The following is a 227,996-nucleotide window of genomic DNA, read 5'->3' as shown; positions in this document are numbered from 1 at the left end:
TGGCGGCGCCGTGCGGATCGAAAACTTGAGGTGCGTTCATGTTCGGACGACTCGGTAGGTCAACCGGGCGCGCTCATCGATGAGGCGTCGGCTGACGGCGCGCGTGGCGCGCAATGCTGGAAATCTTCTTGGGGAGCGAAGCACGACCGATGGCCAAACCCACACCGGTCGCTTCGCGGCACTCAGATATAGCTACACGATCGTGCGTGGCGGACGTGACGCTCCGCCGCGGGGCAAGACTCACGCGGGGCGGGCATCAAGTGGGCGATCCGAGGCTGCCAGTGCATCTTCCGATCCTTATTCCAAAATGGAATTCTACCGCATCATCCCACCACGCGTTGACGGCTGAAGTCGGAACAGCGGCGAGGGTTTAGGCACTTTCGGGGCGAATCGCAAGGGAGAGCCCACAGCCGGGATTCATCAACCGAACGGTCGGGCAGCATTGTGCGGCGCGGCGCCGTTGCGTCAGCCGAGGGCCTGAGCGTACACCGTTGGCGCTATCATTGACCCTTTCCCGTCTCACCAAGCGCTCCGCGCCACCCGCATGGCTTCCCACGACTACCTGAAAAAAACCCTGACCGCGCGCGTCTACGACGTGGCCCGCGAGACCGAACTCGAACGCGCACCGAATCTGTCGGCACGTCTGCGCAATCCGGTCTATCTGAAGCGCGAGGACAACCAGCCGGTGTTCTCGTTCAAGGTGCGCGGCGCGTACAACAAGATGGCGCATATTCCGGCCGAGGCGCTGGAGCGCGGCGTGATCACCGCATCGGCGGGCAATCATGCGCAGGGCGTGGCTTTGTCGGCGGCGCGTATGGGCGTGAAGGCGATCATCGTGGTGCCGGTGACTACGCCGCAGGTGAAGGTCGATGCGGTGCGCGCGCACGGCGGCCCGACCGTCGAGGTGGTGCAGTTCGGCGAATCGTATAGCGACGCCTATGGCCACGCGGTGAAGCTGCAGGAAGAGCGTGACCTGACCTTCGTGCATCCGTTCGATGATCCGTATGTGATCGCCGGCCAGGGCACGGTCGCGATGGAAATTCTCAGCCAGCATCAGGGGCCGATTCACGCGATCTTCGTGCCGATCGGCGGTGGTGGACTCGCGGCGGGCGTCGCCGCGTACGTGAAATCCGTGCGCCCCGAGATCAAGGTGATCGGCGTGCAAACCGATGATTCGTGCGCGATGGCCGCGTCGCTGAAAGCCGGCGAGCGGGTCACATTGAGCGAGGTCGGTCTGTTCTCGGACGGCACAGCGGTGAAGCTCGTTGGTGAAGAAACCTTCCGCCTGTGCAGGGAATATCTCGACGACGTGCTGCTCGTGAATACTGACGCGCTGTGCGCCGCGATCAAGGACGTCTTCCAGGACACCCGCAGCGTGCTGGAGCCCGCGGGCTCCCTGGCCGTCGCAGGAGCCAAGCAGTATGCGGAGCGCGAAGGCATCGAAAACCAGACGCTGATCGCGATCACGTCGGGCGCTAACATGAACTTCGACCGCATGCGCTTCGTGGCCGAGCGCGCCGAAGTCGGCGAAGCACGCGAAGCGGTGTTCGCCGTGACGATCCCCGAAGAGCGTGGCAGTTTCCGCCGTTTTTGCGAACTGCTGGGCACACGCAGCGTCACCGAATTCAACTACCGTATTGCGGATGCGAACTCCGCCCATATCTTCGTGGGCGTGCAGATCAGGAATCGCAGCGAGTCGGCACAGATCGCGGGCGCATTCGAAGCGCACGGCTTCGCCACCGTCGATCTGACTTTTGACGAACTCTCCAAGCAGCACATCCGCTACATGGTCGGCGGACGCTCGCCGCTCGCGCACGACGAACGTCTGTTCCGTTTCGAGTTTCCCGAGCGGCCGGGCGCGCTGATGAAATTCCTTTCGTCGATGGCCCCGAACTGGAATATCAGCCTGTTCCACTATCGGAACCAGGGCGCGGACTACAGCTCGATTCTGGTCGGCATCCAGGTGCCCGAAACCGAGAACGAGGCGTTCGACAAGTTTCTCGCCACGCTCGGCTATCCGAACTGGGAAGAGACGCAGAACCCGGTGTATCGCCTGTTTCTCGCTTGATTACTTAGGACCGCAACCCGCAGATGGCTCTTTCGCTTGTCGACAAACTGGTGGTGGCAATCTCGTCGCGCGCGCTGTTCGACTTCGAGGAAGAGAACCGCGTGTACGAGGAAGGCAATCTGCAGGCCTATGAAGCGTTGCAGCGCGACCGCCTGACCGTGCCCGCCAAGCCAGGCGTGGCGTTTCCGCTGATCCGCAAGCTGCTGGCCTTGAACACCGGCGGCCATCGCGTCGAAGTGGTAATTCTTTCGCGCAGTGATCCGATCAGCGGACTGCGTGCGTTCCATTCGTGCCGGGAACATGGGCTCGCCATCGAGCGCGGTGTGTTCACGCGCGGACGCGCGCCGTTCGGTTACCTGAAGCCGTTGAACGCGTCGCTGTTTCTGTCCGCGAATCAGCAGGACGTGCGCGATGCGCTCGCCGCTGGATTTCCCGCCGCGCGCGTCTTGCCCGAATCGGCGAAAATGGCGAGCAAGTATCCAGACGAAATCCGCATTGCCTTCGACGGCGACGCCGTGCTGTTTTCCGACGAAGCCGAGCGCGTGTTCCAGCAGGACGGCTTGCGCGCCTTCGTCGGCCACGAGATTCACAACAAGGATCTGCCGCTCGCGGACGGTCCGCTGAAGCCGCTGCTCGAAGCGCTGCACCGGCTGCAAAAACTCGCGGACGAAGCCGCGCCCATGCATATTCGTACGGCATTGGTCACGGCGCGTTCGGCGCCCGCGCATGAACGCGCGATCCGCACCTTGATGGCGTGGAACATCGAAATCGACGAAGCGATGTTCCTCGGCGGCCTCGACAAGAGCGCATTTCTGCGCGAATTCGAGCCGGACTTTTTCTTCGACGACCAAATTGGCCACTGCGAATCGGCCCGCGTCGTGACGGCGACGGGGCACGTGCTGAGTGGCATCGTGAACGCATCATGACACCCGAACAATCACCGCTGGGCAAGCCCTCCGCTTACACCGAACAATACGACGCTTCGCTGCTGTTTCCGATCGCGCGAAAACATGCGCGCGAGGCGATCGGCATCGGCGCGCAGTTGCCGTTCTTCGGCACGGACATCTGGAACGCGTACGAATTGTCGTGGCTGAATGCGCGCGGCAAGCCGGTGATCGCGGTGGCGACGTTCTTCGTGCCAGCCGATTCGCCGAATATCGTCGAGTCGAAGTCGTTCAAGCTCTATCTAGGCTCATTCGCGCAGACCGCGTTCGAGTCGATGGACGCGGTGCGCGACACGATCAAGCGCGATGTGTCCGCGTCATGCGGTGCGACCGTGTCCGTTCATCTGGCCGCGCCGTATGAGTTCGGCAAATTGAAGATGGAAGAGTTTGAAGGTTTGTCGCTGGATCGGCTGGATCTGGATACCGACATTTATCAGCCGGACGCGTCCTTGCTAAAAGCGGCGCTGGATGAAGCGCCGGTTGAAGAAACGGTGTTTTCCAACTTGCTGAAATCGAATTGTCCGGTGACGGGGCAGCCGGATTGGGGCAGCGTGCAGATTCATTACGTGGGCCCGCAAATCGATCACGCGGGTTTGCTGCGCTACATCATCTCGTATCGGAATCACACTGGTTTTCACGAGCAATGTGTCGAGAAGATTTTTCTCGATGTGCTGAAGGCTTGCAAGCCTGTGAAGCTTGCGGTGTATGCGCGTTATACGCGACGCGGTGGGCTGGATATCAATCCGTTCCGCACGAACTACAACTTGCCGATGCCGGATAATATGCGGTTGGCGCGGCAGTAATCAGTGGGTTGTTCGCCGCCGCAATTTGATCGCGAATCCGCGGCGAACGAACCAGCTATATCTTCATTCAGGGTTAGGCCGTGGGCCTCTTATAAGCCACACAATCCACTTCAACCCGGCAATCGATCACCATCGAAGAAACGACACACGCGCGTGCCGGCGGATTTTCGCCAAAGTACTCGCGGAACACTTTGTTGAACGACGCGAAGTCACGCGGGTCATCCAGCCACACGCCGCAGCGGACCACATGTTCCGCGCCATAGCCGGCTTCCTTCAGGATCGCGAACACGTTCTGAATCGCCTTGTGCGATTGCTCGACGATGCCGCCATTGATCACTTCGCCGTTTTCCATCGGCGTCTGTCCGGACACGAACAGCCAGCCGTCCGCTTCGACTGCGCGTGAAAACGGCATATGCTGGCCGCCCGTTCCCTTCCCGCCTTCAACACCATATCGCTTCATCATCACACTCCTTAAAAAGTCCAGCACGCGTTCAGCAGAATCGCCGCGCGCGCCGCAATCAATCAGTTAATCATTCAGTCGAGCAAACAATCAGAACGCGCCGTGCGCGTCGCCCTTCGACGCCGCGCCACGCGCCACAAAGTGACCCGCGCGCTCACCCGTCACTTCACCATTGCGATACGTCAACACGCCGTTCACCCACACCGCGTCGATGCCGTCGGCGGCTTGTTGCGGGTTTTCGAACGTCGCCGCGTCGCGCACCTTGGCCGGGTCGAACAACACCAGGTCGGCGTGATAACCGATATGCACCTCGCCGCGCTGCGTGAGTCCAAAGCGACGCGCCGACAAACTGGTCATCTTGCGCACCGCCTCTTCGAGCGGCAGCAAGCCCGTGTCACGCGCGTAATGGCCGAGCACGCGCGGAAATGCGCCCCACAAGCGCGGATGCGGCAGCGGATCGTTCGGCAGCCCGTCTGAGCCGACCATGGTCGCGGGATGCGAGAGGATGCGCCGCACGTCCTCTTCGGACATGTTGTGGTACACCGCGCCCGCCGGTTGCAGGCGCTTGCCCGCTTCCTGCTGCGAGACGCCCCACTCCGCCGCAATCTCTTTCACGAGCTTGCCCGCCATCTCCGGATGCGGCTCCGACCACGTAATCGTGATGTCGATATCGCCCGTCACCTGCTTCACATCCAGCGTCGACGAACTGCGGTTGTACGGATAGCAATCGCAACCGATCGGCTGCAGGCGGCTCGCGCCTTCGAGCGACTTCAACACTTCTTCGCTGCGTCCCCAGTTCGACGGACCCGCGCACTTGAGATGCGAAATCACCACCGGCACGTGCGCGTGACGGCCCACGCGATACGCCTCGTCCATGGCGTCGAGAATCGCGTCGAATTCGGTGCGCATGTGCGTGGTGTACAGCGCGCCGGCTGCTGCGAGCGGTTCCGCCAACGCCATCACTTCTTCCGTCGGCGCCGCGAATGCCGAGCCGTACGCGAGCCCCGAACTCAGACCGAGCGCACCGTGGGCCAACGCTTCTTCGAGTTGCGCGCGCATGCCGTCGATTTCCTGCGGCGTCGCCGCACGGTCGAGCCGGTCCATCTGGTTGCTGCGCAACGCGGTGTGTCCGATCAACGCGCCGACGTTCACTGCCGGCCGCGCGGCGTTCACGGCTTCGACATACGCGGCGAAGGTCGGATACTGGAATGCGTCGCGCTCGCCGAGCAGATTCATCGGATCAGGCGGATCGCCTTTGAGCGCAACCGGCGACGCGCTGATGCCGCAATTGCCGACAATCACCGTCGTCACGCCTTGCGTGATCTTCGGCAGCATTTGCGGCGAGCGGATCACGTGCGTGTCATCGTGCGTGTGAACGTCGATGAAACCCGGCGCCAGCGCCCGGCCTTCGGCCTCGATCACTTCTTCGGCGAGCCAGTTCGACAGGTTGCCGATCGCGACGATGAGACCGTCACGAACCGCCACGTCGCGTTCGACAGGCGGCGCGCCCGTGCCGTCATACAGTTGCGCGCCGACGATCAGCGTGTCGGCGGCTTCGGGATGCGAATGCATGGATCAGTCTCCTAACGGTTGTCGATCGCCACCGCCGCGGTGCGTGTCGAGTGCATGCTTCATGCGGCGCAGCAATTCGCGGCTCTCGTCACCCTGACTGACGGCAAGTTCGGTGACGAGCACATCGAGCGCCATCATCATCGCGTAACGCGACGACGACGGCTTGTAAATGAAATCGGTTTCAAACGCGACGATCGGGATCACCCAGTCGGCCAGCCGCGCAAGCGGCGAAGCCGGCGCGGTCAGCGCAATCACGGTCGCGCCGTAGCTGCGCGCGATCTTGCAGTTCTCGACCATTTCGGGCACTCGCCCGGTAGTGGAAAGCGCGATCACCACGCATTCGCGCGACACAGTGCTGGCCACCATGCGTTGCAGCAAGCCGTCCTGATAGGTCGCGACAGGCCGGCCGAGGCGCACGAGCCGAAAACGCATCTCGTCCGCAAGCGCGGTCGAGCCGCCGCCCATGCCGAACACGTAGATCATGCGCGCGCCGCGCAGAGCGGCCGCCGCGTCACCGAGCGGCGCCTGGCGCAGCAATTGATGGTTATGCGCCAACGCAGTCTGCAATTCGTCGAACACGCGGGTCGCGATCGGCTCGGGCGCGTCGCTCGGGCCGCCGGCCTGCAGGAAGCGCTGACCGACGGCGGCCGCCTGCGCGAGCCGCAGTTTCAGCTCGCGCACGTCGCGGCAGCCCACCGCCTTGGCAAAGCGCGTCACGGTCGCGACGCTCACCTCGGCCTGCTGCGCGAGCGCGCCGATGCTGGCGCGCGAGGCGCCCGTCAGGTCGTCGAGAATCAGCGCGGCGACCTTGCGTTCAGCCGAGCGCAGTTCCGGCGCGCATTCGGCAATGCGCGCGACGATGTCGAAAGCCAGCGGTTCGGCGGTTAAGTTCATTGCAGACTGTGGGAGGCCGCGCGAAGGCTGACAATCCGCCTTCGACAAGCCGTGGTACTAAATAACATTTCTCCATCCATCGTACTTTCGGTAACATGGTAAAGTCAACTTTGATTCAATTTAACTGGACGATGGAGCAAGGAGACATGAAAGTTACAAACTATCAGGGCGCAACGATTGATCCTTATAGCAAGGGCTTAGGCATGGTTCCGGGCACCAGCATCCAACTCACGGATGCCCCGCGCCTCGAGTGGAACCTGCTGAACGAAGACGTGAGCCTGCCGGCCGCCGTGCTGTACGCGGACCGGGTGGAGCACAACCTCAAGTGGATGCAGGCATTCGTCGCGGAATACGGCGTCAAACTCGCGCCGCACGGCAAGACGACGATGGCCCCGCAGCTGTTTCGCCGTCAGCTCGAAAACGGCGCGTGGGGCATCACGCTCGCCACCGCGCATCAGGTGCGCGCGGCTTATCACGGCGGCGTCTCGCGCATTCTCATGGCCAACCAGCTGGTCGGCCGTCACAACATGATGATGGTCGCCGAGTTGCTGAGCGATCCGGATTTCGAATTCTTCTGTCTGGTCGATTCGGTCGAAGGCGTCGAGCAGTTGGGCGAGTTTTTCAAGTCGGTGAACAAACGGCTGCAAGTGCTGCTCGAACTCGGCGTGCCGGGCGGCCGCACGGGCGTGCGCGACGCGGTGCAGCGCAATGCGGTGCTCGAGGCGATTGCACGCTATCCGGACACGTTGAAGCTCGCCGGCGTCGAGTTGTATGAAGGCGTGCTCAAGGAAGAACAGGAAGTGCGCGAGTTCCTGCAAAGCGCGGTCGCGGTCACGCGCGAACTCGTCGAGCAAGGGCGGTTTGCGCGTACACCGGCGGTGTTGTCAGGCGCGGGTTCGGCCTGGTACGACGTGGTCGCGGAAGAATTCGTGAAGGCGTCGGAGACTGGCAAGGTCGAGGTCGTGTTGCGCCCCGGCTGCTATCTGACGCACGACGTCGGCATCTATCGCAAGGCGCAGACGGACATCTTCAAGCGGAATCCGGTCGCGAAGAAAATGGGCGAAGGGCTGCTTCCTGCGCTGCAATTGTGGGCGTATGTGCAGTCGATTCCCGAGCCGGATCGCGCGATCATCGGTCTCGGCAAACGTGATTCCGCATTCGATGCCGGCATGCCGGAAGCGGCGCGCCACTATCGTCCGGGCAACGAAGCGCCACGCGATATTGCGGCGAGCGAAGGCTGGGAGATTTTCGGCTTGATGGATCAGCATGCGTATCTGCGGATTCCGGCAGGCGCTGACCTGAAAGTGGGCGACATGATTGCGTTCGACATCTCGCATCCGTGCCTGACGTTCGACAAGTGGCGTCAGGTGTTGGTGGTCGACCCGGCGTATCGCGTGACGGAAGTGATCGAAACGTTCTTCTGATGGGTGTTGCGAACGGCGCGTTCTCAGGCAACGGGGCGCGCCTTTTGTGGTGTTGCGGAACGCGTGGTTTTTCGCGCCGCTCCGCCGAGCTGAATATGCTCAGCCGCGTCTCAGCCGCATCCAGCAAGTCACGGCTGACGCGGCGCTTCGCTGCCCACTGTCTCGGGCGTCTGAGCGGCAACCTCGCCGGCTGCTCCCGCTGCGTTAGCCGTCGCCGCCACTTCGCTGATCCTCGCCTCCAGCATCTTCAACGCACCCGACAATGCGCTCAGCGCTTCGTCCGGCAGCACGGCGATCGTGTTGTGCAGAAACGCGTTGCGACGCGGCAAGCTGGCTTCAGTCGCCGACTGCCCCGCTTCGGTCAGCCGCACATTGGTCACGCGGTTGTCGCGCGTATCCATGCTGCGAGCAATCCAGCCCAAACTTTCCAGCGTTTTCAACTGCCGTGTCAGCGCGCCCGGATCGACGCGCAAGCGCTCCACCAGCCGCTTCTGCGACGATTCTCCGGCCTGGTCGTGCAGCGCGAGCAGAATGCGCCAGCGCGGCAACGGATGGCCGACGTGCGCCTCGAAGGCCGACATGAACGCCCGATATGTGCGGCCGAATTGCTGCATGACGGCGACGCGGTCCTGTTCTTCCATGATCTGTCTGTAAAACGGTAAGTCTAAAAATCAATCCGCGTGAATCACGGGCTCGAGCTTGCGCTGGAGTTTGATCAGCGGCACTCGGCGGCTTTGCCACACCGATACCACGGCGATGATCGCCGCCATCGCGAGACCCAGATGAATCGCGGCCACGAGCGATTCACGCGCGCTCTCAAGCAGCATCGCGCCGTTATGGCCCGCATGCGTCAACTGGCCGAGCAAGGTGGCTTGCGCGTCGCGATTGATGAGGATCTGCGGGTCGCCGAGATCGGCGAACCACTGCGAAGCGTGGTTGTTGTCCAAGGCGCTGCGCACGCCGCTCGCGTACATGTGGCTGACCAGCGTGCCGGTGAGCGCGGTGCCCACCATGCCGCCGATCATCCGCAGCGACTGCAGCAGCGCCGTGGCGATACCGAGGTGTTCGCGGCCTGCGGTTTGCTGCGCGAAGATCGTCAGGTTCGGCATCACGAAACCGAGTCCCAATCCGCCGATCACCATGAATGACATCAGCAGCCATTGCGGCATGGCCCGCGTCGCGACAACCACGCCCAGGCACGCCAGCGCGAACAGCGAGAAACCGATATACAGCATCAGATTCGGATTGCGCACGCGTGAGACGATGCGCCCATTGGCGATACTGCCGACCGTGATGAACACGACCAACGGCGTGATGACAAGCCCCGCTTCTTTCGGCGACATGCCAAAGCCACCCTGGAACAGCAACGGTGCATAGAACAGCAACGAGAACATCGAAAAGCCACCCAGCACGGCGAGCGTGAAGAGCGCGGCGAGACTGCGGTTGCGGAACATGTCGACCGGCAGGATCGCCGTCGGGCAGCGCTTTTCCCACTGCCACAACGCGTAAGCCGACGCGACGCTCAGCGCGAGCAACGCGGCCGCGCTCAAGGTCACGCCATGCTTCGGCAGCAACTCGACAAACAGTTGCAGCGAGCCGAGCGCCACGGCAATCAGCACGGCGCCGGGCCAGTCGAGCCGCATCTTGCCTTCATGCTCGACATGACGCAGATGCGGCAAGAAGCGCCAGACAAAAAACAGCGAGAGCAGACCAACCGGCAGGTTCACATAGAAAACCGAGCGCCAGCCGTAATACTGCGTGAGGAAACCGCCGAGCGACGGCCCCACCGCGTTTGCAATACCGAACGCCGAACTCATCAGTACTTGCCAGCGCAGACGCACGACCGAGTCGGGAAACAGATCAGGAATGCACGCGAATGCCGTGCCGACCAGCATGCCGCCGCCAATGCCCTGCAAGCCGCGCGCGAGCACGAGGAACAGCATGTTGTTGGCCGCGCCGCACAGCACCGAGGCAGCGGTGAAGACGACAATCGACGCGATCACGAACGGCTTGCGCCCGTAGTAATCGCCAAGCCGGCCGAAAATTGGCACGGTGATCACCGAGGTCAGCAGATACGACGTGGCGACCCACGCGTACAACTCGAAACCCTTGAGTTCGGCGACGATCGTGGGCAACGCGGTGCCGACCACGGTCTGGTCGAGTGCGACCAGCATCGTGACGAAGGAGATACCGAGCATCGCCAGAAGCGATTCGCGGAACGGTAAAACTTGCCCACTCGAGTGGTGGGCCGCAGTATGGACAGCCATTTTTGATGGAGCAACAGTTGACATGTCAAACGATTGGGAATCATACCACGCAGTGACGCTCTAAGCGGGACAAGCCGCTGCGGTTAGCCGCACCGGCAATCGACTGAAGAATGGATATCACATGACGCCAGGGAGGCACATGGAGCCGAGTTCGCTCGCAACACAATCGTTATCGGACGACGACCTGAAGGCGCTACGCCACGCGAAACACGAACTGGAGAGCCCCGCTCTGGCGATGAAGCTGGCAAGCATCGTTGGCGCGCCGCTGGAGAAACTGCTCTCGCGCATGCCGGCGTTCGCCAACGAAAAAGTCACCGACGCGACGGAGTTGGCCCTGCGCAAGTGTCTGTCGATCGCGCTGCGCACGCTGGGGCGGCAGGACGGCGCGACGCCGCTGGCGGTGCCCGACAAGCCGAGCAACTTGCTGCACAAGTTTGCCGTGGCGACCACCGGCGCGGCCGGCGGCGCATTCGGACTGTTCGCGCTGCCCGTCGAGTTGCCGGTCACGACCACGCTGATGTTCCGCTCGATCTGCGATATCGCGCGCAGCGAGGGCGAGGATCTGACGTCGATCGACACGCAGCTGCAATGTCTGACGGTGCTCGGCATGGGCGGCACGTCGAAAGCCGACGACGACGCCGACTACGGCTACTTCATCATGCGCGGCGCGCTCGCGCAGGCGGTGTCGAAAGCGTCATCCGAAATCGCCACCAAGGGCTTCACCGCGCACGGCTCCGCGGCCTTGTTGCGCCTGCTCAACACGATCGCCGCGCGCTTCTCCGTGCAGGTGAGCGAACAGATCGCCGCGAAGTCGATTCCGGCGATCGGCGCGGTGCTCGGCGCGATGGTCAATACGGTTTTCATCGACCACTTCCAGCAGGTCGCGCACGGCCACTTCACCGTGCGCCGGCTGGAACGGCAGTACGGCCAGGCTTCGGTCGAGGCGGCCTATCAGACGATCGACATCGCGCTCGACGGCTGAGTCGCGCGGCCTGTCACGCGCCGCACGAAGGCGGCGGCGCGGTCGAGCGCGCGATTTCCCTCGGGGATGAACGGTGCGAAGATCGGCCAGACGTGCGGCATCTTGTTCCACACCTCGAGATCGCAGTCGACGCCCGCCGCGCGCGCGTTGTCGGCCACGCGCCGCGAGTCGTCGAGCAATACCTCGGTGCTGCCAGCCATGATGAAGAGCGGCGGCAAGCCGTGCAGGTCGGCATAGACCGGAGAAGCGTAGGGATGCGTGGCCGGCGTGTCGCCGAGATAGACTTTCCCCGCCAGGGCGATCGCCGTGCCGCTGAACATGGGATCGAGACCGTCGTTGGTGCGGATGCTGGCGCCGGTCGCGGCCAGATCGGTCCACGGCGAGAACAGCAGGCCGCCTGCCGGCATGGGATCGCCCGCGTCGCGCAGCGCCACCAGCGTGGCGAGCGCAAGACCGCCGCCCGCTGAATCGCCCGCTATGACAATCGACTCCGGCGCGATACCGTCGGCGATCAACTGACGGTAGGCCGCGACCGCGTCGTCGAGCGCCGCCGGAAAGCGGTGCTCGGGCGCGAGACGGTAGTCGAGGGAAAAAACCGGTGCATCGGCGCGCGTCGCCAGACCGAACACGATCGAACGATGCGTACGCGGTGAACAGAAGTAATAGCCACCGCCGTGGCAATACAGGACGGTCGGTCCGGCGCGTGTGGCTGGCGCACGGTCGACGCGCTCGATCCACTCGCCGCGCAACGGCGTGTCGTCCGCGCCGTAGAGCTCACGCAGACGCCAGCCGCCCGGCAGCCGCGGCGACCAGACGCGCTTAGCGGTCAGCGCGCGCGCTCTTTCGACATTGATGCGTGCCTTGAGGGTTTCCGGTCGAAACTGCCTACGCAGGTACCAGCACGCGAGTGTGCTTTGCCAACTCATCGGGACACGCTCCTTCGATTGTGTCCTGTCATGTTACGTGCGTTCGCTGCTGCGTCGGTGGATGGCGGCTTCTAATCTCAAAAACGCCCGCACCGCCGGGTAAGGCTTTCCGCTCGCCTAGTTCGCGGGCAAAACCTGCCCGCGAATTTCACCCATCGGGTTCTGTGCAGTATGGACGTTGAAGTACCACTGCCCCGCCATCAGATCCGTCACCTGCTGTTCGGTCAGCGCCGCCGAGCCTTTGATCGGGCTGGCGAGCGCGCCCTTGTCGATCGGCACCTGAATCTTGGCGTTCTGGCCTACTGGCGCGGGTCCGTGGAAATGCGCGGCGGTTGCCGGGCCGCTCAAGCCTTCATAGGTGACCGTCCATTGCAGGGATTTCGTCGACGTGTCGAAGGTGGCGTCCAACATGCCGTGCCCGTGGCTGACGCGAGGCGGCACTTCGCTCGAAGGCTCGAGATCCGCCTTCAGCGCCACCGTATCCGCGAAGGCGACACCCGACGCCAACGCCCACAACACCACTGCAAGATTCACTTTTCGAAGCGCAATCATGGTCTTCTCCGGACTTGATGCACCGCCGCACCGACACTCGGCCGCGCGCGAAGCCACCACATACTAGTGCAAATCCGTCGAATCTGTTTGTGCTGGAGCGCGCATGGCCGTCGCGCGTTTTTAGGTCAGTTACTTGCGCGCACTGCACGCGCCTCCGGGCGACCGAAACACGCGGCGACTTTGTAGTTGTCCGTAGCAATTCCCGACGTGTTCCGACACACAAACGTGCTCGCGATTTCGCTCCGAACGCGTCCCGGCGACGTTTTTATCGATTTCCTCAAACAGTTAATTGCGGATTTTGTAATGAATGAATCGCAATATCCCGGTTATGCTTCTGCTTGCGAGAAGTGACTCCTTCATCGAGGGAAGTCTCCAAATCTTTAACGCGGCTTCGGCCGCGTTTTTTTTCGTCTGTTTGGTCTGTTTGTCGCGCTCTCGTCCACAGAGGCGCCCTCGCTTAAATGCACTCACATGTGCGGGCGCGGCACCTTATACGAGCAAGGCGGCCTGCTGCTCGATTCCGTCAAGCATGGCATTGCACTTGTCGATTAACAACATTCCATCGTCGCGCACGCGTTCCGGCGGTTTGACGGTGATTTCGCGGTGATAGTCTTCAAGTGCCTTGAGTAGCGGTGGATATTGCAGAACGCTCGCCGCCCCCGCCACGCGATGAAGCCACTCGCGCACACGTTCCACCTCGATACGTTCGGACTCCACGCGCTCGAGCAACGGCGACAATGACTGCACGTCCTCGCGCACGGACGACACGAACGAGTCGAGCAGGGCCTTGACGGTCGATTCGCTGCCCCACAGTTGTGTCATGTGCCCGAGGTCGACCGGCACGAACGGCTCTGCGCCGCCATGCACATCCGGCACGGCGACTGCCGGCGTGCTGACGGCCTCCGAAGGCGCGGCTTGCCACGCGCTGTCGGCGCCGAACCAACGGCTCAAATAATCGCGCAGCGTGGCGAGCCGGGTCGGCTTCACGAGGCTATCGTCCATGCCCGCGTCACGGCACAGATTCAGATCTTCGGGCGCGGTGTTCGCCGTGATACCCAGAATGGGCAGGCGATAAGCGCCGCCCTGCTCGCTTTCACGAATACGCCGCGTGAGTTCGTAACCGGACACGTTCGGCATGTGGCAATCCGTGATCAGACACCCGTAACTCGTGTGCTCCAGCGCGGTCAGCGCCTCGGCGCCGTCGTTCGCCACGTCGCAGGCAAAACCGAGCAACGCGAGCTGGTGACGGATCAGCTCCTGATTGACCGGATGATCTTCTGCGACGAGGATCAGCCGGCCACTGGCGATAGCCCGCTCACGATCCGGAGGCGAAGCGCCGACTTCGGGCGTACGCGGCATACCCGCCGAGCGCGGCGCCACCGACGGCAGCCCCGTCATCGCAGCGGCACACGCGGCGCCGAGGCCGCGCCACGAAATGGGATTGATGCTGACGCGCACGTTGTCGTCGAGAATGCGGTAGCCCGTCGGCTTCGGCTTCTCGGTCAGACAGATGACGCGCGTGCGCGGCCTGATGTCCGCCGGCAAGGTCACATCTTCATTAACGAACAGCAAATCCACGTCGGCCAGTGCGGTGCGATCGCGCAATTCCGGCGCGCCAGGTGAAACACGGCGCAACTTGAGGCCAAGCGCCTCGCCGAAGTGCATCAGTGCCTGAGCAATGCGCGCGTCGCTGGTTGCCACGATTCCGCGCTTACCGCGCAAGCCATTGACGCAATATTGCTGAGTCTCGACGGGCATGGCGAGCCGCACGGTCATGCGCGTGCCACGACCCGGTTCGCTGTTTAACGTGAGCGAACCGTTCATCAGGTCGATCAGCTTCCGGCAGATCGTCAAGCCGAGGCCCGTGCCGCCAAAACGGCGTGTGGTGGACGATTCCGCCTGCACGAACGGCTCGAACAACTTAGCCTGCCCCTCCGGCGCAATACCGATGCCGGTGTCCTCGACGATCATTTCGAGCGTCTGAATGCCGTCGTTCTGCGCGACGGCAGACACACACACGTCGACCTCGCCTTGCGGCGTGAACTTGATGGCATTGCCGAGCAGGTTGAACAGAATCTGCCGCAATCGGACACTGTCGCCTCGCAGGGTGGCGGCGACGTCCGGCCCGATATCCACGCGCACTTTCAGGCCCTTTTCATGGGCGCGGCCAGCCAACAGGCCGACAGCGTTGTCCACCAGTTCACGTATATCGATGGCTTCGGCCTCGATGGTCAGCCGTCCCGCTTCAATTTTCGAATAGTCGAGCAAGTCGTCGAGGATCTGCAGCAGTGCGCCCGCCGACTCATGAATCATGCCCAGCATTTCGCCCTGGTCCGCGTTGAGCGGCGTGCGCTCCAGCACTTCCACGAGACCGAGCACGCCATTCATCGGCGTGCGGATTTCATGGCTCATCATGGCAAAGAAGTCGTCTTTGGCACGCGAGGCCGCTTCGGCAAGGTCGCGCGCTCGCGCAAGCTCGTCGGAGCGCGCGTGCTCCACGCTGGCGTCCACCCAGTAACCGCCCCAGACGACGCTTCCATCCGATTCGCGGCGCGGTACCAGTTCGGCTCGCGCCCATTTGATGTCCTGGTCGCCTGCGAAACGGAACTCCATGTTCACCGGCGTTTCGCAGTGCGCCGAGCGCTCGAGTTCAGCCAGCACGAACGCCCTATCCTCCTCGCACACGCGCTGGAAATCGACGTGATCGCTGCTGCTCTGCGAACCGTCTCGCACACCCAGCAGATGACGCTTGTCGCCGCCGATATACGGAAACGAATACGCGCCATCCGCGGTGCGGCGAAGTTGAAACACCACGGCCGGAAGTGAGCGCGTCACGTCGAAGAGGCGCCGCTCGGTTTCGCGCGCGCGCATTTCGGCGCGCCGGATATCAGTGATATCGACCATCGTGCCGAGCACGCAAGCCGGTTGACCGTCACTGCCGCGGCAGATACGGGTCCAGAAAAGGCCATGCCGCATGTTGCCCGCGCCGCGCTCGAACTGCAACTCCACCTGCGCAGCCTCGCCGCCGTTCAGCATCTTGCGTGTGATCTCGTCAAGGATGCGACTATTGGCCTCGCCCCATGTTCGCACCTCCAAGGTGGTTCGTCCGACGATCGCCTCGCGGCCCAATCCGCAGGCTTGCTCATAGGCTTCGTTGACTGCGATATAACGGCCATCGAGATCCTTGGCGACGAGCGGATAGGGCACCGTCTTCATCAAGGTTTCCTGGAAGTTCAGTTGCAGTTCCAGTTCCGCTTCCGTTTTCTTGCGCAGCCTGACTTCCCGTTGCAGCAACAGATAGCCGCGCAGGGTGATCAGCAGCACGACGCCGATGCCGATCAGCACCGGCAGCAGACGCACCGCGGTCACGCTCCACATGCCGGCGCCCGGTGCATTGCCGGTAACCCACTTCTGCCGGATGCGTTGCTTTTCCGCAGGCGGCATAGCCAGCAACGCACGGTCGATCAACCCCGCGAGTGGGCTCAGGTCCGGGCGTACGGCAAAGTCGAGCGCGTCGGAATCGCCAACCGCGCCGAGGATCTTGAGGACGCCGCCGTACCGTTGCTTGAGCACGATATCGACGGCGGCCACGTTCCCCACCAGAACGTCCGCCTCGCCGGACTCAACCATCTTCAGCGCGTCGTCGAGACTGGGCGCGACCACGACGTGGCCCGCCGGAATTCGCTGGAATGCGAGCGTAACCGAACCGGCAACATGCGACGAAACGACGATGCGGCGTGACGCAAAATCACTCAGCGAGCGAGCCGCAGGTTCGTCCTCTCGGCCGACGAGCACCAGCGGGTAGCTCTCATATGCGCTGGTGTGCAGTGCCTTCGTGAGGCGCGGATCGTGGCTGGAAGCAGTGGCGAGGATCGCGAGTTCACCGCGCCGAAATGCTTCGATCGTGGCGGCCCAGTCAGCCGTGCTGGCACGATTGAACACGACGCCGAGCGTGCGGCTCAGATACGTCAGATAGTCGGCGGCAATGCCCGCGGGCCGGCCGGAACCGTCGACGTAACTGAAGGGCGCCCAACTGTTATCGAAACCAACCTGCAACGGCGGCAGCGAACGAAGCCAGGCCTGCTCTTGCGGCGTCAGCGCGAGACGCGGCGCGGCGGGCACAGGCTTCGCGTCGAAGTTGCCGGATAGCCAGCGCATCCGAATCGCCGCCTCGTCTGCCGGGTTCATCGACGCGAGCGCCTGATCGAGTTGGTCTCGCAGTGCAGTCTGGTTCCGGGGCACCCCGAAGCGCAAATTGGAGGTATTGGTGTTCTCCTCGAAGGCCACTCGCAAGCCACGAAACTCGTCGGTGGACAATGCATATTGCACGGCAGTAGTGAAGCCGAGATAAACATCGGCGTCGCCCCGGATCACGGCGGCGAGTGCGTCGCGCGTGGTGGAAAACGTGATGATCTGGGCGCGTGGGAAGCGCTCGCGTGTCACACGCTCGAGCGCAAAACCTTTTTCTAGCGCGATGCGCGCGCCCGCCAACTGGGCGGGACTTCCATAACTGTTACTGTCCCGGCGTACCACGACCGACGAGGAAGAGCGGAAATAAGGCGCGGTGAAACTCAAGCACCGCTCGCGCTCGGGTGTGCGGGCAAGGCTCATCATCAGATCGACTCGTCCGGCGCATGCGGCGGCAAGCAGTTGCGGCATGTCCGGGAACGCCTTGGCTTCGATGACCACGTTCGGCCCGACGAGGGTCCGCAGATAGTCGACGCTCATGCCCGTGAGTTGACCGTCTTGCAGCGCGTCGAACGGCAGCCAACTGTTAGCGAGAACGCCGACGGTCAGTTTCGCGGGAAAATTGGCAACAACCTGCGTGTTCGAGCGATTGTCGAACGATTGGGCAACTGCGGTTGTTTGCGCGGCGACAAATAAGAACCATGCCAGTAGACACAGCGAGAGGCGTTCAAGCGCACGCCTCATTGCAACGCCCGGCACGAAATTGACGGCAGACACGATGATGGCACCGGGCGACACTCAGGCAACTTCGCCGCGCCCGTCGGCGAGCGTAGCGGCGGCGTCAGCCTTGCCGTGCAGAAACGAGAACAGCGCCCCAGCCATGACACCGCCCGACAGAGGTGCAGCCCAGAACAGCCAAAGCTGGTCCAGCGCCCAGTCGCCGACGAACAGCGCCTGGGCCGTGGAGCGGGCGGGATTGACCGAACCGTTGGTCACCGGAATCGACACCAGATAGACCAGCACCAGGCAGGCGCCGACGACCAGCGGCGCGATCGGCGCCATGTCTCGCCTGCGGGCGATCAACAGGCTTGCCATGACGAAACCGAAGGCCAGCACAAACTCGATGGCCAGCGCTGAATGCATCTGATAGTCGGCAGGAGAATGGTCGCCGAAGCCATTTGCCGCGAACTCGCTCGCGCCCAGATCGAACCCGGGACGCCCGCCCGCCACGTAAAGCAGTAGCGCGGCGGCAACGATCGCACCGAGAATCTGCGACGCAATATAGGGGAGCAGATCCCTGACCGGAAAGCGTTGCGCGACCGTGAAGCCTACGGTGACAGCGGGATTGAAATGACCACCCGACACGCCGCCGAAGCAGTAGGTGGCCGTAGCGAGGGCGAGGCCGAATGCCAGCGCCACTTCCAGCACACCGCCTGCCTGCTGGATCGCACCGACGTTCAACACGATGCTGCCGCAGCCGACGAACACCAGCCACGCCGTTCCGACACCCTCGACCAACAACCGCTTACCTAACGCATCCATGCCGCCTCCTGGTTCTGTCCGCCAGGCAGACGGCATTGCACGATTGCCGCCTCAAATCTGCCTGTATTCTCACGGCCCGGGCATCGGTCAGCTTGACGAAACGACTGCTTTCATCAGGAGAGCACGGAATAAAGCCGTAGTGAATTCAGAACTATGAGACGGCAACGTCCCGCAACCAATCAGAAGACTCCTAAATTCCTGGTTCTCCAAAATCATCTGCCGACGGCGCAATGCAATATGCCCACCGGATATCAGATCAGGTCAATCCGATCTGCCGCGCATAATCGATCAGGTCGGCTTCCGTTTCCAGCCCGAGCTTGCGCATCGCACTACGTTTTTGCGTACTGATGGTCTTGCCGCTGCGCTGCAAACGCACCGCGATCTCATGGACGGCGCGACCTTGCACATAGAGTTGGAAAACTTCCCACTCGCGTGCGCTCAGCATGCCGGCGCGCAGTTGCGGCGGCGCGTCAGCCGCTTCCATCGCAACCCGCGCGTGTTCCGACAGATAGACGCGCCCGGCAAGAGCGGCCTCGATCGCGTCGATCAATGCTGTGACCGTCTCGCGTTTATCAACGATTCCGCCTACGCCGATATGCAAAAGACCGAACAGCATGTGCGCATGGCAGATCATGGTGAGGACGACGACGCAAGGATGCGACTGGCCCCGCAACAGGCGGCGCAGAAACGATACCGCGTTGCTGCCGCCATGAATGCCCGGCATATTGATATCGGAAACGACGACGTCGCACGCGCAGGCGTCGAGCAATTCCGCCAGTCCGTGGGTGTCGGCCGCTTCGCCGACACATTCGATGTGCGGCGCGGCTTGCAACACGCGCTTGACGCCGACGCGAACGCAGTCGTGATCGTCTGCGATGATGACGCGGATCTTCTGTCTCATTTTCTATTGTCTTATCGATTGGCATGCCCTGAACACGGTGTGCTTCCCCGGGCGATGCCAACACATCTTCTATTCGTCGCGCGACGGCGCGACACGTCACTGACTTATCACCGGCTCATCACCGCTTCGGTATGCGCTCCTCAGGAATCACACCGTACTCGACGGCGAAACGAAACAGCTCCGCGTCGCTGTGCAGGGCGAGCTTGCGCATGGCCGTGCACTTCTGCGCGCTGATCGTTTTGACGCTGCGCTCCAAACGCGCGGCGATCTCAGTCACGCCGTACCCTGACGCATACTGGGTGAACACCTCGAGTTCGCGGCGCGAGAGAATCTTCCGGACATAATCGAGCCGCTGGGTCGCCGTTGCGTCGGCGATCAATGCGCGCACCGCGGGGCCGACATAGCACTCGCGTGCCAGCGCCGTGATGACGGCCACGTGAATCAGGTCGATCCGGTCTCGCTTGCTCACCAGTCCCTCGACGCCGAGCGAAATTACCTTTTGAAGTTCGACCGCCTCGGTTTCCATGGTGAGCACGACGAGCGCGATGCCGGGGTACCGCGTCTTGAACTGCCTGACGACTTCCAGTCCGCTGCCATCCGAACCGCCCGGCATGTAGAGGTCCATGAGCACCAGGTCGCATGAACCGCGATCGATTTCCGCGAAGAGTTCGGTGGCGTCGGCTGCACGGCCGACGATTTCCATATTCGGATAGCCGCTCATCAGGTTTTCGATCGCCAGCAGCACCAGTGGATGATCGTCCGCGATGATGGCGCGAACGGGTCTGCTTACCTCAGCGGTGTCGCGCATCTTCTATTTCTCCTCCGTACCTAAATTGACTGCCGCCCTCGTCGAACAAATCAGCTCTTCTCGCGATCATTAAATATTTCTCCGAGAATAAACATAAGATCGCTCCGAAACAACCTCAGTTAATTAAAAAAATAAATTGCTTAGATATGCCATTAAAAATTAAGAATCCCATAAGCGCGCACGTAAGAGAAAAGACCGGGATCGTTCGTGACGCCGAGCTTGGCCATCGCCTCGCGTTTTTGCCGCGTGACCGTGCGGCGATCGCAGCCGAGCGCTGCCGCAATGTCCGAGATCGACTGGCCACTTACCAGCAGCCTGACGACCTCAACTTGTTTGCCCGTCAAACGCGGCGCCGGCGGTCGCTCACACTCGAGTTCCTGCGGATGCGCTAGCGCTTCGATGATGGAACGGCCGAGGTACGCCTGACCCTGTCGAGCCGCCACGATCGCCTGCCAGAGCTCGTCCATCGACTCCGCCTTGCCGACCATGCTTACGGCGCCATCCGACACAATGGCGCGAAGGATCGCGGGGTTTGTCAGAGTTGTCATCACCACGACGCGCAATTGCGGCCAGCCACTGCGGATTCGTCGCACGAGATTAAGTCCGTCGTCGACGGCGAATGAATGTTCCGGCATCGCGAGATCGGTGACGAGCACATCACAGGGCGTGCTCCGTAGGCGTTCGATCAGCGAAACAGGATTCGTCGCCTCATCGACGACGGTGACGCCGGTCTGCATTTCCAGTGCGGCGCGGATGCCAAGGAGAACGAATGGATGATCGTCCGCCAGGATAATTCGAAGATTCACCATGATTTTCTCTCGTTTGTTGTAGGAGTGAATGCGCATACGCAGAAAAATCTGAACGACTTTACGTCTGCTTTAACGGCCCCTCGACAACGCACAGCGCGCCAAGGCAGCCATAAAATCACCGCTACAACTCCTCGAAAATCGGAGTGCTCCGAATCCTGCAGAGAAACTAATAGTCCATTGCGGATCTATCAGAAAAAGAAAACTTAATTACGCGAAATGAATATTTCGACTTTTTTGAGCGGCGCATTTTTCGGCGGAAATCCAGCGAGTCGACTACTCGCCGCTGAAGTTCCGACGCGCCGCCTCGCCCAACCGCTTGAGAAACCCGCCGCGCCCGCCCTTAGCATTGCCAACAACGGGCGCTGCGGTTCATCAAGTTGCGTCGCAAGCGCGCGCCGTCCTCACCTTGGCTTCATGCGCCGCGCGCGGGAACACCGGTAACGCGATCAATGCGCATACGCTGGCCACGGCCCACACCATCGGCCACGAGCCTACCGACAACAGCGGCGGAATCGCCAGCGGCGTCACAAATAGCGTGAGAAACACACAGGTGTTGCCGATCGCCAGCGCGGTGCCCGCGCGGTTCGTCCCTGCGAGCGTGGCGAGTTCCGTGAAGGCCACGCCGTGCCATGCGGACGCGCTCACGCCGCCCACCACGACCATCAGCGCGAATACCGCCGTCATCGCCGTGTGATGCATGCCGGCGAGACCCGTCAGCAGCGCGAGCGAAGCGAACAGCACCGCCGTCAGCAGACTACAGGCGCGCATGTAGGCCCGGCGATTGCCGCGCCGGTCGGTCCAACCGCCGCTCCAGACCCGCGCGATCGCAGCACCCGTTTGAACCGCGGCCATCGTCACGCTGATCGCCAGCACGCCGGCGCGGCTGAAATCGTGAAGAAACACGGTCCCGAACGTTACAACGGCGAGTTGCGGCACGCACAGCGCGCCGGCGCCGAGCGCCACGCGCCAGATGCCGATGTCGCGCAACGGCGAGACCTTGGCGGGCACGCCGGCTGCCGCCGCCGTGTCACGGACTTCACGGGCGCCGTCCGCCTCGGCATGAGAAGGTTCGTGCAGCCAGCGCCACGCGAACGCGGCAGTGATCGCGCAGGCGAGCGCCAGCACGCTATAGGCGCTCGCGAAGCCGAAGCGCGACGCGAGCAGCGGCAGCAGCAATGCGCCAAGGCCGCCGCCCGCGGGCACGGCGGTCTGGCGAATACTCATGGCCAGGCCGCGCTCACCCTCGCGAAACCAGGCCATCACCGCGCGACCGCTCGAACCGTTGACGCTGCCGCCGAGCAGTCCGACCAGCAACAGGCCGAGCGCGAGCATCGTCACGCTCGGCACGTGCGCACCGGACGGCACGACGAACAGCGCCAGTCCGGCCAGCGCGGCCGCGGTCGAAAGCAGTCCGAGCAGCAGGACGCGCCGGTCGCCCCAGCGGTCGGTCAGCAGCCCCCACGGCAATTCGCTGACCGCGATACCGAGGCCAAGCATGCCAAGCACGAGGCCCAACCCGTCATTGCCCAGGTGATACCCCGAGCGCAAGAAAACCGCTGTCGTCGGAATCCCCGAGAACGCTGCCGAAAAACTCGCGTTCGCGGCGAACCCGACGCCCAGCACTTTCCATCGATGACTTGCCGTTCGCCCGCCGGATAACCCTAAGCCCGTAATTGATTCGCTTCCCATGACACCCTCCGCAAAGAATCTGGGGGTATCCTACGGCTGAGGCTTCCATCGGAAAAGCCGGAAATTCAGATAACTTCCATCGGATATACCGAATCATGAGCCAACGTGGATTTGACCTGACGCAGTTGCGGACCTTCGTCGCCGTCGCCGAATCGGGCAGCGTCTCGGCGGGCGCGGAGCGGGTATTCCTGTCGCAGTCCTCGGTCAGCGAGCAATTGAAGAAACTGGAGGAGCGCGCCGGCCAGCCGCTGTTCGTCCGCAGCAAACAGGGCGTGAGCGCCACGCCGGCCGGCAGCCGGCTGCTCGACCACGCGCGGCGCATCATCGCAATGAGCGAAGCCGCGTTCGAAGACCTGCAAGGCCGCTCGCTCGACGGCGAGTTGCGCATCGCCATCACGGACTACTACCGTCCGCACGACATCGCGCGCATTCTCAAAACGTTCTCGGAACAGCACCCGCGCCTGAAACTGCACGTCACTGTGCTGCCGAGCGCGGTGATCGACAGCAATGCGGGCGACGATGCGTCGTTCGACATCGGGCTCTCGCTGCGGCTCGTCACGGACAATACGCGCGCTGCAGGCCGGCGCACGGGCGCGCAAAGCACGGTTGTGCGGCGCGAAAAACTGCTGTGGGTCAGCGCGGCCGATTCAGGTCCGCGGCCGGCCACGCCCTATCCACTCGTGTTGCTGCCGTCGAGCTGCCAGTTGCAGCGCTTCGTTGTAAAGCTGCTGGACGAGCACAAAGTGCCGTATGTGGTGTCGCACTCCGCATCAGGCGTCGCCGGCTTGCAACTCGCGCTGAAGGCCGGGCTCGGCATTTCCTGCCTGAACGAATCGTCGATTGGCGGCGGTGTCGTGGCCTGTCCGGCGAGCGTGGGCTTGCCCGCGTTGCCCGCCGTCGAGTTTCATCTGTTGCCTGGGCGAATCGGCGAAACCGAACTCGTCAGCAATGCTCGCACGGCCTTGATGGCGCTTTTCCGTTGACTCATGGACGATGGGCTCACGCCGTCTCGCAGAAGCCCGCGGCTCATCATCAAACAATCACATTCGCGCGATAACGTCGGCGGACGGGCGAACCGCACTGGAAATGTTGAAAGCCCTCTACTCGACGCCTATCATGATCAGGTGTCCCGTCGAATGAGCTTTGTTTGCTATTGACGCGTCGACTGAATTCCTGCAACCTCGTACGCGCTGCTGAACGTTTCAAGCGTTAATTCGCGCAGCCCGAAGCCGCCACCCGCCGGCGCATTCAGGCCGATCATTGTTTTTAGCAAAGCAATCGCATCGCCGTAGCAAATGATCACTCGCCGTCCAGAATAAGTCCGTTCCGATTTGCTGTTCTTGCCGTCGTTATACAAGAAAAATACCGGCAGAGTTGACATAGGTCATCTGTCGGCTTCGCAAGCGAATCCACGTGCGAATGCGCGAGAGATAATCGAGAACAAAGAACGTTCCCCAATCGAGGCCTGGCGTGCATCGTCGAACTATCGGATCGTCGGTTCTGTTTGTGCTTTACGTCATGTGGAGCGGCGTGGTGCTCGCCGCCGACGCGTCCGGCGCCATGCCCTCGGCTATGGACGAGCGCGTGCGCGCCTGCACCTCATGTCATGGCGTGCAGGGCCAAGGCCTGAACAACGATTACTTCCCGCGAATTGCCGGCAAACCGGCCGACTATCTGTTCAATCAGTTGACCGCGTTCCGTGACGGCGGCCGCACCTATCCGCCGATGGGCTATCTGCTCGCCTTCCTGCCCGACGACTATCTGCGCAAGATCAGCCAGTATTTCGCCGATCTGCAACCGCCTTATCCCAACGCCGATACCAGCGCCGTGGCACCCACCGTGCTCGCTGCCGGACAGCGACTCGTCACGCAGGGCGACCCGGCCCGCAAGATACCCGCATGCATTGCGTGCCATGGCGCACGCATGACCGGCACGCAACCTGGCATTCCCGGTCTGCTCGGTCTGCACGCGAGTTATATCGCCGGACAGATGGGCACCTGGCGCTCCGGCACGCGGCACGCGCTCGCGCCGGACTGCATGCATTCGATCGCCGTCAAGCTGACCGACAAGGACATCACCGCGGTATCGAGCTGGCTTGCGCGCCAGCCGCGTCCGGCCGATCCGCGGCCCGCGGCGGCGTCCGCGGAACGGCTGCCTCTCGCCTGCGGGAGCCAACCGCAATGAAGCCGACATTTCGCTCTCCGGGCGCTCTTCGCACATTGCGCGCCGCGTTGGCCACCATGATGAAGCGCCGTCGCGGACCGGCATCGCTCGTATCGGGTCTGCTGGTTGGCGGCCTGATCGTGGCCGGCAGCGCCGCGCTTCTGCGTGCATGGCCTACGCCTCTGCTGATCGCCGAAGCACGCGCCGCCGAGACCACCTCAGCGTCCGCGCCGGGCGGCAACGCCGACACGCGGCCCGAAATCGTCAAACGCGGCGAGTATCTCGCGCGTGCAGGCGACTGCGTCGCCTGCCACACGGCGCCGCGCGGCAAACTGTTCGCCGGCGGCCTCGCGATGGAAACGCCGTTCGGCACGCTGTATTCACCGAACATCACGCCGGACGCGCAATACGGGATCGGCACCTGGAGCCAGGACGCGTTCTTCAAGATGATGCGCACCGGCCGCACGCCGGACGGCAAGCTGATCTACCCGGCCATGCCGATCGCGCAATACACCAAGGTCACGCGCGAAGACTCAGACGCGATCTTCGCCTATCTGAAAACCGTCGCGCCGGTGCGCCAGTCGAATCACAAGCACACGCTGCGCTTTCCGTTCAATCAGCGCGAATTGCTGTACGGCTGGCGCACGCTGTATTTCCGCGAGGGTGAGTTCCAGGCCGATCCGACCAAATCGGTCGAGTGGAATCGCGGCGCCTATCTGGTCGAAGGACTCGGGCACTGCACGATGTGCCACACCAAGATCAACATGCTCGGCGGCTCGTCGCAGAGCGAGCAGTTCGCGGGCGGCCTGATTCCGGTGCAGAACTGGTACGCGCCGTCGCTAACCTCGGACAAGGACGGCGGCCTGGGCGACTGGAGCACTAAGGACATCGTCGATCTGCTGCAAGCGGGCATTTCCGATCGCGGCGCCGTGTACGGCCCGATGGCCGAAGTCACGTACCACAGCCTTCAGTACATGACGGAAGAAGACGTCAAGGCGATGGCCGTCTATCTCAAGACCTTGCCGGACAAGAGCGGCCGCAAGTCCGGGCCGTCGGCGCCCACCAACACCAACGTGTTCGCGCTCGGCGAAAAAATCTACGCCGACAAGTGCGCGCTCTGCCACGGCGCGAAAGGCGAAGGACAGTTGCAACACTACCCGCCGCTCGCCGGCAACCAGTCGATCGAAATGGATTCCGCGGTCAACCCGATTCGCGTCGTGCTCAACGGCGGCTTCCCGCCGGGCACCAAGCGTAATCCGGAACCGTACGGCATGCCGCCGTTCGGCCAGGAACTGAACGACACCGACGCCGCTGCCGTGGTCACCTATATCCGCACTGCGTGGGGCAATCACGGCCAGCCCGTGACATCCCGCGAGGTCAACGAGTTGCGCAAGGCGCCGTTGCATTGAAGCGCCGCATTGGAGAACTTCTAGATGGAAGCGAACGATACCCGCGGCGCGACGCCGCCGACCGATGACGAAGTGGAACGCGTCGTCGCGGCCGGCCCGCATGGCGCAATCGCCGTGGCCGGCGTCGCCACGCTGATCGTGATGGCGATCTGGTTCGGCTTCTACTTTCTCGTGTTTCTGCCGCGCGGCGTCGTTCACTGATCATGTCGACCGAATCGAATCATCAACCGGGCGGCGGCCACGCGGTCGCCTTACGCGCCGAGCGACGCTGGGCGATTTTCGCCGTCGCGCTGATCGTGCTGATGCTGGTGGTCATCGTTTACTCGGGGCTGCATTGGGCGATGATGCCGCCCTCGCGTGTCGAGACGATCGATCCGTCGCGCCTGCAACTGTCCGGCGAATTCGTCGAAGACAACCTTGGCAGCGCGGTCGAGCCGGACGGCTCGGTGGTCGTGCGCTTCATCGCGCAGCAGTATTCGTTCACGCCGCAATGCCTGCTGGTGCCCGCCGACACGCCGATCACGATCCGCACCACCAGCGCCGATGTCGTGCACGGCCTGCTCGTCACCGACACCAACATCAACACGATGGTCGTGCCCGGCTATGTCGCCACGCTCAACACGCAATTCGACGCGCCCGCCGATCACACCATGCCGTGCCACGAGTTCTGCGGCTTCGGCCACCAGACCATGTGGGCACACGTGAAAGTCATCGACAAAGCCACCTTCTTCGAGCAGGCCCGACAATCACGGAGGCTGAGCTGTGTTTCACGCTAAGCGACTCGTTCTCGCGCATTTCTGGCTGGCCTTCATCGCGTTTCTGATCGCGCTGCTGCTCGGCGCCTGGCAGATGCTGGTGCGCAGTCCGTTCCTGCCGTGGGTCGGCGATCCCGAACTCTACTATCGTTCGGTGACCGCGCACGGCTCGGTGATGGCGTACGTGATGCCCACGCTGGTGTCGATGGGCTTCGGCTACGCGATCGTCGAACTGGCTCTCGCGCAGCGTCTCGTGGGTCTCAAATGGGCGTGGGCCGCGTTCATCATGCTGGCGATCGGCGCGGTGATGGCGATGGTGCCGGTAGCGCTCGGCCAGGCCTCGGTGCTCTACACCTTCTATCCGCCGATGATCGGTAGCCCGTTCTATTACCTCGGCGTGGTGCTGGTGGTGGTCGGCTCGTGGATCTGGGTTGCGCTGATGCATGTGAACCTGCGCATCTGGAAACGCGCCAACCCCGGCAAGCCGGTTCCCCTCGCGATGTTCGCCAACGTGGCGGGCGCGTATCTGTGGGCATGGACCGCCGTCGGCGCGGCGCTGGAGATTCTGTTCCAGATCCTGCCGGTCGCGTTCGGCCTCACCAACACGATCGACGCCGGCCTCTCGCGCATCCTGTTCTCGTGGACGCTGCACGCGATCGTCTATTTCTGGCTGATTCCCGCTTATATCGCCTATTACACGCTGGTGCCGCGCGCGATCGGCGGACGGCTCTACAGCGATTCGATGGCGCGCGTGTCGTTCATCCTGTTCCTCGTCTTCGCGATGCCGATCGGCATCCACCATCTGTTCGCCGATCCGCAAGTCGGCTCCGGCTTCAAGTTCCTGCATGCCGTGTTCACCGGCATGGTGTCGGTGCCGACGCTGCTGACGGTGTTCACGATCTGCGCGTCGGTTGAAATCGCGGGCAGACTGCGCGGCGGCAAGGGCGCATTCGGCTGGCTCACCGCCCTGCCGTGGCAGAACCCGATGATGCTCGTGATCGCGTTTTCGTTCGTGATGCTTGGCTTAGGCGGCGCGGGCGGGCTGATCAACATGAGCTATCAGTTGAACGCGACCATACACAACACGCAGTGGGTGACCGGGCACTTCCATCTGATCTTCGGCGGTGCGATCGTCATCATGTACTTCGCGATTGCCTATGAGCTGTGGCCGCAACTGACAGGTCGCGCGATCGCGTCGGTGAAACTGGTGCGCACGCAACTGTGGCTGTGGTTCATCGGCATGATGGTGGTGACGCTGCCGTGGCATTACGTCGGCCTGCTCGGTGCGCCGCGCCGCATGGCCTATTACGATTACAACGCTCTCGGCTTGCAGTCTCAGGCGTTCTGGGTCGGCATGTCGGCGGTGGGCGGATTGATCCTCGTGGCGTCCGGCGTGCTGTTCATCTACATCCTCGTGAAGTCGCAATTCGGCCCGCTGGTTCAGCAGCAGACCTTCCGCTTTGCGAGCGCCGCGCAGCCGGTGGAGCACGTGCCGGCCGCGCTCAACAGCTTCGGCTTGTGGGTGGCGTTGATGATCGGACTCACGGTCGTCAACTACAGTGTGCCGATCGTGCAGTTGCTCAGATTGCCGCAGACTTCCGTGCCGGCAGTCGTCGTCGGAGCGCAGCGATGAATCAGGAACGCGTCTTCAGCTTACGCAACCCATGGTTCACAGTGAGCGTGGGCGGCACGATTGCGATTGCCGTCGTCGGGATACTGATCGGCTTCATCTGGCTACCTTCGGCGAGTAAGGCGTTCGGCGACCGCGGCTTATGGGCGACGATCTGCAGCGCCGCGGGGGCACCGTCGAGTTGGTACGGCGGCGCCAATCTCACGGGTCCGGCGCCGAGCGACGTGGTGGTCTTGCCGCCACTGCGTCGCGTGCGCGCAGACGCGAATTCGATCGGCCGCGGCGCGACGATCGCGACGCAAAATTGCTCGATGTGCCACGGCGTACTCGGCACGGTGCAGGTGACCGCGCCCGCGTTGGCCGGGCAATACGCCGACGTGGTCTACAAAGAGTTGCGCGATTACCAGAACGGCGTGCGCCAGAACGCGATCATGCAACCGATCATCGCCGCACGCAGCGATCAGGATCTGCACGATCTGGCGGCTTACTACGCGTCGCTGCCGAGAGCGCCCGCGGCGGAGACTCTGCCCACTGGCGCGGAGCCGGATGCGAACGCGGTGAAGCTTGCCATGCAGGGCGATCCGCAGCGCAATATCGCGCCTTGCGCCGCTTGCCACGGGCAACTGGATCGCAAGGGCGCGGCACCGTGGCTGGGCGGACAGTCGTCGATTTATCTCGCGGCGCAGATGCGCGCCTTTGCTTCCGGCGCGCGGCACAACGACATCAATGAACAGATGCGCAACGTAGTACGGCAAATGACGCCCGCCGAGATCGACAGCGTGGCCAAATATTATGCGGCCATGCAGTAACGGTCGCTTTGTCCGCGCGACGCGGTTTGTCGCGAAGACTCAGCACGCCGTCGCGCAAAACAACCACCGACGTTAAGCCGTCGCAAACTCGCTTACATCTGCCATCCTCGGCGCGGCTTGTCCCGCAGAGTTAACACGCCGCAGCGCAAAACAACCGCTGATACTAAGCCGCCGCAAACTCGCCTGCATCGGCCAGCTTCGGCGCGCCGACCGAACCGCCACGTCGCCCGGCAAACGAAGACGAAGACGCCGCACCGCTCCCGGTCTGGAACACCGACACGGCGGACGTCAACCGCCGCGCCTGCTCTTCCAGCGAACTCGCGGCAGCGGCAGCCTGCTCCACCAGCGCGGCATTCTGCTGCGTCACCTCGTCCATCTGCGCGACCGCGAGATTGACCTGATCGATGCCCGTGCTCTGTTCGAGCGCGGCCGCGGCGATCTCGCCCATGATCGAACTCACGCGCGCAATCGCGTCGACGATTTCGGTCATCGTCGAGCCCGAGCGTTGAACCAGTTGCGAGCCGGCCTGCACGCGCGCCGTCGATTCGTCGATCAAGCCCTTGATCTCCTTGGCCGCTGCCGCGCTACGCTGCGCGAGCGAGCGCACCTCGCTCGCCACCACCGCGAAGCCGCGTCCCTGCTCGCCGGCGCGCGCGGCTTCGACGGCAGCGTTCAGCGCCAGAATATTGGTCTGAAACGCGATCCCTTCGATCACGCCGACAATGTCGGCAATCCGCCGCGAATCGTTGACGATGCCATGCATCGTGCCCACCACCTGCTCCGTCAGATCGCCGCCTTGCGCGGCCAGCGTGGATGCGCCCTGCGCAAGCGAGCTGGCCTGCTTCGCGTTGTCCGCCGTCTGCTTGACCGTCGAGGTGAGCTGTTCGATGCTCGCCGCCGTTTCTTCGAGCGACGCGGCCTGTTCCTCGGTGCGCTGCGACAGATCGGTGTTGCCCGCAGCGATCTCGCTCACGCCGGTGTCGATGGATTCCGTGCCTTGACGCACCGAGTTCACCGTCGCGATCAGCGATTCCTGCATCTTGCGCAGCGCGGCCGCGAGACGGCCCATTTCGTTATTGCTGGCCACGACGATCTGGCCGGTCAGGTCGCCGTTGGCGATGCGCTGAAACTGCGCGATGGTGGCGTCGACCGGACGGACGATCGCGCGCACCAGCACCGCGCGGCCGATCCACGCGCCCAGCAGCGACGCGACCATACCGATCGCCACCGCGATACAGATCGCGTAGAACAGATCCTGCGCGTCCTGATAGCGTTGCGCCCCGTGATCGAGTTGCAACTGTTCGAGCGTGAGCATCGCTTTTTCGTACGCGCTGTAGAGCGACGGCAGCTTGTGTGCCTGCAATTGCTGGAAAGTCGTCTTGTCGCCGGACTTGAGCGCGGCGAGCGCCGGATCGACGCCTTCGTGCAGGAAGGTGTCGCGCTTGTCCTGCATGTCCTTGATCAGGCGCTGCTCGTCGGCGTCCGTGCTCGCGCGGCTCACATAGTGGGCCAGACGGTCGTTGGAAGCTTTCTGGTACTGATCAAAACGCGTGAGCACGGCATTCGCGCCGTCCTGATCGTTCAGGTCGACGAGCGATGCGTACGTCGCCAGCGCGAGACGCAGGCGCAGCAACTGTCCGGCGCTGCCTTCGAGGTCGGCGACGGCCGGCGTATCGACCGTATACATCTGCTGCAGCGAGGTGTTGCTCGAGCGCAGCGACAGCAAGCCGGCGGCGGCGCCGAACAGCAGCACGACGCCGAAGAACACAATCATCAGGGTAAGGCAGGTGCGAATCGACAGATTCTTCAACATCGGGCTTGTCTCCGTTGGGCTGCCTGACCGAATGTTCAGCGAAAGCCTCGGCCACGCGTGCTGCGCCCAAGCCGAGTCGGCCAGGTCCGCAACTCTTGTCTAAATTTAAGCGAACGCCACATATAAGGACTACGGCTCAATCACGAAAAACTTTATGGTTGATAGCGTATGGGCTTGCGATACATCAACATACGGGCGCATATGAAGGGCGATTGGCGTGGGACGTTGCGGGACTACCCGGGTTCTCGGCGGGTGGCGCTTGATGGAAAGTAACGAGGATGTGTCTACGGAGCATGGCGATGTCGGAAATAGGCTCGGCGCTGGTGGTTTTCGTTCTCCTGCTCGTCGTGACCGGAGTCGGCGTGTGGGTGCGCCCACTCCTGCCCGAGGAGCACAAGGCGCACGAGACGGTGCAGTTGATCCAACTGGTGATCGGCATGCTGGTGACGTTCGCCGCGCTGGTACTCGGCTTGATGACAGCGTCCGCGAAATCCAGCTTCGACACCGCCTCGAATGATTTGCGCACCTACGCGGCCGATCTGATCGAGTTCGACACGACGCTGCGCGAATACGGCATAGATACCGAGCCGGCCCGGCAGTTGTTGCGCCAGTACACCGCGGCGGCAATTGCATCGACGTGGCCTGCTGAAATGCCGCCGAGCGGCGACTATCCGAAAGACATAGGGTCGCCGGACAACTCGCAGAAACTGGAGAGCGTGCGGCTCGGCGACATGCTGACCGCCGTGGGCCGGGAGTTGCGGACGCTGCGGGCGCGCGACCCGTTACAACAGCGCGCCCTCGACGATGGGTTGAAGCAATACCGCCGCGTCGTGGATGCGCGGTGGAAGCTCATCGAGGAAGCGCACAGTTCGATTTCCCAACCTTTCCTCACGACATTGACGTTCTGGCTGGGCGTGATCTTTCTGAGTTTCGGCTTGATCGCGCCGCGCAATGCGCTGGCACTGGTCACGATTTCGCTGGGCGCGGTGTCGATTGCTTCGGCGATCTATGTGATTGTGGATCTGGATACGCCGTTCACTGGGCCGATCGTCATTTCCAGTGTGCCGCTGAGGGACGCGTTGGATCATTTGACGCGGTGAGTGTCGCGCGCGCGTCACGGGACGAGCGCGTCGAACTCCGCGATCCTCCTTGCCCGCTCGATGACGGGCCGGTCGACCAGTTTGCCATCCACTGCGAACGCGCCTTCTGGATGCTCGCGAGAAGCCGCCAGAACGCGCGCCGCCCAGCGGCGCTCGTCCTCGCTGGGTGCGAACCCGCTGTTGACCGGGTCCACCTGTCTCGGGTGAATGCACAGCTTGCCGCCGAAGCCGAAGCGCCGCGCCGTGGCCACATGCCCGCTCAGGCACGCGAGATCGTCGAGCTCCAGCGTCACACCGTCGATTGGCGCGGGCAGGCCCGCATAGCGCGATTCGATCACCATCTGCGAGCGCACGTAGTCCAGTTCGACGCCGAGCCCTTCGATGCCGGCATCGCCGCAAAAGTCCACAGTGCCGAAGGCGAGCCGCATGACCGACGGCGCGCCGGCAATCTCCCGCATCGCCACCACGCCCGCGACGCTTTCGATGAGCGCCACGATTCGCATCCGTGACGGCAGCCGCGCGGCGACATCGGCGAGTTGCCGCGCGCTGTCCGACTTCGGCAGCATCATCACGGAAACGCTTGATGCGCGCAGCATGTCCACGTCATCGACATGCCACGGCGTGCCTGCCGCATTCACGCGGACGATCAGCCGTGCCGGGTCCGCCGTCGACAGCCAGCGTTGCAGGCCCTCGCGCGCGGCTTGCTTGGCCGCTGGCGCGACCGCGTCTTCGAGATCGATCACCACCGCGTCCGCGCCTGTGTCGAGCGCCTTCGTGAAGCGCTCGGGGCGGTCGCCCGGTACGAACAGATAGCTGCGTGCGTCCATGTTGCTCTCCTGAACGGCACGCGGCGCAAGGTTGCTAGTTCGCGTGCCAGTCGCGTTGAAACGTTTCGGAATAACTGTACCGGTCCGCCGGATGCACGCTGATCGTCAACTCGACCACCTGCGCACGCCGGTTCAGATAGCGGCGGCACAACCACAGCGCGGGCGAACGCGGCTTCGCGTTCAAACGCTGCGCCAGCTTCGCCGGCAGCGCGACCGCGCGGATTTCCTGCTGCACTTCGGCGATCTGCTCACCGAACTGCTTTTCGATCATCGTATAGATCGGCACGTGCGTCCGGCCGCTCAGACCGGTCAACGAGCGGAACGCCGGGTGGATATACACCTCGGTGTGGCAGATCGGCTCGACACTCTCCGGCGAAAGGCGAATGCCCTCGGCCAGCAGCCAGGTTTCGCCTGGCTTTGCGCCGAGCCGTTCGATCAGTTCCGGGTCGTCGATCTCGACGGTCTGCGTCGACGCGATCTCCAATTCCGTGTCGGTCGTATAACGGTGCAGATCGCTCAGGCGCTCCATCACCTGACGGTACGCGGTCTCGCTCTGCGTGGCTTTCACGCGCGTGCCGATGCCAGGCCGCCGGTCCACCAGACCGCGCTGTTCGAGTTGCTTGATCGCCTGCCGCACGGTGAAGCGGCTCGCGCCAAACTGCTCGCACAGCTCGAACTCGGTCGGCAACAATGTGCCGATGGGAAACTGCCCGCCCTGAATCTCGTTGAGGAGCGTCTGTGCCAGTTGCATGTAGCGCGGCTGTTGCCCGAGGACTGTCGTGGCCATCTGGATGTGCAAAAAAGTGGAAGAGCGGACGGTTGCCCGCCCGGCCTCATTGCACCACACCCGCCTCCCTCAGCAAAGCGATCCTTTCCGCGCCGTAGCCCAACTCGTCGAGCAAACGCTGCGTGTCCTGCCCGAGATCCGGCGCGGCGCGCGTCGGCAGAGGCTCGTCGATCCGCACCGGTGCGGCCACGCCGCGCACCTTGCCGAAGCGCGGATGCTCGGCATCCACCACGCATTCGCGTTCGGCGACGAAGGGATTCTCCAGCGCCTCCTTGACGTTGAAGACCGGCGCGGCCGGCACGCGGCCGCCGAAGCGTTCGAGCCATTGCGCCGTGGTGGCGCTCGAGAGCACCGCGTCGAGTTCGGTCTGTACCAGTTCGCGATTCGCAAGGCGCGCCTGGAAGTTGCAAAAGCGCGGATCGGTCACCCACGATGGTTTGTCGATCACTTCGGCGAGCACGCCCCAGAACTTCTCCTTGTTGCACATCAGGAAGATCCAGCCGTCCTGCGTCTTGTACAACTGGCTCGGCGTGAGCGACGGATGCGACGAGCGGTTCTCGCGCCCCGTCACCACGCCGCCGTTCAGGTACCACGTCGCGACATAGGCGAGGTTATGCAGCGCGACGTCGAACAGACTCACGTCGATGTCGCGCCCTTTGCCCGAGGTCTTCGCATCGACGAGCCCGGCGAGCAGCGCCATCGCCGCGGTTGTGCCGGTCATCAGGTCGATGATCGACAAACCGAAGCGCGCCGGCGGGCTGTCAGGCTCGCCGGTGACGGAGAGATAGCCCGCCTCGGCCTGCATCAGATAGTCGTAGCCCGGCCATGCCGCGCGGCTGCCGCTGCGCCCGTACGCGGACAGATGCCCGCACACGATCTTCGGATTCGCCTCGCAAAGTTGCGCGTAAGTGAGCCCGAGTTTCGCCGGCAGATCGCCGCGCAGATTGTTGAACACGGCGTCGCTCTTTGCGACGAGGTCCAGCAGCACCGCGCGCGCTTCGGGCTTCTTCAGGTCGAGCGTCAGACTGCACTTGTTACGATTGAAGGCTTCGAAGAAGTGGCTATCGCCCTCGCCGAAGAAATACGGGCCGACCGCGCGGCCGACGTCGCCGCCGTTGCTCGGATGCTCGATCTTGATGATCTCCGCGCCGAGGTCCGCGAGATGCTGGGTGGCGAACGGCCCGGCGCCGTATTGTTCGATGGCGAGCACGCGCACGCCGGAAAGAGGCAGACTCATACCGGACTCCTTTCGATCAGTTGCTTGGCGATGATGATGCGTTGCATCTCGTTGGTGCCTTCACCAATCGTGAGGAGCGGCGCGTCGCGATACAGGCGCTCGACGTTGTATTCCTTTGAATAGCCGTAGGCGCCGTGAATGCGCATGGCCTCGATGCTGTTTTCCAGCGCGGCTTCGGTGGCAAAGTATTTCGCCATGCCCGCTTCCATGTCGCAGCGCTCGCCGCGGTCGTACTTCTGCGCGGCGGCATCGACCAGCAGGCGGCCCGCTTCGACGCGCGTCGCCATTTCGCCGAGCTTCAACTGGATCGCCTGGTGCTCGCAGATTGGCTTGCCGAAGGTTTTGCGTTGCTGCGAATAGCTGACCGATTCATCAAGCGCGGCTTGCGCAACACCGACGCCGCGCGCCGCGACATTGATACGGCCGAGTTCGAGGCCGCCGAGTATCTGCTGCAGGCCACGGCCTTCCACGCCGCCGATCAACGCATCGGTTGACACGTGATAATCGTTGAACGACAACTCACACGTATCGATACCTTTATAGCCGAGCTTTTCGAGCTGACGGCTGACCTCGAATCCCGGGCCTTTCTGCACCAGCAACAAACTCATCCCACGATGACGCGGCTGCGCCGTCGTATCCGTCTTCACAAGCAGCGCCAGCGTGTTGCCGTGCTTGCTGTTGGTGATCCACGTCTTGTTGCCGTTGACGACATACTCGTCGCCGACGCGTTTGGCGGTCGTGCGAATGGCCTGCAGATCGGTGCCGCAATCGGGCTCGGTAAGGCCGATGCCGCCGCGCCACTCGCCGGTCGCAAACTTCGGCAGATATTTGCTTTTCTGCTCGGGTGTGCCGTTGCGTTGCACCAGCATCGCGAGAATCAGATGCGAGTTGATGATGCCGCTCACCGACATCCATACCCGCGAGATGCGCGCGATGATCTGCGCGTAGATCCGCGTCGACAATCCCAGCCCGCCATACTCGGGATCGATGATGCAGCCGAACAGGCCCATTTCCTTCATCTTCTCGACGATCTCCGCCGGGTAGATATCGTCGTGATCGAACTTGTGAACGTAAGGGCGCACCTCGGTTTCGAGAAAGCGGTCCAGCATGTCTAGAATCAGTTGATCGTTTTCCAGCGTGTCGAGCTCAGTTGCAGTCATGATGACGTCCTTAGGATGCGGTGTGTCCGGCAAGCGTGTCGGCGAGCAAGCGGGCCGGCTGTTCGTCGAGTTGCAATACGGTTTGGGCGATCTGTTCGGCGGCGCTGCGCGAGACGCTGCGCTGCGCGTTCGCGTAGAACTTGGCGACGATGTCGTCGTTGCTGACGGGCCGGTCCGCGCAACCGCGATTGATCGCCTCGCGATGCGCGACGCGCGAGCCGTCGCTGCGTTCCACCACGACTTCGCCCGTGTAGTGGCGCGGGAAGGTCGTGTCGGGGTCGATTTCGTAATCGACGCGCGCGGCGAGCGCCAGCACCGCAGGATCGGCGAGCGCGGCCGGTTCGAGTTCGTCGAGCGTGAAGCGGCCTTTTAGCAACGCCGTGGCGACGATGTACGGCACGCTGAATTGCGCGTCATAAGCCGTTACTGGTTTGCGTTTCGCGTCGACCGGTTCGCACACGATTTCGACCGTGCCGCGCGGCACCTTGGCGACCACGCGTCGTATCGAGTCGAGCGAGTCCGGGGAAAAGCGCTGCTGACGATGCAACGCGATCGCCGCGTCGGCGACTGCATGCGTGAAGTGGCATGCCGGTAGCGGTTTGATGGCGACTTCGTCGATTTGCCAGGTGCTGCCGAGGCCTTCTGCGGCGAGTTGGCGATCGGCCGCGTCGAGCGGTTTGCCGAGGTGGCTGGCGTACAGGCCGAAGCGTCCTTCGTAGGCCAAACGCGGGCCGGTGAAGCCGTGCTTAGCGAGCGTCGCGGCCGTGATGCCCGAGGCTGCCGCGAAACCAGGATGGGCGCGTTTGGTCCACGCGCCGTCTTCGAGGAATTCGAGGCTGCCCGCCGCCATCGACAAGACGATGCCTTGCGCGTGCGCCATGCGGGCTTCGTCGAGTTGCAGCAAACGCGATGTGGCGACCGCGCAACCGAACGCGCCGACCAGGCCCGTCGGATGAAACCCGGCGTCGTGGAATCCGCCCTTGGCCGCCGATGCCACGCGCGTCGACACTTCCATTGCAACGATGTACGCGGCCAGCAGATCCGCGCCGCTCAGACCGTCGCGGTCGGCGAGCGCGAGCACGCAGGGCAATGCGCTGGTGGTCGAGTGAATGACGCCACGTGAATGCGTGTCGTCGAAGTCGAGACCGTGGATCAGCACGCCGTTCATCATCGCGGAATCGCGCAGGGCGAGACGCCGGCCGTAGCCGATCACCGGCGAGGCACCGCTGCCGAGCTCGGAGAAGGCGGCGAGCGAGACATCCGCATACGGGTAACCCCGCGACGCGAATGCGATGCCGACAGCATCGAGAATCAGATGCTTGGCGCGCGTCTGCACCGCGCGCGGTACGTCGCTCAATTGCAGACCCAGCCCGAAGCGCGCGTATTGATCGGACAGCGGGACGGAGGTATCGAGTGAAGTCATGGGATTTAACCTTGCTGGGCTGCGGGTAGCGAATCGGAGTCGGTATCGAGGCTCGGCGAGATCCGCTCGAGCGCATGCTGATTGGTTTCCACACGCAGCAGCAGAATGCCGAACACCAGTAGCGCCAGGACGCCGCTCACCATGGCCAGCACGCCGGACACGCCGAACGAGTTGTAGAGCAGCACCGCGAGATACGGCGTGGTCATCGAGGCAGCGCGGCCACAGACACCCGCCGTGCCGGTGCCGCGCAGGCGCAGTTCGGTCGGAAAGAGTTCGGGGATGTAGGCGAACAAACCGAGCGTGGTGACCGTGTAAATACAGGTGATCAATACGAAGCCGACGCTGCTGATCGCCCAGCCTGCATGCATGTTCGGATAGATGAAGCCGACCACGATCGTGGCGATCGCGAAGATCACAAGGCCACGCGCCCGTCCGATGCGGTCCGCGCAGAAGAAGCCGACCAGTGCGCCGCCCGGCGCGCCGAACGCCATCAGCGTCGTGAAGCCTAGCGATTGCACGATGGTGAGACCTTCCTTGACGAAGAAGGTCGGCAGCCAAGCGACAAAGCCGTACACCGAGATATTCACGGCGACCGCCGTGAGAATGGCGACCAGCGTGCGGCCGAGCATGGCGTGTGAGAACAACGCGGAGAACGGCGCTTTCGGCACTTCGAGACTTTCGGTGCGTTCGACCGGCGGCAACGGACCTTTCTGACGCTGGACCTCGTGCTCGATAGCGGACACGGTGGTTTCGGCTTCTTCGCTGCGCCCAACCGATTCGAGCCAGCGCGGCGACTCCGGCATCCGGTGCCGCAGCACCCACACGATGATCGCGCCGACGCCGGCAATCGCGAACATATAGCGCCAGCCAAGATGCGGAATCACGACGTAGCCCACCGCCGTCGACACTAGCAAACCGGAATTGATGATGAGCGCGAGCAACGCGGTCCAGCGTCCGCGCGACGCGGGCGGGATGAATTCGCACAGGGTGCCCGCCGCGACCACGAGTTCGGCGCCGAGGCCGACGCCCATGATGAGCCGCAGCACGATCAGCCACGTCATGTTCGGCACGAAGCACGCGGCAATCGACGCGAGGCCGAAGATCAGCAGGTTGGTCTGGTACGACGAGCGGCGGCCGAAACGGTCGCCGAGATAGCCGGCAAAGCCCGCGCCGATCAGCATGCCGAGAAATGTCACCGAGATGAACAGCGCGTTCAGCTTCAGATCCGAGAAGCCCGTTTTCACCATCGCGCCGAGCGCACCGGCGGCGAGATAGATGTCGAAGGCGTCGAGAAAGGCACCCGCGCTGATGAGCCCAAGAATCTTCCAATGGAAGGACGCGATGGGCAGGCGATCGAGTCGCGCGCCGGAATTGACGATACCGATAGCCACCTTTGTCTCCTTGGTGTGCGTGCGGCCGCGTTGACGCTCGCCGCATCGCGACGCCTGTTCGGGCGCCGCCGGAAGCCACGCGCTGGCTGCTCTTGCTGGCAGGTATGCGCTGTTTTGCTGCTGGTCGTTCTCAGACTGTGCGGGCGTTCGGCCCGAACATGCGGCGGTTCACGCCGGACAACGCGTCAATCAGTCGCCGACTCCGTGCCCACGTGCCGGCACTAGTGCGCTGCGCACGAAATCCATGATCGGCGTGCCGTCCTGCTTGAACGCGCGGGTTTGCACGGTGACGATGCCCTGCCCCGGACGCGACTTCGACTCACGCTTTTCGAGCACTTCGGATTCTGCATAGATCGTATCGCCACAGAACACCGGGCCGGTCAGACGAATCTCTTTCCAGCCGAGGTTGGCGATTGCCTTGCCGCTGACGTCGTTCACCGACAGACCCAGCACCACGGCAACCGTCAGACCGCTATTGACGAGCAGGCGGCCGAATTCGCTTTGGGCGGCGTAGGCGGCATCGCAGTGCATCGGATGGAAGTTCATCGTCAGTAGCGAGAAGTGGATGTTGTCAGCTTCGGTGATGGTGCGCCCAGGGCGGTGTTCGTAGATATCGCCGACCTGAAAATCTTCGAGGTAGCGGCCGTAGCTGGCGCGAATGCGATTTTTGACTGCGACGTCGGATTCCATGTTTGTCTCCTGTTTCGAGTGACTTATCTGCATTTGTTACTTTGTCCGTACAAAGTGTGATTTGAGTATTGGCGTCGGGCGGCTGAATGTCAAGGCGGCATTCGTGGAGACGGCGCGTAACTGGGGCAAATGCGCCGCTGAGGCACGCCAGTGCTCGTGACCCAGGTTTATCCCTGGCAGGTGGTCAGCGGGTGAGGTGAAACGCCCGTGCTGCCTGCCTTATCGACGCGCAAAAAAACCCCGCTGGTTGAGCGGGGTTTTTGCATCGATTCGGTGCGAACGCGGATGATTTAGAACGGAATATCGTCATCCATCTCATCAAACCCGCCGCCGGCCGGCGCGCTCGGACGGCTTGCGCCACCACCGCCACCGCCACCACCACCGCTGCCGCCACGCGCACCGCCGCCCGACACCGCGCGGCCACCGCCACCACCGCCGCCGCTACGCTCCGACGGTTCGCCACGGCTGTAGCCGCCTTCGTCGCCACCGCCGCCCATCGAACCGCCACGGCCGCCCAGCATTTGCATCTGTTCGGCGACGATTTCCGTCGAGTAACGGTCGGTGCCGTCTTGCGCCTGCCACTTACGGGTGCGGATGCGCCCTTCCAGGTACACCGACGAGCCCTTCTTCAAATATTCGGACACAATTTCCGCGAGGCGGCCGAAGAACGACACGCGGTGCCATTCGGTCGCTTCCTTCATTTCGCCGGACGCCTTGTCCTTGTACCGATCCGTCGTTGCAAGGCGGATGTTCGCCACTGCGTCGCCGCTCGGAAGATAACGGACTTCCGGATCGGCTCCGAGATTGCCGACGAGAATGACCTTGTTCACGGATGCCATGAGTTTCTCCTGTTGATTCCATTACGGGCGGCGCGGCAATACGCGGTTTCGCGTTTCAGGGCCGGCAGGCCCGAGACCGGAACTGCGCCTCTGCCCGCCGCCGGGTGAGTTCTGGGTAAGTTCGGGATGCGCCGGTTTACGCTTTGCGCGGCGGCTGTTTCATCTTTGCGGCGATTATAAGCCAGCACAAGACGAGCCCCGAACACGTAAAAAAGACAGCGCTCTGACCATCCACTTTCAGCAGCCAACCGCCGACCACGCCGCCCAGCGCAAGACCGATCGACTGCGTGGTGTTGTACACGCCGGCGGCCGCGCCCTTGCGCGTGCCCGGCGCCAGTTTCGACACCAGCGAAGGCTGCGAAGCCTCAAGAATATTGAAGCCGAGAAAGTACACAAAAAGGATCGCCGCCACACTCAGAATCGTATGCGGAGCGACGCCCAATAACAACTGGCCGATCAGGATAAGACCGATCGCGGACAGCAGCACGATCTTCATTTTGCCGCGCTTTTCGGCGGCGATGATCGCGGGCACCATCATCACGAACGAAAGGCCCATGACCGGCAAATACACCTTCCAATGCGACGCGACGGGCAAGCCGCCGGCTTCGAGAATGCGCGGCACGACGAGGAACAGCGCGGTTTGCGTGGCATGCAGCACGAGCACGCCGAAGTTCAGACGCAGCAGTTCGACGTTGTGCAATACCTCGGCGAACGGCGCGCGCACGTGCACCGGCTTCGGCGCATCGGGCACGATCCACAGCACCACGCCGATCGCCAGAATCGAGAAAATGCCTACCAGCGTGAACAAACCGCTCATGCCGACCCACTGGAACACGATCGGCGCACCGACGATCGCCACCGCGAACGACACACCGATACTCGCACCCACCATGGCCATGGCCTTGGTGCGATGCTCCTCTGCGGTAAGGTCGGCGATAAACGCGATTACCGCCGACGACACCGCGCCCATGCCCTGAATCACCCGCCCGACGATGATCCACGTCATGTCGTGCGCGCCCGCCGCGACGAAGCTGCCGATCGCGAAAATCAGCAAACCGGTCGCAATGACCGGTTTGCGGCCGATCTTGTCGGAGACCCAGCCATAGAAGATGTACAGCATGGACTGCGTCACGCCGTACGCGCCGAGCGCGATACCCACCAGCAGCACGTTGTCGCCGCCCGGGATGGTCCTCGCGTAGATCGAGAACACCGGCATGATCATGAAGAGACCCAGCATGCGCAGCGCGAAGATCGCGGCAAGCGACACGGTCGCGCGCAGTTCAGGCGCGCTCATGCGTGAGGAGATGGCGGACGGATTGGACATCGGGAGCGTTCGTTGATTGAGCTGGGCGGCACACCGCGGACGGGCACAGCGGCGGAGCGGTCACGACCGCGCGGCTTACCGCAAGACGGCGGGCCGGCAGCGGCGCGGCGCTCGAGCCGACGGCCTTCCTGCATTCCCGCTGGCGCCTCGCGGTGCCTCGTGTTGCCTTGTACTCGCGGAAAACGGCCCCAGTTAGACCTCTTCCCCGCGGCGCTGGACCGCTGCCTTACAGCTCGCCTCAACGCCTCTTCAGGCTGTCAGGAAGCCGTAACGGCGGTCTTGAAAAGTCGTTATAGTAGCAGGTTTAGCCTCTTCCTCTTTCCGCCAGTTCATGGAATAAATCCGTGGAACAAATCCGTATTCGTGGGGCTCGCACCCACAACCTGAAGAACGTCAACCTCGACTTACCCCGTCACAAGCTCGTTGTCATCACGGGCCTTTCAGGCTCGGGCAAATCGTCGCTGGCGTTCGACACGCTCTATGCGGAAGGACAACGGCGCTACGTCGAAAGTCTCTCCGCCTACGCACGCCAGTTCCTGCAATTGATGGAGAAACCGGACGTCGATCTGATCGAAGGCCTGTCGCCGGCGATCTCGATCGAGCAGAAGGCGACCTCGCACAACCCGCGTTCCACGGTCGGCACCGTCACCGAGATTCACGACTACCTGCGACTATTGTTCGCACGGGTCGGCACGCCTTACTGTCCGGACCACGAAATTCCGCTGGAAGCGCAAAGCGTCTCGCAGATGGTCGACGCGGCGCTCGCGTTGCCGGAAGAAACGAAGCTCATGATCCTCGCGCCCGTTGTGGCGGACCGCAAGGGCGAGCACGTCGAACTGTTCGAGGAAATGCAGGCGCAAGGCTTTATCCGTTTTCGCGTGCGCTCGGGCGGCGGCACCGCCAATGAAGGCGTCGCGAAGATCTATGAAGTCGATTCGCTGCCGAAGCTGAAGAAGAACGACAAGCACACCATCGACGTGGTCGTGGACCGCCTGAAAGTGCGCCCCGACATGAAGCAGCGTCTCGCGGAATCGTTTGAAACGGCACTGCGTCTCGCCGACGGCCGCGCGATCGCGCTCCAAATGGACACGGACAAGGAGAAGCTGTTCAGCTCGAAATTCGCCTGCCCGATCTGCTCGTACTCGTTGCAGGAACTGGAGCCGCGCCTCTTCTCGTTCAACAATCCGATGGGCGCATGCCCGGAATGCGACGGCCTCGGCCAGATCACTTTCTTCGATCCGAAGCGGGTGGTCGCGCATCCGTCGCTGTCGCTCGCGGCCGGCGCGGTGAAGGGCTGGGACCGGCGCAATCAGTTCTACTTCCAGATGCTGCAGAGTCTCGCGGCGTTCTACGAGTTCGACATCGACACGGCCGTCGAAGACTTGCCGGAGAAAGTCCGCAAGATCCTGCTGTTCGGTTCGGGCAAGCAGGAGATCCCGTTCTCGTACATCAACGAACGTGGCCGCACTTCGGTGCGCGAGCATGTATTCGAAGGGATCATCCCGAATCTGGAGCGGCGTTACCGCGAGACCGATTCGGTCGCGGTGCGCGAAGAGCTCGCCAAGTATCAGAACAACCAGCCCTGCCCGGCCTGCGCCGGCACGCGGCTGCGGCGCGAAGCGCGCTTCGTGCGGATCGGCTCGGACAGCGACGCGCGCGGCATCTTCGAAATCAGCGGCTGGCCGCTGCGCGACGCGCTCGGCTATTTTCAGACGCTGCGCCTGGAAGGCTCCAAGCGCGAAATCGCCGACAAGGTGGTCAAGGAAATCGTCGCGCGGCTGATGTTCCTGAATAACGTCGGGCTGGATTACCTGTCGCTCGAACGCAGCGCGGAGACACTGTCCGGCGGCGAGGCGCAGCGCATTCGCCTCGCGTCGCAAATCGGCTCGGGGCTGACCGGCGTGATGTATGTGCTGGACGAGCCGTCCATCGGTCTGCATCAGCGAGATAACGACCGGCTGATCGCCACGCTCAAGCATCTGCGCGACCTCGGCAACTCCGTGATCGTCGTCGAACACGACGAAGACATGATCCGCATGGCCGACTACGTGGTCGACATGGGTCCGGGCGCGGGCGAACACGGCGGCATGGTGATCGCCGAGGGCACGCCCAAACAGGTGCAAGCGAACGCGGCGTCGATGACCGGGCAATACATGTCCGGCGCGCGCAACATCGAGTTCCCGGACGAACGCAAGGAGCCCGACGATAAGCGCCTGCGAATCGTCGAGGCGTACGGCAACAATCTGCAGCATGTGTCACTGGATCTACCGGTCGGCTTGCTCACCTGCGTGACCGGCGTGTCCGGTTCGGGCAAGTCCACGCTCATCAACGACACGCTGTATCACGCGGTCGCGCATCACCTGTACGGCTCGGCCACGGAGCCGGCGCCGTACGAATCGATCGAGGGCCTGGAGCATTTCGACAAGGTCATCAACGTCGACCAGTCGCCGATCGGCCGCACACCGCGCTCGAACCCGGCCACCTACACGGGCCTCTTCACGCCGATCCGCGAACTGTTCGCGGGCGTACCGGCAGCGAAGGAGCGCGGCTATGAGGCTGGCCGCTTCTCGTTCAACGTGAAAGGCGGCCGCTGCGAATCTTGTCAGGGCGACGGCGTGCTAAAGGTCGAGATGCACTTTTTGCCGGACGTGTACGTGCCGTGCGACGTCTGTCACGGCAAGCGCTACAACCGCGAAACGCTGGACGTGCAGTACAAAGGCAAGAACATCAGCGAAGTACTCGACATGACGGTGGAGAACGCCTATGAGTTCTTCAAGCCGGTGCCGGTCGTCGCACGCAAGCTGAAAACCTTGCTAGACGTTGGTTTGGGCTATATCCGGCTGGGCCAGTCGGCCACCACGCTGTCGGGCGGCGAGGCACAGCGCGTCAAACTATCTTTGGAACTGAGCAAGCGTGACACAGGTCGCACGCTATACATACTTGACGAGCCGACCACCGGCCTGCACTTTCATGACATCGCTTTGTTGCTCGAAGTGATTCATCGATTACGCGACCAGGGTAATACCGTCGTGATCATCGAGCATAATCTCGATGTAATAAAGACTGCGGACTGGGTCATCGATCTCGGTCCGGAAGGCGGGGCCGGCGGCGGGCAGATCATTGCCCAGGGTACGCCGGAGCAGGTGGCGAAGTCGAAGGCAAGTTTTACCGGTAAGTACCTGGCGCCTCTGCTGAAACGCGCGGCCAGTAAAAAGTAACGCTGCACAACTCGGGTTGGAGACGGAATAAGCCATGGCCAAGCGGAATCAGGCGCGCGACGACGGGCAAGTGCAGGACCTACGCCCACGCCCGGTCAGGCTGACGAGCGACATGAGCCTGCCGAAGCTGTCGGCAGTCGAAGTCGGCAGCTACATCGTGATGCTGTTCGGCATGTGGGCGGTCATCGAACTGCGGCTGCTCGGCGCGTTGCTCGCCGGGCTGCTGGTGTTCCAACTAGTCCACACGATCGCGCCGCGCATCGAGCGCCATATGTCGAGCAAGCGGGCGCGCTGGCTCGCGGTGGTGTTCCTGTCCGCGCTAATCGTGGGCGCGCTGACGGGCCTCACGCTCGGCATCATCGAGCATTTCGAGAACGATGTGCCGAGCGTGCAGAAACTGCTCGACCAGGCCATGCAGCTGATCGACCAGGCGCGCGGACGGATTCCGCAATTCGTCGCCAACTATCTGCCGGTCGATACCGAACAGATGAAGACCAAGGCGGCGGAGCTGATGCAGACGCATGCCAACATGCTCCAGCAAAGCGGCAAGACGGCGGCGCGCGCGTTCACGCATATCCTGATCGGCATGATCATCGGCGCGATCATCGCGGTCGGCGCGCAGAAGCATATGCAACGGCTGCCGCTGTCCACGGCGTTCGTCACACGCGTGACACGTTTCGCCGATGCGTTTCGCCGCATCGTGTTCGCCCAGGTGAAGATTTCCGCGATCAACGCGGTCTTCACCGGCATCTTCCTGCTGGTGATCCTGCCGATCTTCCACGACACGCTGCCGTTGTCGAAGACGCTGGTGCTGGTCACGTTCATCGTCGGCTTGCTGCCGGTGATCGGCAATCTGATCTCGAACACGATCATCGTCGCGGTGGCGCTCTCGGTGAGCTTTCCGGCGGCGATCATGTCGCTCGTGTTCCTGATCCTGATTCACAAGCTCGAGTACTTTCTGAACGCGCGCATTGTCGGCGGACAGATCGAAGCGCGCGCGTGGGAATTGCTGATCGCCATGCTCATCATGGAAGCCGCGTTCGGTCTTCCCGGCGTGATCGCGGCGCCGATTTTCTATGCGTACATCAAGCGGGAATTGATTTACTTGCGGCTGGTTTGAGGCGGCGGCGAGCGGCCCGCTAGTCAAAAACAGCGGCGCTTCGGCGCCGCTTTTCATTGGCCGCGCGTTTACGGAAAACTTGCAGTCCGCGGCAAGTCTCCCGTAAGATGCGAACAATTCCCATTTACGTCAAGCCTCTGTCGTGACACCCCGTTCGAATTCCCGCTCCGTGGCGACGGCTCGCCCATGAGGCGCCAACTCGTCCGCCTGCACCGCTGGTTCGGTGTTGCCACAGCGCTGTTTCTGTTCGTCGCCGGCCTGACTGGCGCGATCATCGCGTGGGACCATGAGCTCGATGCGGCGCTGAACCCATCCTTCTTCAAAGCCCGCACCGCCGGTCCGGCGCTGTCGGGCCTGGAGTTGGCGCGCCGCGTGGAAGCCGCCGATTCGCGTCTTCAGGTGACGTATCTGCCGCTGGCGGCCGAGCCTGGCCATACGCTGCAAATGATGGTGCTGCCGCGGACCAACCCAGCCACGCAGAAGCCCTACCCGCTCGACTTCAATCAGATTGCCGTCGACCCCGCCACCGGCGAGATCCAGGGACGCCGCGAATGGGGCGTCGTCTCGCTCTCGCGGCTCAATCTGATCCCGTTCATCTACAAGCTCCACTACACGCTGCAACTGCCGTTTACGGGCGGCGTCGACATCGGCACGTGGTTAATGGGAATGGTCGGCATGATCTGGCTGTTCGACAGCGTGATCGCGCTGTGGCTGTCGTTTCCGAGCGTCAAGGCGTGGCGCAAGTCGTTGGCGTTCCGCCTCGGGCGCGGCGGCTATACGTTCACTTTCGATTTGCACCGCTCAGGCGGCGTGTGGATCTGGGGCGTGCTGATGATCGTTGCGCTGACATCGGTGTCGATGGATCTCTCAGCGCCGGTGGTGCGCCCAATCGTGTCACTGTTCTCGAAGCTCACGCCGGACCCGATCAACAACCCGGAAATCCTGCGCGCCCCGCAACCGGGCGATACGGTGTTGAGTCGCGAGCGCATCGTGCAATTGGCCGAGCAAGCAGGCAAGGCACAGAACCTGAGCGTCGCACCGGGCGGTATCTATTACGCGGAATTCCTGCATGCATACGGCGTCGGTTTCTACGCGACCGGCAACGATCATGGTGATTTGGGCCTCGGCAATCCGTGGATGTATTGGGACGCGGCCACCGGCAAGCAACTCGGCGCGCAGATTCCCGGCAAGGGCACGGCGGGCGATATCTTCGTGCAGGTGCAATTCCCTCTGCATTCGGGACGCATCCTCGGTCTCGGCGGACGGATTCTGATTAGCGCTGTCGGCATCGCGGTCGCCGTGCTGAGCGCGACGGGACTGCTGATCTGGCTGAAGAAACTGAACGCGCGCCGCCGTTCGGCGCAAAACGCCAATCTCGCGCGTGACGCGGGCCGGTCCGCGGCGCGCTCATAATCGCGGGCAAACAAAAAAGGCGGCGCCGGAATTATCCGGACGCCGCCCTCTACCGCGAAACCTGCTAGCAACGGCTTTAGCGAAACACCACCGTCTTGCTGCCGTTCAACACGACGCGATGCTCCACGTGCCACTTCACCGCGCGCGCCAGCGTCACGCACTCGACGTCGCGGCCGATCGCCGTCAACTGCTCCGGCGTCATGCTGTGGTCGACGCGCTCCACTTCCTGCTCGATGATCGGACCTTCGTCGAGATCCGTCGTCACGTAATGGGCGGTCGCGCCGATCAGTTTCACGCCGCGGTCGAACGCCTGGTAGTACGGCTTCGCTCCCTTGAAGCTCGGCAGGAACGAGTGATGAATGTTGATCGCGCGGCCCGTCAACGCTTCGCACAGCTTCGGCGACAGAATCTGCATGTAGCGCGCGAGCACGACCAGGTCGGCTTGATGCTCGTCGATCACTTCGAGCACGCGCGCTTCCTGCGCGGCCTTCGCATCGGGCGCGGCGCCCATCAGCGGGAAATGATGGAACGGAATGTCGTAGCTGGCGGCGAGCTGGTAGAACTCCTTGTGGTTCGAGATGATCGCCGGAATCTCGATACCCAACTGGCCGGTGCGATAGCGGAACAGCAGATCGTTCAGGCAATGGCCGATCTTCGACACCATGATCACCACACGCGGCTTCACCGACGCATCGTGCAATTCCCAGCGCATGCCGAACTGCTCGGCGAGCGACGCAAACGACGTGCGCAACGCCTCCAGCCCCGGATCGCCGCCCACCTGCTGAAAATGCACGCGCATGAAGAACTCGCCGGTGCGGCTGTCGCCGAACTGCGCGGAGTCGAGAATATTGCTGCCACGCTCGAACAGAAAGCCCGACACGGCGTGAACGATGCCGGGCCGGTCGGCGCACGACAGTTTGAGGATAAAGCTGTGATCGGTCGACATGACCTGGGTGACTCCCTTCTTCAATGCGTGGTTTGTTCGGTGTGTCTGGTTCGATGCAGCGTGTTTCGGCATGGTCGTTGCGCGCGCACCGATGCGGCACTCAGGCGATGAGCGGCGGCACGAGCAAGGCCTCAATGCCGGCGCACGCGTCTTCATCGATCCAGCGGCGGCGCAGCAGGCAATCCAGCGTGGCCAGGCTCGCGTCGACGGTCATCGCACCCTCCTCGATCCAGCGCGCCGCTTCGTCGATGCGCGCGAGCCGGTGTTCACCCACTTCGCCGTCCTGATTGCGCGGCGCGAAATCAGCCGGCAGCGCGAGGTCGTAGATGAAAATCTGTTCGGCCTGCGTGCCTTCCGGCAACGATTGCAGCACATGCGCGGTGCGGCCCGCCACGGCGCGGGCGGCGATCTCCTCGGGAATGCCGGCTTCTTCCCAGCATTCCTTGATGATCGTTTCCTCGACGCCGAAGCCCCAGCCGATCCCGCCCGCCACGACATTGTCGAGCATGCCCGGGTCGGTCGCCTTGGTGTCGCTGCGGCGCGCGATCCACAATTGCGGCGCGCCCTTCGACTGCGCCCCATCCGCGTATTCTACGACGCCGTTCAGATGCACCGCGTAGGTCATCGTGCCGAAGAAGCGCGACGCCGCGCGTTCGATATAGGCGAGCGGCGGCGCATCGAACGCATTGCGGATCGCGTAGGTCTCGTTGCGCCAGCCGGGAATGCGGTCTTCGGCGGCGAGCGCGCCGATCACGGAACCGAGCGCGGCGCTACGCAAATCCACGGTATTGAACGTGGACGCCAGCGTCACGCGGCCGCTGTCGATATCGAACACATCGGGCCAGCGCGCGAGCAGCGGCACATCGCTCGTGCGGATCCAGCCGACCTGTTCGGCGTCGATCCAGAACGGCACATGCGCCTGCACGTCGAAGCGGCGCGCAGCGGTGATGCATGGCAAAGTCATTTAAAGCTCCAAACTAACTGTCGGCGGAATCCAATCAATCACGCAACGCGACGCGAATCCCGATTGCGATGAACGTGGCGCCGGCCAGGCGATCCAGCCACACACCGACACGCGGACGGCGTTTCAGCCAACCGCCGATCATCCCCGCGCACACGCCGAACAGCGAAAACACCACCACCGTCTGCAGCATGAACAGCACGCCGAGTTCGAGCATCTGCAGCGTGACGCTCTGCGCGCCGTGCGGCTGCACGAACTGCGGCAGGAATACGACGAAGAATAACGTCACCTTCGGGTTCAGCAGATTGCCGAGCACGCTCTGGCGAAACACCGCCATCAATGGCTGCGGCGCGCGTTCGTGCGCGGTCGCGAGACCCTGGCTGCGCAGCGCCTTGATGCCGATCCAGATTAGATACGCGGCGCCGGCCAGCTTGATGAATTCGAAGGCCGCCGGCGACGAGCGCAGCAACGCGGCCACGCCGAGCGCGGCGAGCGTCGTGTGAAACGTGATGCCGGCCGCAAAGCCGAGCGCCGCGACGAGCCCCGCCGCGCGGCCCTGCGAGATACCGCGCGCGAGCACTTGCAAATTGTCCGGGCCGGGCGTCATGGTGATGGCGATCGAAGTGGCGAGAAACAGCAGAAAGTTAGGCATCGTTCTTACCTTCTTGTGGGCGAGAAGAAGAAGTTCACAGCGGCTGTACTGCGGGTTCGCAGCGGCTCGACCGCGTGCGATCAATGACCGTCGAATCCGGTCACCGTATAGAGCGCGAGGCCGCCCTCGCGGAGCAGCTTCGAGCCGCCGAGTTCGGGCAGATCGATAATCGCCGCGCCTTCCACCACGACCGCACCCAGGCGCTCGAGCAGAATCTTGCCGGCCATCATCGTGCCGCCGGTGGCGATCAGATCGTCGATGATCACGACGCGGTCGCCTGGCTTGCAGGCGTCCTCATGAATCTCGACGGTCGCCGTGCCGTATTCGAGCTCATACGATTGCGCGACCCGCTTGTAGGGCAGTTTGCCCGCCTTGCGGATCGGAATGAAGCCGAGGTTCAGTTCGTACGCGAGAATCGGCCCGATGATGAAACCGCGCGCGTCCAGCCCGGCAATGTAGTCGAGCTTCGCGTCGATATAGCGCTGCACGAATAGATCGATCAGCACACGCAGCGACTTCGGCTCCTGCAAGAGCGGCGTGATGTCGCGAAACTGCACGCCCGGCTGCGGCCAGTCGGGCACCGTGCGAATGTGGCTTTTGATGTAATCGGCCGCATCGAGCGGCGCGCTCGCAAGCGCGTTGGACATGATGTCTCCGGATGGACCTCGACAGGTCCGATGAAAAACTAAACCAGCGGCGGCCCGGCAGGCGAACCTTGCCGGACGCAGACGTCAGGCCGCGGCGGCGCCCGCGCGCCGATGCTTTGAGAGCCGTTCCTCGGCCTCCGCCAACTGTTCGGGCAGACCGCGCAAAACCACGATGTCGCTCGCGCGCAGCTTGGTGGACGGGTCCGGCTCGACGCCGCGAATGCCGTGCCGGCGAATCGCCGTCACTTCGACGCCCACATCGAACAGACCGAGTTCCGCGAGGGTACGGCCCACCGCGTCCGCGTTTTCGTCGACCGGCACCGATTGTAGCCGCACCTGTTCGTGGCCGTCGTCGTCGTCCACGTCGTCGGCGCCGTGGAAATAGCCGCGCAGCAGCGCGTAGCGTTCATCGCGCATTTCCTCGACCCGGCGCACCACGCGCCGCATCGGCACGCCCATCACCACGAGCGTGTGCGAAGCAAGCATCAGACTGCCTTCGACGATTTCCGGAATCACCTCGGTCGCGCCCGCGGCCAGCAGTTTTTCCAGATCGGAGTCGTCGACGGTGCGAACGATGACCGGCAGCGTCGGTTCCAGTTCGTGGATGTTGTGAAGCACGCGCAATGCCGACGGCGTATTCGCATAGGTGATCGCAATCGTCGCCGCCCGATGGATCCCGGCGGCAAGCAGCGACTCGCGCCGCCCGGCGTCGCCGAATACGACCGATTCGCCCGCAGCCGCAGCCGCCGCGACACGATCGGGATCCAGGTCGAGCGCGACGTACGACAAACCTTCATGCTCCAGCATGCGCGCCAGGTTCTGCCCGGCCCGGCCGTATCCGCAAATGATCACGTGGCCGCTTTGTTTGAGGCTCTGCGTGGCGATGCGCGTCATCTGCAACGACTGCATCATCCATTCAGTCGACGACAGCCGCAACACGATCCGGTCCGCGTTCTGGATCATGAACGGCGCGGCCAGCATCGACAGCAGCATGGCCGCAAGAATCGCCTGCAGCATGGTGGCGTCGACGAGATGTTTGTCGAGAATCAGATTCAGCAGCACGAAACCGAACTCGCCCGCTTGCGCGAGGCCGATACCGGTGCGCATCGCGACGCCCGGCGACGCGCCGAACAGGCGCGAGAGGCCCGTCACCATGACCGCCTTCAGCAGGATCGGGCCGACCAGAAAGCCGAGCACGATCAGCGGATGCTCCCAGATCACGCGCGGATTGAGCAGCATACCGGTGGTGATGAAGAAGAGCCCGAGCAGCACGTCGCGAAACGGCTTGATGTCCTCTTCCACCTGATGCCGGTACGGCGTCTCGGCGATCAACATGCCGGCGATGAACGCGCCGAGCGCGAGCGACAAGCCGAACTTGTCCGTGATGAACGCGCACCCGAGCGTCACCAGCAACAGATTGAGAATGAACAGTTCCTGCGAACGGCGCCGCGCCACCACGTTGAACCAGCGCGTCATGAAGCGCTGCCCGACAATCAATAGCAACGACAGCGCCACCACGATCTTGATGGCCGCCACGCCGAGTGAGCTGACCAGATCTTCTGAATTGCCGCCCAGCGCCGCGATGACAATCAGCAGCGGCACCACCGCCAGATCCTGGAACAGCAGCACGCCGAAGATATTGCGGCCGTGCTCGGTCTCGATCTCGAGCCGCTCCGCCAGCATCTTGCTGACGATCGCCGTCGACGACATGGCGAGCGCGCCGCCCAGCGCCACACTCGCTTTCCACGTGATGTGCACCCAGCGCTCCAGCACGAAGCCGAGCGAGACCGCTACCGCGATCGTGCCGATCACCTGCAACAGGCCAAGGCCGAATACGAGCCGGCGCATCGAGCGCAGTTTGGCGAGCGAGAACTCCAGCCCGATCGAAAACATCAGGAACACGACACCGAATTCGGCGAGGTTCTGCGCGCCCTGCGAGTCGGGAATCAGACCGAACGCATGCGGACCGACGACGATGCCCACCGTCAGATAGCCGAGCATCGGCGGAAGATTCAGAAAGCGAAACAGCACCACGCCCACCACCGATGCCAGCAGCAGGAACAGCGTCATTTCGAGGGGGGAAATCATCGGCAAAAACGCATCGGCAAAGCGTCCTCGTTCGTCAGCGGAACCGCACACGCGAAACGCCGTGCGACAAGGTTGAGGGGCCGGTAAAGGCAGCAATAAAGGCAGCGGCTTGGCACAGCAGGCCCGGCGCGGCGAACAAGCGCCTTTGCTATACTTCGCGAATGATAGCGAAAATCAATGGCGACCGGGCACTCGCGCTCGCTCGCGACGTGCTCGACATCGAAGCGGACGCCGTGCGCGCGCTTCGCGATCAACTCGACGATGGTTTCGTCGGGGCGGTCGACTTCATCCTGAGTTGCCGTGGGCGCGTCGTCGTTTCCGGCATCGGCAAATCCGGCCACGTGGCCCGCAAGCTCGCGGCCACGCTCGCCAGCACCGGCACGCCGGCGTTCTTCGTGCATCCAGCGGAAGCCAGTCACGGCGACCTCGGCATGGTCACCGCCGACGACGTGTTTCTCGCGCTGTCCAATTCCGGTGAAACCGAAGAACTCGTGGCGATCTTGCCGCTCATCAAGCGCCTTGGCGCGAAGCTGATTGCCATGACGGGCCGTCCGTCATCGAGTCTCGCACAACTGGCCGACGTGCACCTGAATTCCGGTGTGTCGAAAGAAGCCTGTCCGATGAATCTTGCGCCGACCGCCAGCACCACCGCCGCGCTCGCGCTCGGCGACGCGCTCGCGGTCGCGGTGCTCGACGCGCGTGGCTTCGGCCGCGACGACTTCGCGCGCTCGCATCCGGGCGGCGCGCTCGGCCGGCGCCTGCTCACCTATGTCCGCGACGTGATGCGCACCGGCGACCAGGTGCCGAAGGTCACGCCCGACGCTACCGTGCGCGACGCGCTGTTTCAATTGACCGCCAAGCGCATGGGCATGACCGCGATCGTCGATCAGGACGAGCGCGTCGCCGGCATCTTCACCGACGGCGACCTGCGCCGCGTGCTCGAACGCGACGGCGATTTCCGCGAACTGTCGATCGCCTCGGTCATGACGGCCGGCCCGCGTACCATCGGTCCGGATCAACTCGCGGTGGAAGCCGTGGAACTGATGGAGCGCCACCGCATCAATCAGATGCTGGTCGTCGACGAAGCAGGCAAGCTGATCGGCGCACTCAACATGCACGACCTGTTCTCGAAGAAGGTGATCTGATGGCCATCGCTCCTCTCACCGCGACCGAACGCGCAAGCCGCGTCAAGCTGATGATTTTCGACGTCGACGGCGTGCTGACCGACGGCGGCCTGCTGTTCACGGCGGAAGGCGACACGATGAAGGGCTTCAATTCGATGGACGGTCACGGCATGAAGCTGCTGCGCCAGGCCGGCATCGAAACGGCGATCATCACCGGGCGCAAGTCGGGCATCGTGGCGGCGCGGGCGAAGGAAATGAACGTCACGCACGTCTATCAGGGCGTGCAGGACAAACCTCAGGCTTTCGCGGACCTGTTGCAGCAAACCGGCATGACGGCCGAACAGTGCGGCTACATGGGCGACGACTGGGTCGATCTCGCCGTGATGCTGAAGGTCGGCTTCGCCGCCGCGCCGGCCAACTCGCATCCTGAGGTGATCGCACGCGCCCATTGGGTCAGCGAGGCACGTGGCGGCCACGGCGCAGCGCGTGAAGTCGTCGATACGCTGCTGCGCGCGCAGCACAAATACGAAGCGCTGCTCGCGGCCGCCTGTAGCGGCGAACAGCGGGGCCTCGTCGGATGAACCAGTTTCGCCTGACGTCACTGATTCCGCTGGTCGCCATGGCTGCGCTCGCCGGTATCACGTGGTGGCTGCTGCAAGCCACTCTGCCCCGGCAGAACGAAGGCGTGGTGCGCCCCAAAGAGCACACGCCGGACTACTTCGCCGACAACTTCTCGGTGTCCGAACTCGATCAGTCGGGCTCGACGCAATACCGGCTGACCGCCCAGTCGCTGATCCATTACGAAGACGACGAGCTGAGCGACCTGGTCAAACCGGCCATGCGCGCGTTCCAGCCGGGCAAGCCGATCGTCACCGCAACCGGCGATACCGGCAAGGTGAACGGCGACGCGTCGATCGTCGATCTGTACGACAACGCGCGCATCGTGCGGGCGCCCGGCTACGGAGATCCGCAGATGCAAGCGGATTCGCAGCATTTTAGGGTGCTGGTCAACGACGATGTGATCGAGACCGAAAAGCCGGTTAAACTTCAGCGCGGCATGTCGGTGATGACTGCCAGCGGCATGAACTACAACAACGTCACCCGGGTGATGCAGCTGTTCGGCAACGTGAAAGGCAACATCGCCCCGTCCGAAGCAGGCGGCAGCTCGCCCAAGCAACCCGGGTAATCCATTCCAGGCGTGACTGCATGAACGAATCGTTCCCCCGTTTTGATACCGGCCGCTCGCGCACCCTGTCCGCGTGGCGCGCCGGACTCGCTGCGCTGATCGTCGCGTTGCCGCTCGCCGGCTTCGCGCCGCTCGCGCACGCCGACCGTGCCGACAAAGACAAGCCGCTGAACATCGAAGCGGACAACATGACTTACGACGACCTGAAGCAGGTCAACATCTTCACCGGCCATGTGGTCGCCACCAAAGGCACGATCGTGATCAAGGCCGACCGTGTCGAAGTGACGCAAGACCCGCAGGGCTATCAGTACGCCACCGGCACCTCGAGCGGCGGCAATCTGTCGTATTTCCGCCAGAAACGCGAAGGCCTCGACGAATACATCGAAGGCACGGCCATCCGGATCGACTACGACGGCAAGCAGGATCTGACCACGCTCACCACCGACGCCACCGTAAAGCGCCTGCAAGGCCTCTCCACGGTGATGGATCAGGTGCACGGCAGCGTCGTTACGTATGACGGCCAGAACGACTTCTATACCGCGAAGGCAGGCAAGGACGTCGCCGGCCCGGGCAACCCGACCGGCCGCGTGCGCGCCATGCTGTCGCCGCGCAATGGCGGCGCAGCGCCGCTGAACGGCGCGTCGGCCACGCTCGCGCCATCCACGACGATCCAGGGAGCGCCGAACCAGTGAGCACGTCAGCGTCCCTCCCCAATCGCAAGCCGGCCGGCACCAGCAGTTCGCTGGTGGTGCGCAACCTGAAGAAGCGTTACGGCTCGCGCACGGTCGTCAAAGACGTGTCGCTCGACGTGAAAAGCGGCGAAGTGGTCGGTCTGCTTGGCCCCAACGGCGCGGGCAAGACTACTTCGTTCTATATGATCGTCGGCCTCGTGCCGCTCGACGCGGGCGAGATCGATCTGGACGGCAAGTCGATCAGCCTGCTGCCGATCCACAAGCGCGCTTCGCTGGGTTTGTCGTATCTGCCGCAGGAAGCATCGGTGTTCCGCAAGCTCAGCGTCGAAGAAAACATTCGCGCGGTGCTGGAGTTGCAGCACGAAGACAGCGGCAAGCGGCTCAGCAAGGATGCGATCACGAGCCGCACGGAAGCCTTGCTCGACGAGTTGCAGATTGCGCATTTGCGCGAGAATCCGGCGCTGTCGCTGTCGGGCGGCGAACGCCGCCGGGTTGAGATCGCCCGGGCGCTGGCTACCAATCCGAGCTTTATTCTGCTCGACGAACCGTTCGCGGGCGTCGACCCGATCGCCGTGCTGGAAATTCAGAAGATCGTTAAATTTCTGAAGCAGCGCAATATCGGCGTGCTGATCACCGACCACAACGTGCGTGAAACGCTCGGCATCTGCGATCACGCGTACATCATCAGCGACGGCAGCGTGCTGGCCGCCGGCGCGCCGAGCGACATCATCGAAAACGAAAGCGTGCGGCGCGTCTATCTGGGCGAGCACTTCCGCATGTAAGCGCATGAGGGATTACCGGCAGTGCGAGCGCGCACCCGCCGGCCCCTCCATGCGGCAACCGCACATCCGCATTTTTGAGCTGGGCCGTTTTGCGCCCGTCGCCGCCTAAAACAGGCGCACGCGTAATTGCGAATGTCGCAAGGTATCGCGGTCGTGGCAAACTCTCTACAATGAATCTCAACTTGCCATGAAAGCCAGCCTCCAACTCCGCCTATCGCAGCATCTTGCGCTGACGCCGCAACTGCAGCAGTCCATCCGGCTGCTTCAGTTGTCTACGCTCGAATTGCAGCAAGAAGTCGCAATGGCGATCTCGCAGAATCCACTCCTCGAAAACGAGGACGACTGGATCGCGAGCCCGTTGCGCGTAGCGGCCGACGGCTCGCTGATCGCGCAGGCGCCCAACTCTTCCGCGCCGCCCGACCAGATGGGCGGCAATACATCGTCCTCGTCCAGCAGCGAGCGCGCCGAGAACGGCGAGCCGCAGGGCGTCGACGAATACAACGGCCTCGCGGGCGACGGTAACGGCGACGCGTCGCAATGGAATCTCGACGACTACGGCCGCTCCGGCAACGCCTCGGACGACGACGATCTTCCGCCGCTGCAAATCCACGAATCGAGCACCTCGCTGCGCGATCACCTGATGGCGCAATTGCGCGTCACCCAGGCGGGCCAGCGCGATCGGGCGCTGATCACTTTCCTGATCGAATCACTCGACGACGACGGCTACCTTGCCGCCACGCTCGAAGAAGTGCTGGCCGATCTGCCCGAAGAGCTCGAAGTCGATCTCGACGAAATGAACGCCGCGCTTGCGCTGCTGCATAGCTTCGACCCGGCCGGGGTCGGCGCGCGCTCCGCGTCGGAATGTCTCAAGCTGCAATTATTGCGGCTCGATGGCTCGCCTACGCGTACGCTCGCGCTCGACATCGTCGCCCACCATCTGGAACTGCTCGCGGCGCGCGATTTCACGCGTCTGCGCAAGCATCTGAAGGCCAACGACGACGATCTGCGTGATGCGCATGTGCTGATCCGCTCGCTCGAGCCGTTTCCCGGCGCCGCCTACGGCAAGGCCGAAGCGGACTATGTCGTGCCGGACATCATGGTGCGCAAAACGGCACAGGGCTGGCAGGCCGAGCTGAACCCGGAAGTCGTGCCGAAGCTGCGCATTAACCATCTATACGCGAATATTCTGCGCAATAACCGGGGCGATCCGGGCAGTGGTTCGTTGCGCCAGCAACTGCAGGAAGCGCGTTGGTTGATCAAAAATATCCAGCAGCGTTTCGAGACGATTCTGCGCGTCGCGCAGGCAATTGTGGAACGTCAGAAGAGCTTTTTTGTCCACGGCGAAATTGCCATGCGCCCCTTGGTTTTGCGGGAAATTGCTGATACGCTGGGCCTACACGAGTCAACTGTCTCGCGTGTGACAACCGGTAAATACATGCTGACCCCATTCGGGACGCTTGAATTTAAGTACTTCTTCGGATCACACGTTTCGACTGACACGGGCGGCGCGGCGTCTTCAACGGCGATCCGCGCGCTCATCAAGCAACTGATAGGAGCGGAAAACCCGAAATCTCCTCTTTCAGACAGTCGCATAGCCGAACTGCTGGCGGAACAGGGCTTCGTGGTCGCACGGCGTACCGTTGCGAAGTATCGTGAAGCTCTTAAGATCCCCGCAGTCAACCTGCGCAAGTCTCTGTAGCCCGTCGCCTTCCGTGGCGGGCATTTACCGGCCGCTCCGCAGTTGGCGGACAGGCCGGCCGATGCGACCTGCCAGAAGTCAGTCACCGGGGGGCGACTCAGGCAAGCCGACAGATCGACCGGACCTTCGTCATCGTGCGGACCAAGCGGCCATTAGCTTGGAGAAGCACTATGAATCTGCAGATCAGTGGACACCACCTCGAAGTAACGCCTGCGTTGCGCGAATACGTGATCACCAAACTGGATAGGGTGCTAAGACATTTCGATCAGGTAATCGACGGCAGTGTGGTCCTCTCGGTCGACAACCACAAGGAAAAGGAAAAGCGTCAAAAGGTTGAAATCAACCTGCATCTCAAGGGCAAGGACATCTTTGTCGAGAGCTGTGACAGCGACCTGTACGCTGCGATCGATCTGATGATCGACAAGCTTGACCGGCAAGTCATTCGCCATAAGGATCGCCTGCAAGGCCATGCGCATGACGCGATCAAGTATCAACCGGCGCCGCAACTAGACGTGCCGCCGCAATAAGGGAAACCAGAAGGCGTTCTTGATTGGCTCCTCGTTTTTCCCTTAACCAGCAAACCGCCCGGAACCGGGCGGTTTTTTGTTTCCGGACGCTGCTTCTCGCGTGTTGTCGCAGCATGTGCCCCCTCCATGTCAGGCTAGTTGTCGCCTCACCCGAACCGATTAGTGTAAAGATGGGGGGCGGACAGCGAATGGAAGATGAAACGCTATTCAGCGGAAACCCGGGAGTGGGTAATCAAACAGATGATGCCGCCGTTTAATCGTGCGGTCGTTGAGCTGGCGGGAGCGACGGGCATCACCACGGTGACGCTACGGACCTGGCGGCAACATGCAAGGGATGCAGGGGTATTCATGCCGGGTAATGGCAGAACCAGCGATCAGTGGTCAAGCGCCGACAAGTTCAGGGTGGTGCTGGAGACGGCGTCGCTCAACGAGGCCGAGACCTCCCAGTACTGTCGCAGCAAGGGCATCTATCCGGAGCAGATCCGGCAGTGGCGCGAGGCGTGCGAGCAGGCCAACGTAGCGCCTGAAACAAAGCCAACGGCTGCCCAGCGCAATGAAGCAAAGGCCGCTCACAAACGCATCCGTGAGCTGGAGCGCCAGCTCAGGCGCAGCGATGCCGCGCGGGCGGAGGCAGCGGCGTTGCTGAACCTGCGAAAAAAAGCCGAAGCGATCTGGGGCAAGGAAGAGGAAGACTGATCAGCAGCCCGGATCGCGATGAAGCCATGCAGTTGATCGATGAAGCGGTACAGCATGGGGCACGCCGCTCGCGTGCATGCGAGCAGTTGGGGCTCAGCGTGCGCAGTGTCCAGCGCTGGCGCCTGTCGCCGCAGGACGGGCGCACCCAGGTGAAGCGTGCGGCACCGCCCAACAAGCTCAGTGAGGCCGAGCGTCAGGCCGTGCTCGACGCAGCCAACCGCCCGGGCTACGCGAGTCTGACGCCGCACCAGATTGTGCCGAAACTGGCGGATGAAGGGATTTATCTGGCATCCGAATCGACGTTTTACCGGGTGCTGAAAGCGGCAGGACAAAGCCAGCGTCGAGGCCGTGCGCGAGCCCCGCGACGACGCACGCTCACGACGCATTGTGCGCAGGGTCCGAATCAGGTGTGGTGCTGGGATATTACGTGGATGCCGACCACAGTCAGGGGCCGGTACTTCTACTGGTACATGATGAAGGACATCTACAGCCGCAAACTGGTGATGAACGAGGTCTGGGAGCAGGAGTCGGCCGAGCATGCGAGCGTCCTGCTGGCCAAGGGATGTTTGCGTGAAGGCCTCGCCGGGCGGCCGCTGGTGCTGCATTCGGATAACGGCAGTGCGATGAAAGGTGCCACCATGCGCGCGGCGATGATCGATCTCGGTGTGCAGCCTTCGTTCAGCCGGCCGCGCGTGAGCAACGACAACGCGTTTGCCGAGTCGCTATTCCGCACGGCAAAGTACTGTCCGTTGTGGCCCGAGCAGCCGTTCGACACGCTGGAGGCGGCTCGGGAATGGGTGCAGCGCTTCGTGCAGTGGTACAACGAAGAGCACTGCCACAGCGGCCTGAAGTATGTCAGCCCGGGCCAGCGGCATCGCGGCGAAGCCAACGACCTGCTGGCCCGACGGCGTGCGCTGTACCGCAGCGCGCGCATGCAAAACCCGGCGCGCTGGTCAGGGGCCATCCGCAACTGGCACCTGACAGACGCGGTCTATCTGAATCCGGAACGAACCTCGGCCTCAGCCAAAATGTACAGGCAGGCAGCGTAACGCGGTTCTGGCGACAACTACCTTGACACACACCGTGCCGGCGCGTCAAAAGAACTCAATACGCATTGATGGCGCGCCGCACCATCCGTGGCTACCCTGTTCTATAATGTTCCGGTTACCATCGGGGTCAGGTAAGCTCAAGCGGAAGTCAGTCGGCCGGAGTCCTGCGCTTTCGGACTCCGACGCACGTCGCCGTGAGCATCAAACGAATGGAACGCCACTCAAACGCCCCAGCGAGGAGAACCCAGGCCACGTTTTCGCCTGTCAACATGAATCGTTTAGCCAAATTTCTTCCCCTCGAGAACGTCGTCGTCGGACTATCGGTCACCAGCAAGAAACGCGTGTTCGAGCAAGCGGGCCTGATCTTCGAGAACCAGAACGGCATCGCCCGTAGCACGGTCACTGACAATCTGTTTGCGCGCGAGCGCCTCGGATCGACTGGCCTTGGTGAGGGCGTGGCGATTCCGCATGGCCGGATCAAAGGCTTGAAGCAGCCGCTCGCCGCGTTCGTCCGTCTTGCCGAACCCATCCCCTTCGAGTCGCCCGACGGTCAGCCGGTCTCGCTGCTCATCTTCCTGCTCGTGCCCGAACAGGCCACTCAACAGCACCTCGAAATCCTTTCGGAAATCGCCCAGTTGCTGTCCGATCGCGACGCCCGCGAGCGCCTGCACACGGAAGAAGACCGCGAATCATTGCACCGCCTGCTCACTCAGTGGCAACCTTGATGCATCGGCGGTTATCCGCACGCCGGTGATCCGCCCACGTGCGGATACCGTCTGGCAAGGTAAGCGGCCCGCGCTAGCGCGGCCGTTGCTTTGTCCGGCAAGCGGCCCACACTGGAGTCACTGACTCATGGATACGTCCAGCATCAACGCCCAAAGCATTTTCGACGATAACGCCGCCATGCTGAAGCTCAGCTGGCTGACGGGGCATGAAGGCTGGGAGCGCGGCTTTTCTTCGGAATCGGTCGCCAATGCCACGTCGAGCGCCGACCTCGTCGGCCACTTGAACCTGATCCACCCGAACCGGATCCAGGTGCTCGGCGACGCCGAAATCGATTACTACAAGCGCCAAACCGACGAAGACCGCTCGCGCCACATGGCCGAGCTGATCGCGTTGGAACCGCCGTTTCTGGTGGTGGCGGGCGGCGTCTCCGCGCCGCCGGAACTGGTCCTGCGCTGCACGCGCTCGTCCACGCCGCTATTCACTACGCCGATGTCCGCCGCCGCAGTGATCGACAGCCTGCGCCTCTACATGTCGCGGATTCTCGCGCCGCGCGCCACGCTGCACGGCGTGTTTCTCGACATTCTCGGCATGGGCGTGCTGCTCACCGGCGACTCGGGCCTCGGCAAAAGTGAACTCGGGCTGGAACTGATCAGCCGCGGCCACGGCCTCGTTGCCGACGACGCGGTCGATTTCGTGCGCCTCGGTCCCGACTTCGTCGAAGGGCGCTGTCCGCCGCTGCTGCAAAACCTGCTGGAAGTGCGCGGCCTTGGGCTGCTCGATATCAAGACGATTTTCGGTGAAACCGCGGTGCGCCGGAAAATGAAGCTCAAGCTGATCGTGCAACTGGTCCGCCGTCCTGATGGCGAATTTCAGCGCCTGCCGCTGGAAAGCCAGACCGTCGACGTGCTCGGCCTGCCGATCAGCAAGGTCACGATTCAGGTGGCGGCCGGCCGAAACCTCGCAGTGCTGGTCGAGGCAGCCGTGCGCAACACGATCCTGCAACTGCGCGGCATCGACACGCTGCGCGACTTCATGGATCGCCAGCGCCTTGCCATGCAAGACCCCGACAGCCAGTTTCCCGGCAAACTGATCTGAGTCCGCAAAAGCCTGCCGTGCCCGCAGCCGACAGCAGGCCGCGGGTACACGCACGGGGACCAGATGCTATGATGAACTGTACGGTTTTGACGACTCCATGCGCATAATCCTGATCACCGGTATATCCGGCTCCGGCAAATCAGTTGCCCTGAACGCGCTTGAAGACGCAGGCTATTACTGCGTCGACAACTTGCCGCCGCGCTTCCTGCCGCAACTGGCTTCCTATCTCGCCGAGGACGGGCAAGACCGCCTCGCGGTCGCGATCGACGCGCGCTCGAGCGCCTCGCTCGACGAAATGCCCGCCATGATCCGCGACCTGTCGCGTGCCCACGACGTGCGCGTGCTATTCCTGAACGCAAGCACGCAGTCGCTGATTCAACGCTTCTCCGAAACGCGCCGCCGCCACCCGCTGTCCGGTTCCACTTCGCACGACGCCGACGTCGGCCTGCTCACCTCGCTCGCCGAAGCGATCGAACGCGAACGTGAACTCGTGGCCGGGCTGGCCGAATTCGGCCATCAGATCGACACCAGCAATCTGCGCGCGAACGTGCTGCGCGCGTGGGTCAAACGCTTCATCGAGCAGAAGGATTCGGGGCTCGTGCTGATGTTCGAGTCGTTCGGTTTCAAGCGCGGTGTGCCGCTCGACGCGGATTTCGTGTTCGACGTCCGCACCTTGCCGAACCCGTACTACGATCATGAATTGAGGCCGCTCACGGGCCTCGACAAACCGGTGATCGACTTTCTCGATGCGCTGCCGGTCGTGCATGAAATGATCGACGACATCCAGAAATTTCTCGCCAAGTGGCTTCCGCATTTCCGCGACGACAACCGCAGTTATCTGACCGTCGCGATCGGTTGCACGGGAGGCCAGCACCGTTCGGTGTTCATTGCGGAGACGCTCGCCGCGCGTCTTGCATCGTCGGCGAATGTCATTGTGCGGCACCGCGATGCGCCGGTCGAAGCCGGCGAATCATCGAAGTTAGTGGCTTAACCGGCCGCATCGCGCGGCCTCAACTCGAAGCGTTGCGCCATGTCTTCATCTACTGTGCTTGCCGATGTGCCGCTGTTTCCGCTGCATACGGTGCTGTTTCCCGATGGACTGCTGCCGCTGAAGATTTTCGAAGCGCGCTACCTCGACATGGCGCGCGATTGTCTGCGTGAGAAAACGCCGTTCGGCGTGTGTCTGCTGAAAAGCGGCGCGGAAGTGGCGCGCGAAGAAGAGCCTTCGGTGCCCGAAGCAATCGGTTGTCTCGCTGAAATCGACGAGTGCGATGTCGAAGCCTTCGGCATGCTGCTGATTCGCGCACGCGGCACGCGGCGTTTTCGCCTGCTGTCGCATCGCGTCGAATCGAGCGGTTTGCTGGTCGGCATGGCGGAGCCGCTCGGCGAGGACATGCCGCTCGAAGGCAACGAGCAATTGGCCAAATTCGGCGCATGCGCGGAAGTGCTCGAACGGATCATCGCGACGATCCGCGAGCGCGATCCGGACAGCCTGCCGTTCGCGGAACCGTTCAGACTCGAAGATCCGTCATGGGTGTCCAACCGTCTTGCCGAAGTGCTGCCGATCGCGCTGCGTGCTCGCCAGAAACTGATGGAATTGCAGGACGCCGGCGCGCGGATCGATGTGGTTCATCACTACATGCAGCAGCATCAATTGCTTTGAAGGCGGCCGCCGCCCTCTTGGCGGATTGATCAGATCAGCGTGCCCTGCAACCCGTCCAGCAGTTTGCGCACGGGCGCCGGCACACCGAACGAGTCGAGATCGCTGAGCGCGACCCACGCGGTGTCGGCGTCGCCCAGCGCGGCCAAAGCACCGATTCCACGATCCAGTTCCGCGAGCCGCGGCTCGATATCCAGTTTGAAATGCGTGAACACATGCGTGAGCGGCGCCAGCGGCGAGACCGCACCGTCGCCACCGAAGGCGCGCGCACGCTCGGCGAGCGCGGCTTCGTCGGCGGCTTCGGGCAGGCTCCACAAGCCGCCCCAGATACCGGACGGCGGGCGCTTCTCCAGCATCACCGCGTTGCCGTCGCGGAGCACCAGCATCCATGTGCGGCGCGTCGGCACGGTCTTTTTCGGACGCGCCGTGGGCAGTACGCGCTGACGTCCGGTCACGTTGGCGACGCAGTCGGCGGCGAACGGACAGCGCAGGCAGTCGGGCTTGCCGCGCACGCACAGCGTCGCGCCGAGATCCATCAAGCCTTGCGTGTACGCGCTGACGTCGGCATCCGACGCGTTCGACGGAAGCAGCGATTCCGCCAGCGTCCACATCGCGTTTTCGACTTTCTTTTCGCCGGGGAAACCTTCGACGCCGAACACGCGCGCCAGCACGCGCTTCACGTTGCCGTCGAGAATCGTCGCGCGCGCGCCGAACGCGAAGGACGCGATCGCCGCCGCCGTCGAACGGCCAATGCCCGGCAATTCCGCCAGTTCCTCGACCGATGCCGGAAACGCGCCGCCATGCTGCTCGATCACGACTTGCGCGCAGCGATGCAGATTGCGTGCACGTGTGTAATAGCCAAGGCCAGCCCACAATGCCATCACGTCGTCAGACGGCGCGGCGGCGAGCGTGGCAACGGTCGGAAAACGCGCGAGAAATTTCGCATAGTACGGAATCACCGTCGACACCTGCGTCTGCTGCAGCATGATTTCCGACAACCAGATGCGATACGGATCGCGCGTGTTCTGCCACGGTAAATCATGCCGGCCATGCAGACGCTGCCACGCGATCAGTCGCGCGGAAAAATCCGACATGACTGGAAAAGCAGGCGCTTGTGGCGCGGCGGACGAGGTTGAACGCGGAGTTAAGCGAGAAGGCATCGACGATTTAGCGCTGGCAGGTGGGACAGAAATACGTTGAACGCTGCCCTTGCACGATCTGTTTGATCGGCGTTCCACACACGCGGCATGGCAGCCCGGCGCGATCATAGACGAAATAGTCGAGCTGGAAGTATCCGCTTTCGCCATTGCTGCCGACGAAGTCGCGCAGCGTGCTGCCGCCCTTCTCGATGGCGGCGGCGAGCGTCACGCGCACGGCGTCCGCCAGCAGATCGTAGCGCACTAGCGAGACGCGCCCCGCCGCGGTGGTCGGTCGGATGCCGGCGCGAAACAGGCTCTCCGATGCGTAGATATTGCCCACTCCGACCACGATTTCACCGGCCAGCAGCGCCTGCTTCACCGAGACTTTGCGCCCGCGCGTGAGCCGGTGCATCAGCGCGCCGGAGAACGCGGGCGAAAACGGTTCGACGCCGAGGCTCGCGAGCAAGGGATGTTCGAGCACGTCGCCGGCTTCGCGCGGGTGCCACAGCACCGCTCCGAAGCGCCGCGGATCGCGATAGCGCAAAATGAACTCGTCGAAGATCCAGTCGATGTGATCGTGTTTCGCCGCGGCCGGCGGATGCGGCACGTGGCGCAGCACCCGCAGCGTCCCAGTCATGCCAAGATGCACGATGAACCAGCCCGCGTCGATCTCGAACAACAGATACTTGCCGCGCCGCTCGACCTTGCGCACCACGTGGCCGCGCAAGGTTTTCGCAAGGTCGGCCGGGATCGGCCAGCGCAATGCGGGCGTACGCACATCGACGCGTTCAACCTTGCGTCCGGACACGTACGGTTCGATTCCCCGTCGGGTAACCTCAACTTCTGGCAACTCTGGCATGTCTAACTGGTCTGCAACTTGCGTGAGTGGTTGTGCGCGTATTGTAGCGAGCGCGTTACAATCGTCCGAAACATTGAACGGATTTCCATGAACTTGTCCTTCGTGAAGCTGTTTTTGAAGCGCCCGGCTAGCGCACTCCGCGTACCGCACGCCGTGTCCGCTCGCCGGATGCTCGGTGCGGCAGCGCTTGCAGTCTGGGCGCTGGCTGCCGTGCCCGTCCACGCGCAGGACCCATCGCCGGACTCGGACGACACCTCGGTCACCTTGCCGGACCCGCTCGGCCCGGCCTCGGCGGAAGATCAAAAGTCCCTGCCCGGCGTGGCGCTGACGAGCCAGATCGTATTCCAGGTGCTCGCCGCCGAAGTCGCGCTGCAGCGCGACCAGCCGGCGCCCGCCTATCAAACCTACCTCGCGCTCGCGCGCGACACGCACGATCCCCGCATGGCGCAACGCGCCACCGAAATCGCGCTGGCCGCGCAGAGCCCGTCGGACGCTTTGGCCGCCGCGCAATTGTGGCAGCAGTATGCGCCGAACTCGGAACGCGCCGCTCAACTCGACGCATCGCTGCTCGTGTTGTCCGGCAAACCTGACGACGCGGCGCCGATCCTCGCCCGCGAACTCGCACGGGTACCCGCCGACAATCGCGGCAGCGCGATTCTGGCGCTGCAGTTGCTGCTCTCGCGCGGCCCGAACCGGATCGGCGGCCTGCACGTGCTGCAGGATCTGCTCAAGAACGACATGACCCGGCCCGAAGCGCAACTGGCCATTGCACGCCAGCAGCTAGTGTCGGACGACGCGCCGGGCGCGCGCAAATCGCTCGAACAGGCACTCACGCTCAAGCCCGACTATCTGCCGGCAGCGCTGACGCTGTCGCAAATGGGCCCGGAAGAGCGCAAGGAAGGCATCGCTTCGCTCGAAAAGTACGTGCAGCAGAATCCGAAATCGCATGACGCGCGTCTCGCGCTCGCGCAGATGTATCTCGCGAGCGACCGTCTGGACGACGCGCAGAAGCAATTCGAGATCATGCACAAGAACAACGCGAACGAGCTGACGCCGCTCATGGCGCTCGCGCTGATCAAGATCCAGCAGAAGAATTTCAACGAGGCGCAAACCTACCTGACCCAGTACGCCCAGCAAGCCGAAAAAACGCCGGGCGCCGATCCGGGCCAGGCGTATATCTACCTTGCGCAGCTGTCGCTCGAACAGAAAAACGAAGCGGCCGCGAGCGACTGGCTGAACAAGATCTCGCCGTCGAGCCAGCAATATGTGCCGGCGCAGATCACGCGCGCGCAATTGCTCGCCAAGCAGGGCAAGACCGACGACGCGCGCAACCTGCTGGCCAACCTGCCGGCGCCGGACCCGCGCGACCAGGCGCTGATCCTCCGCACCGACGCGGCGATCCTGTTCGACGCCAAGCGCTACCCCGACGCGGAAACGCGCCTGCAACAAGCCACGGCGCAGTTCCCCGACGACCCCGATCTGACCTACGACTACGCGATGGCCGCCGAAAAAACCGGCCATTACGAGGTCATGGAAGCGCAGTTGCGCAAGCTGATCCAGACGCAGCCCGACAACCCGCAAGCGTATAACGCGCTCGGCTACTCGCTGGCCGATCGCAATCAGCGCCTCGCCGAAGCGGACAAGCTGGTCGAGAAGGCATCCTCATTGGCGCCGAACGACGCGTTCATCATGGACAGCGTCGGCTGGGTCAAATACCGGCTGGGCGACACGTCGGACGCAATCAAGCTGCTGCGCAAGGCGTACGACATGCAGCCGAACGCCGAAATCGGCGCGCACCTCGGCGAAGTGTTGTGGAAAACCGGCAATCAGGATCAGGCACGCGCCGCTTTCCGCGATGCGCGCAAACTCGAACCGGACAACGACACGCTTGTCAAAACGCTCCAACGTCTTCAGGTGAACGATCTTTGATGCGTCTTTCCCGTTTGATTTCCTTTCCCCGGGCGCCGCGTGGCGCGGCGCTCGCTTTCGCTGCAGCAGCGGCAGCGGTCGTCGCACTGGCCGGTTGCGCGTCGGTCAAACCGCAAGGGCCGTCCACGTCGAATGCCGCGACCTCCGTCACCACGCAGACGAGCCGTGCTTACCAGGGCCGTTTCGCGGTCCAGTACAACGATCAGAACGGCCAGCAGCGCAACGCTTACGGCAACTTCACGTGGCAGGAAACCGGCGACACCGTGACCCTGCAGTTGCGCAATCCGCTCGGCCAGACGCTTGCGGTGGTGACGTCCTCGCCGGGTTCGGCCACGCTGGAACTGCCGAATCGCCAGCCGCTCACCGCGGATAACGTCTCCACGCTGATGCAAAACGCGCTCGGCTTCACGCTGCCGGTCGAAGGGCTGCGCTATTGGCTGCAACCGTCGCCGGCACCCACTTCGCGCGCCAAAACGGAGAAGGATCCCGAGCAACCATCGCGGCTGAAGCAGATCACGCAGGACGGCTGGACGATCGACTATCTGGCTTATGCCGACGCGCCGGCCACCGGCGTGAAGCGCCTCAACCTGACCCGCTCGGATCCGCCGCTCGACATCAAGCTCGTGCTGGATCAGTAGCCCGCGCCGCTTCACGCACTTTTTCGCGCGACCTTGCCGCTTCTTCGGCGCCATTTGGCGCATGTAGCCTCGACTCATGATTGAAACGACCGATTCGCTGCGCGATTGCCTCGCGCCAGCGAAACTCAACCTCTTCCTGCACATTACCGGCCGTCGGCCGGACGGCTATCACACGCTGCAAACGGTCTTCCAGTTGCTCGACTGGGGCGACACGCTGCACTTCACGCGACGCGACGACGGACTCATCACGCGCAGCACAGAGATCGCCGACGTGCCGCCGGAACACGACCTGACCGTGCGCGCCGCGACGCTGCTCAAAACGCATACGGGCTCGCCTGAAGGCGTCGATATCGAAATCGACAAGCGTCTGCCGATGGGCGCCGGCCTCGGCGGCGGCAGCTCTGATGCAGCGACCACGCTGCTCGCGCTGAACCGTCTGTGGAAGCTCAATCTGCCGCGCCTCGAACTGCAGGCGCTTGCATTGAAACTTGGCGCGGATGTGCCGTTTTTTGTTTTCGGAAAAAATGCGTTCGCCCAGGGTGTCGGAGAAGCTTTAGACGTTGTACAATTGCCGCCGCGCCATTTCCTAGTAGTGACGCCGAGGGTTCATGTTCCGACTGCAGCGGTTTTTTCTGAAAAAGCGTTGACAAGAGATTCAAAACCCCTCACAATTACGGACTTTCCTGCAGAACTTAGTTGCAACACTGAATGGCCAGAAAGTTTCGGCCGCAATGACATGCAGCAGGTTGTCGTAGGAAAATACGCGGAAGTAGCGCAAGTGTTGCGATGGTTTGAAAACGTCGCGCCAGCGCGGATGTCGGGATCAGGTGCAAGTGTTTTTGCCGCGTTTCGTAGTAAAGCTGAAGCAGAAGCGGTGCAAGCCAAACTGCCAGCCGAATGGAATAGCGCAGTGACCGCAAGTCTCGATCAGCATCCACTCTTTACTTTCGCGTCATAAGTTTTGCGTCGTCGAACGCTCCTCGTTCGGTGAAGCTCAAAGTTAGTGTAGGGGAGTCGCCAAGTTGGTTAAGGCACCGGATTTTGATTCCGGCATTCGAAGGTTCGACTCCTTCCTCCCCTGCCAAAAATTCTCGCATTTCCCTCGCCCCCAGCCTGAAGTAGGTGCACGATGAGCAGCCATGACGGCCTGATGGTTTTTACTGGCAACGCAAATCCCGCGCTTGCACAGGAAGTCGTCAAAATCCTCGGTATTCCCCTCGGCAAAGCAATGGTTAGCCGTTTCTCGGACGGTGAAATCCAGGTCGAGATTCAGGAAAACGTGCGTGGCAAGGATGTCTTCGTCCTGCAGTCCACGTGCGCACCGGCGAACGACAATCTGATGGAACTGATGATCATGGTCGATGCGCTCAAGCGCGCATCCGCCGGCCGGATCACCGCAGCCATCCCCTACTTCGGTTATGCCCGTCAAGATCGTCGCCCGCGTTCCGCGCGCGTCGCCATCTCGGCGAAGATCGTGGCGAACATGCTGGAAATCGCCGGCGTCGAGCGGATCATCACGATGGATCTGCACGCCGACCAGATTCAAGGCTTCTTCGACATTCCGGTCGACAATATCTACGCTACGCCCGTGCTGCTCGGCGATCTGCGCAAGCAGAACTACGAGAACCTGCTGGTCGTTTCGCCGGACGTCGGCGGCGTGGTGCGTGCCCGGGCATTGGCCAAGCAGTTGAATTGCGATCTCGCGATCATCGACAAACGCCGCCCGAAGGCGAACGTTGCCGAAGTGATGAACATCATCGGTGAAGTCGAAGGCCGTACCTGCGTGATCATGGACGACATGGTCGACACCGCCGGCACGCTCTGCAAGGCCGCTCAGGTTCTGAAAGAGCGCGGCGCGAAGCAGGTGTTCGCCTACGCTACGCACCCGGTTCTGTCGGGCGGCGCAGGCGAGCGTATCGCCGCTTCCGCACTCGACGCACTCGTTGTGACGGACACGATCCCGCTCGGTGACGAAGCCCGCTCGTGCGCGAAGATCCGTTCGTTGACCAGCGCCGGCCTGCTTGCCGAAACGTTCTCGCGGATTCGCCGCGGCGATTCGGTCATGTCGCTGTTCGCTGAAAGTTAAGTATTTGCGAAGGCGCAGCGCGCCGCACCATGCGGTACGCTGCGCTTTTGCACAATCGGCATGAACGAACGAAGGTTCGTGCCGCAGCTCTGGGGCCTCAGCCATCTGGCTTGGAGGCCCCGTTTTTACTGCTTGGTCGCGGGCAGTGCATTGGAGATTCAAAATGAAAGTAGTCGCTTTCGAGCGTTCTTTGCAAGGTACGGGTGCGAGCCGCCGCCTGCGTAACTCGGGCAAGACCCCGGGCATCGTATATGGCGCTGGTGCTGAAACGCAATTGGTCGAACTGGACCACAACGCGCTGTGGCACGCGCTGAAGAAAGAAGTTTTCCACTCGTCGATTCTCGACCTGGAAGTGGCAGGCAAGTCGCAACAGGTTCTGCTGCGCGACGTGCAATACCACCCGTTCCGTCAGATCGTGCTGCACGTGGACTTCCAACGTGTCGACGCGAAGAAGAAGCTGCACACCAAGGTGCCGCTGCACTTCATGAACCAGGAATCGAACCCGGCAGTGAAGCTGTCGAGCGCGGTGATCTCGCACGTCATCAACGAAATCGAAATCGAGTGCCTGCCGTCGGCACTGCCGGAATTCCTCGAAGTTGATCTGGCGACGATCGAAGCAGGTCACTCGGTCCACGCTAAGGACATCAAGCTGCCGGCAGGTGTGTCGCTGGTTGCTCACGTTGAAGCAGAAAACCCGGTGGTCGCTGCTGCAACGATCCCGGCTGGCGCAATCGCTGAAGGCGACGCTGCTGCTGCTGCAAGCGAAGGCGAAACGCCGGCTGCTTAAGGGCGCCTCAGGCAAAGAGCAAGAAATCCTCTCGATCCGTTTCAATGAAACGGTCGATGTGACCCGCCGAGGTTCGCCCCGGCGGGTTTTTTTTCGGTTTTTTTCGGCTCGGCTGCGTTCAGCTTCCGGGCCAGATGGACCTACGCAATCATGATCAAGCTGATCGTCGGCCTCGGCAATCCGGGCGCCGAATACACCGCGACGCGCCACAACGCCGGCTTCTGGCTGGTCGATCAACTGGCGCGCGAAGCAGGCACGACGCTGCGCGACGAGCGGCGTTTCCACGGCTTCTATGCCAAAGCGCGGCTTCACGGCGAGGAAGTGCATCTGCTGGAACCGCAGACGTATATGAACCGTTCGGGCCAATCGGTCGTGGCGGTCGCGCAGTTCTTCAAGATTCTCCCCGACGAAATCCTGGTCGCGCACGACGAGCTCGACATGCCGCCCGGCAGCGTCAAGCTGAAGCTCGGCGGCGGCAGCGGCGGCCATAATGGGCTGAAGGACATCACCGCGCATCTGTCGTCGCAGCAGTATTGGCGGCTGCGGATCGGCATCGGCCACCCGCGGGACCTGATTCCCGAGAGCGCGCGCGCCGGTGCCAAGCCCGACGTCGCCAACTACGTGCTGAAACCGCCGCGCCGGGAAGAGCAGGACGTGATCGATGCATCGATCGAGCGCGGGCTCGCCGTCATGCCGCAAATCATCAAGGGCGAGTTGGAACGCGCGATGATGCAACTGCATCGGAATCAGTAGATTGCCCGGCTGGAACCTGGTTTGCCGTACCGCCTTTCGACCGCAACTATCTTGCATGGGACCGGAGTAGGCGCTGAAGCGCTAACTCCGATCGACCGCCTTGCATGGGACCGGAGTAAGCGCTGAAGCGCTAACTCCGGTCGACATAGGAGAATCGTTTGAGCCGCTATTGGAGTGACATCGTTCATCGTCTGACACCGTATGTGCCGGGCGAACAGCCCGTGGTCGCGCATCCGGTCAAGCTGAATACCAACGAGAATCCGTATCCGCCGTCGCCGCGGGTGCTCGAGGCGATCCGGCAGGAACTGGGCAACGCGGCCGAATCGCTGCGACGCTATCCCGATCCGACGGCGCAAAAGCTCCGCGAAACGGTTGCCGCATACCACGGCATCCGCGCGGAACAGGTGTTTGCGGGCAACGGCTCGGACGAAGTGCTGGCGCTCGTGTTCCAGGCACTGCTCAAGCACGACAAGCCGTTACTGTTCCCGGATATCACGTACAGCTTCTATCCAACGTATGCGCGACTTTTCGAAGTCGACTACCGGACCATTCCGCTCAACGACAGCTTTGCGATCAACGTCGACGACTACAAGTCGCCGAATGGCGGCATCCTGTTCCCGAACCCGAATGCGCCGACCGGCCGTCCGCTGCCGCTCGCCGATATCGAGCGCCTCGTGGCGAGCAATCCCGATTCCGTGGTGGTGATTGACGAGGCCTACGTGGATTTCGGCGCCGAATCGGCCATCTGTCTGATCGACCGCTATCCGAATCTGCTGGTCGTACAGACCGTGTCGAAGTCGCGCTCGCTGGCCGGAATGCGCATCGGCTTTGCGTTCGGCAACCCGGAGTTGATCGGCGCGCTGAACCGCGTGAAGGACAGCTTCAACTCGTATCCGCTGGACCGTCTCGCGCAAGTCGCAGCCGCAGCGGCATACGAAGACGACGCGTGGTTTCGCGACACCTGCGCCAAAGTCATGGCAAGCCGCGAGCGACTGGCCGCGGGGTTGACGGCGTTGGGCTTCGAAGTGGTGCCGTCGGCGGCAAATCTGCTGTTCGCTCGCCACGAGGGCTACGACGCCGCAACGCTCGTGCTGCGACTGAGGGAAAAGGAGATTTTCGTGCGCCATTTCAAGGCGCCGCGCATCGACCAGCATCTGCGAATCTCGGTCGGCACCGACGCCGAATGCGACATTCTGCTGGACGCGTTGCGCGAGATCTTCAGCGCGTACGTGGGATAGGACTGCGCAAAGCGTCACTGCCAAAAGAAAACGGCGAGGCCAAAAAGCCTCGCCGTTCTTTTTAGACTTCGTACCTCACGCGCCCTTCGCGACCTGCAGCGCGTGATACTTCGCCATCAAGCCATCGGGCGTCTCCAGGTGCTCCGGGTCGCGCGGAATACACTCGACCGGGCACACCTGAATACACTGCGGCTCGTCGAAATGCCCGACACACTCGGTACATTTCTTCGGGTCTATTACATAGATTTCCGGGCCCATCGAAATTGCGTCGTTCGGGCACTCGGGCTCGCACACGTCGCAATTGATGCACTCGTCGGTAATCATCAAGGCCATACTTCTCTCACTTCACGCCGGCCGCAGCCGGCTTTGATCCGTCGAACCGACAGTTTACGCCGGTTACGGTTGCCCCGCCGACGCGCCGCTAGCCGGATCCATCGCAGCGACCTTTTCCGTCAGCCATTTTTCGACCGACGGGAACACGAACTTGCTGACGTCACCGCCGAGTTGCGCGATTTCCCGCACGATCGTGCCCGAGATGAACTGGTACTGATCGGACGGCGTCATGAACATGGTTTCGACGTCGGGCAGCAAATAGCGATTCATGCCGGCCATCTGGAACTCATATTCGAAGTCCGACACGGCCCGCAGGCCGCGCACGATGACGCGCGCGTTATTGGTGCGCACGAAATCCTTCAATAGCCCCTTGAAGCTCATTACCTGCACGTTCGGGTAGTGCCCGAGCACTTCGTGAGCAATGTCGAGGCGTTCTTCGAGTGTGAAAAATGGCTTCTTGTTGCGGCTGTCGGCAACGCCGACTACCAGCGTGTCGAAAATGCTCGACGCGCGCCGAACGAGGTCTTCGTGACCGCGCGTCAGCGGGTCGAACGTGCCCGGGTACACGGCGACTACCATGAGACTTCTCCTCTCTTCAGACAAAGGGGCACGTCAAAGCGTCCACGCGACGCATTTGGCACCGACCGCGCCCGTGACGGCAAACCGCCCGGCGCTTGTTTTGGAACGCGCATTATTCCTTATTTTCGCGCTGCAGCAAATGAAAGTGGACAGCGCCCGCTTTACCTTGCCGCACAATTTCCCACCCGGCGAGCGTCTCGTTCCCATCGAGTTCGAGCGCCTCGCCCGCTTCCACATACAGAAATCCGTCCGCGCTCACCAGCGGCACCGCCAGCGCCAGCGCTTTGGCGAGCAGATCGTCGCCGAACGGCGGGTCGAGAAACACGACGTCGAACGAACCGGGCGCGAGACTCGCGGCAAGACGCAAACCGTCGGCTTCAGCGATTTCGATCGTGCGCGCGGACAGGCGTTCCTGGTTCGCGCGCAACTGGCTAGCGGCGCGCGCATTGCGCTCCACCATCAAGACCCGTGCCGCGCCGCGCGACGCCGCCTCGAAGCCCAGCGCGCCGCTGCCGGCGAACAGATCGAGGCAGCGCTGGCCGTCCAGGTCCTGGCCGAGCCAGTTGAACAGCGTCTCGCGCACGCGATCGGGCGTGGGGCGCAGGCCGTCGAGGTCGAGCACGGGCAAAGGCGTGCGCTTCCAGTCGCCGCCGATGATACGGATGGCGTGCGGCTTGCCGCTTTTGGACGAAGCGCCATGGGCGCGTGAAGGTGCGGAACGGGGCATGCGGTTTCGATTACGTGAAGAAAGCGCCCGCAACGTCGACAATTGCGGGCCGGAGCGCCAACGTTACCACAGCGACGCCCCGCGTCCAGCCTGGCCGTTCGGCCGATACGACGGCCGGCGGCGCGCCTGATAAAATGTGCGGCTTCCAGCGCCTTGCATCCCGCATCGCAACGCTGCCTGCCGCTCCTACCGGTCTTGTGCCGGCTGCGCGCATCGGCGCGCGCTCTCACCACGCCAGATCATGTTCAGCTTTTTCAAACGATTCAAGGGTTCGAAAGAGTCCGATAACGCGCCAGAAGAGTCGCAAACAGCGCCAGAAGGCTCGACGCCAGACGCCGCCGTGGAGGCGCCTGCGCCCGTCGCACCGACCGCGCCACGCCCGGCCGCTGCTTCGGTTCGCGTCGAGACGCCGCCCGTGGCCGCTCCGTCGGCAATCGAGCCCGAACCCGAGCCGGCAGCATTCGCGCTCGAAGAAACCGTCGAAGTCGTCCCGCCGCCGCTGCAAGACGCGGGCGCGAAGCGTTCGTGGCTGACGCGTCTGAAGACCGGCTTGTCGAAGACGAGTTCGAACCTGACCGGGATTTTCGTCGGCACGAAGATCGACGAGGACTTGTACGAAGAGCTCGAAACCGCGCTGCTGATGTCGGACGCGGGCGTCGACGCCACCGAATTCCTGCTCGAAGCGCTGCGCGAAAAAGTGCGCACCGAGCGCCTCGCCGATCCGCAGCAGGTCAAAACGGCACTGCGCACCCTGCTGGTCGACCTGCTCAAGCCGCTGGAAAAATCGCTCATGCTCGGCCGCGCGCAGCCGCTCGTGATGATGATCGCCGGCGTCAACGGCGCGGGCAAAACCACCAGCATCGGCAAGCTCGCCAAGCATCTGCAGAGTTTCGATCAGTCGGTGCTGCTGGCCGCGGGCGACACGTTCCGCGCCGCCGCGCGCGAGCAACTGGCCATCTGGGGCCAGCGCAACAACGTAACCGTGGTCTCGCAGGAAAGCGGCGACCCGGCGGCGGTGATCTTCGACGCGGTCGGCGCAGCGCGTGCGCGCAAGATCGACGTGATGATGGCGGACACGGCCGGCCGCCTGCCGACCCAACTGCATCTCATGGAAGAACTGCGCAAGGTGAAGCGCGTGATCGGCAAGGCGCAAGACGGCGCGCCGCACGAGGTGCTACTGGTGATCGACGCCAACACCGGCCAGAACGCGCTCGCGCAAGTGAAGTCTTTCGACGACGCGCTCGGCCTCACCGGCCTGATCGTCACCAAACTCGACGGCACGGCGAAGGGCGGCATTCTCGCCGCGATCGCGCGGCAGCGTCCGATTCCGGTGTACTTCATCGGCGTCGGCGAGAAGGTCGAGGACTTGCAGCCGTTCAGCGCGGAAGAGTTTTCCGACGCGTTGCTGGGCGGCTGAGCGCCACGGGGTTCGCGGCTTAAGCCTTAGGCAGCAAAAAGGGCACTCCGAGGAGTGCCCTTTTTTCATCCCGAATGCCGGATCATCACAAATTACTCAGCGTCCGGCTGGGTGCCCGGCGCCGCGCGCTCAAACGCGTCGAGTTGCATCGCGTGATCGTAGATGCGCTGGATCGTAGGAAACTTCGCCGTGTCGACCTTGAAGCGCTGCGCGTTGAACACCTGCGGAATCAGACAGGTGTCGGCAAGGGTCGGCGTATCGCCGAAACACAGCTTGCCGGTGCGCGCATCGGCCGCCAGATGCGTTTCGAACGTCGCGAAACCGGCTTCCACCCAGTGCCGGTACCAGGCGTCCTTAGCATAATCGTCGACGCCCAACGTGTGCTTCAGATACTTCAGCACGCGCAGATTGTTCAACGGATGAATCTCGCACGCCACCTGCAACGCCAGCGCCCGCACATACGCTCGATCGACCGGCGCCTTGGGCAAAAGCGCCGGCTCGGGATGCATCTCTTCCAGATACTCGATGATCGCAAGCGACTGTGGCATCACGTCATTGCCGTCGACGAAGGTCGGCACGATCCCGTCCGCATTCACCTTGCGGTATTCGGGCTTCAACTGCTCGCCGCCGTCGCGCACAAGATGCACCGGCACATAGTCGTACGGCAGATTCTTCACGTTCAGCGCGATGCGCACGCGATAAGACGCCGAGCTACGGAAATAGCTGTAGAGCTTCATGTTGTCTGTCTCCCCCAACCAGCCGTCAGACGACGCGCACGCTGAGCTCGCCGAGCCCGTCCACGCCACCCTTCATCAGATCGCCCCGCACCACTGCGCCGACGCCTTCCGGAGTGCCGGTGAAGATCAGATCGCCGGGTTGCAGTTCGAACAGCGTCGACAGATACGCGATCGTCTCGGCCACCGACCAGATCAGTTGCGACACGTCCGAGCTTTGCTTTTCCTCGCCGTTCACCGACAACCAGATCGCCCCCTTGGCGACATGGCCGACGGTCGCCGCCGGGTGAATCGGGCCGAGCGGCGCCGAGTGATCGAAGCCCTTCGCGGTATCCCAGGGACGGCCCAGCTTCTTGGCTTCGGCCTGCAGATCGCGGCGCGTCATGTCGAGACCGAGCGCGTAACCGTACACGTGATCCAGTGCGCTCTCGACCGGAATGTTCTTGCCGCCCTTGCCGATCGCCGCCACCATTTCCATCTCGAAGTGGACGTTTTTCGACAGCGACGGATACGGAAACTCGCCGGTGGCGCCGGGCGCGACGTACAGCACGGCATCGGCCGGCTTGGCGAAGAAGAACGGCGGTTCGCGATCAGGATCGTGTCCCATCTCGCGCGCGTGCGCCTCGTAGTTACGGCCAACACAGTAGATGCGACGCACCGCGAACTGCTCGCTGGACCCCACAACCGGCACCGCGACCACCGGTGCGGGTGCAAATACGTAACTCATCCCGTTCTCCGTTCCTTGATGTGTGCCGTAAGCGGCGATAAAGCATCGAGTGTAACGCGCGACAAAGCGCCGCGCGCACCAGTTCGGCATGGACCGGCAAGGCCGGCGCCGCGGGCGCGGTGTCTCGCGGGATCGCCATAGATGCGATACTCACACTCAACAGCGTCCCTTGAATACCGTGGCAAACCGCTTTGAAGCGGCACGCCGACACGTCCCACTGCGCCCGATGACCGACCCCGCCGACACCGCCAATCCCTTCCCCTGCGCCCGCTTCATCAAGGAAATCGGCCGCGGCCCGAACGGCGCCCGCGCGCTGACCGCCGACGATACGCGCGCGCTCTACACCGCCATGCTCGACGGCCGCGTGGCCGAGCTCGAACTCGGCGCGGTGCTGCTCGCGTACCGCGTGAAGGGCGAAACCGCCGACGAACTCGCCGCGATGCTGGCCGGCGCGCATGCGTCGTTCGAGCCGGTTCATCTGCCGCACGGCACGTTCCGGCCTGTGTCGATACCCAGCTACAACGGCGCGCGCAAGCAGCCGAATCTGGTGCCGCTGCTGGCCCTGCTGCTGGCGCGCGAAGGCGTGCCGGTGCTGGTGCACGGCGTCACCGAAGATCCGGGCCGGGTGACGAGCGCGGAAATCTTCACGCATCTGCAGATTCCGCACGCGCGATCGCATGCCGATATCGAGGACGGTCTCGCTGAGCACCGTCTTGCGTTTGCTCCAATCGGCGTCCTCGCGCCGAAGCTCGCACGCCTGCTTGCGCTGCGCCGGCGCATGGGCGTGCGTAATTCGACGCACACGTTGGTGAAAATCCTGCAGCCGTTCGCGCCCGCGGGTTTGCGCCTCGTGAACTACACGCACCCGCCGTATCGCGACAGCCTCACGCAACTGTTCAACACGCATCCGGACGCGGCCGCCGGCGGCGCGCTGCTTGCGCGCGGCACTGAAGGCGAAGCGGTGGCCGATACGCGGCGTCAGGTGCAGGTCGACTGGCTGCACGACGGCGTCTGCGAGACGCGCGTGCCGCACGAGCGATCGTCGCCCGATGCGCCGGAAGTGGACTTGCCCGAGGCCAAAGACGCGCCGACGACGGCCGCCTGGATCAGCGCCGTATTGCGCGGCGAAGCACCCGTGCCGAGCGCGATCGAGCGGCAGGTCGAACTGATCGTGGACGTCGCAAGAATGCCCGTGTAATGGCCGCGGCGTAAGCGCTACGGCGCGCTTGCCGTCGCCCGCCGCGACCCGCGCGGGTTGACACGCCGCAACGCGGCGTCATACATTAGACCCATGCGTTCCCTTCCGAACACCCTCCGAATTACCTCCGGCCGCCTAGCGCGGCCCCTATCGCTACGCCTAGCGTAAGTCAGGCGTAGCGCCGCGCGTTGGCAGCTCAGGTTGCTCAAAGCGCGGTCCCTCAGCAGTTCCGCTGTTCCCGTTGCACCCCCAAAGCGTAGTTCTTCACAACCTGTAGTCGTTGGCATTCGTCCGTTTACCGCGCGGACGAAGCGCGAGGATCAAATGCACGTCGCATGGGCTTTATCCACATCCGTTTTCGCCGTCACGATGACGCCGTTCGTCCGCGCCCGTTCGTTGTTACCGCTAGCCACCGGCTGGCGGACCGTGCATCCGTGGCAGTCCGCCAACCGCTTCCGGCCACACCCTTTCGCAGACGACACAACGAACGAGGCTCACCATGTTGCAAAACCCCGCTGAAAAATACCGCCCCTTCCCCACCGTGCGCCTGACCGGCCGCAAATGGCCAAGCCGCACGATCGACCAGGCGCCGGTCTGGATGAGCACCGATCTGCGCGACGGCAACCAGGCGCTGATCGAGCCGATGAACGCCGCGCAAAAGCTCGAGTTCTTCGAGATGCTGGTCGCGATCGGTTTCAAGGAGATCGAGGTCGGCTATCCGTCGGCGTCGCAAACGGATTTCGATTTCGTCCGCAAGCTGATCGAGGAAAACCGCATTCCCGACGACGTGACCATCGAGGTGTTCATGCCGTCGCGAGCGGAACTGATTGCACGCACGTTTGAGGCGCTGGAAGGCGCGCCGCGCGCCATTGTGCACTTGTACAACGCGATCTGCCCGTCGTTTCGGCGGATCGTTTTCAACCAGTCGAAGGCCGAGATCAAGGCGCTGGCCGTGCAAGGCACGCAAATCATCAAGCAGCATGCGCAGGCGCGGCCCGGCACGCACTGGACCTTCCAGTACTCGCCGGAAACGTTCAATACGACCGAATTGCCGTTTGCACGCGAGGTGTGCGACGCGGTCGCGCAGACGTGGCGGCCCACGCGCGATCACAAAATGATCGTCAATCTGCCCGCGAGCGTGGAGGCGGCGACGCCGAACGTGTTCGCCGATCAGATCGAATGGATGCACCGCAATCTCGGCTATCGCGACAGCATCGTGCTGTCGGTGCATCCGCATAACGATCGCGGCACCGCAGTGGCCGCCGCTGAACTGGCGCTGCTGGCGGGCGCGGACCGCGTCGAAGGCTGCCTGTTCGGCAACGGCGAGCGCACCGGCAACGTCGATCTCGTCGTGTTGGCGATGAATCTGGATGCGCAAGGCGTCGATACGGGGCTCGATTTCTCGGATATCCAGACAGTCCGGCGTGTCGTGGAGCGCTGCAATCAGTTGCCGGTGCATCCGCGCCATCCGTATGCAGGCGATGCGGTGATGCGGGCAAAGAATGCGGGGCGACAAGGCGTCGCAGCGCAAGAGCCCATAGGGGCCGAATTTGGCGCGGCGGATCGCCGCGAGTGGAGCGGTGTGGATCAGGAGAGCGTCGCTGCCTGAGAATCAGACCGACGTGACGCAAAAAAACCGGCGCACAAGCGCGCTATCCGCGCGCTCGCGTCAGCCGAAGCGGCCCGCTCACAAGGCGCGGCCGGCCCGGACACCGCGAGCTCAAAAGGCTCACTCGATTGCGCAACGCGTTGCCTGCCAGGCGATCAGGCGCCATCGCCCGTCTTCCTGGGTATGGATCGCCGTGTAGGCGATCGGAAACAGCAGCGCTCCATTGTTCGCTTCCATTTCGATCAGCGCCCGGCCGGTCACCACGCAGGTCTCGCGCCCGACCGGCAGCACCTCTTGCGACTGGATCTCGATCTGCCGATAGCGGCGGCGGCCCGCGGTGATCCCGTCGATGAACTGCCGTTTGGTTTCCCGCTTGCCGTTCGTGTGAACGTAGCTCACGTTGTCCGCGAGCAGGGCATCGAGTGATGGCCCGTCGCCGTCGACCATCGCACGAAAGCGCTCTCGCTCGAGTTCGCGAACCGCTTCGATTATCTTTGCCGCCATCGCTCAGCCCCTCGCACCGGTGAGCCAACGTGGCCACGGTTGTCAGAAGTTATATTGCAGATATAGCTGGTGGAAATTTATACCAGGATTCGGCTCATTGATACCGCCATTGGAAACATGCTGGAAGCGGTAGCCCGCCTGGTACTGCTGGTGGCTGCCGAACTGCATGCCCACGCCGGCCATGTCGGCGAACTGGAACGCAGTGCCCAGCGTAAAGGTCGAGGAAATCCGGGGACTCGACAGCAGCCGGATGCCCGCGCCCAGTTCGGCATACGGGCGGATCAAGCCCAATCCCTTGATGAACCGGATGATCGGCGTCACGCCGACTTCGCCGATGTTGTCGTGCACGTCGCCTTCGTTGGTGCGCCACCAGGCCACGTGCGCTTCTCCGATCAGCGAGAAATGCCAGTCACCGATCTGCCACCAGGTCTGATCCGGATCCCAGACGAATGCGAGATCCAGTTTCTTGACGTGGCGATCGCCGAGGGCACCAGCCACCTGCACGCCGAACTGGTCCGCCGAAGCCCATCCCGAAGTCCCCACCAGTACGGCGCCAGCCGTGATTTTTAGAGCCAGACCACGCAAAGCATTCTCTTTGTTGTTCATCTAACACCCGAGTTCCGTCGAACGTTGAACAATTCACAACTGTTTTGCGCATTCCAAGGTCAATCTAAATTCGGCGGATCGCATGAAAAAAGCCGAATTTACGCAATCAATCACTCTAAAAATTGAAAAAATCGGTTACTTATAATGATTAGAGTGATTTACAAGGTAAATTCTACGTGCCGCACAAAAATACCGAGGGAGGTGTCTAATGGCTATTGAATCGTGAATTTCAATAGGAATTTACGGAACTTGGATGCCCCTACAGCCTCTAAGTGTTAGCACTCGGCAAATCAGAGTGCTAACATCCAACGCTGGAGTCGTTACCTGAATACGCTTTTGTCTGATTCCAAAGGAGTTTCCTACGTGAGCCATGCAATGACCCTTCCGAGTACTTTGAGCCCGTCGTCGGCTAAGGCCGCTTCGGCAGGTGCACTGGCGCTCTCGCATTCCTCGCTGCTGCCCGGCCAGCTGGGCAATATCGACGCCTACATCCAGGCCGTGAATCGGATTCCGATGTTGACGCCGGCGGAAGAACGCCAGTTCGCCACCGAATTTCGCGAGCAGGACAACCTCGGGTCCGCGCGCCGTCTCGTCCTGTCGCACTTGCGGCTGGTCGTGTCGATCGCGCGTAATTATCTGGGGTATGGTCTGCCGCATGCCGACCTGATCCAGGAAGGCAATATCGGCCTGATGAAGGCCGTGAAGCGCTTCGATCCGGAGCAGAACGTGCGCCTCGTGTCGTACGCCATGCATTGGATCAAGGCTGAGATCCACGAATACATTCTGCGCAACTGGCGGATGGTGAAAGTCGCCACGACCAAGGCGCAGCGTAAGCTGTTCTTCAACCTGCGCAGCCACAAGCAAGGGCTGGGCGCATTCACGCCGGACGAGATCGAAGGTCTCGCCAAAGAGCTGAATGTGAAGCGCGAAGAAGTTTCCGAAATGGAAACGCGCCTTTCGGGCGGCGATATCGCGCTCGAAGGCCAGGTTGAAGACGGCGAAGAGTCGTACGCGCCGATCGCCTATCTGGCCGACTCGCATAACGAACCGACCGCCGTGCTGGCTTCGCGTCAGCGCGACAAGCTGCAAAGCGACGGTATCGCGAGCGCGCTGGACGCACTCGACGCCCGCAGCCGCCGCATCATCGAGGCACGCTGGTTGAAGGTGGAAGACGACGGTTCGGGCGGCTCCACGCTGCACGAACTGGCCGACGAATTCGGCGTGTCCGCCGAACGTATTCGTCAGATCGAGGCGAGCGCAATGAAGAAGATGCGCGGTGCGCTCACCGAATACGCGTAAAGCTTGAAGATTGTCAGCATGCCGGTTCGCCGGCGCGCGGCAGCAAGCCGCCAAGCCCCGCCCTCGCAAGACGGCGGGGCTTTTTTTCGCCCACGCCGCGGCGTTTTCACGCACGCGCACACTGACGCAAGAACGTAAGCGAGCCATACGCGTTTCTTGACGTATCACAAACCAGATAGCAATACTGCGTGAACGGGACAAGTCTCGCGACCCAATGCCGCAGCGCCGAGCGGTTGCACGCGAGGTTCTACTCCTAGAATCGGGATGCACTCGCCGAACCGCCCAGGCGGCTTGGCGCCAGCCGGATTCACCGGTGTGAAGTTGCCTTCTACCGATCATGACCCTAGTCCTCAATCGCAACACCACCCGCCGCCGGAGCCTGCGCCAACGGTTCCACGGGTGGGTGCGCGGTCCGACGCTGGCGCGGGATATCGCCGTTGTCCTCGCCATCAAATTCGTACTGCTGATAGCGCTCAAATACGCGTTCTTCAATCATCCGCAGGCGGAGCACATGTCGCTGCCGCCTGAGCAAGTCGCGCAGGCGCTGTTGTCCGTGCCTGCCTCGCATCCGTCCCAAGGTGATCAACATGCCCGTTAGCGAAGTCGTAGAACTGTCGCGCCTCCAGTTCGCCATCACCGCGCTTTACCACTTTCTGTTCGTCCCGCTCACGCTTGGCCTGTCCTGGTTGCTCGTCATCATGGAGTCGGTCTATGTGATGACCGGCAAGCAGATCTACAAGGACATGACCCAGTTCTGGGGCAAGCTGTTCGGCATCAACTTTGCGATGGGTGTCACCACCGGTCTCACGCTGGAATTCCAGTTCGGCACCAACTGGTCGTACTACTCGCACTATGTCGGCGATATTTTCGGCGTGCCGCTCGCGGTCGAAGGCCTGATGGCGTTCTTTCTCGAGTCGACCTTCGTCGGGTTGTTCTTCTTCGGCTGGAACCGCCTCTCGAAGGTCCAGCATGTGTTCGTCACGTTTCTCGTCGCGCTCGGCTCGAACCTGTCAGCGCTGTGGATTCTGGTGGCCAACGGCTGGATGAACAATCCGGTCGGCGCGACCTTCAATTACCAGACCATGCGCATGGAGCTCGATAACATCTTCTCCGTGCTGTTCAATCCGGTCGCGCAAGTCAAGTTCGTGCACACCGTATCGGCCGGTTATGTGACAGCGTCGATGTTCGTGCTTGGCGTCTCGTCGTGGTATCTGCTGAAGCGCCGCGACACTGAATTCGCGTTGCGCTCGTTCGCGATTGCTGCCGGCTTCGGTTTGGCGTCCACGTTGTGCGTGATCGTGCTCGGCGACGAATCCGGCTACCGCACCGGCGAAGTCCAGCAGGTCAAACTGGCCGCGATCGAATCCGAATGGGAAACCGCGCCCGCGCCGGCACCGTTCACGATCATCGGGATTCCGAACCAAAAGGAAGAGCGCACCGATTACGCCATCAAGATTCCATACGCGCTCGGTCTGATCGCCACACGTTCGCTCGATGAACCCGTGGTCGGTCTGAAGGATTTGATGGCGCGCAACGAGGAGCGCATCAAGAACGGCATGCTGGCCTACGCCGCCCTGCAGAAGCTAAAGCAAGGCGACATCACCGACGAAGCCAAAGCCGCCTTCGACGCGCACAAGCAGGATCTCGGTTACGGCCTGATGCTCAAGCAGTTCACCGCGAACGTCACCGACGCCACGCCGGATCAGATCGCCCAAGCCGCAAAGAAAACGATTCCGCCTGTAGCCCCGGTGTTCTTCTCGTTCCGGCTGATGGTGGGCCTCGGCATCCTGTTCCTCGCCACCTTTGTGCTGGCGTTCTGGTTCTGCGCGCAGCGCTCGCTGTTGCTGGAGAAGCGCCGCTGGTTCCTGCGCTGGGCCGTGTGGGCGATTCCGCTGCCCTGGCTCGCGGCGGAATTCGGCTGGATCGTCGCTGAAGTGGGTCGTCAGCCGTGGACCATCGCGGGCATTCTGCCGACCAACCTGTCGGCCTCGAGCCTGACGCCGAACGACCTGTATCTGAGTATCGCGGGCTTCGTGGTGTTCTACACGGTGCTGTTCATCATCGAAATCATGCTGATGTTCAAGTACGCGCGGCTCGGTCCCTCGTCGCTGCATACAGGCCGCTATCACCATGAACAACAGCCGCTGAATCAGCCGCTGCCGACCAACACGGCCGCCTGATTCGCCGCCACCGAGTTTCAAGGGAAAAGATCATCATGGATTACGCAACCCTCAAACTGATCTGGTGGGTGCTGATCGGCGTGCTGCTGATCGGCTTCGCGCTCACCGACGGCTTCGACATGGGCGCGGCGATTCTGCTGCCGTTCATCGGTAAGACCGACGCCGAGCGGCGCATCGTCGTGAACACGGTGGGCGCGACGTGGGAAGGCAATCAGGTCTGGCTCATCACGGCGGGCGGCGCGATGTTCGCCGCGTGGCCGCTGGTGTACGCGGCATCGTTCTCCGGTTTCTATTTCGCCATGCTGCTGGTGTTGTTCTCGTTGTTCTTCCGCCCGGTCGGCTTCGACTACCGCAGCAAACGCGAAGACCCGCGCTGGCGCACTGCATGGGACTGGGCGTTGTTCGTCGGCGGCTTCGTGCCGGCACTGGTGTTCGGCGTCGCGTTCGGCAACCTGCTGCAAGGCGTGCCGTTCTCGTTCGATACTGACCTGCGCGTCACCTATCACGGCGGCTTCTTCGAATTGCTCAACCCGTTCGCGGTGTTGTGCGGCCTCGTCAGTGTCTCGATGCTGGCCGCGCACGGCGCCGCCTTCGTCAAGATGAAAGCGGACGACATCGTCGCCGAACGCGCTTCCCTGGCGCTGCGCATCGCCTCATTCGCGGCCGTCGTGCTGTTCCTGATTGCCGGCGCGCTGATCTCCACGATGATCGGCGGCTATCAGGTAATCGACGCCCCGCCGCTCGACTCGGTCGCCAATCCGTTGATGAAGAACGTGATCGGCGCGCCCGGATTGTGGCTCACCAACTACGCCAACTATCCGTGGATGGTAGGCGCGCCGGTGGCTGGTCTCGTAGGCGGCGTGCTGGCCACGTTGCTCGCGCGCTCGCGCTTCGAAAAGAGCGCCTTTCTGTCGACCTCGCTGATGATCATCGGCGTGATCCTGACGGCGGGCTTCTCGATGTTTCCGTTCATCATGCCGTCATCGCTCGACGGCCGCAGCAGCCTCACCGTGTGGGATTCGACCTCGAGCCGCATGACGCTGCAGATCATGCTGATCGCCGTGATCATTTTCCTGCCGATCATTCTGATCTACACGAGCTGGGTGTATCGCGTGATGCGCGGCAAGGTGACCGCCGCGGCGCTCGAAGAAAATCACCATACGATGTATTGACCGGCTATAGGCTTAACAGGAGTTTGCGATGTGGTATTTCAGTTGGATTCTCGGGATCGGCGTGGCGTTGGCGTTCGGTATCATCAACGTGATGTGGTTGGAGTCGCGCCGGCCGTTGGAAGTGGGCAAGCATAAGGCGCATTGATGCGTCCTCTACCGGCCGCGCGCCGGTAAACAAAAAGAGCGGTACCTTGAATTGAGGTACCGCTTTTTTGCGTGCGGCTCGACCGGATACGGCGCCCGCCTACTCTCACATCGTCCGCGTTACTTCATGAACAGCGCAGGCGTTCGTGTACCGTCGCGTGAAGAGATCTGAATGGTCCGGCCAGTTGCGTTGCGAATGCAAACACCAATTTGCGACGATCCCGCAGCGACTTGCGATGCCACATACCGCGTGATGTCGTTGATGCGCGGCTGCAACCTACTGTCCAGATAGATGCTGCCGATTCGCTGGTTCGTGTTGCAGGCGGCAGCCGTTGGCAGGTTGGCAACATCGTCCCAGTTCGTGGAAGCAGCGTAGATATCCAACATCACCGCGCTCGTATCCGTGACGTTTTGCGCAAGTGTCTGCAGATACGAGGCGGCATACGGATAATCCTTCAGATTTGCAGGCGTCGGGAATTTAATCAACACCGTACTTTCCGCGTTCGAGGTCATTGTGCTATCGCTCGCATGCACCACGCCGCCGCCGTTCGTCCAAACATCGGCGCTGGCCTTCGAGTAGTACGTCGGGATGCTGTTGCTGCACGCGATATTCACATTGGAGCAGTTGTCGACGGCGTATTGCAGCGAATCGGTCTTCCAGGCGTTGATGAAATCAGCGTGAGCGGTATACAGGCTTCCCCATTGCGGTACCCACGTGCCATTCACGAGAATTGGGTCCATCGACAATTGTGCGGTGGAGAGATCAGGATCCTGGCCCAGGTCGTACGCGACGTTGAGTTGCAGTTCCGGAATCTTGACGGGATAAGCAGCCGGACATTTCCCGTCGGTCTGCCGGTAGGCCATATTCGTGATCTGGCTAGCCATGTTCGGCACCAGGGTCCGTCCGTCCCAACAGTCCGGAAAATGAACCGAGATATTGAACTGCGAGTACGTGCCGCTGCTGTCCGTTACGACCGGGCAGTTAGCAGGCGCGATTTGCGTGTAGGAACCGCCGCGGCACAGATAGTTGATCTGCGGTTTAGGCACAGATGAATGGTGATCGCCCGCCAGCATTTCCAGCCCCGCCGGAATCGTCTGCAGCGAAACTACCGGTCGATCGTTCTTGTAGTAGGTCTTCTGATAGCCCGGCACGACAATCCCCGACGCGCGCTTTAACTGCGGCACCCAGTACGATGAAAGATCCGCCGCGACATCGCAGGTCGTGACTTTGTTGTCATTGAGGGAGTAGTACGTGCTGTATGCATCGGCGCCTGTATTGCCGAAAAAGTCATGCACCATGGCTCTGCCTCGCTGCCCCGGATACACGATCGCATCGTCCGGCAACGTATGCGAATAAGCACATTGAACATTGAACTGGCCTTCGGCGTAGGCGGCGCCAGCCGGCAGGAAGAACATGAGACAGATGGCTGATCGCATTGACATGAGCAACTCCTGGGCGTGAACGAAAACGCCTTGCCAGCCTGACAAGTCGCTCGAATCTCATTAGTTAGCTTACCCAATTGTTTTCAAAAATGGATCATTGTTGCGCATAACAAGCGCCGCCGCGCCAATGCGTCGCATCACCAGGCGTCTGTATCCGCCATGCGTGAAAAAAAAGCCTCCTGAAATTCAGGAGGCTTTTCGAATATCGTGGCTCGCGAACCGAGCGGTAGACCGAAGTCAGCGCGGCTCGAAGCGTCGATGAAATTACGCGGGTTGCGGCACCGTACCCGTACCCGCACCCGTACCCGGCGATAGACGCGTCGCCAGTTGAGCGGCATAGCGTTGCGCTGCATCGCCGACGACGATATGGAGCGTGTCAGCTGAGACCCAGGCAGTATCGAGCGTCGCCAGACGTTGACGATCGACCGCCGACGGATCGCGCACCACAATACGCAGACGCGTTGCCGCCACCGCATCCAGCGACACCACGTTGCCCGCGCCGCCGAACACAGCAAGCCAACGCAGCGGATCAGGATCGAGCGGACCGCTACCTTGAGCACCCGATGCCGCAACCGGCGCCGGTGCTACCGGCGCGGCCGGTGTAGCCGTAGCAGCAGCCACCGGCTTCACCGCATCGCCGCCACCCTGCGCGATCACCGTGCGGATTTCGTCCGCGATGATGTCCGCCTCTGGTCCGATGATCACTTGCACGTTGGTCGAGCCGCGCTTGAGCACACCACGCGCGCCGATCGCCTTCAGCTCGTTTTCGGAGACCTTGTTTGAATCGACCACCGACAGACGCAGACGCGTCGTGCACGCATCCACCACCGACAGATTCGACGCACCACCGAGAGCAGCGATATAACGCTGCGCACGCGGCACAGCCGCACCAGCGACCGGCGAAACGAAACCACCCGCGGCGAACGAGTCGACCTGTTCGTCGGCTGCTGCGGGTTCGCGGCCGGGCGTCGCCATGTTGAATTTGCGGATGAAGAAGCGGAACAGGCCGTAGTACACCACCATGTAGATGAGGCCGATCGGGATCGCCCACCAGCCCCGGGTCGACAGGCCGTAGTTCAGCACGTAGTCGATTGCGCCGGCGGAGAACGTGAAGCCGAGGTGAATGCCGAGCGCCGAACAGATGGCGAGCGAGAGGCCCGTCAACAGCGCGTGGATCACGTACAGCACCGGTGCGAGGAACATGAAGCTGAATTCGATCGGCTCGGTCACGCCCGTCAGGAGCGAGGTGAGCGCCATCGAGAACAGCAGGCCGCCCACGACCGCGCGACGCTCCTTCGGTGCTTCATGGAACATCGCCAGACAGGCAGCCGGCAGGCCGAACATCATGACCGGGAAGAAGCCCGTCATGAAGGTGCCCGCAGTCGGGTCGCCCGCGAAGAAGCGATGCAGGTCGCCCGTCACCGCGACGCCGCCCGGCGGCGTGAACGTGCCGAACACGAACCACGTCAGCGAATTGAGGATGTGATGCAAACCCGTGACGAGCAGCAAGCGGTTCAGCACACCGAACACGAATGCGCCGAGCGCGCCCGCGGTGGTCAGCCAGTGCCCGGCCGTATCGATCACGGCTTGCACCGGTTGCCACACGTAGCCGAACGCTATGCCGAGCACGAGACAGACCACCCCCGTGACAATCGGCACGAAGCGTTTCCCTCCAAAGAACGCGAGGTAATCGGGCAGCTTGATGTCTTTGTACCGGTTGTACAGCAAGCCCGCGACAATACCCGCCACAATCCCGGACAACACGCCCATATTGAGCTTGTCGTTGATGTCCTTCATCACCGCGATTTCAACCAGATAACCGATCGCGCCGGCCAGACCCGCCACGCCGTTATTGTCTTTCGCGAAACCGACCGCCACGCCGATTGCAAACAGCAACGGCAGGTTGTCGAAGATCGCGCCGCCGGCGTCGGCGATCATCTTGATGTTGAACACATCGGGTTGACCGAGGCGCAGCAGCAGGCCGGCAACCGGCAGCACCGCAATCGGCAGCATCAGCGCGCGTCCCAGGCGCTGAATCTTCAGAAACGGATTCCCATCCATTGATACCTCCAATCCTTGTCTCTTTGTTGAACGCCGTTGTCGAACGGCGTCGTTGAGTTTTGTAGCTATGAGTGATGACTGAGCGAAGCTGGCTACGGACCGCGTGGGGTTCAGTCCAAAGGCCAGGTTTCGCGGCTTGCTGCTCTTACCGCCTGCGCCGATTCGAGCGCCAGGGCATCCTGGGCGCGTTGACGGCACAGTTGATAATCGAGGTTGCGCACCCGCGCCTTGATGCCCGGCACCGAGACCGGGTCCACCGAAAGCTCGGTCACGCCAAGGCCGACGAGCAGCGGCATGGCGAGCGGGTCGCCCGCCAGCGCGCCGCACACGCCAACCCATTTGCCGTGCTTGTCCGCGCCTTGCACGGTGGCTGCGATCAACCGCAGCACAGCCGGATGCAAGCCGTCCGCCTGGGCAGCGAGGTCGGCCTGACAACGGTCCATGGCGAGCGTGTATTGCGTCAGATCGTTGGTGCCGATCGAGAGGAAATCCGCGTGTTGCGACAGTTGATCGGCCAGCAGCGCCGCCGACGGCACTTCGATCATCACGCCGACTTCGATCGGTTCCGTGCGGCCCAACTCGCGCGCGAATTCGTCGATGCGCTTACGGATACGGATCAATTCGCCGACATCGGTCACCATCGGCAGCAGGATGCGCACCGCGCCGAGTGGCTGCACCGCCAGCAGGCCGCGCAACTGATCGTCGAGCAGATCCGGGCGCACTTGTGCAAGGCGGATGCCGCGCAAGCCGAGCGCGGGATTCGGTTCGGGCGGCAGCGTCAGATAGTCGACTTCCTTGTCCGCGCCGACATCCAGCGTGCGAATGATCGCAGTGCGGCCGCTCAAAGCGTCGACGATTGCCTGGTAGCTCTGACGATGTTCGTCCGTGGTCGGCGCAGCGGCGCGGTGAATGAACAGCAGTTCGGTGCGCAACAGGCCGACGGAATCGGCGCCGTTTTCGACGGCGGTCGTCGCGTCGTCGAGGGTGGCGATGTTCGCGGCCACTTCGATCGCGCGGCCATCGGACGTGACTGCCGCTTGCTGCGACGTGCGTCGATTCGCTTCGCGCACATCGGCGAGGCGAGTGCGCTCCAGACGCGCGCGTTCGACATCGAGTTCGGTCGGTGCGAATTCGAGGCGGCCGGTCGTGGCGTTCACCACCACTTGCGTGCCTTCGGGGATCGCATGCAGTGCGTCGCCGACTGCCACCAGCGAGGGAATGCCCGCCTGACGCGCAAGAATCGCCGCGTGCGAAGTCGCGCCGCCGCGTGCCATGACCAATGCCGTGACACGCGAGCGATCCAGTGTGGACAGATCGGACGGCGTGAACTCTTCAGCCACGAGCACGGCTTCTTCCGGCAGCGTGCGCGCCGCGGCGTTCGTGTAACCCAGCGCGCGCAACACGCGCTTTTCGATGTCGCGCAGATCGGCAGCACGTTCCGCGAGCAACGCGTCTTCGATATTCGTCAGGATCGCGATCTGTGCGCGGATCGCTTTGCGCCACGCAAAGCCGGCGCTTTTGCCGAGGCTGATCAGATCGCGCGAAGCGTCGAGCAGCGTGGGATCTTCGAGCAGCACGCGATGCACCGAGAAAATACCCGCTTCACCGACCGCGCCGCGTTGCGACGCGTCACGCACGGTTGTGTCGAGGTCCGCATCGACGGTGGCAATCGCCTTGTCGAGCAAACGGCTCTCCGCCGCCGACGTGCCGTTCGCCTTTTCGGGCGGATCGATGTCCGCGTCGTCCCAGCGCACCAGCTTGCCGACCGCGACGCCCGGCGCCGCGCAGACGCCTGCAAGCGTATTCGGCGCGAGCGTCTCGCCTGCCGGACGCGCGACGGCTTGCGGCGCCGGCGAACTTTGACGCGCCGGTTTTTCTTCCACTTCGCCGTGCGCTTCACGCGTCAGTTCGTGCGCGATCGCGTTGATCGCGGCTTGCGCTTGCGGACCGACGCCGAGCAACTCGACGGTCGCGCCTTCACCTGCGCCAAGGCCCAGCAAACCGACCACGCTTTCGATCGCGGCTTTGCGTCCTTCGTAACGCACTTCGACGCGTGCGTCGAAACCGCGCGCCGCTTCGCGGGCACGTGCCGCCGGACGCGCATGCAAACCGCCTGCGTGAATCAGCGTCACTTGCTGACGGGCCTCTTCCGTGACGTTCGTCGCGCTCGCCTGGCGCGAGGCTTCGGCCGCCGCGCCGCTGCGCGCGCGCAGCACCAGCAACGGCGTTTCACCCGCCTTCAGCAAGCCGCCCTGCACACGTTCGACGATCTCGAACGCATCCGAATTGGCGATCGCGATCACCGACACGAGACTCGGCGCATTCAGCGCAACCTGATCCTGATCGAACTCGATCAGCACGTCGCCAGCGCGCACGTGAGCGCCCTGAGCGACCATCGGCGCGAAACCCTTGCCGTTCAGTTCGACCGTATCGATACCGATATGCAGCAGAATCTCGGCGCCTTCGGCGGTGGCCAGCGTCAGGGCGTGACCGGTGCGCGCGAGATGGGTGACAGTACCGTCGCACGGCGCGACGAGTCGGCCCTCGAGCGGATCGACGCCGATGCCGTCGCCGAACATGCCGCCCGAAAACACAGGGTCGGGCACATTCGCGAGCGGCACGACCGGACCGGTCATGGGTGCGAGCAAAACAATATGGCCTTCAGAATGGCTCATCAAGCGGGACTCCTCGACACGTCGCATCTGATTTCTCGTCAGTGAGTTTCGGTGACTTTGTTGAGATGGCGCGGCGCATCGGGATTGCGCCCGCGCGCGGCGGCAAGGCCGGCGGCCATCACGTAAAAGGACAGGATTGCGGCTATCGGATCGAGCGCCGCATGAGCGGTGGTGGCGAGCGGCAGCGTGGCTTCCGGCACATCGGCCGGCGCCGCGAGCAGAACGCGGGCGCCGCGCGTCTTCATGTCGCGCGCGAGTTGCAGCAAGCCGGCCTGCTCAGGTCCGCGCGGTGCGAAGACTAGCAGGGGATAGTCGCGATCGATCAGTTCCATCGGACCGTGACGCACTTCCGCGCTCGAAAACGCTTCGGCCTGAATGCCGGAGGTTTCCTTCAGTTTCAACGCGGCTTCCTGCGCGATGGCAAGACCCAGACCGCGGCCGATCACGATCATGCGCTCGACGCCGCGCAATTCCTCCACGGCCGTCGACCAATCGAGCTTGCCGGCGGCGTGCAACGCTTCGGGCAGCGTCTTCAACGCGGCGAGCAGTTCGGCGTCCTGCTGCCAATGCGCGACGAGCTGCGCGGAGATCGACAGCATCGCGATATAGCTCTTGGTGGCCGCGACGCTCAACTCGGGACCGGCGACGAGCGGCAATTCGAATTCGCACGCGTCGGCCAAGGGCGAGCCCGGCACGTTCACGGCGGCGACGGTCAACGCGCCGGCTTTGCGCAGCGCGTCCATGGTGCCGACCAGGTCCGGGCTCTTGCCCGATTGCGAGAACGCCAGCGCGAGCTGATCGCGCACCTGCAGCGGCGCCTGTTGCAGCGTGGCGACCGACATCGGCAGCGAGGCGACCGGCACGCCGAGGCGGCTCATCGTCAAGCTGGCGAAGTAACTCGCCGCATGGTCGGAGCTGCCGCGCGCGACCGTCAGCGCGACATGGCGCGGCTGCTGGGCGAGCTTCGCCGCCAACGCCTCGACGCGCGAGGTATCCGTGAGTTGCGCGGCGACCGTTTCAGCGGATGCCAGCGCCTCTTTAAGCATATTCGACAAGTGCTTCTCCTTCGACGTAAGTCGCGGTCAACGCCAGTTCACGATCGAACACGACCACATCGGCCCATGCACCGCGCGCGATGCGGCCGCGGTCTTCAATGCCCAGGTAGTCGGCGGCGTAGCGCGACAAACGGTTCGATACATCGGCGATCGGCAAGCCGATCGACACAAGATTGCGCAGCGCCTGATCCATTGTCAGGGTGCTGCCGGCGAGCGTGCCGTCGGCGAGACGCACGCCGCCGAGGCACTTCGTCACATGCTGGCTGCCAAGGCGGTATTCACCGTCGGGCATGCCGGTGGCCGAGGTGCTGTCCGTGACCACATAGAGACGCGGAATCGCGCGCAACGCAGCGCGGATCGCCCCCGGATGGACGTGCAGCAGATCGGGAATGATTTCGGCGAACTCGGCGTGCGCGAGCGCCGCGCCGACGAGGCCAGGGTTTCGATGGTGCAGCGGCGACATGGCGTTGAACAGATGCGTGAAGCCGCACGCGCCATGCTTGAGCGCGGCGACGGCGTCGTCGTAGGTGCCGAGCGAATGGCCCAGTTGCACGCGCACGCCACGCGCCGCCATCTCGGAGATGATCTCCATATGGCCGGCAATTTCCGGCGCCAGCGTGACCACGCGAATCGGCGCGATGGACAGATACTTCAGCACTTCGTCCATGACCGCCGAGACCGCCGCGTCAGGCTGCGCGCCGAGCTTGCCGGGGTTGATGTACGGCCCTTCCAAATGCACGCCGAGCACGCGCGCGCCGCCGGGCGTGCGAATTCGCGCGTTGTTGCCCAGCTCCGCGACGACGGCCATCAGCTCGTCGCGCGGCGCGGTCATGGTGGTGGCGAGCAGACTGGTCGTGCCGTAACGCGCATGCGTGCGCGTGATGGTTTCGATCGCGTTGCCGCCTTCCATCACGTCGGAGCCGCCGCCGCCATGCACGTGCAGATCGATAAAGCCAGGCAGGATATACGGCGCGTCGTTGGTCGACGGATCGACGCGTTCGCCGGTGAGCGCCGTGATGCGGCCGTTTTCGTATTCGAGCGTGCCGTGAATCCACCCATCGGTGGTGAGTATGTTTCCGGTCAGCATGAGTCTCTCTGGTGAGGCGTAATACGGGGCGTGACTGAATGGCGCCTGGCGGCTGCGCCGCACCTGAACTTTGCGGGCTTCGCGCGCCGCTCAATCGAGCAGATCAGGTGCGCAATTCAGCGACAAAGTCGTAGTAATCGTCGCGGCAATAGGTGTCGGTCAACTCGATTGCGCGCTGATCGGCGCTATAGCCAATACGGGTAATGACCAGCAGCGCCGAGCGCGGTTCGATGTCCATCAACGAAGCGATCTCGCTCGAAGCGTTGACCGCGCGGAAGTGCTGCAAGGCGCGCACGACGGCGGCGCCGCGTTGTTCGAGATAGCTGTAAAGCGAATCACCGACGGCGTGCGGGTCGGGCACGATCGCCGCCGGCAGCGCCGAATGCTCGACCGCCATGACGATGCCGTCCGCGCGCCGCAGGCGCCGCAGACTCGTCACCGCCGCGCCGGGCGACAGCCCGAGGTGCACCAGTTCGTCATGGTTGGCGGCGCGGATATCGCGCTCGAGCCACACCGAATCCGGCCGGAAACCGCGCTGCTGCATCTTCTTCGTGAAGCCGGTGAGCCGCGACAGCGGGTCTTCGACGCGCGGCGTGATGAAGCTGCCCGCGCCGCGAGCGCGCCGGATCAGGCCTTGCTCGACCAGCAACTCGATCGCCTTGCGCGCCGTGATGCGCGACACGCCGATCGCGTCCGAGAGCGTGCGCTCCGAGGGCAGCGCCTCACCCGCCGACCACACGCCGCAGTGGATCGCTGTCGCAAGATTGCGCGCGAGCTGCAAATAGAGCGGCGTGACGTTGCGGGCGTCAGGCATCAGTGCGGACCAGCGAGTTTCCATGGGGCTCCGGCGACCTTCGCGAAAAGGTAGGTCTACGAAAAATGAGAGCCCATTATATAACCAACATAATACCAGTCAACCAACTGGTTCCATGTTGGTATGATGCGGCGCAAAGCCTTGCTGCATAAGGCTTAGAGGGGCACTCAGAGGCGCTGGAGAGGGTTTTTTGGAGCCCAGGATTTACCCGTATTGGGCTTCAGGAAGCCTTCCAGCGGGTTCAAACAGGTTTCAACACGCTGACAACCCGGCCGTGATCGATACCTTTTTAATACCAGTGCCGATCAGGCCTTTGCCGGCGTGGCTTTTGTAAAGGGGTGCGTTCCAATATAGTGCTGAGTAGCAAGCTATAAAAAATCCCCTGGGAGCAGCATTTGACAGATTCCGAGGCGCTGCGGCGTGCTCAGGCCGTCCGCCATTTCAACCGCTTCTATACCCGACACATTGGCGCACTGCATGAGCATCTGGCAAAGAGCGCGTTCTCACTGACAGAGGTACGCGTACTGCACGAGCTCTCTCGCGAACGTGCGCAAACGGCCTCGGTGCTCGGGCGTTCCCTCGGTCTCGACAGCGGTTATCTCAGCCGTCTGCTGACGAGCTTTGAACGACGCGTCCTGATCACGCGCCGCCCGTCCGAGACGGACGCGCGCCAGTCGCTGATCGCGCTCACGGACAGCGGCCACGCCGCGTACGCCCCGCTCGATAGCGCGGCGATCGAAGAAGTGTCGATCTTGCTTTCCGGCCTCCCGGCCCTCTCCCAGGATCAGTTGATCGCCGCGATGAAGCTCATCGAGCGGCTGCTCGGCGACAAACCGAAACACGAACTCGTGGTGCTCCGCCAGCCGCGCCCAGGTGAATGCGGCTGGCTCGTGCATCGCCAGGCGCAATGGTTCGCCGCGCAATACGACTGGGATCCGTCGTTCGAGGGCTTGCTCGCGCGGGTCGTCGCCGATTACACGCAACGCAATGATCCGGTGCGGGAGATGTGCTGGGTCGCCGATCAGGAAGGGATGGTGGTCGGCTCGGTCTGCATCGTCGGCGTGTCGACAACGGTGGCGGGCGTGCGGCTCCTGTGGGTCGAGCCGGACGTGCAGCGGTTGGGCATCGGCACGCAGTTGCTGAGCGAATGCGTGCGCTTCGCGAGGCGCGCGGGCTATACGAAGCTCACGCTGACGACGGCCGCGTCGCTCGAACAACCGCGGCGCCTGTGCGAGCGCGCCGGGTTCAGGCTTGCCGGCACGGCGGCTGAGCGCCGTTTCGGCAAGGACCTGACAGTCGAGCGATGGGAATTAGGCTTGTAGCAAGCGTCGCTGCTTAGAACGACGGCACCACCGAGCCCTTGAACTGCGTCTTGATGAACTGGCGCACGTCTTCCGACTGGTAAGCGGCAACCAGCTTCTTGACCCACGGCTTGTCCTTGTCCTGGGTGCGCACGGCGATCAGGTTCGCGTACGGGCTATGCACGTCTTCGAGCGCGATCGAATCTTTGGTCGGCTGCAGTCCGGCGGCCAACGCGAAGTTCGTGTTGATGGCGGCAGCGTCGACGTCCGACAGCGAGCGCGGCAGTTGCGCGGCGTCGAGTTCGACCAGCTTGATCTTCTTCGGATTGTCGGCGACGTCGAGCGGCGTCGCGTTATTGCCGTTCGTGCCCGCGCCGGCCTTCAGCTTGATCACGCCTTGCGTTTGCAGCAACAGCAGCGCGCGGTTTTCGTTCGACGGATCGTTCGGCACCGCGATCTTCGCGCCTTGCGGCAGATCCTTCAGCGACTTCAGCTTCTTCGAATAGATGCCGAGCGGCGAGATGTACGTGAGGCCGGCGTTGACGATCTTGTAGCCGCGCTGCTTGATCTGGCTATCGAGGTACGGCTGGTGCTGGAAGCTGTTGGCGTCGAGATCGCCGGCGTCGAGCGCGGCGTTCGGCTGCACGTAGTCGTTGAATTCGACGACCTTTACGTTCAGGCCTTCGCGCTTCGCTACTTTGGTGACGACTTCCCAGATCTGCGCGTCCGGGCCGCCGATCGTGCCGACCTTGATGACTTTGTCGTCGGCGTGCGCGCCGAAGCTGGTGAAAATCGCCGTGGTGGCGACGACTGCCGAGAGGACTTTAAGGACGTTTCTGCGCTGCATGTGATTCTCGCTTGTTTCTAATCGACGACTTGATCGATGACTTGATTGATGGCTCATCGATTTCTGATCGGTGTCAGATTCGGGTGGAAGCCGGCGGCAACATGGCTTGTGGCCATGCGCCGTCAACTGGACCTGAAATGGTCTCATAGTCCCGGCGAGATGGGAAATATCACGATCGCATATGGTTATGCGCCTTGAACGGCGCGGGACCGCGTGCGCGTGAGAGGCACGCGGTCGGTGCAGCGGAGAATCAGAAGGTGGTCCAATCGTCGTCTGGCGGGGTGGCTCTTACTGCCTCGGCTGATGCGCGCGGCGCGTTCGTGGCGGCAGGCTTGGCGCTCGCGACATGCGCGGACGATGCCGAAACTCGTGTCGATGTCGAGGCCGACGCGGCGGACGTCCTGGCGGGCGCCGACAGCTTCGTCTCCGCGCGCGGCGATGCCGACGCAGAGTGCGACGCCGCGCCGATTTCGCGCGCTGCTGTCGTTGCTGCCGCCGTTGCGGCTGCTTGCGGCGCCGCAGCCGTCGCCACCGTCGCCGTCACTCTCCGCGCCGCGACCACCGCCGAACCAGGCGCGCCACCTTCGGCACCGTTCACGCGAAACGCACTCACCGTCTCGCGCAAACGCCCCGCCTGATTCTGCAACGAAGCCGCCGCGGCCGCAGCCTGCTCGACCAGCGCCGCGTTCTGCTGCGTCACTTCGTCCATATGCGTGACGGCACGGCCGACCTGGGCAATGCCGCTGCTCTGCTCTTCGGATGCCGCCGCGATCTCGCCCATGATGTCGGTCACGCGCTGTACGGCCTGGAGAATCTCGCCCATCGTCGTGCCGGCCTGCTGGACCAGTGTCGAACCGTTGTGCACGCGTTCGACCGACGCGCTGATCAACTGCTTGATCTCCTTGGCCGCCGTTCCCGAGCGCTGCGCGAGGCTGCGCACCTCGCCCGCGACGACCGCGAAACCGCGGCCCTGCTCACCGGCGCGCGCGGCTTCCACAGCGGCGTTCAACGCAAGAATGTTGGTCTGAAACGCGATACCTTCGATCACGCCGATGATGTCCGCGATCTGCCGCGAGCTGTCGTTGATCTCGCCCATCGTGCCGATCACGCGGCTCACCACGTCGTTGCCGCGCGTCGCGATTTCGGACGCGTTATGCGCGAGTCCGCTCGCTTGCCGCGCGTTGTCGGCGTTCTGCTTGACCGTTGCGGTGAGCTCTTCCATGCTCGCGGCGGTCTCCTGCAGCGAAGCCGCCTGCTGCTCGGTGCGCTGCGACAGATCGCCGTTGCCGGCCGCGATCTGCTGCGTCGCCGACGCAATGGATTCCGCCGAGCGACGAATCTCGCCGATGGTCCGCTGCAAGCGGTTCTGCATGTCATGCATGGCCGCCATCATGCTGGTCTTGTCCTGCGGACGAACGTCGACCACTTGTGTCAGATCGCCCTGCGCGATACTCGCCGCGAGCCGCGCCGCCTGATCAGGCTCGCCACCAAGGCTCGCGCGCACGTTGCGGATGATCAGCAGCATCGCCAGCGAGATGATCGCGCCGATGACCAGCACCACGGCCAGGTGGCCGAGCAGCGTCTCGTAGTAGACCGTATCGATGTCCTTGATGAACACGCCGCTCGTGATGTTCCAGTCCCATGGCGCAAAACGCACCACGTAGCTGATTTTCGGCACGGCCGTTTCGCTGTGCGGCAGGCGTCCGCGATACTCCGCGAAGCCGCGGCCGCTTGCCTTGGCCGCGTCGACGATTGCCACGTACAGAAGCTTGCCGTCCGGGTCCTTGAAGTCGCCGACCGGCTTGCCGGTCATTTGCGGCAGCGTGGGATGCATCAGCACGACGGGCTTCGAATCCATCACGAACAGGTAGCCGGATTCGCCATAGCGCATGGTCGCGAGACGGGCGAGCGCTTCGCGCTGCGCGTCGGCCTCGCTCAGCTTGCCGCTCTGCGAGAGCGCGTAATAACCGTTCACGATACCTTGCGCGGCATCGACCAGATTCACCATGCCCGCCTTGCGCTCGGCCAGCATCGTGCTGCGCGTTTCGACCGCACTCCACAGCCCGACGCCCAGCAGCCCCAGCCAGACGAGCGCGAGCGACAGCCATAGTTTGCGATTCAAACTCATCCTGCTCATTGTTGTGGTCTCTCTCGTGTGATTCGTGTTCCGTTCGCAGTCGCAAGAACGCGATTGCGTATCGCGCGCAAACGATTGCTATCGATATAACGGCATGACAAACGGCCAACTTGAGAGACGCAGCGAGGAAGCCAGCGGACGCACCGCGTGGCATGCATGCGGATTGAATGCGCGCATCGAATCGGTCTCTGCACGATAATTCGAGACTGCGGCCGCATGCTCGATGCGGCTCATTCCCTTGCTTGAGAGAACAACGCCCATGTACGTCATCGACCTTATCTACACCGCACCGCTGGAACGCGTTGACGACGCGCTGGAAGCGCACCGCGCGTTTCTGACGCGACAATTCGAAGCAGGCGTGTTCGTCGCGGCCGGACCGAAAGTGCCGCGCGACGGCGGCATCATTCTGGCGACGCGCATCGAGCGCGATAAGCTGGACGAGATTCTCGCCAGCGACCCGTTCGCGCAGCAGAAGCTCGCGCGTTACGAGGTGACGGAATTCAAGGTGACGCGGCTCGCGCCGGGGTTGAATCTGCCGATTCTGGCTTGAGCTTCAGAGCAAGGGGAAGTTGGTTGAAAACGGACGCGTGATACGACACGCGCCCTTACGGCTGCGCGTGTCAGTCGAGCAGCAGCTTGATGTCGTGCACCCACGGCGTCGCGCCTTGGCCGTCACGCGCGAACAGACGCAGCTTGCCGTCCGTATCGAACACATAGCTCGCTGCCGTGTGATCCATCGTGTAGCTGTCAGGCGTCTTGCCCGGCACCTTCGCGTAGTAGACGCGGAAGTCCTTCGTGATCTTGGTGAGTTGCGCCTGATCGGCCGGGCGCAAGCCGACGAACGTCGGGTTGAACGCCGGCACGTATTGCGCGAGCAAGGCCGGCGTATCGCGCTCGGGATCGACGGTGACGAACAGCACCTGCACACGCTTCGCGTCTTCCGGGCCGAGTTGCTGCAACGCTTGCGAGAGCTCGGCCATCGTGGTCGGGCAAACGTCCGGGCAATGTGTGTAGCCGAAGAACAGCACCACCACCTTGCCTTTGTAGTCCGCCAAGGTGCGGACATGGCCGGCCGTGTCCGGCAGCGAGAAGTCGCTCCCGAACTGGGTATTGCCGGTGATGTCGAGATTCTGGAACGCGGGCGGCTGCTTGCCGCAGCCTGCGACCAGCAAGGCGCCACCGAGCGCGCAAGCGATCACAGCAGCACGCGCCGTGCGCGCGAAGCGGTTATTGAGCATGGTATTACGCGCCGATCAGGACGCGCGCATAGTGGTCGATCAGCAGCGCGGCGAACAGCAGCGAGAGATAGACGATCGAATAACGGAAGGTCTTGCGCGCCAGATCGTCCGAGTACTCGCGATAGATCTTCCACGCATAGGCAAGGAACACGGCACCCAGCAGCACGGCCGCCGCGAGATACACCACGCCGCTCATGCCGGAGATGAAGGGCATCATGGTGACCGCGAACAGGATCACCGTGTACAGCAGAATATGCAGGCGCGTGTACTTCTCGCCGTGCGTGTTCGGCAGCATCGGCAAGCCGGCGTTTTCGTAGTCTTTGCGGCGATACAGCGCGAGCGCCCAGAAATGCGGCGGCGTCCATACGAAGATGATCAGCACCAGGATCCAGGCGTCGCCCGGCACGTGGCCGGTGACCGCGGCCCAGCCGAGCGCCGGCGGCATGGCGCCCGAGGCGCCGCCGATCACGATGTTCTGCGGCGTGGCAGGCTTGAGCAGCAGCGTATAGATGACGGCATAACCGACGAACGTGGCCAGCGTGAGCCACATGGTGAGCGGATTGGCGAACGTGTAGAGCGTCCACATGCCGAGGCCGCCGAGCACAGCTGAAAACAGCAGAATTTGCGCGCTGGTGATTTCGCCCCGCGCGGACGGCCGCCACGAAGTGCGGCGCATCTTGGCGTCGATCTTCTGCTCGACGAGGCAATTGATGGCGAACGCCGCGCCGGCCAGCAACCAGATGCCGACGGTGCCGCCGATCAGCGGAGTCCACTGCACCATGCCGGGCGTCGACAGGAACATGCCGATGACGGCGCAGAACACGGCGAGTTGCGTGACGCGCGGCTTCGTCAGGGCGATGTACTGGGAGACCCGGCTACCGGGCGTTTGGGAGAGTGTTGTGCTGTCCATGTGGAGTCACGCTGGCGCGGCATCGCGCGCAGAGAGCACGGCGCGGCCGGGACGGCTATAAGCGATCCGAAAGTTTAACATAACGAGCAGAAGCAGCAGGATCGCGGCCCCACCGTTATGCGCGATCGCAATGGGCAACGGCCATTGCAGAACGATGTTCGACAGCCCGGTGATGAACTGGATCAGCATCACCAGCAGCACGCCGTTTGCCGGTCGCCGCAATGACTCGAAGTGGCGCAATTTCAGTGCGAACCAAACCAGATAGGCGACCACGACGAGGGCGAAGGTGCGGTGTGTCCAGTGGATCGCCACCAGCGCATCTTGCGTGATCATGTCGCCATCGCCCGTCATGCCGAGCGCGCGCCACAAGTGGAAGCCGTGCGCGAAGTCCATCGGCGGAACCCATTGGCCGTTGCAGGTCGGGAAATCGGTGCACGCGAGCACCGCGTAGTTCGTGCTGACCCAGCCGCCCAAGGCGATCTGCGCGATCAGCAGCAGCAGACCCGCGATTGCCGCCGCGCGCCAGCGCGCGGCTTCAGGCTCGTACGCCGGCAACGGCGTTTGCCGCGCGGCCAGCCAGCCGAGCGTGCCCAGCAGCGCGAGGCCCAGCAGCAAGTGCGTGGTCACGATGATCGGTTGCAATTTCATCGTCACGGTCCAGGCGCCGAACGCGCCTTGCACCAGAATCAGCAGCAACAGCGAGGTCGGCCACCACGGCGACACACGCAGCGGACGCCGCTTGATGCGCGCCGTCCACGCGATGACGGTCTGCGCGATGATCAGCACGCCGATCGCCATCGCGAAGTAACGGTGGATCATTTCGATCCAGGCCTTCGTCATGCTGACCGGTCCGGTGGGCATCGCCTGATGCGCAGCCGTGATCGCCGCATGCGCGATGAACGGCGACGAGGTGCCGTAACAGCCCGGCCAGTCCGGGCAGCCGAGCCCGGAATCGGTGAGCCGCGTGAAGCCGCCGAACATCACCAGATCGAGCGTGAGGAAGGTGGTGAGCCAGACCAGCTTGCGGAATTTGTTGTCGTCGGCCTTGACCCATACGTAGGACAGCGGCAACAAGGCGATACACAAGCCGATCAGGGCCAGTTGCAGTACGAACATCTCTCTTACCTATGTTGCGGCATCAACCGATGCTCGACCATTTGAGCAGCTTGGTCACGTCACTCTTGATCTTGCTGGGGTTCGGATCTTTCGGGAAACGCATCATCAGATTGCCGTTCGGATCGACCATATAGATGTGGTCGGTGACCTGGGTGCCATTATCCGCGGGCAGCCATGCCGAGACCTGCGCGGGATCAACGATCATCATGTTGGTGTCGGGATACGCCTTTTGTATCACGTCGGCGACGTTGCCCGCATCGGTGCGGAGCCACACTTCCACGACGCGCTCGCGTTCCGGGCCTTGGGCTGTGCGGATTTGTCGCATGAAGTAGAGCTTGGTGACGCACGCTTTGTCGCACGCGCTGTTGTCGACCGAAATCAGCAACCAGCGGCCGCGCAGCGTAGCGAGCTTGACGGGCTTGCCATCCTCGCCCGTGACGACGAGCGAGTCGGGGATCGGGCGTTGCGGCTCGACCAGAGCGCCGTAGCTCGTGCTGCCGCCGGACGGCTTGATCACGTAGTACGTGAAATACGACACGGCGATTGGCGCGGCGCAGATGATCGCCAGCAGCAGCAGAATCCAGCGGCCGCGCTCCCACGAACCCTTACCGTTGGGTTGGCCGGGCATGACTTTAGGCGCTGCGGGTTTGCCGGCTTGCGGCGAACGGGGAGATTGCGTCGACACTACAGGACCTCTTTCAATGATTGCGCTGCTTGTGGCTCGAACCTAGGCCACAAGCAGCATGTGCTGCATTACACGCCCGGCGCGTGCTCTTTCTTCGCGGCACGCCGAGCAGCGTACAGACCGAAGACCAGCGCGGCGGCCGCCATGCCCCACCACTGGAACATGTAGCCGTAGTTGCGCTCGACGCCTTCAGTCGGCGCGGGCCAATCGCGCACCAGCTTGTCGCCGTCGCCGCTCAATTGCTGAATCACGAACGACTGCAGCGGCAGACTGGTTTCCGCGGCATACGCGGTGACATCCAGATTCTGGCGGATCAGTTGATGCTCGGCCGAGCCGCCCTGCCCCAACTCGTAAGCGCGCGACGCATCGGCGCGCGCAATGCCTTCGATTTCGATTTCGCCTTGCGGCGTGGTGTACGGCGCGATGGTCTCGCGATTGTTCATGTTGCGTGGCAGCCAGCCGCGATTGACCAACACGTAGCCGCCGTCGGTCAGTTTAAAAGGCATCACGACGTAAAAGCCCGGCTGATCGTTATACGGACGATTATCGAGGTAGACGACCTTGTCCGCGACGAAACTGCCACGCGCTGTGACGCGATGAAACTCGATGTCCTTCAACTGAACCGGCGCGCCGCTCAAGGGTTGCGCGGGCGCGTTCTCGAACTGCGTGATTTGCGCTTCGAGCGCTTCCTTCTGATGCGCGCGGTCACGCTGCCAGAAACCCAGCCGAACCGTCACCACGATCACTAGCAGAATCAGCAGCGCGGGAAAGAGGCGAAACTTCATCGCGCACGCTCCGACAGCACCTGTGGCGTCACGGGGAACGCACGGCAAACGCAGGCGCGCGGTGAGATAATAAAGGTCTTGCCTCTGCGCTTCCTGGTTTCAACTGGTTCCATGCACATTCTCGTTCCCATCGCCTTCGTCCTGATCATCGCCAGCATGGTGTCGGCGCTGTACTTCATGATGCATGACAAGGGCAAAACCAAGCGGATGGTCTGGTCGCTCGCCACGCGGGTGGGCCTGTCGATCTCGCTGTTCCTGTTCATCCTGTTCGCTCACTGGATGGGCTGGATTCAGTCGACTGGTATTCCTTACGGGCGCTGAGCCCGGCGGAAAAATCTCCACGCCGCCAAACAAAACGCCGCCCTGACAGGGTCGAGGGCGGCGCTGCATGGGTCTTCTTGCATACTGCCGAGTTGCACACTGCTCGCGCGCCACGCCCCGAAGGACATTGCGCGAACAGCCTGCACACCTTCCGGCTTGCCGGTCGGCGCGCAGACCGGACTGCGTTACAGCCAGTACACGACGATGTACAGCCCGAGCCACACGACGTCCACAAAGTGCCAATACCAGGCCGCGCCTTCGAACGCGAAGTGATGCTCCGCCGTGAAGTGACCGCGAATCATGCGCGCCAGCACGACGGCCAGCATCGTGCCGCCGAGGAACACGTGAAAGCCGTGGAAGCCGGTCAGCAGGAAGAACGTCGAACCATACACGCCCGACGACAGCGTCAGATTCAGTTCGTTGTACGCGTGGAAATATTCGAAGCCTTGCAGGAACAGAAAGCTGACGCCAAGCACGAGCGTTGCGGCCAGCCAGATGATCGCGTTCTTGCGATGATCTTCACGCAGCGCGTGGTGCGAGACCGTCAGCGTCGCGCCCGAGGAAAGCAGCAGCGCCGTGTTGATGGTCGGCACCGGCCACGGTTGCATCGACTTGAAGGTCGAGACCAGCGCTGCCGGACCGTTGTTCGGCCACACCGCCGAGAAGTCCGGCCAGATCAGCTTGTAATCGAGGCTGCCCAATTGATGCAGTGCGATTTCACGCGCATAAAACAGCGCGCCGAAGAACGCACCGAAGAACATCACTTCGGAGAAGATGAACCAGCTCATGCTCCAGCGGTACGACTTGTCGACATTCTTGCCGTACATGCCGCTTTCCGACTCGGCGATCGCGTCGCCGAACCAGTGCCACAGCGTAAAGAGCAGCCACAACAAACCGGCGACGACGCCGATCGGCGCCCAGTCATGTTCGTTGATCCAGGCCGCAAGCGATCCGAGCATGACCAGCAACCCAGCAGCGGCGCTGATCGGATGCCGCGACGGATGCGGTACGAAATAGTACGGGCTCTCGTTTTGACCGCTCATTCTTGATTCTCCACTTCAGTCCAGTTGTTCCGGAATCTCCGGCTGTATCTTCGGCGGCGCGTCGATACCGCACCGCTTCGCTCTAATTTCTGGGCGCTGCTTCGCCCGATTCTACGCGTGCGTCTCGCGCTTCAACCTACTACGACGCGTACGATCAGAATCAGCACCACGATAAAAATGGCCGCGCAGATCAACGCTGCCGCGATCACGTGCAGCGGGTTCAACTGCGTGGCGTCCGCCTCCAGATCGCGACGCTTGCGCACCCCGAAAAACGACCAGAGCACCGCACGCATCGACTGACCAAAACTGCTCTTGCGCGGGCTGCCGCCGTTATCGCTCATCTCGTTTCTTTTTCCTTCGCCTGCGGCGCGAGCCGTCAGGTGGGATTGGCTGCCGTGGCCGCCGCGCTTTTATCCGTATTGGCCGTGGGCGCCGCGCTTCCGGTCGTCGCCGCTGCCGGCGTATTCAACTCAAAGAACGTGTACGACAACGTGATCGTTTTCACGTCCTTCGGCAACTTCGGATCGACCACGAACACCACCGGCAGCCGCCTCGTCTGATTCGCCGTCAACGTTTGCTGCGTAAAGCAAAAACACTCGATCTTCTTGAAGTACTCGGTGGCCTGCTTCGGCGCGTAGCTCGGAATGGCTTGCGCCTGAATCGTGCGCGCCTGTTCGTTGCTCACCTCGTACATCACCGTCGTCACTTCACCCGGATGCACGTCGAGACTACGCTGCTCCGGCTTGAAACCCAGCGGGCCGCGCGCGTTCGCATCGAATTCGATCGAAATCGTGCGGCTCATGTCGACCTGCGTATTCTTCGCCTCACGCACCGTGGCATCACGCTGCACGAGGTTGTTGATGCCGGTGATCTGGCAGATCGCGCGATACATCGGCACCAGCGCGAAACCGAAACCGAACATCATCAACGCGACGACGAACAGCTTGATCAGCATCGAACGGTTAAAAGAACGGTCGGCCTTAGCCGGCGGTTGCGTCGACATCTCAATCCTCAACAAACCTGCACACAGACTCGAATCACTTTGTCAGGAAAACCACTTCTGATGAATGATGACGCTCGCGAAAAACACTGCGGCGATCACGAACATCACGAAACCAATACGCCGGTTGCCTGCACGAATCTGCTCGGGCGTACGTCTTTCTTGAGGATTGCGCGTCATGCTCGACTTTCTGGATACTTTTCGTGACCACGGGTGCCGCCACTACTTTCGTGGTTGCCGACTCCGGCAGCGAACTGCTGCGCCACCTGAGCCGGCACTCTCACCGACGACCAATTACTCGACGGTCGGCGGGTTTTCGAACGTGTGGAACGGAGCCGGGCTCGGTACGGTCCATTCGAGGCCCGTTGCGCCGTCCCACGGCTTGTCGCCAGCCTTTTCGAGCTCGCCGCCGCCACGGTAGGCCGGCAGCGCAACCGCGAACAGGAAGTAGACCTGCGCCAGACCGAAGCCGAACGCGCCGATCGAAATGACCTGATTCCAGTCCGTGAACTGTGCCGGGTAGTCAGCATAACGACGCGGCATACCTGCGAGACCGACGAAGTGCATCGGCAGGAACGCGAGGTTGAAGAAGAACATCGACGCCCAGAAGTGAATCTTGCCGCGCGTTTCGTTGTACATCCAACCGGTCCACTTCGGCGCCCAGTAGTACCAGCCGGAGAACAGCGCGAACAGCGAACCTGCCACCAGCACGTAGTGGAAGTGAGCCACCACAAAGTAAGTCCCGTGGTACTGGATGTCGAGCGGCGCCATGGCCAGCATCAGACCCGACAGGCCGCCGAACGTGAACACCAGCAGGAAGCCGACAGCGAACAGCATCGGCGTTTCGAAGCTCAGCGAACCGCGCCACATCGTCGCGACCCAGTTGAACACCTTCACACCCGTCGGCACGGCGATCAGCATGGTCGCGTACATGAAGAACAGCTGGCCCGTCACCGGCATGCCGGTTGCGAACATGTGGTGCGCCCAGACCATGAACGACAGAATCGCGATCGACGAGGTTGCGTACACCATCGAGCTATAGCCGAACAGCGGCTTGCGCGAGAACGCCGGAATCACCTGCGACACGATCCCGAACGCCGGCAAGATCATGATGTACACCTCGGGGTGCCCGAAGAACCAGAAGATGTGCTGGTACATGACCGGGTCGCCGCCGCCTGCCGCGTTGAAGAACGACGTGCCGAAGTGGCGGTCGAACAGCACCATGGTGATCGCGCCGGCCAGAACCGGCATCACGGCGATCAGCAGGTACGCGGTGATCAGCCACGTCCACACGAACATCGGCATCTTCATCAGCGTGAGGCCGGGCGCGCGCATGTTCAGGATCGTCACGACGATGTTGATCCCGCCCATGATCGACGACGCACCCATCAAGTGGACCGCGAAAATCGCGAAGTCCATGCCCGGGCCCATCTGCGTGGACAGCGGCGCGTACAGCGTCCAGCCCGCGGCGGTCGCGCCGCCCGGTGCGAAGAACGAGCCGACCAGCAGAACAGCGGCCACCGGCAGAAGCCAGAAGCTGAAGTTGTTCATGCGGGCGAAAGCCATGTCCGATGCGCCGATCTGCAGCGGCACCATCCAGTTCGCGAAGCCGACGAAAGCCGGCATGATCGCGCCGAACACCATGATCAGGCCGTGCATGGTGGTCAACTGGTTGAAGAACTCGGGACGCATGATCTGCAGGCCCGGTTCGAACAGTTCGGCACGGATCATCAGCGCCATCACGCCCCCGGAGAGGAACATGGTGAACGAGAAGATCAGGTACAGCGTACCGATGTCCTTGTGATTGGTTGCGAACAGCCAACGGCGCCAGCCATGCGGCGTTTCGTGGGCATGGTCGCCGTGCACGTGTTCGTGGCCTGCGACTACATCGTGTCCGATGCTAGACATGACAATCTCCTAAAGCGAATACTGCGGTGCTGACCATGAACACGTCAGGCAGCCGGGCTGATCTGGACACGCCGGGCTTCTTTCGCATCGCTGCCGCCCGTGATCGTTTCCGGCTTCTTCAAAATAATATGGTCTTCGGCAATGCCGGCTGCTTTCAACGCGTCGCGCACGGCTTCGGCACGGCTCTTCGCGAGCTTCGCGTTGAGATCGGCGGAGCCGGTGGCGTCGGTGAAGCCCGACAGCGTGAATTTCGCGTCCGGATGCGCCTTCGCATAAGCTGCGGCTGCGTCGACTGCCGCTTTCGCGTCGGCCGGCAGCGTGCTCTTGCCGGTGTCGAAGTAGATGCTGGCCGGGAGCGCCGCTTGCGTTGCACCGCTGTCCGAACCGGCCGCTGCCGGTGCTGTTGCCGCTTCCGCACCCGAGGCGGCCGCGCCCGAAGCTGCCTCTGCGCCACTCGCTGCCGCGCCTGCGTCGGCCAGATGGTTCCCGCCTTCCGGCAGCTTGCCGTTACGGGCGTCCGCAACCTGCTTCGGCTGGAGAATGTCGCCGGTGTGGTTGCCCCACGAGTTACGTTCGTACGTGACCACCGAAGCGATTTCGACGTCGTTCAGCGTAGGCGCCCACGACGGCATCGCGTTCTTGCCCTTCAGCACCAGGCTGACATGTTCGGCGATCGCGCCGTTGGCGATCTTGCTGCCGTCGAGCGCCGGGAATGCGCCTGCGCCCTTGCCGGTCGGCTGGTGGCAGACGGCGCAGTTCGCCGCGTAGACCTTGCCGCCGCGCTCCATCAGCTCGGCCATCGTGTAGGTCTTGTTCGGGTCGTCCTGCCCGGCGGCCATTTTCTTCTTCTGCGTGTCGACCCACTTCGCGTAGTCGTCGGCGGACAGCACTTCGACCACGACCGGCATGAACGCGTGTTCCTTGCCGCACAGCTCGGTACAAAAGCCGCGGAACGTGCCGACCTTGTCAGCCTTGAACCACGTGTCGCGCACGAAGCCCGGAATCGCGTCCTGCTTCACGCCGAAAGCCGGCACGTACCAGGAGTGGACCACGTCGTTCGCGGTGGTGATGATGCGGATTTTCTTGTCGACCGGGACGACCAGCGGATTGTCGACTTCCTGCAGATACGTGGTGGAAATCGGTTCGCGGCCATCGGTTTCCGCACGCGGCGTGGCCAGCGTGGACAGGAAGTTGATGCCCTCGCCCGGGCCCTTCACGTAGTCGTAGCCCCATTTCCACTGGTAGCCGGTGACCTTGATGGTGACGTCGGCGTTGGTGGTGTCTTTCATCGCGACCACCGTCTTGGTGGCGGGCAGCGCCATCAGCACGACGATGATGAACGGCACGATCGTCCAGATGATTTCGACGGTAGTGCTTTCGTGGAAGTTGGAAGCCTTGTGGCCTTTCGATTTGCGGTGAGCAAAGATCGAATAGAACATCACGCCGAACACGCCGACGAAGATGACCAGGCAAAGAACCAGCATGAACATGTGGAGGCTGAAGAGCTCCTCAGCGATCTTCGTCGCAGGCGGCTGGAGATTGATCTCGTTGACGGCAGGGCCGCCCGGAACATCGCCCACTGCCAGGGCCGCACCGGCGAAAAGCAGTCCGCTCATCGCCAGCACGCCCATGAGGGCTCGCTTGATTGTTTTCATAGCTTCCTTACCCAAATTTTCCATTCAAACCCTCGACCCCGCTGGCAGCTTGCCTCGCGCTCCCCGTGAACCGCGCGCGACCCCACGCGTCTAACAACGCGTGAGCCACATACGCAATTCGCCTGCGAACTGCGCGCGCCGATACTGCGCGAGATGTTGCCCGATCATGATCGTCTGCCCGCGCGAGACCAGTTTGATCTGGTCACGCGGTGTTGCGCCCGCCTCGATTCGCACCCAGCGCGGATTGAACTCGAACTGCGTGAGCTGCTCGGCGCTGATCTGCTCGACGACGAGCCGGTTCTGAAACAACCGGATGCGCTCGTAATCCACAGCATGACGCGCATATATGGCAAACGCGATGCCCACCGCCAGCAATTCGATACCGGTGAACGGCAACACCAGCCAGGCGCCGACCAGAACCAGCATGAAAGCAATTGCCAACGAGAACAACGCAAGCGACACGTAGAAATACACGAACTGCCGCGGCGATATCGAACAGTTGCGTTTCATCGTCCAGTCTTTGAGAACTGGTTCTGAATCCGCCAGCAGATCTGATGCTTCCATCGCTGCCTCCCGCCGATTGTCTCCAATCGCCGCCAGCGGCCAATCTTCGCGACCATTATTCCAGCCGCTCGATCACCGCCGCGCCATCTTATCTTGCTGCCCTGTGCCTCGGGCCTGCCGCCCCAAATGTGGGAACTCCGGGCGACAAACTGACGCATTATAGGCGCGATCCATAGCATCCACAAGCAAGCCTCAATTGGCCCACAAGCCAGGCGCGACAAGCCTCCGCGCCGTTTTGACGCACCTTTTGCGCGTCTTTTGAAGCGGTAATTTCAGACATAACAGGTGTCCTCTTACCGCCTCGCCGATTCCTCACCGATTCCTCGACGAACCTCGTCCGATGTCCTCGATTCGCACGATGCCATGACCTTCGGCCGTGGTGCGCGGCACGGCTTTCCATGCGTGTCCGTAGATCACTTCGAAGGTCAGCGCGATCGTGCCGTCGGTGCGCCGGCGGGCTTCGAGGGCCGCGAGCAAAGCCTTGTGCAGCCGGCGTGCGGCGGCGCTCGACGACGCTTCGCGCTCGAACGGATAGGCGCCCCAGCGGCGCACGTCGGCGAGCAGCGACTGCGGCGACTTATAGGTAATGGTGAGGACTTCCTGGTCCATCACGGGAATCTCGAAGCCGCTTTCGACCAGCATATCGCCGAGATCGTGCATGTCGACGAAGTCGATCACATGCTTGCGCGAGGCGACGCCGTGCGCGGCCTCGATTTCGGCATACGCGCCACGCAACTCCTTGAGCGAGTCGGGACCGAGCGTGCTGAACATCAGCAGGCCGTTGACTTTCAGCACACGCTGCCACTCGGGAAACACGAGATCGGGCCGCGAGTGCCAGTGCAGCGCCAGATTGGACCAGATGAATTCGAACGCGCCGGCCGCGAACGGCAGCGCCGAAAAGTCGGCTTGCGCGAAGCGCGGACCGCGGGCGCCGAGCGCCTTGCCAAGCGATGCCGGCAGAAACCGCCGCCAGCTCGTGTCGCCGGAATCGTGCTGGAGCGCGCGCGTGAGCATGCCGTGAGAAAGATCGGTGCCGAACACCGGCGCTTCGGGAAAGCGCTCGCGCAAAGCGGGAATGTCTTCGCCCGCGCCGCAGCCGGCGTCGAGCACGCTTGCCGGCGTGACCTTGATGAAGTCGAGGCGCTCGCGCATACGTTGCGCGATCTCGCGCGGCAGGAACGCGACGTCGTCGAAAGTCGCTGCGCGACGGTCGAAGATCCGCCGGAGGCGCCGGGAATCATAGGCCGGACGGCCTGTTTGAGCGGAAGTTGGGGACATGGGTGTCGTGCTGGCGTGAAGCAGGAAGTATACTCGCTCGCTTCCTTCCATTCAGCGTGAAAGGCCTTCGCGGGCGGTCCCACCGTGCCATTCCGACCCAATTCGTCATTTTCCGGCGGCAGATTCGCGCGTTTCGCGAGCGGCTTGCATTCAGCGTGGCCGCGCGTGAGGCACGCCGCGTTGCCGAACCTCTGCGCGTTATGCGGCAATTTGTCGCATACGACGCTGTGCGCCGGTTGCGACGCAGCCTACTGGAACGAAAGCCGCTTGCGCTGCACCGTCTGCGCCGTGCCGTTATCCAGTTCGCGATGGGCGGCGCACACGCAATATCGCTGCGCGGATTGCATCGGCGAGCCGCCACCGTTCGACGCGACCTTCGCCCTCGCCGACTACCGGGCGCCGCTCGACACGCTCGCGGTCGGCCTGAAATTTCGCGCCCGGCTGATGCTGGCGCGCGAGTTCGCACAACGCCTCGCGCGTCTTGCACAGGATTCCTGGCAAGACTGTGCCGAATGGCCGGATGTGATCGCGCCCGTGCCGCTTGCCAGAAAACGGCTCACCGAGCGCGGCTACAACCAGGCCTGGCAGATCGCCAGGCCGCTGGCCCGCGCGCTGACAGTGCGCAGCGACGCAATCTTGCTGGATCGCGTGATTCACACCGCGCCGCAGTCGCGACTCGACCTCGACGCCCGTCGTCTGAACGTAGGCCGCGCTTTCAAGGTCGCCGGGTCGGTGCAAGGCCTGCACGTCGGCATCGTCGACGATGTGATGACGACCGGCGCCACGCTCGAAGCGCTAGCGCGCACGCTGAAGGCCGCCGGTGCGCGGCGAGTCACCAACTTCGTCGCGCTGCGCACACCGAAAAACTAGTCTCCACCTGAGCTCACCATGTTCAATGTCGTTCTCGTAGAACCGGAAATCCCGCCCAACACCGGCAACGTGATCCGCCTGTGCGCCAACACCGGCGCACGGCTGCATCTGATCGAGCCGCTCGGCTTTCCACTCGACGACGCCAAGTTGCGCCGCGCCGGCCTCGACTATCACGAGTACGCGCAAATGAACGTGCATGCCGATTGGGCGGCGTTTATCGCCAAGGAATCGCCGGACCCGGCGCGCATGTTTGCCTTCACCACGCGCGGCTCGGGACGCTTTCACGAGCACGCCTTTCAATCCGGCGACTGGTTTGTGTTCGGCGCCGAGACGCGCGGCCTGCCTGACTCGGTGCTCGATCAGTTCGCCAACGAGCAACGCGTGCGCTTGCCCATGCGGCCAGGCAACCGCAGCCTGAATCTGTCGAATACCGTCGCGGTCGTGGTGTTTGAAGCGTGGCGTCAAACCGGCTTCGACGGCGGCGCCTGACGGAGTTTCAATTCGGCTTCGTAGCGCGCGAACATGGCGTCGTCGAAACAGGCGAACACCACCCGTTCGATTTGCGGCGCACGCGGCAACGTGTCGAGCACCGTGCCGACCGCGATCCGCACGGCCTCGTCAGCAGGAAAATGGTAGATGCCGCAACTGATCGCGGGAAACGCAATGCTCTTGCACTGCGCTTCGCGCGCCACCTCGAGCGAGCGCTGATAGCACGAAGCCAGCAAGTCGGCCTCGCCATGCGCCCCGCCGCGCCAGACCGGGCCGACGGCGTGAATCACGTGTTTGGCCGGCAGACGATAGCCGGCGGTCAGCTTCGCGTCGCCGGTCGCGCAGCCGCCTAACGTCTCGCACTCGCGCAGCAACGCCTTGCCGGCCGCGCGATGAATCGCGCCGTCAACGCCGCCTCCGCCCAATAACGACGTGTTCGCGGCATTGACGATCGCATCCACGGCGAGCGTGGTGATATCGACCACGCATGCGTCCAGCGTGCAACGATTGAATCTGAGCATGGGAACCTCGCTGATCCGAAGCGTCGATAAAAACGTGGACAGCGAGAGCAGGCAGCCGTTCAGCGCTTTTGCGCGCTAAACGGCTGAAAGACAAGGCTTATTCAGCTTTGGAGTCGCGCCGCAGCAGGGCGCTGACGGCGTCGCGCGGCGCCACGCCGTCGAACAGCACGGCACAGACCGCCTGCGTGATCGGCATCTCGATCGCATGCGCACGAGCAATCGCGAGGACTGCCTGCGCGCAACGCACGCCTTCGGCCACGTGACCTAGGGCGCCGAGAATATCGTCGAGCGTGCGGCCCGCGGCGAGTTGCACGCCGACCGTGCGATTGCGCGACAGATCGCCGGTTGCGGTCAGGATCAGATCGCCGAGGCCGGTCAAACCGGTGAACGTTTCCGCCCGTCCGCCAAGCGTCACGCCGAGGCGCGACATTTCGGCGAGACCGCGCGTAATCAGCGCCGCGCGCGCATTGAGACCGAGACCGAGGCCGTCCGCGATGCCTGTTGCAATGGCCAGCACGTTTTTCACCGCGCCGCCCACCTCCACGCCGACGACGTCGTCGCCGGTATAGATGCGCATGGCGCCGTGATGAAACGCGGCGACTGTGCGCTCGCGGCACGCCGCCGACGCACTCGCGATGGTCAACGCAACCGGCAAGCCCTGCCCGACTTCGCGCGCGAAGCTCGGACCGGACAGCACGCCATTACTGCCGTGCTCCGGCAATTCGGCCGCGACCACCTGATGCGGCATCAACTGCGAGTCGGCTTCAAACCCTTTGCACAACCACACCACATGGGCCGGCACTTTGCCCGCGTCGCGCATCGCCTGAAACAGACCGCGCAGTCCAGCCACGGGCGTCGCCACGACGCATAACGCGTCGTCGGCGAGCGCGTGGTCGAGCGCTGCGTCGAAATCGGCTTCATAGCGAAGCGCCGGCGGCAAAGCAACGCCCGCCAGATAGCGGGCGTTTTCGTGCGAAGCGGAGAGATCGGCAACGAGCGCGGACTCGCGCGCCCACAGCAGCGTGTCGTGCCGCACGGCCAGATGGCCGGCGAGGGCTGTGCCCCATGCGCCGGCGCCAAGGACAGCAACCTTCATAGCCGGCACCGCCTGCGACACTTTAGTGCGTGACGCCGTTCTGCGCCGCGCCGTCCTGGCCACCCATCTGCGCGAGGCGTTGCTCGTACAGCGCCTGGAAGTTGATCTCGGCGAGGTGGATCGGCGGGAAACCGGCGCGGGTGATCGCGTCGGCGATGTTCGAGCGCAGGTACGGGAACAGGATGGTCGGGCAGGCAATGCCGACCAGCGGGTCGATCTGCTCAGCCGGAATGTTGCGGATGTCGAAAATGCCGGCTTGCTTGGCTTCGATCAGGAACGCCACCTTGTCCGACACCTTGGCCGTGACCGTGCCCGTGACGAGGATTTCGAACACGGTGTCGGCGAGACGCTCGGCCTTCACGTCGACTTCGACTTCGACCGAGGGCATTTCCTGCTCGAGGAAGATGCCCGGCGAATTCGGCTGCTCGAGCGACATGTCCTTCAGGTAGATGCGCTGGATGTTGAAGAACGGCTGGTTATTCTCGTCGGACATGATGAAGTGATTCCCTGATAGGTATGCATGGCGGCGGCCCATGCTTGCATGGGCCGCCAGATCGTTGCGGCGCTTCGCCCGCCCTGATGGGGCGAGGACGCGCCGGCTTGTGGTTCACCCGCCTTCATGCGCCCGTGGGCGCGCGAATTCAGGCGGTTGCTTCGAGCAGCGGCATCAAGCCGCCCGCGCGATCGAGCGCGGAGAGGTCATCGTACCCGCCCACATGCGTCTCGCCGATGAACACTTGCGGCACCGTGCGGCGACCGGTCCGGGTCATCATTTCCTCACGACGGGCCGGGTCTTTGTCGATCAGTACCTTTTCAACGTGCTCGACGCCGCGCGACTTTAAAAGACGTTCGGCCATCTGGCAATACGGGCACACCTGGGTGCTGTACATGATCACTTTGTTCACTTGGCTGCTCCTTGTTTCACAACCGGCATACCGGCTTTCTGCCAGGCGTCGACGCCGCCTTCGAGAACATGGACTTCCGCGTAACCTGCATCCTGCACGATACGCGCTGCCTTGTTCGACTGCTGGCCGGTCTGGCATACCAGCAGCACCGGGTTGCTCTTGTTCTTCACGAGTTGCGCGACCTTCGCCTGCAACTCTGCAAATTCAAGGTGCCGTGCCGCGGGCAAATGCCCTTTGGCGTAGTCGGCGGACGGACGCAGATCGATGACCGCCGCATTGCGCCGGTTGATCAGTTGCGTGGCCTCAGCGGCCGACAGGCCGCCACGGCCGCGCCGGCGAATCGTCGGCCACAGCAGCAACCCACCGGAGATGAGGACGATCGCGATCAGTACAAGGTTTGTGTAATCAGTGAAAAACTTCACGGAAAATCCGCCGAAAAAGAGAGAAATCGAAAAGGGCAATCCAGCCATTATAAAATAACCGTCTGACGCGATGGCGGCGCTCCTTCAGAGGACCCCGCGCAGCGCTTTACCGCTTCCTCACTACCGACCGGCAATCTCATGTACAAACTCGTTCTCATCCGCCACGGCGAATCGACGTGGAACAAGGAAAACCGCTTCACGGGTTGGGTCGACGTCGACCTCACCGAGCAAGGCAACAGTGAAGCGCAGCAAGCGGGCGTGCTGCTAAAGGACTCGGGCTACACGTTCGACATCGCCTACACGTCGGTGCTCAAGCGCGCGATCCGCACCTTGTGGCATGTGCAGGACAAAATGGATCTGATGTACCTGCCGGTGGTGCATTCGTGGCGTCTGAACGAACGCCACTACGGCGCGCTGTCGGGTCTGAACAAGGCGGAGACGGCCGCCAAATTCGGCGACGAACAGGTGCTGGTCTGGCGCCGCAGCTACGACACGCCGCCGCCGGCGCTCGAGGCGACGGACGAACGCGCGCCCTACGACGATCCGCGCTACGCCAAGGTGCCGCGCGAGCAACTGCCGCTCACCGAATGCCTTAAAGACACGGTCGCGCGCGTTCTGCCCCTGTGGAACGAGTCGATTGCGCCGGCCATCAAGTCGGGCCGCAAGGTCGTGATCGCCGCCCACGGCAACTCGATCCGCGCGCTGGTGAAGTACCTCGACAATATTTCGGACAACGACATCGTCGGCCTGAATATTCCGAACGGCGTGCCGCTCGTCTATGAACTCGACGAAAACCTGAAACCGATCAAGCACTACTATCTGGGCGACCAGGAAGCGATCGCCAAGGCACAGGCCGCTGTTGCCAAGCAAGGCAAGGCGGGCTGATTCTGCCATCTTGCCGCCATGTTGCCGTCAGAAACGCGGCGAGTGGCGGCTCACGGGTCGCGCCGGCCGGCGAGACGTACCGGTCAGCGCGGCTCGCGTCATTCGAGCGCGCCGTTCTGGCCGCCTTCCATCCGTTACGGCACATTACTTCATCGTTGTGCCCGCAATCCAACGAACCAGGCCCGGCTCGTGCTGTCGAATCACGATTGCCTGCGCCGCGCCCTGACTTGGCGGGTGTGCAGTTATACTTGTCCGTCCCCATCTCTATCGACGCTGCCACGCGCTTCCGACCGCAACAGACTCTATGCGAAAGAACCTGAAAAATATCGGCCTGATTGCCGCGGGCCTTGCTACCGGCGTATTTGCCACCCTGCAACTCTCGGCTTCAGCCCAGCAACCCGCCAGCGCAGCGTCGAACGCTGTTGCTCCGCTGCCGCTGGACCAGCTCAGGCTCTTTGCCGAAGTCTTCGGGCAAATCAAGCACGAATACGTCGAACCGGTCGACGATAAAAAGCTTCTCACCGCCGCCATCAAGGGCATGGTGTCGAGCCTCGACCCGCACTCGTCGTATCTCGACAAGACCGATTACGAGGAACTGCAGGAGCAGACCAAGGGTCGCTTCGCCGGCCTCGGCATCGAAATTTCTTCGGAAGACGGCCTGATCAAGGTGATTTCGCCGATCGAGGACACGCCCGCGTTCCGCGCCGGCATTCGTCCGGGCGACCTGATCACGCGTATCAACGACAAGCCCGTGCGCGGCATGACGCTCGACCAGGCGGTCAAGCAGATGCGCGGCGACCCGGGCACCAAGGTCACGCTCACCATCTTCCGCAAGACCGACGACCGCACGTTCCCGCTCACCGTGACGCGCGCGATCATCAAGGTCCAGTCGGTCAAGATGAAGATCCTTGCGCCGGGCTACGCCTATGTGCGGATCACCAGCTTCCAGGAACGCACCACGCCTGACCTTGCCGCGAAACTGCAAGACATCGCGCGTCAGCAGCCGAATTTGAAGGGCCTCGTGCTCGACCTGCGCAACAACGGCGGCGGCCTGCTGCAAAGCGCGGTCGGCGTGGCCGGCGCGTTCCTGCCGCCGAATTCGGTTGTGGTGTCCACCAACGGCCAGATTCCGGATTCGAAACAGGTCTATCGCGACACCTACGACAACTACCGCCTGCAATCCTTCGACAGCGATCCGCTGAAGGACGAAGCGCCGATCTTCAAGACCGTGCCGATGATCGTGCTGACCAACGCGTACTCCGCGTCGGCGTCGGAAATCGTCGCGGGCGCGCTGCAGGATCAGCATCGTGCGCTGATCGTCGGCAAGACCACCTTCGGGAAGGGTTCGGTGCAGACCGTGCGTCCCATGACAGCCGAAACCGCACTGCGTCTGACCACGGCGTACTACTACACGCCGAGCGGCCGGTCGATCCAGAACAAGGGCATCCGTCCTGACGTCGCGGTCGATCAATACGCAGAAGGCGATCCGGACGACGCACTTGTCACGCGCGAAGTCGACTACACGAATCACCTTGCGAACACGCAAGACCCGAACGAGAAGAAGGAAGCGGAACAGCGCGAACAGGAACGCATGGACCAGTTGCGCCAGCTTGAAGAGCAGAACGATAAGAAGACGCCGGAACAGCGTCAGAAGGATCGTGAGCGCAAGCCGGTGGAATTCGGTTCGGCCGACGACTTCATGCTGCAACAGGCTCTGAACAAGCTGGAAGGCAAGCCGGTGCAGGAATCGAAGTCGCTGACCGAGCGCCGTCTCGCGCAAAACAAGCCGGCCACGTCGGCGTCCGCGCCGGTCGCGGTGAAGCCGACGCAACCGGTGCCGGGTGCATCGGCCCCGGCCTCGGCGCCTGCTTCGCAAAGCAACTAAGCAGCAAGCCTGACGTGTCTTCGCAGTGGAACATGCTGCGAAGACACGCTGTAATACCCGGCACCAGTCAGAACACCCGCTCCCGGCGCGATTAAAATATCGACAACGCGCACGGCAGGTCCATCGGTCCTGCATCACATCGCGCGATACATTCACGCGCCCCGCCATGAACGACGATCAACTCCTTCGCTATTCCCGCCACATCCTCGTCGATGAAATCGGTATCGAGGCGCAGCAGCGCTTTCTCGATGCGCACGCGATCGTCGTCGGCGCGGGCGGCTTGGGTTCGCCCGCTGCGATGTATCTGGCGGCGGCCGGCGTCGGCCGTTTGACGCTGGTCGATGCGGATACGGTCGACCTGACCAATCTGCAGCGGCAAATCCTGCATGTGACCGCATCGGTTGGACGCAAGAAGGTGGAGTCCGGACGCGACGCGATCGCGCAGATCAATCCCGAGGTCGTGGTGAACGCGGTGGCCGAGCGCGTCGACGACGCGTGGCTCGACGCGCAAGTGCCGCACGCGAGCGTCGTGCTCGATTGCACGGATAACTTCGCCACGCGCCATGCGATCAACCGCGCCTGCGTGAAACACGGCGTGCCGCTGGTGTCGGGCGCGGCGTTGCGCTTCGACGGCCAGATCAGCACCTTTGATTTCCGCGACCCAGCTTCGCCGTGCTATGCCTGCGTGTTTCCCGAAGACCAGCCGTTCGAAGAAGTCGCGTGTTCGACGATGGGCGTGTTCGCGCCGACAGTCGGCATCGTCGGCTCGATGCAGGCCGCTGAAGCGCTTAAGGTGATCGGCGGAATCGGCACGCCGTTGCTCGGCCGGCTGATGATGCTCGATTCGCTGCGGATGGAGTGGACTACGATGCGCATCACGCGCCAGCCGGATTGCCCGGTGTGCGGGCAGACGCACCTCGCCTGACACTAGCCTCTTCAGCCGCACGCTGAAACAGAAACGCCGCCCAATGGGCGGCGTTTCTTTATCTAATGAAGCGAACGGCGGCGACTCAGGCCAGCATCACGCGCTTCAGCGCAGCCTGCACTTCTTCCGGTTCGAACGATGCCAGCACATCGGCCACCGGCTTCTCCAGCGTCTTCAGATGCGAGCGCAGCACTTCCTGCTTCACCACCAGCAGCTGGCTCGGATGCATCGAAAACTCGGTGAGGCCCATGCCGAGCAATAGACGCGTCAACGCCGGATCCCCGGCCATCTCACCGCACACCGAGACCGGCACGCCCGCCCGCTTCGCTTCGCGCAGCGTGAACGCGATCAGATACAGAACCGCCGGATGCAGCGGGTCGTACAAATGCGCGACCGAGTTGTCCGCGCGATCGATCGCGAGCGTGTACTGGATCAGATCGTTGGTGCCGATCGACAGGAAATCGAGCCGCTTCAGGAACAGCGGCAAAGCGATGGCGGCGGCCGGGATCTCGATCATCGCGCCGACCTGTACGTTCGGATCGTAGGCCATACCCGCGTCGTCGAGCTGACGCTTGGCTTCGCGAATCAGATCGAGCGTCTGGTCGATTTCCTGCGCGTGCGCGAGCATCGGAATCAGAATTTTCACCAAGCCGAACGCCGACGCGCGCAGAATCGCGCGCAACTGCGTGAGGAACATCTGCGGCTCGGAAAGGCTCCAGCGAATCGCTCTCAGCCCCAGGGCCGGATTCGCGGCGGTTTCGTAACTATCGCCCCCGCTCATCGAATCGAGCGGCTTGTCGGCGCCCACGTCGATGGTGCGGATGGTGACCGGCAGCCCGTTCATCAGCTCGACCGCGCGACGGTACGCGCCGAACTGCTCTTCCTCTTCCGGCAAGCGGTCCTTGTGATTCATGAACAGGAACTCAGTGCGGAACAGGCCGACGCCCGTCGCGCCCGCGTCGATCGCCGCGCGCGCGTCGTCCGGCAACTCGATGTTCGCGCACAGTTCGATGCGGGTGCCGCACAGCGTTTGTGTGGGCGAAAACTTGAGCCGCTGCAGCTTGCGCTGCTCGAGCGCTTTCTCACTTTGCCGATACGAGTACTCTTCCAGCACGATCGGCGCGGGGTCGACGATCACAATCCCGTGATCGCCGTCGACGATGATCAGGTCGTCCTGGCGAATCAGCGCGCTCGCGTGCTGCACGCCGACCGCCGCCGGGATGCCCAGGCTACGCGCGACGATCGCCGTGTGCGACGTGCGGCCGCCGAGGTCCGTGACGAAACCCTGAAACGTCTGGGTCTTGAACTGCATCATGTCGGCCGGCGCGATGTCGTGCGCGACCACGATCATTTCGTCGCACGCGCCGTGCACGCCGTCTCCCAGACCCACCGACGCGCCGGCCAGCGCCTTCAGCACGCGCTCCACTACCTGTTCGATATCGGCTTTGCGCTCGCGCAGGTACTCGTCTTCGATGTCGTCGAAATGGCGCGACAGGCGCTCGAGCTGCTCGGTCAGCGCCCACTCCACGTTGTAGCGGCGTGTACGGATCAGGTCGAAGGTTTCCTGCACGAGCATCGCATCGTTCAGGATCATTGAATGAACGGTGATGAACGCGCCCATTTCACTCGGCGCATCCGCGGCGAGATCGGCACGCAGCGTTTCGAGCTCGTAATGCACGTGTTGTTGGGCCGTGCGAAAGCGCTCGATCTCGCTCTCGATCTGGGCGGGTTCGATCAGATAGTGGTCTACGTCAAGTGCAGCCGGGGCGATCAGATAAGCCCGCCCGATGGCGATACCGCGTGACACGGGAATTCCATGCAGCGTGAAGGACACGCGCACCTCCTCTAGTTGTGTAATGCCGCGGCAAACCGCTGCAATGCTCTCAGACACTGTTCGTCATTATAAATTCCGCGCCCTTTGCAGGTGCGCTGGGGCTGTGTGCAGTGCAGCACGAAATACCGTAAGCAGCCGTCGTGATGCGCCTTCATCCGTCTCGCGTTTCAGCAAGGCTGAGTCTTGCATGCGCATGTCGACGCGCGCGCCCTCACGCGCGTTTCGTCTGCCCATTGTCATGCGCTAAAAAAAACGCCGCGGACAACCGCGGCGTTTCTGCTCATCGCAACGTGGACGCGCCAGTTCACTGCCCCTCGCCGAATTTATCGGCAATCAGTTTCAACAATGCGTCCATCGCTTCTTTTTCGTCGGAGCCTTCCGTTTCGATCAGCACCGTGCTGCCGATGCCCGCGGCCAGCATCATCACGCCCATGATGCTCTTGGCGTTGATACGGCGGCCATTACGGCTCATCCAGATTTCCGCCTGATAGTTGCCCGCGAGTTGGGTCAACTTGGCCGACGCGCGCGCGTGCAGCCCCAGCTTGTTCACAATTGTCGTTTCCTGTTGCAGCATGTGATGGTCCGAAGCGCGGGTAAGTGTTGTGGTGAAAGGTGAAACTGCGAAGCGGTTGCAATGCGTTTGAAACCCTGGGCGAGCCGGCCGAACGACTTATAAGCCGGCCGAGTCGGCTTTCTGCGTCAGGTCGGCTTCGGGCGGCAAGGCGGGCATACAGTCAGCCGATGCCGCCTCCGGCGGCAGAGCCGGCAAACAGTCGCCGGATTCCGCCGTGGGTGCGACGGGCGCCGGCGTGGCCGGCCCGATTGCGTGCACGCCCTTGGTGGCGCCGGCGAGTGCCTTGTCGACCAGCGTGTCGAGTGGTGTGGCGCGATAACAGACCGCGCGCACCAGCATCGGCAAGTTGACGCCGCACAGCACGCGCACGTTCGGCAACGACGCGAGCCGTCCGGCGATATTCGCCGGCGTGGCGCCGAACATATCCGTGAGGACGAGCGCGCCGTTTTCTTCCTTGAGACGCTCGATTTCCGAGTTCGCAAACGCAACCTGCTGTGCGGGATCGCAATCCGGCGATACGTCGATCACGCCGATGCGAGCCGGCAAGCCACCATAGATGTGCGAAATACAATCGCGCAACGCGGTGGCGAACGGAGCGTGCGCAATGATCAGAATGCCTGCCATGTCAGCCTTACTGCAAAAGAACGGCCCCGAACCGTGAACCGGGACGATGCCCGGTTCGTCAGCGCCCTCTGCCGGCCGTGGGCCATGAGGGCCGGAACGCATCGATTGACGAGCGGCTTGCCGCGCATGGCATCGTGCCTGCGCCGGCGAAACACTGCTCGCTTACAGTCCGCTGCCCATGACACCCGTCGGGTGCCATCGATTCACCTTGGAGCGGAAGAGCGGGCATTGTATCAGGCTCATTTTCGCGCCAAATCCGGCGTGCTGCGTGATGCGGATTTACTACACAGTTTGGGGGGCATGGCGGGCATTCAAGTGCCGGCACCGGCCGTGCCATCAACCCGTTGCGCGCTCCAATGCGTCGATGAACATGGCGGCGACGTCGAAGCCGGTTTGATCCATGATCTCGCGGAAACACGTCGGGCTCGTCACGTTCACTTCGGTCAGCCAGTCGCCGATCGCGTCCAGCCCGACCAGCAGCAAACCGCGCGCAGCGAGCACCGGCGCCAGCGTATCGGCGATCTTGCGGTCATGCTCGGTCAGCGGCCGCGCCACGCCGAGGCCGCCGGCCGCGAGATTGCCGCGCACTTCATTACCCTGAGGAATACGTGCGAGCGAATACGGCACGGCTTCGCCGCCGATCAACAAAATACGCTTGTCGCCCTCTTTGATCTCGGGGATGAATTTCTGCGCCATCACCGACCGCGCGCCGTCGTGGCTCAGCATTTCGATGATCGAACCGAGGTTCATGCCGTCGGCCTTCACGCGGAACACGCCCATGCCGCCCATGCCGTCGAGCGGCTTCAGGATCACGTCGCCGTGTTCTTCATGGAAGGCACGCAAGCGGGTTGCGTCGCGCGTGACCAGCGTGGGCGTGACGAACTGGGCGAACTCGCCGATCGCGAGCTTTTCCGAGTGGTCGCGAATCGCCTGCGGTTTGTTGAAAATGCGCGCGCCGCCGCGTTCGGCCATTTCGAGCAGCCACGTCGACGTGACGTATTCCATGTCGAACGGTGGGTCCTTGCGCATCACCACGGCGCTGAAGCTCTTGAGCGAGCGCGGCGCGGCGGCTTCAGCGTCGTACCAGACTTCGCGATGCAGATCGGTGACGTCGCCGACAATCGCAAAGCGCTGCACGTTCGCCTCGACGTCACCGCCCGTCCACGCCAGATGCTTCGGCTCGCACGTGTACACCACGTGACCGCGGCGCGCCGCTTCGGCCATCATCGCGTAGGTCGAGTCTTTGTAGATCTTGAATTGCGCGAGCGGATCGGCGATGAAAAGAATGTCCATGAAGGTCCCGGTGCGCCCTGACGGGCTTCGCATTGATCGTAAATAGTGTCGTTGAAAATGGCGATGGCGGCACGTATGCCGCCATCGCCCAACCAGCGTGGCTTAGACCTGAATCGCTTCCGGATCGGTTTTTTCCAGTTCCACCGATGCGGCCAGCAGCCCGAGCCGCGCCACCACGCCGTACATATAGAAGCGGTTCGGCACCGCCGCGCCGGGCTTGGCGTGCGCGTCGGGCAGCGCCGTATGCTCGAAGCCGAGCGGCACGAAGTGCATGCCCGGCGCGTTCAGATTCTGATCGCGCTCGCGGCTGCCGTGCACGCGGTAGAAGCCGCCCACCACGTAGCGGTCGATCATGTACACGACCGGCTCGGCCACTTCTTCGCCGATGCGTTCGAAGGTGTACACGCCTTCCTGCACGATCACGTCATGCACTTCAAGGCCGTCTTTGGTCGCGGCCATCTTGGCGCGTTCGCGCTTGGTGAGCGCGGCGACTTCCGACGCGTCGTGCACGGTCATCACGCCCATGCCATAAGTGCCCGCATCCGACTTGATGACGACATACGGTTTTTCGGAGATGCCGTACTCGCGATACTTCTTGGCGATCTTCTTCAGCACGCCGTCGATCGCGTCCGTCAGCGCTTCTTCGCCGGTGCGCTCCTGGAAGTCGACGCCTTCCACATGCGCGAAGTACGGATTGATCATCCACGGATCGATCTCGACCATCTTCGCGAATTTCTTCGCGACGTCGTCATAGCAGGAAAAATGCGTCGATTTACGGCGAACGGCCCAGCCGGCATGCAGCGGCGGCAGCAGGTACTGCTCGTGCAGATTCTCGAGTATGGGCGGGATGCCACCCGACAAATCGTTGTTCAGCAGAATCGAGCACGGGTCGAAGTTCTTCAGGCCGAGGCGGCGCTGCGAGCGTTCGAGCGGTTCGAGCACGAGTTTCTGGCCGTCGGAGAGCGCGATCGTGACCGGCCCGTTGATGGTTTCGTCGAGCGTGCCGAAACGCACGTTCAAGCCGGCCTGGCGCATGATCGCGGCCAAACGGGCGACATTCTCGAGATAAAACGCGTTGCGCGTGTGGCGTTCCGGAATCACCAGCAGGTTCTTGGCGTCCGGGCAGATCTTCTCGATCGAGGCCATCGCGGCCTGCACGGCCAGCGGCAACACTTCCTGCGGCAGATTGTTGAATGCGCCAGGAAACAGATTGGTATCGACCGGCGCGAGCTTGAAGCCCGCGTTGCGCAGATCGACGGAACAGTAGAACGGCGGCGTGTGCTCCTGCCATTCGAGCCGGAACCAGCGTTCGATGGCGGGAGTAGCGTCGAGGATCTTCCGCTCAAGATCGAGCAGCGGGCCGTTTAACGCCGTAACTAGGTGCGGAACCATTGATCACTCGCAGACTGGAGAAAAAAGATTGTAGAGCAAATGCTTTGTCCATTTGGGGACGGTTTCTCCATTCGCAAGCGGACGCGAATGCATTCTCGCTATCGCCATAATAGGCGGGGAAAACTACCGTTTACAAGATAGCCCGCAAGAAAAAAGCCCGCCATGAAGGCGGGCCAAAATCGCTGCGCTTATTCGTGATCCCGCGAGCCCGGGAGCAGGGGCTCGCGGTGCGTTCCTTATTCGACGTGTTCGCCGTGCAGCGTCACGTCCAGACCTTCGCGTTCCTGTTCTTCGGTCACACGCAGGCCCATCACCATGTCGATGACCTTCAGCAGGATGTAGCTCACCACGCCGCTGTAGACCAGCGTCGTCAGCACGCCCTTGGCTTGCAGGATCACGCTGCCATCCGCGCCGCCGATGTCCTTCACCGCGAACACACCGGTCAGCAGCGCACCCACGATACCGCCGATGCAGTGCACGCCGAACGCGTCGAGCGAGTCGTCGTAACCGAGCTTGTGCTTGAGCCACGTTGCCGACCAGAAGCAGATCACGCCTGCCGCGATACCGATCACCAGCGAACCCGCCAAACCGACGAAGCCCGAAGCCGGCGTAATCGCCACCAGACCTGCCACGGCACCCGACACGATACCGAGCACCGACGGCTTACCCTTGGTTGCCCATTCGGCGAACATCCAGGCGAGTGCTGCTGCTGCGGTGGCCACTTGCGTGGCGAACATGGCGAAACCGGCACGGCCGTCTGCTGCCACTGCCGAACCCGCGTTGAAGCCGAACCAGCCTACCCACAGCATGGCGCCACCGATCAGCGTGAGCGTCAGGTTGTGCGGCGCCATCGCTTCCTTGCCGTAACCGACACGCTTGCCGAGCACCAGAGCGCAGACCAGCGCCGCGATACCGGCGTTGATGTGCACCACCGTGCCGCCCGCGAAGTCGAGGATGCCCGCGCTAGCCAGCCAGCCGGTCGGTTCCCAGACCATGTGCGCGATCGGCGAGTAGACGATGATCGACCACAGCGTCATGAACACCAGCATCGCCGAGAACTTCATACGGTCGGCAAACGCGCCCGTGATCAGTGCCGGGGTAATGATCGCGAACGTCATCTGATAGACGACGTAGACCGTTTCCGGGATCGTCGGCGCGAGGTGGCTGACGGTCAGCGTCGTGGCCTTGTCGCCCTTGATGTAGTTCATGCCTGACATGAAGAAGCGCGAGAAGCCGCCAATGAACGAACCGCCCGGCGTGAAGGCGAGGCTGTAGCCCACCACGACCCAGACGATCGACACGAGGCAGGTGATCGCAAAGCTTTGCATCAGAATCGCGAGCACGCTCTTCTTGCGGACCATGCCGCCGTAAAACAGCGCCAGACCCGGAATCGTCATGAACAGCACGAGCGCGGTGGAGGTCAACATCCAGGCGGTGTCGCCCGAATTGATCTTCGACGAATCGACCGAGAACGGCGCGGTCGGGGCAGCCGGCGCAGCGTCCGATGCTGCAGGTGCGGCGGCGGCCGCGCTGGCAGCCGGTGCGGCGGACGCGTCAGCGGCCGGTGCCGAAGCCGCGGCGGCAGCAGGTGCCGCCGAAGCGTCCGGTGCCGGCGCGCTCGCCGTCGTATCGGAAGCAGCGGCCGAAGCGGCTGCGGGGGCGGAAGCGTCGTCCGCGAGGGCGGCGCCGATACCGCCCGCGAGCAGCGAACCGGCCATCAGCATGGACATCATTAATTTGCGCATCTTTCGTTTCCTCTTGTCGCTATCTGTGTCGCTATCTTTTGGTATTACAGAGCGTCCGCGCCAGTCTCCCCGGTGCGGATCCGAATCACTTGTTCGATCGGCGTGACGAAAATCTTGCCGTCGCCGATCTTGCCGGTGCGTGCCGCGCGCTCGAGCGCCTCGATCGCCTGGTCGACGATGTCGTCCGAGACAGCGGCCTCGATCTTCACCTTCGGCAGAAAATCGACGACGTATTCAGCGCCGCGATACAGTTCCGTGTGGCCTTTCTGGCGACCGAAACCTTTGACTTCCGTCACCGTGATGCCCGAGACGCCGATGGCCGACAAGGCTTCGCGCGCCTCATCGAGCTTGAACGGCTTGATGATTGCGGTAATGAGTTTCATGAAATCCCTCGCTTAGTTGCGTAACCCGTTTGCGTAACTCTCGTTGCGTACCTGTAAACCGTTCGCGTGGTCTCGTTCCGCTGCCGGCAAAAAGGCGCCGGCAGTGCGCGCGGGGCAGTAACAGCAACTCGCATGCCATGTTGTGTCAGACTCCGCCCCGTGGACGTCGCAAAAGGGGCGCAAGCCGCCCTGGCCGGACGGCCAACGTTGGCGGGGGCACGCTGGCGCGGCGTATGGATCGTTGCTAGAGTGTTCGCAGGTCTGGAACGCATGGGCGCGCACCAAAGGGGCTCATGTGCCAACGGCACGCAACGGGACATGCACCAACACCGCCCATTTGCCGTTACAAAGCACAGGCGTAACGAAACATGCACATTTTTTGTGCACCAAGGGGAACACCATGAAACAACCGAACGATGTTTTTAACGACTTTCAGGCCCGCATGAGCGAGTTGTTCAAGAACTCGCCGGCCAAAGATGTCGAACGCAACGTCAAAGCCATGCTGTCGCAGGGTTTCTCGAAGCTCGACCTGGTCACGCGTGAGGAATTCGATACCCAGACCCAGGTGCTGGTGCGCACGCGCGCTCGCCTCGAAGAGCTGGAACGCCGCGTCGCCGAACTCGAACAGAAGCTGCCGGTCACGCAAACGCCGTAACGCTTTGCTCGCGGCGTAATCGCCGCGCAGTGCTGCACATCACAGGCAAGCGAGCCGTGACGTCATCAGCGTTTTAGGGGACTTGCGCGCGCCCTCGGCGCGCCGTCCGACGGGAGAAAACATGTCGCTTGCCGTGGTGCGCAGTCGCGCGCCGGCCTCTGGCCGCGCGCCCGAAGTAACCGTCGAGGTCCACCTCGCGAACGGATTACCCTCTTTTTCGATCGTCGGCCTGCCTGATCTGGAAGTGCGCGAAAGCCGCGAGCGCGTGCGCGCGGCGCTGCAGAACTGCAATTTCGACTTCCCCGTCCGACGCATCACCGTCAATCTCGCGCCGGCCGATCTGCCAAAGGAATCCGGCCGCTTCGATCTGCCAATCGCTTTGGGCATTCTCGCGGCGAGCGGCCAGATTCCCGCCGAGTCCTTGCTGCATCGTGAATTCGCGGGCGAACTCTCGTTGACCGGCGCGCTCAGGCCAATGCGCGGCGCTTTCGCCATGGCGTGCGGAACGGCGCGCAGCGCTGTGGTTCATGGCGGCGGTGCGCCGCAATCCGCCGCGATTGCAAGCGACCTTGCCGCATGCGAAGCACGCGCGCACTCCACGCCTCAGCTCTACCTGCCCGCTGCGAGCGCGGCGGAAGCGGCGCTCGTACCCGGCGTCGATGTTTACGGCGCCGCTGATCTGCCTTCGTTGTGCGCTCACCTCGCGGAAGCGCCGGACGCCCGGCTTTATCCAGTCGCCGTGCCGGACATCGCCGAAAGCCCAGCGGCTGTGGTCCCGGATATGGGCGACGTCATCGGTCAACGCGGCGCGCGCCGCGCACTCGAAGTTGCCGCGGCCGGCGGCCATCACGTCTTACCTTATGGCCAATTAAACCCGCCCATCCAGCAAGAAGTCGCGGTGCAGCGTAACTAGGAAGCGCTGCGAACTTCTTGCCTAAGCACGCATTTTATTGTTTTATAAAGAAAACCAAACAATTCGATAGCTATTGATAACAACTGGCGACCGTATTATGATGAACTCATCCTTTCGACGGAGAGCAGAGATGGTCGCAGTGACGGTTCAAATACCTGAGTTGTTGATGCGGGAGGGTCTCGACAAAGCCCTGACCGACAAGAAGACGTTCGAGGAATATATCGTGCGTCTAATTGAACGTGATCTGGAAACCGAGGAGGATTCCGAGCAACGCGACATCAAAATCAACGCCTATGTTGAGAAAATGGCGCAGCGCACTTTCACTGGTATTGGAATGGCGCAAGACGAATTCCAAGTCCAAGACATCTTTTGGGAGGCTGGCCTGGGCAAGTGGGAAAGCGTCGAAGCCAATGATCGGAAGATGATCGGTAAGCGCTATCGTAAGGCAGTCGAAAATGTTATCCACACGTGCGGTAAGGGCACGCAAGAGTGGAAAATCATCTTCGCTGGCAAGACGCAACAGAATCAAGCAATCTACCAGCGCGTCTATCCCGATGGCACGCGGCCGAAGAAGCTGTCTATGGACGAAGTGCTCGCCGCTATCGGAAATAGTGTGCGGCCGAATACGCTTCCTGTTGTGCCTGATAGCATTACGTTGTCAGACGGTATTGTCGAGGACGAGCGTCGGTCGTAATTCGGAAGCAGCCGTCACCGGCCTAGCTAACTGGATGACTGGAGTCGTGTCGGGTCTGCCGCACCGATTCGAGTCGAACCAGTTTCGAACGCGCCGCCCGTTCATAACGAACTCAGAGCGGCTGAGACATCGTTCGAGCCGCCGGTGGGATCGATGCGACGAACGCCGCCATCGGTTTCGGTGCGCCGAACATGTTGACTTGTAGCCAATTAAACCCCGCTAGTAGCGACTAGCCTCGCGTCTGTTTGCTCATGGTCGCTCATGCGACCGACTGACGGCCTCACTACAAATAGGCCCCAGATGTGTTCGCCCTTCCCGCGATTGGTCGCTGTCGTTCTTCGGCCAGAAGCGATCCTTCGACGTCGGCTCAATCGTAGACAATACGATCTAGCAAGTCCGTTTCACATCCGCCGTCTATACAAATGGCACCAAAAAATACGAACCTACACGAATGGATCAACTCAATCGTCGCTTCGCTCGCGTTAATTGTCGGTAGCGCGTCCGCGTTCTTTTCATGGCAGGCTAACGAGGCAAAACGCGAAGCAGTCACGATGACAGCCATCCCGACCGGTGAGTGTGCCGTGCAATATAGCGGCGGTCCAAAAGTAGGAATAGTGGGTCTGTGCTGGAAAGTCACGATTGCGAATCAGAGCGAGGACCGTCTCTCTATTGTGAATCAGGACTTATTTAACACTGTGCAGGGTAAGCCCACCTTCGTCGGCGGCAAGTTCGATATCCTGGAAACCGTAGACGGCCAACGCCTCGCCCTGCCGATCATGCTTGACGGGGGCGAGGCGCGAACTATCATCGTGCGCGCGCCCACGATGATTAGCGAAAAGGTTGCCCCGTTGGTCTGGAAGCTACTGACTGCACAGGGTGGTGAACAAAAGCCCAAAGCCTTAAAGGTCAGCGAACTCATGCAGCAGTTGCGCCAAGAGCGAACCGACGTAATGGGCAACGACCTTGAACCAATGGCGAGCGGTCTTGATGCCTGGACCTACAGAATCCCGATTAGCTATGCAGATAGCGTTTTCAAGGTCGTAACTGCGCGCGGAACCGTCTCCACGGTGGAAATGACGGAACCTGAGCGTCTACCTGGCGAGCCACGCCAGTAACCTCTCGCTATTTATCGATAGCGACGCAGAGTTGCGCGGCCCCGTCACGGACGACGTATCCGCGACTAGGCGCAGGACATGTGAATGTCTGCTGTCGAGGAAATCTAACGTCCGTTCACGGTCGATATCTGCCGTACAAGTTCGGAACGAATGCATTCGAACACTGCCGTGTATCCATTGCGGACAGAAAGAGGTGGGACATCGTTCGAACCGCCAGCGTGATCGATAAGACGAACACCGCCATCGATTTGGGCGAGCCAAACGTCTTACCTTGTGGCCAAACAAACCCCATTTGTAACCGGGCTAGCTTCGCCTGCATTCGCCCGTGGCCGTTCATACGACCAAGTGGTGGCCTCTGTATAAGACCGCCACATGACTGCGATCAGACATTTGTTCGCATCAGGCTGTTACCTGACGAAACGAAATCGCGCTTTGGCAGGTGAAGCTTCTGCGGTTCAGAAGGTCCACGGCTTCGCGGCCATTCCGCCAATAGCGTCTTCGTTCATGCTCCCAAGGTAGAGAAGACCGCTTGACGGTCAGAGATGCAGTCGGAATCCAAACCCCGATGAATAGGCGTCCGCTCAGTGACCATTGCGAAGCGGCGCAGGCTCGTTCTTATTTGCGTGATCCGAGGCAGATCCACGTTGGGTCGATAATGCGCGTTGATCCGTTGGCGGCGCACATGCCACAGACGTAGCGGCGCTGCCAACCGGCAAATGGGCACTGCCCGAAATGGCTACATACACAGTCAACGCGATGGCTGCAACGAAGAACGCGCCGGCCGCGTACGCAGTATATGTGACGACAGGCTCCCATTTGCTGGGCCTGTCTGCCGATTTGTCGCAGTCCACGAGCCACCTTTCCCCTAAGTCCAATTGATCACTGAGCAGCTTCGGGGTGATCAAGTAGGAAAGCACGATCGCTAGTATTGCAAGCGTGAATAGCATCCATGACAGTTGCAATGCGACGGGTATGCCAAGCGTCGAATGTGGCAGAACATCCTTATAGAGCAAGAGTGAAAAGCCCAAGCCCCCGGATGCGTACGTCAAGATTGATTTATCAAATCCGTCCGAAGTGGCGAGATCGCGCTTATCAATGTCCGCTTGCAAGTCGTCAAAGAGTTTTAGCCGCCTCTCGTGATCCGCCTTTTCCTGTTGTTTGCGTTCCTCTTCCGTCGACGCCTTGCGGTCGGCGATCTGCCGCGATCTCCGCCAGATCATTTGTGATCCCCGTCGGGCTCATCGCCCGGCTTGCTGCAGCATTCTTTAGGAACGCCTCCTCGACGCTTCGATCCCCCAATATCTAAAGCCGAGGCGGCTGTTGCGGACTCCGCACTCTTCTTGTGGTGAGATTTTTTAGTTTTTTTCCGGGCAATCATCTCGCTTTCGTGGCTATCGCCGTTATCCTGCGCGATGGACTGAGTGCCCATCATGACGCACAACCCGAGCAGACAAAGTAAGACGGCGACAAATCTCATCTTCCCCTCCTCCGACTGTCCGAATAAGTAAAGCATGCGCCACCGGCCGGTCAAGAAAAATTCTTCGTACGGTCGACGACGCGCTTCGAATCTGCATCGATCCCGGAGAGGACTTACCGCCCAAGCGGCCTGGCGCGGAAACCTGCGTGTGGACATGCCCGATTAGGAAATGACCGTTGACCAGTTGATAACGGCGTTTCGCGGGACGGCGATCCGAACGACAGCAAGGGGTCAAAATCTGCCTAGCAGCAGTTGCGCCCGAGACATATGGGTGCGGCCTCTATTCGTAACGCGCATAAACGCTCGGGACATCAACCGGACGCCGTTCGAACGCACTGTTGGACCGATACAGCGCCAAAACGCGGGTTTTGGCGGGCCAAATGTGCTTAACTTATGGCCAATTAAACCCATTTTTAAGCGGTCTAGCGTCGCCTGCATTCGCCGTGGTCGCTCATGCTTGGCATCTAATTAGCTAGGTCGACATCGATTTTTGAAGTATCTGGATAAACCTGCCGCCGTTTTCTTCCACCAGCGCGTACGCCGAGTCTGGCTCCATAACCTCAAGCGGTAGACGCTCTGCAAGGATGTAGCCGGAGACATCTCTGCGATGCCGTCCGAGATCATCGAACGGTCCTTCCCAGCATTCATCTCCTACAAGTGGGGTCTTTAATTGTCGCGTCAGTTCCATAACACTACGATGCTCCGGAGGAGGAGCCAGCGGGTCAGGATTTTCCAGATGACGTCGCTTGAGCGTGTAACAGATGGTCATTCGTTCCGGCTCCAAGAGGAATGGATTCGATGCCCATTGGCCTCTTGCTTCGATAATTCGCCACGTGGCTTGATCAACGCGAAATACGCGGCCATCTGAGACGATTCCCGTGTTCTTATTCAGTGTGAAAAGACGAAAGTAACCAACCGACGCAATTGGGGTTTCTTTGCGGCTACCCCATAGACCATAAATCCACCACCGCCACGAATTGCGGCGGCCTTTTTCCGCAATTCGTTGTTCCTTTTTAGTCGGCGGGCGCCCTTTGGTTCCATCCAGGCCGGCGAGACATTCATTGCGACGTCGTTCCCATAGACTCGCCCCAACCCTAGATCTCTTGTTACGCTTCAAGACTTCGGTGTCCTGTAATCCGACTGCGATGCCGCCGATGTCGATGGCTCTATCACGAGTTGTTCGTAGCACACCGCAAACGTAGCCCGTTCTAAGATTGAGAATCGGACTGCCACTTAGCCCGGGCCGTACTTGGCCACCCTTAAGCTTTACATCGCTCAAGAGATTGCCCTCTATTTCGAGCGTTACCGGATCTCCGTCGGTACGAAGGTCACTGTAACCGAAGGCGTAGCAATAGTCACCAGCGCAGGTATTTGAACTGATTCTCACGCAGGCGTGAGATCCATTAAGTTGTTTGATCGATAGAAGAGCGAGATCTCGGTTTCCGAAGTCGACTCCGTCAATGATTGATGCCTTCAATTTCTGGTCGGACCATTGCACATCGATTTCCGACGCGTGAAGATCCTTGATCACGTGTGCGCATGTAACGGCGATATTTTTCGCTATAAAGAACGCCGTTCCTCGAACCGTTCCTCCCGAGTATATTCGTAGAGTGCAGCTGTGAAACAGCTTCTCAAACTCGCGGGTGAGAACCGGCCGATTCGTCAAGATTTTCCCCAACGCAGGGTTACCTTTACGTTCGCTGAGCCGGAGCCTTTCACGAGGAACGTGGTTAGTTTTCCCGATTCAAGTGCGGCCTCAACACCAAATTCCACTTCAGCGGAATCTGGCTTGATTGCCTCTATGGCCGAACTAATCGATTTGGCGAGTTCAGTCAGCGATTCTCCGAAATCACTGAAAGTCTGACTGGCGTTGGAAACGGGCTCTTCACCCTGCACCGACACCTCGATGAGGATGTTGCGTCCGCTCTGGAGTGTCACTTCCACTGCTTCTGAACGCATTGGCTGCCTCTAATTTGATGTGCGGAGATCAGGGCGGGGCTTAAGAAGTAGTGCTCGTCCTAGCATATGCGACAGAATCTACTTTTAACAGGGACAATTTTTGCGTTGCTGTGTGCGCCATAGAACGGACAAGATCAAATTTGTCCAAGATTGAACGAGTGCGTTGGAGCTTGCCGTTTCCACTGACATAGGCCGGTTCACTTCGCATTCGCGCCGCTCGGACGAAGCGCGAACGATCGGAAACATAGATTGCCCCTCCAACAATTCTAAATTAGCTTGCAAAGTAGGTTTCAGGCACCTATACATGATGCATTGCCCCAAACTGCACGTTCGTAGGTCGCTAATAAAGATGCGTTAGCTTGTAGTTGGCCTGCCTCTTACTTCGTGATCTGCCGCCGTTCAGCGTTACTCAGTCTCCGGTGTTTTCAAATCGAAAGCATGGAGTGCATGCATAATATTGGAGAGTCAAATGAAAACGAACGATCAGATGGAGGATTTTTTTACCGTAGAGCATCATCAGCCCGAAGCCAATAAAAATGGAAGCTTCGAAATGATCACTTGCGGATGTGGCTGCCTAGCGAAAACCGCCGACGTGAGCGTCAGCAATACTAGGTCTGCCCGAGACGGGCATAAAGGTGTGTTCGTCTTGAAGAATAAATAATAAAAATGTGCGCACTTCTGTATCGTCCGGAGCAGTTTGGCGCGGTCGTCGCGAAGGGCGACGGGGAGGATGTTTTACTTCTCGATCACGATGGTGCTAACGCCTTTCTGCAATTGGCAGGATTATCGAACGGCGACGAAACCGCATTCCAACAGACTACCGTCGATGGAGCCAGTTACGATGCATTAAAGACGATCGTTTCTACGGAAGGGAATTTCCACTTATTCAAATCAAATAAAGGGAGGCTAAAAAGCTTCCCAACGCTTTCGTATCCGCTCGATTTATATTGGGAAGTGACTCGTCGCTGCAATGAGCGATGTGTTCATTGCTACAACAATTCAGACAATACGGGGCCGCATCCCACGTCTGAGCAAATTTCGACGACGTTGAAAGAGTTAGAGAACGTTCAACTGCGCTCCCTAACAATCACAGGCGGCGAGCCGATGATGCGTAAAGACTTCTGGACGATTGCGGAGCAGTGCAGACCTATCTCATACAAACTCGTTCTAGGAACAAACGGCACGCTGATTAATGAAGGAAACGCGGATAAGATCGCAGAACTGTTTGATTTCGTGAATGTAAGCCTTGACACCAATACTGCCGAAGAATTCGATCTGTTCAGGGGGTATCCAGGAGCCTTCGTGAAGACTACGAGCGCGATCCGCCTCTTAAGTGAGCGAGGCGTGCAGGTAGTTGTTCAATCCGTTCTGACACGCCGTACGATTGACGCTGTTAAGGAGCTGGGGTATCTCGTTGCAGAACTGGGCGGACATACATGGACAGTTCGATTTCCGTTTTACAGCGGTCGCGCTATGAATTCGCAGGAGCAATTTCTCTCGCACAGAGAAGTGCAGAAATACGTCCCGCTTTTCGACGAAGTGAGAAGCGAGCTTTCCTCACGCATCCCATCCGTTCGGATAGGTGCCGGTTATACTTGGAGTTACGAAAAACCGTACGAATATACCGACAATCCCAATCAACTTATGCTTTGTGCTGCCGCGACCGTGAATGCAGCCTTGTCCGCTGACGGATCACTCGCCCCGTGTTCGCTTTTTACGGAAACAGCGTTCCGCTCGGAATCTGTTTGGAAAACAAGCTTGCAGCATGAATGGCAGAACGCAGATTGTTTCGTCGCGATGAGAAACATAAAGTTGCGGGACATTGGCGGATGCGGCACATGTTCCAACGCGCTCGGTCAATGTGGCAGTGGATGCCGCGCAAAGGCATATATGAAGTATGGAACTATCTACAAGTCAGACTACGATTGCGGATATAGCTCGGCCGATGGTTCCAGCGAATATCCGATTCGTTTCCGCGCGAAAAACGTTGGAGCCAAGACCATTGGCTGACGATAGTATCGCTGGCGTTTGCCTGGATCGAAGTCGGTGCGGCCGGTGCGGTTCGAAAGCTGTCATCGCTCCTTCAGAGCTCGCAACGACCGTTACGGGTCGAGGGCCGCCCCCGCAGCTGTCGCGCCCATACATTTCCGAGTACTGACTTCTATTCCTAACACGCGGTAGCGCTCGATACGTTACAGGACGCTGTTCGAACACACCGTTGGGTGCAGACGATCCGCCAAAACACGAATTTTGGCGGACCGATCACGTTAATTTCTATCCAATTAAATCCGACCTTTCTACAGTTCCTCGCGGTCCGTCCAATGCACCTCAATTACTGCAATCGATGAACTGGAAGGTATTGCAGCCTTGATTCGGACAGTCGGCCTGCGGTACCGCACCGATAAAGCGAGTAGGGCTATCGGCCCTTATAACCAGCAACGGCGGTACGGATTTGGAGAAGTGTTGAATTTGGCAATAAGTGTCGGCGGCATGTTTGCGTCCAATGTCGTCGCACTCGCCGGGTTGGTAGCACATGTCGAGCGGTATAGCGTTGGGATGCCCAATCGGTATCCTAAGGTCTGCGCCTTGGAATCGATGGACGTCTTCGGCAAACAGTAGCGTTGAAAAAGCTGATACAACTAGTACGCACGCAAGAATTGATAACTTCATTTCAGCCTCCTGTTAAAGACTCGACACTGACCCTGTCGCTACGGCGCAATCGGCCGTGATGTCGTTGGAGGCAAAGAGACCTGCCTCTTCCGGGCCTCTTAAAGTATGTGCGACTGATGAAGAAAAACCATGCGGTAGAAGCGAAAACAACCCGTCTCGAGGTGGAGACAAGGTCGAAAGTCTTCGCGATAGGGCGATGACTTACGCGCCTGCAAACTCGTCAACGTTGAATGGGCACGCGAAGATCCGGTTCACATCCAATCCCAGTTGTGATCCCATTCGCACTTAATGAACCGCATCAATAAGAAAGCTTGTCCGCATCGTTCGATCGGTGCCGCCAACAAACGCTCAAAGCATCACCAGTCATCGTTCGAACACTCTGCGGCACCAGTCCAGCGCCAACACTCAGGCTTTGGCGGCTCGAATATTCTTACCTTGGGGCCATTTAAACCCGAAAAATCGGATTTCACTGCCTCCTAGCTGCCATTTTTCACCAGCCCGCTGCCAATCCCCCAATCGGACCCCCAGTCGGATTTATTTGGTCTTTGTGAACGTGTTGCATCCGACTGTTCAATCGCGGGGGGCATCCGTGCAATTTTCGGTCATTTCGTTAGACCAACATCGACTCCACGGATAAAATTCGCGAGCCGCGTCCAAGCGCCGAGCTCTCGGCATCAGCGGACAGCGAACAACAGATATCAGAGAGACGGGGTACATTCGTGCTACCTGGATTCAATGCATCGCTTGTTTTGCCGCCCTTCGCGGGGGAATCGCCAACCGATCGCGCTACCGGATCTCCCTACTACGCCAGCATGGCGGAGGTGGTGTTTCGATTCGGAGCATCGGAAGAGCGCCGAAAGATCCTCCGCGGTCTGTTGGCGTATCGTTCCGAACTGAGAGCGGCAGGATTCGTGCACGGCTTCCAGTGGCTGGACGGTAGCTTTTGTGAAGACGTTGAAAAGACGAGGGGGCGGCCGCCCAGTGATATCGACGTCGTTACATACGCTTATCGACCCGAGCATTTGCAAGAGGGTGACGCATTCTATGAATGGTTCGAAAAAAACGAATCGCTGTTCAATCCTTGGGGGTTGAAAGCCCGTCTTCATTGCGAGGCGTTCTTCATCGATATGCAAAAGCCCGCTCACTATCTCGTCGACGATGTGCGCTACTGGTACGGCCTGTTCTCGCACCAAAGGGAAACCTTCCTTTGGAAGGGAATGGTATGGGTTAGGCTCGAGTCTAACGACGATGACGCGTTGGTTCTTTTGGGATAGGAGAAGCAATGCTAAAAAAACTGAAAATTGACGCGCTTGCAGCGGATCTTTCTTCTGTGAACGCACTCTTGGGTTCCCGGTCGTTTCGGGACGATCCCACCGGTGTTTACCAATTCAGGATGAGGAAGGCGGAACTGGAGCGGCAGTTGGAAGAGACTCGGGCGTCTTTTAATCCTCATGCTTCGATTGCGATTTTCTTTGGTGGGGAACCTGTACAAGGATCCCGTGGTATCAATGCTGACTTCGCCGGTGGCGCGCTAGATGACGTGCAGGAACTTATTCGCAAATGCTTGGCGACTCGGGAGTTGGGTGCGCTCAGCGAGCGTGGACGCGTGCCGTTGAAGGGGAACGCGCAGCTTATCGTCACTGATGTGGCACGCGGATCGTTTGGTTTCGTACTTGAGGAAGCGGGGGACGATGCCGCGATAATCGATACGGTTCTCAAAGATGTGGTTGACGAAGTTGCCGAACTCTTAGGGCAGATCTCGTCTGCGAACGAGGCAGAGTTTCAAAGCGCGACGGAGGCTTTGGACGGGCGAATTCTGCTGTCCTTGCGCAAGTTCTTCAAACGACTCGACGACAGTCAGGCGACGGTTCGATTAGTTGAGGACGAACGTGACGTTCTCCTTGATCGAACGGCAGTCAACCGAGCGAGGACGCGCACAGAGGCGATCGAAATTGATGAAAGCGGGCAGGAGTTTCAAGGCGCACTTTTCTTGCTGCCAGACTCGAAGCGATTCGAGCTTCACACTTCGAAAGATGGGGACGCTATCACACTGAGCGGATCGGTTAGTCGGGATGTTCTGCGTCAACTTGCTGGGGAGGCGGAACTAGGTCAACCACCCATCAATCCTCGCGAAATTTCGCGCACGGATTGGCGCGTACTCGTCAAGGTTCGGGAGATAAGGGAGCGCGGACGAACTGCGCGAACGGCATTTACGTTGGTTAGATTGATCGCACCACGCTCATCGACTGCGAATTAGCCGAACTGCCATCGTGTGCACGAATTATAAGATCGGCGAGATGCAGCAGTTCGAAATCTGTCACGGCATCTCGCAACTTCCGTGGTCGTCGTCAGGCTATCGCCGAGACGTGAACAAAGACGGCAACGCGCCAATCCTTCCCCGGCCATTTATCACGCTTTCGACTATGGATACACATCGACCGTAAGTGAGAACTGACCGCTGCAGGCGTCGCCCGCAGTCGAGGCAGTGCATCTCGCTACGAAACATGGTCGACCGTCTGCATCAGGAACACGTGAACTTCCGTAGGCGAATTCCCGGCCAGGGCGGGTGTTTGCCCATTGCACGTTTCGATAGACCACACGAGCGTTCGCGGTTGGTGGCGGATCGGCGCAAATCCGTTGGTTCGCGTAGTTGCCATTGTCTACGAAGATCGTTTGGGTCTTCGGGGTAGGTGGCGCTCCCTTTTCGTTGGTCACTTCCGAGAGCGTTATCTCCCAGTCAACCGAGCAAATGTCTTCCTTTTTGTTATAACAATAGCTCGTGTAACAGATGTGGTCAGGTTTATCGCTGGTGACGAGCGGTGCAAGGAACGAGCAAAGATCGGACTGATAGGGCGTGCACCGGGGATTCTTGCGTACGGGCTCCAATTTTCTATACAGTTTCGAACCATCGTGGCTAGGATTGGTGCACCATTCGACGCCGTTGCCGCCAGTGGATCGATCGACATGCATGGTCATGGTGACGTCACCTGCGTTGGAATCATCCGTGCCGATCGCAAGTAACCCAACCACAAGAATGTTTAGTATCGTCGCGAAACGCACAACGCCTATTTCAAGCACACGAAGCAGTGCGATCACGATATCTCCAGCGATTTGACCATCGATAAACTTGAACGACCGGCCGCACCGGATTTTTCTTGCTCGTCAGTTTCGAATTTGCATAAAAGGGCGTTGCTTCAACGAAGCCCATTCAAGGCGGGACATCATTTAACCCTCATGGCGGGAGCCTTGAGCCTTTGCAGACAAGTACTGGCAATTCCACACGTTTGTACGTGACTTCTAAATCTAGGTGGGCTGAGACAATGTTGCAAAGATTTAACTCGTGTCTTGTTCTCTTCTTGATGAGTCGAAGAAAGTACTTGTAATCGAAATGGCTAGACGGGATCTCGACTCAATGGAGGGGATGACCATCCAAACAAGCTTCGCCAACGTTGATAGCCGCTGTTTCAATGTCGGCAGGCCCACTGGTCAGCGCCATGCAATCCGGATTCGCACACATGGTTGCCGCGCGCCGCGCCGATGTTTCGGTCGTGGGTCGCTTAAATCGTTCAGTACCCAAAGTTTGACGAGTCTCACTCATGACTGATCAGTGCCGGAGTCACTTTTGACATGGTAAGCATCCTCGGCGTCTCCAAACATGAATGTGACTGACCTTACGGTATGCAACGCACAGTATGTCAAGTTTGCAGCGTTGAGATCGAACAGCGCGAGATTGAAACCGGGTCCAAGTTGACTTTTGTACACCACACCGTCGAACCCGCGCATTCGAAAGAACTCTGATATGACTTGGGTCGGCACGTATTCGGCAGTGGATGGGTCGGAGACAACCGGTGCCGAAAATGCTCTGTCGATTTCGGCCCAGATGGCCTTCTCGCGCTTTTCCGGTGAAGGCTCTCCGAAGAAGAAGTTGAAATTACTATCGTGGCCGACCGAGAAGTCAATCAAGCGGAGTTCTCGCATCGTGCGAAACTGGCCAACCGATATGCTACCTCCGACCCATGGCCGAACCTCTGACATAGCGGTTTCTTTGTTCGATGCCACGTACAGACATGGAATGCCCTTCGGATTCACTCTGCCTTCGTGAGCAGCATGCGACAGTGGTTTCATGCGGACAGCGGGATACGGAGCGGGCTCATCCCACGTAGCTCCATCCTGCTCACGCTCCCGTGATGAACAGCCTAATTGCGCACACCAGACATATTTTCCCGCACTGACAAGTCGATGGCGCTCTTCGCTTGTTTCAAGCAGCGTGTTGAGAAAGGACATGACCTTCCGATCATGAACGAAGCGGGATGAATGCCTCACCGATCTGGAGAACGCGTAGAAATCGCGCCACGATTTGAACTGCTTCGGCATGATCGCTGGAGCTCCCCAATTGAAGAATGGGCTTTAGATCAGGGCATGTTCGCATCCTTGCTTCTGACCAAATACTCGATCGTAGTCCTGCCGCTCCTGCAAGTCAGCAACTCAACCGCAGCGTAACGTCATCTACTTTTCGGCCGCGCCGGTTATTTACGACAGCGTTTCACTCTTGCCGCAGCAGCGCTGCCAAGTTGTGGGCAGTTCGAAGCACGATGTCACGCTGACGCGGTGAAAGATCTTGCAGCGAAGCAATGAGCGTCCTCGCCTCATCCGTGGGATGTGGAGAGACTTGGGTTAGTAGCTCCTCGAACGACACGTTCAACGACTCGCAGAACATCGCCAAACGAGACAGAGAAGGCGCAATTTTCCCGCTTTCGATTCTGGACACGCTCTCCTTTTCGAGACCAAGCATTTCGCCTAACTGAGCTTGACTCAATCCGGCCTTTTTTCTGTATTCGGCCAAGCGTTTGCCCACCTCTTCAGTGATCCGCCTGCCTTGCTCTTTGTGCGTCGCCTCGCTCAAGGCAATCCCTCATATCACGTCATCGAATGACGCCGAGTGTTGCCTGTAGCGACCAACAATGAAATGACGTCAAATGCAACAGTTGCATTTCATGTTAACTTTTCCAAAAAAATGCCGTAAACAGTGGATGTTGGCCCTGATGCAGGACGAGCGAGGCGATGGGATAAGTTCAGGGAACAGCGAGAATAGTCCTAACGTTTTGATTTTTCGACAAAAAATATGTACGAAAGCGAAAACTCTGGATAGTATTTAACTGTCGATTTGACGAACTATTTGGAGAAAGCTATGAGCACGAAACCGGAAGCGAAGACCTCGGCTGCCCCTATGACCGCTGCCGAAGCACCGGCAGTTGCAACCACGAAGCCCGTCCGCAAGACGCCCGCAACCGATGCGCCGGAGAAATTCCGCGCTGCATTGCAGGAACTGGACGCGGAACGCACGGCGCTCGCGAAGTCGGCAATCGAAGACCTGAAGCCGGGGCGCGCCTTCGATCCGGTGGTCATCCGTCAGATCAATCGCATTGAGACGAAAAAGAATCGCCTGCTCGTTTCCCGGTTTGCGTCCCTGCTTCGGAAGAACGATCCGGAAGTGCAGGCCATCGTCTATCAGCTCGTCCAGCTCTGAGCGCGAACCGTGCCTGACGTATTGAATGACCGGGCGTACAGAGATGCGCCCGCGCTCCGAATGTGCGTTGCCTCGACAATGACGTGGCGGCGCGTTTGGCCGTTGAGTTTGGCTACGTAGCCATCGAGGCATCGTGCGTCGAACTCAACGTAATTGAAGAAGCAATACCAACTCAGACGAGAACAAAAATGATGTTGAAAGTTGCAACAGCACTGGCCATCGGGGTAAGCGCAGTATTGGTTTCTGCTTGCGGAGGAGGTAGTGGCGGCAGTTCCAACAGTCCGCCGCAGTCGGCGTCCGCGCCCGTCTCAGCGTCCGCACCTGTCGTATCAGAACCGACCCCGGCTACGCCCATTCCGGTTCAAAAGTCGTCGTATCTGAATAAGGTCACTGCGGCGCAAGCCATTGGCCCGCAAACGCTGCCCGCTGAAGTCACGTCTGGAAATGCCGTGGCGTTCGCGGACTTCTTTCAGGACGGCACGTACTCGATGGTCACGCACACGCTCGAATACAACTCGTCGGACCCGTCCACTGCGAACGACTTCGGCCACATTCGCTTCTATAAGAGCGTGAATGGATCGTGGGTCGATCACACGTCGGACATCCTCTCCAACAATGTCGGCTGTCTGCATCCGCGCAAAGCAATCGTGGCCGATTTCAATGGCGACGGGAAACCCGATGTACTTTTCGCATGCCATGGCTTCGATGCGTCGCCATTCCCCGGCGAACAGATGCACATGCTCTTGAGCCAGTCGGACGGCACGTATAAAAACGTAACGTTGCCGTTCACGGGCTTTTTCCATAGTGCATCCGCTGCTGATTACAGCGGCAAAGGATTCGCTGACATCGTCGTGGTCGATCCGCTCATAGCCGCAACGCCGTACTTCCTTGTTAACAACGGCGATGGAACGTTCACGAAAAGCACAACCCGGCTCCCGTCCGTCGTCAAGTACGGCACAAATGGATCGCAACCGGACCTGACGTGCACATCGAACTGCGGCGCGCAGATCTACACGACTGAACTGATCGACCTCAACAACACCGGCAAGTACGACCTGTTCCTCGGCGGTACTGCACCGGATGGCAATCAGGGTAACTGGGTTCCGACGATCTTCAAGAACAACGGCAACGATACATACAGCCAGACGAACGTTACCGAATTGCCGTACAACCCGACGTACGAACTGGCTCTTGATGTCTTGTCAGTGAACGGCGCGATCTACACGACGAACGTCCACCTCAACACGTCCGGCCCGCTGTACGGCTTCAGCGACATCGAGAAGGATGTCGGTTCCAGTTCGTCGCAGATCTATGTCGGCAACGCGAACTATCCGAATGGCTCGTCCTGGATCAACTGGATCATTCCGTATCAAGGAAAGATTGACGCTATCAATTCGACGTACGGTGTTTCGGCTGCTCAGTAGCAGACAAATGCACCTGATCGATCACTAATGAAAATTTTCGCGCTGTCCGATGGATAGCGCGAACGAAATGTAGAGCAACCTCCATCATGCATATCCTCGCCAAACTGCTCGCAGTCGCTGCAATCGGATTCCTCATCCTACTTATTCGCCCGCAATTGGCTTTACGCGTCGGCAACACAGTTCCTACGCGCGGCAAGCTTCTGATTCCATTTTTCACCTGTTGGATACTGACCGCCGTCGTGTCTCATGCCGCGCGATTTTCTGGCGATAGCGAAAACTCGCAGTCCTCCGCAGGCTCGGAGAGTGCTTCGGTAGTTCGCGCATCCTATGTATCCCCTGAGCGTCGGGAGCTTGCTGCGCGATTCGTGCAGATAAAAAAGATGGCCGATCTTTCCGACAGTGGTGGTCTACCGGAGCAGCAATATCCGGGTTGCAATGCGAGCCTTGTTCAGTTAGCCAGACTCACCGATCACCTTAGCGACGGTATCCAGACGCGCCTGAACATGCTTCGACGCAGCAACGCTGCTGATCCGGAGAACGATCCCAGCATGTCACCCATCTATGAATCGGATGCTCAGATGCTCGACCAGCCGATTCGCAATGCCCAATTGATTTGCGGGATGTAACACGCTAACTTTTCGACCCTATACAACAACACGCAGAGCATATGAAAACTCGCATCGTTTTGGCGTCACTCTTGATCGTCGCATCAACCTCAGCTTTCGCTAATGGTCCTGCTTTTAACTGCGCCAGAGCCTCTACCAAAGTCGAAAAGATGATCTGTGCAGACCCGACGCTATCTGCAGCCGATTCGGTCAACGCTGATCTGTATCGGGAAGTCTTGCAGGCATCTGACAACCAGAACCAGACCAAACAGGAGCAGCGTCAATGGCTCAAGACGCGAAACGCCTGCCAGACCGTTCAATGCATCGGTGACGCATACAACACCCGATACAACCAGCTCCAACACGAACGTCTCGCAAACAGCGGCGCGGTCAATCCCGATGGGTCTACCGGACATTGATGCTTCCACGTTATATCGCGACGAGGTGGCAAGCGCCATCGACATACAAGTCAACGAATCGACTAACGAACCAGGGCACCTGCCCTGGTTTTTTTTCGCCTATTGAATCCGCACTAACATTCTCAAGGAGTAGTCCAAATGTCCGCCACCAACGACCGTGACACCTCGGCGACCAATAATCCGTTCGCTGGTTTCGCCTTTCCGCTGATAGAACTAGGAAGGGTCGTCGTTACCCGCGCTGTACTTGAACACCTTGAACACAAGGGTATCGCTATCGACCCGTACCTATACCGTCACGAGCACGGCGATTGGGGCGACGTTACGCCGAAAGATGCAGAAACGAACCTGCTCGCAGCAATCCACGGCGCACGAATCTTTTCAGCATATGAGGTCGCGGGCAAGCGCGTATGGATCATCACGGAAGCCGATCAGACCTCGACCGCTGTATTATTTCCGAGTGAATACTGACGTGATGACGGCGACGCAAATGGACCTAGCTGACCGCTTGACGATCGCTGTGGAGTGGTTACGGGACGCTGACGGAATTCTGATTACGGCTGGCGCTGGTATGGGCATCGATTCCGGACTGCCGGACTTCCGTGGCACACATGGCTTCTGGAACGCGTATCCTGCATTGAAGTCAGAAGGCATCGGCTTTCAGGACATCGCTAACGGCGAAGCATTCCGAAATCATCCGATACGGACGTGGGGATTCTACGGCCACCGACTCAATCTCTATCGCCGCACCGTTCCGCATGCAGGCTACGACATCCTTCGGCGCTGGTCATCGACGAAAGAACGCGGCGCGTTCGTGTTCACCAGCAACGTGGACGGACACTTCCAGAAGGCTGGCTTTCCGGAGAATCGCGTTCTCGAATGTCACGGCTCAATCCACTTCCTTCAATGCTCGCGAGTCTGTTCACACGACGTTCGGTCGGCAGATGAATTCCAACCTGAGGTGGACGAGGAGCAATACTTCCTCACATCGCCGCTTCCGCGTTGTCCGAAGTGCGGCAGCGTAGCAAGACCGAACATCCTCATGTTCAACGACTGGGACTGGATCGAAACTCACGCAAAGCGTCAGCGTATGCGATTCGAAGCCTGGCTGTTGAGCGTCGAACGGTTGGTCGTCTTCGAACTTGGTGCAGGCCGGGCCCTTCCGACCGTTCGGAACATGAGCGAGAGAAACGGGCCTCGCGTCATTCGGATCAATCCACTCGATTACGCGATTGATCCGAGTGGCGGAATCGGCATCAGCGGTGGTGCGCTCGACATGCTGCGGCGGTTGGACGAAAGCATCGGCTGATCAACGCGAAGGACAGGCGACTCCTAAGAACTTCGCATGACCTACCAAGGCCGTTCGCCACCATGCTTCTGCCAGTGCTTAACCTTCTGTGCCATTTTTTTTAGTTTCATTGCATCATCCATTCGTCCCTGGGCCAGCAATTTGTTTACGTTTGACTGAACCATTTCATCTTGGCTATTCGGTGCAGGTTCCTGACGAATTTTCTCAAGTGCGTCAGCCTCCTTTTCTTTCCCCTGCGCCCGAAGTGCCTGAATAAGACGCTGAGCGTCGAAGGTCTTCCATTTCCAATGCACAAACTTGATTACTAATTTGGATAACATTCTGCAATCGCGTGTTTGGTTAATGAGAGGTCCAATGTGTTGCAAACAGCATAGTTGCTGCATTTTTGTGTTCACGAAGCAACACGGTGCGTTCGTGTTCACCAGCAATGTCGATGGACATTTCCAGAAGGCGACCTGCTAAATTTGACGCTTGACGACACCAAAGTACTCTTTAGGAATGCATAGACCGACATAGCGGCTGCCCGTTATCGGTCGGGTATTACTGGGATCAAGGAGGCGCACCGGAACGTCGATTCGCTGCAATCCAGCAGCCGTTACCAGTTGCATGGACACTGATGAAATTATCGGATTCTGCACCGATACTGCCTGAATGAGGGCAATGACAATCGCCCCGTTCAAGTCCGAAAGTGAACTGAACTGGCTTTGGGTATCTGGACCACGATCGAGGCGCATTTGCACTCGAGCATTGCCAAGAGGTCCACGAACCGTCTCCTTTCCCAGGTACATAAGGTGTTCGATGCCAGCCTTCTTCTCCGTGTTGAGATAGATGGAACCATCAGGGCGTGCAAACGCGTGGAATAGTTTTTCGGCATCTTGGGCGGACATGTACCCGAGGCCCTGTTGTGCATCAACAATGCACGAGCGCTCGATTGCATCAAGCTCAATCGCGCTATTCGGTGGCAATCGAAGTTGAGTCGGCGCGAGAAGCTTCATTTGAACTGAAACCGCCCCAGCAGGCACCATTTCAGCTTCGTTCAGAAGTTCGACAGAAACGTCCGTATCTCCCCAGTTGACGCGAGTCCCAATCTGTTCAAGGCTAGTGATATAGAAGTCTCGATCCTTGTTTTGCTCATATACGTTCCAGATGGACAAGGCAAAGAGCAGAAGGGAGAGTCCTTTTGCAACCTGCCACCCAAACCGAGACTGTTTTAGATACTGGAACAGGGTGAGCGTAATGGAAACTGCGAAGATCGTGATAGAAAGTATCATAAGCGAATGAGCTGCTAAGTTAGCCCCAAGTCGGGGTTTAATACTTGCCTTTCGAAGCGATCAGTTTCTTGCGGAGGCTGTCTATCCGGGCTCTGCGCTGTCCACACAGTTCAGCGAGCGCATGTTCGTAAATTTCGAGCGCATCGAGTAGCGCCTCACGGCTAACCTCATCGCCGTGAGAACCGAGGTTTCCGATCATTCTCAGCGCGGTAAGGGTAGGTGCGTGCTCAGGCTCGATTTTCGCGAACAAATTGATTCGTGCGTTGAGATCCAGCTGGACAGACTTTCCTTTTACGTTTATAGCAGAGCGAGAGATCTTAAAGTAATCTAGCAAAAGTTCAACACTGACGCGTAAGCGGTTCGCGCACGAACTGAAATCTGTCCAGTAAAGTTCAAAACTTTTTTCGATTTGAGCCTCAACCTCTCTCGGCATCTCCTTAGGCAAGGCCATCATCGGAGGCGCAGGAAAAAAAGCTCTAGGCCGAAGCAAGGATACGAGTGCCCAAGAATTCAGTTCCTCGTCATAGTATTCGGATATCGTCGTGTCGCCAACGACGCAAACCACCTCTGCGCAGCCCGAGTTATCGCACAACAGCTTCAGGTTGAATCGCTCAACATCCCAGTCCGGCTCCCAGTCAGGGTGTTGTGCCTGTGTTTTCGAATATTCTGGCTCAACGACTGACAGTGAATCAACAGCCTGCGCCAAACGGCCCGACCTACACCGCGGGCACGAGAAGCGAGGCAATTCGCTTCGGGAATACTCACCAGACCACAATTCACGCTCAAAGCTCACTCTAGCTTCTCCGAAATATGCCGCGTTTGCGCATCGACACAGGCTCCGTTCCTTGGTCGGTCTGTGCACACCTTCATGCATTGGATATCGGCATTGGTCGCGCCCGACTTTAGAGCTATCAGTCGGTTTTAGTGAACCTATGTACGCAGATCCGTCAAGCCTATGGCAATTTCGCGAACGTCTTCGTTTCGCGCGTCGTAGAGTAGGCTGGCTTCAAAATAACAGCGCACCCACATGCTCATATCTACGAAATCCCCATCGGGCGTGATGGTTTGGAACGTAGCGTCAATTTCGTGCTTCTGCGCGCGGTAAACGTCTGCAGCGACCTTTAACGATACGCTGACTATTCGGAGGTTGAAGCGAACGCCCACATAGGAAAGCGTCGGGGATATATGCTGGCACTGGACAACAGTGAAATCTTCAATGCCCTCAATGACTTCCCAATCAGAATTCTGGGTCACTAGCCCTGATAGACACAGCATCGCAAGGAACTTCCTAGTCCCGTCGCCCTCAAGGTAATCGCCAACATCCAAAGATATAGCAGTCTCGATCGTGTCTGTATGTTGCTCAATGAACGCAACCAGATCGATGTCGTGACCGGCCGGTTGCATCTGAACATCGTTGAAGTCAGAAAGCTTGTTGTACAAAAAAAGCTCGTTATCGAGCTTCTTTGTATCCCAATCCGCTTGCAAGTGATGGTGAAGCCTCAGGCGGTCGCCGCCCTTCTCGAAAAAGTCGTTCTTATTCTCGTTGATGAACACAACGTAGCGATCCGAGTTCGATCCCTTGATGAAAGCCAGCAGCGTCAGCCACATCAGCGCGTCGCGATATCCCTTCTCGTTTGACTGAAATGGCATCTCCTTCCGAATCGCTTTATCGACAAGACGCTGATGACCAACATGATCATACGAAGCAACCGCGACGTCTTGGAAGCGAGAACGCAAGATTTGGACAAAATCGTAGCTGTCGGGCGTGGTGATTTCCGGCCAATCGAAACGCGCGAATGTCAATCTTGCACAGGCATCCTTGAGCTTCTTTTCGTCCGCCCGGAAATTGCTGACATGTTCCTCGAACTTAGCACTAACTTCATCAACGACGACCTGAGAAACCACCAAGGTTGCCGCAACACTGTTTGCATGATGGACAAGACGCTCGAACTCTGCGCTGCGCAAATACCAGTTGTTGAAGAAAATATTCGAGTCTAGGATGATGTACATATATTATTGTAACTTCCACGCACGATTAGACATACGTTAGCGTCGTCACGAAGCAGGAAGTCTAACGTCTTTGACAGACATCGTCACGTTTCGGCACCTATGAATGCAAGCATTTCTTCGACCGAAGTATATTCAGTCCACGGACCTTTCTTCGCTCGCAAGATAGATAGCACAACTCCATCATCAAGGCCGGTATCGTTCGTTTTCGAGATTCTGGCGAGCAATACGTGGTTATGTTGAACTCTTGCGTCGTTGGCCCTCTTGATACGCTTCCGCACATTCACGAGATGTCTCCTTGTTCATACGCCCACATGTCTCGCGTTGGTATCCTCAAAACAGGTCAGCGCTGATCTGCTTCAATCGTACCGGGTTGTCTTCGACATATCGCGCGGTCATGCCGATTGATGCGTGTCCCATCAATGTCGATACGGCCTTGATGTCTACACCCTTCTCGATCAGGGTCGTCGCGAACGTGCGACGACCCGAATGGCTCGATGCGCCCTGCAATCGAGCCTTCGCGTACATTCGATGGAAAAGCTGTTGCAACGTGTTCGGTGAGAATTGTCCACCCTTCTGAGAACGGAACAATGGCGCATCGAAGTTGAACAGGATGCCTTCGCCCTTCCGCCGCTCGTTCAAATAGTCACGAATCGCATCTGCAACTTTCGGGTTCGTCAAGTACGCATGGCGTTGCTTATTGCCCTTCGTCATCGAGCCGTCGAGATTAATTTCGTCCAGCAGTTCGCCATCAACGCCGAGCACATGACGAATTCGAAGCGATGCCATCTCTTTCGCGCGAAGGCCGAGCCCGAACGAACAATAGAGAAGCGCAACATTTCGCTTCGCATGGGCCTCTTTCTTCATCGCGTTGACGACGCGGCGGAACTCCGATTCGGTCAATACCTTCGCCTGACCATCGCGCACAATTCACCTCAGAATGTTTATTAATTTCGCTATGCGAATCATTTATAAACATTCTATCCAGCCCTCTGGGCTTCGTACACTGGCAGGATGGCTTGCTGCAACGAAATGTTTACTATTTGTAATTAGTAAACATTCCTGCTGGGACACTGGCTGAACATGGACATATCAAAGGCCAGCCGCCAAGGTCGCCGTCAGGGACGGCCGAGCGGCTGGCCGGACTGGTCAACACAGGCCGACGCAAGCCGCCGCCCTGTGTGGCCCGCCTCAAGGTGTACATTTTCGCAGCCAAGCCCAGTAGACGAATACACGTAGGTGTTACTACAGGTCCACTGAAAAGCTCGACATTTTTGTACAGCGCCCAGCCCGACGCTCCCATCTTGATATTGCCCGGTCGATGTACATTTTTGCAGCCGAGCCCAGTAGGTTGATATACGTTGGTGTTACTACATATCTACCGAAAAGCTCAACATTTTTGTACATCGCCGAAGCCCTAAATGGCAGCAACTTCTGCGTCATTTACCAAAGGCGATAGCTCTGCCATGCGTTTGTAGTCGATGACATAGCCAGTGCTGTCCTTCTTTCGATTCTTTTTGATCGCGATACCAAGACGGCCTAAGATTGCGTTGAAGACCTTCGTTTTCGCTTCCAGTGCCTCTGGCGTTGCGAAGTGGGTGCCCAAGAACATGTTCACCTCCTTCATCTTCGTTGAAGCATACCGCGAGACACTATCGATCATCTCGGCTGTTACGATCCATTCCAGTTGCGCCAACTGCTCGCGCCGATGCTTCGATGCTTCTCGGCCCGGACGCGAATTCGAATCGCCGATGATGCGCATTGATTCAGCGTACTCATCTTCGATTTCCTTATAACGCGCAGCCCGCCGAAATGCCTCTCCTCGATTGATGCCTGATGCCTCAAGCGCACCATCGAACAGGTCGCGCTTCATGACGCGGTGCTCATAGTCGGTTAAAGCGCGGGTGACCCGATCACTCGTCCGTTCGTACTGGTCACGCTCCAACGCCAGTGCTCTCGAATCCCGCAGCAGTCGCACATTCTTCAGCACCTCACGCACTTCGTCGGTTTGGTACTGCTGGATCTGCTGCAACGTTACCTGCGCTGGCGATTTCAGCCGGAAGAATTCGCAGACAGCCCACTTCGTCAATGACCGTTTCTGGTCGCGGGAAAGATCGGAACGATCTTTCGCACGCAACACATCGGCTTCTCCGAAGTCGATGTTCTTTGCCTCTAGGATGAGGGTAGCCTTTTTCGTACCGAACGGATCTATACCAAACTTCAACATCTCACTGCCGGCCTTCTTCATCGCCACATCGGTCGCCACCAACGAAACCCGCCAGCCTTCTTCGATCTTCAGATCGCGGAATTTCTCGATGCGCTTCATCTTCCATTCCTGATTGCACCAAGTGATTCGTGCATGCATATCAAGGAATGTTTCCTGCGCTCGGGTGATCGAGGCATCTTCATCTGGAAAAATGATACGTCGAGTTCGAACCTCCTTCTCCAACACTCCGTTGCGAATTGCTGCTTCTGATTCAAACTCCCGTTTGCCGCCACCGTGTATCCACACCTTCACCGTATCGCATTTGCGGACGCGGCTGATGGCCTGATCACAATCCTGATAGGTGTAAATGTTTCCACTGAAAATGCCGTACACGGCTTCGAACCATTTGACATCGATACTAACGCCCGTGCTGAGCGTCGATGTGGAAATGAGAACCTGATATTTCTTCGCCTCTTCGTTCGGATTCTGGAAGAACGCTTTGTGACGATCCTCGTTGTTCGTCTCTCCCGTCAACATCAATACGTCGATTTTCTGGCCGTCTGTCCGAACCAACCCTTCCAACAGGGACTTCAATGTATTTGCAAAGCCGAGTTCGCTGACGGGTACGTACACGCGCTTGCCATCGACAATGGCGGTAACGAGTTCGGCGATCAGGTGGTTTTTGTCCTGATAGATCTCGATGGCCCGATCCGTTTTCCACTCATTGACGATGGAGAGAAGCCGGTCGGATTCGAAATTGCAGCGCAATTTCGACATCGCGTAACCAGTGAGTTCATGGGTCATATCTGCATCCAGACAGATGATCTGCTTTGCATTCCATGCCAGTTTGACCAGAACGTTGAAGATCGCCTCTCGTTTGGCCCTCGTCGTTTCTCCTATGAGATGCCGGAAGACTTGTTCGGATTCGTCGATTATAAGAATGTCATAGGCGCAGTTCTCCACAAGCTCGATACTGTCCAGACTGACAGAATAGCCCCAATGCGCATCCTTGTCGTCCAGGTAGCACTTCAGGTTCAGTTCGTTCGATAGCACGGTCGCCAACGATTGCCGATGCGATATTTGAAGTCGGCTACGCTGACGCGGAATTGATTCTAGATATTTGGCCGTCCATTTCGTCTTGCCAGTTCCCTTCGGCGCCTTCACGAAGATGATGTTGGCGTCATGCAAACGACGGTCATCCGTCGAGACATCCAACGCAAGGTAGCGACTATCGACCCGTATTTCATCGTACAGCCCTGCGTCCTCAACCGACTGCAACGGGCGCTTGTATGGGACCAGATCAGGCTGCTGATGCCACTGCGGCGAAACATTCTTCTCCGAATAGGTGTGGAACGGCGACTTGCTCATTGCTTCGCCTCCCGTTCGGCACGCAGACGCTTACGTTCCGCGATCATTGCCAGACCATCGGCAATGTCGTCTCCCTGTGCCTGCCACATATAGATTGTTCCACACTTCTTGCACACCAAGCGGGGACGCCCACTGTTTGATACATCCACGAATTCGGACGGATTGGTATCGCCATGAGACGGAAACGGGCACAGCACTTTCGAAATCTTTCGGTCTATGTCCTTGACCTTGATCGGTCCTGACGCCGTTTCGAGAACGTCATATGGCATCAAACGGTGCTCGCTCTGCCGATTGTTGGTCATGGTTGCATTGGCAGTGTTCGATTCCACTGCGGCCAAAGAAATCGACTCGAACATGCGCCAATCAAGCAACGCACCTTCGTTACGCCATGCACGCGCATGCGCGGCGTACTCTTCGAATACACCAGGAAGAAGAAAGACTTGTCCGATTACATAAGTGACATCATCCGCGATGTTGCGATCGTCGCCGTCGATCCATTTTTCAATTTTACGATGAAGCCGCTGAAAGTCCTCCTTCGGCATCGGATCGGCAAACGGAAGCACCACGCGGAACTTGTCCTTGTCTTCATGGCGATGCCGCAAAGAGGTATAGCAGACGTACTCGTATTCGCCGAAGCGTTTCCGAACTTCCTCAACGGGCAAACGGCCATCGAAGTCGATGATCAGCATGGACGTTTCGACCACGTTCGACTTGAGACGTCGGACATGGGTCTTGCTGAAACACTTGATCGGCTTTCCGTTCTTCTCCCCATGATCAACGGTTAGATCGTCAACGCTTTTGTAGCGCCATGCACTGAACGATGGCAGAGTCAGCTTGTCGGCAACGACAACTGGATGACCTGAGATCAAAATGGATGCCAGTTCATCCCAAGACGCAAGCGCAGGCTTCACGACATTGTCGTAGACGCTATTGAAATTTGTGTAATTGATTTGTAGTGCAGAATTAGGCACGTTGATTCCTCGCAAGACGCGATGTATGCGGAAATATGCACAGGTGATCCGCTTCGCTAGGTTATGGGTCGAGTTACCAGATCGACCGTCGCGAAGGTCAGCAGGAGGCCGTCATTTCATTGGTAACGGCGCGAAGCGGTGACGACCGCCCTGCTGGCTTGCGACAGTCCTATTTATTGGCCTATTCGATGGCGTGCCCGTCGTCACACATGACACGCACGCGGATCTCTACGTACTGGCCATTGGCCTTACATACCTGCTCATGAACGATGGAATACCACTTGATCAGGTCAACGAGGTTAGTGAATCCATAGTTGAATGCGCTAACACGCCACCCACCGCTATCGAGATGACAGCACGAGACGGCACAAAACGCGCGTTCATCCAGCCACTTCAAGAAGACATCCGCATGGTCTTTCGACCCGAAGTACGCGGTGTGCCAGATGTCGCGATGCTGGTCCTCGTCATCTCCACCGTCCTGCAGGCGTTTGACTGCATCGACCAATGCGATGATGTCGTCGTCCTGTTTTTTTCGACCCATGCGGGTGGCAACAAAATCCGAAGGAGGAACCTCCGCAATAGACATGAAATGCGGAGCCACGCCATCTTCTTCGGTATTGGTTTGATTGCTCATATCGGTCCTGATGAGTATTTCTGTGTACTTGTTGGTTATCCGACCGTCTACGAAAACGGTCGGTCGATTTCGGATTACGCTACGAGCAATTGCGTCGCGTTAGACTCGTCATGATTTACCGATTGGTCGCGCGGAGCCATGGTTACGATGCTCCAAATGGGGCCATCATTCTCGGGATGAAGAGATTCGTCCGGAACATCCGTGGACATGGTAGGAAGCACGACGCCGTCATATTCCCCACCTGCCTTCTCGACCATTTTCTTGACGATGCAATTCATATGCGCCATGTGGGGGAGGGTCGCATTTCCGATGCGGAAAAAATCGATGCGCCACAACGGCACGCCCAAAAATTTCATTACGTTCACGTCGATGTAGCCGTTGGAAGCCAGTTTCTTGGCGAAGCGATCCGACGCCTTTTCCGATTTGAAGTAGGAAACGTGGCGAATCCGGCGCAGACGGTCGGGGATATCGCCCATTTCCTTCGCGTGATTAAGCATCGACACGATGGTTGCCAACTCGAGCGAGTCATGCGATTTTTTTTTCAAGTCCGCGTACTCTTCCGGCAAGACCAGGGTGTTCGCGCGCTCGCCGTCGATCCGGTCCATCCACGTAATTTCGCAATCTTCTGCTTTCATTTTCATTTCCTTTCGACAATTAAGTAGGCATGCTTACTATTTCATAGCGATGCATGCCGTATTCGGATAGTTTTTATCTAGATTGATACGTTAAGCAGCGCCCACGGCGGACGATTGGCTCAACGGGTTCAGCGCGTTGACAGTCGAATGGTGGGGTGCATCGTTCGAAGCCTGAACCTCACCGCTCGGAGTTTGAGCTGCGTTATTCGAAGCCTGAGCCTCGTCGGCAACGGACGCACCCGAAGAGTTGGTCTTATTCCTCATGGCTGCTTCCTTTGCTGCTTCCTTTGCTGCTTCCTTGGCTGCTTTCTTGGCGGCATCCTTGGCAACCCATTCCGGGTTCCAATAACGCGGGTCCTTCTTGGTTTCCTTGGTGAGCCAACCGGGGCAATGACCCCTTCCGGAGTGCGTGTCGCCAGTTTCGGGGTTGCGATACTTATCGACGACCGGCACGGCAGGTTTTGCTGCTGCGAGTGCGATGCGCACCTGCTCCAACGTAATCCCGGCCGCGGTCATGCGTTCTACGATTTCAGGAAGAGCCCGATTACAGGCTTCCCGACGCATATCCTTACGGCGTTCCTTGAGGGCGGCCATGCGTTGCTTGAGAGCGGCGACCTCGGCTTCGTATTGCACGAATTCTGCTTCGATTTGTTGATAAGTCCGCATAAATCCTCCGATTTGTTGATAGGTTTGCATCGGGCAATCTTCTTCGTGTGTTTGATTGCGTACGATGTAGCCATTTTTCCAATCGGAAGACTTCTGCGGAACGAACAGATCAAATCCGAAATCGCAATCTGATCTGTTCCTAGTCGCTACTTCTTCGGGAACACACCGTGAATGGTGTTCGCGACGTAGGCATCGAACTGGGCCTTGTACCGGCCGACCTGCCTCTTGAACGCTTCCAACTCCAACATGCTCAACGTGCCATTCCGCAGCCGTTCTTCCTGATCTGGCTCCAGCTCCCAGTTGAACCCTAGCTCGCTCTTCAGTTCGAGCGCCATGACTTCGAGCGCGGTCCCGGCGTTCGAAATCGGAAACCAGACGTGTTGCTGCGACGCCGTGTGAACGTAAAATGATTTCTTTACGGTCTGAAAGGTGCTCTGGTCGATGCGCCCTCCCGGGGCATACAGTTCGTATTTGGGCTTCGGCGCAACGCGTAGGTCCGCATAGTTTCGTTCGATGAATTCAGTGACGGTTTGAAGCAGCACCTCCTTCGAGACCGTAGCCGGAATTTGGATGGCGATGGCCCCGCGTTCGACATCAGCAAGAGCCGAGAGCACTCTGACCGACGGCACTTGGACAAAGAACAGGTGCCGGTGATCAAACAGCCACTCCTGCCACGACGATTCGTTTTTGTACAACCGCTTGCCGGTGTGGATATCACCCCAGTCCTCGTACAACTGGACGATGCGTTCGAACCGGCTTTCCAGTTCGATGCAGGCCTCCCGGTCGTCATCGCGACGGGCCGCGCAGTACGCCTTGTAGTCCGCGTTTTCCTTGAAGTATCGATACCACCACCATAGCCAGTCGCTCGCGGTGTCGTTGATCTTGAAATCGAACTTCGTTAGCCCGTCCGCCGACTCCGACGAGTAGGTAATTCGGAACATTGATGCGATCTGCTCGGAATTCGCTGCCACGGTAGCTCCAACTCCCCAAAAGGATCGAATCTATCGCAGCAAGCTTTCGATCAGCAAGCGTCGATCGTTGGAGCGTTTCGAAGCGCAGCGGAATGCCGTCGATAAATACCTGGGCAGGCCCGAACAGCACCGGGCAAGAAACAGAGGAAAACATGAACGACTTAGAACGACTACAGGCGGCAATCGCCGAACACAAGAGACGCTGGACGGAAAAGTATGGCTGGGTGATGCGCGAAGAGTGTCGCTACCCGACGATGGAAGAGGAAATGCGCCGCGAGGTTGAGGCCGAATGGACACGTGAGGCTAACGCCTGCATTCGAGCGATCATTGCCAACGCTCACCGCGATGGCGATGATGCAGATACGTTGACGAATTGAAAGGCAATCTCGACAGCGTCCAAAATGTTCGCGCCCGCCTCTGATCGACTCACGCTGGACGCTGGGCCGCGCACCGCCTCATAATCAACTTTCGGCGAGTAACGGCCATTCGTCCCGCCGAGTCAGTCGGCAGATCATCGGCCAAAGCGCGGCACGAACTAAACCGTTAGATTGATCTTATCGACGATGCTCTGAACGAATGCATCTGCTGCGGGCTTGTTGTCACGAAGCCAAATTCGGACCAATGCCGCCATCAATGCGGGATGGTCACAACCAAGTGATACCGGCAATTGAGTGAACCAGTCATGCGCGTCTAGGCCATCGACAGCATCTAACGCTACCCCAACTGCGTCGCGGGCGCGACGCAACTCCGTTGCAAGTAGATCTTGCCCGTCATGCCGCGAAGTCAAACCATCGCGCAAAATATGTTCAGGCGATACTTCACCCGGCAGGAAAAGGTGAGGCCAATTGAAGTGGCGCGAGTCTACTCGGGCGCGCATGTCTCCGTCGTACACGCCAATTACATTCAGCCAGCCATGTCTTGATAGCGGTAGTGTTGATAGAACAGAATCGATTTTTGCGGCGGAGCCGGCCTCCACCACTTCGACATGTGACAGCACGTCGAGGTTTGTTTCTCCCAACAAAGCAAGCGCGAATTGATGTGCCGCTCGGTCCTCCACAAGGACGAGAGCACGTTTTAGGGTCGTTGCACCAAGTAGATCGTTCACCTGTACTTTACTTGGCCCGATGGAGGCCGAGGTTCCATTAGCGCTCTTCGAAATTAAAACGATATTTCGATTCGGCAGGTTCGCGATAATCGCCGGGGAATGCGTCGTCAGAATTATCGACAGCCCTTTCTCGTCGCAAGCCCTCGCCAGAATATCCATTAAAGCGCGTTGAGAGCGCGGGGATACGTGTGCCTCGGGTTCCTCGAGCACCAGCACTGAGTTTTTCTCGATTGTTCGCAACTTCCACAGCACGAACAGGAGCGACAATTCCCCGTAACCCATGCTTTCACTTCCATAGCTGTGGCCCCCAGCCTCCGCTATGAAATAGGGGAATGGGTCCAAGTCCCCATACTCCGTGATTTCGTATATTGAGCACGAATCTATTTTTTTCCCCAGCAAGTACCACAATGTCTCGAGTTCATCGGCGTCGAGCGTAGATGGGCTTAACGGTTCCAACAGATCAGAAAAGTTGGCGTCTTCGTTTACTTGCTTATGGGTAAGATTGACAAGATATGACGGTTCGAGCCAGTAGAATTCTGCTTCGAACTTGCCTTCGCCGAGCGTTCGCACACCATCCGCGTCTTCTCGAACAATGATGTCTTTGCGACCAACTTGATCTGTTACGGTACCTTGCAGCTCACTGTTTCGCAGCCTCGCCTGGTGCCCGACTCCGAGAGGCATTTCCGGATCGGCCAGCAGCTCCGAAATCGCGGCCAGCAATGCAGATTTCCCAACACCGTTCCCGCCCACAATGGCACAAATGCCGGTCGGAATTGCCACCTCGCTGTCCGCTACGCAAAGGAGCCGCTTGAACCTCAAGACTTCAAGTCGCGACGGATATGCCCTGAGAAATGTACGCCGCCAGTGGTCATCAAACCGAGCTTTTCGCAGATTCATGCCAGACGTCCCCAGCCGTTTTCAACTAGGCGTCGAGCGACAGAATCGTCTTCGAGTGGTTGACCGGTCGATGAATCCTGTGCAAATGCCGAACGCAGTTGGTCGATTTCCGGACGAGCTATCGACCCGTCTAATGCGGCTATAAAATCATCGAACACTAGCCATAAAGTTGCGTCACGCAGTAACACCGACGAGACATCGGCAACTCGCGCTGTCGAGCGGCTCTCGTACACATTAAACAACCATTCCGACGGGGCCAGCGATGCAACTTGTTCCGATTGGAGCGAGCCGAGTAAGCGAGCACTCTCGAAATAGTTCATGAAATTCGCAAGCGTTTCGGCCGACATCCAATCGTAATCACGCATCAAGCATCGCACAGTGAACAGCAGCCAAGTCGAAAGGGTCGCCTTGTTAAATTTCATTTCGACACTGCGATGATCTCGGGTATCGCCGAATAGTTTCAATGACTCGTGGATCAATCTCGTAGTCTCGGGCGCAAGAGGAGCCTCTGATCGATACAGTTCGATCAAATCAGAGGACTTCACTTTCGCGTCCAGAGAACCACGCTCCAAAGACAATGCAACGCGCGATAGCACGTCGTCGTATGCCATCCGCGAGTTAGAAAACCCGAGGAAATCCTTGCCCAGTCCCATCTCGTCCAAGGCCTCCACCAGCCCCTTTATCTGAGCACGGACCGGACCGAAAAATGCATTTCGCTGTTCTGCACCAGTGAGGCTGGTAGGCTGGTTAAGCCGGAAAAACAATTCGCCGGGTTCGCCGGGGCGATAGTCAACGATTCGAAATAGGCGAATCGTGAACTGGTTGAACCGCCGCTTCCAGACTTCCGGTAAATCACGATATTTGCTGCCGTGGAGGGTGGCCAAGCCATCGTCGATCGGTTCGATTTCGCCATCTAGTGCAAACTCACCGTCGATGAAGTCGCGGATTGCGACCAAGCGTTGCTGCCCGTCGAGTACCTCTTGCTTGCGCGTTTGCACGTCTTCGATCACGTGAATTGGCGGAACATGCCAGTCGCGAAGAACGCTGTCGACAAGACGTTGCTTTTTGGCCCGAGACCAGACTTCTCCCCGCTGAAAATCGGGCTGCAAATCAATATCGCCGCTCTTGATGCGTGAGACGATGGTTTCGATGTCGGGGTCGGACGGTAGCAGGCGCATATCTGGTCTCTTATTGGCAATCGCAGCGAACACGTACCGCTGTTGCGAGCGTAATTTTCCATATTGTCTCGCGCAGCCTGATGCCAGCTCGAGACGACGACAGATTCTGCCATATCGGCCGTACCAAGCTGAAATACGGGACGTGGAAATCGGCCCAGGAGGATTAAACATCGAACGTCGTGGGATGGTTATGAACACCTGTCTTTCTCAATGCAGACGTTCACCGATAGTGGCAGCCGATGGGTTGCCATCGGTCGCGTTGGCTGACGATACGACCCACGTGCGTCAATTTGCAACATGCTATTTCGTTCGTTCTGGCGGTTGTTCAGACCGCCAGAACTGATCGCCGCACCCAACTCGGCGTCAACGACAGCCGCGATTGCGATGGCATAGAAGCCGAGATGCCCACACAGTGGGGAAACTCGGTATAGTTGGAACGCGTGGGCATTTCGGTTGCCCCATTATGACGGACGTCGATATGATTCCAATCGGTGCAGCAGCCACACTACTCAGCGGCGTGAGCAGCGCCATCAGTTCCGGGCTGTCGAAGCTGACGGGCCAAAGCTCAACGAGTGAATCGAGCCAGCCGAGTTTTGCGGCACACCTGAAGACGGCAACGTCACAGAGCAGTCTTGGCAAAAGCACGCACCACCATCAAGCGTTGAGCGCATTGGCGAATTCTTCGCCGTCGCCTTCGCAAAGCACTACTGGTTCGGGTACGACAGCCGTCGGCTCAGTCATCAACATCAGCGCCTAAAAGGCCACCGCAAACGAGTCGGGGAATGACGAGCATCTACTTCTTTCGTTCAGGCCGTCCGAACAAACGGCCCGTCTGATCGCGCGGTCCAACCCGACGCCCATCCGATTCGTACGTGTTCTTCGAAGGCGAACTGTAGAACCCGAGCCGCCGACGTTGCGAATCGTATGCGACAGTGCTTCCGTTGCTGGTCTTTTCTTCGAAGCCGATGATGCGGCCCATCCCGTCACGCACAGGTTTCGTTGCCATGTGTTTTTCCCTTGTAGTGAAACCGTAGGGAAATTCTATCCAGCCTAGCGGGGGTGGGCGCGGAATTTTGCGGCCGAGGACATGCCGGTGATAACACTCAGCAAACAGCAGTAAATACTAGACGGCGCGTGTTGACACCGGCAGGTCAGGCGTGGTCTTGGGCCGTTCCTTGAGATTTCAGTGCAAACTCCGCCAGCTTTTCCAGCATCGCGCCAATGGCCTCGGCATGAGCGACCAAACCGTGCCCGCCTTCAATCGACTGAAGATGCAATAGCTCCGGATTTTCGAGGTCAGGCCGAATCATACGAACGGCGTCGCTTCGCGAGATCATCGTGAAAAACCGCTCGCTAACGTCCGGCGTCAGCCGCAAGTTTGACGCAATGTGCGTGTTCGCTTCATCCGCACTGGCACCGTTGGCGATCATGCGTGCCCGAAACTTGTCGATGAGATAAGGCTTGTCGATATAGCCGCCGGGATACATGGCGATTCGAACAATGAGCCGCTTGATATGCTGGCTCAACCGCGCTCGCACATCGTATAGCTCGTCGCCTTCCAGTTCGCTGATCCGCTGTAGTAACTCGTCAATCGATGCGCGAACCGCCGTTACGTCAACGGTCGCATTCGCGCGGAGATCAAATTTCTGTCGTGTCTCTTCCAGTTCCGCACTGAGCTGCATACGTTCCTGTTCCAGTTGGACCATACGCGCTTCAAACTGCAGGAACTTCGCTCCCGATTCGATGGCTTCGAGAATGTTCGCCTGCTTCTGCTCATTGTCAGCCATTGATGATTCGAGCACCGCGATGCGCGCACTCAGAGCCGTAAGTTCCGACTTGACCGTATCGCGGGTCTGGAGGAATGCATCCAAATCCAGCCCCTTGCAGTACGCGAGAACACTACGTTCGAATTGAGGATATTCCCACGGCACATAGTGGCAACCCTTCCCTGCTTTCGCTCCCGCACAGACCAGCAACTTTGCACGCGGCCCGCTATGCCCCTTGTTCACATACACCATCGATCCATTGCAGTAACCGCAGCGAAGAACGCCTGAGAACAGATTCGAAAGCGTTTGGCCCTTCCGTCCAGCACTATTCGTTCGGCGCGACTGACGCGCTGACTTCGCAAGAACGAAATCTTCGTCCGAGACGATTCGCGGAAAGTAGTCGGGAGCCGGATCGCCCTCGGGAATACGCTTCCCGTTGACGAGCGTATGCGGCTGGAATTCGCCGAGCACGGCCCGGTTATCGAGGATCTTTTTGATGTACGACGCGTGCCACTGGTTTGCTGAACGTGTCCCGAGCGTGGGAATCTCTTGCTGGTTCAGTCGCCGCGCGATGGTTTCCGAACCGATCCCGTCTCTCGACCACTCGAACATGCGTTGAACCAGCTCCACGTGATCCGGTATGAGCGAGTAGGCTGTCCTATCCTCATTCAGTTTCAGCCACGCCGGAGCCATTTCGGTCAGTTTCGTGTCACTGATCCTGCCGCGCTTCGCCTTCCATGCCTCCTTCAATCGCCGACTTTTGGTTAGCGATTCTTCGTGCGCGCGGGACATCACAACAATCGAGATGATCAATTCCGTGAATTGCTCGTTTATCTTTTCCTTGCTGTACTCCCTGCCGTCCGCCAGTGTTACAAGACGGATTCCGCGATTGATGATCGACATGAAAATCTCAAGCGCATCGGTGACCTTCGCTCGCGAAAGCCGGTCGAGCGACTCGACAAGCAAATACGATCCCGGTTCGACAGCACCTGAATCGATGGCGCGGAGAAACGCACCGAGTTCGCCGGTTCTGATGTTCGACTTGTCGAAAGCCGATACCCCGAGATCACGGTACGTCAGGTTTTCATCAAGGGTCAGCCCATGGGCCTCGGCGTACTTCTGCGAGAGTTCAGTTTGCCGCCGGAATGAGTCGCCGGATTGTTGTTCTGGCGTCGAAAAGCGGATATACGAATACGCCTTTGGCGTCGGGGTAGCAGGCACGGCACGGGCGGCAGAAACACGGGAGGTCTAATCTATCACAAGGTCATATGCTATAGCCGCCTGATAGGGTCTAATTAGCCCAGTGGGTTTATTTGGCCCTACGTCCTTGCTGGTCGGGCCGCCCGGTGCGGGCAAATCGATGCTTGCCGCCCGCCTGCCGGGCCTGCTGCCGCCCATGACCGACGACGAAGCGCTCGCCTCCGCTGCCTTGCTGTCCGCCAGCCGGGCCGGTTTCACGCCCTCGCAATGGCGTCGACGGCCGTTTCGCGCCCCGCATCATTCGTCGAGCGCCGCGGCGCTGGTCGGCGGGCGCAATCCGCCGCAGCCCGGTGAAATTACGCTGGCGCATCTGGGTGTGCTGTTTCTCGATGAGCTTCCTGAGTTCGATCGCCATGTCCTCGAAACGCTGCGTGAGCCCCTCGAAGCCGGCCGCATCACGATTTCGCGTGCCGCTTTGCAGGCGGATTTCCCGGCTGCGTGTCAATTGATCGCCGCCATGAATCCGTGCCCGTGCGGCTGGCGCGGCGATCCCAACGGCCGCTGCCGTTGCACGCCCGAGATCGCTGCGCGCTATTTGCGGAAGCTTTCCGGCCCCTTGCTCGACCGGATCGACATCCAGCTCGAGATGCCAGCGCTCACGCCGGCGGAACTGTCCGCCCGCTCGACGGCGGCCGGCGAGACAAGCGCCGTTATCGCGGCGCGCGTCAACCGCGCCCGCGAGCGGCAATTGAGCCGTCAGGGCAAAACCAATCGTGAACTGGGAGGACGAGAAGTGGACGAGGTCTGCCGCCCCGACTCAGCGGGCGAAGCCTTGCTGCGTGAAGCCGGCGAGCGCTTCGGCTGGTCGGCGCGTGCGTACTACCGGGTTCTGAAGGTAGCACGCAGCATCGCCGATCTCGCCGGCGCGCCCATGCCGAGCGCCGCGCAGATCGGCGAAGCGATCCAATATCGCCGGGCTTTTGGCTCCCGATGAGGCGAAAAATATGCTGTCAAGACTTGACTTATGCACACGCACACGTTCCAGACAGATTTTGAAACATCTGAAAGGTACGCTGCGGACCGCATCCAAAAGGCATTGATTTGATTGAGTTTTTTTAACAGCCTTGAGAGGGTGGAATCTGACAGAGTGCCCATAGAATGGGCATCTCCAGCCAATTTGCGCGAGTTCTCAACAGAGTTATCCACAGGAACGGCGAGGAATAGGAAAACCCCAACGTAAACCGGGAATTAGCGCGCGATGCTACGAAGGAACTTTCACTGTGCGCAGCGCTTCCGTTTCGCCCCATCACGCGCCGAATCGGCCAAAAATACCGCTCTCAATAGAGTTGGAACGACGAAAAAAATTGGTCGACCTGTTCTTGCTGCATCGGCTTCGATGCAATGATCGCCGCCTGATAGACATGCCGCCCGCGCGCCACAAGCCGGGCGTAGACAGTGCGTGTCTCGTGCTGCGAGCCAGCCTCGCCGCTCAGCTTCATTTCCAGGCCGAGCACCTGGCCGCCGGCAGCAAGCGGGACCTGCACGGCACGCGCATCAGGCGCAGCGCCCACGTTACGGGCGAGGCCGGTGCGCAGGAAATCGAGCGCGGCGCTCTGCGTGGCTTCGTCGTCGTTGGGCAGCATGACTGTGCCGACCGCGAAGACGGCGTCGCCGGCTTCGGCCGTCTGCATCGCCATCTGCATCGGCGTGCCGTTGATCTGCACGGCCCGCTGATCGCTGCTCGGCTTGGCCGGCAGGTCGACGGTGTAGCCGTTGTCGTTGTTCATGATGGTCCGCCAGTCGAAGGTCGGCGAGCAGGCACTCAGCGCGACGCCTAGCGCCATCGCGCAAGCCAGCGTGCTCAAGACTGCGCGCGCACTCGACAATGGGGGCGTGGCGCCGACTGACCAGTCGCTGGTGTCGATCAGGCGCGGTGGCCGGTTAAAAAAACGGCCCGTTGAGCGGCTGGCGGAAGTAAGACAGGACGGAATTTGAGCGAGAAAGCGACCAACGCGACTAGCGCGAAAAACAGTTCGGAACATGGGGACAGAAGATCGGACTGACGAGAACGTAAAACCCTATTATCCGCTCCTGGCCCGCGTCCCGCCGCGTCGCCGGAATGTGGCTACAATAGAGAGGCTGTCCAGCACCGGGCCGAAAGCCCAAACCGACGCACTGTCCCGCGCGTTCCGCGCGACTCCTGAGGTTCCGTTCATGAGCTCCACGCCGTCCACCGCCACCCGGCGGGCGAATCCGCTTCGCTACATCATCATTGCCGCCGTGGCCGTTGCGATCGCCATTGCCGGTTATTTCGCGTTTGCCGGCCAGCAACGCGTGCCCGACGCGACCTTCACGTTGCTGTCCGGTCAGAAAGTTTCCACTGCCGACCTGAAAGGCAAGGTCTACCTCGTCAACTTCTGGGCGACGAGTTGCGACACCTGCATGAAGGAGATGCCGCAGATGGTCCAGACCTATAACCGCTTCAAGGGCCAAGGCCTCGAGTTCGTCGCCGTGGCGATGAACTACGACGCGCCCATGTACGTGGCCAACTACACGCAAACTCGCCAGTTGCCATTCAAGGTCGCGATGGACGACGGTTCGGCCGCCAAGCAGTTCGGCAACGTCCAGCTCACACCGACCACGTTCCTCATCGACAAGGACGGCAAGATTCTCAAGCGCTATGTAGGCGAACCGCAATTCGCGGAACTCGACCAGTTGCTGGAAAAGGCGCTGAAACCGGCGTGAACGCGCGGCGCAGCCTGACGATTCGACTGATTCAAAAACGCCAGCGTCGCATCTAGACGCCGGCGTTTTCATATCCTCACCGCTCCCCTTCCCCTTTGGCCGCGAGGCCATATCGCTTGATCTTCTCGTAGAGCGTTGCCTTGCCGAGTTGCAGCTTGTCTGCCGCCACCGCGACCACGCCGCCGGTCTGCTCCAGCGCCTCCGCGATCACCGCCCGCTCGAATTGTTCGACGCGCTCCTTCAAGGGCTGCGTGGCCGCGCCGTCGTCGCCGAAAGACATGACCGGATCGTCCGCGATGCCGAGCACGAAGCGGTCGGCGGCGTTGCGCAGCTCCCGCACGTTGCCCGGCCAGTCGCGCTGCATCAGGCCCGCGCGCTGACGGTCGGTGAGGATCGGCGCGGGGCGTTGATAGCGCACCGCCGCGTCCAGCAAAAAGTGTTCGAAGAGCGGCACGATGTCCTCGCGACGCTCGCCCAACGGCGGCAGCGCGATCGTCACCACGTTCAGCCGGTACAACAGATCGCGCCGGAACGAACCGTCCGCGACATGCTCGGCCATGTCGCCCTTGGCGGCAGCGACCACGCGGCAATTCACGCGAATCGGCTGATTCGAGCCGAGCCGTTCCAACACGCCGTCCTGCAGCACACGCAGCAGCTTGACTTGCAAGCCGAGCGGCATGCTCTCGATCTCATCCAGAAACAGCGTGCCGCCCGACGCATGTTCGAGCTTGCCGATGCGGCGTTTCGCCGCGCCGGTGAAAGCGCCCGGCTCGTAGCCGAACATCTCCGATTCGAACATCGGCTCCGGCAACGCGCCGCAGTTCACCGCGATAAACGGCTTGTCACGGCGCGGCGACAGTTCGTGCAGGCTGCGCGCGATCAACTCCTTGCCCGCGCCGGTGTCGCCGTTGATCAGGACGGAGGCGTCGGTCGGCGCGACATTGGCGATCAGCCGCCGCACCTGTTCGATGGCCGGACTCCTGCCGATGATCCGCGGCGCCACTGAGTTCTGTTCCGACAACTCACGGCGCAGCGCGATGTTCTCCAGCACCAGCTTGCGGCGCTCCAACGCGCGCCGCACGGTTTCGATCAGACGTTCGGACGCGAAAGGCTTTTCGATGAAGTCGTACGCGCCGTCGCGCATCGCCTGAACGGCCATTGAAATATCGCCGTGTCCCGTCACCAGAATCACCGGCACGTCGGGCGCACGCTCGTGGCATTGCGCAAGCAGATCGAGGCCGCTCGCGCCCGGCAAGCGAATGTCGCTGACGATCACGCCGGAGAAGTCCGCGCTGATCGTCTTCGCCGCGGATTCCACCGAGGCATGCCCGATCACGTCGAAGCCCGCCAGTTGCAGACTCTGCACGCTGGCGCGCCGCACCAGTTCGTCGTCTTCTATATACAGCACTTGCAGGCCGTGGTTCAGCATGGCGTTTTCCGTGTGATTCAGGAGCCCGTGGTTAGCGGGTCCGTTGTGTGGCTCGTCTGCACGCGCGCGCGGCGCAGCGTCAACACGAACAATGCACCGCCGTTCGGCGCGTTGCGCGCCACCAGCGAGCCGCCGCAATCGCGCGCGATCGACGACGATATCGCGAGTCCCAGCCCCAGCCCCTGGCCCATTTCCTTGGTGGTGAAAAACGGCTCGAACAGACGCGGCAGGACATCGTCGGCAATGCCGGGACCGTTATCGCTCACCGCGAACGACAGATTCGCATCGGCGACTTCGATCTCGATCGAAATGCGTGGCGGGTGGACGTCGGCGGTCGCATCGAGCGCGTTGCCGAGCAGGTTGATCAACACTTGTTCGAGCCGCAGATCGTCACAATTTGCGATCAGTTCGGGATGGTCGTCGGCGAGACTCAGTGGCATACGCGTGCCGCTCTCCGCATCGAGCAAAGCAAATTCGACCTCGACGCCCTGCAAGCGCTTTTGCAGCAACGCGACGACGTTGCGCAACGCTCGCACGATCGGCGCCCGCGCACTGCGTGGCCGCGCGCGTCCGACGAATAGTTTCAACTGATTGGTGATCTTGCCCATGCGCTCCGTGAGCGCAGCGATTGCTTCGAGATTTTCGCACGCCGACGCCTGGTCGCCGCGCTCGAGCAGCACGCGCGTGTTGTCCGAGAAACCGCGCAACGCGGCGAGCGGCTGATTCAATTCATGCGTGATGCCGGCGGCCATCTGACCGAGCGCGGCGAGCTTGCTCGCCTGGATCAGTTCGTCGTGCGCGGCACGCAACTCCTGCTCGGCGCGCGTGCGTTCGGCCACTTCCTTCTGCAACTGTTCGTTCGCCTGCGAGAGATCCGCGGTGCGCTCGGCGACCCGCCGATTCAGTTCGGCGTAGGCCTTTTGCAGCAGCGCGCGACTGCGCATCACCTCACGCACGCGAGCCCGGCGCATTCTCCAGTAGAACGCGAGCAACACGAGCGACACGTAGCCGAAGGCGGTGACGATGGTCGCCTTGCGCGCATCGGCATCGACCGGATCGACGGGCGACATGGTGATCAGATGCCAGTCCGGCTCGCCCATGCCGCGCCGCGACGCCAGATAACGCGGCGCATAGCGGCCGCCGCCGATGCGCACGATCTGCGCGTTGCCTTCGAGCATGCGTTCGATCGATACCGGCAGCGGCGCGATCGGCTGCTGCGCGTATTGACGCGCCTGATAGATCGAATCGGCGACCGGCCCCGACAGCGGCCGGATAGTGTGGTACTTCCACGCCGGCACCGACGACAGAAAAATCACGCCGTGGTCGTCCGTGACGACGAGCGGCTCGGACGCATCCACGCCCTGGAACCATTCGAGATCGAGTTTGACGACCGCCACGCCGACGATCTTGCCCTCGCGCCGCACCGGCTGCGAGATGTAGTAGCCCGGCGCCTGCGAGATCGTGCCGATGCCGAAGAAGCGGCCTACACCGCCTTTGACCGCATCGACGAAATACGGCCGGAATAGATATCCACCGCCGATGAAGCTGCCCGGCCCGCGCCAGTTGCTCGCGGCGACGCAAAAGCCGTCGAGCGGAATGATGTAGGTGACCGTGGCGCGCGCGTGGCGGTTCAGGTCATCGAGATAAAGGTTGGCGCGCTCGACATTGGCCGGCGTGGGATTGACCAGCACGTCCTGCACGATCGGATGTTCCGCCAGCAGATAAGGCAGCGATTCGTAGCGTTCGAGCGTGCTCTTCAGCGCGCTGGTCGTACGATCGACGCGCACCGCGGCGTTGCGCCGCAAATGGTCGATGCCGCTTTGCCACGCGATGCTGTAGGTGAGTCCGCACGCCACCACGAGCCCGGCGACGAGCGCGAAGAGGATCAGCAGGCGTCGCGTCACGTTGGCAATATCCGATCGGTGAGGATCGTTTATTGTGGCATAAGGCGACGCGTCGTCGGCGTCAGCTTCGTCGGCCGACGACGTGAGGGTTGGGCGCGCGGCCACCGGTTTCATACGCTGGTGTCCGCGGCCGTGAGCGTTACGTTACAGGACGTTGCCGATTGCGCGGCTTAAGCGCCGGCCGGCTCTTTGACCGCCACCTCGCCACGCAACGCGGCGTTCAGCTTGTTGCGGTCCAGTTCCTTTTCCCATGCCGACACCACCACCGTCGCCACGCCGTTGCCGACGATGTTCGTCAGCGCGCGGCATTCGCTCATGAAGCGGTCGATACCGAGAATCAGCACCATGCCCGACAGCGGAATGGTCGGCACCACGGCCAGCGTCGCGGCCAGCGTGATGAAGCCCGCGCCCGTCACGCCGCTCGCGCCCTTCGAGGTCAGCATCGTCACTGCCAGCAGCGTGAGCTGTTGCGTCCACGTGAGGTCGGTGTTGGTGGCCTGCGCGATGAACAGCACGGCCATCGTCATGTAGATGTTGGTGCCGTCGAGGTTGAACGAATAACCGGTCGGCACCACGAGGCCCACCACCGAACGCGAGCAACCGAGCTTTTCGAGCTTCAGCATCAGTTGCGGCAGCGCGGCTTCGGACGAGCTCGTGCCGAGCACGATCAGCATCTCTTCCTTGATGTACGCAACGAAGCGCAGGATGTTGAAGCCCACCGCACGCGCGATGATGCCGAGCACCACCACCACGAACACGATCGAGGTCAGATAGAACGTGCCGATCAGTTTCAGCATCGGCAGCAGCGAGCCGATACCGTACTTGCCGATCGTGAAGGCCATCGCACCGAACGCGCCGATCGGCGCCAGTTTTGTGATGATCCGCACCACGCCGAACAGCACATGAGCGAGCCCGTCGATGAAGTTCGTCACGACCTTGCCTTTCTCACCGGCCGTTGCGAGCACCGCGCCGAACAACAGCGCGATCAGCAGGATCTGCAGGATTTCACCCTGCGCGAACGCCGACGTGAGCGTGTCCGGAATGATGTGCATCAGGAAGTCGACCGAGCTTTGGCCGTGCGCCTTGGCGGCATACGACGCGACCGCCTTGCTGTCGAGCGTGGCCGGATCGATGTTGAAGCCGACGCCCGGCTTCAGCACATGCGTGGCGATCAGGCCGAGCACCAGCGCGAAACTCGAGACGACCTCGAAGTACAGCAGGGCTTTGCCGCCGACGCGCCCGACCTTCTTCATGTCTTCCATGCCGGCAATGCCCGTCACCACCGTACAGAAGATGATCGGCCCGATCACCATCTTGATCAGCTTGATGAAGCCGTCGCCGAGCGGTTTCATGTCGACGGCGAAATCCGGATAGAAATGGCCGAGTGCGATACCTATAAGGATCGCCACGATCACCTGGACGTACAGCACTTTGTGGATAGGTTTCTTCACGATAATTCCTGCGATGTGGATGAGCTCAATGGCCTGCCACGCTGCGCATCATGCGAACGAATAGTCGTCACGCCTGTGCACGGCATTAGGCCGCGACAAGGGACGAATTCAGAAATACCGGGAAGGGAAATCGGACATCGTTGTCTCCTTGCTGTAGTTGTCGGACCGTTGCGGCCGCGGGTTCTATTTTGCAAGGTCGATGCCAGCTCGATGCCTGGATCGATGCCTTGATTTTTATAGGTTTTCTGGCGATCCAGTGTACGCGCCGTCCGGGATTCTGGAAATCCGGACAAAGGCTGTCGGGGAATCCGGAATCCATTGGGACGGCGGCCTCGGGATAACCCGTAGGGCTTTCTACGGCGTGCCTTGCCTGGCAGCAAGCGCGCCATCCAACCTGCGGCCTCTAAACGCCGCCCTCTTCCAGTACCAGCAGATTCTCGTGCGAGAAACCGAGCGACACCGGCTGCCCGCGTTCGGGCAAACCGCGATTCGGATCGTTGAACACGTCGAGCGAAATCACGGCGTCTTTCACTCGGGTTCTGATGCGCACCACCGCGCCGAGGAAATTCACTTCTTCGACGGTGGCGTTCAACGTGTTGCGGCCAGGCGCGGCCGGCTCCAGCACGATCGCTTCGGGCCGCAGCGCGAGCAGGCGCTTTTTGCCCGCATCGTTCGACGGCAATTCTTGTGTCGTGGTCAGCTCCTGGCCGTCCACCACCATCCTGCCGGTCGCCGGATCCACCACATGCCCGGCCAGAATATTCAGCGTGCCGACGAACGACGCGACGAACCGCGTACGCGGAAAGTTGTAGATCTCCAAGGGCGAGCCGATCTGTTCGGCGCGGCCCTCGTTCATCACGACGATGCGGTCGGAAATCGACAGCGCCTCTTCCTGATCGTGCGTGACGAAAATCGACGTGATGCCGAGTTCGCGCTGCAACGCGCGAATGTCCTGGCGCAACGAGATACGGATCTTGGCGTCGAGTGCCGAGAGCGGTTCGTCGAGCAGCAACACCTGCGGCTTGCCGGCGAGCGCCCGCGCAAGCGCCACGCGCTGCTGCTGGCCACCCGACAATTGCCACGGATAACGTCCGCCCAGATGCGGCAGCTTGATCAGTTGCAACATCTCTTCGACGCGGCTGTTGATCTCCGCCTGCGGCCGATGCGTAATCTTCAGCCCGAAGCCGATGTTCTCGGCCACCGTCATGTTCGGAAACAGCGCATACGACTGGAACACCATGCCGACCTTGCGCTGCCGCGTGCGAAGGTGCGTGACGTCCTTGTTGTCGAGCCGGATGATGCCGCGCGTGGGCGTTTCGAAGCCGGCGATCATGCGTAGCACGGTCGTCTTGCCGCAGCCGGACGGCCCGAGGAAAGTAATGAACTCGCCGCGTTCGATCTTCATGTCGAAGTGATGCAGCGCAATGTTCGCCCCGAAGGACTTGTGCAGATTTTCGATCTCAAGGAATGCCATGATTCGCTGCCTCAGTCCGTCAAATTCGTTGGATCAAACTCGTTGGTCACACTCACTGGTCACACTTTCTGGCCGCTCATTGCGCGGGCCGAACCGAACACCTGAATCAGACCCATCGACGCCCACGTAATCGCGAACGCAATGATGGCGAGCGCCGACGGTTCGTACGCGCGGTTCGCCCCGATCAATTGCAGATACGGACCGAACGCCGGACGGTCGAGCAGACTCGCCAGCGTGAACTCGCCGATCACCACCGCAAAGGTGAGAAACGCGCCGGACAGAATGCCGGAGCGGATATTCGGGAAGATCACCTTGAAGAGAATCGTCGGCCAGTTCGCGCCGAGACATTCGGCGGCTTCGGTAAGCGAGCGCACATCGACCGCACGCAGGCCGGCATCGACGGCGCGGTACATGTACGGCAGCGAGAGCGTCACGTAGCCGAACACCAGCAGCAGGTCGGTGGCGCGCTCGTTGCCGGTGAGCGGCAGAATCGAACTGCTGTTATAGATGCGCAGATAACCGAACACGATCACGATGGCGGGCACCACCAGCGGCAACAGCGTGATGAATTCGACCACCGGCCGCAGCTTCGGCAAACGCAATTGCACCCAGTAAGCGGTCGGCACCACCAGCAACACGCCGATGACGATCGTCAGCAGCGCCATCAGAATCGAGTAGCCGAACGAGGCCTGAAAACGCGGATCGCCGAGCACGACGCTGTACGCTTCGAAGCTATAGGTGCCGCGCTTCATGCGCAGGCTGAACTCGAACGTCGCGATCAACGGAATGAGGAAGTACAGCGAACCGACGATCATCGCGGTCCACGCACCCACGCGCGATTGAGTTTTCATCGACGTCCCCTTTCAGCGCGCGAACGCAGCCAGATGTAGCCGCCGTTCGAGAGGCCGGTGACGAGCACCATGCCGAGCGCGAGTGCATAGCCGAGATTCTGGTTGTGCATCACGTCGCCGCGAATCTGCGCGTACAGCAGGATCGTGACGATGTTCAGCGAACTGCCGGTCAGCGCGTAGGCCGTGGCAACCGCGCCGAACGAATTGGCGAACAGGAGCAGCGCGGCGCCGAGCACGCTCGGCCACAACACCGGCAGCGCGACGTAGCGCCAGTATTGATACGCGGTACCGCCCAGACAATCGCAGGCCTCGCGCCATTCGCGCTTCAGACCGTCGAGCGCGGGCGTGACGATCAGCACCATCAAGGGAATCTGGAAATACAGATAGGTCAGCGTCAGGCCGGAAAAGCTCAGGACGCTAAAGCCGGTCGAGTACAGATTAAAGCCGAGGTATTTCTTCAGCAACACGGTGACGAGCCCGACGCGCCCCAACGTGCAGATGAAAGCGAATGCAAGCGGCACGCCGGCAAAGTTGGACGCGACGCCCGAAAACGTCATCAAGGTCGGACGAATCCAGCCGGGCAGTTTGCCCTGCACCGCCGCCCATGCGAGCAGTGAGCCAATCACCGCGCCGCCGAGCGAGGAGGCGGCGCTCACCTTGAAGCTGATCCAGTACGCGTCCATTACGGTCGGCTGGAGCAGGTCGCGGAAATTGGCGAGCGTGAAGTGACCTTGCGAGTCCTGGAATGCGCCGACCATCAGGAAGCCGGTCGGCAGAATCAGGAACAGCAACGCGAACGTGAAGAACGGCACCACGCCGATCCAGGCGAGTAACTGCGACGCGCGGCCCGGACCGTCGACGCGAGGCGTTGGGGTAGGCACAGGCGGAACCAGCAATTCCGGCTGCACCGATCCAGCATCCGATGAAGCGCTCATAGCTCACCCTTGGGGCAATCTGGCAAACGCACCTGGCGCGCTGCGCTCATCACGAGCGGCGGCGCGCCGGGGCGGCAAAACTTCACGCTACGGTGTTTTGTGTCGCGGCGCACTTGCTCCGCTGCCGCCGCGACCTACGAGCTACGCTCTTACTTGACGTTGGCGCCGACCGCTTCGTCCCAGTGCTTCGTGATGGTGTCCTTGTACGCGTCCTGTTGCGAGAGCGTCGGGAACACCACGTTCTTGTAGGCCGACGGCGGCGGCAGTTTGTCGAGCAGCGCTTGCGGCACTTTCTTGCCGCTCACCAGTTCGTTGTAGCGCATCGGGTGGCAGTAACCCTTCAGCCAGCCGATCTGGCCTTCGTCGGAGTACAGATATTCCATCCACAGCTTGGCTGCATTCGGATGCGGTGCGTAGGCGCTGATCGCCTGAACGTACACGCCAGCGACCACGCCCGTCTTCGGAATCACCACTTCCACCTTCGGATTGCCCTTCAGCGTGTCGCGGTCGGCCAGTGCGTTGTAGTCCCAACGCACGACGATCGGCGTGGTGCCTTGCGCGACCGACGCGGCCTTGCCGATCACCGGCACGAAGTTGCCGCTCTTGTTCAGGTTGGCGAAATACGTAAGGCCGGCCTGCCCGGCCTTGCTAGCGTCGCCCTTGCTTTGCGACAGACCGGCGGCGTACACGGCCTGGATCGCCTGGTTGGCCGAGCGCGGGTCGCCCGCCAGCGAGACAGCGTTCTTGTAGTCCGGCTTGAGCAGATCGCTCCAGTCGGACGGCGCCTTGTCGATCATGTCGGCGTTGACTTCGAACGCGAGCACGCCGTAGTAATCGCCATACCAATAGCCGTCAGCATCTTTCGACTCCTTCGGAATCGAGTTCCACGAGGCGACCTTGTACGGCTGCAGCAATCCTTCGGCCTTCGCGGACGGTCCGAACGACAGACCCACGTCGATCACGTCGGGCGCCTGCGGGCCCTTGTTGCCCTTGTTCGCCTTGATGGCTTCGACTTCGTCGCCCGAACCCGCGTCCGGATTCAGTTCGTTGATCTTGATGCCGTATTTCTTCTGAAAGCCGGCGACCAGTTCACCGTAGTTGCACCAGTCGTGCGGCAGCGCGATCACGGTGAGTTGGCCTTCCTGCTTGGCGGCGGCGATCAGTGCGTCGAGCGGCGCGGCCGAAGCGCTGCTGACGCCGGCGGCGGCGACACCCGCAACGGCCGACATCGAAAGTATGCGAGCTAACGCGGTGCGGTTCATAGTCTTTCCCCATCCTCTGCCGAAATTGCTACGTTTGGAAAATTTCTAGTTCGAGCTTCAGAGAGCGCGCGCGTGCATGGTTGCACTTGCGCGCCCGCACCATGTTCAGGCCGGGTTGGCCGGTGCCGAGAACATGTCGTGTTGCAGTGTATCGATGCGATCTGTACAAATCATGTCGACGCCCCATTGCGCGAGCAGTTGTGCGCGCGCCAAATCGTTGACGGTGTAGGCGAGCACGCGCAGGCCGGCGCAGTGAATCTCCGCGACCAGCCGCTCGGTGAGATAGCGTTGGTTCGCGTGAAAGGACACACAGTCCAGTTCACGCACGATGCGCAGCCAGTCGTCAGGCACTTCGTCGAACAGCATGCCGCGTTGCACCGACGGCGCCGCGTCGCGCGCCGCGGCGAGCGCCTCGAACGAAAACGACGATAGCAATGGCGGCGTCTGGCCTTCCCATAACGTCAGCGCGCCGCTTGCCACCAAAGTGCCAGTGATCTCGTCGCGGCCCGGACACGGTTTGATTTCGATGTTGGCGGCAATGCCGTCGCGCGCGCAACGCCCGGCCGCCTCGGCGAGCGTCGGCAAACGCGTGCCGGCGAATTGCGGTCCGTACCATGAGCCGGCGTCGAGCGTTGCCAGCTGCTGCCATGTGTGTTCCGCGGCGGCGCCGTGGCCGTTGGTGGTGCGCTCGAGGGTGTCGTCGTGCAGCAGGAAGAGCTGGTTGTCGGCGGATAGCTTGGCGTCGAACTCGACCATGCGGTAGCCATAGCGCACGCAGGTGTCGAATCCGGCTAGCGTGTTTTCCGGCGCCAGCGTGCCGCCGCAGCGATGCGCCGCCAGTCGCGGATAAGGCCAGTCCGCGGATAAGGTGCGATTAATCCCGTTTCCCACGTCTCGTTACCTTTCAGATAGAGCGGGTTGACTATGCTCTCGACACGTTCCCGGCCGTCACCGCCGCCTCGGTCATCATGCGGCATGCGCGGCCCCATGTTGTCTTCACGCGCGAGCCCGTGCGTAGTATCGCGCCAAGGCAAGCGCTGCGAAAGCCGGGCATACACTCGATGCTTCCACCGCGCCGTGCGTTGCAATGTCATTGTCAGGATGACGAAGCGTGCAGTCATCCCGCAGCGCGAAACATCACCGACCTATCGTCCGGACGGCAAACCCCAAGATCCATTATGGCGACGACACGGGTCAGTCATATTGCCAAAAAACGCCGCGAAATGCTCGAAACCGGACATTTCAATTCCTTTTCGAACATTTGATGTTCGAAATAGACTGCGCGCTTCGATCTGCGAAGGCTAAGTTGAAATACACAAACTTGCAAGCTGCCAAAAAAATACAACACCATTCGACTAAAGTAGTAGGCTTGACATCGTCCGGACACACATTCGTGACCACGATGTCGCAGTTAAATACAAGCTGAATCAACGCGCGTACGCATCCAGGGAAAAATGAATGTGGCAGGAAGACCGTCATCAAAGAATTCGCGCGTTGCTGTCCACGCTGCAACGCGTGTCCACGGAACGGATCATGGCGGACCTCGGGGTATCGCGCGAAACCGTGCGGCGCGATCTGCTCGACCTCGAAGCGCTCGGTGAACTGCGGCGCGTGCACGGCGGCGCGATCAAGCCCGCCGACGAAGCGCCGATCGCCGAACGCGCCCACATGCGCGTCAAATCCAAAACGGCGATTGCGAAGGCGGCCACGGGTTTGATCGCGAGCGGCCAGACGCTGTTCATCGACGCCGGTACCACCACCGCCGCACTAGCCGAAGAACTGGCGAAACTCGCGAACCTCACCGTCGTCACCAATTCGATCGACGTCGCACTGAAGATGCGCGGCGCGGTCGATCAGACCGAAGCCGCCAACGAAGTCATCCTGCTCGGCGGCTCGATCAGCGACCGCGCCATGGCGACCACCGGCGCCACCACCGTGCTCGACATCCAGCGCTATCGCGCGGACCTCGCGCTGCTGTCGCCGGTCGGCATCGACCACCGGCATGGCGCGACCAACTACGATCACGCCGAAACCGAAGTCGCGCGCGCCATGGTCGCCAACGCGGACCGCGTGGTGATCCTCGCCGACTACAGCAAGATCGGCCAGCGCAGCCGTATCTCGTACTGTCCGGTCGATCGGATCGACGTGCTCGTCACCAACAAAAAGGCGGCCGAAGCCGCCGATTTTGCATCGCTGAAAAAGAAACTCGAGGAGATCGTTCTCGCTTAGGGATTGGGTCAAGCGACTCGAGGTTTATTCCTTCACATGCATCGTATCGAGCGTACGCTTGCGCAAGCGCGTGTCGTGCAACGCGCCGGCTGCGTCGAGTACCGGATAGGCGGTCGCGCAGAATAGTGAATTGAGTCGCTTCATGTCGCTGATCAGATCGAGATGCAGCGCACTCGTCTCGATGCTTCGCAAGGTCTGTCCGGTAAGCCGGTCCAGATGCCGATAGGAATACGCGCGCTCCAGATCGCGAAAGCGCTCCTTCTCCGCGAGCAGGCGCTCGGCGCAACGCAGATCGTTGTTCAGAAACACCGACAGGCCCAGTTGCAGATTGCTGACGAGCCGCGCCTGCAAGTCGTCCAGTTCGCCCAGCCCTTCTTCCGAAAACGACAGGCGATGAGCGATCTTCTTTTCCTCGATGTCCCGCACGATCCGCTCGATGATGTCGCCCGCATGCTCCAGGTTGATCGTCAATGAAATGATGTCGGTCCAGCGGCGGCTGTCGGCTTCGTCGAGTTGCTCGCGCGAGATCAGCGTCAGATAGGTTTTGACCGCGGCGTAGAGCTCATCTACATCGTCGTCCATGCGGACCGTTTCGCGCGCTTTGTCGAGATTGTTGTGATGGATCAGATCCGCGACATTGTCGAGCATGGTGCGCACGATGTCGCCGATCCGCAGCACCTCGCGCGCGGCATGCGCGAGCGCGAGCGTCGGCGTGGACAGCGCGGTGGCATCCAGATGGAGCGGCCGCAGCTCACCGCCCGGCACCGGCCGGTTGGGCAACACGCGCACGCAGATACGCGCCACCGGGTCGATCAGCGACAGGCACGCGCAGCAACGCAGCGTGTTGTAGATCAGGTGGAAGCCGACCGTGGCTTCACGCGGATTCGCGATCAGCACCGGCAAACCGCGTGCGAGCAGCGAAGTGAACGGCAGGATCAGCAGTGCGCCGGCCAGCTTGAACGCAAAGCTGCCCAACGCGAGACGCCGCGCCGCCGCGTTTTGCGCGACGGTGCCGAGGAGCGCGAGCAGGCCGCTGCCGAGATTCGCGCCGATCACGAGGCACAGCGCGACCTTCAGCGAAATCACGCCGGACGAGGCGAGCGTTGCGGTCAGCAACACGGCGGCAAGGCTCGAATAGGACAGCATGGCGAACGCGGCGCCGACCAGTGCGTCGAGCATGGTGTCGCCGGTCAACGCACCGAACATGACGCGCACGCCGGCGCCTTGCATCATGGGCTGCGCGGCTTCGACGATCAAACGTAGCGCCAGCAGGATCAAACCGAGGCCGATCAACGTGCGGCCGGCCTGGCCGAGACGGGTTTGCTTGCGCGACAGGAACAGCGGCACGCCGAGCAGAATCAGGATCGGCGACAACCAGGACAGATCGAGTGTGAGGATCCGCGCCATCAACGCGGTGCCGACGTCGGCGCCGAGCATGATCGCGAGGCCGCTGGTGAGCGGCAACAGTCCCTGCGCCGCGAACGACGTGACGATCACCGCAGTGGCATTACTGCTCTGCACGAGACTCGTAACGCCGACACCCGAGAGGAAAGCCCGCCAGCGGCTACTGGTGCTGCGCCCCAGCACACTGCGCAGATCGGCGCCGAGGACTCGCAGGATGCCGGTGCGCACAATGTGCGAACCCCACACGAGGAGCGCCACACCGGCCAGAAGGTTTAGGAGAATCAACATAAAGCACTACGCATCCGTTCCTGCTGCCATGACCCGAACCGCATGCCGCGCGAACCGGCACCCGGGGCGTATGCCAGTAGTGTTGCACATTTTTGCCTTATTGTAATTTTGTGCTTTTAAATATAGGCTCGTGTCAAGCTGTGGATTGCTGTGTGCCGGTTCATGGTCAGTCATGCGGTGAGTACGACCACCCGACCACTTAATCACGAGGACTCTGGATGAGCCGCAACCTTGCGCTGTTCGACCTGGATCACACGTTGCTGCCGCTGGATAGCGATCAGGCGTGGGCCCACTTCATTGCCGGACTGGGTATAGAAGGCGCCGCGCGGCACGCGCAGGAAATCGACGATTACTACCAGCAGTATGTGGCCGGCACACTCGACATGGCCGCTTACCTGAACTACACGCTGGCGCCGCTTGCCCGCCACTCGCGCAAGCAGCTCGACACGTGGCATGCGCAGTTCATGCAGCAGGTGATTGCGCCGGCCATCCTGCCGGCAGCGCGCGCGCTCGTGCAACGCCATCTGGATGCGGGCGACCTTTGCTGCATCGTCACCGCCACCAATGTGTTCATCACGGAGCCGATCGGCAAGGCGCTCGGTTTCGAGCATCTGCTGGGAATCGAACTTGGCACCGAAGGCGGCGATCCGTTGGCACGCTTTACGGGAATGGCGGTCGGCACACCGACCTTTCGCGAGGGCAAGATCATGCGTACCGAGAGCTGGCTGGCCTCGCTCGGGCATCGTCTGCAGGATTTCCCGCAGAGCTGGTTCTATAGCGATTCGATCAACGACGTGCCGTTGCTGGAGCGCGTCACGAATCCAGTCGCGACCAATCCTGATGCGCGTTTGCGTGTCGTCGCCACGGAACGCGGCTGGCCGGTGATCGAACTGTTTGGCCGAGCCTGAGCGCTGACCCTGCGCCGCCGCTGCGTTATACGCGCCCCTTCCACGGTACGAGCCGCCGCTCCAGCGCACGCATACCGAGATCGAAGAGCCACGCGATCAACCCGATCAGCACGATGCCCATCACCACCACGTCGGTACGTAGAAAGCTCGACGCGTTGAGCACCATCTGACCCAGGCCCGCAGTGGCCGCGACCATCTCCGCGGCGACCAGCGTAGTCCAGCCGAAGCCGATTGCGATACGCAGGCCGGTGAGAATCTCCGGCAACGCCGCCGGCAAAACCACATGCCGCACGATCTGCGAGAAGCGGCCGCCGAGCGAATAGGCCGCATGAATCTGCTCGATGGTGGCGCTGCGCACACCGGCGCGCGCGGCCATGGCAATCGGCGCGAAGCAGGCAAGATAGATCACGACGATTTTCGCGGTTTCGTCGATGCCGAACCAGATCACCACCAGCGGCAGATAAGCGAGCGGCGGCAGCGGTCGATAGAACTCGAGCGGCGGATCGAGAAGGCCACGCGCGACCCGGCTCACGCCCATCAGGATACCGACCGGCACCGCCGTGACCGCGGCCAGCGCAAACGCGCCGAACACGCGCAACGCGCTCCATGCCAGATGCTCCGAGAGCGGCAAGCCGCCTTGAATGCGGCCGTGCCACGCGTCGAGAAAGGCGGTCCATACCGCTTCGGGCGTCGGCAGAAATAGCGGTGGCAACCAGTGCAGATGCGTGGCAAGCCACCACAACGTCGCAAGCGTCGCGACTGAGAGCGCACTCAGCGCCGCGGTCGGACCTTCGCCCGGAAGACGCCAGCCGCGCACGGGCCGCCCGGTTTGCCGCGGCCGCTTGCTGGTCTGCGCGAGCGGCACGTCACTCAACGATTCGCGCGAAGCCGTCACGACACCACCTCTTCCTGATTGCGCTCATGCAGCCGATGCACCAGCCGTTCGCGCCATTCGATGAAATCCGCCGACGACTTCACCGCGCGCGCATCGCGTGTCTGTAGAAAACGCCGTGCGAACGGCAAGTCGTAGCTATCGGCGATGCGGCCCGGACCCGGCGTCATGACGACGAGACGGGTCGCGAGAAAGAGCGCCTCCTCGACGCTATGCGTGATGAAGAACACCGTCTTGCGTGTGCGGCCCCAGACATCGAGCACGAGTTCCTGCATCGACTCGCGCGTCATGGCGTCGAGCGCGCCCATCGGTTCGTCCATCAACAGCACTTGCGGATCGCTCGCGAGTGCGCGGGCAATACCCACGCGCTGCTGCATGCCGCCCGACAGCGCATAGACCCGCGAGCGTGCATGCTTCTCGAGTCCGACGAGCTTCAGCATGTCGAGTGCAATGCGCTCGCGCTCCGCCTTCGGCACACGCTGAAAGCGCAAACCGAGCGCGACGTTGTCGAGCACATCGAGCCACGGCATCAACGCGTACTTCTGGAACACGACGCCGCGGTCCGCGCCCGGTCCGAGCACGGGTTCGCCGTTCAACCTCACTTCACCTTCAGTCGGCGGGATGAAGCCGGCAATGCAGTTGAGCAAGGTGGTCTTGCCGCAGCCCGACGCGCCCAGCGCGACCACGAACTCGCCGGGTTCGATACGCAAATCGACATCGGCCAGCGCGACGTGCGGCGCCGCGCCGCGCGCGCCTTCGTAGGCGACGTGCAGTCGCCGGATTTCAAGACCGCTCATCGCCGGACCTCATGTTGCCAATGGGAGACAGTGGGCGACGATCAATGCGCCGCGCGCTGCACGAACTGCGGATCGACGCCGGTCGAATAGTCGGCCAGCACGTTCTGGATCGTGCCTTGCGTCTTCAGAAACGCCGCGGTGGCGGCCAGCGACTTCGCCGCGCCCGATTGCGCGCCGCCGCCGAGCCATGCATTCGAAGCCTGCTGCGCCGGCGTCGGGAACGCGTACAACGCGAGGCTCGCCGGCACTTCCTGCGCGTTCGCGCCGGACTCTTTGGCGACCGCCTCGACCTGCGGCGACGCTGCCGTCCATGCGGACGTGTGGTCGCGGTAACTCGCGTCGGTCGCGGCGAGCACCTTCACGAAGCGCGCGACGAACTCGGCGTTCTGGCTGGCGAACTTGCGATCGACGACGAAGCCGTCGAACGTCGCCTTGCCGGTCTGCTGCGCGACCTGCCCCGAGGTGATGAGCACCTTGCCGTTCTTCTTGACCTTGGCCAGCACGGGGTCCCAGATATACGTCGCGTCGATGTCGCCGCGCTCCCACGCCGCCGCGACTTCAGGCGGACGCAGGTTGACGATCTTGACGTCGGACGGATTCACGCCGGCGCTCTGCAACGCAACCAGCGTGTGAAAGTGCGACGTCGATACGAACGGCACGCCGATCTTCTTGCCTTTGAGACCGGCGATGCTCGTTACGTTGGAGCCATCGCGGGCGACCAGCGCTTCGGCGTCGTTGATATTGTCGAGAATCCAGAACAGCGAAATATCCACGCCCTGCGACAGACCCGCGGCGATCGGGCTCGAGCCGGCTTCACCGAGTTGCACCGAACCGGAGGCCAGCGCGCGGATCACGTCGGCGCCGCTGCCGAGCTTGCGGTAGGTGACCTTATAGCCGGTGGCTTTCTCCACTTCACCGGTGGCCTGCGCGTAACGCCAGGGCACCACCATGTCCTGATACGCAATCACGACTTCTTTGGTGTCGGCGTGCGCCACGGAAGCAAACGGCGCAGACAATGCGAGCAGCGTAGCGAACGCGGCAAGCGGACGGAGGATGCGGTTCATCGGGAAGCCCCTTGAGCAGGTGTTGTTCGGGAGGCTTTCGACTATAGGCAGTTTGTTTGAGGCCGGTTCTAATTAATCCGCGATTGCTAATCACGCTGTTTGAGCATTGCTTTTCACGTTCGGTTGGTTAGCGGCGACTGCTGCGGTGGGCAGTCGGGCGGTTCCAGCGAATGATGGCGGATCGTGGCGCGTGCGCGCAAGCTGGCCGTTCGGCAGATTGACCTGCGGTTGACGCGGCGGGAATATCGTCGCGTCGCTAGAACCTCGCATTCCTATGATCGATTTCATTGGCCGCCTCAGCTGGTTGCTTTTCAATGTCGGCGTGCCGGTGTGTGCGCCCTTTGCGCTGCTGCCCCTGTTGAGCTTTTCGCGGTTCTATCGGCAGTCGTCCAACGGCATTGCGATACGTTCCGTGCAGAACGGACAACTTCTCTGGGTCGTCATCTCAATGTGCGCCAGCGCGTGCTATGAAATCGGAAGCGCGTTGGGCGATGCATCGACAAACAGCGCGCGGGCTTTCATGCTCGCGGGATTGCTCTGGCATGTTGTTTTTCTCGTCGCGGCGTCCATCCTCGTATCGTTCGGCGCGGCCGACTCTACGCCGCGCCCCGACTATCGGCGTGATGACGAGGCCGCCGAAAGGAGGTTGATGTGGACGTCAGCGATCATGACTGCAGCGGTGTCTGCTTCATTCGCCTTGTCTCATTATTCGTTAAACTAACTAATTTTAATTGTCTGAGCTATACTTTCGAGCACGTCCAACAGGGAGAACTTAAATGCCTAATCTGATCGACTACGTCATGGGAAATCGCGAACTGCGCAATCGCCTGATCGAACTAGCCATCCCTTTTTCAATCATCGGCAGCACCCTCTCCTCGATCTGCATGCTGCTAGCACGGTACTACCGGTAGCTAGTCGCTAGTGAAGCACCGGGACACACAGCATCGGCACTCAATGCCTGACAGCCCAAAAGAAATAAGCCTGCAACGCGTGCAGGCTTTTCTCAAACTGACAGCTAGCTAAAACGCTCAGACCACACCAGCTCCATGCGCCTGCAAATCGGCGTGGTAGCTCGAGCGAACCATCGCGCCCACGGCTGCGTGCGTGAAACCCATCTTGTACGCTTCTTCCTCGTACATCTTGAACGTGTCCGGGTGCACGTAAGAACGCACCGGCAGATGGTGTTCCGACGGTTGCAGATATTGACCGATCGTCAGCATGTCCACATCGTGCTCACGCAGGTCGCGCATCACTTGAAGAATCTCTTCTTCGGTTTCGCCGAGGCCGACCATCAAACCGGACTTGGTGGCGACTTCAGGGTGCAGCGCCTTGAAATCCTTCAGCAGCTTCAGCGAATGCGCGTAGTCCGAACCCGGGCGCGCTTCCTTGTACAGACGCGGCACCGTTTCGAGGTTGTGATTCATCACATCGGGCGGCGCGGCATTCAGAATACCGATCGCGCGATCCAGACGGCCGCGGAAGTCCGGCGTCAGAATTTCGATGCGGGTCTCCGGCGAGAGCTCGCGCGTCTGACGGATACATTCCACGAAGTGGGCCGCGCCGCCGTCACGCAAATCGTCGCGGTCGACGCTGGTAATCACCACGTACTTCAACTTCAACGCGGCGATGGTGCGCGCGAGGTTACCCGGTTCGTCCACATCGAGCGGATCCGGGCGGCCGTGGCCGACGTCGCAGAACGGGCAGCGGCGCGTGCACTTGTCGCCCATGATCATGAAGGTCGCCGTGCCCTTGCCGAAGCATTCGCCGATGTTCGGGCAGCTCGCTTCTTCACACACCGTATGCAGGTTGTGCTCGCGCAGGATCTGCTTGATTTCGTAGAAGCGCGAATTGCCGGTCGCCGCTTTGACGCGGATCCAGTCGGGTTTCTTCAGCTTTTCGATCGGGATGATCTTGATCGGAATACGGGCGGTCTTGGCTTGCGCCTTTTGCTTCGCGGTGGCGTCGTAAGCGGCGGCGGGAGCCGGCACGGCGTCAGAAGCGGGGGAAGCTGCGAGGTTCGCGGTAACGTCAGTCATTCGTTCGATCCAGTCAGGCGGTGAGGGCACCGGCCTGTGGTTGGGCGACGGCCGCGGGACTGCCGTCGAGGTTTGCGGTGAGGCGTTCTGCAAAGGTGCGGGCCACGTCGTCCCAGCCGGCGGCCACGCCAAGCGTTGCCATATCGACTGTTTCGAGCCCCGCGTAGCCACATGGATTGATGGCCAGAAACGGCCGCAAGTCCATGTTCACGTTCAGGCTCACGCCGTGATAACTGCAGCCGTTGCGGATCTTCAGACCCAGCGCCGCAATCTTGGCGCCGGCGTGCAGCCCGACGTCCGGCCCCGGCGCCACGTAGATACCGGGGGCGCCCGCCTTTCGTTCTCCGGCGAGATTATACGCCGCAAGGGTGTCGATCACGGCTTGCTCGATCCGCGTGACCAGTTCGCGCACCATCAACTTGCGGCGGCGCAAATCGAGTAGCAGGTAGGCCACTACCTGGCCGGGCCCGTGATACGTGATCTGCCCGCCCCGGTCTACTTTCACCAGAGGAATACCGCTGTCGGCAGCCAGCAGATGGGCGGGATCGCCCGCCTGGCCTAGCGTGAAGACGGGTGGGTGTTCGACTAGCCAGATTTCGTCGGGAGTGTCGGCCATGCGTTCGTCGGTGAACGCGCGCATGGCTTCGAAACTGGCTTCGTAGAGTTCGCTGCCACGCCAGCGCAGCGTGAGCGGCGTCGTGGAGAGCAAGGGAGTCGGGGAAACCGGGGTGGCGCACATGATCCCGGCAGTTTACCGAAATCTGCGAATCCTCGCCGGAGGTGGCGCGATTCGAAGTGTCGAGTCGGCGGAGTGCGGCCACGCTTTAAACCGCCAACTTGCTGGGCGCGTCTGCGCTTCGAAGCGCCGCATCACCGTGAGATAGCCGCGATTGAAGTGCCAACATGCTTCAGCGCGGCCGCATCTGTAGCGCCAGATCGCCGCGCAAGACCGTCCCGTTCGCGCGCGCCAACTCCCGCTGCGGCGCGCGATCCTTCAAACCCGCGCGCCTCACCAGAGATCAGGACCTGGGCGCCACCTTCAAACTGTACGCCAGCCGCCTCGCACACGCGCCGCCAACCGTTCGCCGATGCGCGCAAACCAGTTCAGCGCGCGCTCGTCGCAGCGTGTAGGCACGGAAAACGCCACTCTCGCTTGCCCGTTGCCCTCAGCGCTCAACCACAGCCGTTCACCGCGCCGCAACCGCAGCGTATGACCAGGTTGCAGCCAGTAATCTTCCGTATCGTCGCTGCGCGTGACCCACACCGCACCGCCACGGACGACCAGCTTGGTGCTGCGCGCCACCTTCAGGGGAACCGTTTCGCCATTCCGGATTTCAAACGCGATGCTAGAGGAAATTTCTCGCATAATGCCCTCGCAAAAAGTCGTTTCATGACTACAATCCTAGGCGTAGCAAGGGTTTACGCAAAACGATCTATTTTCACCTCTATGTGAGAAATATTGCCATGGACCTTCGGCTATTACCCGCGCTGAACGCGATCAAGGCATTCGAGGCCGCCGCCCGCCACGAAAGCTTCTCGCGCGCCGCCGACGAACTCTTTGTCACCCACGGCGCCGTCAGCCATCAGATCCGCGCGCTCGAAGCCGAACTCGGCGTCCCGCTGTTCGCGCGCGACGGCAAGCGCGTGCGGCTCACCGAGACCGGCCGGCGCTACGCCACGCACGTGCGCTCCGCGCTCATGGCGCTCGCCGACGCCACCCGTGAAATCCGCGCCGGCGACCGCGAGCGGCGGCTCGTGGTGTCCATGCTGTCGTCGTTTGCCGCGCGCTGGGTGACGCCGCGCGTCGGCAGCTTTATCGAGGCGCATCCGCAGTGGGACCTCGAACTGCTGTCCACCAACGCGCTCACGGACTTCGCGCGCGACGACGTCGACGTGGCGATCCGTTTCGGCTTCGGCAAATATTCGGGTCTGCATTCGGAGTTGTTGCTGGAGGAGATTTTCTTTCCCGCCTGCGCGCCGAATTTCAACGGCGGCAAGCTGCCGCAAACGCCGGCCGATCTGGCCAAAGTCCCGCTGCTGCGTTCCGACGACGAATTGTGGCGCCCCTGGTTCGACGCCGCCGGCCTCACCGACTGGCCCGAGCCGAAGCGCGGCGTGCTGTACCAGGATTCGTCGAATCTGCTGCAGGCGGCCATCGACGGCCAGGGCGTCGCGCTCACGCGCCGCTCGCTGGCCATGCACGAGATCGCGGCGGGCCGCCTCGTGCGGCTATTCGATGTGGACGGGCCGAGCCCGTGGCAGTACTACTTCATCTGCACGCCGCAGATGCTCGAGACCGCGCGGGTCAGGGCGTTTCGCGACTGGGTGTTCGAGGAGGTGGGACGCTTCAAGCAGCTTTTCGACCGGGCTTGCGAGCTAAGACCCGCCCCAGGCGCCGACCTGGCGGCGGACGCATTGCACGTCACGCCGTAGCACGTACAAGAAGGGCTTTAAAGCACCACTTTGACCATCGGATGGCCGGTGAGCGCGCGATAGATATCGTCGAGCTGCTCGCGGCTCGTGGCGCGCACCGTGACCGTCAGGCCCGTGTAGTTGCCACCGCTGGACGGTCGCGTTTCGATGCGCGAGGCGTCGACTTCGTTGTCGAACTGCCGCATCACCGTGACGATCGTCTCGGCGAACTCGGGGTGCGATTTGCCCATGATCTTGATCGGGAAATCGCAAGGAAACTCAAACAGTGACTCGTTCACGGAACTCATTCTCTACTCCTTGCTGCGCCTCGCGCGCTTCTTGGGTCTTGGCTCGCTGATACGCCGCGTACAGCGCCGCAAAGACCGCACCCGGCTGGCCCTCGCCGACCGGCTGGCCATCGAGTTGCGTGACCGGCAGCACTTCCTTGGTTGCCGAACTGACGATGATCTCGTCAGCCGCGCGCAGTTCGGCCTCACTGATCTCGCGCGCTTCGAAACGGATGCCGCATTCGCCCGTCAGTTCCTCGATCAAGCCGTAGCGAATCCCTTCGAGAATCTTGTGGCTGCGCGGCGGCGCGGACAACACGCCGTCCTTCACCATCCACACATTCGACGACGACCCTTCGGTCAGCATGCCGTCGCGAAACTGGATCGTCTCGAACGCATCGTTCTCCGCGGCGTATTGCGCCATCAGCACGTTGCCGAGCAGCGACACGGACTTGATGTCGCAATTGAGCCAGCGGCGATCTTCCGCCGTCACGCAACGCACGCCCTGCGTGCGTTGCGCCGCGTCCGGCAGGTTCAGCGGCGTAACCATCACGAACACGGTCGGCTGGATGCCGGCCGGAAACGCGTGACCGCGTTTGGCGACACCGCGCGTGACCTGAATATAGGCAATCGCGTCCTGATCGGCACGCAAACCACCGTCCGCCTCATTCGCCGCGACCACGCGCTCGATCAGCACGCGCCAGCCGGCATCGTCAAAAGGATTGACGATACCGATCTTGTCGACCGAGCGCGCGAGCCGCGCCAGGTGCTGCTGGAAACGGAACGGCGTGCGGCCGCCCGCATGCGCGGGGTGTGCGTAGAGCGGCGCAACTTCGTAAATGCCGTCGCCGAAAATAAAGCCGCGGTCGAGAACCGGCACGCGCGCTTCGGACAACGGCACCAACTCGCCGTTCAGATAGACAATCGGATCAGGCGAAACATCGGAAACAGCGGTCATCGCAATCAGGCTCTTACTTCTTCTTGTTGAACATGAGCATCAGCGAATCCCACACGCGGCCGACCACGCCCGCTTGCGGCACAGCCTGCAGGGCCACGATCGGGAACTGCGCGAGCACCTTGCCGTCGGCCACCAGCTTCGCCGTACCGACCTGCTGACCGTTCGCGATCGGTGCGATCAGCGGATCGATCTGCTCGATCTGCGGCTTCACCTTGTCGCCCATGCCCTTCGGCACGGTGATGTACTGGTCGCTCTTCACGCCGATCTGCACGGTGTCCTGCGCACCCTTGTAGACGCGCGGCGTGCCCACCACCTGATTCGCCTTGTACAGACGCACCGTGTCGTACGCGCTGTAACCGTAGTTCAGCATCTTCAGGCTGTCCTGCACGCGGTCGTGTTCTTTGGTCTCGCCCATCATGACCGAGACGAGACGGCGCGACGCGTCGGTCGTGCCCGGCAGCGAACGCTTCGCGCTCGCGATCAGGCAGTAACCGGCGCCTTGCGTGTGACCGGTCTTCAGACCGTCGACCGTCGGGTCGATCCACAGCAGGCGGTTGCGGTTCGGCTGCTTGATCTTGTTGTACGTGAAATCCTTGACCGAGAAGATGTTGTAGTAGTCAGGGAAGTCGCGAATCAGACGCGCCGACAGCACCGCGAGGTCGCCCGCCGTGGTGTAGTGCTGCGGATCGGGCATGCCGTTCACATCGGCGAAATGCGTGTTCTTCATGCCGAGGCGTTGCGCTTCCGTGTTCATCATGTTGACGAACTGCGACTCGCTGCCGCCAACCAGTTCGGCCAGCGCGATCGCCGCGTCGTTACCCGACTGGATGATCATGCCGTACACCAGATCGTGCACGGTCACCGGCTTGTTCGCTTCGATGAACATGCGCGATTCGTCCGTGCGCACGCGGCGCACCGCTTCGCTCGGCATGACCGTCTGGTCCATGTTGATCTTCTTCGTCTGCAGTGCTTCGAAGACGAGGTACGCCGTCATCAGCTTGGTCAGCGACGCCGGTTCCACGCGCTCGTCCGGATTGCCCGAAGCGAGCACCTGGTTGCTGGTCGCGTCGACGAGCACCCACGAGCGCGCGTTCACGACCGGCGGCGGCACTTGAGCAAACGCGGTGCTGGCGACGAGCGTGGCCGGCAGCACGACGCCGAGGGTCACGGCACGGCTAAGCGTAGAAGGAACGAAAGAAGCAACTGAGGGGAATGACGTGCGGCCGGAGGTGGAAAAACGCATAGGGTCGATTCGTGCAGAAAAATACATCGCGCGCAGGGCGCAGAGTTTGGAAGAGCCGGTCGGCGAGCGTCTGGCCGTAAAAACGGCGCGGCGCCCATTGGACTTCCGGCCACGCGATCGGTTCGCGCAGCACGCCCGCATCCGGCACCGCTGCGCGCGAAAAGACGCTACGCGTCGCGCGAACTGCCGGATGGGCGGCGCCGCGCCCAAAAAAGAGTCGCCATTATACGCGCGCTCTCCCCGTTACTTTGCGCAAAGGGCGGCGATTAATTTGCGTTTGTGCGTACCTGTACCCCAGAAAACACACATCGCGCGCCGGTTAGCGCCAGGCGTCGACGATGATCCGCTTCAGCACGTGCAGCTTGCGATGCAGAAAATGCTCCGCCCCCGGAATCACGACAACCGGCAATTCCTGCGGCCGTGCCCAGTCGTAAACGGACTGAATGGGAACCGTCTCGTCGGTTTCGCCGTGAATCACGAGCGTGTTTTCCGGCACGGGGGCGACCTCCCAACGGCTCGCCGCGGTGCCGACCAGCACCATTCGCTCGATCTCCTGACCTTCGTCACGCAGCTGCGCAGCAACGTGCGACAGCACGAACGTACCGAACGAAAAACCCGCCAGCACGAGGGGCAGATCGCTTTGGCCGGGTTCGGCGCGCATGTGATCGAGCACGGCGCGCAAGTCGTCACGCTCGCCGATGCCCGCGTCATGCTCGCCTTGCGTTTCGCCGACGCCGCGAAAATTCGAGCGATACGTCACGTAGTTCAACTGCACGAGCGTGCGCGCGAGCGTCTGCGCAACCTTGTTGTCCATCGTGCCGCCGAACAGCGGATGCGGATGCGCGACCAGCGCGATGCCGCGCGGCGCGGCGCCGTTCTCGCGCGTTTCGTCGGGCAGATCCAGCGCGACCTCGATCTTGCCGACCGGGCCGTCGATCAGATATTTTTTGGTGTGTACGTTCATGGCGAGGCTTTATTGATCGATTTTCAGACGCTCAACGATCTTGCCGTTCGCGAGGTGCGAGTCGACGATTTCGTCGATGTCGCTTTCGTCGACGTACGTGTACCAGATGCCTTCCGGATACACGACGACCGTCGGGCCGAGTTCGCAGCGGTCGAGGCACCCGGCCTTGTTGATGCGCACCTGGCCCGGACCTGCGAGACCGAGTTTCTTCACGCGTTTTTTTGCGTACTCCTGCATCTCCTGCGCATTGCAGTTCGCGCAGCTCGGGCGCTCGGCGCCGGGGTCGCGCTGATTGAGACAGAAGAAGACGTGGTACTTGTAGAAGGAGTCCATGATGTCCGGGGGCGAGACTGTCAGTGTGGGGAACGGCGCTGGATGCACGGCGGCGCGCCTGGTGTGCGAACGATTATAACGAGCGGGGCTGGCGGTCGCTGACGCTGTCCGCGCCTGCCCCACGCGCCGCGTACGCTTCACGTGTGCTTCATGCGCCGTTTGAGCCACGCTTGCTCGACGACATACGCCAGCCACACGAGCGCCGCATACGGCCAGATCCACGCAAGCCAGTGCGCCAGACCGTTGAAGTGCAGATAACGCCCTTGCCGCCAGTCGGCCAGAACGGCATCGAAATACGGATTCACCGGCAGCAGATTGACGAACACCAGCGCGATTGTCAGCGCGACGCCCGCCAGCGCCGCGCGTGATCGGCGCTGCAGACGCAACGTGAGGAGTGCCGCAGCGGTCCCGCACACAAGACCCGCCAACGCGCCGGGCGTCGCCCAGTCGAACGCGAGGCCGGACTGCGACTGCAGAAACGTCGCGCCCGCCTTCACGCACAAGGCCGCAACGATAAACAGGAGCAGCAGGCGCACGCGCGGCGCATGGCGGCGCACCGGCAACGACGCCAGCGCGAGCGCGGCGAACAGGTTGAGCGTGGTGATCACGGCTTCCCACACGTCGTCGGGCATCCAGGCGGCGACGAGCGCCGGCCAGGCGCCGACGTGCCAGCCCGGCGGCGTCCACGCGAGCAAGGCGTCTTGCGTCGTCGAATCGAAACGCAGCCAGAGCGCCCGCGGCCAGTTGCCGAGACCGAACAGGCGCGGCGCCGGGTACATCGTCGCGAACGGCCACGCCGCGACCAGACACGCGAGCGCGGCTCGATCGCGCTCGAACCACAATAGCCGCACGCGCCGCAGCAAGCCGCGATCGAGCAGCGCGCCCGTCGCCGGCGACATGATCGCCGCGCCGAGCAGTGCGCCGAGCGCGTTGGCGGCGAGATCGAGGTTGGAGGCGACACGCGTCGGCAGATAGGTTTGCACGGCTTCCATCAGGCCGGACAGCAGCCCGCCGAGCACGAAGGCGAACGCGACCGCCAGCGTGCCGCGCCAGCGCGGATAGACAGCGAGCACCACGAGCGCGCCGAACGGCATATAGCCGAGCACGTTGGTGACGACGTCGAACGCCGTCAGGTACTGCGGCATGGGATCGGACAGATAGGCAAACGGACCGAGGCCGAGCGAACGCCAGCCCGAAAACGGATACCACGAACCGTAGACGATCAACGCGGTATAGAGCACCAGTGCCTGCCGGGCGAGCGCCGACGGACGGCGCGCCCAGGGTTTCACGCTCATGCAGCGCTCCGAGGTGTGCGCTGCATGCCGGTCATTGCGCCGCGACCAGCGCCTGCACGCCGAGCCACGCGCCGATCTGCGCGACCAGATCGTCGCTGGCGGTGGCGAGCGCCTGCGCGCCGCCGGCGGCGTCCGCCGACCTGGACGGTGCCCGCGCGATGAACGTGCGCTGGCTGAGCACCTTGCCGCTTTGCGTGAGAGTCGCGCGCGCGGTGACCGCGGCGTGACTTTCGGACTGGCTGTCGAAGACCTGTTCGAACTCGCTCAGATCGACCTTCAGCACCGGCGCCGCGACGCCGTCGGCGCCCGTCAACACGGTGCCGCGCGAACTGAGCGCGCCACGCAGACGCTGGGTCAGCAACTGCGAAGGCGTCATGGTCCAGTGGCTGTTCGCATAGGTGGCCGTCTGCTGCGCGTCGGCGTAACTCAGGCGGTACATCAGCTTGTCCGACTCGAGCACGTCGGGCGCGCTCACATCGAGCACCTTCACAGCCGGCGACGTGCCTGCGGACGCTGCCGGACTCGGCGGCCCAAAGTCGTAGCGGATGTCCGAGAGCGCTGCGGGCGTACCGGCGCAGCCCGCGGCGAGCACGCCGAATGCGAGCAGCACCGCCAGCGCGGCGCTCGAGGACAAGAATCGGTGAATCGAGCGTGACATGACAATCTTCCTTTCTTCAAACCTTCAAAATCATTGCTTCAACATCATTGAGCAGCATGCGCGGCAGGCCATTTGAAGCCTGCTTCGCCGGGGCCGGGCGCCGCACCCGGCGCGCCGAACAGCACGCTGCGCGGGCTGGTGCTGAACGTATCGGCGGCGCGGTCCACTGAGCGGGCCGCGGAGCGCACGTCTTCAGCGAGCGAATTGACGCGCGGCAAGGTGTCGTAGCCGACCCGCGCCGACAGTTCCTGCACGGCGCCGTTGATCGACACCAGCGCGTCGCCGGCCTGCTGCGCGGCGGTGCCGACCTTGTTCAGGTTGGTCTCGAACGGGCCGTTCGGGCGGTTCAGTCCGGTGATCAGCTGATTGGTCGACGCCAGCGTGCGGTCCAACTGGTTGATCGTGCCGGGCAGCATGCCGGCGGCCGGCGCCATTTTCTGCGTCAGCGTGGCGACGCCGTCGGCGGCTTTCTGCAAACTCGCGGCCGTGCCTTGCAACTGCTCGGCCATTTCCGGCGAGAGCAGATTGTCGACGTCGTCCGCGACTTTTTCGAGTTTGCGCAGCAGCACCTCGCCGCGTTGCTGCAGTTGATCGAGCAAGCCGGGGCGCATTGGCAACTGCGCCACCTGTTTGGCCGACGAAGGCAGCGGCGACGTGTCGCGCCCATTGTCATCCAGCTGGATGAAGGCGATGCCCGTCACGCCCTGGAAACCGAGGCTGCCGAACGTCGAATGGGTAATCGGCGCGTGCGTATCCACGAGGATACGGATCAGAATCTGCCCCGGATGCGCCGGATCGAATTTGATCGACTGCACCTTGCCGACGTCGAGCCCGCGATAACGCACCGCAGCGTCGGTAAACAGGCCCGTCACGTTGGTGCGCGCAATCAGATCGTACGGCACCCGCACGGAACGGTCGACATTGAACAAAAAAGCCGCCAGTGCGACTGCAGCCAGCAAAACGATCGTGAAGAGCCCGGCCCAGAAGGCATGTGATTTGTTTTCCATTGTCAGGTTCCCTGGTTCACAGCGGCAATTCGGACGATGCCGGCTCAAGCGCCGCCCGCGGCAGCCTCGCGCGGCGCTCCGGCGGCAGCGCCTGCAACGCGCGGCGCCCGCGCAGGCCGAGGAAATATTCGCGGATGAAAGGATGATCGACGCCCGCGGCCTCTTCCACCGGCGCGGCGACCAGCACCTTGCGATCCGCCAGCACGGCGACGCGGGTGGACAGCGCGATCATCGTGTCGAGATCGTGCGTGACCATCACCACCGTCAGGCCGAGCGCGCGATGCAGCGCGGAGATCAGCTCGACGAATTCATCGGACGACTGCGGATCGAGCCCGGCGGTTGGTTCGTCGAGGAACAGCAGTTCGGGTTCGAGCGCGATGGCCCGCGCAATGCCCACGCGTTTGATCATGCCGCCCGACAGCGCCGACGGCATTTTCGACGCATGCTTGCACGGCAGGCCGACCATCTCGAGCTTGAGCATCACGATGTCGCGCAACAGATCTTCGGGCACCTTGCCGAGCTCGCGTACCGGCTGCGCGATGTTGTCGAACACCGACAGCGACGAGAACAGCGCGCCGCGCTGAAACAGCATGCCGGAGCGGCTGCGCATCAGCAGCGCGGTGTCGGGCAAAATGGTCGCGAGGTTCTCGCCGAACAACTTGATGGTGCCCGACGATGGACGCTCCAAACCGAGAATCTGCCGCACCAGCGTGGTCTTGCCGGAACCCGAGCCGCCGACGATCGACACGATCTCGCCGCGCCGCACGTCCAGATTCAGATGCTGGTGCACGATGTTGCGGCCGTAGCGCTTGGTCACGTCGATCACCTCGATCACCGGCTCGGCGATCGAGGGCATCGGCTGGCCGCGCACGGCCTGAGTGAGTGGCGCGATCATCCGAGCCCCACGTTCTGAAAGAGGATCGCGAACACAGCGTCCGCGAGAATCACGATGGTAATCGAGGTCACCACCGAGGTCGTCGTGCCTTCGCCGAGACTCTGCGAATTGGCCTTGATACGGAAACCGAAATGACAGCCGACGATCGCGATCAGCATGCCGAATGCGACGCCCTTGCCCAAGCCGATCCACAGATTCGCGACCGGTACCACGCTCGGCAGCGCCCGCGCGAAATAGTTCATGTCGATGCCGAGCGCGATCTTCGCGGCGAGCGCCCCGCCCGTCAGCGCGATGATGTTGGTCCACATGACGAGCAGCGGCATCGCCACGCCGAGCGCGACCACGCGCGGGAGGATCAGCCGCAGGCCGTGCGGGATGCCCATCACGCGCATGGCGTCGAGTTCCTCTGTCACGCGCATCACGCCGATCTGCGCGGTGATCGCCGAACCCGAGCGGCCTGCCACCAGAATCGCGGCGAGCACCGGCCCGAGTTCGCGGATCACCGAAAGCCCCAGGATATTGACGATGTACTGGTTTGCGCCAAAAAGCCGCAGTTGCTGCGCGGACAGATAACTGAGCACGATGCCGATCAGGAACGCGACCAGCGCGGTGATCGGCATGGCCTTAGTGCCGGCGTTATAGATGTTCGCGGAGATCTCGGTCCACGGCGTGATTTTCGGTTTGCGCGCGATCGCCAACAGGTCGAGCACGACGCGTCCGAGCATCGCCACGCCGCCATACAGATGCTCGAAGAACGAGAAGATCGCGAGCCCCAGCCGCGTGAGCGGATCGAACTTGATCACCGGCTCGGCCGTTTCACGCACGGTGTCGAGCAAGGCGATGCGCTCGAAAATGTCGCGTTGCGTGTCGGTGAGCGTGGTGTCGGGGGGCATCTTGTGGCCCCACACGCGCCACAGCGCCTGGCCGCCGACGTGGTCCATCCGGTCGATACGCGACAGGTCCCATTGACCGATGCCTTCGGCGCCGACCAGCGACCGCAACAGAGGGATCACGTGCCCCGTGGCCTTGTCGCGCGCGAGCGCGAGCGCCGTCCACTGGCCCGAGAGCCGGACGATCTTGCCTTGGCTGCCTGCCGCGACGTCGAGGCCGGGCGGAGTTTCGTAGTTCAAGGATCGTTGAATCTGGTTATCGGATTAGCGGCCATTGTAACGAAGGCGCGGCGCGGGAACCGTGCGCGCGGGCTCAACGGGTTCGCTGTCGCTACAATATGAACCATGAACGCTTCCAAGACTCCCTCTCAAGCCGATTGGCGCATCGACCGCGAGCGCGCCGTCGCCCTGTTCGGCCCGCACGCGCACGACTGGCCGATCGAAATCGTCGAGGAAACCGGCTCGACCAACGCCGACCTGATGGCACGCGTCAAAGCGCTGCCGCGCAAGGCCGGCGCGCTGCCGCGGCCGATCGTCCGGGTCGCGTATCTGCAAACCGCCGGGCGCGGCCGCCGTGGCCGTCCGTGGTATGCGGAGCCGGGCAATGCGCTGCTGTTTTCGGTGGCGTGCGTGCTGCCGCGTCCGCTTGAAGGCCTCGCGGGCCTGAGTCTCGCGGTGGGCGTCGCATTGGTCGACGGGCTGCGCTCGCTGCCGGTCGCCGGCCCCGGCCAGATCGCGCTGAAGTGGCCGAACGACGTTCTGCTCGAAGGCGACAAGCTGGCCGGCATCCTGATCGAAACCGCGTGGAGTACCGACGACGCCAGCGCGGTGGTGATCGGCATCGGCACCAACGTGAAGGGCGCGGACGAACTCGCGGCCAAAGTCGGCGCGCTGAACGCGGGCGTGCCGCCGCAGGCGCGCGGCACCGCGCCGACCGCCTTGCAGCGCGCGCTGCCCAACGCCAACCTCACCGACACGCTCGCCGCCGAGCTGAACGCGCTCGAACCGGCCTTGCAGCGCTTCGGCGCTGAAGGTTTCGCGCCGTTCCAGGCGCGCTGGAACGCGGTGCACGCCTACGCAGGCCGCGAAGTGGTGTTGCTGGAGCAAGGCCAGGAACAGATGCGCGGCGTGGCGGCGGGCGTCGACGAGCGCGGCCAGTTGCTGCTCGATACCGCAACCGGCCGCGAGACCGTCGCGACCGGCGACGTCTCGCTGCGTCTGGCCGACGGTGCCGCATGACGAGCGGCGCGCCTGATTTGCTGATCGACGCGGGCAATAGCCGTATCAAGTGGGCGCTGGTGCAGGCGGACGGTTCGCAGATCGCGGCCGGCGCGCTGACGCACGGCGGCGCGGATCAGCCGGACTGGTCGGATTTGCCGACGCCCGGCGGCGCATGGTTGTCGAATGTCGCGGGTGAAAATGTCGCGGCGCGGATTGCCGCATTGCTCGACGCGCGCTGGCCGCACCTGCCGCTCACGACGATCCGTGCCTCCACGCAGCAATGCGGCGTGACCAACAGCTACACCACGCCGCATGCGCTCGGCAGCGACCGCTGGGCCGGCATGATCGGCGCGCACGCGGCGTTTCCCGGCGAACATCTGCTGATTGCGACGTTCGGCACGGCGACCACGCTCGAAGCATTGCGCGCGGACGGCTGCTTTGTCGGCGGTTTGATCGCGCCGGGCTGGAGCTTGATGATGCGCTCGCTGGGCGAACACACGGCGCAACTGCCGACGCTCGACGCCCACGCGGCACGCGGTCTGCTCGACGGCAGCACGCCCGATGCGCCGCGCAGCGGCCCGTTCTTCGCGACCGATACGCCGCGCTCGTTGTCCGCCGGTTGCACGTTAGCGCAAGCGGGTTTGATCGAGCGGATGTGGCGCGATCTGCAGGATGAATGGCAGGTGCCGGTGCGACTCGTGGTCAGCGGCGGCGCCGTGGACGAAGTGGCGAGCGCACTGAAAGTGCCGCATACTCGCCACGATTCGCTCGTGCTGTCCGGTCTTGCGCTGATTGCTGCCGAGCGCGCCATGGAACGCGGCAACTGAATCGCGACCATCGGCATAACGGCGGCTTAACTTCTGGACGGGGAAAACCAACAATGCTGCGCTGGCTGATCGCCATATTGTTTCTTGCCAACATGCTGGCATTCGTCGCGGTGCGCGGCGTTTTCGGCCCGACGCCCACAGCCGGCGGACGCGAGCCCAACCATCTGAATCGCCAGGTTCATCAGGAATGGTTGAAAGTGCAGCCGGTCACGGCGGCCGAAGCCGCCGATCAGGCCGTTGTAGGCGGCCCGACGCCGGTGGCGCCGATTGCGGCATCCGCGCTTTCGCAGTAAGTCGCTTGCCGTCTTGCGACGTGTGCGATGCGAGTCGCGAAGTCGATGAGTGACTCCCGCGGCAGCCGGCCACTAGCCCTGCGTACGAACCTTCTTCAGTAGTGCGGTAGTCGAGCGGTCGTGCTCGAAGGGAATCGCCAACGCCTTACCGCCCCAGCTTCGCACGATGGCCGACTCGGGCAACACGTCCATGTCGTAGTCGCCGCCCTTCACGAGCACATCCGGCCGCACTGCCGAAATCAACTCGACGGGCGTCTTCTCGCCGAAGCACACCACGTAGTCGACACTCTCCAGCGCCGCCAGCAAGGCCATGCGGTCAGCCTCGTTATTGATGGGCCGATCGTCGCCTTTGCCGAGCATGCGCACCGACGCATCGCTATTTACGCCGACGACCAGGCAAGCGCCCAAAGCCTTGGCATCGGCGAGATAAGTCACATGCCCGCGATGCAGGATATCGAACACTCCGTTGGTAAATACAACCGGTGCGTTGAGCGAAGGACGCAGCGTCACCAGTGCATCGCGCGTGAGAATCTTGCGTTCAAAAATGGCAGCCATGGAGGAATCGGAGAGGACAGGAAGGTGACGTCACCATACACGATGGGTCGCATGAAACAAAACGGCCTGGCGCACATGAGTGCGCCAGGCCGTTCATTTTCAAACCAGTTCGCAGCGCGCGGCGCCGCAAACCGAGTCACATGCTCGCGACCCTCAGGCCGGCTGTTCAGCCGACTTTTGATCGGCCTGCAGACGCAGGACCACTTCCTTGCGGTAGCGGTTCAGTTCCTGCGCCGTATTGAACGTGCGCTCGAACAGAATGGATAGGTTGTGCAGAATGCGCTCGACCACTTTCTTTTCCCAACTGTCGTCGAAACGGATCTGTTCGTCGAGCCAGCGCTCGAGCCATTCCGGATCCGGCAGACGCGACTGAATCGTGTCGCGCGGGAACAGCGCCTGGTTCACGTGCAGGTTGGTGGGGTGCAGCGGTTTTTCCGTGCGGCGAGCCGATGCCATCAGGACACCGATCTTCGCAAACGCGGCGCGCGCGATGTCGCCGGTTTGCGCCATCGCCTTCTTCATGTAGCGCAGATACGCGCCGCCATGCCGTGCTTCGTCGCGCGAGATGGTTTCGTAGATTTGCTTGATGACTGGCTCGGTGTGCCATTCGGCTGCACGGCGATACCAGTGATTCAGGCGGATTTCGCCGCAGAAGTGGAGCATCAGCGTTTCGAGCGGCGGCGCCGGATCGAATTCGAAGCGCACGGCGTGCAGTTCCTCTTCGGTCGGGCACATTTCCGGCTTGAAGCGGCGCAGATATTCCATCAGCACCAGCGAATGCTTCTGTTCTTCGAAGAACCACACGCTCATGAACGCGGAGAAATCGCTGTCGTGATGGTTGTCACGCAGAAACATTTCCGTTGCGGGCAACGCCGACCATTCGGTGATCGCGTTCATCTTGATTGTCGCTGCCTGCTCGTCGGTCAATAGCGATGCATCGAACTTGTCCCAGGGAATGTCTTTCTCCATGTCCCATCGAACGGATTCGAGCGATTTATAAAGTTCCGGATAAAGCATGGTGTTCATAGTCCCACCCCTGTTCTGCGCATACTGTGTGTGTCTGTCACTACTACGAGTAGTACGTTTGCTCACGACGAACGGATCGCACCCATATGTGCACCGTTTGCCGGCCAAGCAGTCAATTTTACGCGGTAATCGGCCGCCTAGATGCACCTGGCGACAAAGAAGTCCAGGCGTTTGCGCCTGCGCGTCTGTCCCTACGTTACGCGCTGCGCGGCCAACCGTGGGTGAGGGATGCCCTGTGCCTGAGGTCGAGCCAGTTTGCGATGAAAACCGCACCGTCCAGCCCTGCGCCGGTGTTGCCGGCGGCAAATGGAGCAAGGGCGGCTGGATTGGTAGTTTTCAGCGCACGCCCAAAAGCCCAAAAAAAGCTTACATAATGATAGCACGCTGACTTGACCGAACCCGCGCCGTAACAGCAGCAATTCCAGTGCCTGGCTGACCTCGCGCAAGAAAAATCGTGCGATTCGCGAAGTGTGGCGGACGATCGGGGTCAAAACCATGACAGACGGCGAACTCGCCTTTCTGTGCGGCGTCGATACCCGCGCCACGCCACCGCGTTTCATTCCTACCTTTAAATAGACTTTTTCGTGGTTTTCGGGCTGACGCTTGCGCCGCTCGTGTGCTTTGTGGCCGCCGGCGCTCGCTTCGCCGCCGGCCGTTTGGCCGCAGACTCCGCGGATTCCGCGTCTCGCGCCGGCGCCTGCGGCGCGTTGGCCGCTGGCTCGCCGCCGGCTGCCGAAGCGGCCGCATCGTCCGGGACAAAATCAGACGCCTCCGCACCCGCACCGGCGGCCGGCGGTTGCGTCATTGCGAACTGGGCGATCTGGTTGAACTGCGATTGCAGCAGATTCCACCACGCGGATGCGTCGAATGGCGGCGTGGCTGGCGTCTCCTCTTCCCCACCAGCCGGCTCCTCAGCCGACGAAGCGGCCCTCGCCGCAGCAGCCGGCGCTGGTGCCGGGGCAGGCGCCGCCGGATGCGGCCAGCCCTTCGCGGGCGCGGGACTCGGCGCGGCCGACTCCGCCGCGGGTTGCGACATCGACGACTGCGCGAACGCGCCAAACGCGCGCAGTGTCGCGAGCGTCGCGCGCTGCACTTCGAGCGCCTGAATCGCGGACTGCAGCATGCTCAGATTCAGCTTGAGCCATTGCTCGACCGCCCGCATGTCGGTGATGCGTTTGTCGAGTTCCTCGACATTGGTGAGCGGCGCCATCATGTCGGACATCATCGAGAGCGAAGGTCCGAGGCCGCCGCCGGCCGGCTGCGCACCCGAAAAAGCCGAGCCGAACGGCGACAGCCGCATCATGCCCCACATGCGTTCGAGCATTTCAGCGGGCGGGAAACCGGGGAAGCCGGGAAAGGGCGGCGTGGAATCAGGAGTATTGGTCATGCTTGTCGCCTCGCTGCGTAAATTGAAGAAGAAGCGGTAAGGAAGGGGCGCCGTCCCGCGCGCGTCTGTTTCGATCATACCGTGCGGAAGGCGGCCTCAGGAGCGCTCGCCGCCTGTCGCGCCGCCGTTCGACGGCTGACCGCGCCACGGGTCGGCGCCGCCGAAATCCGGCGCGCGCCGTTCGCGCAGCGAGTTCACGCCTTCGCGCACATCCGGCCCGGCAAAGCCCATGAATTCCAGCGCGAGCGACGTATCGAACGCCGGCCCCGCCGAGCGCAGCCAGTTGTTCAACGCGTACTTGGTCCAGCGAATCGCCGTTTGCGAGCCGTTGGCCAGCTTCTGCGCAACTTCGAATGCTTTGGGCAGAAGATCGTTTTCGTCGACGGCGAGCGAGACGAGACCAATGCGCTCCGCCTCTTCACCGCTCACCGGCTCGCACAGCATCAGGTAGTACTTGGCCTTCGCCATGCCGCACAGGAGCGGCCAGACGATCGCCGCGTGATCGCCCGCGGCCACGCCCAGACGCGTATGGCCGTCGATGATCCGCGCCGTCTTCGTCGCGATCGAGATGTCGGCGAGCAGCCCCGCGACGAGCCCCGCGCCCACCGCCGGTCCGTGCATGGCCGAGACGACCGGCTTGCTGCAATTGATCACGTTGTAGACGAGATCGCGTGCCTCTCGCCACACCCGCGCCCGCACGTCGAAATCGGTCGCCATGTCTTCGACGAGTTGCAAATCGCCGCCCGCCGAAAAGCCCTTGCCTTCGCCGCGAATGATCGCGACGCGCGTGTCAGGATCGCGGTCGATGTCGCGCCAGATCTCGGCGAGTTCGAAGTGCATGCGCGCGTTGGCAGTGGCAAGCGCGCTCTTGTTGGCGCCCTCGCCGCTCATCACGACTTCGAGCACACCATGCGGATGGCGATGCAACTGAAGCGACTGATAGTGCGCGTAGAACGCGTCGTTACGGTGTGGTGCCTGAGACATGATGAGCAATCCGTGTATCGGTGTGTCGGTTGAACCGTGCCGTGTTCATTCAACGCGGCTGATAAACCCACTTCGCATTCTTGATTTCGACCATCACACGCGCCCGCTGATCGAGCCCGAGGTGATCCGTGGCGCTCATGTTGACGACGCCGTTGGTATCCGCGAAACCGCGTGTCGCTTCGAGCGCATCGCGCAGCGCGCGGCGAAATTCCGGCGTGCCCGGCGCGCCGCTTTTCAGCGCGATCGGCACGGCGTTGTTGAGCAACATGCCCGCGTCCCAAGTATACGAGCCGAACGCCGAGACGCTGCCCGCTCCGCGCACTGCTTCGAAGCGCGCGATGTAGTCGAGCGCGAGCCGCTTGGCCGGATGATCCGCCGGCAATTGCGCGGCGACCAGCACCGGACTGGCGGGCAGGAAAGTGCCATTGCAATCGGCGCCGCACACGCGCAGGAAGTCGTTATTCCCGACTCCGTGATTGTGATAGATCATCCCTTTGTAGCCGCGCTCCCTGAGCGTCTTCGGCGGCAAGGCGGCGGGCGTGCCGGCCGCGCCGACCACCACCGCGTCGGGATGCGTCGCGAGAATCTTGAGGACCTGGCCGGTCACGCTCGGATCGGTACGATTGAAGCGTTCGCTCGCCACCATCTCGATGTGATGCAGTTGCGCGAATTTCGCGACCTCGGTATAGAAAGTCTCGCCGAGCGCGTCGGCCTGGCCGATGAACGCGATGGTTTTGACGCCGTGCAGGCTGGCATGTTCGGCAATCGCCGACGCCATCATCGCGTCCGTTTGCGGCGTCTTGAAGACCCAGTGGCGTTTCGCATCCACGGGCTCGATGATTTTCGCCGATGACGCCAGCGAGATCATCGGCGTTTGACCTTCGGCGACCACATCGATCATCGCGAGCGAATTCGGCGTGATCGACGAACCGATGATCGCATCGACGTGATTTTCGGAGATCAGCTTCTTGGTGTCCTGCACGGCCTGCGTGGTATCGGATGCGTCGTCGAGCACGATGTATTCGACGCTCTGACCGCCGATCTGTTTGGGCAGCAGCGCAACCGTGTCGCGCGCGGGAATGCCGAGCGAAGCGGCCGGTCCGGTGAGCGACAACACCAGGCCGATTTTCACCTGCGCCAACGCGATGCCGGGCAATACACCGGCCAGCGCCGCGCATAGCGCAACGGCACGACGCGCGAGGCGATCGCGCGAGGGCGTCAGGCGCGAGTGGCTGGACGCGCGAGCGCGCCGGGTTTCGGGTTCAAGGGATTCGATTCGCGGCATGCTGTCTCCTCACGTCGGTTTTTCGTTTTGATGTGCTGCCGATGTCCCGGCTCATGCCCTGCTCACGCGTTGTTCACACGCGGCTTCGCGACGGTCCTGCGATGAACCCGCAGTCGGCCACCCCGGCCATGCCGTCGCGCCAGTCAGTGTAGCCGCGCGCATTCGCCGCGGCATCGGGCGAAACCCTTTCGAATCCAGCGCGGCGCGCTGCGGACGCGGTTCGGACGCCGCGTTCCGCACAAAAGCAGTGCGTCAATCCAGCGGCGCAATGCCCTGGTCGATCGAACCGAAAATCGACTTGCCCGCTTCGTCGAACATCTCGATCTTCACCGTATCGCCGTACTTCATGAACTCGGTCTGCGGCGCGCCGTGTTCGATGGTTTCGAGGCAGCGCTTCTCGGCGATACAGCAATAGCCACGCTTGGCGTCCTTGTTCGACACCGTGCCCGAGCCGACGATCGCGCCCGCGCGCAGATTGCGCGTCTTCGCCGCATGCGCGATCAACTGGCCGAAGTGGAACACCATGTCGGTGCCGGCGTCCGGCTGACCGACTTTCTTGTTGTTCCAGTGGACGATCATCGGCCGATGCACGCGGCCTTCGCGCCAGTGTTCGCCGAGTTCGTCGGGCGTCACTGCGACCGGCGCGAACGACGTGGCCGGCTTGCTCTGGAAAAAGCCGAAGCCCTTCGCGAGCTCGGCGGGAATCAGATTGCGCAGCGACACGTCGTTGACGAGCGTGATCAGACGCACGCTGCGGAGCGCCTGGTCGGGCGTGGCGCCCATCGGCACATCGCTGGTGATCACGGCGACTTCCGCCTCGAAGTCGATGCCGAATGCTTCGGACGCGCACAGCACGTCGTCTTTCGGGCCGATGAAGTCGTCGCTGCCGCCCTGGTACATCAGCGGATCGGTCCAGAACTCCGGCGGCATGTCCGCGCCGCGCGCGCGCCGCACCAGCTCGACATGGTTCACATACGACGAGCCGTCGGCCCACTGGAACGCGCGCGGCAGCGGCGCCATGCAGTCCTTGGCGTCGAACGGGAAGGTGTTGCGCGCGCGGCCCTGATTGAGCGCGTCGTACAGATCCTGCAATTGCGGCGCGTAGAAGGCCCAATCGTCGAGCACGCGCTGCAACGTGGGCGCGATCGCGTCGGCGACAGCCGCGGTGTGCAGGTCGCGGGACACGACGATCAGCTGGCCGTCGCGCGTGCCGTCCTTCAGCGTGGCAAGTTTCATAGAGGAATGAACCGTGTTAGTGACGATAGAAGGAATCTATTCTACGATGGTGAATCGGCGCGGCCCAAGTGCCTGCGATCCGCCTCATCCGTGTGTCACTTTTTGAATGCGCTGCGTGCGCCTCGCTCATGCCTCCAAATGCCCGCTCCGGCGCCATCCGCACCGACGCTGACTCCGCTGAACCGCTCGACCCGAACGAACCCGACGACGAAGGTGGCGAGAACGGCGAGGAAAAGCTGCGCTCGGGCATCCAGTCGATCGAAGTCGGCTTCAAGTTGCTCGATGTGCTGACCCACGAGCCGCGCGCCATGATGCTGCGCGATCTCGCGCAGCGTGCCGGCATGAGCCCGGCGAAAGCGCATCGCTATCTGGTGAGTTTTCTGCGCCTCGGTGTGGTGTCACAAGACCCCCTGTCGGGCCGTTACGAGCTGGGCGGATTCGCGCTGCAACTGGGACTCGCGCGGCTCGCTCGCGTCGACGGCGTCAAGCTCGCGCGCATCGCGCTGTCCGAATTGCGCGACCGGCTCGATCTCACGGTCGGCATCGCGGTATGGGGCAATCAGGGGCCGACCATGGTGCATTGGATGGAATCGAGCTATCCGGCAAAGGCGTCCCTCAAACTCGGCGACGTGATGCCGCTGCTCGGTTCCGCCACCGGTCTGTTGTTCGCCGCGTATCTGCCGTCGAGCAAGACCGCCGCAATGCTCGAACGTGAACTGGCCGACTCGCGCCGTTCGTCGCATACGGGCGGCCCGCGCACCCGCGACGAAGTCGAACGGGTCCTCGCGCAAGTGCGAGAGCATCAGGCGGCGCGCGTCGAAGGCATGTTGCTGCCGACCATTCACGCGTTCTGCATGCCGGTGTTCGACTCGACCGGCGAACTCGCGCTCGGCCTCGTCGCGCTCGGTCATGAAGGCGCGTTCGATATTCGCTGGGGCGGCGAGATCGATACCGCATTGCGCGAGTGCGCAGAAAAGCTCTCGTATGAGCTGGGGTATAGTGCGTCGCCGCGCGACGAACAGGCGTGATGCGGCGCGTTGAGCGCGTGGTGATCGCAGGCTCTGAAGCGGACTCGGTCAGCGCGGCGGCGGCACGGCGCCGCATGTGCTTACGGGTCTTGAACGTGCGCGTGTTTTCATCGGCGCGGAACATCGCTCGCGGCGGCGCGGTCGAATCGGTTCGCTGCCGGTCTTGTACGCATCAGGCATCAGGCCTGGCGCCTTTGTCGTATTCACCGCCGCTCGCACGCGCTGCTCGTCGATCCCGAAGCTTTCTGCCCGCACACATTCACTGACCGATGTCCTCAGCCCCCGCCACCCGCCGTTCCGATCGCACGCCGCCCAGCGGGCCGCGCACCGGTTTGCGCGTGTGGCGCTGGATCGTGGTGCTGCTGATCGTGGCGGTTTTGCACTGGATCGCGGCGCAATGGGTCGAGCGCAATCGCGCGAACCTCAATCCCTCCGACAACGAGCATGTGCCGGTGCAAGTCGCATTACTGACGCCCGAACGTATCGAACGCAAACCGGCCGCCGCGTCGCCCGCGCCTGAACCAGCGCCCGCGCGCCACGCCACGGCGAGCAAGCCGCGCGAACATGTGCTGACTGCCCTGCAATCGGCAAAGCAAGCCGCGCCGGCGGTACCTGTTGCGGCATCGGACGCCGTCACAAGCGCTCCGGCTGCAGCGTCGAGCGCCAACACAGCACCCAACACCGCCGCCAGCACCGCCGGCGCCGCCAGCGCGCCCGCTGCCGCGAGCGCGCCGCAAGCGTCGCCCGGTGTGAAGTTCTCCGTCCCGCCATCGGGCGAGTTGCAGTACGACACGTTCTACAACGGCGTGCGCAACCAGCCCGGCACGATCCACTGGAGCAGCAACGCGCAAAGTTATGAAATGGTGGTCTCCGTGCCGCTGCCTTTCGTCGGCACCTTCGTGTATTCGAGCCATGGTCGCATCGACGCCTTCGGCCTCGCTCCAGACCAATACGTCGAAAAACGCGGCCGCCGGGCGGAAGACATCGCGATCTTCAACCGCGCCGATAAGAAGATCGCTTTTACGCGCACCCCGGCCACCCTGCCGTTGCCCGACGGCGCGCAGGACCGTTTCAGCATGGTGATGCAACTTGCCAGCCTCGTGCGCGGCGACCCGGGCGCCTACAAGCCGGGCGTGACGCGCCAGTTCTTCGTGGTCGATAACGATAGCGGCGAGAACTGGCCGGTCGAGACGATCGGCGACGAAACCATCCGCACGGCCCAAGGTTTCCTCGACACGCGTCATTTCAAACGCCTGCCCCGCCATGACGGCGATTTACGCCGCATCGACGTGTGGCTCGCGCCGTCGCTCGGTTGGTTGCCTGCGCGCATAATTCAGACGGAACCGAACGGCACGCAATTCGAACTGGTGTGGCGCGGCAAGCTCAATGTCGACTCGGCTGGCAGCGCTCCCAACAGCAATGGCGGCGCGGCCACAGCGTCTCCTGACAATTCCACCAGCCCTTCGGCTCCGGCCGCATCGGCAGTTACGCCCGAGACCACGCCCTCTTCGCCGGTCGATCCGACCGACCCCGGCATCATCAAACCCTGAATCCACGAACTCGGACAGCGTTTCGATCGGATCGGAGAAACTTCCGCAACGAGCCTGACTCGCGCCACCTGCTGCAACCGTTCGCGCCTATGCTGCGTATATAGATCAGCCCGGCAAGCAAGTCGCCAAGTGAAGTGGCCAAGTGGCACTCAGCGCGCGAATGGACCCTTCCACTGCGTTCCCCTTCAAAGGAGCCCGCATGCAAGTGAACATCAACGGTATCGAGACGCGCTATGTGCTGAGCAACGAGGGCGGCGGTCCGTGGCTGACGTTCATCCATCAGCTTGGCGGGGATTTGTCCGTGTGGGATCAGCTCGCCGGCTATTTCCGCGACGACTACACCGTGCTGCGCTACGACGTGCGTGGCCACGGCAAGACCGCCGCATCCGGCGCGCCCTTCGGCATCGCCGATCTGTCACACGATCTCGTCACGCTGCTCGATGCACTCGACGCACCCAGTACGCATCTGGTCGGCATGTCGATGGGCGGCATGATCGCGCAGCAATTCACACTCGATCATCCCGCGCGCGTCGATACCTTGACGATCGCCGACAGCAGCGGCGGCACGCCGCAGGAAGCCCGAGCCACGTGGGATCAGCGTGCCGCGGCGGCCCGCGACGGGGGCATGGCGTCGCTCGTGCCCGCGACTTTGAGCCGCTGGCTGACCCCCGATTTTCAGGCCGCGCACCCCGAAGCGGTCGAGCAGATCCGCGATGTGTTAGCCCACACGTTGCCAGAAGGCTACGCCATGGCGTGCGAAGCCCTGCGCGATTTCGACGTACGCAGTAAGCTGGGAGCAATTCGATGCCCAACATTGACCGTGGCGGGCCGCCACGACACGGGCACGCTGCCTGCTTCCACACAGGCAATAGCAGACGCCATCGAAGGCGCACGTTTCGAACTGCTGGATGCCGCTCATCTCGCGCCCATCGAGCAATCTCACCGTTTTGCTGGACTGCTTGAAACGTTTCTTGAAAGGCCGGTCTAACCGGTAGGTTCGGAACTTGACAAGCGTCAATCCGGACCCACCCCTTGAATTCCAAACCATACGCTCCACCTATGGCGCAGGAATGGCCAGGAGCCAACGGAAATAAGGAGTGTCGCCATGCAAATGATCTACAACAGCCCCAATTATTGTGTCGTCGAGTTTCCGCCGCAGGAAGGCCCGCTGGCCATGAAGTCAGGCGGCTACGAGATCGTCGACAAAAACATGCAGCGTGAGATCTATATCGACGGAGCAATGGCGGCGCGTTTTCGCGAGCACGTGCAGAAGCTGATTGAAGAGGAACCGTCGCTGGATGAAGTAGACGAATTCCTCGGCCAGTTCGACAGCCTGATGCATCAACCGGTGATTCTTCACTAACCGCGAGGTTCGGCTTAGCGTTTTTGGCGACATACATCGACCGCGCCGTCCGCCCCCGTAAGTGGACACGCAGGCGGCTTTTACAAGACGGTCGGCAAATATGAAGTGGCCCAGCAGGCTTTTGCCTCGCTGGGCCGTTTTCTTTGTCACGCTGCTTTCCCGCTCTTGATCATGCGGCGCCTCGACAGCCAAAGGCGGCTGCTCATCCCGCGCCGGGCGGATCTGTCTGGCAGCGGCTACAATGACAGGTTTCCCGAAAAAGCCGGCGCAAGCCCTCGTCCGCCATGAACCAGCCCGCTCAAACCGCCACGCCAGTCCGCCCCGACGCCGCCTACACGCGCGGCACGGCGCTGCCCGCGCTGCTCAAGTCGCGCATCCTGATCCTGGACGGCGCAATGGGCACGATGATCCAGCGCTACAAGCTCGACGAAGCCCGCTATCGCGGGGAACGCTTCAAGGACTACGGGCGCGACATCAAGGGCAACAACGAGTTGTTGTCGATCACGCAACCGCAGATCATCGGCGAGATTCACGAGCAGTACCTGGCGGCGGGCGCAGACATCATCGAAACCAACACGTTCGGTGCAACCACGGTCGCCCAGGCGGACTACGGCATGGAAGCGCTCGCCATCGAGATGAATCTCGAGTCGGCGAAACTCGCCCGCACCGCTTGCGACAAGTATTCGACGCCCGACAAGCCGCGCTTCGTCGCCGGCGCGATCGGACCGACGCCGAAGACCGCGAGCATTTCCCCCGACGTGAACGATCCGGGCGCGCGCAACGTGACGTTCGACGAACTGCGCGCGGCCTACTACGAGCAGGCCAAGGCTTTGCTCGACGGCGGCGCCGATCTGTTCCTCGTCGAGACCATTTTCGACACGCTCAATGCGAAAGCCGCACTGTTCGCGCTCGACGAACTGTTCGAAGACACTGGCGAGCGTTTGCCGATCATGATCTCCGGCACCGTCACCGATGCGTCGGGCCGCATTCTGTCGGGTCAGACGGTCGAAGCGTTCTGGAACTCGCTGCGTCATGCGAAGCCGCTCACGTTCGGTTTGAACTGCGCGTTGGGCGCGGCATTGATGCGCCCGTATATCGCGGAACTGGCCAAGCTGTGCGACACGTATGTGTCGTGCTATCCGAACGCGGGCTTGCCGAATCCGATGAGCGATACGGGCTTTGATGAACTGCCCGCGGATACCTCAGGCTTGCTGAAGGAATTCGCACAGGCCGGGCTGGTGAATATCGCCGGCGGTTGCTGTGGCACGACGCCGGAGCATATTGCGGCGATTGCTCAGGCGCTGGCCGAAGTGAAGCCGCGCCAATGGCCGACGCAATACCGCGACGCAGCCTGAGTCGAGCGGCGCCTCGCTGAGCAGGCGCCGCACCTCCGCCATCGAACACGACGCACCTAATCGCAGCAAACGAGCACATACGCCATGACCGATCACACCATGCGCCTTGCCGGCCTCGAGCCGTTCAACGTCACGTCCGGGACGCTTTTCATCAACGTCGGCGAACGCACCAACGTGACCGGCTCGAAGGCGTTCGCGCGAATGATCCTGAACGACCAGTTCGACGACGCGGTCGCGGTCGCGCGCCAGCAGGTCGAAAACGGCGCGCAGGTTATCGACGTCAACATGGACGAGGCGATGCTCGATTCGAAAGCGGCGATGGTGCGCTTCATGAATCTGATCGCGTCGGAACCGGATATCGCGCGCGTGCCGATCATGATCGACTCGTCGAAGTGGGAAGTGATCGAAGCGGGTCTGAAGTGCGTGCAAGGCAAAGCGATCGTCAACTCGATCTCGCTGAAGGAAGGCGAAGAAGCATTCCGCCATCACGCGAACCTGATTCGCCGCTACGGCGCGGCCGCGGTGGTGATGGCCTTCGACGAAAAGGGCCAGGCCGACACGTTCGAACGCAAGACGCAAATCTGCAAGCGCTCGTATGACTTCCTGGTGAACGAAGTGGGCTTCCCGCCGGAAGACATCATCTTCGATCCGAACATCTTCGCGATCGCGACCGGCATCGAAGAGCACAACAACTACGCCGTCGACTTCATCAACGCGACGCGCTGGATCAAACTGAATCTGCCGTACGCGAAGATCAGCGGCGGCGTGTCGAACGTGTCGTTCTCGTTCCGCGGCAATGATCCCGTGCGCGAAGCGATTCACACCGTGTTCCTCTATCACGCGATCCAGGCGGGGATGGACATGGGCATCGTCAACGCGGGCCAGCTCGGCGTGTATGCCGACCTCGATCCGGAGTTGCGCGAACGCGTCGAAGACGTCGTGCTGAACCGCCGTGACGACGGCACCGACCGGCTGCTCGAAATCGCCGACAAGTTCAAAACCGGCGCCGCGAAGAAGGAAGAGAACCTCGAGTGGCGCAACCAGCCGGTCGAGAAGCGTCTGTCGCACGCGCTCGTGCATGGCATCACCAACTTCATCGTCGAAGACACCGAAGAAGTCCGCGCGAGGATCGCCGCGGAAGGCGGCCGCCCGATCAACGTGATCGAAGGCCCGTTGATGGACGGTATGAACATCGTCGGCGACCTGTTTGGTCAGGGCAAGATGTTCCTGCCGCAAGTGGTGAAGTCGGCGCGCGTGATGAAGCAGGCCGTCGCGCATCTGATTCCGTACATCGAGGAAGAAAAGAAGCTGATGGCCGAAGCCGGCGCCGACGTGCGGGCGAAGGGCAAGATCGTCATCGCCACGGTGAAGGGCGACGTGCACGATATCGGCAAGAACATCGTCTCGGTGGTGCTTCAGTGCAATAACTTCGAAGTGGTCAACATGGGCGTGATGGTCTCCTGCAACGACATTCTCGCGAAGGCGAAGGTCGAAGGCGCGGACATCATCGGGCTCTCCGGGCTGATCACGCCGAGCCTCGAAGAGATGGCGTACGTCGCCTCGGAAATGCAGCGTGACGACTACTTCCGCATCAAGAAGATTCCGCTGCTGATCGGCGGCGCGACCACTTCGCGCGTGCATACCGCAGTGAAAATCGCGCCGCACTACGAAGGGCCCGTGGTCTACGTGCCGGACGCGTCGCGCTCGGTCTCCGTGGCGTCGAGCCTGCTGTCCGACGAAGGCGCGGCAAAGTACCTCGACGAACTCAAGTCCGATTACGACCGGATCCGCGTTCAGCACGCCAACAAGAAGGCGCAGCCCATGGTGACTTTGGCCGAAGCTCGCGCCAACAAGACCAAGGTCGACTGGGCGAGTTATCAGCCGGTCAAGCCGAAGTTCATCGGCCGCCGCGTGTTCAAGAATTTCGATCTGAGCGAACTGGCCAACTATATCGACTGGGCTCCGTTCTTCCAGACGTGGGACCTGGCGGGTCCGTATCCGGCCATTCTGAACGATGAGATCGTCGGCGAATCGGCGCGGCGCGTGTTCTCGGACGGCAAGTCGATGCTCACGCGTCTGATCCAGGGCCGCTGGCTGCAAGCGAACGGCGTGATCGCGCTGCTGCCGGCCAACACCGTGAACGACGACGACATCGAAATCTACACGGACGAATCGCGCTCGGAAGTCGCGCTCACATGGCGCAACCTGCGTCAGCAAAGCGTGCGTCCGGTGGTGGACGGCGTGATGCGGCCGAACCGGTCGCTCGCCGACTTCATCGCGCCGAAGGAATCGGGCGTGGCCGACTACATCGGCATGTTCGCGGTGACGGCGGGTCTAGGTGTCGACGTGAAGGAAAAGCAGTTCGAGAAGGACCACGACGACTATAGCGCGATCATGCTGAAGGCACTCGCCGACCGTTTCGCCGAAGCCTTCGCCGAAGCGCTGCATGCGCGCGTGCGGCGCGACCTGTGGGGCTACGCGAACGCCGAAACGCTCTCCAACGACGACCTGATCGCGGAAAAGTACCACGGCATCCGACCGGCGCCCGGCTATCCGGCCTGCCCGGACCATCTGGTGAAGCGCGACATGTTCGACGTGCTGCAAGCCACCGAAATCGGTATGAGCGTGACGGAATCGCTGGCCATGCTGCCGGCGGCGAGCGTCTCCGGCTTCTATCTGGCGCATCCGGACAGCACTTACTTCTCCGTCGGCAAGATCGGCCAGGATCAACTCGAAGACTACGCAAACCGCATGTCGCTGTCGAAAACGGATGCGGAACGGGCCTTGGCGCCTTTGCTGTAAGCCGTCGGGCGTGGCGGGAACCCCACTATATCGGGCTTGAAAGACTGAATATTTGCGGCAGCGTAATTTTCGGCTTTGTAGACTGAGGCGGCTTGACCCCGCCAGACGCGGCCAAAACGCGTCGGCTTACTAATTGCAATCGTCAACGGAGAAAATCGTATGAAGAAGCTGACGCTGTTGTTGACCGCTGTTTCGCTTGCCTTGGGCGCCACAGCGGCGCTGGCCCAGCCTGCCGCGCCTGGCGGCTCCAGTTCGGTCAGTTCGTATTCGCCGCCCACGGTGAAACACGTCAAGAAACCGAAGAAACAGAAAGCGAAGAAGGGTGCGTCGGCTCCCGCAGCCGCGCCGGCGGACGCCGCCAGCCAGTAAGCAGCACGGCAGCACCGGTCGGCCGGATCTCTGAATGACAAAGAGCCCGCATTGTGCGGGCTCTTTTCATTGATGCGCAAGGTTCGCGCCGCCGGACGCCGCGGCTCTATCGAAAGCGCCGCGACCGGCGGACCAGCGTGAGATCAGAGACCCCAGACGATATCCGCGTTTTCCTTCCGCGCTGCGCGCAGCATGTCGAGGAACGGGTACGCGCGTTGCGCGAGTCCCGGCGGAATCTCGTGATGCTCGTGGCCGTCTTCGCCTTCGTGGAAATGGCCGTCGTGCTCGGCACGTTCCTGCTTGTCGACGGAAATCGCTGCTTCGAGTTTCTCGATGGCCGGGCCCAGTTCGTCGTGAGTGATGACGCCGCGTTCACCCAGCCGCTTGCCGACGATGCCGACCAGATACTGTGCAAGATTTTCCAGCATCATCACGTCTGGGCTGGCGCGGCATTTGAAAGTAATCAACATGACTGTTCCCTTTTTCGTTATGTTGGATAAGCGCGCGAGCGGCGGAGAGGCGGCTGCCAGCGCGCGTTACGTTGGCTCGCCGATCAGGCGCAGCGGCCACGGCCCTTGTTGGGCATCTCATTGAACATATTAGCACCTGCTAAAATCCGTCTGGACGGAAAAGCGTGCCGCAATGCACCGCGCGGCGAAGGGCGGGTGACGTGGCTGGGCCGGTTGAACGCAACCCGCGTACCGCCGCTGCCAGCCGCGGCAGCCAGTGTGACGGCAGCCGTGTGCATCGTGCTTGATGCGTCGCAGGCAACGTGCCTGGTCTCGCACCCAGTGCGCCCGCCGCGCTTCGGCAAACGCATGCCGCTTTCCACGCTTCTGACGAACCGGTCGCGCCTCGCGCGCGGCCGGCGCCTCTCCCGCATCACCGGATTGCCTCACTGGACTCGCAACAAGCATGCTGCCTGCACATAAACTTACCCTCGAAACCCTGCTCGCCGACACGGTGAAGCAGGTCGCGACCGCCTCGCAAGGCGCGAGCGAAGCCGCGTTCGTGTCGCCCACCATCACGCTGGAGCGCCCCAAGGTCGCCGCGCACGGCGACGTCGCGTGCAACGTGGCGATGCAACTCGCCAAGCCGCTGCGCGCCAATCCGCGCCGACTGGCGCAGCAAATCGTCGACGCGCTGCTCGCGCAGCCGCAAGCCAAGGGCCTCGTCGAAGCCGCTGAAGTGGCCGGACCCGGATTTATCAACCTGCGCCTCGCGTCCGCTGCCAAGCAGGCGGTGATCGCCGCCGTGTTCGCCGAGAAAGAGGCCTTCGGCCGTTCGCAACACGACGCCGGCAAACACGTGCTGATCGAATTCGTCTCGGCCAACCCGACCGGCCCGCTGCACGTCGGCCACGGCCGTCAGGCCGCGCTCGGCGACGCGCTCTCGAACGTGCTGGCCTCGCAAGGCTATGACGTGCACCGCGAGTTCTACTACAACGATGCCGGCGTGCAGATCCAGACGCTCGCGCTGTCGACTCAGGCACGCGCGCGCGGCCTCGCCCCCGGCGTCGAAGGCTGGCCGGCTTCGGCGTACAACGGCGAGTACATCGCCGAGATCGCGCGAGACTATCTGAACGGCGCCACCGTGGCCGCGAGCGACGGCGAGCCGGTCACCGGCGCGCGCGACGTCGACGACCTCGAAGCGATCCGCCGCTTCGCCGTGACGTACCTGCGCCGCGAGCAGGACATGGACTTGCAGGCGTTCGGCGTGAAGTTCGACCAGTACTACCTGGAGTCGTCGCTGTACAAGGAAGGCCGGGTCGAGAAGACCGTCGAGGCGCTGATCGGCGCCGGCAAGACCTACGAACAGGAAGGCGCGCTGTGGCTGCGCACCACCGACGACGGCGACGACAAAGACCGCGTGATGCGCAAGAGCGACGGCACCTACACGTACTTCGTGCCGGATGTCGCCTATCACGTCGCCAAGTGGGAACGCGGCTTCACCAAGGTCATCAACGTTCAGGGCTCGGACCACCACGGCACGATCGCGCGGGTACGCGCCGGCCTGCAGGGTCTCGGCGTCGGCATTCCGAAGGGCTATCCCGACTACATCCTGCACAAGATGGTCACGGTCATGCGCAACGGCGAAGAGGTGAAAATCTCCAAGCGCGCCGGCAGCTACGTGACGGTGCGCGACCTGATCGAATGGTCGGGCGGCGCGACGCCGGGCTCGGAAACCGCCGTCGATCTGATCGACGAGGAAACGATTCGCCGTGGCCGCGACGCCGTGCGCTTTTTCCTGATCTCGCGCAAGGCCGACACGGAATTCGTGTTCGACATCGACCTCGCGCTGAAGCAGAACGACGAGAATCCGGTGCATTACGTGCAGTACGCGCACGCGCGGATCTGCTCGGTCATCGCCGAGAGCAAGGTGCGCTACAGCACGGACGAAAGCACGCTGGCGGACGTGGACGTGTCGCCGCTCACCAGCGAACGCGCCATGGCTCTGCTGAACAAGCTCGCCGAATTCCCGGACATGCTGCAGCACGCCGCCGAGGAACTCGCGCCGCACGCGGTCGCGTTCTATCTGCGCGACCTCGCCGGGGAATTCCACTCGTTCTACAATGACAGAGCCGAGCGCGTGCTGGTCGACGATGCGGCCGAGCGCAATGCACGCGTCGCGCTGCTCGCGGCCACGCGTCAAGTGCTGGCCAACGGTCTCGCGACGATCGGCGTCTCCGCTCCCGTCAAGATGTAAGTCCTCCGGCGCAACATGCATGCGGCCGTCGTTATAATCGACGGCCGTTCCAGGATTCTTTTTGCAGGTGATTCATACGATGGCAAAACCACGCCGCACAACAAAGCAATCGAAACAAACCGGGGGGACTTTTCTCGGCATCGTGCTGGGCCTGATCGTCGGCCTTGCGATCGCGGTAGTGGTGGCGCTGTATATCACCCGTGCGCCCACGCCCTTCGTCTCGAAAGTAGCGCCGCCCGCGGCGTCCGATTCGGGCGCGACTCAGCCGCAATACGATCCGAACCGTCCGCTGCAAGGCAAGACGCCGGGTCAACCGGTGCCGCAAGCCGCGCAGCCGTCGCCGCCGAACACCGCGCCGGGCCAGACCAACTCGCAGACGCAGTCGGGCATGCTGGAAGAACCGCAGATCGTCGAAGTGCCGCCCGCCAACGGCAACAGCGGCAACGCGAACGGCACGGCCGTTGCGCCGAAGCCCGCGCAGGATAACGGCAACGGCACGGCCACCGCGCCGCCGAAGAAGCCGCAAGCCTCCAGCGCGCCGGCCGCCACTGCGGCAGGGTCGGCGCCGAAGAGCAGTTCGTCCGCCACGGCCGCCAACGCCAAGCCCGGTTCGGGCGCGGCGCCGACGCCGGGTGATGCGAACACTGGCTACTTCCTGCAAGTCGGCGCATACAAGACCACGGCAGACGCCGAACAGCAGCGCGCGCGTCTCGCCTTCCAGGGCTTCGAATCGAAAGTGACGCAGCGCGATGCCGGCGGCGTCACGTATTACCGCGTGCGTATCGGGCCGTTCTCGAAGTTCGAAGACATGAATTCGAGCCGTCAGCGTTTGTCGGACGCGGGCGTGGATACCGCAGTGATCCGCTTCACGAAGCAATAAGCCAACAATAAATCTACGGTGATTTGCCGGGACGCGCCGCCGCCGAACTATCGGCGTGCGGCGCGTGTCACAAGCACGACGGACGGTTCAAACCGTCCAACGCCGAATTTTGAAGACGGTGACGGGCATTTGCGTGGCGCCACCGCTTTACGCCTACTTGGGTCAACACAACATGAAGAAACTGCTGAGCATTCTGTTCCTCTCGCTGGGCCTCGTCGCCGCCGCGGCACAGGCATCGCCAACCGCGCCGGTGTCGGGCAAGGATTTCACCGTGCTGCCCACCGCGCAGCCTACGGACGTCCCCGCCGGCAAGATCGAAGTCACCGAATTCTTTTGGTACGGCTGTCCGCACTGCAACGAATTCAACCCGTACCTCGAAGCGTGGGTGAAGAAACAAGGTCCGGACGTGGTGTTCAAGCGCGTGCCGGTCGCCTTCCGCGACGACTTCATTCCGCATTCCAAGATGTATCACGCGCTCGATGCGCTCGGCCTTGCCACGCAGCTCACGCCGAAGGTCTTCAATGAAATCCACGTCAACAAAGACTATCTGCTGACGCCGGAAGATCAGGCCAAATTCCTCGCGAAGAACGGCGTCGATCCGAAGAAGTACATGGACGCGTACAACTCGTTCTCGACGCAAAGCGCGCTGCAGAAGGACAAGAAGCTGCTGGACGACTACAAGATCGACGGCGTGCCGACGCTGGCCGTGCAGGGCAAGTATGAAACCGGCCCCGCCGCGACCAACAGCCTGCCGGGCACGATCCAGGTGCTGGACTATCTGGTCGCGCAGGTCCGCGCCAAGAAGATGTAAAGCCGAGGCGCCGGAATGAGTTCACCGCTGAAGGTTTTCATTACCGGCGCCTCGAGTGGCATAGGCCTCGCGCTCGCCGCCGACTATGCGCGGCGCGGCGCGATTCTCGGCCTCGTTGCCCGCCGCGGCGACGCTCTCGCCGCCTTCCAGCAGTCCCATCCGCAGAACACCGTCTCCATCTATTCCGTCGACGTACGCGACGCCGAAGCGCTCGCCGATGCAGCCGCGCAGTTCATCGCGCGGCACGGCTTGCCGGATGTCGTGATCGCTAACGCCGGCATCAGCCGCGGCGCGGTCACCGGCCACGGCGACCTGCGCACCTTCCGCGAAGTGATGGACATCAACTACTTCGGCATGGTCGCCACCTTCGAGCCGTTCGCCGCCGCGATGATCGCCGCGAAACGCGGCACGCTGGTCGGTATCGCCAGCGTCGCCAGTGTGCGCGGCTTGCCGGGCTCCGGCGCGTACAGCGCGTCGAAATCGGCGGCGCTCAAGTATCTGGAGGCGTTGCGCGTCGAAATGCGGCCGCATGATGTCGGCGTGGTCACTATTGCGCCCGGCTATATCCGCACGCCGATGACCGAGCACAACCCATACACCATGCCGTTCCTGATGGACGCCGACCGTTTCGCGGTCAAGGTGGCGCAGGCGATCGAGCGTCAAACGGCGTTCGCGGTGTTTCCCTGGCAGATGCGCGTGGTGGCCATGCTGCTGCACGTGCTGCCGCGCTGGCTCTACGACCGCGCTTTCGAGCGCGCGCCGCGCAAGCCGCGCGCCGCCACCGAAGCCGAGTAAGCCATGCCACCCCGTGCGGTCGATGCAGCCGGCGTCGCGCACGATCCAGCAGGCGCCGCGGCGCGCATCGTTTCGCTGGTGCCGAGCATCACCGAACTGCTGTTCGCGCTCGGTCTCGACAGGCAGATTGTCGGCCGCACCGGCTTTTGCGTGCATCCCCACGACAAGGTGCGGCAGGTACGCAAGGTCGGTGGCACCAAGGCCGTGAATCTCGACGCCATTCGTGCGTTGCGCCCCACTCATCTGATCGTCAATATCGACGAAAACGAGCGCGATACCGTCGAGCAATTGCGCGAGTTCGTGCCGCATATCGTCGTGACGCATCCGCGGACACCGCGGGACAATCTGGCGCTCTACACGCTGCTGGGCGCGATCTTCGATCGTACGCAGGAAGCGCGGCGCCTGAGCGAAGCGCTCGAAGCCCGCCTTCGCGAAGCGGCGGCGCATGCGCTCACTCCGCAAAACGTGCTGTATCTGATCTGGCGCGAGCCGTGGATGACCGTGGCGCGCGACACCTATATCTCGACGATGCTGCGGCTCGTGAACTGGCACACGCTGCCGGTCGTGCAAGGCGGCGCGGCAGGCGCCGCGCGTTACCCGACACTCGACTTCGACACCGCGCCGTGGCTCGCCCAGGTCGACCGCATCCTGCTCTCCAGCGAGCCGTTTCGCTTCACACAGGTCCATTGCGACGCACTGAAACGCGACGCGCGGCTGGCCGGCAAGCGTATCGAGTTGATCGATGGGGAAATGGTGTCGTGGTACGGCGTGCGCGCGATCGAAGGCATCGCTTATCTGCTGCAGCGCGCCGCGGCGGCCTAATACTACAGCCGTAGATTTTTTACTATACTAACAATATTTAGTACTACTACATGAGAAAGCGATGCATTCGACGGCAATAGCGTGGGAGCGTGAACTGGAGGCGCTACATCAGCGGCTCGGAGAACTGTTCAGGCGACCCGAGCCCCGACATCGGTCTCTCGCTTACCTGAAGGGCCTGCTGGGCACAGTCGAGCGCAAGAACGGCTGGCAACTCGCCGAATGGATCGGCGAAGAAACGCCTGATGGCGTGCAGCACCTGCTCGAGCGGGCGCAATGGGATGCGGATGGCGCGCGCGATGTGCTCCGGGAGTACGTCGTTGAACAACTGGGCGAGCGCGACGCGGTGCTGGTTGTGGACGAGACCGGCTTCGTCAAGAAGGGGCAGCACTCGGCCGGTGTGCAACGCCAGTACAGTGGCACCGCAGGCCGTATCGAGAACAGCCAGATCGGCGTGTTCCTCTGCTATGCCGGTCGCGGCGGCAGCGCGTTTATCGACCGCGAACTGTATGTGCCCAAGGCGTGGACCGATGACCGTGTGCGCTGCGAGGCAGCGGGCATTCCCAAGGCGGTGGAGTTTGCAACGAAGCCGCAGCTCGCGCGCAGCATGCTTGAGCGGGCGCTGGACGCAGGTGTGCCGTGCGGCTGGGTCACGGGTGATGAAGTCTACGGCGGCGACCGTCACCTGCGGCTGTGGCTCGAGTCGCGCGGCCAGTCTTTCGTACTGGCCGTCGCGAAGAACGAACCCCTGTGGTGGCAGGGTCCCGACTACGTACGGTCCGACCGGATCGCCGAAGCCTTGCCGGCACGGGCATGGCGACGCCTGTCAGCAGGTGCCGGCGCCAAAGGCGAGCGCCTGTATGACTGGGCGTTGACTCCGCTGTGGCGTCTGCAGATCACCACAGAAGAGCGCCGCTTCGGGCATTACCTGCTGGTGCGGCGCAGCCTGGACGAGCAACGCGAGCATGCGTATTACGTCGTATACGCCCCGCGCAGCAAAGCCACACGGCAAACCCTGGTCAACGTCGCGGGCCGCAGGTGGGAAATCGAAACCGGCTTCGAGGCAACCAAAGGCGAATGCGGGCTCGATCAATACGAGGTACGCCAATGGCAGGGCTGGTACCGTCACATCACGCTGGCGCTGCTGGCCCATGCCGCGCTCGTCACCCTGCGGGTGCGCGCCAAAAAAAACACCTGAAGATTCGGTGCCGCTCAGTGTGCAGGAGATCCGCCGGCTACTGTGCCGCCTCCTATGGCGCGGAGCTCACTCCATCGAGTACGTCCTGGCCTGGTCGGCATGGCGGCGCAGGCACCAGTACCGCGCCCAGCAGTGTCACTACCGGCGCCGCGGCTGCGTACCTCCTGCTTTGTTTTATCTACGGCTGTAGTACTAAGCGCGAATAAGGACGCCGCGACGCAAGCCCGGCCCGCCCGCTCCATATGGATATGCGGATTATGTTGTTGTCGCCGCAACCACCCTTCGATAAGCTTTCGCGAAGGCCCACGCGCGCGTTGGCGGCACCAGCCGACCCATGCGCCAGCGCCGGAAACGTATCACAATAAAGACGACGGCTACGCCGGAAGGCCGCCCGTCCTTCGTCAACGGAACATAACCACACAACCAGACGCACTGCCTGACTGCGCTTGTTATGGGAGATCCTATGCGCTTCAAACTGCTCGCAGCCGCCGTACTGTTCACGGCGCCCGCGCTCGTGCTCGCCAAACCGCTGACCGTCTGTACCGAGTCGAGCCCTGACGGCTTCGATGTCGTGCAGTTCAATTCGCTCGTCACGACCAATGCGTCGGCCGACGTGATCTTCAACTCGCTGGTCTCGTACGACGAGGCCGCGAAGAAAGTGGTGCCGGCGCTGGCCGACAAGTGGGACGTGAGCGCCGACGGCCTCACCTACACGTTCCATCTGCGTCCGAACGTGCAGTTCCAGACCACCGACTACTTCAAGCCCACCCGTGCTCTGAATGCCGACGACGTCGTCTTCACGTTCGACCGCATGCTCAACGACAGCAACCCGTGGCACAAGGTGGCGGGCGCGAGTGGCTTCCCGCATGCGCAGTCGATGGGTCTGCCGAAGCTCATCAAGTCGATCAGCAAAGTCGACGACAACACCGTCAAGTTCGAGTTGAACGCGCCCGACGCGACCTTCGTGTCGATCCTGACGATGGGTTTCGCCTCGATCTATTCGGCCGAATACGCCGACCAGTTACTCAAGGCCGGCAAGCAGGTCGATCTGAACTCGAAGCCGATCGGCACCGGTCCGTTCGAACTGAAGAGCTATACGAAAGACGCAGTGATTCGCTACGACGTGAACCCAAGCTACTGGGGCCCGAAGCCGAAGATCGACCGCCTGATCTACGCGATCACGCCGGACGCCACGGTGCGGGCGCAGAAAGTGAAGGCCGGCGAATGCCAGATCGCTTTGTCGCCGAAGCCGCAGGATCTCGCTGAAGCGAAGGGCGACAAGTCGCTCGCCATTGTGCAGACGCCCGCGTTCATGACGGCGTTCGTCGCGCTGAACACGCAGAAGAAGCCGCTCGACAACCAGAAGGTGCGCGCCGCGCTGAACATGGCGTTCGACCGCACCACGTATCTGAAAACCGTGTTCGACAACACGGCGACACCGGCCGTGAACCCGTATCCGCCGAACACGTGGAGCTACGACAAGGGCGTGAAGGGATGGCCGTACGACCCGGCGAAGGCGAAGAAGCTGCTCGCCGACGCAGGCTATCCGAACGGCTTCGAAACGACGATCTGGGTGCGGCCGAACGGCAGCGTGCTGAATCCGAATCCGAAGGCCGGCGCCGAACTGCTGCAAGCCGACTTCGCGAAGATCGGCGTGAAGGCCGACGTGAAGGTGATCGAATGGGGCGAGTTGATCAAGGAGGCCAAGCTTGGCCAGCATGATTCGCTCTTCATGGGCTGGGCCGGCGACAACGGCGATCCGGACAACTACCTGTCGCCGCTATTCAGTTGCAACGCGGTGAAGTCGGGGATCAACTTTGCGCGGTTCTGCGATCAGGATCTGGACAAATTGATCGCCGACGGCAAGGCAACGCCGGATCAGGCCAAGCGCGCGAAGGCGTATGAACAGGCGCAGCAGATCATTCACGATCAGGCACTGTGGATTCCGCTGGGGTATCCGACTGCTGCGGCGATCACGCGCACGAATGTGAGTGGTTATCACGTGAGTCCGTTTGGGCGGCAGAACTTCGGAGCGGTGTCGGTGCAGTAATCGCGTTCGCGTTTGAACCTGCGGAAGAAAGCCCGGTTGCGAAAGCACCGGGCTTTTTTATCGACACACCGCCTCGATCACGCAGGCGAAAACCGAATCACCCCATCCGCATCCTGCTTGCGCTTCAACTCCCCCGCCAGCCACAGCAGATGCAAATGCGCCAGTGCCTCACCCATCGCAAACGTCATCTGATGAATATCCAGTTGTCGCTTGAACATCAGCGGCACGATATCCGCGGCGCTCTGCGGTTTCTCCGCGCACGCCTCTCGCACTTCGGCTAGACGCGCGTCGTGATGCTCGCGCAATTGCCGGATGCGCGTGCGCACGCCGCGAAACGGCTTGCCATGCGACGGCAGCACGAGCGTGTCTTCCGGCATCGTCTCATAGCGGCCGAGCGACTCCAGATACAGCGCGAGCGGTGTGCCTTCCGGTTCCATATCGAACACCGACACGTTAGTCGAAATGCGCGGCAGCACCATGTCGCCGGAAATCAGCACGCCGGTCTCTTCGCAGAACAACGCGCAGTGCTCCGGCGAATGGCCGAAGCCAGTCACCACGTGCCACGTCTTGCCGCCGATCTTCACACCGTCGGCTTCCCGCAGACGGCGATACTGCCCCGGAATCGCCGGCACGAGGCTCGCGTAATAGCTCTTGCGATTGCGCAGTTTCTCAAGCGACTCTTCGTCGGTCACGCCGTGGCGCGCGAAGTGCCGCGCCGCGCCCTCGCCGCCCGCATTCGAACCGTCGCCGGCAGCCATCACGCGGGCCTGCATGTATTCGCCGAGCGTCATCCATAGCCGCACGTCCCAGCGCTTTTGGTCGCCGCCCGCGCAGATCCAGTGTGCGAGGCCGATGTGATCGGGATGGCAATGCGTGACGATTACGCGCAGCACCGGCAGGCCGTCGAGCACCGAGTCGAACACTTTCTCCCAGTTCTCCTTGATCGTGTCCGAGGTGATGCCGCAATCGACCACCGTCCAGCCCTGCTGGCCGTCGATTTCGTCGCGCAGCAGCCAAAGGTTGATGTGATCCAGCGCGAAAGGCAGCGGCATGCGCAGCCAGAACACGCCTGGCGCGACTTCCATCGCCTGGCCCGCGTCCGGCAAGGTGTCGCCGAACGGGTAGTCGAGTTGATGTTCGAGTGCATTCATTGTGGGTGTCTTCCTCCGTCGGCCGTCGGGCATGGCGAGGTATGCGATGCCGGTCGGCGTGGTTGCGGCGTGCGAGTGACGTACCGCCGCCGTACTGCGCCTGGTTGCGTTCAACTCAAGTTGACGATAACGTAAACGTCGATTCTATCGTTCAATCCGATTTTCTGCCCGGCCACGGAATGCCCCGATGAACACGCAATACACGATCACCGAGCTCGCGCGGGAATTCGACGTCACGCCGCGCGCCATCCGCTTCTATGAAGACCAGGGTTTACTCTCGCCGAGCCGCGAGGGATCGAGCGGCTTGCGGCGCGTCTATTCGGGCCGCGACCGAACGCGCCTGAAGCTCACGTTGCGCGGCAAACGGCTCGGCTTCACGCTGTCGGAGATTCGCGACCTGCTGGACGTGTACGAGTCGCCGACCGACACGGTGCCGCAATTGCACGCATTCCTCGCCACGGTGGCGCGTCATCGCGAAGTGCTCGAACGTCAACTGGAAGACCTGAACGCGACGCTCGAAGACCTCGCGCAATACGAAACCCAGGCGCGCGCGCTGCTGGAAAGCGGCGCGCGCGAAGCCAAGCCGGCCTGAACAATCGCGGCGCGATGCGTCGCAGGTCCACCCGAACGATACAATCACGGGTGTCTTCACGACATGAGGCGAATGCACGGTCGACATGAATCACTTCCCCAAACTGCTGTCGTCGCAGATCGGCTTTGACCTTGCGCAGACCATGCTCGAAGGATTCGACCGGCATTACCGGGTCTTTCGCGACGCCGCGATCCACGCCAAGACGCTCTTTGAGAAAGCGGACTGGCACGGTCTGCAGAAGCTCGCGCGCGATCGCATTACTTCATACGACGAGCGCGTCGACGAATGCGTCGAACTGCTCGAAGACGAATACGACGCGGAAAAAATCGACAGCGAAGTGTGGCAGCAGATCAAGCTGCATTACATTGGCCTGTTGACCACGCACCGCCAGCCGGAGTGCGCGGAAACGTTTTTCAATTCGGTGTGCTGCAAGATCCTGCACCGCTCGTACTTCAACAACGACTTCATTTTCGTGCGCCCGGCCATCTCGACCGAATACATCGAGAACGACGAGCCGGCCGCGAAGCCGACTTACCGTGCGTACTATCCTGGCAAAGACGGACTCGCGGCGACGCTCGAACGCATCGTCACCAACTTCCAGTTGGAGGCGTCGTTCGAAGACCTGACGCGCGACGTCGGCTGCGTGATGCAGACGATCCACGACGCGTTCGGCGTGTTCGACGAAGCGCCCAACTTCCAGATTCACGTGCTCTCGTCGTTGTTCTACCGGAACAAGTCGGCGTATATCGTCGGACGGATCATCAACGGCGATTTGCTGCTGCCGTTCGCCGTGCCACTGCGTCACGTGAAGCCGGGCGTGCTCGCGCTCGACACCGTGCTGCTCAAGCGTGAACAGTTGCTGATCATTTTCAGCTTTTCGCATTCGTACTTCCTGGTGGATATGGAAGTGCCGTCCGCTTACGTCGAATTTCTCGGCACCATCATGCAGGGCAAACCGAAGGCGGAAATCTATACGTCGGTGGGTTTGCAGAAGCAGGGTAAGAATCTGTTCTATCGCGACCTGCTGCACCACCTCTCGCATTCGAGCGATCAGTTCATCATCGCGCCCGGCATCAAGGGGCTCGTGATGCTGGTATTCACGTTGCCGTCGTTTCCGTACGTGTTCAAGCTGATCAAGGACAACTTCCCGCCGCCGAAAGAAACCACGCGTGCGCAGATCCAGGGCAAGTATCAGCTCGTCAAACGACACGACCGTCTGGGCCGCATGGCCGACACGCTCGAATATTCGAGCGTCGCGCTGCCCGTCTCGCGGCTCAACGAAGCGCTGATGCGTGAACTCGAAAAGGAAGTGCCTTCGCTGCTCGAATACGATGGCGACAACCTCGTGATTCGACACATGTATATCGAGCGCCGCATGGTGCCGCTCAATCTGTTTCTGCAGAACGGCAACGACGAGGACGTCGAGCACGGCATCAAGGAATACGGCAATGCGGTGAAGGAACTGATGCAGGCGAACATCTTTCCAGGCGACATGCTTTACAAGAACTTCGGCGTGACGCGTCACGGCCGCGTCGTGTTCTACGACTACGACGAAATCGAATATCTGACCGACTGCAACGTGCGCGCGGTGCCGGCGCCACGTAACGAGGAGGACGAAATGTCGGGCGAGCCGTGGTACTCGGTCGGCCCGCACGACATCTTCCCGGAAACGTACGGCACATTTCTGCTCGGCGATCCACGCGTGCGCCGTTCCTTCATGCAGCATCACGCGGACTTCTTCGATCCCGCGCTATGGCAACGGCACAAGGATCATCTATTGAAAGGCGAACTGCCCGACTTTTTCCCGTACGACGACAGCGCGCGCTTCTGTATGCGCTATCCGGAACGCTTTGCCGATGCCGCCGGCCGTGCATCGCCCGCGCCGGATGCGCCAGCCGACGCGCGCAGCGTGAGGGCCGCGTGAAGCTCATACGCCGCTCGCAGTGTTGACTGCCTCGTCCGAACCTTATGTAACGACATCGACCGGTCAATCGGTCGAGCAACCGCCCAGACGCACCATGAACACGAACGCTTCTACTCCTGACAATCCGCTCTCGCATCTGTTCGACAACAATGAAGCATGGGTCGCCCGCAAGCTGTCCGAAGACCCTGAGTATTTCTCGCGTCTCGCTCATCAACAGACGCCCGAGTATCTGTGGATCGGCTGCTCGGATTCGCGCGTGCCGGCGAACCAGATCATCGGCTTGCCGCCGGGCGAAGTGTTCGTGCACAGAAACATCGCCAATGTCGTCGTGCATACCGATCTGAACTGCCTCTCGGTGATCCAGTTCGCCGTCGATCTGCTGAAGGTCAAGCACATCATGGTGGTCGGCCACTACGGCTGCTCGGGTGTCGGCGCGGCGCTGCACGGCCGGCGCGTGGGTCTCGCGGACAACTGGCTGCATCACGTGCAGGACGTGCGCACCAAACATGCGGCGCTGATCGAGGAATGGCCGATCGGCGAGGCGCGTCACCGGCGTCTGGTCGAACTGAACGCGATCGAACAGGTGATGAACGTATGCCGCACCACCATCGTCAACGATGCGTGGGCGCGCGGCCAGGAGTTGACGGT

220 protein-coding genes, 1 tRNA gene and 3 pseudogenes (2 of these 224 only partly in view) are annotated in these 227,996 nt (G+C 61.6%); 95 read left to right on the top strand and 129 right to left on the bottom strand.

What is annotated here, in order from left to right; genetic code table 11:
* Positions 1–40 carry the 5' end (the start) of a DUF3683 domain-containing protein gene (locus tag HF916_RS30135; RefSeq protein ID WP_168792551.1) on the bottom strand. The gene continues 4,055 nt to the left of window position 1, outside the view, so the window shows 40 of its 4,095 coding nt (coding positions 1–40); it begins with the start codon at positions 38–40; the stop codon falls past the left edge of the window.
* A 504-nt stretch (positions 41–544) separates the two neighbouring features.
* Here HF916_RS30135 and ilvA point away from each other — a divergent pair.
* From ilvA to queF, 3 genes are read left to right on the top strand one after another with little or no spacing between them, the layout of a single operon-like run.
* On the top strand, positions 545–2,068 hold the full coding sequence (gene ilvA, locus HF916_RS30130; protein WP_168792550.1) for a threonine ammonia-lyase, biosynthetic: 1,524 nt from the start codon (positions 545–547) through the stop codon (positions 2,066–2,068).
* Between the two features lie 23 nt (positions 2,069–2,091).
* The gene (locus HF916_RS30125) at positions 2,092–2,994 is read left to right on the top strand and encodes a 5'-nucleotidase (RefSeq protein ID WP_168792549.1); all 903 of its coding nucleotides are present in this window, start codon (positions 2,092–2,094) and stop codon (positions 2,992–2,994) included.
* Positions 2,991–3,815 carry an NADPH-dependent 7-cyano-7-deazaguanine reductase QueF gene (gene queF, locus HF916_RS30120; RefSeq protein WP_168792548.1) on the top strand — a complete coding sequence of 275 codons (825 nt, stop codon included), beginning with the start codon at positions 2,991–2,993 and terminating at the stop codon, positions 3,813–3,815. The genes HF916_RS30125 and queF overlap by 4 nt, the downstream gene beginning before the upstream one ends.
* Positions 3,816–3,888: 73 nt before the next feature.
* On the opposite strand, the gene HF916_RS30115 is transcribed toward queF, so the two are convergent.
* From HF916_RS30115 to HF916_RS30105, 3 genes are all read right to left on the bottom strand, one after another.
* The gene (locus HF916_RS30115; RefSeq protein ID WP_168792547.1) at positions 3,889–4,275 is read right to left on the bottom strand and encodes a RidA family protein; all 387 of its coding nucleotides are present in this window, start codon (positions 4,273–4,275) and stop codon (positions 3,889–3,891) included.
* 90 nt (positions 4,276–4,365) lie between these two features.
* The gene (locus tag HF916_RS30110) at positions 4,366–5,847 is read right to left on the bottom strand and encodes an N-acyl-D-amino-acid deacylase family protein (RefSeq protein WP_168792546.1); all 1,482 of its coding nucleotides are present in this window, start codon (positions 5,845–5,847) and stop codon (positions 4,366–4,368) included.
* 3 nt (positions 5,848–5,850) lie between these two features.
* Positions 5,851–6,741 carry a MurR/RpiR family transcriptional regulator gene (locus tag HF916_RS30105; RefSeq protein WP_106301982.1) on the bottom strand — a complete coding sequence of 297 codons (891 nt, stop codon included), beginning with the start codon at positions 6,739–6,741 and terminating at the stop codon, positions 5,851–5,853.
* A gap of 146 nt (positions 6,742–6,887) precedes the next feature.
* Between HF916_RS30105 and HF916_RS30100 the strand changes: the two genes are divergently transcribed.
* Complete coding sequence (locus tag HF916_RS30100; RefSeq protein WP_168792545.1) at positions 6,888–8,165, top strand: amino acid deaminase; 1,278 nt, start codon at positions 6,888–6,890, stop codon at positions 8,163–8,165.
* Between the two features lie 128 nt (positions 8,166–8,293).
* Here HF916_RS30100 and HF916_RS30095 read toward each other — a convergent pair whose 3' ends face one another.
* Together HF916_RS30095 and HF916_RS30090 are read right to left on the bottom strand one after the other, a co-directional pair.
* Positions 8,294–8,806, bottom strand: a complete 513-nt coding sequence (locus tag HF916_RS30095) for a MarR family winged helix-turn-helix transcriptional regulator (RefSeq protein WP_168792544.1) — start codon at positions 8,804–8,806, stop codon at positions 8,294–8,296.
* Positions 8,807–8,836: 30 nt separating this feature from the next.
* Entirely contained in the window at positions 8,837–10,432 is a 1,596-nt protein-coding gene (locus HF916_RS30090) for an MDR family MFS transporter (RefSeq protein ID WP_168792543.1), read from the bottom strand.
* A 139-nt stretch (positions 10,433–10,571) separates the two neighbouring features.
* Between HF916_RS30090 and HF916_RS30085 the strand changes: the two genes are divergently transcribed.
* A complete protein-coding gene (locus HF916_RS30085; protein WP_168795695.1) occupies positions 10,572–11,414 on the top strand; it encodes an EcsC family protein in 843 nt (280 codons plus the stop codon).
* Here HF916_RS30085 and HF916_RS30080 read toward each other — a convergent pair.
* From HF916_RS30080 to HF916_RS30045, 8 genes are all read right to left on the bottom strand, one after another.
* A complete protein-coding gene (locus tag HF916_RS30080; protein ID WP_168792542.1) occupies positions 11,384–12,340 on the bottom strand; it encodes an alpha/beta hydrolase in 957 nt (318 codons plus the stop codon). The two genes, HF916_RS30085 and HF916_RS30080, sit on opposite strands and share 31 nt — an antisense overlap.
* A 117-nt stretch (positions 12,341–12,457) precedes the next feature.
* Positions 12,458–12,892: a CHRD domain-containing protein gene (locus HF916_RS30075; protein WP_168792541.1), complete on the bottom strand. Its 435-nt coding sequence runs from the start codon at positions 12,890–12,892 to the stop codon at positions 12,458–12,460.
* Positions 12,893–13,381: 489 nt separating this feature from the next.
* Positions 13,382–17,824, bottom strand: a complete 4,443-nt coding sequence (locus HF916_RS30070; protein ID WP_206002052.1) for an ATP-binding protein — start codon at positions 17,822–17,824, stop codon at positions 13,382–13,384.
* A 54-nt stretch (positions 17,825–17,878) separates the two neighbouring features.
* Positions 17,879–18,622, bottom strand: a complete 744-nt coding sequence (gene aqpZ / locus HF916_RS30065; protein ID WP_168792539.1) for an aquaporin Z — start codon at positions 18,620–18,622, stop codon at positions 17,879–17,881.
* Positions 18,623–18,878: 256 nt separating this feature from the next.
* Positions 18,879–19,523 (bottom strand): response regulator transcription factor, encoded by a 645-nt coding sequence (locus HF916_RS30060; RefSeq protein WP_168792538.1) that lies wholly within the window; start codon positions 19,521–19,523, stop codon positions 18,879–18,881.
* 118 nt (positions 19,524–19,641) lie between these two features.
* Positions 19,642–20,331 carry a response regulator transcription factor gene (locus HF916_RS30055; protein WP_168792537.1) on the bottom strand — a complete coding sequence of 230 codons (690 nt, stop codon included), beginning with the start codon at positions 20,329–20,331 and terminating at the stop codon, positions 19,642–19,644.
* Positions 20,332–20,483: 152 nt separating this feature from the next.
* Positions 20,484–21,176 carry a response regulator transcription factor gene (locus tag HF916_RS30050; protein WP_206002016.1) on the bottom strand — a complete coding sequence of 231 codons (693 nt, stop codon included), beginning with the start codon at positions 21,174–21,176 and terminating at the stop codon, positions 20,484–20,486.
* 336 nt (positions 21,177–21,512) lie between these two features.
* Positions 21,513–22,829 (bottom strand): MFS transporter, encoded by a 1,317-nt coding sequence (locus tag HF916_RS30045; protein WP_168792536.1) that lies wholly within the window; start codon positions 22,827–22,829, stop codon positions 21,513–21,515.
* A 95-nt stretch (positions 22,830–22,924) separates the two neighbouring features.
* On the opposite strand from HF916_RS30045, the gene HF916_RS30040 reads away from it, so the two are divergent.
* A complete protein-coding gene (locus HF916_RS30040; protein ID WP_168792535.1) occupies positions 22,925–23,812 on the top strand; it encodes a LysR family transcriptional regulator in 888 nt (295 codons plus the stop codon).
* A 167-nt stretch (positions 23,813–23,979) separates the two neighbouring features.
* Here the strand turns inward: HF916_RS30040 and HF916_RS30035 are convergent, their stop codons facing one another.
* The gene (locus tag HF916_RS30035) at positions 23,980–24,210 is read right to left on the bottom strand and encodes a hypothetical protein (RefSeq protein WP_168792534.1); all 231 of its coding nucleotides are present in this window, start codon (positions 24,208–24,210) and stop codon (positions 23,980–23,982) included.
* A gap of 89 nt (positions 24,211–24,299) precedes the next feature.
* On the opposite strand from HF916_RS30035, the gene HF916_RS30030 reads away from it, so the two are divergent.
* The 6 genes from HF916_RS30030 to HF916_RS30005 are packed head-to-tail and all read left to right on the top strand — an operon-like array spanning position 24,300 to position 29,595.
* Positions 24,300–25,013, top strand: a complete 714-nt coding sequence (locus tag HF916_RS30030) for a c-type cytochrome (RefSeq protein WP_168792533.1) — start codon at positions 24,300–24,302, stop codon at positions 25,011–25,013.
* Complete coding sequence (locus HF916_RS30025; protein ID WP_168792532.1) at positions 25,010–26,401, top strand: c-type cytochrome; 1,392 nt, start codon at positions 25,010–25,012, stop codon at positions 26,399–26,401. Before HF916_RS30030 ends, HF916_RS30025 begins: the two co-directional genes overlap by 4 nt.
* Positions 26,402–26,425: 24 nt before the next feature.
* Positions 26,426–26,602, top strand: coding sequence for a hypothetical protein (locus HF916_RS30020; protein WP_168792531.1), 177 nt, complete (start codon positions 26,426–26,428; stop codon positions 26,600–26,602).
* A gap of 2 nt (positions 26,603–26,604) precedes the next feature.
* Positions 26,605–27,177 carry a cytochrome C oxidase subunit II gene (locus HF916_RS30015; protein ID WP_168792530.1) on the top strand — a complete coding sequence of 191 codons (573 nt, stop codon included), beginning with the start codon at positions 26,605–26,607 and terminating at the stop codon, positions 27,175–27,177.
* Positions 27,164–28,789, top strand: coding sequence for a b(o/a)3-type cytochrome-c oxidase subunit 1 (locus HF916_RS30010; RefSeq protein ID WP_168792529.1), 1,626 nt, complete (start codon positions 27,164–27,166; stop codon positions 28,787–28,789). Before HF916_RS30015 ends, HF916_RS30010 begins: the two co-directional genes overlap by 14 nt.
* Positions 28,786–29,595: a c-type cytochrome gene (locus HF916_RS30005; protein ID WP_168792528.1), complete on the top strand. Its 810-nt coding sequence runs from the start codon at positions 28,786–28,788 to the stop codon at positions 29,593–29,595. The genes HF916_RS30010 and HF916_RS30005 overlap by 4 nt, the downstream gene beginning before the upstream one ends.
* A 163-nt stretch (positions 29,596–29,758) precedes the next feature.
* On the opposite strand, the gene HF916_RS30000 is transcribed toward HF916_RS30005, so the two are convergent.
* The gene (locus HF916_RS30000; protein WP_168792527.1) at positions 29,759–31,408 is read right to left on the bottom strand and encodes a methyl-accepting chemotaxis protein; all 1,650 of its coding nucleotides are present in this window, start codon (positions 31,406–31,408) and stop codon (positions 29,759–29,761) included.
* 299 nt (positions 31,409–31,707) lie between these two features.
* Between HF916_RS30000 and HF916_RS29995 the strand changes: the two genes are divergently transcribed.
* On the top strand, positions 31,708–32,508 hold the full coding sequence (locus HF916_RS29995; protein ID WP_168792526.1) for a hypothetical protein: 801 nt from the start codon (positions 31,708–31,710) through the stop codon (positions 32,506–32,508).
* Positions 32,509–32,522: 14 nt separating this feature from the next.
* On the opposite strand, the gene HF916_RS29990 is transcribed toward HF916_RS29995, so the two are convergent.
* The 9 genes from HF916_RS29990 to HF916_RS29950 form a co-directional block, all read right to left on the bottom strand.
* A complete protein-coding gene (locus tag HF916_RS29990) occupies positions 32,523–33,335 on the bottom strand; it encodes an HpcH/HpaI aldolase/citrate lyase family protein (protein WP_168792525.1) in 813 nt (270 codons plus the stop codon).
* A 34-nt stretch (positions 33,336–33,369) separates the two neighbouring features.
* Complete coding sequence (locus HF916_RS29985) at positions 33,370–34,122, bottom strand: GntR family transcriptional regulator (RefSeq protein ID WP_168792524.1); 753 nt, start codon at positions 34,120–34,122, stop codon at positions 33,370–33,372.
* Positions 34,123–34,168: 46 nt separating this feature from the next.
* The gene (locus tag HF916_RS29980; protein ID WP_168792523.1) at positions 34,169–35,359 is read right to left on the bottom strand and encodes a CaiB/BaiF CoA transferase family protein; all 1,191 of its coding nucleotides are present in this window, start codon (positions 35,357–35,359) and stop codon (positions 34,169–34,171) included.
* The gene (locus tag HF916_RS29975; protein ID WP_168792522.1) at positions 35,356–36,519 is read right to left on the bottom strand and encodes an acyl-CoA dehydrogenase family protein; all 1,164 of its coding nucleotides are present in this window, start codon (positions 36,517–36,519) and stop codon (positions 35,356–35,358) included. The genes HF916_RS29980 and HF916_RS29975 overlap by 4 nt, the downstream gene beginning before the upstream one ends.
* A 10-nt stretch (positions 36,520–36,529) precedes the next feature.
* Entirely contained in the window at positions 36,530–37,942 is a 1,413-nt protein-coding gene (locus tag HF916_RS29970; protein WP_168792521.1) for an MmgE/PrpD family protein, read from the bottom strand.
* Between the two features lie 5 nt (positions 37,943–37,947).
* A complete protein-coding gene (locus tag HF916_RS29965) occupies positions 37,948–39,333 on the bottom strand; it encodes an MFS transporter (protein WP_168792520.1) in 1,386 nt (461 codons plus the stop codon).
* A 189-nt stretch (positions 39,334–39,522) separates the two neighbouring features.
* The gene (locus tag HF916_RS29960; RefSeq protein WP_168792519.1) at positions 39,523–40,023 is read right to left on the bottom strand and encodes a MaoC family dehydratase; all 501 of its coding nucleotides are present in this window, start codon (positions 40,021–40,023) and stop codon (positions 39,523–39,525) included.
* Positions 40,024–40,313: 290 nt separating this feature from the next.
* Complete coding sequence (locus HF916_RS29955) at positions 40,314–40,862, bottom strand: single-stranded DNA-binding protein (protein WP_168792518.1); 549 nt, start codon at positions 40,860–40,862, stop codon at positions 40,314–40,316.
* Between the two features lie 136 nt (positions 40,863–40,998).
* Positions 40,999–42,186: an MFS transporter gene (locus HF916_RS29950; protein ID WP_168792517.1), complete on the bottom strand. Its 1,188-nt coding sequence runs from the start codon at positions 42,184–42,186 to the stop codon at positions 40,999–41,001.
* Positions 42,187–42,530: 344 nt separating this feature from the next.
* On the opposite strand from HF916_RS29950, the gene uvrA reads away from it, so the two are divergent.
* The 3 genes from uvrA (at position 42,531) to HF916_RS29935 (ending at position 47,937) form a co-directional block, all read left to right on the top strand.
* The gene (gene uvrA / locus HF916_RS29945; protein ID WP_168792516.1) at positions 42,531–45,404 is read left to right on the top strand and encodes an excinuclease ABC subunit UvrA; all 2,874 of its coding nucleotides are present in this window, start codon (positions 42,531–42,533) and stop codon (positions 45,402–45,404) included.
* 34 nt (positions 45,405–45,438) lie between these two features.
* Positions 45,439–46,524, top strand: a complete 1,086-nt coding sequence (locus HF916_RS29940) for an AI-2E family transporter (RefSeq protein WP_168792515.1) — start codon at positions 45,439–45,441, stop codon at positions 46,522–46,524.
* A 186-nt stretch (positions 46,525–46,710) separates the two neighbouring features.
* On the top strand, positions 46,711–47,937 hold the full coding sequence (locus HF916_RS29935; protein ID WP_168792514.1) for a PepSY-associated TM helix domain-containing protein: 1,227 nt from the start codon (positions 46,711–46,713) through the stop codon (positions 47,935–47,937).
* Positions 47,938–48,013: 76 nt separating this feature from the next.
* Here HF916_RS29935 and purU read toward each other — a convergent pair whose 3' ends face one another.
* The 5 genes from purU to HF916_RS29910 all read right to left on the bottom strand — a co-directional run bounded on the left by purU (position 48,014) and on the right by HF916_RS29910 (position 53,231).
* Positions 48,014–48,883 carry a formyltetrahydrofolate deformylase gene (gene purU, locus HF916_RS29930; RefSeq protein WP_168792513.1) on the bottom strand — a complete coding sequence of 290 codons (870 nt, stop codon included), beginning with the start codon at positions 48,881–48,883 and terminating at the stop codon, positions 48,014–48,016.
* A gap of 100 nt (positions 48,884–48,983) precedes the next feature.
* Positions 48,984–49,847, bottom strand: coding sequence for an NUDIX hydrolase (locus HF916_RS29925; protein ID WP_168792512.1), 864 nt, complete (start codon positions 49,845–49,847; stop codon positions 48,984–48,986).
* 34 nt (positions 49,848–49,881) lie between these two features.
* Positions 49,882–50,496: a LysE family translocator gene (locus HF916_RS29920; protein ID WP_168792511.1), complete on the bottom strand. Its 615-nt coding sequence runs from the start codon at positions 50,494–50,496 to the stop codon at positions 49,882–49,884.
* A gap of 80 nt (positions 50,497–50,576) precedes the next feature.
* Entirely contained in the window at positions 50,577–51,143 is a 567-nt protein-coding gene (locus tag HF916_RS29915) for an adenine phosphoribosyltransferase (RefSeq protein WP_168792510.1), read from the bottom strand.
* Between the two features lie 84 nt (positions 51,144–51,227).
* Positions 51,228–53,231, bottom strand: a complete 2,004-nt coding sequence (locus HF916_RS29910) for a monovalent cation:proton antiporter family protein (RefSeq protein ID WP_168792509.1) — start codon at positions 53,229–53,231, stop codon at positions 51,228–51,230.
* 161 nt (positions 53,232–53,392) lie between these two features.
* Here HF916_RS29910 and kdsD point away from each other — a divergent pair, with 161 nt between their 5' ends.
* The 12 genes from kdsD (at position 53,393) to HF916_RS29850 (ending at position 64,470) form a co-directional block, all read left to right on the top strand.
* Entirely contained in the window at positions 53,393–54,376 is a 984-nt protein-coding gene (gene kdsD, locus HF916_RS29905) for an arabinose 5-phosphate isomerase KdsD (RefSeq protein ID WP_168792508.1), read from the top strand.
* Positions 54,376–54,936, top strand: coding sequence for a KdsC family phosphatase (locus HF916_RS29900; protein WP_168792507.1), 561 nt, complete (start codon positions 54,376–54,378; stop codon positions 54,934–54,936). Before kdsD ends, HF916_RS29900 begins: the two co-directional genes overlap by 1 nt.
* Entirely contained in the window at positions 54,933–55,541 is a 609-nt protein-coding gene (lptC, locus tag HF916_RS29895; RefSeq protein WP_012431662.1) for an LPS export ABC transporter periplasmic protein LptC, read from the top strand. The genes HF916_RS29900 and lptC overlap by 4 nt, the downstream gene beginning before the upstream one ends.
* Positions 55,542–55,561: 20 nt before the next feature.
* Positions 55,562–56,233, top strand: coding sequence for a lipopolysaccharide transport periplasmic protein LptA (gene lptA, locus HF916_RS29890; RefSeq protein ID WP_168792506.1), 672 nt, complete (start codon positions 55,562–55,564; stop codon positions 56,231–56,233).
* On the top strand, positions 56,230–57,015 hold the full coding sequence (gene lptB / locus HF916_RS29885; RefSeq protein ID WP_168792505.1) for an LPS export ABC transporter ATP-binding protein: 786 nt from the start codon (positions 56,230–56,232) through the stop codon (positions 57,013–57,015). The genes lptA and lptB overlap by 4 nt, the downstream gene beginning before the upstream one ends.
* 187 nt (positions 57,016–57,202) lie before the next feature.
* The gene (locus HF916_RS29880; RefSeq protein ID WP_168792504.1) at positions 57,203–58,714 is read left to right on the top strand and encodes an RNA polymerase factor sigma-54; all 1,512 of its coding nucleotides are present in this window, start codon (positions 57,203–57,205) and stop codon (positions 58,712–58,714) included.
* 170 nt (positions 58,715–58,884) lie between these two features.
* Positions 58,885–59,241: a ribosome hibernation-promoting factor, HPF/YfiA family gene (hpf, locus tag HF916_RS29875; protein ID WP_168792503.1), complete on the top strand. Its 357-nt coding sequence runs from the start codon at positions 58,885–58,887 to the stop codon at positions 59,239–59,241.
* Positions 59,242–59,436: 195 nt separating this feature from the next.
* A protein-coding gene (locus tag HF916_RS29870; RefSeq protein WP_240975460.1) for an IS3 family transposase occupies positions 59,437–60,986 on the top strand; the annotation gives its coding sequence in 2 pieces (ribosomal slippage) (positions 59,437–59,911 and positions 59,911–60,986; 1,551 coding nt in all).
* A gap of 209 nt (positions 60,987–61,195) precedes the next feature.
* Positions 61,196–61,711: a PTS sugar transporter subunit IIA gene (locus HF916_RS29865; RefSeq protein WP_168792502.1), complete on the top strand. Its 516-nt coding sequence runs from the start codon at positions 61,196–61,198 to the stop codon at positions 61,709–61,711.
* Between the two features lie 127 nt (positions 61,712–61,838).
* A complete protein-coding gene (gene hprK, locus HF916_RS29860; RefSeq protein WP_168792501.1) occupies positions 61,839–62,807 on the top strand; it encodes an HPr(Ser) kinase/phosphatase in 969 nt (322 codons plus the stop codon).
* A 97-nt stretch (positions 62,808–62,904) separates the two neighbouring features.
* Positions 62,905–63,798 carry an RNase adapter RapZ gene (gene rapZ, locus HF916_RS29855; RefSeq protein WP_168792500.1) on the top strand — a complete coding sequence of 298 codons (894 nt, stop codon included), beginning with the start codon at positions 62,905–62,907 and terminating at the stop codon, positions 63,796–63,798.
* Between the two features lie 39 nt (positions 63,799–63,837).
* On the top strand, positions 63,838–64,470 hold the full coding sequence (locus tag HF916_RS29850) for an LON peptidase substrate-binding domain-containing protein (RefSeq protein ID WP_168792499.1): 633 nt from the start codon (positions 63,838–63,840) through the stop codon (positions 64,468–64,470).
* 29 nt (positions 64,471–64,499) lie between these two features.
* Here HF916_RS29850 and mutY read toward each other — a convergent pair whose 3' ends face one another.
* Together mutY and mutM are read right to left on the bottom strand one after the other, a co-directional pair.
* Entirely contained in the window at positions 64,500–65,627 is a 1,128-nt protein-coding gene (gene mutY, locus HF916_RS29845; RefSeq protein WP_206002015.1) for an A/G-specific adenine glycosylase, read from the bottom strand.
* A 7-nt stretch (positions 65,628–65,634) separates the two neighbouring features.
* Complete coding sequence (gene mutM / locus HF916_RS29840) at positions 65,635–66,465, bottom strand: bifunctional DNA-formamidopyrimidine glycosylase/DNA-(apurinic or apyrimidinic site) lyase (RefSeq protein ID WP_168792497.1); 831 nt, start codon at positions 66,463–66,465, stop codon at positions 65,635–65,637.
* Between the two features lie 87 nt (positions 66,466–66,552).
* Here mutM and HF916_RS29835 point away from each other — a divergent pair, with 87 nt between their 5' ends.
* The 8 genes from HF916_RS29835 to hisC all read left to right on the top strand — a co-directional run bounded on the left by HF916_RS29835 (position 66,553) and on the right by hisC (position 73,896).
* Positions 66,553–68,394, top strand: coding sequence for a tetratricopeptide repeat protein (locus HF916_RS29835; RefSeq protein WP_168792496.1), 1,842 nt, complete (start codon positions 66,553–66,555; stop codon positions 68,392–68,394).
* Positions 68,394–69,032, top strand: coding sequence for a lipoprotein insertase outer membrane protein LolB (lolB, locus tag HF916_RS29830; protein WP_168792495.1), 639 nt, complete (start codon positions 68,394–68,396; stop codon positions 69,030–69,032). The genes HF916_RS29835 and lolB overlap by 1 nt, the downstream gene beginning before the upstream one ends.
* Before the next feature lie 76 nt (positions 69,033–69,108).
* Complete coding sequence (gene ispE, locus HF916_RS29825) at positions 69,109–69,990, top strand: 4-(cytidine 5'-diphospho)-2-C-methyl-D-erythritol kinase (RefSeq protein ID WP_168792494.1); 882 nt, start codon at positions 69,109–69,111, stop codon at positions 69,988–69,990.
* Between the two features lie 49 nt (positions 69,991–70,039).
* Positions 70,040–70,116: transfer RNA gene (locus HF916_RS29820), tRNA-Gln, on the top strand.
* Positions 70,117–70,161: 45 nt separating this feature from the next.
* The gene (locus HF916_RS29815; protein WP_012431648.1) at positions 70,162–71,118 is read left to right on the top strand and encodes a ribose-phosphate pyrophosphokinase; all 957 of its coding nucleotides are present in this window, start codon (positions 70,162–70,164) and stop codon (positions 71,116–71,118) included.
* 163 nt (positions 71,119–71,281) lie between these two features.
* Positions 71,282–71,905, top strand: a complete 624-nt coding sequence (locus tag HF916_RS29810; RefSeq protein WP_168792493.1) for a 50S ribosomal protein L25/general stress protein Ctc — start codon at positions 71,282–71,284, stop codon at positions 71,903–71,905.
* A gap of 150 nt (positions 71,906–72,055) precedes the next feature.
* Positions 72,056–72,658 carry an aminoacyl-tRNA hydrolase gene (pth, locus tag HF916_RS29805; RefSeq protein ID WP_168792492.1) on the top strand — a complete coding sequence of 201 codons (603 nt, stop codon included), beginning with the start codon at positions 72,056–72,058 and terminating at the stop codon, positions 72,656–72,658.
* 158 nt (positions 72,659–72,816) lie between these two features.
* Entirely contained in the window at positions 72,817–73,896 is a 1,080-nt protein-coding gene (gene hisC, locus HF916_RS29800) for a histidinol-phosphate transaminase (protein ID WP_168792491.1), read from the top strand.
* 75 nt (positions 73,897–73,971) lie between these two features.
* Here the strand turns inward: hisC and HF916_RS29795 are convergent, their stop codons facing one another.
* The 3 genes from HF916_RS29795 to rsmD form a co-directional block, all read right to left on the bottom strand.
* The gene (locus tag HF916_RS29795; protein WP_168792490.1) at positions 73,972–74,229 is read right to left on the bottom strand and encodes a YfhL family 4Fe-4S dicluster ferredoxin; all 258 of its coding nucleotides are present in this window, start codon (positions 74,227–74,229) and stop codon (positions 73,972–73,974) included.
* 63 nt (positions 74,230–74,292) lie between these two features.
* Positions 74,293–74,808 carry a pantetheine-phosphate adenylyltransferase gene (gene coaD, locus HF916_RS29790; protein WP_012431643.1) on the bottom strand — a complete coding sequence of 172 codons (516 nt, stop codon included), beginning with the start codon at positions 74,806–74,808 and terminating at the stop codon, positions 74,293–74,295.
* 112 nt (positions 74,809–74,920) lie between these two features.
* Positions 74,921–75,535 (bottom strand): 16S rRNA (guanine(966)-N(2))-methyltransferase RsmD, encoded by a 615-nt coding sequence (gene rsmD / locus HF916_RS29785; RefSeq protein WP_168792489.1) that lies wholly within the window; start codon positions 75,533–75,535, stop codon positions 74,921–74,923.
* Positions 75,536–75,776: 241 nt separating this feature from the next.
* On the opposite strand from rsmD, the gene ftsY reads away from it, so the two are divergent.
* A complete protein-coding gene (gene ftsY / locus HF916_RS29780) occupies positions 75,777–76,952 on the top strand; it encodes a signal recognition particle-docking protein FtsY (RefSeq protein ID WP_168792488.1) in 1,176 nt (391 codons plus the stop codon).
* A gap of 92 nt (positions 76,953–77,044) precedes the next feature.
* Here the strand turns inward: ftsY and maiA are convergent, their stop codons facing one another.
* Together maiA and HF916_RS29770 are read right to left on the bottom strand one after the other, a co-directional pair.
* Positions 77,045–77,689 (bottom strand): maleylacetoacetate isomerase, encoded by a 645-nt coding sequence (gene maiA / locus HF916_RS29775; RefSeq protein ID WP_168792487.1) that lies wholly within the window; start codon positions 77,687–77,689, stop codon positions 77,045–77,047.
* A 25-nt stretch (positions 77,690–77,714) separates the two neighbouring features.
* Positions 77,715–78,413: a fumarylacetoacetate hydrolase family protein gene (locus tag HF916_RS29770; RefSeq protein ID WP_168792486.1), complete on the bottom strand. Its 699-nt coding sequence runs from the start codon at positions 78,411–78,413 to the stop codon at positions 77,715–77,717.
* A 226-nt stretch (positions 78,414–78,639) separates the two neighbouring features.
* Between HF916_RS29770 and ybiB the strand changes: the two genes are divergently transcribed.
* Together ybiB and HF916_RS29760 are read left to right on the top strand one after the other, a co-directional pair.
* The gene (gene ybiB / locus HF916_RS29765) at positions 78,640–79,611 is read left to right on the top strand and encodes a DNA-binding protein YbiB (protein WP_168792485.1); all 972 of its coding nucleotides are present in this window, start codon (positions 78,640–78,642) and stop codon (positions 79,609–79,611) included.
* A gap of 499 nt (positions 79,612–80,110) precedes the next feature.
* Positions 80,111–81,148, top strand: a pseudogene (locus HF916_RS29760) (2-isopropylmalate synthase); the annotation flags it as partial.
* A gap of 192 nt (positions 81,149–81,340) precedes the next feature.
* On the opposite strand, the gene HF916_RS29755 reads toward HF916_RS29760, so the two are convergent.
* Together HF916_RS29755 and HF916_RS29750 are read right to left on the bottom strand one after the other, a co-directional pair.
* Positions 81,341–81,724, bottom strand: coding sequence for a nuclear transport factor 2 family protein (locus tag HF916_RS29755; RefSeq protein ID WP_168792483.1), 384 nt, complete (start codon positions 81,722–81,724; stop codon positions 81,341–81,343).
* Between the two features lie 42 nt (positions 81,725–81,766).
* The gene (locus HF916_RS29750) at positions 81,767–82,330 is read right to left on the bottom strand and encodes an acyloxyacyl hydrolase (RefSeq protein ID WP_168792482.1); all 564 of its coding nucleotides are present in this window, start codon (positions 82,328–82,330) and stop codon (positions 81,767–81,769) included.
* 363 nt (positions 82,331–82,693) lie between these two features.
* On the opposite strand from HF916_RS29750, the gene rpoH reads away from it, so the two are divergent.
* The 5 genes from rpoH (at position 82,694) to cydX (ending at position 87,126) form a co-directional block, all read left to right on the top strand.
* Positions 82,694–83,629, top strand: coding sequence for an RNA polymerase sigma factor RpoH (gene rpoH / locus HF916_RS29745; protein WP_168792481.1), 936 nt, complete (start codon positions 82,694–82,696; stop codon positions 83,627–83,629).
* A gap of 337 nt (positions 83,630–83,966) precedes the next feature.
* Positions 83,967–84,227, top strand: a complete 261-nt coding sequence (cydP, locus tag HF916_RS51060) for a cytochrome oxidase putative small subunit CydP (RefSeq protein WP_168792480.1) — start codon at positions 83,967–83,969, stop codon at positions 84,225–84,227.
* On the top strand, positions 84,217–85,809 hold the full coding sequence (locus tag HF916_RS29735) for a cytochrome ubiquinol oxidase subunit I (RefSeq protein WP_168792479.1): 1,593 nt from the start codon (positions 84,217–84,219) through the stop codon (positions 85,807–85,809). Before cydP ends, HF916_RS29735 begins: the two co-directional genes overlap by 11 nt.
* A gap of 35 nt (positions 85,810–85,844) precedes the next feature.
* Complete coding sequence (gene cydB / locus HF916_RS29730) at positions 85,845–86,981, top strand: cytochrome d ubiquinol oxidase subunit II (RefSeq protein ID WP_168792478.1); 1,137 nt, start codon at positions 85,845–85,847, stop codon at positions 86,979–86,981.
* Between the two features lie 28 nt (positions 86,982–87,009).
* The gene (gene cydX, locus HF916_RS29725; protein WP_168792477.1) at positions 87,010–87,126 is read left to right on the top strand and encodes a cytochrome bd-I oxidase subunit CydX; all 117 of its coding nucleotides are present in this window, start codon (positions 87,010–87,012) and stop codon (positions 87,124–87,126) included.
* A 119-nt stretch (positions 87,127–87,245) separates the two neighbouring features.
* Here the strand turns inward: cydX and HF916_RS29720 are convergent, their stop codons facing one another.
* The 6 genes from HF916_RS29720 to HF916_RS29695 all read right to left on the bottom strand — a co-directional run bounded on the left by HF916_RS29720 (position 87,246) and on the right by HF916_RS29695 (position 96,284).
* A complete protein-coding gene (locus HF916_RS29720) occupies positions 87,246–88,568 on the bottom strand; it encodes a DUF1996 domain-containing protein (protein ID WP_168792476.1) in 1,323 nt (440 codons plus the stop codon).
* A 264-nt stretch (positions 88,569–88,832) separates the two neighbouring features.
* Positions 88,833–90,629 carry an N-acetylglucosamine-specific PTS transporter subunit IIBC gene (gene nagE / locus HF916_RS29715; protein ID WP_168792475.1) on the bottom strand — a complete coding sequence of 599 codons (1,797 nt, stop codon included), beginning with the start codon at positions 90,627–90,629 and terminating at the stop codon, positions 88,833–88,835.
* Between the two features lie 110 nt (positions 90,630–90,739).
* Entirely contained in the window at positions 90,740–93,304 is a 2,565-nt protein-coding gene (gene ptsP / locus HF916_RS29710; protein WP_206002013.1) for a phosphoenolpyruvate--protein phosphotransferase, read from the bottom strand.
* 38 nt (positions 93,305–93,342) lie between these two features.
* The gene (locus HF916_RS29705) at positions 93,343–94,350 is read right to left on the bottom strand and encodes an SIS domain-containing protein (RefSeq protein WP_168795693.1); all 1,008 of its coding nucleotides are present in this window, start codon (positions 94,348–94,350) and stop codon (positions 93,343–93,345) included.
* Entirely contained in the window at positions 94,343–95,446 is a 1,104-nt protein-coding gene (nagA, locus tag HF916_RS29700) for an N-acetylglucosamine-6-phosphate deacetylase (RefSeq protein WP_168792473.1), read from the bottom strand. Before nagA ends, HF916_RS29705 begins: the two co-directional genes overlap by 8 nt.
* 103 nt (positions 95,447–95,549) lie before the next feature.
* Positions 95,550–96,284: a GntR family transcriptional regulator gene (locus HF916_RS29695; RefSeq protein WP_168792472.1), complete on the bottom strand. Its 735-nt coding sequence runs from the start codon at positions 96,282–96,284 to the stop codon at positions 95,550–95,552.
* Positions 96,285–96,655: 371 nt separating this feature from the next.
* Between HF916_RS29695 and HF916_RS29690 the strand changes: the two genes are divergently transcribed.
* On the top strand, positions 96,656–97,582 hold the full coding sequence (locus HF916_RS29690) for a bifunctional helix-turn-helix transcriptional regulator/GNAT family N-acetyltransferase (protein ID WP_168792471.1): 927 nt from the start codon (positions 96,656–96,658) through the stop codon (positions 97,580–97,582).
* Between the two features lie 13 nt (positions 97,583–97,595).
* Here the strand turns inward: HF916_RS29690 and HF916_RS29685 are convergent, their stop codons facing one another.
* Entirely contained in the window at positions 97,596–98,408 is an 813-nt protein-coding gene (locus HF916_RS29685; RefSeq protein WP_168792470.1) for a MetQ/NlpA family ABC transporter substrate-binding protein, read from the bottom strand.
* Positions 98,409–98,658: 250 nt separating this feature from the next.
* Positions 98,659–100,545, bottom strand: coding sequence for a methyl-accepting chemotaxis protein (locus HF916_RS29680; protein WP_168792469.1), 1,887 nt, complete (start codon positions 100,543–100,545; stop codon positions 98,659–98,661).
* Between the two features lie 259 nt (positions 100,546–100,804).
* On the opposite strand from HF916_RS29680, the gene HF916_RS29675 reads away from it, so the two are divergent.
* The gene (locus HF916_RS29675; protein WP_168792468.1) at positions 100,805–101,095 is read left to right on the top strand and encodes a YciI family protein; all 291 of its coding nucleotides are present in this window, start codon (positions 100,805–100,807) and stop codon (positions 101,093–101,095) included.
* A gap of 70 nt (positions 101,096–101,165) precedes the next feature.
* On the opposite strand, the gene HF916_RS29670 is transcribed toward HF916_RS29675, so the two are convergent.
* The 5 genes from HF916_RS29670 to HF916_RS29650 all read right to left on the bottom strand — a co-directional run bounded on the left by HF916_RS29670 (position 101,166) and on the right by HF916_RS29650 (position 105,279).
* Positions 101,166–101,783, bottom strand: coding sequence for an SCO family protein (locus HF916_RS29670; RefSeq protein WP_168792467.1), 618 nt, complete (start codon positions 101,781–101,783; stop codon positions 101,166–101,168).
* A 4-nt stretch (positions 101,784–101,787) separates the two neighbouring features.
* Entirely contained in the window at positions 101,788–102,693 is a 906-nt protein-coding gene (gene cyoE, locus HF916_RS29665) for a heme o synthase (RefSeq protein WP_168792466.1), read from the bottom strand.
* Between the two features lie 6 nt (positions 102,694–102,699).
* The gene (locus HF916_RS29660) at positions 102,700–103,809 is read right to left on the bottom strand and encodes a COX15/CtaA family protein (RefSeq protein WP_168792465.1); all 1,110 of its coding nucleotides are present in this window, start codon (positions 103,807–103,809) and stop codon (positions 102,700–102,702) included.
* A 22-nt stretch (positions 103,810–103,831) separates the two neighbouring features.
* Positions 103,832–104,494, bottom strand: a complete 663-nt coding sequence (locus tag HF916_RS29655; RefSeq protein ID WP_168792464.1) for a cytochrome C oxidase subunit I — start codon at positions 104,492–104,494, stop codon at positions 103,832–103,834.
* 68 nt (positions 104,495–104,562) lie between these two features.
* On the bottom strand, positions 104,563–105,279 hold the full coding sequence (locus tag HF916_RS29650; RefSeq protein ID WP_168792463.1) for an SURF1 family protein: 717 nt from the start codon (positions 105,277–105,279) through the stop codon (positions 104,563–104,565).
* Between the two features lie 111 nt (positions 105,280–105,390).
* On the opposite strand from HF916_RS29650, the gene HF916_RS29645 reads away from it, so the two are divergent.
* Positions 105,391–105,600 carry a twin transmembrane helix small protein gene (locus HF916_RS29645; RefSeq protein ID WP_007179452.1) on the top strand — a complete coding sequence of 70 codons (210 nt, stop codon included), beginning with the start codon at positions 105,391–105,393 and terminating at the stop codon, positions 105,598–105,600.
* A 185-nt stretch (positions 105,601–105,785) separates the two neighbouring features.
* Here the strand turns inward: HF916_RS29645 and HF916_RS29640 are convergent, their stop codons facing one another.
* The 8 genes from HF916_RS29640 to HF916_RS29610 all read right to left on the bottom strand — a co-directional run bounded on the left by HF916_RS29640 (position 105,786) and on the right by HF916_RS29610 (position 113,048).
* Positions 105,786–106,643 carry a cytochrome c oxidase subunit 3 gene (locus HF916_RS29640; RefSeq protein WP_168792462.1) on the bottom strand — a complete coding sequence of 286 codons (858 nt, stop codon included), beginning with the start codon at positions 106,641–106,643 and terminating at the stop codon, positions 105,786–105,788.
* A gap of 131 nt (positions 106,644–106,774) precedes the next feature.
* Entirely contained in the window at positions 106,775–106,984 is a 210-nt protein-coding gene (locus HF916_RS29635) for a DUF2970 domain-containing protein (protein WP_168792461.1), read from the bottom strand.
* 35 nt (positions 106,985–107,019) lie between these two features.
* Positions 107,020–107,646 (bottom strand): cytochrome c oxidase assembly protein, encoded by a 627-nt coding sequence (locus HF916_RS29630; protein ID WP_168792460.1) that lies wholly within the window; start codon positions 107,644–107,646, stop codon positions 107,020–107,022.
* 42 nt (positions 107,647–107,688) lie between these two features.
* Complete coding sequence (locus HF916_RS51055; protein WP_095417582.1) at positions 107,689–107,823, bottom strand: cytochrome oxidase small assembly protein; 135 nt, start codon at positions 107,821–107,823, stop codon at positions 107,689–107,691.
* A 114-nt stretch (positions 107,824–107,937) separates the two neighbouring features.
* Positions 107,938–109,551: a cytochrome c oxidase subunit I gene (gene ctaD / locus HF916_RS29625; RefSeq protein WP_154564591.1), complete on the bottom strand. Its 1,614-nt coding sequence runs from the start codon at positions 109,549–109,551 to the stop codon at positions 107,938–107,940.
* A 44-nt stretch (positions 109,552–109,595) separates the two neighbouring features.
* Complete coding sequence (gene coxB / locus HF916_RS29620; protein ID WP_168792459.1) at positions 109,596–111,230, bottom strand: cytochrome c oxidase subunit II; 1,635 nt, start codon at positions 111,228–111,230, stop codon at positions 109,596–109,598.
* A 66-nt stretch (positions 111,231–111,296) separates the two neighbouring features.
* Positions 111,297–111,770 (bottom strand): DUF2244 domain-containing protein, encoded by a 474-nt coding sequence (locus HF916_RS29615; protein WP_168792458.1) that lies wholly within the window; start codon positions 111,768–111,770, stop codon positions 111,297–111,299.
* A gap of 312 nt (positions 111,771–112,082) precedes the next feature.
* Positions 112,083–113,048 carry a methyltransferase domain-containing protein gene (locus HF916_RS29610; protein ID WP_168792457.1) on the bottom strand — a complete coding sequence of 322 codons (966 nt, stop codon included), beginning with the start codon at positions 113,046–113,048 and terminating at the stop codon, positions 112,083–112,085.
* Between the two features lie 84 nt (positions 113,049–113,132).
* On the opposite strand from HF916_RS29610, the gene HF916_RS29605 reads away from it, so the two are divergent.
* Both HF916_RS29605 and trmL read left to right on the top strand, forming a co-directional pair.
* Complete coding sequence (locus tag HF916_RS29605; RefSeq protein WP_168792456.1) at positions 113,133–113,918, top strand: ComF family protein; 786 nt, start codon at positions 113,133–113,135, stop codon at positions 113,916–113,918.
* Between the two features lie 18 nt (positions 113,919–113,936).
* Complete coding sequence (trmL, locus tag HF916_RS29600) at positions 113,937–114,407, top strand: tRNA (uridine(34)/cytosine(34)/5-carboxymethylaminomethyluridine(34)-2'-O)-methyltransferase TrmL (RefSeq protein ID WP_168792455.1); 471 nt, start codon at positions 113,937–113,939, stop codon at positions 114,405–114,407.
* Here the strand turns inward: trmL and HF916_RS29595 are convergent.
* From HF916_RS29595 to HF916_RS29575, 5 genes are all read right to left on the bottom strand, one after another.
* A complete protein-coding gene (locus tag HF916_RS29595) occupies positions 114,380–114,928 on the bottom strand; it encodes an O-acetyl-ADP-ribose deacetylase (protein WP_168792454.1) in 549 nt (182 codons plus the stop codon). The genes trmL and HF916_RS29595 overlap by 28 nt on opposite strands.
* 97 nt (positions 114,929–115,025) lie before the next feature.
* Positions 115,026–116,024 carry an NAD(P)H-dependent glycerol-3-phosphate dehydrogenase gene (locus HF916_RS29590; protein ID WP_168792453.1) on the bottom strand — a complete coding sequence of 333 codons (999 nt, stop codon included), beginning with the start codon at positions 116,022–116,024 and terminating at the stop codon, positions 115,026–115,028.
* A gap of 22 nt (positions 116,025–116,046) precedes the next feature.
* Complete coding sequence (gene secB / locus HF916_RS29585) at positions 116,047–116,517, bottom strand: protein-export chaperone SecB (RefSeq protein ID WP_007179465.1); 471 nt, start codon at positions 116,515–116,517, stop codon at positions 116,047–116,049.
* A 148-nt stretch (positions 116,518–116,665) separates the two neighbouring features.
* Positions 116,666–116,929 carry a glutaredoxin 3 gene (grxC, locus tag HF916_RS29580; protein ID WP_007179466.1) on the bottom strand — a complete coding sequence of 88 codons (264 nt, stop codon included), beginning with the start codon at positions 116,927–116,929 and terminating at the stop codon, positions 116,666–116,668.
* Positions 116,926–117,351 carry a rhodanese-like domain-containing protein gene (locus HF916_RS29575; RefSeq protein WP_168792452.1) on the bottom strand — a complete coding sequence of 142 codons (426 nt, stop codon included), beginning with the start codon at positions 117,349–117,351 and terminating at the stop codon, positions 116,926–116,928. The genes grxC and HF916_RS29575 overlap by 4 nt, the downstream gene beginning before the upstream one ends.
* Before the next feature lie 138 nt (positions 117,352–117,489).
* On the opposite strand from HF916_RS29575, the gene gpmA reads away from it, so the two are divergent.
* The 3 genes from gpmA to HF916_RS29560 all read left to right on the top strand — a co-directional run bounded on the left by gpmA (position 117,490) and on the right by HF916_RS29560 (position 121,046).
* Positions 117,490–118,236, top strand: coding sequence for a 2,3-diphosphoglycerate-dependent phosphoglycerate mutase (gene gpmA / locus HF916_RS29570; protein WP_168792451.1), 747 nt, complete (start codon positions 117,490–117,492; stop codon positions 118,234–118,236).
* A gap of 304 nt (positions 118,237–118,540) precedes the next feature.
* Positions 118,541–120,121, top strand: a complete 1,581-nt coding sequence (locus HF916_RS29565; RefSeq protein WP_168792450.1) for a S41 family peptidase — start codon at positions 118,541–118,543, stop codon at positions 120,119–120,121.
* Positions 120,122–120,287: 166 nt separating this feature from the next.
* Positions 120,288–121,046, top strand: coding sequence for a HesA/MoeB/ThiF family protein (locus HF916_RS29560; protein WP_168792449.1), 759 nt, complete (start codon positions 120,288–120,290; stop codon positions 121,044–121,046).
* A gap of 85 nt (positions 121,047–121,131) precedes the next feature.
* On the opposite strand, the gene ptsP (HF916_RS29555) is transcribed toward HF916_RS29560, so the two are convergent.
* From ptsP (HF916_RS29555) to HF916_RS29525, 7 genes are all read right to left on the bottom strand, one after another.
* Complete coding sequence (gene ptsP / locus HF916_RS29555; protein ID WP_168792448.1) at positions 121,132–122,880, bottom strand: phosphoenolpyruvate--protein phosphotransferase; 1,749 nt, start codon at positions 122,878–122,880, stop codon at positions 121,132–121,134.
* Positions 122,881–123,184: 304 nt separating this feature from the next.
* Entirely contained in the window at positions 123,185–123,454 is a 270-nt protein-coding gene (locus HF916_RS29550) for an HPr family phosphocarrier protein (RefSeq protein ID WP_012431596.1), read from the bottom strand.
* A 96-nt stretch (positions 123,455–123,550) separates the two neighbouring features.
* A complete protein-coding gene (locus tag HF916_RS29545; protein ID WP_168792447.1) occupies positions 123,551–124,078 on the bottom strand; it encodes a PTS sugar transporter subunit IIA in 528 nt (175 codons plus the stop codon).
* A gap of 336 nt (positions 124,079–124,414) precedes the next feature.
* On the bottom strand, positions 124,415–125,371 hold the full coding sequence (gshB, locus tag HF916_RS29540) for a glutathione synthase (protein ID WP_168792446.1): 957 nt from the start codon (positions 125,369–125,371) through the stop codon (positions 124,415–124,417).
* 102 nt (positions 125,372–125,473) lie between these two features.
* Complete coding sequence (gshA, locus tag HF916_RS29535; RefSeq protein WP_168792445.1) at positions 125,474–126,763, bottom strand: glutamate--cysteine ligase; 1,290 nt, start codon at positions 126,761–126,763, stop codon at positions 125,474–125,476.
* Between the two features lie 236 nt (positions 126,764–126,999).
* Complete coding sequence (locus HF916_RS29530) at positions 127,000–128,508, bottom strand: ammonium transporter (RefSeq protein WP_168792444.1); 1,509 nt, start codon at positions 128,506–128,508, stop codon at positions 127,000–127,002.
* 44 nt (positions 128,509–128,552) lie between these two features.
* On the bottom strand, positions 128,553–128,891 hold the full coding sequence (locus tag HF916_RS29525; RefSeq protein WP_006048089.1) for a P-II family nitrogen regulator: 339 nt from the start codon (positions 128,889–128,891) through the stop codon (positions 128,553–128,555).
* Positions 128,892–129,291: 400 nt separating this feature from the next.
* Between HF916_RS29525 and HF916_RS29520 the strand changes: the two genes are divergently transcribed.
* From HF916_RS29520 to HF916_RS29505, 4 genes and pseudogenes are all read left to right on the top strand, one after another.
* Positions 129,292–129,546, top strand: a complete 255-nt coding sequence (locus HF916_RS29520; RefSeq protein WP_012431591.1) for an accessory factor UbiK family protein — start codon at positions 129,292–129,294, stop codon at positions 129,544–129,546.
* Between the two features lie 121 nt (positions 129,547–129,667).
* Positions 129,668–130,411: pseudogene (locus tag HF916_RS29515) on the top strand (magnesium chelatase domain-containing protein); the annotation flags it as partial.
* A gap of 178 nt (positions 130,412–130,589) precedes the next feature.
* Entirely contained in the window at positions 130,590–131,153 is a 564-nt protein-coding gene (locus HF916_RS29510) for a hypothetical protein (RefSeq protein ID WP_168792443.1), read from the top strand.
* Between the two features lie 422 nt (positions 131,154–131,575).
* A complete protein-coding gene (locus HF916_RS29505; protein WP_168792442.1) occupies positions 131,576–132,268 on the top strand; it encodes a hypothetical protein in 693 nt (230 codons plus the stop codon).
* A 581-nt stretch (positions 132,269–132,849) separates the two neighbouring features.
* Here the strand turns inward: HF916_RS29505 and HF916_RS29500 are convergent.
* The 4 genes from HF916_RS29500 to HF916_RS29485 form a co-directional block, all read right to left on the bottom strand.
* On the bottom strand, positions 132,850–133,488 hold the full coding sequence (locus HF916_RS29500) for a hypothetical protein (protein ID WP_168792441.1): 639 nt from the start codon (positions 133,486–133,488) through the stop codon (positions 132,850–132,852).
* Complete coding sequence (locus HF916_RS29495; RefSeq protein ID WP_168792440.1) at positions 133,485–133,745, bottom strand: hypothetical protein; 261 nt, start codon at positions 133,743–133,745, stop codon at positions 133,485–133,487. Before HF916_RS29495 ends, HF916_RS29500 begins: the two co-directional genes overlap by 4 nt.
* Positions 133,746–134,217: 472 nt before the next feature.
* Positions 134,218–135,276: a serine protease gene (locus tag HF916_RS29490; protein ID WP_240975752.1), complete on the bottom strand. Its 1,059-nt coding sequence runs from the start codon at positions 135,274–135,276 to the stop codon at positions 134,218–134,220.
* Between the two features lie 131 nt (positions 135,277–135,407).
* Positions 135,408–135,704, bottom strand: a complete 297-nt coding sequence (locus tag HF916_RS29485; RefSeq protein ID WP_168792438.1) for a CU044_2847 family protein — start codon at positions 135,702–135,704, stop codon at positions 135,408–135,410.
* A gap of 469 nt (positions 135,705–136,173) precedes the next feature.
* On the opposite strand from HF916_RS29485, the gene HF916_RS29480 reads away from it, so the two are divergent.
* Positions 136,174–136,365 carry a hypothetical protein gene (locus HF916_RS29480; protein WP_168792437.1) on the top strand — a complete coding sequence of 64 codons (192 nt, stop codon included), beginning with the start codon at positions 136,174–136,176 and terminating at the stop codon, positions 136,363–136,365.
* A 5-nt stretch (positions 136,366–136,370) separates the two neighbouring features.
* Positions 136,371–137,714 (top strand): radical SAM/SPASM domain-containing protein, encoded by a 1,344-nt coding sequence (locus tag HF916_RS29475; protein WP_168792436.1) that lies wholly within the window; start codon positions 136,371–136,373, stop codon positions 137,712–137,714.
* Between the two features lie 318 nt (positions 137,715–138,032).
* Here HF916_RS29475 and HF916_RS29470 read toward each other — a convergent pair whose 3' ends face one another.
* On the bottom strand, positions 138,033–138,374 hold the full coding sequence (locus tag HF916_RS29470; RefSeq protein WP_168792435.1) for a hypothetical protein: 342 nt from the start codon (positions 138,372–138,374) through the stop codon (positions 138,033–138,035).
* 719 nt (positions 138,375–139,093) lie between these two features.
* On the opposite strand from HF916_RS29470, the gene HF916_RS29465 reads away from it, so the two are divergent.
* Positions 139,094–139,648, top strand: coding sequence for a DUF6932 family protein (locus HF916_RS29465; protein ID WP_168792434.1), 555 nt, complete (start codon positions 139,094–139,096; stop codon positions 139,646–139,648).
* An 8-nt stretch (positions 139,649–139,656) separates the two neighbouring features.
* Positions 139,657–140,631 carry a hypothetical protein gene (locus HF916_RS29460; RefSeq protein WP_168792433.1) on the top strand — a complete coding sequence of 325 codons (975 nt, stop codon included), beginning with the start codon at positions 139,657–139,659 and terminating at the stop codon, positions 140,629–140,631.
* A 164-nt stretch (positions 140,632–140,795) separates the two neighbouring features.
* Here the strand turns inward: HF916_RS29460 and HF916_RS29455 are convergent, their stop codons facing one another.
* The 3 genes from HF916_RS29455 to HF916_RS29445 form a co-directional block, all read right to left on the bottom strand.
* Positions 140,796–141,470, bottom strand: a complete 675-nt coding sequence (locus tag HF916_RS29455; RefSeq protein ID WP_168792432.1) for a hypothetical protein — start codon at positions 141,468–141,470, stop codon at positions 140,796–140,798.
* A gap of 498 nt (positions 141,471–141,968) precedes the next feature.
* Positions 141,969–142,748, bottom strand: coding sequence for an RES family NAD+ phosphorylase (locus HF916_RS29450; RefSeq protein ID WP_168792431.1), 780 nt, complete (start codon positions 142,746–142,748; stop codon positions 141,969–141,971).
* A gap of 169 nt (positions 142,749–142,917) precedes the next feature.
* On the bottom strand, positions 142,918–143,277 hold the full coding sequence (locus tag HF916_RS29445) for a helix-turn-helix domain-containing protein (protein ID WP_168792430.1): 360 nt from the start codon (positions 143,275–143,277) through the stop codon (positions 142,918–142,920).
* 285 nt (positions 143,278–143,562) lie between these two features.
* On the opposite strand from HF916_RS29445, the gene HF916_RS29440 reads away from it, so the two are divergent.
* From HF916_RS29440 to HF916_RS29415, 6 genes are all read left to right on the top strand, one after another.
* Positions 143,563–143,901, top strand: a complete 339-nt coding sequence (locus HF916_RS29440; protein WP_168792429.1) for a hypothetical protein — start codon at positions 143,563–143,565, stop codon at positions 143,899–143,901.
* A 449-nt stretch (positions 143,902–144,350) separates the two neighbouring features.
* Entirely contained in the window at positions 144,351–145,325 is a 975-nt protein-coding gene (locus HF916_RS29435; protein WP_168792428.1) for an FG-GAP repeat domain-containing protein, read from the top strand.
* Between the two features lie 86 nt (positions 145,326–145,411).
* Positions 145,412–145,951, top strand: coding sequence for a hypothetical protein (locus HF916_RS29430; protein WP_168792427.1), 540 nt, complete (start codon positions 145,412–145,414; stop codon positions 145,949–145,951).
* A 41-nt stretch (positions 145,952–145,992) separates the two neighbouring features.
* Positions 145,993–146,349, top strand: coding sequence for a lysozyme inhibitor LprI family protein (locus HF916_RS29425; protein WP_168792426.1), 357 nt, complete (start codon positions 145,993–145,995; stop codon positions 146,347–146,349).
* Between the two features lie 138 nt (positions 146,350–146,487).
* Positions 146,488–146,817 carry a hypothetical protein gene (locus HF916_RS51050; RefSeq protein WP_168792425.1) on the top strand — a complete coding sequence of 110 codons (330 nt, stop codon included), beginning with the start codon at positions 146,488–146,490 and terminating at the stop codon, positions 146,815–146,817.
* Between the two features lie 100 nt (positions 146,818–146,917).
* On the top strand, positions 146,918–147,655 hold the full coding sequence (locus tag HF916_RS29415; RefSeq protein ID WP_346777743.1) for an SIR2 family NAD-dependent protein deacylase: 738 nt from the start codon (positions 146,918–146,920) through the stop codon (positions 147,653–147,655).
* Positions 147,656–147,696: 41 nt separating this feature from the next.
* On the opposite strand, the gene HF916_RS29410 is transcribed toward HF916_RS29415, so the two are convergent.
* The 11 genes from HF916_RS29410 to HF916_RS29360 all read right to left on the bottom strand — a co-directional run bounded on the left by HF916_RS29410 (position 147,697) and on the right by HF916_RS29360 (position 158,384).
* Positions 147,697–147,975, bottom strand: coding sequence for a hypothetical protein (locus HF916_RS29410; protein ID WP_168792423.1), 279 nt, complete (start codon positions 147,973–147,975; stop codon positions 147,697–147,699).
* 138 nt (positions 147,976–148,113) lie between these two features.
* A complete protein-coding gene (locus tag HF916_RS29405) occupies positions 148,114–148,926 on the bottom strand; it encodes a hypothetical protein (RefSeq protein ID WP_168792422.1) in 813 nt (270 codons plus the stop codon).
* Between the two features lie 37 nt (positions 148,927–148,963).
* Positions 148,964–149,632: a DUF4145 domain-containing protein gene (locus HF916_RS29400; protein WP_168792421.1), complete on the bottom strand. Its 669-nt coding sequence runs from the start codon at positions 149,630–149,632 to the stop codon at positions 148,964–148,966.
* A 224-nt stretch (positions 149,633–149,856) separates the two neighbouring features.
* Positions 149,857–150,936: a PIN domain-containing protein gene (locus HF916_RS29395; RefSeq protein WP_168792420.1), complete on the bottom strand. Its 1,080-nt coding sequence runs from the start codon at positions 150,934–150,936 to the stop codon at positions 149,857–149,859.
* Between the two features lie 330 nt (positions 150,937–151,266).
* Positions 151,267–151,836 carry a tyrosine-type recombinase/integrase gene (locus HF916_RS29390; RefSeq protein WP_206002012.1) on the bottom strand — a complete coding sequence of 190 codons (570 nt, stop codon included), beginning with the start codon at positions 151,834–151,836 and terminating at the stop codon, positions 151,267–151,269.
* Positions 151,837–152,350: 514 nt separating this feature from the next.
* On the bottom strand, positions 152,351–154,507 hold the full coding sequence (locus HF916_RS29385) for a plasmid replication protein, CyRepA1 family (protein WP_168792419.1): 2,157 nt from the start codon (positions 154,505–154,507) through the stop codon (positions 152,351–152,353).
* On the bottom strand, positions 154,504–155,478 hold the full coding sequence (locus tag HF916_RS29380; RefSeq protein ID WP_168792418.1) for a hypothetical protein: 975 nt from the start codon (positions 155,476–155,478) through the stop codon (positions 154,504–154,506). The genes HF916_RS29385 and HF916_RS29380 overlap by 4 nt, the downstream gene beginning before the upstream one ends.
* 181 nt (positions 155,479–155,659) lie before the next feature.
* Positions 155,660–156,112 carry a hypothetical protein gene (locus HF916_RS29375; RefSeq protein WP_168792417.1) on the bottom strand — a complete coding sequence of 151 codons (453 nt, stop codon included), beginning with the start codon at positions 156,110–156,112 and terminating at the stop codon, positions 155,660–155,662.
* 74 nt (positions 156,113–156,186) lie between these two features.
* Positions 156,187–156,747 (bottom strand): ribonuclease E inhibitor RraB, encoded by a 561-nt coding sequence (locus HF916_RS29370; RefSeq protein WP_168792416.1) that lies wholly within the window; start codon positions 156,745–156,747, stop codon positions 156,187–156,189.
* Between the two features lie 90 nt (positions 156,748–156,837).
* Positions 156,838–157,443, bottom strand: coding sequence for an H-NS histone family protein (locus tag HF916_RS29365; protein ID WP_168792415.1), 606 nt, complete (start codon positions 157,441–157,443; stop codon positions 156,838–156,840).
* Positions 157,444–157,559: 116 nt separating this feature from the next.
* Positions 157,560–158,384: a hypothetical protein gene (locus tag HF916_RS29360; protein ID WP_168792414.1), complete on the bottom strand. Its 825-nt coding sequence runs from the start codon at positions 158,382–158,384 to the stop codon at positions 157,560–157,562.
* A gap of 152 nt (positions 158,385–158,536) precedes the next feature.
* On the opposite strand from HF916_RS29360, the gene HF916_RS29355 reads away from it, so the two are divergent.
* Positions 158,537–158,761: a hypothetical protein gene (locus HF916_RS29355; protein ID WP_168792413.1), complete on the top strand. Its 225-nt coding sequence runs from the start codon at positions 158,537–158,539 to the stop codon at positions 158,759–158,761.
* 158 nt (positions 158,762–158,919) lie between these two features.
* On the opposite strand, the gene HF916_RS29350 is transcribed toward HF916_RS29355, so the two are convergent.
* The 4 genes from HF916_RS29350 to HF916_RS29335 form a co-directional block, all read right to left on the bottom strand.
* Positions 158,920–160,269 (bottom strand): ATP-dependent nuclease, encoded by a 1,350-nt coding sequence (locus HF916_RS29350; protein WP_168792412.1) that lies wholly within the window; start codon positions 160,267–160,269, stop codon positions 158,920–158,922.
* 113 nt (positions 160,270–160,382) lie between these two features.
* The gene (locus HF916_RS29345) at positions 160,383–161,564 is read right to left on the bottom strand and encodes a DUF262 domain-containing protein (protein WP_168792411.1); all 1,182 of its coding nucleotides are present in this window, start codon (positions 161,562–161,564) and stop codon (positions 160,383–160,385) included.
* 793 nt (positions 161,565–162,357) lie between these two features.
* Positions 162,358–162,570 (bottom strand): hypothetical protein, encoded by a 213-nt coding sequence (locus tag HF916_RS29340; protein WP_168792410.1) that lies wholly within the window; start codon positions 162,568–162,570, stop codon positions 162,358–162,360.
* A gap of 145 nt (positions 162,571–162,715) precedes the next feature.
* Entirely contained in the window at positions 162,716–164,551 is a 1,836-nt protein-coding gene (locus HF916_RS29335) for a recombinase family protein (RefSeq protein WP_168792409.1), read from the bottom strand.
* Between the two features lie 106 nt (positions 164,552–164,657).
* On the opposite strand from HF916_RS29335, the pseudogene HF916_RS29330 reads away from it, so the two are divergent.
* Positions 164,658–165,524 (top strand): annotated as a pseudogene (locus tag HF916_RS29330) (YifB family Mg chelatase-like AAA ATPase); the annotation flags it as partial.
* Between the two features lie 343 nt (positions 165,525–165,867).
* Here HF916_RS29330 and HF916_RS29325 read toward each other — a convergent pair.
* Positions 165,868–166,374, bottom strand: coding sequence for a hypothetical protein (locus tag HF916_RS29325; RefSeq protein ID WP_168795691.1), 507 nt, complete (start codon positions 166,372–166,374; stop codon positions 165,868–165,870).
* Between HF916_RS29325 and HF916_RS52120 the strand changes: the two genes are divergently transcribed.
* Both HF916_RS52120 and HF916_RS29315 read left to right on the top strand, forming a co-directional pair.
* The gene (locus tag HF916_RS52120; protein ID WP_168792178.1) at positions 166,304–166,525 is read left to right on the top strand and encodes a hypothetical protein; all 222 of its coding nucleotides are present in this window, start codon (positions 166,304–166,306) and stop codon (positions 166,523–166,525) included. The genes HF916_RS29325 and HF916_RS52120 overlap by 71 nt on opposite strands.
* Before the next feature lie 219 nt (positions 166,526–166,744).
* The gene (locus HF916_RS29315) at positions 166,745–167,275 is read left to right on the top strand and encodes a TlpA disulfide reductase family protein (protein WP_168792408.1); all 531 of its coding nucleotides are present in this window, start codon (positions 166,745–166,747) and stop codon (positions 167,273–167,275) included.
* A 76-nt stretch (positions 167,276–167,351) separates the two neighbouring features.
* On the opposite strand, the gene HF916_RS29310 is transcribed toward HF916_RS29315, so the two are convergent.
* The 8 genes from HF916_RS29310 to ugpQ all read right to left on the bottom strand — a co-directional run bounded on the left by HF916_RS29310 (position 167,352) and on the right by ugpQ (position 177,472).
* A complete protein-coding gene (locus tag HF916_RS29310) occupies positions 167,352–168,704 on the bottom strand; it encodes a sigma-54-dependent transcriptional regulator (RefSeq protein ID WP_206002010.1) in 1,353 nt (450 codons plus the stop codon).
* A gap of 17 nt (positions 168,705–168,721) precedes the next feature.
* On the bottom strand, positions 168,722–170,722 hold the full coding sequence (locus HF916_RS29305; RefSeq protein WP_168792407.1) for a sensor histidine kinase: 2,001 nt from the start codon (positions 170,720–170,722) through the stop codon (positions 168,722–168,724).
* A 56-nt stretch (positions 170,723–170,778) separates the two neighbouring features.
* Positions 170,779–172,059, bottom strand: a complete 1,281-nt coding sequence (locus tag HF916_RS29300) for a dicarboxylate/amino acid:cation symporter (RefSeq protein ID WP_168792406.1) — start codon at positions 172,057–172,059, stop codon at positions 170,779–170,781.
* Between the two features lie 403 nt (positions 172,060–172,462).
* Positions 172,463–173,533: an ABC transporter ATP-binding protein gene (locus HF916_RS29295; RefSeq protein WP_168792405.1), complete on the bottom strand. Its 1,071-nt coding sequence runs from the start codon at positions 173,531–173,533 to the stop codon at positions 172,463–172,465.
* Between the two features lie 59 nt (positions 173,534–173,592).
* Positions 173,593–174,384 carry an ABC transporter permease gene (locus HF916_RS29290; protein ID WP_168792404.1) on the bottom strand — a complete coding sequence of 264 codons (792 nt, stop codon included), beginning with the start codon at positions 174,382–174,384 and terminating at the stop codon, positions 173,593–173,595.
* A complete protein-coding gene (locus HF916_RS29285) occupies positions 174,381–175,319 on the bottom strand; it encodes an ABC transporter permease (protein WP_168792403.1) in 939 nt (312 codons plus the stop codon). Before HF916_RS29285 ends, HF916_RS29290 begins: the two co-directional genes overlap by 4 nt.
* Positions 175,320–175,468: 149 nt before the next feature.
* Positions 175,469–176,581 carry an ABC transporter substrate-binding protein gene (locus tag HF916_RS29280; protein WP_168792402.1) on the bottom strand — a complete coding sequence of 371 codons (1,113 nt, stop codon included), beginning with the start codon at positions 176,579–176,581 and terminating at the stop codon, positions 175,469–175,471.
* 105 nt (positions 176,582–176,686) lie between these two features.
* Complete coding sequence (ugpQ, locus tag HF916_RS29275) at positions 176,687–177,472, bottom strand: glycerophosphodiester phosphodiesterase (RefSeq protein WP_168792401.1); 786 nt, start codon at positions 177,470–177,472, stop codon at positions 176,687–176,689.
* 567 nt (positions 177,473–178,039) lie between these two features.
* Between ugpQ and HF916_RS29270 the strand changes: the two genes are divergently transcribed.
* Positions 178,040–178,810, top strand: coding sequence for a DeoR/GlpR family DNA-binding transcription regulator (locus HF916_RS29270; protein ID WP_168792400.1), 771 nt, complete (start codon positions 178,040–178,042; stop codon positions 178,808–178,810).
* Positions 178,811–178,834: 24 nt separating this feature from the next.
* On the opposite strand, the gene HF916_RS29265 is transcribed toward HF916_RS29270, so the two are convergent.
* Complete coding sequence (locus HF916_RS29265) at positions 178,835–180,502, bottom strand: Na/Pi cotransporter family protein (RefSeq protein WP_168792399.1); 1,668 nt, start codon at positions 180,500–180,502, stop codon at positions 178,835–178,837.
* A 218-nt stretch (positions 180,503–180,720) separates the two neighbouring features.
* On the opposite strand from HF916_RS29265, the gene HF916_RS29260 reads away from it, so the two are divergent.
* Positions 180,721–181,410, top strand: a complete 690-nt coding sequence (locus tag HF916_RS29260) for an HAD family hydrolase (protein ID WP_168792398.1) — start codon at positions 180,721–180,723, stop codon at positions 181,408–181,410.
* 25 nt (positions 181,411–181,435) lie between these two features.
* Here the strand turns inward: HF916_RS29260 and HF916_RS29255 are convergent, their stop codons facing one another.
* Genes HF916_RS29255 through tauA form a run of 3 tightly spaced genes read right to left on the bottom strand, consistent with a single transcriptional unit; the run spans position 181,436 to position 184,163 of the window.
* Positions 181,436–182,275, bottom strand: coding sequence for an ABC transporter permease subunit (locus tag HF916_RS29255; protein WP_240975879.1), 840 nt, complete (start codon positions 182,273–182,275; stop codon positions 181,436–181,438).
* Positions 182,276–182,301: 26 nt separating this feature from the next.
* Positions 182,302–183,099 (bottom strand): taurine ABC transporter ATP-binding protein, encoded by a 798-nt coding sequence (locus HF916_RS29250; RefSeq protein WP_168792396.1) that lies wholly within the window; start codon positions 183,097–183,099, stop codon positions 182,302–182,304.
* Positions 183,100–183,140: 41 nt separating this feature from the next.
* Positions 183,141–184,163: a taurine ABC transporter substrate-binding protein gene (gene tauA / locus HF916_RS29245; RefSeq protein ID WP_168792395.1), complete on the bottom strand. Its 1,023-nt coding sequence runs from the start codon at positions 184,161–184,163 to the stop codon at positions 183,141–183,143.
* A gap of 274 nt (positions 184,164–184,437) precedes the next feature.
* On the opposite strand from tauA, the gene HF916_RS29240 reads away from it, so the two are divergent.
* Positions 184,438–184,884 carry a hypothetical protein gene (locus HF916_RS29240; RefSeq protein WP_168792394.1) on the top strand — a complete coding sequence of 149 codons (447 nt, stop codon included), beginning with the start codon at positions 184,438–184,440 and terminating at the stop codon, positions 184,882–184,884.
* A gap of 55 nt (positions 184,885–184,939) precedes the next feature.
* Entirely contained in the window at positions 184,940–185,074 is a 135-nt protein-coding gene (locus HF916_RS51555) for a hypothetical protein (RefSeq protein ID WP_277352299.1), read from the top strand.
* Positions 185,075–185,191: 117 nt separating this feature from the next.
* Here the strand turns inward: HF916_RS51555 and lipA are convergent, their stop codons facing one another.
* The 3 genes from lipA to HF916_RS29225 form a co-directional block, all read right to left on the bottom strand.
* Positions 185,192–186,199: a lipoyl synthase gene (gene lipA / locus HF916_RS29235; RefSeq protein ID WP_168792393.1), complete on the bottom strand. Its 1,008-nt coding sequence runs from the start codon at positions 186,197–186,199 to the stop codon at positions 185,192–185,194.
* A 13-nt stretch (positions 186,200–186,212) separates the two neighbouring features.
* Complete coding sequence (lipB, locus tag HF916_RS29230; RefSeq protein WP_168792392.1) at positions 186,213–186,938, bottom strand: lipoyl(octanoyl) transferase LipB; 726 nt, start codon at positions 186,936–186,938, stop codon at positions 186,213–186,215.
* A gap of 300 nt (positions 186,939–187,238) precedes the next feature.
* Positions 187,239–187,565: a DUF2917 domain-containing protein gene (locus tag HF916_RS29225; protein ID WP_168792391.1), complete on the bottom strand. Its 327-nt coding sequence runs from the start codon at positions 187,563–187,565 to the stop codon at positions 187,239–187,241.
* A gap of 98 nt (positions 187,566–187,663) precedes the next feature.
* On the opposite strand from HF916_RS29225, the gene HF916_RS29220 reads away from it, so the two are divergent.
* A complete protein-coding gene (locus HF916_RS29220) occupies positions 187,664–188,632 on the top strand; it encodes a transcriptional regulator GcvA (protein WP_168792390.1) in 969 nt (322 codons plus the stop codon).
* A 17-nt stretch (positions 188,633–188,649) separates the two neighbouring features.
* On the opposite strand, the gene HF916_RS29215 is transcribed toward HF916_RS29220, so the two are convergent.
* From HF916_RS29215 to HF916_RS29170, 10 genes are all read right to left on the bottom strand, one after another.
* Positions 188,650–188,919 (bottom strand): DUF493 family protein, encoded by a 270-nt coding sequence (locus HF916_RS29215; RefSeq protein ID WP_168792389.1) that lies wholly within the window; start codon positions 188,917–188,919, stop codon positions 188,650–188,652.
* Complete coding sequence (locus tag HF916_RS29210) at positions 188,891–189,856, bottom strand: D-amino acid aminotransferase (RefSeq protein WP_168792388.1); 966 nt, start codon at positions 189,854–189,856, stop codon at positions 188,891–188,893. The genes HF916_RS29215 and HF916_RS29210 overlap by 29 nt, the downstream gene beginning before the upstream one ends.
* Before the next feature lie 13 nt (positions 189,857–189,869).
* A complete protein-coding gene (locus HF916_RS29205) occupies positions 189,870–191,099 on the bottom strand; it encodes a D-alanyl-D-alanine carboxypeptidase family protein (protein ID WP_168792387.1) in 1,230 nt (409 codons plus the stop codon).
* Between the two features lie 319 nt (positions 191,100–191,418).
* Complete coding sequence (locus HF916_RS29200; RefSeq protein WP_168792386.1) at positions 191,419–192,063, bottom strand: alpha/beta hydrolase; 645 nt, start codon at positions 192,061–192,063, stop codon at positions 191,419–191,421.
* A gap of 9 nt (positions 192,064–192,072) precedes the next feature.
* Positions 192,073–192,396 (bottom strand): (2Fe-2S) ferredoxin domain-containing protein, encoded by a 324-nt coding sequence (locus HF916_RS29195; RefSeq protein WP_168792385.1) that lies wholly within the window; start codon positions 192,394–192,396, stop codon positions 192,073–192,075.
* Between the two features lie 137 nt (positions 192,397–192,533).
* Complete coding sequence (locus tag HF916_RS29190) at positions 192,534–193,691, bottom strand: VanZ family protein (RefSeq protein WP_168792384.1); 1,158 nt, start codon at positions 193,689–193,691, stop codon at positions 192,534–192,536.
* A gap of 31 nt (positions 193,692–193,722) precedes the next feature.
* Complete coding sequence (locus HF916_RS29185; protein WP_168792383.1) at positions 193,723–194,349, bottom strand: ABC-type transport auxiliary lipoprotein family protein; 627 nt, start codon at positions 194,347–194,349, stop codon at positions 193,723–193,725.
* A 44-nt stretch (positions 194,350–194,393) separates the two neighbouring features.
* Positions 194,394–195,356 (bottom strand): MlaD family protein, encoded by a 963-nt coding sequence (locus HF916_RS29180; protein WP_168792382.1) that lies wholly within the window; start codon positions 195,354–195,356, stop codon positions 194,394–194,396.
* Between the two features lie 16 nt (positions 195,357–195,372).
* Entirely contained in the window at positions 195,373–196,251 is an 879-nt protein-coding gene (locus tag HF916_RS29175) for an ABC transporter ATP-binding protein (protein WP_168792381.1), read from the bottom strand.
* Positions 196,248–197,381, bottom strand: a complete 1,134-nt coding sequence (locus HF916_RS29170) for an MlaE family ABC transporter permease (protein WP_168792380.1) — start codon at positions 197,379–197,381, stop codon at positions 196,248–196,250. The genes HF916_RS29175 and HF916_RS29170 overlap by 4 nt, the downstream gene beginning before the upstream one ends.
* A gap of 105 nt (positions 197,382–197,486) precedes the next feature.
* Between HF916_RS29170 and HF916_RS29165 the strand changes: the two genes are divergently transcribed.
* The 3 genes from HF916_RS29165 to HF916_RS29155 are packed head-to-tail and all read left to right on the top strand — an operon-like array spanning position 197,487 to position 199,482.
* Positions 197,487–198,380, top strand: coding sequence for a biotin--[acetyl-CoA-carboxylase] ligase (locus HF916_RS29165; protein WP_168792379.1), 894 nt, complete (start codon positions 197,487–197,489; stop codon positions 198,378–198,380).
* Positions 198,377–199,189: a type III pantothenate kinase gene (locus tag HF916_RS29160; protein WP_168792378.1), complete on the top strand. Its 813-nt coding sequence runs from the start codon at positions 198,377–198,379 to the stop codon at positions 199,187–199,189. Before HF916_RS29165 ends, HF916_RS29160 begins: the two co-directional genes overlap by 4 nt.
* Positions 199,190–199,242: 53 nt before the next feature.
* Positions 199,243–199,482 (top strand): hypothetical protein, encoded by a 240-nt coding sequence (locus tag HF916_RS29155; protein ID WP_168792377.1) that lies wholly within the window; start codon positions 199,243–199,245, stop codon positions 199,480–199,482.
* 72 nt (positions 199,483–199,554) lie between these two features.
* Here the strand turns inward: HF916_RS29155 and rfaE2 are convergent, their stop codons facing one another.
* From rfaE2 to HF916_RS29125, 6 genes are all read right to left on the bottom strand, one after another.
* A complete protein-coding gene (gene rfaE2 / locus HF916_RS29150; RefSeq protein ID WP_168792376.1) occupies positions 199,555–200,037 on the bottom strand; it encodes a D-glycero-beta-D-manno-heptose 1-phosphate adenylyltransferase in 483 nt (160 codons plus the stop codon).
* A 153-nt stretch (positions 200,038–200,190) separates the two neighbouring features.
* The gene (locus tag HF916_RS29145; RefSeq protein WP_168792375.1) at positions 200,191–201,063 is read right to left on the bottom strand and encodes a ferritin-like domain-containing protein; all 873 of its coding nucleotides are present in this window, start codon (positions 201,061–201,063) and stop codon (positions 200,191–200,193) included.
* Between the two features lie 568 nt (positions 201,064–201,631).
* The gene (locus HF916_RS29140) at positions 201,632–202,450 is read right to left on the bottom strand and encodes a PhaM family polyhydroxyalkanoate granule multifunctional regulatory protein (protein WP_168792374.1); all 819 of its coding nucleotides are present in this window, start codon (positions 202,448–202,450) and stop codon (positions 201,632–201,634) included.
* 96 nt (positions 202,451–202,546) lie between these two features.
* A complete protein-coding gene (locus HF916_RS29135) occupies positions 202,547–203,434 on the bottom strand; it encodes an enoyl-CoA hydratase/isomerase family protein (protein WP_106282313.1) in 888 nt (295 codons plus the stop codon).
* A gap of 49 nt (positions 203,435–203,483) precedes the next feature.
* Positions 203,484–204,719, bottom strand: coding sequence for an ABC transporter substrate-binding protein (locus tag HF916_RS29130; protein WP_168792373.1), 1,236 nt, complete (start codon positions 204,717–204,719; stop codon positions 203,484–203,486).
* A 252-nt stretch (positions 204,720–204,971) separates the two neighbouring features.
* Positions 204,972–205,955 (bottom strand): fumarylacetoacetate hydrolase family protein, encoded by a 984-nt coding sequence (locus HF916_RS29125; RefSeq protein WP_168792372.1) that lies wholly within the window; start codon positions 205,953–205,955, stop codon positions 204,972–204,974.
* A 128-nt stretch (positions 205,956–206,083) separates the two neighbouring features.
* On the opposite strand from HF916_RS29125, the gene HF916_RS29120 reads away from it, so the two are divergent.
* The 7 genes from HF916_RS29120 (at position 206,084) to HF916_RS29090 (ending at position 214,422) form a co-directional block, all read left to right on the top strand.
* Entirely contained in the window at positions 206,084–206,983 is a 900-nt protein-coding gene (locus HF916_RS29120) for an IclR family transcriptional regulator (RefSeq protein WP_168792371.1), read from the top strand.
* Positions 206,984–207,252: 269 nt separating this feature from the next.
* Positions 207,253–208,533 carry a DUF3108 domain-containing protein gene (locus HF916_RS29115; protein ID WP_168792370.1) on the top strand — a complete coding sequence of 427 codons (1,281 nt, stop codon included), beginning with the start codon at positions 207,253–207,255 and terminating at the stop codon, positions 208,531–208,533.
* Between the two features lie 199 nt (positions 208,534–208,732).
* Positions 208,733–209,521, top strand: coding sequence for an alpha/beta fold hydrolase (locus HF916_RS29110; RefSeq protein WP_168792369.1), 789 nt, complete (start codon positions 208,733–208,735; stop codon positions 209,519–209,521).
* Between the two features lie 117 nt (positions 209,522–209,638).
* Positions 209,639–209,896: a BTH_I0359 family protein gene (locus HF916_RS29105; protein WP_007179533.1), complete on the top strand. Its 258-nt coding sequence runs from the start codon at positions 209,639–209,641 to the stop codon at positions 209,894–209,896.
* 284 nt (positions 209,897–210,180) lie between these two features.
* Positions 210,181–211,251, top strand: a complete 1,071-nt coding sequence (locus tag HF916_RS29100) for a homocysteine S-methyltransferase family protein (protein ID WP_168792368.1) — start codon at positions 210,181–210,183, stop codon at positions 211,249–211,251.
* Between the two features lie 84 nt (positions 211,252–211,335).
* Positions 211,336–214,053 (top strand): methionine synthase, encoded by a 2,718-nt coding sequence (metH, locus tag HF916_RS29095; protein WP_168792367.1) that lies wholly within the window; start codon positions 211,336–211,338, stop codon positions 214,051–214,053.
* A gap of 159 nt (positions 214,054–214,212) precedes the next feature.
* Positions 214,213–214,422, top strand: a complete 210-nt coding sequence (locus HF916_RS29090) for a hypothetical protein (protein ID WP_012431543.1) — start codon at positions 214,213–214,215, stop codon at positions 214,420–214,422.
* A 143-nt stretch (positions 214,423–214,565) separates the two neighbouring features.
* Here the strand turns inward: HF916_RS29090 and HF916_RS29085 are convergent, their stop codons facing one another.
* Positions 214,566–214,892 carry a DUF1840 domain-containing protein gene (locus HF916_RS29085; RefSeq protein ID WP_168792366.1) on the bottom strand — a complete coding sequence of 109 codons (327 nt, stop codon included), beginning with the start codon at positions 214,890–214,892 and terminating at the stop codon, positions 214,566–214,568.
* A 445-nt stretch (positions 214,893–215,337) separates the two neighbouring features.
* On the opposite strand from HF916_RS29085, the gene argS reads away from it, so the two are divergent.
* The 7 genes from argS (at position 215,338) to HF916_RS29050 (ending at position 223,681) form a co-directional block, all read left to right on the top strand.
* Positions 215,338–217,128, top strand: coding sequence for an arginine--tRNA ligase (argS, locus tag HF916_RS29080; protein ID WP_168792365.1), 1,791 nt, complete (start codon positions 215,338–215,340; stop codon positions 217,126–217,128).
* A 61-nt stretch (positions 217,129–217,189) separates the two neighbouring features.
* Positions 217,190–218,008, top strand: coding sequence for an SPOR domain-containing protein (locus HF916_RS29075; protein WP_168792364.1), 819 nt, complete (start codon positions 217,190–217,192; stop codon positions 218,006–218,008).
* A 172-nt stretch (positions 218,009–218,180) separates the two neighbouring features.
* Positions 218,181–218,819, top strand: coding sequence for a thiol:disulfide interchange protein DsbA/DsbL (locus HF916_RS29070; RefSeq protein ID WP_168792363.1), 639 nt, complete (start codon positions 218,181–218,183; stop codon positions 218,817–218,819).
* A gap of 15 nt (positions 218,820–218,834) precedes the next feature.
* Positions 218,835–219,614, top strand: coding sequence for an SDR family oxidoreductase (locus HF916_RS29065; RefSeq protein ID WP_168792362.1), 780 nt, complete (start codon positions 218,835–218,837; stop codon positions 219,612–219,614).
* Between the two features lie 3 nt (positions 219,615–219,617).
* Positions 219,618–220,436 carry a cobalamin-binding protein gene (locus HF916_RS29060; protein ID WP_168792361.1) on the top strand — a complete coding sequence of 273 codons (819 nt, stop codon included), beginning with the start codon at positions 219,618–219,620 and terminating at the stop codon, positions 220,434–220,436.
* A 61-nt stretch (positions 220,437–220,497) separates the two neighbouring features.
* A complete protein-coding gene (locus HF916_RS29055) occupies positions 220,498–221,631 on the top strand; it encodes an IS701 family transposase (RefSeq protein ID WP_168788689.1) in 1,134 nt (377 codons plus the stop codon).
* Positions 221,632–222,094: 463 nt separating this feature from the next.
* Positions 222,095–223,681: an ABC transporter substrate-binding protein gene (locus HF916_RS29050; RefSeq protein WP_168792360.1), complete on the top strand. Its 1,587-nt coding sequence runs from the start codon at positions 222,095–222,097 to the stop codon at positions 223,679–223,681.
* A gap of 77 nt (positions 223,682–223,758) precedes the next feature.
* On the opposite strand, the gene HF916_RS29045 is transcribed toward HF916_RS29050, so the two are convergent.
* The gene (locus tag HF916_RS29045; protein ID WP_168792359.1) at positions 223,759–224,832 is read right to left on the bottom strand and encodes an MBL fold metallo-hydrolase; all 1,074 of its coding nucleotides are present in this window, start codon (positions 224,830–224,832) and stop codon (positions 223,759–223,761) included.
* Between the two features lie 187 nt (positions 224,833–225,019).
* Here HF916_RS29045 and HF916_RS29040 point away from each other — a divergent pair, with 187 nt between their 5' ends.
* The 3 genes from HF916_RS29040 to can all read left to right on the top strand — a co-directional run.
* Entirely contained in the window at positions 225,020–225,424 is a 405-nt protein-coding gene (locus HF916_RS29040) for a MerR family transcriptional regulator (protein ID WP_168792358.1), read from the top strand.
* Positions 225,425–225,509: 85 nt separating this feature from the next.
* Positions 225,510–227,348: a bifunctional isocitrate dehydrogenase kinase/phosphatase gene (aceK, locus tag HF916_RS29035; protein WP_168792357.1), complete on the top strand. Its 1,839-nt coding sequence runs from the start codon at positions 225,510–225,512 to the stop codon at positions 227,346–227,348.
* Positions 227,349–227,442: 94 nt separating this feature from the next.
* Positions 227,443–227,996, top strand: partial view of a carbonate dehydratase gene (gene can / locus HF916_RS29030; protein ID WP_168792356.1) — the 5' portion only. 223 nt of this gene lie beyond the right edge of the window; 554 of the gene's 777 nt are visible here — the first part of the coding sequence; its start codon is at positions 227,443–227,445; its stop codon lies off the right edge, out of view.

Source organism: Paraburkholderia aromaticivorans, from assembly GCF_012689525.1.
Lineage (GTDB): Bacteria > Pseudomonadota > Gammaproteobacteria > Burkholderiales > Burkholderiaceae > Paraburkholderia > Paraburkholderia aromaticivorans_A.
Note: the sequence above shows the minus strand (reverse complement) of the source record. Positions and strands in the feature narration are given on the sequence as shown.

Bases quoted from the DNA above. Each gene is read 5' to 3' on its own strand.
- ilvA (WP_168792550.1), top strand. From the start codon at position 545: ATGGCTTCCCACGACTACCTGAAAAAAACCCTGACCGCGCGCGTCTAC.
- HF916_RS30125 (WP_168792549.1), top strand. From the start codon at position 2,092: ATGGCTCTTTCGCTTGTCGACAAACTGGTGGTGGCAATCTCGTCGCGC.
- queF (WP_168792548.1), top strand. From the start codon at position 2,991: ATGACACCCGAACAATCACCGCTGGGCAAGCCCTCCGCTTACACCGAA.
- HF916_RS30115 (WP_168792547.1), bottom strand. From the start codon at position 4,275: ATGAAGCGATATGGTGTTGAAGGCGGGAAGGGAACGGGCGGCCAGCAT.
- HF916_RS30110 (WP_168792546.1), bottom strand. From the start codon at position 5,847: ATGCATTCGCATCCCGAAGCCGCCGACACGCTGATCGTCGGCGCGCAA.
- HF916_RS30105 (WP_106301982.1), bottom strand. From the start codon at position 6,741: ATGAACTTAACCGCCGAACCGCTGGCTTTCGACATCGTCGCGCGCATT.
- HF916_RS30100 (WP_168792545.1), top strand. From the start codon at position 6,888: ATGAAAGTTACAAACTATCAGGGCGCAACGATTGATCCTTATAGCAAG.
- HF916_RS30095 (WP_168792544.1), bottom strand. From the start codon at position 8,806: ATGGAAGAACAGGACCGCGTCGCCGTCATGCAGCAATTCGGCCGCACA.
- HF916_RS30090 (WP_168792543.1), bottom strand. From the start codon at position 10,432: ATGGCTGTCCATACTGCGGCCCACCACTCGAGTGGGCAAGTTTTACCG.
- HF916_RS30085 (WP_168795695.1), top strand. From the start codon at position 10,572: ATGGAGCCGAGTTCGCTCGCAACACAATCGTTATCGGACGACGACCTG.
- HF916_RS30080 (WP_168792542.1), bottom strand. From the start codon at position 12,340: ATGAGTTGGCAAAGCACACTCGCGTGCTGGTACCTGCGTAGGCAGTTT.
- HF916_RS30075 (WP_168792541.1), bottom strand. From the start codon at position 12,892: ATGATTGCGCTTCGAAAAGTGAATCTTGCAGTGGTGTTGTGGGCGTTG.
- HF916_RS30070 (WP_206002052.1), bottom strand. From the start codon at position 17,824: ATGAGGCGTGCGCTTGAACGCCTCTCGCTGTGTCTACTGGCATGGTTC.
- aqpZ (WP_168792539.1), bottom strand. From the start codon at position 18,622: ATGGATGCGTTAGGTAAGCGGTTGTTGGTCGAGGGTGTCGGAACGGCG.
- HF916_RS30060 (WP_168792538.1), bottom strand. From the start codon at position 19,523: ATGAGACAGAAGATCCGCGTCATCATCGCAGACGATCACGACTGCGTT.
- HF916_RS30055 (WP_168792537.1), bottom strand. From the start codon at position 20,331: ATGCGCGACACCGCTGAGGTAAGCAGACCCGTTCGCGCCATCATCGCG.
- HF916_RS30050 (WP_206002016.1), bottom strand. From the start codon at position 21,176: ATGCGCATTCACTCCTACAACAAACGAGAGAAAATCATGGTGAATCTT.
- HF916_RS30045 (WP_168792536.1), bottom strand. From the start codon at position 22,829: ATGGGAAGCGAATCAATTACGGGCTTAGGGTTATCCGGCGGGCGAACG.
- HF916_RS30040 (WP_168792535.1), top strand. From the start codon at position 22,925: ATGAGCCAACGTGGATTTGACCTGACGCAGTTGCGGACCTTCGTCGCC.
- HF916_RS30035 (WP_168792534.1), bottom strand. From the start codon at position 24,210: ATGTCAACTCTGCCGGTATTTTTCTTGTATAACGACGGCAAGAACAGC.
- HF916_RS30025 (WP_168792532.1), top strand. From the start codon at position 25,010: ATGAAGCCGACATTTCGCTCTCCGGGCGCTCTTCGCACATTGCGCGCC.
- HF916_RS30020 (WP_168792531.1), top strand. From the start codon at position 26,426: ATGGAAGCGAACGATACCCGCGGCGCGACGCCGCCGACCGATGACGAA.
- HF916_RS30015 (WP_168792530.1), top strand. From the start codon at position 26,605: ATGTCGACCGAATCGAATCATCAACCGGGCGGCGGCCACGCGGTCGCC.
- HF916_RS30005 (WP_168792528.1), top strand. From the start codon at position 28,786: ATGAATCAGGAACGCGTCTTCAGCTTACGCAACCCATGGTTCACAGTG.
- HF916_RS30000 (WP_168792527.1), bottom strand. From the start codon at position 31,408: ATGTTGAAGAATCTGTCGATTCGCACCTGCCTTACCCTGATGATTGTG.
- HF916_RS29995 (WP_168792526.1), top strand. From the start codon at position 31,708: ATGTCGGAAATAGGCTCGGCGCTGGTGGTTTTCGTTCTCCTGCTCGTC.
- HF916_RS29990 (WP_168792525.1), bottom strand. From the start codon at position 33,335: ATGGACGCACGCAGCTATCTGTTCGTACCGGGCGACCGCCCCGAGCGC.
- HF916_RS29985 (WP_168792524.1), bottom strand. From the start codon at position 34,122: ATGGCCACGACAGTCCTCGGGCAACAGCCGCGCTACATGCAACTGGCA.
- HF916_RS29980 (WP_168792523.1), bottom strand. From the start codon at position 35,359: ATGAGTCTGCCTCTTTCCGGCGTGCGCGTGCTCGCCATCGAACAATAC.
- HF916_RS29975 (WP_168792522.1), bottom strand. From the start codon at position 36,519: ATGACTGCAACTGAGCTCGACACGCTGGAAAACGATCAACTGATTCTA.
- HF916_RS29970 (WP_168792521.1), bottom strand. From the start codon at position 37,942: ATGACTTCACTCGATACCTCCGTCCCGCTGTCCGATCAATACGCGCGC.
- HF916_RS29960 (WP_168792519.1), bottom strand. From the start codon at position 40,023: ATGGAATCCGACGTCGCAGTCAAAAATCGCATTCGCGCCAGCTACGGC.
- HF916_RS29955 (WP_168792518.1), bottom strand. From the start codon at position 40,862: ATGGCATCCGTGAACAAGGTCATTCTCGTCGGCAATCTCGGAGCCGAT.
- HF916_RS29950 (WP_168792517.1), bottom strand. From the start codon at position 42,186: ATGTCCAATCCGTCCGCCATCTCCTCACGCATGAGCGCGCCTGAACTG.
- HF916_RS29940 (WP_168792515.1), top strand. From the start codon at position 45,439: ATGGCCAAGCGGAATCAGGCGCGCGACGACGGGCAAGTGCAGGACCTA.
- HF916_RS29935 (WP_168792514.1), top strand. From the start codon at position 46,711: ATGAGGCGCCAACTCGTCCGCCTGCACCGCTGGTTCGGTGTTGCCACA.
- purU (WP_168792513.1), bottom strand. From the start codon at position 48,883: ATGTCGACCGATCACAGCTTTATCCTCAAACTGTCGTGCGCCGACCGG.
- HF916_RS29925 (WP_168792512.1), bottom strand. From the start codon at position 49,847: ATGACTTTGCCATGCATCACCGCTGCGCGCCGCTTCGACGTGCAGGCG.
- HF916_RS29920 (WP_168792511.1), bottom strand. From the start codon at position 50,496: ATGCCTAACTTTCTGCTGTTTCTCGCCACTTCGATCGCCATCACCATG.
- HF916_RS29915 (WP_168792510.1), bottom strand. From the start codon at position 51,143: ATGTCCAACGCGCTTGCGAGCGCGCCGCTCGATGCGGCCGATTACATC.
- HF916_RS29910 (WP_168792509.1), bottom strand. From the start codon at position 53,231: ATGATTTCCCCCCTCGAAATGACGCTGTTCCTGCTGCTGGCATCGGTG.
- kdsD (WP_168792508.1), top strand. From the start codon at position 53,393: ATGATAGCGAAAATCAATGGCGACCGGGCACTCGCGCTCGCTCGCGAC.
- HF916_RS29900 (WP_168792507.1), top strand. From the start codon at position 54,376: ATGGCCATCGCTCCTCTCACCGCGACCGAACGCGCAAGCCGCGTCAAG.
- lptC (WP_012431662.1), top strand. From the start codon at position 54,933: ATGAACCAGTTTCGCCTGACGTCACTGATTCCGCTGGTCGCCATGGCT.
- lptA (WP_168792506.1), top strand. From the start codon at position 55,562: ATGAACGAATCGTTCCCCCGTTTTGATACCGGCCGCTCGCGCACCCTG.
- HF916_RS29880 (WP_168792504.1), top strand. From the start codon at position 57,203: ATGAAAGCCAGCCTCCAACTCCGCCTATCGCAGCATCTTGCGCTGACG.
- hpf (WP_168792503.1), top strand. From the start codon at position 58,885: ATGAATCTGCAGATCAGTGGACACCACCTCGAAGTAACGCCTGCGTTG.
- HF916_RS29865 (WP_168792502.1), top strand. From the start codon at position 61,196: ATGGAACGCCACTCAAACGCCCCAGCGAGGAGAACCCAGGCCACGTTT.
- hprK (WP_168792501.1), top strand. From the start codon at position 61,839: ATGGATACGTCCAGCATCAACGCCCAAAGCATTTTCGACGATAACGCC.
- rapZ (WP_168792500.1), top strand. From the start codon at position 62,905: ATGCGCATAATCCTGATCACCGGTATATCCGGCTCCGGCAAATCAGTT.
- HF916_RS29850 (WP_168792499.1), top strand. From the start codon at position 63,838: ATGTCTTCATCTACTGTGCTTGCCGATGTGCCGCTGTTTCCGCTGCAT.
- mutY (WP_206002015.1), bottom strand. From the start codon at position 65,627: ATGCCTTCTCGCTTAACTCCGCGTTCAACCTCGTCCGCCGCGCCACAA.
- mutM (WP_168792497.1), bottom strand. From the start codon at position 66,465: ATGCCAGAGTTGCCAGAAGTTGAGGTTACCCGACGGGGAATCGAACCG.
- HF916_RS29835 (WP_168792496.1), top strand. From the start codon at position 66,553: ATGAACTTGTCCTTCGTGAAGCTGTTTTTGAAGCGCCCGGCTAGCGCA.
- lolB (WP_168792495.1), top strand. From the start codon at position 68,394: ATGCGTCTTTCCCGTTTGATTTCCTTTCCCCGGGCGCCGCGTGGCGCG.
- ispE (WP_168792494.1), top strand. From the start codon at position 69,109: ATGATTGAAACGACCGATTCGCTGCGCGATTGCCTCGCGCCAGCGAAA.
- HF916_RS29815 (WP_012431648.1), top strand. From the start codon at position 70,162: ATGAGCAGCCATGACGGCCTGATGGTTTTTACTGGCAACGCAAATCCC.
- HF916_RS29810 (WP_168792493.1), top strand. From the start codon at position 71,282: ATGAAAGTAGTCGCTTTCGAGCGTTCTTTGCAAGGTACGGGTGCGAGC.
- pth (WP_168792492.1), top strand. From the start codon at position 72,056: ATGATCAAGCTGATCGTCGGCCTCGGCAATCCGGGCGCCGAATACACC.
- HF916_RS29795 (WP_168792490.1), bottom strand. From the start codon at position 74,229: ATGGCCTTGATGATTACCGACGAGTGCATCAATTGCGACGTGTGCGAG.
- coaD (WP_012431643.1), bottom strand. From the start codon at position 74,808: ATGGTAGTCGCCGTGTACCCGGGCACGTTCGACCCGCTGACGCGCGGT.
- rsmD (WP_168792489.1), bottom strand. From the start codon at position 75,535: ATGCCCCGTTCCGCACCTTCACGCGCCCATGGCGCTTCGTCCAAAAGC.
- ftsY (WP_168792488.1), top strand. From the start codon at position 75,777: ATGTTCAGCTTTTTCAAACGATTCAAGGGTTCGAAAGAGTCCGATAAC.
- maiA (WP_168792487.1), bottom strand. From the start codon at position 77,689: ATGAAGCTCTACAGCTATTTCCGTAGCTCGGCGTCTTATCGCGTGCGC.
- HF916_RS29770 (WP_168792486.1), bottom strand. From the start codon at position 78,413: ATGAGTTACGTATTTGCACCCGCACCGGTGGTCGCGGTGCCGGTTGTG.
- ybiB (WP_168792485.1), top strand. From the start codon at position 78,640: ATGACCGACCCCGCCGACACCGCCAATCCCTTCCCCTGCGCCCGCTTC.
- HF916_RS29755 (WP_168792483.1), bottom strand. From the start codon at position 81,724: ATGGCGGCAAAGATAATCGAAGCGGTTCGCGAACTCGAGCGAGAGCGC.
- HF916_RS29750 (WP_168792482.1), bottom strand. From the start codon at position 82,330: ATGAACAACAAAGAGAATGCTTTGCGTGGTCTGGCTCTAAAAATCACG.
- cydP (WP_168792480.1), top strand. From the start codon at position 83,967: ATGACCCTAGTCCTCAATCGCAACACCACCCGCCGCCGGAGCCTGCGC.
- HF916_RS29735 (WP_168792479.1), top strand. From the start codon at position 84,217: ATGCCCGTTAGCGAAGTCGTAGAACTGTCGCGCCTCCAGTTCGCCATC.
- cydB (WP_168792478.1), top strand. From the start codon at position 85,845: ATGGATTACGCAACCCTCAAACTGATCTGGTGGGTGCTGATCGGCGTG.
- cydX (WP_168792477.1), top strand. From the start codon at position 87,010: ATGTGGTATTTCAGTTGGATTCTCGGGATCGGCGTGGCGTTGGCGTTC.
- HF916_RS29720 (WP_168792476.1), bottom strand. From the start codon at position 88,568: ATGTCAATGCGATCAGCCATCTGTCTCATGTTCTTCCTGCCGGCTGGC.
- nagE (WP_168792475.1), bottom strand. From the start codon at position 90,629: ATGGATGGGAATCCGTTTCTGAAGATTCAGCGCCTGGGACGCGCGCTG.
- ptsP (WP_206002013.1), bottom strand. From the start codon at position 93,304: ATGAGCCATTCTGAAGGCCATATTGTTTTGCTCGCACCCATGACCGGT.
- HF916_RS29705 (WP_168795693.1), bottom strand. From the start codon at position 94,350: ATGCTTAAAGAGGCGCTGGCATCCGCTGAAACGGTCGCCGCGCAACTC.
- nagA (WP_168792473.1), bottom strand. From the start codon at position 95,446: ATGCTGACCGGAAACATACTCACCACCGATGGGTGGATTCACGGCACG.
- HF916_RS29695 (WP_168792472.1), bottom strand. From the start codon at position 96,284: ATGGAAACTCGCTGGTCCGCACTGATGCCTGACGCCCGCAACGTCACG.
- HF916_RS29685 (WP_168792470.1), bottom strand. From the start codon at position 98,408: ATGCAGCGCAGAAACGTCCTTAAAGTCCTCTCGGCAGTCGTCGCCACC.
- HF916_RS29680 (WP_168792469.1), bottom strand. From the start codon at position 100,545: ATGAGCAGGATGAGTTTGAATCGCAAACTATGGCTGTCGCTCGCGCTC.
- HF916_RS29675 (WP_168792468.1), top strand. From the start codon at position 100,805: ATGTACGTCATCGACCTTATCTACACCGCACCGCTGGAACGCGTTGAC.
- HF916_RS29670 (WP_168792467.1), bottom strand. From the start codon at position 101,783: ATGCTCAATAACCGCTTCGCGCGCACGGCGCGTGCTGCTGTGATCGCT.
- cyoE (WP_168792466.1), bottom strand. From the start codon at position 102,693: ATGGACAGCACAACACTCTCCCAAACGCCCGGTAGCCGGGTCTCCCAG.
- HF916_RS29660 (WP_168792465.1), bottom strand. From the start codon at position 103,809: ATGTTCGTACTGCAACTGGCCCTGATCGGCTTGTGTATCGCCTTGTTG.
- HF916_RS29650 (WP_168792463.1), bottom strand. From the start codon at position 105,279: ATGAAGTTTCGCCTCTTTCCCGCGCTGCTGATTCTGCTAGTGATCGTG.
- HF916_RS29645 (WP_007179452.1), top strand. From the start codon at position 105,391: ATGCACATTCTCGTTCCCATCGCCTTCGTCCTGATCATCGCCAGCATG.
- HF916_RS29640 (WP_168792462.1), bottom strand. From the start codon at position 106,643: ATGAGCGGTCAAAACGAGAGCCCGTACTATTTCGTACCGCATCCGTCG.
- HF916_RS29635 (WP_168792461.1), bottom strand. From the start codon at position 106,984: ATGAGCGATAACGGCGGCAGCCCGCGCAAGAGCAGTTTTGGTCAGTCG.
- HF916_RS29630 (WP_168792460.1), bottom strand. From the start codon at position 107,646: ATGTCGACGCAACCGCCGGCTAAGGCCGACCGTTCTTTTAACCGTTCG.
- HF916_RS51055 (WP_095417582.1), bottom strand. From the start codon at position 107,823: ATGACGCGCAATCCTCAAGAAAGACGTACGCCCGAGCAGATTCGTGCA.
- ctaD (WP_154564591.1), bottom strand. From the start codon at position 109,551: ATGTCTAGCATCGGACACGATGTAGTCGCAGGCCACGAACACGTGCAC.
- coxB (WP_168792459.1), bottom strand. From the start codon at position 111,230: ATGGAAAATTTGGGTAAGGAAGCTATGAAAACAATCAAGCGAGCCCTC.
- HF916_RS29615 (WP_168792458.1), bottom strand. From the start codon at position 111,770: ATGGAAGCATCAGATCTGCTGGCGGATTCAGAACCAGTTCTCAAAGAC.
- HF916_RS29610 (WP_168792457.1), bottom strand. From the start codon at position 113,048: ATGTCCCCAACTTCCGCTCAAACAGGCCGTCCGGCCTATGATTCCCGG.
- trmL (WP_168792455.1), top strand. From the start codon at position 113,937: ATGTTCAATGTCGTTCTCGTAGAACCGGAAATCCCGCCCAACACCGGC.
- HF916_RS29595 (WP_168792454.1), bottom strand. From the start codon at position 114,928: ATGCTCAGATTCAATCGTTGCACGCTGGACGCATGCGTGGTCGATATC.
- HF916_RS29590 (WP_168792453.1), bottom strand. From the start codon at position 116,024: ATGAAGGTTGCTGTCCTTGGCGCCGGCGCATGGGGCACAGCCCTCGCC.
- secB (WP_007179465.1), bottom strand. From the start codon at position 116,517: ATGTCCGACGAGAATAACCAGCCGTTCTTCAACATCCAGCGCATCTAC.
- gpmA (WP_168792451.1), top strand. From the start codon at position 117,490: ATGTACAAACTCGTTCTCATCCGCCACGGCGAATCGACGTGGAACAAG.
- HF916_RS29565 (WP_168792450.1), top strand. From the start codon at position 118,541: ATGCGAAAGAACCTGAAAAATATCGGCCTGATTGCCGCGGGCCTTGCT.
- HF916_RS29560 (WP_168792449.1), top strand. From the start codon at position 120,288: ATGAACGACGATCAACTCCTTCGCTATTCCCGCCACATCCTCGTCGAT.
- HF916_RS29550 (WP_012431596.1), bottom strand. From the start codon at position 123,454: ATGCTGCAACAGGAAACGACAATTGTGAACAAGCTGGGGCTGCACGCG.
- HF916_RS29545 (WP_168792447.1), bottom strand. From the start codon at position 124,078: ATGGCAGGCATTCTGATCATTGCGCACGCTCCGTTCGCCACCGCGTTG.
- gshB (WP_168792446.1), bottom strand. From the start codon at position 125,371: ATGGACATTCTTTTCATCGCCGATCCGCTCGCGCAATTCAAGATCTAC.
- gshA (WP_168792445.1), bottom strand. From the start codon at position 126,763: ATGGTTCCGCACCTAGTTACGGCGTTAAACGGCCCGCTGCTCGATCTT.
- HF916_RS29530 (WP_168792444.1), bottom strand. From the start codon at position 128,508: ATGCGCAAATTAATGATGTCCATGCTGATGGCCGGTTCGCTGCTCGCG.
- HF916_RS29525 (WP_006048089.1), bottom strand. From the start codon at position 128,891: ATGAAACTCATTACCGCAATCATCAAGCCGTTCAAGCTCGATGAGGCG.
- HF916_RS29520 (WP_012431591.1), top strand. From the start codon at position 129,292: ATGAAACAACCGAACGATGTTTTTAACGACTTTCAGGCCCGCATGAGC.
- HF916_RS29510 (WP_168792443.1), top strand. From the start codon at position 130,590: ATGGTCGCAGTGACGGTTCAAATACCTGAGTTGTTGATGCGGGAGGGT.
- HF916_RS29505 (WP_168792442.1), top strand. From the start codon at position 131,576: ATGGCACCAAAAAATACGAACCTACACGAATGGATCAACTCAATCGTC.
- HF916_RS29500 (WP_168792441.1), bottom strand. From the start codon at position 133,488: ATGATCTGGCGGAGATCGCGGCAGATCGCCGACCGCAAGGCGTCGACG.
- HF916_RS29495 (WP_168792440.1), bottom strand. From the start codon at position 133,745: ATGAGATTTGTCGCCGTCTTACTTTGTCTGCTCGGGTTGTGCGTCATG.
- HF916_RS29485 (WP_168792438.1), bottom strand. From the start codon at position 135,704: ATGCGTTCAGAAGCAGTGGAAGTGACACTCCAGAGCGGACGCAACATC.
- HF916_RS29480 (WP_168792437.1), top strand. From the start codon at position 136,174: ATGAAAACGAACGATCAGATGGAGGATTTTTTTACCGTAGAGCATCAT.
- HF916_RS29475 (WP_168792436.1), top strand. From the start codon at position 136,371: ATGTGCGCACTTCTGTATCGTCCGGAGCAGTTTGGCGCGGTCGTCGCG.
- HF916_RS29470 (WP_168792435.1), bottom strand. From the start codon at position 138,374: ATGAAGTTATCAATTCTTGCGTGCGTACTAGTTGTATCAGCTTTTTCA.
- HF916_RS29460 (WP_168792433.1), top strand. From the start codon at position 139,657: ATGCTAAAAAAACTGAAAATTGACGCGCTTGCAGCGGATCTTTCTTCT.
- HF916_RS29450 (WP_168792431.1), bottom strand. From the start codon at position 142,748: ATGCCGAAGCAGTTCAAATCGTGGCGCGATTTCTACGCGTTCTCCAGA.
- HF916_RS29440 (WP_168792429.1), top strand. From the start codon at position 143,563: ATGAGCACGAAACCGGAAGCGAAGACCTCGGCTGCCCCTATGACCGCT.
- HF916_RS29430 (WP_168792427.1), top strand. From the start codon at position 145,412: ATGCATATCCTCGCCAAACTGCTCGCAGTCGCTGCAATCGGATTCCTC.
- HF916_RS29425 (WP_168792426.1), top strand. From the start codon at position 145,993: ATGAAAACTCGCATCGTTTTGGCGTCACTCTTGATCGTCGCATCAACC.
- HF916_RS51050 (WP_168792425.1), top strand. From the start codon at position 146,488: ATGTCCGCCACCAACGACCGTGACACCTCGGCGACCAATAATCCGTTC.
- HF916_RS29415 (WP_346777743.1), top strand. From the start codon at position 146,918: ATGGGCATCGATTCCGGACTGCCGGACTTCCGTGGCACACATGGCTTC.
- HF916_RS29410 (WP_168792423.1), bottom strand. From the start codon at position 147,975: ATGTTATCCAAATTAGTAATCAAGTTTGTGCATTGGAAATGGAAGACC.
- HF916_RS29405 (WP_168792422.1), bottom strand. From the start codon at position 148,926: ATGATACTTTCTATCACGATCTTCGCAGTTTCCATTACGCTCACCCTG.
- HF916_RS29395 (WP_168792420.1), bottom strand. From the start codon at position 150,936: ATGTACATCATCCTAGACTCGAATATTTTCTTCAACAACTGGTATTTG.
- HF916_RS29385 (WP_168792419.1), bottom strand. From the start codon at position 154,507: ATGAGCAAGTCGCCGTTCCACACCTATTCGGAGAAGAATGTTTCGCCG.
- HF916_RS29375 (WP_168792417.1), bottom strand. From the start codon at position 156,112: ATGAGCAATCAAACCAATACCGAAGAAGATGGCGTGGCTCCGCATTTC.
- HF916_RS29370 (WP_168792416.1), bottom strand. From the start codon at position 156,747: ATGAAAGCAGAAGATTGCGAAATTACGTGGATGGACCGGATCGACGGC.
- HF916_RS29365 (WP_168792415.1), bottom strand. From the start codon at position 157,443: ATGCAAACCTATCAACAAATCGGAGGATTTATGCGGACTTATCAACAA.
- HF916_RS29355 (WP_168792413.1), top strand. From the start codon at position 158,537: ATGAACGACTTAGAACGACTACAGGCGGCAATCGCCGAACACAAGAGA.
- HF916_RS29345 (WP_168792411.1), bottom strand. From the start codon at position 161,564: ATGCGCCTGCTACCGTCCGACCCCGACATCGAAACCATCGTCTCACGC.
- HF916_RS29340 (WP_168792410.1), bottom strand. From the start codon at position 162,570: ATGGCAACGAAACCTGTGCGTGACGGGATGGGCCGCATCATCGGCTTC.
- HF916_RS29325 (WP_168795691.1), bottom strand. From the start codon at position 166,374: ATGGCGCTAGGCGTCGCGCTGAGTGCCTGCTCGCCGACCTTCGACTGG.
- HF916_RS29315 (WP_168792408.1), top strand. From the start codon at position 166,745: ATGAGCTCCACGCCGTCCACCGCCACCCGGCGGGCGAATCCGCTTCGC.
- HF916_RS29310 (WP_206002010.1), bottom strand. From the start codon at position 168,704: ATGCTGAACCACGGCCTGCAAGTGCTGTATATAGAAGACGACGAACTG.
- HF916_RS29305 (WP_168792407.1), bottom strand. From the start codon at position 170,722: ATGAAACCGGTGGCCGCGCGCCCAACCCTCACGTCGTCGGCCGACGAA.
- HF916_RS29295 (WP_168792405.1), bottom strand. From the start codon at position 173,533: ATGGCATTCCTTGAGATCGAAAATCTGCACAAGTCCTTCGGGGCGAAC.
- HF916_RS29290 (WP_168792404.1), bottom strand. From the start codon at position 174,384: ATGAAAACTCAATCGCGCGTGGGTGCGTGGACCGCGATGATCGTCGGT.
- HF916_RS29285 (WP_168792403.1), bottom strand. From the start codon at position 175,319: ATGAGCGCTTCATCGGATGCTGGATCGGTGCAGCCGGAATTGCTGGTT.
- HF916_RS29280 (WP_168792402.1), bottom strand. From the start codon at position 176,581: ATGAACCGCACCGCGTTAGCTCGCATACTTTCGATGTCGGCCGTTGCG.
- HF916_RS29270 (WP_168792400.1), top strand. From the start codon at position 178,040: ATGTGGCAGGAAGACCGTCATCAAAGAATTCGCGCGTTGCTGTCCACG.
- HF916_RS29265 (WP_168792399.1), bottom strand. From the start codon at position 180,502: ATGTTGATTCTCCTAAACCTTCTGGCCGGTGTGGCGCTCCTCGTGTGG.
- HF916_RS29260 (WP_168792398.1), top strand. From the start codon at position 180,721: ATGAGCCGCAACCTTGCGCTGTTCGACCTGGATCACACGTTGCTGCCG.
- HF916_RS29250 (WP_168792396.1), bottom strand. From the start codon at position 183,099: ATGAGCGGTCTTGAAATCCGGCGACTGCACGTCGCCTACGAAGGCGCG.
- tauA (WP_168792395.1), bottom strand. From the start codon at position 184,163: ATGAACCGCATCCTCCGTCCGCTTGCCGCGTTCGCTACGCTGCTCGCA.
- HF916_RS29240 (WP_168792394.1), top strand. From the start codon at position 184,438: ATGATCGATTTCATTGGCCGCCTCAGCTGGTTGCTTTTCAATGTCGGC.
- HF916_RS51555 (WP_277352299.1), top strand. From the start codon at position 184,940: ATGCCTAATCTGATCGACTACGTCATGGGAAATCGCGAACTGCGCAAT.
- lipA (WP_168792393.1), bottom strand. From the start codon at position 186,199: ATGACTGACGTTACCGCGAACCTCGCAGCTTCCCCCGCTTCTGACGCC.
- lipB (WP_168792392.1), bottom strand. From the start codon at position 186,938: ATGTGCGCCACCCCGGTTTCCCCGACTCCCTTGCTCTCCACGACGCCG.
- HF916_RS29225 (WP_168792391.1), bottom strand. From the start codon at position 187,565: ATGCGAGAAATTTCCTCTAGCATCGCGTTTGAAATCCGGAATGGCGAA.
- HF916_RS29220 (WP_168792390.1), top strand. From the start codon at position 187,664: ATGGACCTTCGGCTATTACCCGCGCTGAACGCGATCAAGGCATTCGAG.
- HF916_RS29215 (WP_168792389.1), bottom strand. From the start codon at position 188,919: ATGAGTTCCGTGAACGAGTCACTGTTTGAGTTTCCTTGCGATTTCCCG.
- HF916_RS29210 (WP_168792388.1), bottom strand. From the start codon at position 189,856: ATGACCGCTGTTTCCGATGTTTCGCCTGATCCGATTGTCTATCTGAAC.
- HF916_RS29205 (WP_168792387.1), bottom strand. From the start codon at position 191,099: ATGCGTTTTTCCACCTCCGGCCGCACGTCATTCCCCTCAGTTGCTTCT.
- HF916_RS29200 (WP_168792386.1), bottom strand. From the start codon at position 192,063: ATGAACGTACACACCAAAAAATATCTGATCGACGGCCCGGTCGGCAAG.
- HF916_RS29195 (WP_168792385.1), bottom strand. From the start codon at position 192,396: ATGGACTCCTTCTACAAGTACCACGTCTTCTTCTGTCTCAATCAGCGC.
- HF916_RS29190 (WP_168792384.1), bottom strand. From the start codon at position 193,691: ATGAGCGTGAAACCCTGGGCGCGCCGTCCGTCGGCGCTCGCCCGGCAG.
- HF916_RS29185 (WP_168792383.1), bottom strand. From the start codon at position 194,349: ATGTCACGCTCGATTCACCGATTCTTGTCCTCGAGCGCCGCGCTGGCG.
- HF916_RS29180 (WP_168792382.1), bottom strand. From the start codon at position 195,356: ATGGAAAACAAATCACATGCCTTCTGGGCCGGGCTCTTCACGATCGTT.
- HF916_RS29175 (WP_168792381.1), bottom strand. From the start codon at position 196,251: ATGATCGCGCCACTCACTCAGGCCGTGCGCGGCCAGCCGATGCCCTCG.
- HF916_RS29165 (WP_168792379.1), top strand. From the start codon at position 197,487: ATGAACGCTTCCAAGACTCCCTCTCAAGCCGATTGGCGCATCGACCGC.
- HF916_RS29160 (WP_168792378.1), top strand. From the start codon at position 198,377: ATGACGAGCGGCGCGCCTGATTTGCTGATCGACGCGGGCAATAGCCGT.
- HF916_RS29155 (WP_168792377.1), top strand. From the start codon at position 199,243: ATGCTGCGCTGGCTGATCGCCATATTGTTTCTTGCCAACATGCTGGCA.
- rfaE2 (WP_168792376.1), bottom strand. From the start codon at position 200,037: ATGGCTGCCATTTTTGAACGCAAGATTCTCACGCGCGATGCACTGGTG.
- HF916_RS29145 (WP_168792375.1), bottom strand. From the start codon at position 201,063: ATGAACACCATGCTTTATCCGGAACTTTATAAATCGCTCGAATCCGTT.
- HF916_RS29140 (WP_168792374.1), bottom strand. From the start codon at position 202,450: ATGACCAATACTCCTGATTCCACGCCGCCCTTTCCCGGCTTCCCCGGT.
- HF916_RS29135 (WP_106282313.1), bottom strand. From the start codon at position 203,434: ATGTCTCAGGCACCACACCGTAACGACGCGTTCTACGCGCACTATCAG.
- HF916_RS29130 (WP_168792373.1), bottom strand. From the start codon at position 204,719: ATGCCGCGAATCGAATCCCTTGAACCCGAAACCCGGCGCGCTCGCGCG.
- HF916_RS29125 (WP_168792372.1), bottom strand. From the start codon at position 205,955: ATGAAACTTGCCACGCTGAAGGACGGCACGCGCGACGGCCAGCTGATC.
- HF916_RS29120 (WP_168792371.1), top strand. From the start codon at position 206,084: ATGCCTCCAAATGCCCGCTCCGGCGCCATCCGCACCGACGCTGACTCC.
- HF916_RS29115 (WP_168792370.1), top strand. From the start codon at position 207,253: ATGTCCTCAGCCCCCGCCACCCGCCGTTCCGATCGCACGCCGCCCAGC.
- HF916_RS29110 (WP_168792369.1), top strand. From the start codon at position 208,733: ATGCAAGTGAACATCAACGGTATCGAGACGCGCTATGTGCTGAGCAAC.
- HF916_RS29105 (WP_007179533.1), top strand. From the start codon at position 209,639: ATGCAAATGATCTACAACAGCCCCAATTATTGTGTCGTCGAGTTTCCG.
- HF916_RS29100 (WP_168792368.1), top strand. From the start codon at position 210,181: ATGAACCAGCCCGCTCAAACCGCCACGCCAGTCCGCCCCGACGCCGCC.
- metH (WP_168792367.1), top strand. From the start codon at position 211,336: ATGACCGATCACACCATGCGCCTTGCCGGCCTCGAGCCGTTCAACGTC.
- HF916_RS29090 (WP_012431543.1), top strand. From the start codon at position 214,213: ATGAAGAAGCTGACGCTGTTGTTGACCGCTGTTTCGCTTGCCTTGGGC.
- HF916_RS29085 (WP_168792366.1), bottom strand. From the start codon at position 214,892: ATGTTGATTACTTTCAAATGCCGCGCCAGCCCAGACGTGATGATGCTG.
- argS (WP_168792365.1), top strand. From the start codon at position 215,338: ATGCTGCCTGCACATAAACTTACCCTCGAAACCCTGCTCGCCGACACG.
- HF916_RS29070 (WP_168792363.1), top strand. From the start codon at position 218,181: ATGAAGAAACTGCTGAGCATTCTGTTCCTCTCGCTGGGCCTCGTCGCC.
- HF916_RS29065 (WP_168792362.1), top strand. From the start codon at position 218,835: ATGAGTTCACCGCTGAAGGTTTTCATTACCGGCGCCTCGAGTGGCATA.
- HF916_RS29060 (WP_168792361.1), top strand. From the start codon at position 219,618: ATGCCACCCCGTGCGGTCGATGCAGCCGGCGTCGCGCACGATCCAGCA.
- HF916_RS29055 (WP_168788689.1), top strand. From the start codon at position 220,498: ATGCATTCGACGGCAATAGCGTGGGAGCGTGAACTGGAGGCGCTACAT.
- HF916_RS29050 (WP_168792360.1), top strand. From the start codon at position 222,095: ATGCGCTTCAAACTGCTCGCAGCCGCCGTACTGTTCACGGCGCCCGCG.
- HF916_RS29045 (WP_168792359.1), bottom strand. From the start codon at position 224,832: ATGAATGCACTCGAACATCAACTCGACTACCCGTTCGGCGACACCTTG.
- HF916_RS29040 (WP_168792358.1), top strand. From the start codon at position 225,020: ATGAACACGCAATACACGATCACCGAGCTCGCGCGGGAATTCGACGTC.
- aceK (WP_168792357.1), top strand. From the start codon at position 225,510: ATGAATCACTTCCCCAAACTGCTGTCGTCGCAGATCGGCTTTGACCTT.